The sequence below is a fragment of the Dorea sp. YH-dor226 genome, assembly GCF_039832105.1.
In the GTDB taxonomy this organism is placed as follows: Bacteria; Bacillota; Clostridia; order Lachnospirales; family Lachnospiraceae; genus Dorea_A.
On the sequence record NZ_JBDOHS010000001.1, the window covers coordinates 115,344 to 346,029 of the forward strand.

The 230,686-nt window shown below is 43.8% G+C and carries 224 protein-coding genes, 5 tRNA genes, 5 pseudogenes and 1 riboswitch (2 of these 235 only partly in view); of the genes and pseudogenes, 39 read left to right on the plus strand and 195 right to left on the minus strand.

Annotated features, from left to right (window positions below):
* The 35 genes from ABE547_RS00585 to ABE547_RS00755 all read right to left on the minus strand — a co-directional run.
* Nucleotides 1-1,440, minus strand: the 5' portion of a protein-coding gene (locus tag ABE547_RS00585) for a [FeFe] hydrogenase, group A (RefSeq protein ID WP_347376960.1). Its footprint begins 297 nt before the window's first position; the window shows 1,440 of its 1,737 coding nt (coding positions 1-1,440); the start codon lies at nt 1,438-1,440; the stop codon falls past the left edge of the window.
* Nucleotides 1,434-3,266: an NAD(P)-binding protein gene (locus ABE547_RS00590; RefSeq protein WP_347376961.1), complete on the minus strand. Its 1,833-nt coding sequence runs from the start codon at nt 3,264-3,266 to the stop codon at nt 1,434-1,436. The genes ABE547_RS00585 and ABE547_RS00590 overlap by 7 nt, the downstream gene beginning before the upstream one ends.
* A gap of 222 nt (nt 3,267-3,488) precedes the next feature.
* On the minus strand, nt 3,489-4,025 hold the full coding sequence (locus ABE547_RS00595) for a L17 family ribosomal protein (protein WP_347376962.1): 537 nt from the start codon (nt 4,023-4,025) through the stop codon (nt 3,489-3,491).
* A gap of 107 nt (nt 4,026-4,132) precedes the next feature.
* The gene (locus ABE547_RS00600) at nt 4,133-5,092 is read right to left on the minus strand and encodes a DNA-directed RNA polymerase subunit alpha (protein WP_235249810.1); all 960 of its coding nucleotides are present in this window, start codon (nt 5,090-5,092) and stop codon (nt 4,133-4,135) included.
* Between the two features lie 30 nt (nt 5,093-5,122).
* Nucleotides 5,123-5,716, minus strand: a complete 594-nt coding sequence (gene rpsD, locus ABE547_RS00605) for a 30S ribosomal protein S4 (RefSeq protein ID WP_235249809.1) — start codon at nt 5,714-5,716, stop codon at nt 5,123-5,125.
* A 36-nt stretch (nt 5,717-5,752) separates the two neighbouring features.
* Nucleotides 5,753-6,148, minus strand: coding sequence for a 30S ribosomal protein S11 (gene rpsK / locus ABE547_RS00610; protein ID WP_005332330.1), 396 nt, complete (start codon nt 6,146-6,148; stop codon nt 5,753-5,755).
* Between the two features lie 28 nt (nt 6,149-6,176).
* Entirely contained in the window at nt 6,177-6,545 is a 369-nt protein-coding gene (rpsM, locus tag ABE547_RS00615; protein ID WP_235249807.1) for a 30S ribosomal protein S13, read from the minus strand.
* A 280-nt stretch (nt 6,546-6,825) separates the two neighbouring features.
* On the minus strand, nt 6,826-6,939 hold the full coding sequence (rpmJ, locus tag ABE547_RS00620; RefSeq protein WP_005339020.1) for a 50S ribosomal protein L36: 114 nt from the start codon (nt 6,937-6,939) through the stop codon (nt 6,826-6,828).
* Nucleotides 6,940-7,152: 213 nt separating this feature from the next.
* Entirely contained in the window at nt 7,153-7,371 is a 219-nt protein-coding gene (gene infA, locus ABE547_RS00625) for a translation initiation factor IF-1 (RefSeq protein WP_004607275.1), read from the minus strand.
* Nucleotides 7,353-7,637: a KOW domain-containing RNA-binding protein gene (locus ABE547_RS00630; protein ID WP_347376963.1), complete on the minus strand. Its 285-nt coding sequence runs from the start codon at nt 7,635-7,637 to the stop codon at nt 7,353-7,355. The genes infA and ABE547_RS00630 overlap by 19 nt, the downstream gene beginning before the upstream one ends.
* 15 nt (nt 7,638-7,652) lie before the next feature.
* The gene (gene map, locus ABE547_RS00635; RefSeq protein WP_347376964.1) at nt 7,653-8,414 is read right to left on the minus strand and encodes a type I methionyl aminopeptidase; all 762 of its coding nucleotides are present in this window, start codon (nt 8,412-8,414) and stop codon (nt 7,653-7,655) included.
* A gap of 2 nt (nt 8,415-8,416) precedes the next feature.
* Complete coding sequence (locus tag ABE547_RS00640; RefSeq protein WP_347376965.1) at nt 8,417-9,061, minus strand: adenylate kinase; 645 nt, start codon at nt 9,059-9,061, stop codon at nt 8,417-8,419.
* A 61-nt stretch (nt 9,062-9,122) separates the two neighbouring features.
* On the minus strand, nt 9,123-10,439 hold the full coding sequence (gene secY / locus ABE547_RS00645; RefSeq protein ID WP_347376966.1) for a preprotein translocase subunit SecY: 1,317 nt from the start codon (nt 10,437-10,439) through the stop codon (nt 9,123-9,125).
* Complete coding sequence (gene rplO / locus ABE547_RS00650; RefSeq protein WP_347376967.1) at nt 10,439-10,879, minus strand: 50S ribosomal protein L15; 441 nt, start codon at nt 10,877-10,879, stop codon at nt 10,439-10,441. Before rplO ends, secY begins: the two co-directional genes overlap by 1 nt.
* A gap of 29 nt (nt 10,880-10,908) precedes the next feature.
* Complete coding sequence (gene rpmD / locus ABE547_RS00655) at nt 10,909-11,088, minus strand: 50S ribosomal protein L30 (RefSeq protein WP_235249801.1); 180 nt, start codon at nt 11,086-11,088, stop codon at nt 10,909-10,911.
* A gap of 14 nt (nt 11,089-11,102) precedes the next feature.
* On the minus strand, nt 11,103-11,612 hold the full coding sequence (rpsE, locus tag ABE547_RS00660) for a 30S ribosomal protein S5 (RefSeq protein WP_235249800.1): 510 nt from the start codon (nt 11,610-11,612) through the stop codon (nt 11,103-11,105).
* Between the two features lie 14 nt (nt 11,613-11,626).
* A complete protein-coding gene (gene rplR, locus ABE547_RS00665) occupies nt 11,627-11,995 on the minus strand; it encodes a 50S ribosomal protein L18 (RefSeq protein ID WP_235249799.1) in 369 nt (122 codons plus the stop codon).
* Nucleotides 11,996-12,012: 17 nt separating this feature from the next.
* Nucleotides 12,013-12,555 carry a 50S ribosomal protein L6 gene (gene rplF / locus ABE547_RS00670; RefSeq protein WP_347376968.1) on the minus strand — a complete coding sequence of 181 codons (543 nt, stop codon included), beginning with the start codon at nt 12,553-12,555 and terminating at the stop codon, nt 12,013-12,015.
* Between the two features lie 195 nt (nt 12,556-12,750).
* Complete coding sequence (rpsH, locus tag ABE547_RS00675) at nt 12,751-13,152, minus strand: 30S ribosomal protein S8 (RefSeq protein ID WP_235249797.1); 402 nt, start codon at nt 13,150-13,152, stop codon at nt 12,751-12,753.
* A 12-nt stretch (nt 13,153-13,164) separates the two neighbouring features.
* The gene (locus ABE547_RS00680) at nt 13,165-13,350 is read right to left on the minus strand and encodes a type Z 30S ribosomal protein S14 (protein WP_006427396.1); all 186 of its coding nucleotides are present in this window, start codon (nt 13,348-13,350) and stop codon (nt 13,165-13,167) included.
* An 11-nt stretch (nt 13,351-13,361) separates the two neighbouring features.
* Complete coding sequence (gene rplE, locus ABE547_RS00685; RefSeq protein WP_235249796.1) at nt 13,362-13,901, minus strand: 50S ribosomal protein L5; 540 nt, start codon at nt 13,899-13,901, stop codon at nt 13,362-13,364.
* Between the two features lie 22 nt (nt 13,902-13,923).
* Complete coding sequence (rplX, locus tag ABE547_RS00690) at nt 13,924-14,235, minus strand: 50S ribosomal protein L24 (protein WP_347376969.1); 312 nt, start codon at nt 14,233-14,235, stop codon at nt 13,924-13,926.
* A gap of 15 nt (nt 14,236-14,250) precedes the next feature.
* Nucleotides 14,251-14,619, minus strand: a complete 369-nt coding sequence (gene rplN, locus ABE547_RS00695; RefSeq protein ID WP_235233701.1) for a 50S ribosomal protein L14 — start codon at nt 14,617-14,619, stop codon at nt 14,251-14,253.
* A 19-nt stretch (nt 14,620-14,638) separates the two neighbouring features.
* Nucleotides 14,639-14,893 carry a 30S ribosomal protein S17 gene (gene rpsQ / locus ABE547_RS00700; protein WP_328284211.1) on the minus strand — a complete coding sequence of 85 codons (255 nt, stop codon included), beginning with the start codon at nt 14,891-14,893 and terminating at the stop codon, nt 14,639-14,641.
* Nucleotides 14,894-14,982: 89 nt separating this feature from the next.
* The gene (gene rpmC / locus ABE547_RS00705) at nt 14,983-15,186 is read right to left on the minus strand and encodes a 50S ribosomal protein L29 (RefSeq protein ID WP_235249794.1); all 204 of its coding nucleotides are present in this window, start codon (nt 15,184-15,186) and stop codon (nt 14,983-14,985) included.
* The gene (gene rplP, locus ABE547_RS00710) at nt 15,176-15,613 is read right to left on the minus strand and encodes a 50S ribosomal protein L16 (protein WP_235249792.1); all 438 of its coding nucleotides are present in this window, start codon (nt 15,611-15,613) and stop codon (nt 15,176-15,178) included. Before rplP ends, rpmC begins: the two co-directional genes overlap by 11 nt.
* A gap of 2 nt (nt 15,614-15,615) precedes the next feature.
* On the minus strand, nt 15,616-16,269 hold the full coding sequence (gene rpsC / locus ABE547_RS00715) for a 30S ribosomal protein S3 (RefSeq protein WP_347376970.1): 654 nt from the start codon (nt 16,267-16,269) through the stop codon (nt 15,616-15,618).
* Between the two features lie 11 nt (nt 16,270-16,280).
* Nucleotides 16,281-16,667 carry a 50S ribosomal protein L22 gene (gene rplV / locus ABE547_RS00720; protein ID WP_004607294.1) on the minus strand — a complete coding sequence of 129 codons (387 nt, stop codon included), beginning with the start codon at nt 16,665-16,667 and terminating at the stop codon, nt 16,281-16,283.
* Nucleotides 16,668-16,693: 26 nt separating this feature from the next.
* Nucleotides 16,694-16,975, minus strand: coding sequence for a 30S ribosomal protein S19 (rpsS, locus tag ABE547_RS00725; RefSeq protein WP_235249790.1), 282 nt, complete (start codon nt 16,973-16,975; stop codon nt 16,694-16,696).
* Nucleotides 16,976-16,998: 23 nt separating this feature from the next.
* Nucleotides 16,999-17,841, minus strand: a complete 843-nt coding sequence (gene rplB / locus ABE547_RS00730; RefSeq protein WP_235249789.1) for a 50S ribosomal protein L2 — start codon at nt 17,839-17,841, stop codon at nt 16,999-17,001.
* A 60-nt stretch (nt 17,842-17,901) separates the two neighbouring features.
* Complete coding sequence (gene rplW / locus ABE547_RS00735; protein WP_235249788.1) at nt 17,902-18,207, minus strand: 50S ribosomal protein L23; 306 nt, start codon at nt 18,205-18,207, stop codon at nt 17,902-17,904.
* Nucleotides 18,207-18,827, minus strand: coding sequence for a 50S ribosomal protein L4 (gene rplD, locus ABE547_RS00740; RefSeq protein ID WP_347376971.1), 621 nt, complete (start codon nt 18,825-18,827; stop codon nt 18,207-18,209). Before rplD ends, rplW begins: the two co-directional genes overlap by 1 nt.
* A 29-nt stretch (nt 18,828-18,856) precedes the next feature.
* The gene (rplC, locus tag ABE547_RS00745; RefSeq protein WP_347376972.1) at nt 18,857-19,537 is read right to left on the minus strand and encodes a 50S ribosomal protein L3; all 681 of its coding nucleotides are present in this window, start codon (nt 19,535-19,537) and stop codon (nt 18,857-18,859) included.
* A gap of 74 nt (nt 19,538-19,611) precedes the next feature.
* Nucleotides 19,612-19,929: a 30S ribosomal protein S10 gene (gene rpsJ / locus ABE547_RS00750; protein WP_235249785.1), complete on the minus strand. Its 318-nt coding sequence runs from the start codon at nt 19,927-19,929 to the stop codon at nt 19,612-19,614.
* A 311-nt stretch (nt 19,930-20,240) separates the two neighbouring features.
* A complete protein-coding gene (locus ABE547_RS00755; RefSeq protein WP_347376973.1) occupies nt 20,241-20,786 on the minus strand; it encodes a YcxB family protein in 546 nt (181 codons plus the stop codon).
* A 272-nt stretch (nt 20,787-21,058) separates the two neighbouring features.
* On the opposite strand from ABE547_RS00755, the gene ABE547_RS00760 reads away from it, so the two are divergent.
* Complete coding sequence (locus ABE547_RS00760; protein ID WP_347376974.1) at nt 21,059-21,190, plus strand: hypothetical protein; 132 nt, start codon at nt 21,059-21,061, stop codon at nt 21,188-21,190.
* A gap of 108 nt (nt 21,191-21,298) precedes the next feature.
* Nucleotides 21,299-21,979, plus strand: a complete 681-nt coding sequence (locus tag ABE547_RS00765) for a permease (RefSeq protein ID WP_347376975.1) — start codon at nt 21,299-21,301, stop codon at nt 21,977-21,979.
* Between the two features lie 607 nt (nt 21,980-22,586).
* Here the strand turns inward: ABE547_RS00765 and ABE547_RS00770 are convergent.
* The 7 genes from ABE547_RS00770 to ABE547_RS00800 all read right to left on the minus strand — a co-directional run bounded on the left by ABE547_RS00770 (nt 22,587) and on the right by ABE547_RS00800 (nt 28,787).
* Nucleotides 22,587-23,066, minus strand: a complete 480-nt coding sequence (locus tag ABE547_RS00770) for a glycine/sarcosine/betaine reductase component B subunit (RefSeq protein ID WP_347376976.1) — start codon at nt 23,064-23,066, stop codon at nt 22,587-22,589.
* Between the two features lie 18 nt (nt 23,067-23,084).
* A complete protein-coding gene (gene prdD, locus ABE547_RS00775) occupies nt 23,085-23,855 on the minus strand; it encodes a proline reductase cluster protein PrdD (RefSeq protein WP_347376977.1) in 771 nt (256 codons plus the stop codon).
* Nucleotides 23,856-24,025: 170 nt separating this feature from the next.
* A complete protein-coding gene (gene prdB, locus ABE547_RS00780; protein WP_347376978.1) occupies nt 24,026-24,751 on the minus strand; it encodes a D-proline reductase (dithiol) protein PrdB in 726 nt (241 codons plus the stop codon).
* Nucleotides 24,752-24,753: 2 nt separating this feature from the next.
* Nucleotides 24,754-25,047, minus strand: a complete 294-nt coding sequence (locus tag ABE547_RS00785) for a CBO2463/CBO2479 domain-containing protein (RefSeq protein WP_347376979.1) — start codon at nt 25,045-25,047, stop codon at nt 24,754-24,756.
* Between the two features lie 19 nt (nt 25,048-25,066).
* Complete coding sequence (gene prdA / locus ABE547_RS00790) at nt 25,067-26,941, minus strand: D-proline reductase (dithiol) proprotein PrdA (protein WP_347376980.1); 1,875 nt, start codon at nt 26,939-26,941, stop codon at nt 25,067-25,069.
* 113 nt (nt 26,942-27,054) lie between these two features.
* Nucleotides 27,055-28,470 carry a proline reductase-associated electron transfer protein PrdC gene (gene prdC / locus ABE547_RS00795; RefSeq protein WP_347376981.1) on the minus strand — a complete coding sequence of 472 codons (1,416 nt, stop codon included), beginning with the start codon at nt 28,468-28,470 and terminating at the stop codon, nt 27,055-27,057.
* Between the two features lie 219 nt (nt 28,471-28,689).
* A tRNA-Sec gene (locus ABE547_RS00800) sits at nt 28,690-28,787 on the minus strand.
* A gap of 328 nt (nt 28,788-29,115) precedes the next feature.
* Here ABE547_RS00800 and ABE547_RS00805 point away from each other — a divergent pair.
* Nucleotides 29,116-30,150, plus strand: coding sequence for a proline racemase family protein (locus ABE547_RS00805; protein WP_347376982.1), 1,035 nt, complete (start codon nt 29,116-29,118; stop codon nt 30,148-30,150).
* A 95-nt stretch (nt 30,151-30,245) separates the two neighbouring features.
* Nucleotides 30,246-30,833, plus strand: a complete 588-nt coding sequence (locus ABE547_RS00810; protein WP_347376983.1) for a helix-turn-helix domain-containing protein — start codon at nt 30,246-30,248, stop codon at nt 30,831-30,833.
* Between the two features lie 127 nt (nt 30,834-30,960).
* Here ABE547_RS00810 and ABE547_RS00815 read toward each other — a convergent pair whose 3' ends face one another.
* From ABE547_RS00815 to ABE547_RS00880, 14 genes are all read right to left on the minus strand, one after another.
* Complete coding sequence (locus ABE547_RS00815) at nt 30,961-31,197, minus strand: DUF3343 domain-containing protein (protein WP_235251086.1); 237 nt, start codon at nt 31,195-31,197, stop codon at nt 30,961-30,963.
* Between the two features lie 2 nt (nt 31,198-31,199).
* A complete protein-coding gene (locus ABE547_RS00820; protein ID WP_347376984.1) occupies nt 31,200-31,403 on the minus strand; it encodes a sulfurtransferase TusA family protein in 204 nt (67 codons plus the stop codon).
* A 50-nt stretch (nt 31,404-31,453) separates the two neighbouring features.
* The gene (yedE, locus tag ABE547_RS00825; RefSeq protein WP_347376985.1) at nt 31,454-32,551 is read right to left on the minus strand and encodes a YedE family putative selenium transporter; all 1,098 of its coding nucleotides are present in this window, start codon (nt 32,549-32,551) and stop codon (nt 31,454-31,456) included.
* Between the two features lie 46 nt (nt 32,552-32,597).
* Nucleotides 32,598-33,752, minus strand: coding sequence for an aminotransferase class V-fold PLP-dependent enzyme (locus ABE547_RS00830; protein WP_347376986.1), 1,155 nt, complete (start codon nt 33,750-33,752; stop codon nt 32,598-32,600).
* A gap of 133 nt (nt 33,753-33,885) precedes the next feature.
* The gene (locus tag ABE547_RS00835; RefSeq protein ID WP_347376987.1) at nt 33,886-34,797 is read right to left on the minus strand and encodes a selenium metabolism-associated LysR family transcriptional regulator; all 912 of its coding nucleotides are present in this window, start codon (nt 34,795-34,797) and stop codon (nt 33,886-33,888) included.
* On the minus strand, nt 34,794-36,710 hold the full coding sequence (gene selB / locus ABE547_RS00840) for a selenocysteine-specific translation elongation factor (protein WP_347376988.1): 1,917 nt from the start codon (nt 36,708-36,710) through the stop codon (nt 34,794-34,796). Before selB ends, ABE547_RS00835 begins: the two co-directional genes overlap by 4 nt.
* A gap of 13 nt (nt 36,711-36,723) precedes the next feature.
* Nucleotides 36,724-38,127 carry an L-seryl-tRNA(Sec) selenium transferase gene (gene selA, locus ABE547_RS00845; protein ID WP_347376989.1) on the minus strand — a complete coding sequence of 468 codons (1,404 nt, stop codon included), beginning with the start codon at nt 38,125-38,127 and terminating at the stop codon, nt 36,724-36,726.
* Between the two features lie 36 nt (nt 38,128-38,163).
* Entirely contained in the window at nt 38,164-39,204 is a 1,041-nt protein-coding gene (selD, locus tag ABE547_RS00850; protein ID WP_235250325.1) for a selenide, water dikinase SelD, read from the minus strand.
* A 133-nt stretch (nt 39,205-39,337) separates the two neighbouring features.
* Nucleotides 39,338-39,943, minus strand: a complete 606-nt coding sequence (gene yedF, locus ABE547_RS00855) for a sulfurtransferase-like selenium metabolism protein YedF (protein WP_235250324.1) — start codon at nt 39,941-39,943, stop codon at nt 39,338-39,340.
* Nucleotides 39,944-40,056: 113 nt separating this feature from the next.
* The gene (locus ABE547_RS00860; RefSeq protein ID WP_235250323.1) at nt 40,057-40,722 is read right to left on the minus strand and encodes a PHP domain-containing protein; all 666 of its coding nucleotides are present in this window, start codon (nt 40,720-40,722) and stop codon (nt 40,057-40,059) included.
* Between the two features lie 154 nt (nt 40,723-40,876).
* Nucleotides 40,877-41,764 (minus strand): YitT family protein, encoded by an 888-nt coding sequence (locus ABE547_RS00865; protein ID WP_235250322.1) that lies wholly within the window; start codon nt 41,762-41,764, stop codon nt 40,877-40,879.
* 46 nt (nt 41,765-41,810) lie between these two features.
* Complete coding sequence (locus ABE547_RS00870) at nt 41,811-42,521, minus strand: GTP pyrophosphokinase family protein (RefSeq protein WP_347376990.1); 711 nt, start codon at nt 42,519-42,521, stop codon at nt 41,811-41,813.
* 126 nt (nt 42,522-42,647) lie between these two features.
* Complete coding sequence (locus ABE547_RS00875) at nt 42,648-43,217, minus strand: cob(I)yrinic acid a,c-diamide adenosyltransferase (RefSeq protein ID WP_347376991.1); 570 nt, start codon at nt 43,215-43,217, stop codon at nt 42,648-42,650.
* 21 nt (nt 43,218-43,238) lie between these two features.
* The gene (locus tag ABE547_RS00880; protein WP_347376992.1) at nt 43,239-44,303 is read right to left on the minus strand and encodes a PTS sugar transporter subunit IIC; all 1,065 of its coding nucleotides are present in this window, start codon (nt 44,301-44,303) and stop codon (nt 43,239-43,241) included.
* Nucleotides 44,304-44,547: 244 nt separating this feature from the next.
* Here ABE547_RS00880 and ABE547_RS00885 point away from each other — a divergent pair, with 244 nt between their 5' ends.
* On the plus strand, nt 44,548-44,811 hold the full coding sequence (locus tag ABE547_RS00885) for a hypothetical protein (protein ID WP_235250318.1): 264 nt from the start codon (nt 44,548-44,550) through the stop codon (nt 44,809-44,811).
* A gap of 12 nt (nt 44,812-44,823) precedes the next feature.
* On the opposite strand, the gene ABE547_RS00890 is transcribed toward ABE547_RS00885, so the two are convergent.
* From ABE547_RS00890 to ABE547_RS00900, 3 genes are read right to left on the minus strand one after another with little or no spacing between them, the layout of a single operon-like run.
* Entirely contained in the window at nt 44,824-46,218 is a 1,395-nt protein-coding gene (locus ABE547_RS00890; protein WP_347376993.1) for an ABC transporter permease, read from the minus strand.
* Complete coding sequence (locus ABE547_RS00895; RefSeq protein WP_347376994.1) at nt 46,184-47,710, minus strand: hypothetical protein; 1,527 nt, start codon at nt 47,708-47,710, stop codon at nt 46,184-46,186. The genes ABE547_RS00890 and ABE547_RS00895 overlap by 35 nt, the downstream gene beginning before the upstream one ends.
* A gap of 18 nt (nt 47,711-47,728) precedes the next feature.
* Entirely contained in the window at nt 47,729-48,427 is a 699-nt protein-coding gene (locus ABE547_RS00900) for an ABC transporter ATP-binding protein (RefSeq protein WP_347376995.1), read from the minus strand.
* 149 nt (nt 48,428-48,576) lie between these two features.
* Here ABE547_RS00900 and ABE547_RS00905 point away from each other — a divergent pair.
* Nucleotides 48,577-48,647: transfer RNA gene (locus ABE547_RS00905), tRNA-Gly, on the plus strand.
* A 72-nt stretch (nt 48,648-48,719) separates the two neighbouring features.
* On the opposite strand, the gene ABE547_RS00910 is transcribed toward ABE547_RS00905, so the two are convergent.
* Nucleotides 48,720-51,203: a glycosyltransferase family 2 protein gene (locus ABE547_RS00910; RefSeq protein ID WP_347376996.1), complete on the minus strand. Its 2,484-nt coding sequence runs from the start codon at nt 51,201-51,203 to the stop codon at nt 48,720-48,722.
* A gap of 193 nt (nt 51,204-51,396) precedes the next feature.
* Between ABE547_RS00910 and ABE547_RS00915 the strand changes: the two genes are divergently transcribed.
* Nucleotides 51,397-51,693 carry a GNAT family acetyltransferase gene (locus ABE547_RS00915; protein ID WP_347376997.1) on the plus strand — a complete coding sequence of 99 codons (297 nt, stop codon included), beginning with the start codon at nt 51,397-51,399 and terminating at the stop codon, nt 51,691-51,693.
* Nucleotides 51,694-51,699: 6 nt separating this feature from the next.
* Here ABE547_RS00915 and ABE547_RS00920 read toward each other — a convergent pair whose 3' ends face one another.
* Nucleotides 51,700-52,014, minus strand: coding sequence for a hypothetical protein (locus tag ABE547_RS00920; protein WP_347376998.1), 315 nt, complete (start codon nt 52,012-52,014; stop codon nt 51,700-51,702).
* Nucleotides 52,015-52,042: 28 nt separating this feature from the next.
* Between ABE547_RS00920 and ABE547_RS00925 the strand changes: the two genes are divergently transcribed.
* The 4 genes from ABE547_RS00925 (at nt 52,043) to ABE547_RS00940 (ending at nt 56,353) form a co-directional block, all read left to right on the plus strand.
* Nucleotides 52,043-52,558, plus strand: a complete 516-nt coding sequence (locus ABE547_RS00925) for an iron-containing alcohol dehydrogenase (RefSeq protein WP_347377152.1) — start codon at nt 52,043-52,045, stop codon at nt 52,556-52,558.
* Nucleotides 52,515-53,894: an aldehyde dehydrogenase gene (locus tag ABE547_RS00930; RefSeq protein WP_347376999.1), complete on the plus strand. Its 1,380-nt coding sequence runs from the start codon at nt 52,515-52,517 to the stop codon at nt 53,892-53,894. Before ABE547_RS00925 ends, ABE547_RS00930 begins: the two co-directional genes overlap by 44 nt.
* Before the next feature lie 113 nt (nt 53,895-54,007).
* Complete coding sequence (locus tag ABE547_RS00935) at nt 54,008-55,105, plus strand: sugar diacid recognition domain-containing protein (RefSeq protein WP_347377000.1); 1,098 nt, start codon at nt 54,008-54,010, stop codon at nt 55,103-55,105.
* A gap of 120 nt (nt 55,106-55,225) precedes the next feature.
* On the plus strand, nt 55,226-56,353 hold the full coding sequence (locus ABE547_RS00940; protein WP_347377001.1) for a glycerate kinase: 1,128 nt from the start codon (nt 55,226-55,228) through the stop codon (nt 56,351-56,353).
* Here the strand turns inward: ABE547_RS00940 and ABE547_RS00945 are convergent.
* The 20 genes from ABE547_RS00945 to ABE547_RS01040 form a co-directional block, all read right to left on the minus strand.
* Nucleotides 56,350-58,134: a serine hydrolase gene (locus ABE547_RS00945; protein ID WP_347377002.1), complete on the minus strand. Its 1,785-nt coding sequence runs from the start codon at nt 58,132-58,134 to the stop codon at nt 56,350-56,352. The genes ABE547_RS00940 and ABE547_RS00945 overlap by 4 nt on opposite strands.
* Before the next feature lie 102 nt (nt 58,135-58,236).
* Complete coding sequence (locus ABE547_RS00950) at nt 58,237-58,815, minus strand: 50S ribosomal protein L25 (protein WP_347377003.1); 579 nt, start codon at nt 58,813-58,815, stop codon at nt 58,237-58,239.
* A 523-nt stretch (nt 58,816-59,338) separates the two neighbouring features.
* The gene (locus tag ABE547_RS00955; RefSeq protein WP_347377004.1) at nt 59,339-60,493 is read right to left on the minus strand and encodes a nitrogenase component 1; all 1,155 of its coding nucleotides are present in this window, start codon (nt 60,491-60,493) and stop codon (nt 59,339-59,341) included.
* A complete protein-coding gene (locus ABE547_RS00960; protein ID WP_347377005.1) occupies nt 60,490-61,818 on the minus strand; it encodes a nitrogenase component 1 in 1,329 nt (442 codons plus the stop codon). The genes ABE547_RS00955 and ABE547_RS00960 overlap by 4 nt, the downstream gene beginning before the upstream one ends.
* A 3-nt stretch (nt 61,819-61,821) precedes the next feature.
* Nucleotides 61,822-62,580: a nitrogenase iron protein NifH gene (locus tag ABE547_RS00965; RefSeq protein ID WP_347377006.1), complete on the minus strand. Its 759-nt coding sequence runs from the start codon at nt 62,578-62,580 to the stop codon at nt 61,822-61,824.
* A gap of 1 nt (nt 62,581) precedes the next feature.
* Nucleotides 62,582-62,845 carry a TM1266 family iron-only hydrogenase system putative regulator gene (locus tag ABE547_RS00970; protein ID WP_347377007.1) on the minus strand — a complete coding sequence of 88 codons (264 nt, stop codon included), beginning with the start codon at nt 62,843-62,845 and terminating at the stop codon, nt 62,582-62,584.
* A 269-nt stretch (nt 62,846-63,114) separates the two neighbouring features.
* Nucleotides 63,115-64,134, minus strand: a complete 1,020-nt coding sequence (hypE, locus tag ABE547_RS00975; protein ID WP_347377008.1) for a hydrogenase expression/formation protein HypE — start codon at nt 64,132-64,134, stop codon at nt 63,115-63,117.
* A gap of 2 nt (nt 64,135-64,136) precedes the next feature.
* Complete coding sequence (hypD, locus tag ABE547_RS00980; protein WP_347377009.1) at nt 64,137-65,186, minus strand: hydrogenase formation protein HypD; 1,050 nt, start codon at nt 65,184-65,186, stop codon at nt 64,137-64,139.
* Nucleotides 65,186-65,395: a HypC/HybG/HupF family hydrogenase formation chaperone gene (locus ABE547_RS00985; RefSeq protein WP_347377010.1), complete on the minus strand. Its 210-nt coding sequence runs from the start codon at nt 65,393-65,395 to the stop codon at nt 65,186-65,188. Before ABE547_RS00985 ends, hypD begins: the two co-directional genes overlap by 1 nt.
* The gene (gene hypF / locus ABE547_RS00990; protein WP_347377011.1) at nt 65,368-67,761 is read right to left on the minus strand and encodes a carbamoyltransferase HypF; all 2,394 of its coding nucleotides are present in this window, start codon (nt 67,759-67,761) and stop codon (nt 65,368-65,370) included. The genes ABE547_RS00985 and hypF overlap by 28 nt, the downstream gene beginning before the upstream one ends.
* A gap of 13 nt (nt 67,762-67,774) precedes the next feature.
* Nucleotides 67,775-68,815: a nitrogenase component 1 gene (locus ABE547_RS00995; protein ID WP_347377012.1), complete on the minus strand. Its 1,041-nt coding sequence runs from the start codon at nt 68,813-68,815 to the stop codon at nt 67,775-67,777.
* 1 nt (nt 68,816) lies between these two features.
* The gene (locus ABE547_RS01000; protein ID WP_347377013.1) at nt 68,817-70,115 is read right to left on the minus strand and encodes a nitrogenase component 1; all 1,299 of its coding nucleotides are present in this window, start codon (nt 70,113-70,115) and stop codon (nt 68,817-68,819) included.
* Nucleotides 70,112-70,873 (minus strand): nitrogenase iron protein NifH, encoded by a 762-nt coding sequence (locus ABE547_RS01005; RefSeq protein WP_347377014.1) that lies wholly within the window; start codon nt 70,871-70,873, stop codon nt 70,112-70,114. The genes ABE547_RS01000 and ABE547_RS01005 overlap by 4 nt, the downstream gene beginning before the upstream one ends.
* 315 nt (nt 70,874-71,188) lie before the next feature.
* Entirely contained in the window at nt 71,189-72,532 is a 1,344-nt protein-coding gene (locus ABE547_RS01010; RefSeq protein ID WP_347377015.1) for an MATE family efflux transporter, read from the minus strand.
* 126 nt (nt 72,533-72,658) lie between these two features.
* The gene (locus ABE547_RS01015; protein WP_347377016.1) at nt 72,659-73,696 is read right to left on the minus strand and encodes a LacI family DNA-binding transcriptional regulator; all 1,038 of its coding nucleotides are present in this window, start codon (nt 73,694-73,696) and stop codon (nt 72,659-72,661) included.
* Nucleotides 73,697-73,745: 49 nt separating this feature from the next.
* Entirely contained in the window at nt 73,746-74,504 is a 759-nt protein-coding gene (locus tag ABE547_RS01020; RefSeq protein ID WP_347377017.1) for a hypothetical protein, read from the minus strand.
* Nucleotides 74,505-74,673: 169 nt separating this feature from the next.
* On the minus strand, nt 74,674-75,309 hold the full coding sequence (locus tag ABE547_RS01025; protein ID WP_347377018.1) for an MAE_28990/MAE_18760 family HEPN-like nuclease: 636 nt from the start codon (nt 75,307-75,309) through the stop codon (nt 74,674-74,676).
* Nucleotides 75,310-75,312: 3 nt separating this feature from the next.
* Complete coding sequence (locus ABE547_RS01030) at nt 75,313-76,389, minus strand: DUF262 domain-containing protein (RefSeq protein WP_347377019.1); 1,077 nt, start codon at nt 76,387-76,389, stop codon at nt 75,313-75,315.
* 38 nt (nt 76,390-76,427) lie between these two features.
* Nucleotides 76,428-77,237 (minus strand): hypothetical protein, encoded by an 810-nt coding sequence (locus ABE547_RS01035; RefSeq protein ID WP_347377020.1) that lies wholly within the window; start codon nt 77,235-77,237, stop codon nt 76,428-76,430.
* Nucleotides 77,224-77,457: a helix-turn-helix transcriptional regulator gene (locus tag ABE547_RS01040; RefSeq protein ID WP_347377021.1), complete on the minus strand. Its 234-nt coding sequence runs from the start codon at nt 77,455-77,457 to the stop codon at nt 77,224-77,226. Before ABE547_RS01040 ends, ABE547_RS01035 begins: the two co-directional genes overlap by 14 nt.
* Before the next feature lie 85 nt (nt 77,458-77,542).
* Here ABE547_RS01040 and ABE547_RS01045 point away from each other — a divergent pair, with 85 nt between their 5' ends.
* Nucleotides 77,543-78,406, plus strand: a complete 864-nt coding sequence (locus tag ABE547_RS01045; RefSeq protein ID WP_347377022.1) for a Dam family site-specific DNA-(adenine-N6)-methyltransferase — start codon at nt 77,543-77,545, stop codon at nt 78,404-78,406.
* Between the two features lie 49 nt (nt 78,407-78,455).
* On the opposite strand, the gene ABE547_RS01050 is transcribed toward ABE547_RS01045, so the two are convergent.
* The 3 genes from ABE547_RS01050 to ABE547_RS01060 all read right to left on the minus strand — a co-directional run bounded on the left by ABE547_RS01050 (nt 78,456) and on the right by ABE547_RS01060 (nt 82,535).
* The gene (locus ABE547_RS01050; RefSeq protein WP_347377153.1) at nt 78,456-79,184 is read right to left on the minus strand and encodes a DNA methyltransferase; all 729 of its coding nucleotides are present in this window, start codon (nt 79,182-79,184) and stop codon (nt 78,456-78,458) included.
* Between the two features lie 112 nt (nt 79,185-79,296).
* Nucleotides 79,297-79,659, minus strand: coding sequence for a TnpV protein (locus ABE547_RS01055; RefSeq protein WP_347377154.1), 363 nt, complete (start codon nt 79,657-79,659; stop codon nt 79,297-79,299).
* Between the two features lie 524 nt (nt 79,660-80,183).
* The gene (locus ABE547_RS01060; RefSeq protein ID WP_347377023.1) at nt 80,184-82,535 is read right to left on the minus strand and encodes a lamin tail domain-containing protein; all 2,352 of its coding nucleotides are present in this window, start codon (nt 82,533-82,535) and stop codon (nt 80,184-80,186) included.
* A 275-nt stretch (nt 82,536-82,810) separates the two neighbouring features.
* Here ABE547_RS01060 and ABE547_RS01065 point away from each other — a divergent pair, with 275 nt between their 5' ends.
* Nucleotides 82,811-85,339, plus strand: a complete 2,529-nt coding sequence (locus ABE547_RS01065) for a glycoside hydrolase family 3 N-terminal domain-containing protein (protein ID WP_347377024.1) — start codon at nt 82,811-82,813, stop codon at nt 85,337-85,339.
* Between the two features lie 86 nt (nt 85,340-85,425).
* Here the strand turns inward: ABE547_RS01065 and folK are convergent, their stop codons facing one another.
* The 18 genes and pseudogenes from folK to bcp all read right to left on the minus strand — a co-directional run bounded on the left by folK (nt 85,426) and on the right by bcp (nt 103,086).
* Nucleotides 85,426-86,238, minus strand: coding sequence for a 2-amino-4-hydroxy-6-hydroxymethyldihydropteridine diphosphokinase (gene folK, locus ABE547_RS01070; RefSeq protein WP_347377025.1), 813 nt, complete (start codon nt 86,236-86,238; stop codon nt 85,426-85,428).
* Between the two features lie 19 nt (nt 86,239-86,257).
* Nucleotides 86,258-87,067: a dihydropteroate synthase gene (gene folP, locus ABE547_RS01075; RefSeq protein WP_347377026.1), complete on the minus strand. Its 810-nt coding sequence runs from the start codon at nt 87,065-87,067 to the stop codon at nt 86,258-86,260.
* Nucleotides 87,068-87,121: 54 nt separating this feature from the next.
* Entirely contained in the window at nt 87,122-87,673 is a 552-nt protein-coding gene (locus tag ABE547_RS01080) for an HD domain-containing protein (protein ID WP_347377027.1), read from the minus strand.
* Nucleotides 87,674-87,677: 4 nt separating this feature from the next.
* Nucleotides 87,678-88,235: a GTP cyclohydrolase I FolE gene (gene folE / locus ABE547_RS01085; protein ID WP_347377028.1), complete on the minus strand. Its 558-nt coding sequence runs from the start codon at nt 88,233-88,235 to the stop codon at nt 87,678-87,680.
* A complete protein-coding gene (locus ABE547_RS01090) occupies nt 88,225-89,583 on the minus strand; it encodes a folylpolyglutamate synthase/dihydrofolate synthase family protein (RefSeq protein ID WP_347377029.1) in 1,359 nt (452 codons plus the stop codon). The genes folE and ABE547_RS01090 overlap by 11 nt, the downstream gene beginning before the upstream one ends.
* 140 nt (nt 89,584-89,723) lie before the next feature.
* The gene (locus ABE547_RS01095) at nt 89,724-90,581 is read right to left on the minus strand and encodes a bifunctional 5,10-methylenetetrahydrofolate dehydrogenase/5,10-methenyltetrahydrofolate cyclohydrolase (RefSeq protein WP_347377030.1); all 858 of its coding nucleotides are present in this window, start codon (nt 90,579-90,581) and stop codon (nt 89,724-89,726) included.
* Nucleotides 90,582-90,591: 10 nt separating this feature from the next.
* The gene (locus ABE547_RS01100; protein ID WP_347377031.1) at nt 90,592-91,218 is read right to left on the minus strand and encodes a cyclodeaminase/cyclohydrolase family protein; all 627 of its coding nucleotides are present in this window, start codon (nt 91,216-91,218) and stop codon (nt 90,592-90,594) included.
* A 15-nt stretch (nt 91,219-91,233) separates the two neighbouring features.
* Nucleotides 91,234-92,913: a formate--tetrahydrofolate ligase gene (locus tag ABE547_RS01105; RefSeq protein ID WP_347377032.1), complete on the minus strand. Its 1,680-nt coding sequence runs from the start codon at nt 92,911-92,913 to the stop codon at nt 91,234-91,236.
* A 23-nt stretch (nt 92,914-92,936) separates the two neighbouring features.
* Nucleotides 92,937-94,343, minus strand: coding sequence for a dihydrolipoyl dehydrogenase (gene lpdA / locus ABE547_RS01110; RefSeq protein ID WP_347377033.1), 1,407 nt, complete (start codon nt 94,341-94,343; stop codon nt 92,937-92,939).
* Between the two features lie 14 nt (nt 94,344-94,357).
* The gene (locus ABE547_RS01115) at nt 94,358-95,356 is read right to left on the minus strand and encodes a lipoate--protein ligase (RefSeq protein WP_347377034.1); all 999 of its coding nucleotides are present in this window, start codon (nt 95,354-95,356) and stop codon (nt 94,358-94,360) included.
* Between the two features lie 36 nt (nt 95,357-95,392).
* Entirely contained in the window at nt 95,393-96,817 is a 1,425-nt protein-coding gene (gene gcvPB / locus ABE547_RS01120; protein WP_347377035.1) for an aminomethyl-transferring glycine dehydrogenase subunit GcvPB, read from the minus strand.
* Between the two features lie 3 nt (nt 96,818-96,820).
* Nucleotides 96,821-98,131, minus strand: coding sequence for an aminomethyl-transferring glycine dehydrogenase subunit GcvPA (gcvPA, locus tag ABE547_RS01125; protein ID WP_347377036.1), 1,311 nt, complete (start codon nt 98,129-98,131; stop codon nt 96,821-96,823).
* A 42-nt stretch (nt 98,132-98,173) separates the two neighbouring features.
* Complete coding sequence (gene gcvH / locus ABE547_RS01130; RefSeq protein ID WP_347377037.1) at nt 98,174-98,554, minus strand: glycine cleavage system protein GcvH; 381 nt, start codon at nt 98,552-98,554, stop codon at nt 98,174-98,176.
* Between the two features lie 50 nt (nt 98,555-98,604).
* Nucleotides 98,605-99,693, minus strand: a complete 1,089-nt coding sequence (gene gcvT, locus ABE547_RS01135) for a glycine cleavage system aminomethyltransferase GcvT (RefSeq protein WP_347377038.1) — start codon at nt 99,691-99,693, stop codon at nt 98,605-98,607.
* A gap of 107 nt (nt 99,694-99,800) precedes the next feature.
* Nucleotides 99,801-99,906, minus strand: a riboswitch (glycine riboswitch).
* Between the two features lie 223 nt (nt 99,907-100,129).
* Nucleotides 100,130-100,696, minus strand: coding sequence for an N-acetyltransferase family protein (locus tag ABE547_RS01140; protein WP_347377039.1), 567 nt, complete (start codon nt 100,694-100,696; stop codon nt 100,130-100,132).
* 29 nt (nt 100,697-100,725) lie between these two features.
* The gene (locus tag ABE547_RS01145; protein WP_347377040.1) at nt 100,726-101,619 is read right to left on the minus strand and encodes a hypothetical protein; all 894 of its coding nucleotides are present in this window, start codon (nt 101,617-101,619) and stop codon (nt 100,726-100,728) included.
* A gap of 374 nt (nt 101,620-101,993) precedes the next feature.
* Nucleotides 101,994-102,634, minus strand: a pseudogene (gene yaaA / locus ABE547_RS01150) (peroxide stress protein YaaA).
* Nucleotides 102,631-103,086: a thioredoxin-dependent thiol peroxidase gene (gene bcp / locus ABE547_RS01155; protein ID WP_347377041.1), complete on the minus strand. Its 456-nt coding sequence runs from the start codon at nt 103,084-103,086 to the stop codon at nt 102,631-102,633. The pseudogene yaaA and the gene bcp overlap by 4 nt, the downstream one beginning before the upstream one ends.
* 205 nt (nt 103,087-103,291) lie before the next feature.
* On the opposite strand from bcp, the gene ABE547_RS01160 reads away from it, so the two are divergent.
* Nucleotides 103,292-104,146: a DegV family protein gene (locus tag ABE547_RS01160; protein ID WP_347377042.1), complete on the plus strand. Its 855-nt coding sequence runs from the start codon at nt 103,292-103,294 to the stop codon at nt 104,144-104,146.
* An 89-nt stretch (nt 104,147-104,235) separates the two neighbouring features.
* Here ABE547_RS01160 and ABE547_RS01165 read toward each other — a convergent pair whose 3' ends face one another.
* The 8 genes from ABE547_RS01165 to ABE547_RS01200 form a co-directional block, all read right to left on the minus strand.
* Nucleotides 104,236-105,324 (minus strand): dihydrodipicolinate reductase, encoded by a 1,089-nt coding sequence (locus ABE547_RS01165; RefSeq protein WP_347377043.1) that lies wholly within the window; start codon nt 105,322-105,324, stop codon nt 104,236-104,238.
* A gap of 95 nt (nt 105,325-105,419) precedes the next feature.
* Nucleotides 105,420-106,262 (minus strand): MerR family transcriptional regulator, encoded by an 843-nt coding sequence (locus ABE547_RS01170; protein ID WP_347377044.1) that lies wholly within the window; start codon nt 106,260-106,262, stop codon nt 105,420-105,422.
* A 51-nt stretch (nt 106,263-106,313) separates the two neighbouring features.
* Nucleotides 106,314-107,012: a hypothetical protein gene (locus tag ABE547_RS01175; protein ID WP_347377045.1), complete on the minus strand. Its 699-nt coding sequence runs from the start codon at nt 107,010-107,012 to the stop codon at nt 106,314-106,316.
* Nucleotides 107,009-107,692, minus strand: a complete 684-nt coding sequence (locus tag ABE547_RS01180; protein ID WP_347377046.1) for a LiaF domain-containing protein — start codon at nt 107,690-107,692, stop codon at nt 107,009-107,011. The genes ABE547_RS01175 and ABE547_RS01180 overlap by 4 nt, the downstream gene beginning before the upstream one ends.
* Before the next feature lie 162 nt (nt 107,693-107,854).
* On the minus strand, nt 107,855-108,607 hold the full coding sequence (locus ABE547_RS01185; protein WP_347377047.1) for an ABC transporter ATP-binding protein: 753 nt from the start codon (nt 108,605-108,607) through the stop codon (nt 107,855-107,857).
* Between the two features lie 4 nt (nt 108,608-108,611).
* Nucleotides 108,612-108,833 (minus strand): hypothetical protein, encoded by a 222-nt coding sequence (locus tag ABE547_RS01190; protein ID WP_347377048.1) that lies wholly within the window; start codon nt 108,831-108,833, stop codon nt 108,612-108,614.
* A complete protein-coding gene (locus ABE547_RS01195) occupies nt 108,824-109,462 on the minus strand; it encodes an MFS transporter (RefSeq protein ID WP_347377049.1) in 639 nt (212 codons plus the stop codon). Before ABE547_RS01195 ends, ABE547_RS01190 begins: the two co-directional genes overlap by 10 nt.
* A 68-nt stretch (nt 109,463-109,530) precedes the next feature.
* Complete coding sequence (locus tag ABE547_RS01200; protein ID WP_347377050.1) at nt 109,531-110,166, minus strand: TetR/AcrR family transcriptional regulator; 636 nt, start codon at nt 110,164-110,166, stop codon at nt 109,531-109,533.
* A 198-nt stretch (nt 110,167-110,364) separates the two neighbouring features.
* Here ABE547_RS01200 and ABE547_RS01205 point away from each other — a divergent pair, with 198 nt between their 5' ends.
* On the plus strand, nt 110,365-112,383 hold the full coding sequence (locus ABE547_RS01205) for a molybdopterin-dependent oxidoreductase (protein ID WP_347377051.1): 2,019 nt from the start codon (nt 110,365-110,367) through the stop codon (nt 112,381-112,383).
* Between the two features lie 21 nt (nt 112,384-112,404).
* Here the strand turns inward: ABE547_RS01205 and ABE547_RS01210 are convergent, their stop codons facing one another.
* Nucleotides 112,405-112,938, minus strand: a complete 534-nt coding sequence (locus ABE547_RS01210) for a TetR/AcrR family transcriptional regulator (RefSeq protein WP_347377052.1) — start codon at nt 112,936-112,938, stop codon at nt 112,405-112,407.
* Nucleotides 112,939-113,075: 137 nt separating this feature from the next.
* Between ABE547_RS01210 and ABE547_RS01215 the strand changes: the two genes are divergently transcribed.
* Entirely contained in the window at nt 113,076-113,948 is an 873-nt protein-coding gene (locus ABE547_RS01215) for a DegV family protein (RefSeq protein WP_347377053.1), read from the plus strand.
* A gap of 83 nt (nt 113,949-114,031) precedes the next feature.
* Here the strand turns inward: ABE547_RS01215 and ABE547_RS01220 are convergent, their stop codons facing one another.
* The 3 genes from ABE547_RS01220 to ABE547_RS01230 form a co-directional block, all read right to left on the minus strand.
* Nucleotides 114,032-115,156, minus strand: coding sequence for a carbohydrate kinase family protein (locus ABE547_RS01220; protein ID WP_347377054.1), 1,125 nt, complete (start codon nt 115,154-115,156; stop codon nt 114,032-114,034).
* A 43-nt stretch (nt 115,157-115,199) separates the two neighbouring features.
* Nucleotides 115,200-117,212: a beta-galactosidase gene (locus ABE547_RS01225; protein ID WP_347377055.1), complete on the minus strand. Its 2,013-nt coding sequence runs from the start codon at nt 117,210-117,212 to the stop codon at nt 115,200-115,202.
* Between the two features lie 90 nt (nt 117,213-117,302).
* Nucleotides 117,303-117,950, minus strand: coding sequence for an HAD family phosphatase (locus tag ABE547_RS01230; RefSeq protein WP_347377056.1), 648 nt, complete (start codon nt 117,948-117,950; stop codon nt 117,303-117,305).
* A gap of 204 nt (nt 117,951-118,154) precedes the next feature.
* Between ABE547_RS01230 and ABE547_RS01235 the strand changes: the two genes are divergently transcribed.
* Complete coding sequence (locus ABE547_RS01235) at nt 118,155-121,232, plus strand: glycoside hydrolase family 2 TIM barrel-domain containing protein (RefSeq protein WP_347377057.1); 3,078 nt, start codon at nt 118,155-118,157, stop codon at nt 121,230-121,232.
* 97 nt (nt 121,233-121,329) lie between these two features.
* Here ABE547_RS01235 and ABE547_RS01240 read toward each other — a convergent pair whose 3' ends face one another.
* Nucleotides 121,330-122,526: an MFS transporter gene (locus ABE547_RS01240; protein WP_347377058.1), complete on the minus strand. Its 1,197-nt coding sequence runs from the start codon at nt 122,524-122,526 to the stop codon at nt 121,330-121,332.
* 116 nt (nt 122,527-122,642) lie between these two features.
* On the opposite strand from ABE547_RS01240, the gene ABE547_RS01245 reads away from it, so the two are divergent.
* Nucleotides 122,643-123,602, plus strand: coding sequence for an AraC family transcriptional regulator (locus ABE547_RS01245; protein WP_347377059.1), 960 nt, complete (start codon nt 122,643-122,645; stop codon nt 123,600-123,602).
* Nucleotides 123,602-124,768, plus strand: coding sequence for an MFS transporter (locus ABE547_RS01250; protein WP_347377155.1), 1,167 nt, complete (start codon nt 123,602-123,604; stop codon nt 124,766-124,768). Before ABE547_RS01245 ends, ABE547_RS01250 begins: the two co-directional genes overlap by 1 nt.
* Here the strand turns inward: ABE547_RS01250 and ABE547_RS01255 are convergent.
* The 31 genes and pseudogenes from ABE547_RS01255 to ABE547_RS01405 all read right to left on the minus strand — a co-directional run.
* Nucleotides 124,754-125,068, minus strand: a pseudogene (locus ABE547_RS01255) (KilA-N domain-containing protein); the annotation flags it as partial. The gene ABE547_RS01250 and the pseudogene ABE547_RS01255 overlap by 15 nt on opposite strands.
* Nucleotides 125,069-125,148: 80 nt before the next feature.
* Nucleotides 125,149-125,394 (minus strand): annotated as a pseudogene (locus tag ABE547_RS01260) (RNA methyltransferase); the annotation flags it as partial.
* 398 nt (nt 125,395-125,792) lie between these two features.
* Complete coding sequence (locus ABE547_RS01265; RefSeq protein WP_347377060.1) at nt 125,793-127,571, minus strand: DUF262 domain-containing protein; 1,779 nt, start codon at nt 127,569-127,571, stop codon at nt 125,793-125,795.
* 38 nt (nt 127,572-127,609) lie between these two features.
* Nucleotides 127,610-128,557 (minus strand): hypothetical protein, encoded by a 948-nt coding sequence (locus ABE547_RS01270; RefSeq protein WP_347377156.1) that lies wholly within the window; start codon nt 128,555-128,557, stop codon nt 127,610-127,612.
* A gap of 174 nt (nt 128,558-128,731) precedes the next feature.
* Nucleotides 128,732-129,400 (minus strand): annotated as a pseudogene (locus ABE547_RS01275) (IS256 family transposase); the annotation flags it as partial.
* Nucleotides 129,401-129,727: 327 nt separating this feature from the next.
* Nucleotides 129,728-129,898: pseudogene (locus ABE547_RS01280) on the minus strand (helix-turn-helix transcriptional regulator); the annotation flags it as partial.
* A gap of 107 nt (nt 129,899-130,005) precedes the next feature.
* Nucleotides 130,006-130,785 (minus strand): HNH endonuclease, encoded by a 780-nt coding sequence (locus ABE547_RS01285; RefSeq protein WP_117570847.1) that lies wholly within the window; start codon nt 130,783-130,785, stop codon nt 130,006-130,008.
* Between the two features lie 525 nt (nt 130,786-131,310).
* On the minus strand, nt 131,311-132,366 hold the full coding sequence (locus ABE547_RS01290; protein ID WP_347377061.1) for a hypothetical protein: 1,056 nt from the start codon (nt 132,364-132,366) through the stop codon (nt 131,311-131,313).
* Nucleotides 132,367-132,583: 217 nt separating this feature from the next.
* The gene (locus ABE547_RS01295; RefSeq protein WP_347377062.1) at nt 132,584-134,404 is read right to left on the minus strand and encodes an AAA family ATPase; all 1,821 of its coding nucleotides are present in this window, start codon (nt 134,402-134,404) and stop codon (nt 132,584-132,586) included.
* A 4-nt stretch (nt 134,405-134,408) separates the two neighbouring features.
* Nucleotides 134,409-134,927: an FHA domain-containing protein gene (locus tag ABE547_RS01300; protein WP_347377063.1), complete on the minus strand. Its 519-nt coding sequence runs from the start codon at nt 134,925-134,927 to the stop codon at nt 134,409-134,411.
* Between the two features lie 2 nt (nt 134,928-134,929).
* Nucleotides 134,930-135,997: a hypothetical protein gene (locus ABE547_RS01305; protein WP_347377064.1), complete on the minus strand. Its 1,068-nt coding sequence runs from the start codon at nt 135,995-135,997 to the stop codon at nt 134,930-134,932.
* Nucleotides 135,998-136,000: 3 nt separating this feature from the next.
* Nucleotides 136,001-137,572, minus strand: coding sequence for a protein kinase (locus ABE547_RS01310; RefSeq protein WP_347377065.1), 1,572 nt, complete (start codon nt 137,570-137,572; stop codon nt 136,001-136,003).
* The gene (locus tag ABE547_RS01315; RefSeq protein ID WP_347377066.1) at nt 137,565-138,137 is read right to left on the minus strand and encodes a 4Fe-4S single cluster domain-containing protein; all 573 of its coding nucleotides are present in this window, start codon (nt 138,135-138,137) and stop codon (nt 137,565-137,567) included. Before ABE547_RS01315 ends, ABE547_RS01310 begins: the two co-directional genes overlap by 8 nt.
* Nucleotides 138,138-138,143: 6 nt before the next feature.
* Nucleotides 138,144-139,190, minus strand: a complete 1,047-nt coding sequence (locus ABE547_RS01320) for a hypothetical protein (protein ID WP_347377067.1) — start codon at nt 139,188-139,190, stop codon at nt 138,144-138,146.
* A 10-nt stretch (nt 139,191-139,200) separates the two neighbouring features.
* Nucleotides 139,201-139,653 carry a hypothetical protein gene (locus ABE547_RS01325; protein WP_347377068.1) on the minus strand — a complete coding sequence of 151 codons (453 nt, stop codon included), beginning with the start codon at nt 139,651-139,653 and terminating at the stop codon, nt 139,201-139,203.
* 79 nt (nt 139,654-139,732) lie between these two features.
* Nucleotides 139,733-140,065 carry a hypothetical protein gene (locus ABE547_RS01330; protein WP_347377069.1) on the minus strand — a complete coding sequence of 111 codons (333 nt, stop codon included), beginning with the start codon at nt 140,063-140,065 and terminating at the stop codon, nt 139,733-139,735.
* A gap of 3 nt (nt 140,066-140,068) precedes the next feature.
* Nucleotides 140,069-143,413 (minus strand): FtsK/SpoIIIE domain-containing protein, encoded by a 3,345-nt coding sequence (locus tag ABE547_RS01335; protein WP_347377070.1) that lies wholly within the window; start codon nt 143,411-143,413, stop codon nt 140,069-140,071.
* Nucleotides 143,414-143,545: 132 nt separating this feature from the next.
* Nucleotides 143,546-143,713 carry a hypothetical protein gene (locus tag ABE547_RS01340; protein WP_347377071.1) on the minus strand — a complete coding sequence of 56 codons (168 nt, stop codon included), beginning with the start codon at nt 143,711-143,713 and terminating at the stop codon, nt 143,546-143,548.
* Nucleotide 143,714: 1 nt separating this feature from the next.
* Nucleotides 143,715-145,673, minus strand: coding sequence for a hypothetical protein (locus tag ABE547_RS01345; protein WP_347377072.1), 1,959 nt, complete (start codon nt 145,671-145,673; stop codon nt 143,715-143,717).
* Nucleotides 145,674-145,698: 25 nt separating this feature from the next.
* Nucleotides 145,699-146,190 carry a hypothetical protein gene (locus tag ABE547_RS01350; protein WP_347377073.1) on the minus strand — a complete coding sequence of 164 codons (492 nt, stop codon included), beginning with the start codon at nt 146,188-146,190 and terminating at the stop codon, nt 145,699-145,701.
* 47 nt (nt 146,191-146,237) lie between these two features.
* Nucleotides 146,238-149,168 (minus strand): DUF87 domain-containing protein, encoded by a 2,931-nt coding sequence (locus ABE547_RS01355; RefSeq protein ID WP_347377074.1) that lies wholly within the window; start codon nt 149,166-149,168, stop codon nt 146,238-146,240.
* 52 nt (nt 149,169-149,220) lie between these two features.
* On the minus strand, nt 149,221-149,529 hold the full coding sequence (locus ABE547_RS01360) for a helix-turn-helix transcriptional regulator (RefSeq protein ID WP_347377075.1): 309 nt from the start codon (nt 149,527-149,529) through the stop codon (nt 149,221-149,223).
* Nucleotides 149,530-149,775: 246 nt separating this feature from the next.
* Nucleotides 149,776-151,350, minus strand: coding sequence for a recombinase family protein (locus ABE547_RS01365; protein WP_347377076.1), 1,575 nt, complete (start codon nt 151,348-151,350; stop codon nt 149,776-149,778).
* On the minus strand, nt 151,351-151,764 hold the full coding sequence (locus tag ABE547_RS01370; RefSeq protein ID WP_347377077.1) for a hypothetical protein: 414 nt from the start codon (nt 151,762-151,764) through the stop codon (nt 151,351-151,353).
* Between the two features lie 2 nt (nt 151,765-151,766).
* Nucleotides 151,767-153,308 (minus strand): recombinase family protein, encoded by a 1,542-nt coding sequence (locus tag ABE547_RS01375; RefSeq protein ID WP_347377078.1) that lies wholly within the window; start codon nt 153,306-153,308, stop codon nt 151,767-151,769.
* A 72-nt stretch (nt 153,309-153,380) separates the two neighbouring features.
* Complete coding sequence (locus ABE547_RS01380) at nt 153,381-153,590, minus strand: SHOCT domain-containing protein (RefSeq protein ID WP_347377079.1); 210 nt, start codon at nt 153,588-153,590, stop codon at nt 153,381-153,383.
* Between the two features lie 54 nt (nt 153,591-153,644).
* Nucleotides 153,645-155,585 carry a DNA polymerase gene (locus ABE547_RS01385; protein ID WP_347377080.1) on the minus strand — a complete coding sequence of 647 codons (1,941 nt, stop codon included), beginning with the start codon at nt 155,583-155,585 and terminating at the stop codon, nt 153,645-153,647.
* 75 nt (nt 155,586-155,660) lie between these two features.
* Nucleotides 155,661-155,840: a hypothetical protein gene (locus ABE547_RS01390; RefSeq protein WP_347377081.1), complete on the minus strand. Its 180-nt coding sequence runs from the start codon at nt 155,838-155,840 to the stop codon at nt 155,661-155,663.
* Between the two features lie 24 nt (nt 155,841-155,864).
* The gene (locus ABE547_RS01395) at nt 155,865-156,554 is read right to left on the minus strand and encodes a DUF2815 family protein (protein ID WP_347377082.1); all 690 of its coding nucleotides are present in this window, start codon (nt 156,552-156,554) and stop codon (nt 155,865-155,867) included.
* Between the two features lie 3 nt (nt 156,555-156,557).
* Nucleotides 156,558-157,340 (minus strand): phage antirepressor, encoded by a 783-nt coding sequence (locus tag ABE547_RS01400; protein ID WP_347377083.1) that lies wholly within the window; start codon nt 157,338-157,340, stop codon nt 156,558-156,560.
* Nucleotides 157,341-157,403: 63 nt separating this feature from the next.
* The gene (locus ABE547_RS01405; protein WP_347377084.1) at nt 157,404-157,967 is read right to left on the minus strand and encodes a hypothetical protein; all 564 of its coding nucleotides are present in this window, start codon (nt 157,965-157,967) and stop codon (nt 157,404-157,406) included.
* A gap of 558 nt (nt 157,968-158,525) precedes the next feature.
* Here ABE547_RS01405 and ABE547_RS01410 point away from each other — a divergent pair.
* The 6 genes from ABE547_RS01410 to ABE547_RS01435 are packed head-to-tail and all read left to right on the plus strand — an operon-like array spanning nt 158,526 to nt 167,633.
* A complete protein-coding gene (locus ABE547_RS01410; protein WP_347377085.1) occupies nt 158,526-158,735 on the plus strand; it encodes a type II toxin-antitoxin system Phd/YefM family antitoxin in 210 nt (69 codons plus the stop codon).
* A gap of 14 nt (nt 158,736-158,749) precedes the next feature.
* A complete protein-coding gene (locus ABE547_RS01415; protein ID WP_347377086.1) occupies nt 158,750-160,909 on the plus strand; it encodes a class I SAM-dependent DNA methyltransferase in 2,160 nt (719 codons plus the stop codon).
* 2 nt (nt 160,910-160,911) lie between these two features.
* A complete protein-coding gene (locus ABE547_RS01420) occupies nt 160,912-162,258 on the plus strand; it encodes a restriction endonuclease subunit S (RefSeq protein ID WP_347377087.1) in 1,347 nt (448 codons plus the stop codon).
* A gap of 1 nt (nt 162,259) precedes the next feature.
* Nucleotides 162,260-165,259: a DEAD/DEAH box helicase family protein gene (locus ABE547_RS01425; RefSeq protein ID WP_347377088.1), complete on the plus strand. Its 3,000-nt coding sequence runs from the start codon at nt 162,260-162,262 to the stop codon at nt 165,257-165,259.
* A 15-nt stretch (nt 165,260-165,274) separates the two neighbouring features.
* A complete protein-coding gene (locus ABE547_RS01430) occupies nt 165,275-166,762 on the plus strand; it encodes a hypothetical protein (protein WP_347377089.1) in 1,488 nt (495 codons plus the stop codon).
* A gap of 13 nt (nt 166,763-166,775) precedes the next feature.
* The gene (locus ABE547_RS01435; RefSeq protein ID WP_347377090.1) at nt 166,776-167,633 is read left to right on the plus strand and encodes a GIY-YIG nuclease family protein; all 858 of its coding nucleotides are present in this window, start codon (nt 166,776-166,778) and stop codon (nt 167,631-167,633) included.
* A gap of 169 nt (nt 167,634-167,802) precedes the next feature.
* Here the strand turns inward: ABE547_RS01435 and rlmD are convergent, their stop codons facing one another.
* From rlmD to ABE547_RS01450, 3 genes are all read right to left on the minus strand, one after another.
* Nucleotides 167,803-169,215, minus strand: coding sequence for a 23S rRNA (uracil(1939)-C(5))-methyltransferase RlmD (rlmD, locus tag ABE547_RS01440; RefSeq protein ID WP_347377091.1), 1,413 nt, complete (start codon nt 169,213-169,215; stop codon nt 167,803-167,805).
* A gap of 125 nt (nt 169,216-169,340) precedes the next feature.
* On the minus strand, nt 169,341-170,282 hold the full coding sequence (locus tag ABE547_RS01445; RefSeq protein WP_347377092.1) for an HD domain-containing protein: 942 nt from the start codon (nt 170,280-170,282) through the stop codon (nt 169,341-169,343).
* A 26-nt stretch (nt 170,283-170,308) separates the two neighbouring features.
* Nucleotides 170,309-171,622 (minus strand): S1C family serine protease, encoded by a 1,314-nt coding sequence (locus ABE547_RS01450; protein ID WP_347377093.1) that lies wholly within the window; start codon nt 171,620-171,622, stop codon nt 170,309-170,311.
* A gap of 116 nt (nt 171,623-171,738) precedes the next feature.
* On the opposite strand from ABE547_RS01450, the gene ABE547_RS01455 reads away from it, so the two are divergent.
* From ABE547_RS01455 to ABE547_RS01465, 3 genes are read left to right on the plus strand one after another with little or no spacing between them, the layout of a single operon-like run.
* Nucleotides 171,739-174,114, plus strand: coding sequence for an endonuclease MutS2 (locus tag ABE547_RS01455; RefSeq protein ID WP_347377094.1), 2,376 nt, complete (start codon nt 171,739-171,741; stop codon nt 174,112-174,114).
* Nucleotides 174,115-174,142: 28 nt separating this feature from the next.
* Nucleotides 174,143-174,847 carry a response regulator transcription factor gene (locus tag ABE547_RS01460; protein ID WP_347377157.1) on the plus strand — a complete coding sequence of 235 codons (705 nt, stop codon included), beginning with the start codon at nt 174,143-174,145 and terminating at the stop codon, nt 174,845-174,847.
* A 17-nt stretch (nt 174,848-174,864) separates the two neighbouring features.
* A complete protein-coding gene (locus tag ABE547_RS01465) occupies nt 174,865-176,274 on the plus strand; it encodes a HAMP domain-containing sensor histidine kinase (protein ID WP_347377095.1) in 1,410 nt (469 codons plus the stop codon).
* Here ABE547_RS01465 and ABE547_RS01470 read toward each other — a convergent pair.
* Nucleotides 176,271-177,485 carry a substrate-binding domain-containing protein gene (locus tag ABE547_RS01470; protein WP_347377096.1) on the minus strand — a complete coding sequence of 405 codons (1,215 nt, stop codon included), beginning with the start codon at nt 177,483-177,485 and terminating at the stop codon, nt 176,271-176,273. The genes ABE547_RS01465 and ABE547_RS01470 overlap by 4 nt on opposite strands.
* Before the next feature lie 273 nt (nt 177,486-177,758).
* Here ABE547_RS01470 and ABE547_RS01475 point away from each other — a divergent pair, with 273 nt between their 5' ends.
* Both ABE547_RS01475 and ABE547_RS01480 read left to right on the plus strand, forming a co-directional pair.
* Nucleotides 177,759-177,929, plus strand: coding sequence for a 4Fe-4S binding protein (locus tag ABE547_RS01475; RefSeq protein WP_235248838.1), 171 nt, complete (start codon nt 177,759-177,761; stop codon nt 177,927-177,929).
* Between the two features lie 163 nt (nt 177,930-178,092).
* Nucleotides 178,093-178,452: a hypothetical protein gene (locus tag ABE547_RS01480; RefSeq protein WP_347377097.1), complete on the plus strand. Its 360-nt coding sequence runs from the start codon at nt 178,093-178,095 to the stop codon at nt 178,450-178,452.
* Here the strand turns inward: ABE547_RS01480 and dnaB are convergent.
* The 14 genes from dnaB to ABE547_RS01550 all read right to left on the minus strand — a co-directional run bounded on the left by dnaB (nt 178,435) and on the right by ABE547_RS01550 (nt 190,732).
* Nucleotides 178,435-179,775: a replicative DNA helicase gene (gene dnaB / locus ABE547_RS01485; protein WP_235248841.1), complete on the minus strand. Its 1,341-nt coding sequence runs from the start codon at nt 179,773-179,775 to the stop codon at nt 178,435-178,437. The two genes, ABE547_RS01480 and dnaB, sit on opposite strands and share 18 nt — an antisense overlap.
* Nucleotides 179,776-179,788: 13 nt before the next feature.
* On the minus strand, nt 179,789-180,238 hold the full coding sequence (rplI, locus tag ABE547_RS01490) for a 50S ribosomal protein L9 (RefSeq protein WP_347377098.1): 450 nt from the start codon (nt 180,236-180,238) through the stop codon (nt 179,789-179,791).
* A gap of 1 nt (nt 180,239) precedes the next feature.
* On the minus strand, nt 180,240-182,312 hold the full coding sequence (locus ABE547_RS01495; protein ID WP_347377099.1) for a DHH family phosphoesterase: 2,073 nt from the start codon (nt 182,310-182,312) through the stop codon (nt 180,240-180,242).
* Between the two features lie 183 nt (nt 182,313-182,495).
* Nucleotides 182,496-183,515, minus strand: coding sequence for a UDP-glucose 4-epimerase GalE (galE, locus tag ABE547_RS01500; RefSeq protein ID WP_347377100.1), 1,020 nt, complete (start codon nt 183,513-183,515; stop codon nt 182,496-182,498).
* Nucleotides 183,516-183,526: 11 nt separating this feature from the next.
* On the minus strand, nt 183,527-184,645 hold the full coding sequence (locus ABE547_RS01505) for an aminoglycoside phosphotransferase family protein (RefSeq protein ID WP_347377101.1): 1,119 nt from the start codon (nt 184,643-184,645) through the stop codon (nt 183,527-183,529).
* Nucleotides 184,645-185,571 carry a sugar phosphate nucleotidyltransferase gene (locus ABE547_RS01510; RefSeq protein WP_347377158.1) on the minus strand — a complete coding sequence of 309 codons (927 nt, stop codon included), beginning with the start codon at nt 185,569-185,571 and terminating at the stop codon, nt 184,645-184,647. Before ABE547_RS01510 ends, ABE547_RS01505 begins: the two co-directional genes overlap by 1 nt.
* Nucleotides 185,572-185,679: 108 nt before the next feature.
* Nucleotides 185,680-186,411: a glucosamine-6-phosphate deaminase gene (gene nagB, locus ABE547_RS01515; RefSeq protein WP_347377102.1), complete on the minus strand. Its 732-nt coding sequence runs from the start codon at nt 186,409-186,411 to the stop codon at nt 185,680-185,682.
* Nucleotides 186,412-186,437: 26 nt separating this feature from the next.
* A complete protein-coding gene (locus ABE547_RS01520) occupies nt 186,438-187,052 on the minus strand; it encodes a carbohydrate-binding family 9-like protein (protein WP_347377103.1) in 615 nt (204 codons plus the stop codon).
* A gap of 174 nt (nt 187,053-187,226) precedes the next feature.
* The gene (gene rpsR / locus ABE547_RS01525; RefSeq protein ID WP_101695879.1) at nt 187,227-187,493 is read right to left on the minus strand and encodes a 30S ribosomal protein S18; all 267 of its coding nucleotides are present in this window, start codon (nt 187,491-187,493) and stop codon (nt 187,227-187,229) included.
* Between the two features lie 35 nt (nt 187,494-187,528).
* Complete coding sequence (locus ABE547_RS01530) at nt 187,529-187,984, minus strand: single-stranded DNA-binding protein (RefSeq protein ID WP_235248849.1); 456 nt, start codon at nt 187,982-187,984, stop codon at nt 187,529-187,531.
* A 20-nt stretch (nt 187,985-188,004) separates the two neighbouring features.
* Complete coding sequence (gene rpsF, locus ABE547_RS01535; protein ID WP_235248850.1) at nt 188,005-188,292, minus strand: 30S ribosomal protein S6; 288 nt, start codon at nt 188,290-188,292, stop codon at nt 188,005-188,007.
* 128 nt (nt 188,293-188,420) lie between these two features.
* The gene (locus ABE547_RS01540) at nt 188,421-188,615 is read right to left on the minus strand and encodes a DUF951 domain-containing protein (RefSeq protein WP_347377159.1); all 195 of its coding nucleotides are present in this window, start codon (nt 188,613-188,615) and stop codon (nt 188,421-188,423) included.
* Entirely contained in the window at nt 188,605-189,408 is an 804-nt protein-coding gene (gene srtB / locus ABE547_RS01545) for a class B sortase (RefSeq protein ID WP_347377104.1), read from the minus strand. The genes ABE547_RS01540 and srtB overlap by 11 nt, the downstream gene beginning before the upstream one ends.
* A 43-nt stretch (nt 189,409-189,451) precedes the next feature.
* On the minus strand, nt 189,452-190,732 hold the full coding sequence (locus ABE547_RS01550) for an L-serine ammonia-lyase, iron-sulfur-dependent, subunit alpha (RefSeq protein WP_347377105.1): 1,281 nt from the start codon (nt 190,730-190,732) through the stop codon (nt 189,452-189,454).
* 165 nt (nt 190,733-190,897) lie between these two features.
* Here ABE547_RS01550 and ABE547_RS01555 point away from each other — a divergent pair, with 165 nt between their 5' ends.
* From ABE547_RS01555 to bilS, 4 genes are read left to right on the plus strand one after another with little or no spacing between them, the layout of a single operon-like run.
* Nucleotides 190,898-191,293: a hypothetical protein gene (locus ABE547_RS01555; protein ID WP_347377106.1), complete on the plus strand. Its 396-nt coding sequence runs from the start codon at nt 190,898-190,900 to the stop codon at nt 191,291-191,293.
* A 12-nt stretch (nt 191,294-191,305) separates the two neighbouring features.
* Nucleotides 191,306-192,193 carry a DUF5685 family protein gene (locus ABE547_RS01560; RefSeq protein ID WP_347377107.1) on the plus strand — a complete coding sequence of 296 codons (888 nt, stop codon included), beginning with the start codon at nt 191,306-191,308 and terminating at the stop codon, nt 192,191-192,193.
* Nucleotides 192,190-192,933, plus strand: a complete 744-nt coding sequence (locus ABE547_RS01565; RefSeq protein WP_347377108.1) for a J domain-containing protein — start codon at nt 192,190-192,192, stop codon at nt 192,931-192,933. Before ABE547_RS01560 ends, ABE547_RS01565 begins: the two co-directional genes overlap by 4 nt.
* Before the next feature lie 18 nt (nt 192,934-192,951).
* Entirely contained in the window at nt 192,952-193,479 is a 528-nt protein-coding gene (gene bilS / locus ABE547_RS01570; RefSeq protein WP_347377109.1) for a flavodoxin family protein BilS, read from the plus strand.
* Between the two features lie 19 nt (nt 193,480-193,498).
* On the opposite strand, the gene ABE547_RS01575 is transcribed toward bilS, so the two are convergent.
* From ABE547_RS01575 to ABE547_RS01670, 20 genes are all read right to left on the minus strand, one after another.
* Nucleotides 193,499-194,305: a Uma2 family endonuclease gene (locus ABE547_RS01575; protein WP_347377110.1), complete on the minus strand. Its 807-nt coding sequence runs from the start codon at nt 194,303-194,305 to the stop codon at nt 193,499-193,501.
* Nucleotides 194,306-194,482: 177 nt separating this feature from the next.
* Nucleotides 194,483-194,553: transfer RNA gene (locus tag ABE547_RS01580), tRNA-Cys, on the minus strand.
* Nucleotides 194,554-194,727: 174 nt separating this feature from the next.
* Nucleotides 194,728-195,660 (minus strand): tripartite tricarboxylate transporter substrate binding protein, encoded by a 933-nt coding sequence (locus tag ABE547_RS01585; protein WP_347377111.1) that lies wholly within the window; start codon nt 195,658-195,660, stop codon nt 194,728-194,730.
* Nucleotides 195,594-197,114: a tripartite tricarboxylate transporter permease gene (locus ABE547_RS01590; RefSeq protein WP_347377112.1), complete on the minus strand. Its 1,521-nt coding sequence runs from the start codon at nt 197,112-197,114 to the stop codon at nt 195,594-195,596. The genes ABE547_RS01585 and ABE547_RS01590 overlap by 67 nt, the downstream gene beginning before the upstream one ends.
* Before the next feature lie 34 nt (nt 197,115-197,148).
* Nucleotides 197,149-197,661 (minus strand): tripartite tricarboxylate transporter TctB family protein, encoded by a 513-nt coding sequence (locus tag ABE547_RS01595; protein ID WP_347377113.1) that lies wholly within the window; start codon nt 197,659-197,661, stop codon nt 197,149-197,151.
* A gap of 455 nt (nt 197,662-198,116) precedes the next feature.
* Entirely contained in the window at nt 198,117-199,913 is a 1,797-nt protein-coding gene (locus ABE547_RS01600; protein ID WP_347377114.1) for an ABC transporter ATP-binding protein, read from the minus strand.
* Nucleotides 199,914-199,930: 17 nt separating this feature from the next.
* On the minus strand, nt 199,931-200,749 hold the full coding sequence (locus tag ABE547_RS01605) for an ABC transporter permease (RefSeq protein ID WP_347377115.1): 819 nt from the start codon (nt 200,747-200,749) through the stop codon (nt 199,931-199,933).
* Nucleotides 200,746-201,675 (minus strand): ABC transporter permease, encoded by a 930-nt coding sequence (locus ABE547_RS01610; RefSeq protein WP_347377116.1) that lies wholly within the window; start codon nt 201,673-201,675, stop codon nt 200,746-200,748. Before ABE547_RS01610 ends, ABE547_RS01605 begins: the two co-directional genes overlap by 4 nt.
* Nucleotides 201,668-202,552: a hydroxymethylbilane synthase gene (hemC, locus tag ABE547_RS01615; RefSeq protein ID WP_347377117.1), complete on the minus strand. Its 885-nt coding sequence runs from the start codon at nt 202,550-202,552 to the stop codon at nt 201,668-201,670. The genes ABE547_RS01610 and hemC overlap by 8 nt, the downstream gene beginning before the upstream one ends.
* Nucleotides 202,549-203,322, minus strand: a complete 774-nt coding sequence (locus tag ABE547_RS01620; RefSeq protein ID WP_347377118.1) for a sirohydrochlorin cobaltochelatase — start codon at nt 203,320-203,322, stop codon at nt 202,549-202,551. Before ABE547_RS01620 ends, hemC begins: the two co-directional genes overlap by 4 nt.
* A gap of 19 nt (nt 203,323-203,341) precedes the next feature.
* Complete coding sequence (locus tag ABE547_RS01625) at nt 203,342-204,955, minus strand: peptide ABC transporter substrate-binding protein (RefSeq protein ID WP_347377119.1); 1,614 nt, start codon at nt 204,953-204,955, stop codon at nt 203,342-203,344.
* Nucleotides 204,952-206,493, minus strand: a complete 1,542-nt coding sequence (cobA, locus tag ABE547_RS01630) for a uroporphyrinogen-III C-methyltransferase (protein WP_347377120.1) — start codon at nt 206,491-206,493, stop codon at nt 204,952-204,954. Before cobA ends, ABE547_RS01625 begins: the two co-directional genes overlap by 4 nt.
* A gap of 298 nt (nt 206,494-206,791) precedes the next feature.
* Nucleotides 206,792-207,703, minus strand: coding sequence for a sugar kinase (locus ABE547_RS01635; protein ID WP_347377121.1), 912 nt, complete (start codon nt 207,701-207,703; stop codon nt 206,792-206,794).
* Between the two features lie 112 nt (nt 207,704-207,815).
* Complete coding sequence (locus ABE547_RS01640; RefSeq protein WP_347377122.1) at nt 207,816-208,505, minus strand: RraA family protein; 690 nt, start codon at nt 208,503-208,505, stop codon at nt 207,816-207,818.
* Nucleotides 208,506-208,543: 38 nt separating this feature from the next.
* Nucleotides 208,544-209,476: a fumarylacetoacetate hydrolase family protein gene (locus tag ABE547_RS01645; RefSeq protein ID WP_347377123.1), complete on the minus strand. Its 933-nt coding sequence runs from the start codon at nt 209,474-209,476 to the stop codon at nt 208,544-208,546.
* A 101-nt stretch (nt 209,477-209,577) separates the two neighbouring features.
* Nucleotides 209,578-210,561 carry a (4Fe-4S)-binding protein gene (locus ABE547_RS01650; protein ID WP_347377124.1) on the minus strand — a complete coding sequence of 328 codons (984 nt, stop codon included), beginning with the start codon at nt 210,559-210,561 and terminating at the stop codon, nt 209,578-209,580.
* Between the two features lie 26 nt (nt 210,562-210,587).
* Nucleotides 210,588-212,213 (minus strand): FAD-dependent oxidoreductase, encoded by a 1,626-nt coding sequence (locus ABE547_RS01655; RefSeq protein ID WP_347377125.1) that lies wholly within the window; start codon nt 212,211-212,213, stop codon nt 210,588-210,590.
* A gap of 22 nt (nt 212,214-212,235) precedes the next feature.
* Nucleotides 212,236-213,198 (minus strand): bifunctional 4-hydroxy-2-oxoglutarate aldolase/2-dehydro-3-deoxy-phosphogluconate aldolase, encoded by a 963-nt coding sequence (gene eda / locus ABE547_RS01660; protein WP_347377126.1) that lies wholly within the window; start codon nt 213,196-213,198, stop codon nt 212,236-212,238.
* A gap of 146 nt (nt 213,199-213,344) precedes the next feature.
* On the minus strand, nt 213,345-214,388 hold the full coding sequence (locus tag ABE547_RS01665; protein ID WP_347377127.1) for a LacI family DNA-binding transcriptional regulator: 1,044 nt from the start codon (nt 214,386-214,388) through the stop codon (nt 213,345-213,347).
* Nucleotides 214,389-214,521: 133 nt separating this feature from the next.
* On the minus strand, nt 214,522-215,400 hold the full coding sequence (locus ABE547_RS01670) for an aldo/keto reductase (protein ID WP_347377128.1): 879 nt from the start codon (nt 215,398-215,400) through the stop codon (nt 214,522-214,524).
* 312 nt (nt 215,401-215,712) lie between these two features.
* Here ABE547_RS01670 and ABE547_RS01675 point away from each other — a divergent pair, with 312 nt between their 5' ends.
* Nucleotides 215,713-216,657, plus strand: coding sequence for an AEC family transporter (locus tag ABE547_RS01675; protein ID WP_347377160.1), 945 nt, complete (start codon nt 215,713-215,715; stop codon nt 216,655-216,657).
* Nucleotides 216,658-216,683: 26 nt separating this feature from the next.
* The gene (locus tag ABE547_RS01680) at nt 216,684-218,018 is read left to right on the plus strand and encodes a hypothetical protein (RefSeq protein ID WP_347377129.1); all 1,335 of its coding nucleotides are present in this window, start codon (nt 216,684-216,686) and stop codon (nt 218,016-218,018) included.
* Between the two features lie 118 nt (nt 218,019-218,136).
* On the opposite strand, the gene ABE547_RS01685 is transcribed toward ABE547_RS01680, so the two are convergent.
* Nucleotides 218,137-219,285 carry a PucR family transcriptional regulator ligand-binding domain-containing protein gene (locus ABE547_RS01685; protein WP_347377130.1) on the minus strand — a complete coding sequence of 383 codons (1,149 nt, stop codon included), beginning with the start codon at nt 219,283-219,285 and terminating at the stop codon, nt 218,137-218,139.
* A gap of 487 nt (nt 219,286-219,772) precedes the next feature.
* Here ABE547_RS01685 and ABE547_RS01690 point away from each other — a divergent pair, with 487 nt between their 5' ends.
* Nucleotides 219,773-220,573, plus strand: coding sequence for an AraC family transcriptional regulator (locus ABE547_RS01690; protein ID WP_347377131.1), 801 nt, complete (start codon nt 219,773-219,775; stop codon nt 220,571-220,573).
* Between the two features lies 1 nt (nt 220,574).
* On the opposite strand, the gene ABE547_RS01695 is transcribed toward ABE547_RS01690, so the two are convergent.
* Complete coding sequence (locus ABE547_RS01695) at nt 220,575-221,360, minus strand: sirohydrochlorin cobaltochelatase (protein WP_347377132.1); 786 nt, start codon at nt 221,358-221,360, stop codon at nt 220,575-220,577.
* Between the two features lie 139 nt (nt 221,361-221,499).
* Here ABE547_RS01695 and ABE547_RS01700 point away from each other — a divergent pair, with 139 nt between their 5' ends.
* Nucleotides 221,500-221,973 (plus strand): bifunctional precorrin-2 dehydrogenase/sirohydrochlorin ferrochelatase, encoded by a 474-nt coding sequence (locus ABE547_RS01700; protein WP_347377133.1) that lies wholly within the window; start codon nt 221,500-221,502, stop codon nt 221,971-221,973.
* 47 nt (nt 221,974-222,020) lie between these two features.
* Here the strand turns inward: ABE547_RS01700 and ABE547_RS01705 are convergent.
* Nucleotides 222,021-222,091: transfer RNA gene (locus ABE547_RS01705), tRNA-Cys, on the minus strand.
* A gap of 4 nt (nt 222,092-222,095) precedes the next feature.
* Nucleotides 222,096-222,167, minus strand: a tRNA-Glu gene (locus ABE547_RS01710).
* Nucleotides 222,168-222,364: 197 nt separating this feature from the next.
* On the opposite strand from ABE547_RS01710, the gene ABE547_RS01715 reads away from it, so the two are divergent.
* Nucleotides 222,365-224,587 (plus strand): DNA topoisomerase III, encoded by a 2,223-nt coding sequence (locus ABE547_RS01715; protein WP_347377134.1) that lies wholly within the window; start codon nt 222,365-222,367, stop codon nt 224,585-224,587.
* A 91-nt stretch (nt 224,588-224,678) separates the two neighbouring features.
* Here ABE547_RS01715 and ABE547_RS01720 read toward each other — a convergent pair whose 3' ends face one another.
* The 7 genes in view from ABE547_RS01720 to udp are tightly spaced (at most 34 nt apart) and all read right to left on the minus strand, a layout consistent with a single transcriptional unit that may run on beyond the window.
* On the minus strand, nt 224,679-225,812 hold the full coding sequence (locus tag ABE547_RS01720) for a DUF3810 domain-containing protein (protein ID WP_347377135.1): 1,134 nt from the start codon (nt 225,810-225,812) through the stop codon (nt 224,679-224,681).
* 34 nt (nt 225,813-225,846) lie between these two features.
* Nucleotides 225,847-226,668, minus strand: a complete 822-nt coding sequence (locus ABE547_RS01725; protein WP_347377136.1) for a purine-nucleoside phosphorylase — start codon at nt 226,666-226,668, stop codon at nt 225,847-225,849.
* 13 nt (nt 226,669-226,681) lie between these two features.
* Complete coding sequence (locus ABE547_RS01730) at nt 226,682-227,875, minus strand: phosphopentomutase (protein WP_347377137.1); 1,194 nt, start codon at nt 227,873-227,875, stop codon at nt 226,682-226,684.
* Entirely contained in the window at nt 227,872-228,861 is a 990-nt protein-coding gene (gene add, locus ABE547_RS01735) for an adenosine deaminase (RefSeq protein ID WP_347377138.1), read from the minus strand. The genes ABE547_RS01730 and add overlap by 4 nt, the downstream gene beginning before the upstream one ends.
* 4 nt (nt 228,862-228,865) lie before the next feature.
* Nucleotides 228,866-229,309 (minus strand): cytidine deaminase, encoded by a 444-nt coding sequence (locus ABE547_RS01740; protein ID WP_347377161.1) that lies wholly within the window; start codon nt 229,307-229,309, stop codon nt 228,866-228,868.
* Nucleotides 229,310-229,315: 6 nt separating this feature from the next.
* Nucleotides 229,316-229,969: a deoxyribose-phosphate aldolase gene (deoC, locus tag ABE547_RS01745; RefSeq protein ID WP_347377139.1), complete on the minus strand. Its 654-nt coding sequence runs from the start codon at nt 229,967-229,969 to the stop codon at nt 229,316-229,318.
* A gap of 21 nt (nt 229,970-229,990) precedes the next feature.
* Nucleotides 229,991-230,686 carry the 3' portion of a uridine phosphorylase gene (gene udp, locus ABE547_RS01750; protein ID WP_347377140.1) on the minus strand. 87 nt of this gene lie beyond the right edge of the window, so the window shows 696 of its 783 coding nt (coding positions 88-783); its start codon lies off the right edge, out of view; the stop codon is at nt 229,991-229,993.

Sequence of the window (230,686 nt, forward strand, 5' to 3'; positions counted from 1 at the left end):
AAGTCCGCTGACAACAGCTGTTCTTACTTTTACATCATCAATGGCAAATTCTGCTTCCTGCACACCATTATTCTCATTAAATCCTTGACTTCTCACTGCTTTAAACGCATCTTCCGGCGGATTTTCACCTTTCAGCAGATAATATGCAGTACGCAAAGCTGCTTCCATAACTCCTCCGGTTGCTCCAAAGATCACACCTGCACCGGTACCTTCCTGCATCGGACGGTCACTTTCAATATCTTCCAGTGTATCCGGGCTGATGTGCGCGGAACGGATCATCTTTACCAGTTCTCTGGTAGTGATAACAGCGTCAATATCGTGTCCTGCATACTCCTGATAGAACAGTTCCATCTCCCGTTCGCCTTTCTTTGCAACACAAGGCATTACAGATACGGTATATATCTTTTCCGGTGCAACACCAAGCTTTTCAGCAAAATAAGATTTCATAACTGCTCCAAACATCTGCTGCGGTGATTTTGCACTGGAGAGCTGTTTCACCAGATGCGGGAACTGTGATTTAATAAATCTGAGCCATCCAGGACAACAGGAAGTAAACATTGGTCTGTCTTTCAATTCACCGGATGTAAATCTGTGAAGGAACTCTGTTCCCTCTTCCATAATTGTCAGGTCCGCGGAAAATGTAGTATCAAATACATAATCTGCACCAATCTTCTTTAATGCATCCAGGATCTTTCCAACGGTTGCTTCTTCCTGTGTAAAGCCAAGTTCCTCGCCCCATGCCGCACGAACTGCCGGCGCTACCTGCGCAACCACGATCTTGTCTTTATCTGCAATAGCATCCCAGACCTTTTCTGTGTCATCACGGGCGCTGAGCGCACCTACCGGACAATGCGTGATACACTGTCCACACAGAGAACATGCTGCATCTTCAATCTTCCTGTGACCTGCTACATTTATCGTCGTTCTGGATCCGGTTCCTTCTACATCCCATACACCCAGTCCCTGCACCTTTTCGCATACCTGCACACAGCGCATACACTTGATACATTTGGATGAATCACGGATCAATGGGAATTGTTTATTCCACGGCTGTTTTTCAAGCTGCATTTTAAACGGAATCTCCAGGATGTTCAGATCGTTTGCCACTTTCTGAAGACTGCAGTTTCCACTTCTGGAACAGGTTACACACTGGCAATCATGCTGAGAAAGGATCAGTTCAACCGTTGTTCTTCTGTGCTTACGCACCTTTGGACTATTTGTGTATATAACCATGCCATCTTTTGCAATGTTATTACAGGAAGTAATCAGTTTCTCTTTTCCTTCCAGTTCAACTACACATACACGACATGCTGCAATTTCGTTGATTCCTTTCAGATAACACAGCTTTGGAATCGGAATCCCGTTCTGTGCGGCAGCCTCCATAATCGTGGTATTCTCTTCTACTGATATTGCTTTTCCATCTATTGTAAGATTTACCATAATGTTTCTCTGCCTCCTTTAAATATTCCATATCCAAAATGATCGCAGCGAAGACATCTGGACGCTTCCTGTTTTGCTTCTTTTTCTGTCATGCAGTTTTCCACACCTTCAAAATCGCAGACTCTTTCGCAGGCTTCTCGTTCTGTAAGATTTACTCTTCCGCATGGTGTACGATCGTCAAGACGGGCTTCCGGTATCTCTACATCACAGGATATCACATGATGATATCCAAGATACTCATCAATATTGGCAGCCACTACCTTTGCTGCAGCAATCGCCTTAATCACAGATGCCGGACCACTTGCGCAGTCCCCTCCCGCAAATACTCCCGGAAGATTTTCAAATGTTCCTGTGCTCTTGGTAATGATCTTTCCTCGTTCAACAGGAATTCCTGCCTTTTCAAAGTGTCCGGTCTCAATATTCTGGCCAATGGCAACGATCAATACATCGCATGGAATATATATATCATCTTCACCTGTCGGTTTGATGCTTGCTCTTCCATCGCGGATTGCGCTGACCATCTGTGGTGTTACATAAATTCCTTTTACATGATGATTCTCATCAACATCAATCGATGCCGGTGCTTTCAGAGTCTGTAATTCGATTCCCTCAGCAACAGCACCTTCAATCTCTGCCGGAAGCGCAGTCATATCTGCTACACGTCGTCTGTAGACAATGCTTACCTTCTTCGCTCCAAGGCGCTTAGCTGTACGAACTGCATCCATAGAAACGTTGCCGCCCCCGATAACCGCAACTTCTTTGCCGGATAAGTCCATGATCTCATTCTTGCCTACATTTCTTAAGAACTGTACCGCAGAAAGAATGCCTTCTGCATCTTCTCCTTCCAGCCCAAGCTTCTTATCAGTACTTGCCCCAATCGTGATCAGTACTGCATCATACTGATCCCTTAATTCCTGAATCGTAATATCCTGACCAATTTTCATGCCATATTTCACTTCAACGCCGGTTTTCAGGATCGCGTTGATATCATCGTCCAGCCTTTCTTTTGGAAGACGATAATTTGGAATACCATACCGAAGCATTCCCCCAAGCTTCGGAAGCATCTCATATACGGTTGTCTGATGTCCCATCAGCTGCAGATAATATGCAGCACTGAGTCCACCCGGTCCACCACCGAGGATTGCAATCTTCTTTCCCGTAGATGGCGCACATGCAGGCGGTTCTACTTCTCCGGCAAAATCAGCCGCCACTCTCTTAAGTCCACGGATATTGATAGAATCATCTACCATATTTCTACGACATCTTGCCTCACAAGGATGTTCACAGATGAATCCACAGGTAGTCGGAAATGGATTATCCTTACGAATCAGACGAATTGCATCGGCATATCTGCCTTCACCTACAAGTGCCACATAACCTGGTATATCAACATGTGCAGGACACAAAGAAACGCATGGCACCGGCTGATTGTATGTACAGGTACATCTTCCGTTTTTGATATGCTCAACATAATCATCTCGGTAGCCAATCAGTCCCTTATATACCATATTAGCAGCCTCGTATCCAATTGCACAATCTGCAGACTCCATAATAGACAATGCTGTCTGCTCCATGATCTCCAGAGTCTCCATAGTTGCATTTCCATCAAGAACATCCTTGATGAAGTTGTTAAGCTGTCCAAGTCCAATTCGACAAGGAACACATTTTCCACAGGTCTGTGCATGGCATAACTCCAAAAATGCACGCGCCATGTCAACCGGACATAATCCCGGTGGACTTGATTCAATTCTTCGCTCAAGATCCTTGTATAGCCCTTCCATAACTATTCTGGCTCTTTTTGGCGAAGCGATCTCTAATCTGCTCATTAAAAATCCCCTTCTTTCTTTTTGATTAGCTCAATAATGCATTGTTTCGATTATACCATTTTTTATGTCCTTTTCAAGCATATTTATAAAAGTAGTTTATTTAACGGTATAGTCATATCCTTGACATTCCTGTTATGGATTTATCAAATACATTTTATAGATTATTTCTATTTTTGCACAAAAAAACAGGCTCTGAATACTCAGAGTCTGTTTTCATCTCAACTATACAAGTTCGATCAATACTTCCATTGCTCCGTCACCTTTACGCTGGCCAATCTTTACGATTCTTGTATATCCACCGTTACGGTTCTCATATTTTGGAGCAATCTCATCAAATAATTTTGCAACAAGATCAACTTCTTTTGTGTTTTTCTTTCTTCCAGCCTGTGCTGTCGGAACTTCTTTTACCGGATAAAGAACTTTCAGCATCTGACGACGAGCGTGCAGTCTGCTTGGCATATCTTTCTTAATTGTCTTGTCAACTTCGTCATATACAGTAACTTTCTTACCATCTACAACTTCTTTTACTCTCTTGCCGTCTTTATCTTTGCGAGCAACCTTTGCCTTAACAGTAACTTCTTCGAAATTGTCTTTCTCTTTTACTGCTAATGCAATAAGTCCTTCTGCAATTTTGCGGATCTCTTTCGCTTTTGCTTCTGTAGTAACAATCTTTCCGTTGTTAAGGAGTGCTGTTACCTGGTTTCTTAATAATGCTTTTCTCTGGCTTGAAGTTCTGCCGAGTTTTCTATACTTTGCCATTTTTCTTATCCTCCATTATGACACTTGGTTATGCTTCTTCGGGCTTACTAGCCAAATGCTCCACTGCGCTCATCGGACTTACCGGTGGAAAACATCCTTATGGAATATTACTCTTCGCCTTTGCTGAGGCTTAAGCCTAATTCATCTAATTTTGCAAGTACTTCCTCCAGGGACTTACGTCCAAGGTTACGCACTTTCATCATATCTTCCGGTGTTCTGTTTGTCAGTTCTTCCACTGTATTGATTCCGGCTCTCTTCAGACAATTGTAAGAACGAACGGATAATTCCAGTTCATCAATACTCATCTCAAGAACCTTCTCTTTTTCATCGTCTTCTTTTTCAATCATAACTTCAGCAGCCTGTGCCACTTCTGACAGATCGATAAAGAGTTTCAGATGCTCACTTAATACCTTGGCTGCAAGACTTACAGCCTCGTCCGGAAGTAATGTACCGTTGGTATATACATCCAAAGTTAACTTATCAAAGTCCGTAATCTGACCAACACGTGTATTTTCTACTGTAAGATTCACACGTTCCACTGGGGTGTAGATAGAATCGATTGGAATTACTGCGATTGGTAATTCGTCATTTTTATTCTTATCGGCACTTACATATCCTCTTCCATTTGTAATGGTGAGTTCCATGTATAATTTGCTGTCTGCTCCACCATTCAGTGTTGCAATGACAGTCTCAGGATTCATGATCTCAATATCCTGATCCACCTGAATATCTGCCGCAGTAACGACACCTTCCCCTTCGAACTCAATGTATGCTGTCTTTGGTTCATCAGTCTCGGATGTGTTCTTGATTGCGAGTGATTTCAGGTTCATGATAATCTCAGTAACATCTTCCTTTACACCCGGAATAGAACTGAACTCATGAAGGACTCCGTCAATCTTTACCTGGCTGATTGCAGATCCCGGTAAAGAAGAGAGCATAATTCTTCTAAGAGAATTACCTAATGTTGTACCATAACCTCTTTCCAGAGGTTCCACAACGAATCTACCATATTTCTTATCTTCTGAAATCTCAGTTATTTCAATATTGGGTTTATTAAAATCAAACACTAAGTCCACCTCCTGTGGTGTTACGGGTTATTATTTAGAATATAATTCGACGATTAACATCTCATCTACAGGAACATCGATCGCATCACGCTTTGGAAGCTCTTTTACAGTTCCTTTCAGGTTCTCAAGATCAGCCTCTAACCATTCCGGAACCAGACGTCCGCCTGTAACCTCTGTAATCTCTTTATATCTTGGAGAGCTCTTCTTAGCTTCTTTGATTTCGATAACATCTCCAGCCTTGATCAGGTAAGAAGGAATGTTAATCTGTTTTCCATTCACAAGCACATGCTTATGGTCAACGATCTGTCTTGCTTCACGTCTTGTTCTTGCAAGTCCGAGACGGAATACTACGTTGTCTAATCTTGACTCCAGCATTACCATCAGGTTCTCACCTGTCATACCACTCATGCGCTGTGCTTTTTCAAAATAATTTCTGAAAGGTTTCTCTAACACACCATAGATAAATTTTGCTTTCTGTTTTTCACGTAACTGAAGACCATACTCGCTCATTTTTCTATTGGATCTCTTTAACTGTCTGTTAGACTTTTTATCAATTCCCAAATATACAGGATCCATTCCAAGTGATCTGCATCTTTTAAGAACAGGGACTCTATTTACTGCCATGTTTTGCTTTCCTCCTATATCAATTTTGTTATGAAATTAGACTCTTCTACGTTTCGGTGGACGGCATCCGTTGTGTGGTACCGGTGTAACGTCTCTGATGCTTGTTACATCAATTCCACATGCCTGAAGGGCACGAATTGCTGCTTCTCTACCTGAACCTGGTCCTTTTACCATAACGTCAACTGACTTCAAACCATGTACTAATGCTGCTTTAGCTGCTGTTTCAGCTGCCATCTGAGCTGCATAAGGGGTAGATTTCCTTGAACCTCTGAATCCCAGACCGCCTGCACTAGCCCATGACAGAGCATTGCCCTGTGCATCTGTTAAAGTAACGATTGTGTTATTAAAAGATGACTGGATGTGAGCCTGTCCGTGTTCAACGTTTTTCTTGACACGTTTTTTTGTCACTTTCTTTGTAACTTTCTTTGCCATAATAAAACTAACCTACTCTTTCCTTACATTATTTCTTCTTATTTGCTACTGTTCTCTTTGGACCTTTTCTTGTTCTTGCATTGGTCTTTGTCTTCTGACCACGAACCGGAAGTCCTTTTCTGTGACGGATTCCTCTATAGCATCCGATTTCCTGTAATCTCTTGATGTTCAGAGCGATTTCTCTACGAAGATCACCTTCTACTACCTGAGTCTCATCGATTACTGCACTGATTTTCTTTACATCTTCGTCTGTAAGATCTCTACAGCGAATATCAGGATCAACTCCTGCTTCTGCCAAAATGCGGGTTGCACTCGGTCTACCGATTCCGTAGATATAAGTCAATCCGATCTCAACACGTTTGTCTCTTGGTAAGTCTACACCTGCTATACGAGCCATGTGATTTTCCTCCATTTTCTTTTCTGGTTTTTGAGATATTCATCTCAATGTTACATATCGTCTTTAATAGGGGACAACACCTTTGTCCCAGGCATGTTCGGTATCATGCCCTTTCCGGCCACCGCATATTATTATAGTAGAAATGCGGTAATGACGAGCCGGCATTAGAAGCAATATACGAGGTCGCTCACCGGCTACAGGTGCTGCCTTGTATATTTTAAATAGTCTGTACGATTACTGCACAGAGCTATCAGCCGCCTAAAACACATACGAACAATGACTAGCCTTGTCTTTGTTTGTGCTTTGGATTCTCGCAGATAATGCGAACGCTTCCTTTTCTTTTGATTACTTTGCATTTTTCGCAAATTGGTTTTACTGATGATCTAACCTTCACGGGGGATCCTCCTTTCATCCATTGCTATGCCATTTGTTTCTGCGCTTTTTCCCTTTTAAAACTGCAACTCGATTGTTTTAAAGCATAATAATGCCCGGAAACGCGCTTATATAGCATACCATGTTGTGTCAACAAAGTCAAGCTTTTTTTGCGCCTACCGGGCATTTTATTTTTATGAACTTCTTATTATAAGATAAGTGATGTGTGTGAATCTTATTTATCTCTCCAGATAATTCTTCCTTTTGAAAGATCATAAGGTGACAGTTCAAGTGTTACCTTATCTCCCGGTAAGATCTTAATAAAATTCATTCTTAACTTTCCACTGATATGCGCAAGCACCTGATGTCCATTTTCAAGTTCTACCTGAAACATTGCATTCGGCAGCTTTTCAACTACAGTTCCTTCAATTTCAATTACATCAGCTTTTGACATGTCTCATTCCTCCTGTTATCTTCTTCCTTTTTCCATTCTTTCAGTATCCGTCTTATTCCTGCATCATCCTGCGCAGTCACATCATATTTCCTGCAGATTATCTGCACATGCTTTTTCTTTTTCTTTTTCAGACGATCCAGTGTTCTGATCTTTCCGTCTGATAAATATACATATGATTCATCTGTATCAATAATTACATAAACTGTACCTGAATCATGACCTGCTTTTGACTTTGCAAGCATTCCTGTCTCATACGTCATATCCATATCCTCTTATACATACTACATATCCTGGGTCAAAGTCAGAAGTTTCGGTTCATCTTCCGTTATCAGTACTGTATTTTCATAATGCGCAGACAGGGAACTGTCCCTGGTTACCACTGTCCAGTCGTCATCCAGCCATTTCACTTCCCATGAACCAATGTTAATCATCGGTTCTATTGCTAATGTCATTCCGGCCTTCAGCTTCGGACCTTTTCTGTTCATTTCATAATTCGGTATCTCCGGTGCTTCATGTAATGCTGTCCCGATTCCATGTCCACAGAGATCCTTGACTACTCCATATCCCCGTTCCCCGGCATATCTGCCGATTGCAGATGATATATCAAATAAATGATTGCCTTCTCTGGCATATTTTATTCCTTCAAAGAAGCTTTCTCTTGTCACATCTATCAGCTGCTGCGCTTCTTTACTGATCTCTCCGATGCCATAAGTACGCGCTGCATCCGAATGATATCCTTTATAGATGACTCCGGCATCAAGACTGACAATGTCTCCTTCCTGAAGGATACGATGTCGGTCCGGAATACCATGAACCACTTCCTGATTCACCGACACACAGATGGAAGCCGGATAACCATTGTAATTCAAAAAGGAAGGAATGCAGTCATAGCTTCGTATCACTTCTTCTCCAAGACGGTCAATATCATGAGTACTCATTCCAGGACGAAGCGCTTTCGCCATTTCATGATGTACAATTTCAAGTATTCGCCCGGCCTCTGTCATTAACTCAATTTCCCGTGCCGATTTGATAGTGATCGCCATTGTTACGCTCCTAATATCTCAACAATTGCACCGAATACATCTTCAATGTCAACTGTTCCGTCTACAGTCTTTAAGATTCCGGCATTTGTATAATAGTCGATCAACGGCTGTGTCTGCTCATGATATACATTCAGACGTTTCTGTACTGTCTCCGGTTTATCGTCATCCCTAAGGATCAGCTCTTTTCCACAGGTATCACAGATTCCCTCTACTTTGGTCGGTGCATACTCCAGATGATATGTAGCCCCGCATCCTACACAGGCGCGACGCCCGCCCATACGGCGAACAATATTCTCATCCGGTACATCTACGTCGATTGCATAATCCATCTTTTCCCCCAAAGCTTCCAGTGCCTTATCCAGCGCCTCTGCCTGCGGAATTGTTCTTGGAAATCCATCCAGAACATATCCATTTTTACAGTCATCCTGTTTTACACGATCAACTACAAGATCCACAACCAGTTCATCCGGTACCAACAGACCCTGATCCATATAAGTCTTAGCCTTTTTCCCAAGCTCTGTACCGTTTTTAATGTTAGCTCTGAAGATATCACCTGTAGAAATATGCGGGATGCTGTATTTTGCGGCAATTTTCTTTGCCTGAGTTCCCTTGCCCGCTCCCGGAGCTCCTAACATAATAATTTTCATATCTTCGTTCCTCCTTTATAGCATTTTAACCCGCGAAAAAAATTCCCGCGAGTCAAAATTATTAGCTATTTAAAAATCCCTTGTAATGTCGCACAAGTGTCATTGATTCCAGCTGCTTGATTGTTTCAAGTACAACACTGACGATAATGATCAGAGATGTTCCTCCAAATGATACACTTGCACCAAGTGCTCCATTAAAGAAGATTGGAATCACCTGTATCACAATCAGTCCACAAGCACCTATAAAGATGATATAATTCAATATCTTGTTTAAGTATTCAACTGTTGGTCTTCCCGGACGGATACCCGGAATGAAACCGCCACTCTTCTTCATATTATTTGCAATCTCTAATGGATTGAAAGTAATTGAAGTATAGAAGTATGCAAAAAATACAGTAAGAATAATGTATACGATTAATCCCCATGAATACTTAATCTGTTCCGGATTACACCAGTTTCCCTGATTCATACCACGAAGAATCTCGCTTCCGATTCCTGACCCGTTGCCTTTTCCAAGAAAAGAGGCAATTACGATCGGGAACTGCATCAGAGATGAAGAAAAGATGATTGGAATTACACCGGCCGTATTCACTTTCAACGGGATGTTAGAAGATTGTCCGCCATAGGTCTTTCTTCCAACTACCTTCTGTGAATACTGTACTGCAATTCTTCTTTCTCCGTCCTGGAGAATCACTGTGAATACCACCAGGAGAATAATAATTGCAAGAATCACAACAACTGCAAGGGCAGCTGACGCGATCGGCTTACCTTTTACAAACTGATCAAACAGTGATGTCATATCGCTAGGAATACGTGAAATGATGTTGATCACCAATACAATAGAAATACCGTTTCCAACACCTTTTTCTGTGATTCTCTCACCAATCCACATCAGTAATGCAGAACCGGCTGTAAGAGTAAGTACTACAATCACGGCATTAACAAAGTTAAACTCTACAAGAAGTCCCTGACGTCCAAATCCTACAGCCATGGCTGTAGATTCGATCAATGCAAGTCCTACTGTCAGATAACGTGTGATAGCCGCAATCTTTTTTCTGCCAGACTCTCCATCTTTATGCATCTCCTCAAGCTTTGGAATTGCAATCGTAAGAAGCTGCATAATGATTGAAGAAGTAATGTATGGCGTAATACTCAACGCAAAAACTGACATCTGTTCAAAGGAACCGCCGGTGAAAGCGTTAAACAAGTTAAACGCTTCACCGGTATTCTGTTCAAAAAATTCTTTGATATAAGCGCCGTTCACACCTGGTGTCGGCAGCTGAGAGCCAATACGTATAACAACTAACATCAAAAACGTATATCCGATTTTTTTGCGAATATCTTTAATTTGAAATGCCTTTCGGAATGTTTCTAACATTAGATCACCTCTGCTTTTCCACCTAACGCCTCAATCTTAGCTACAGCACCTGCACTGAATGCATTTGCCTGAACTGTAAGCTTCTTTGTAAGTTCTCCGCTTCCAAGGATCTTAACACCGTCTCTTGGGTTCTTAACGATTCCCTGCTCGATCAATGTCTCTACAGAAACAACTGAATCATTCTCGAATACTTCAAGAGCATCTACATTGATACCAACGATTGTCTTCGTATTTCTGTTTGTGAATCCTCTCTTTGGAATTCTTCTATATAATGGCATCTGGCCACCTTCGAAACCTGGTCTTGTTGCACCAGAACGAGCTTTCTGACCCTTATGTCCCTTACCGGCTGTCTTGCCATTTCCAGAACCGTGTCCACGTCCTCTTCTGAAATTATCACTCTGTTTTGCTCCATCAGCAGGTCTTAAGTTTGATAAATCCATTGTGACACCTCCTTATCTGAATAATTATACTATACTTCTTCTACTTTTACCAGGTGAGAAACCTGTTTTACCATACCTCTTGTTGCTGCATTATCCGGAAGGACAACTGTCTTTCCTGTCTTTCTCAGACCTAATGCTTCAACAGTCTTTTTGTGCTTCGGTACAGCTCCAATTGTAGACTTTACTAATGTAACTTTTAAATCTGCCATCTTATTCTACCTCCTTAGCCTAAGATCTCTTCCACAGATTTACCGCGAAGCTTAGCTACCTCTTCCGGAGTCTTAATCTGGCGTAATCCATCGATTGTTGCAAGAACTACGTTCTGCTTATTGTTGGAGCCAAGAGATTTTGTACGAATATTCTTGATTCCTGCCATCTCGATTACGGCACGCGCCGGACCACCGGCGATAACTCCAGTACCTTCCGGAGCTTTCTTCAATAATACGGAAGCGCCTCCGAATTTACCGATAAAATCGTGTGTAACACTCTCATTTTCATCTAATGCTACGGAAATAAGATTCTTAGCTGCATCTTCTTTTCCTTTGCGGATTGCTTCTGGGATTTCAGTAGCTTTTCCTAAGCCTGCACCAACATGACCATTTCCATCACCAACAACAACTAAAGCTGTGAATCTCATATTACGGCCACCCTTAACAACTTTGGTTACACGCTTAATTGACACTACTTTTTCTGTTAATTCTAATTGACTAGCATCAATACGTTCCTGTTTCATGTGTGCTCCTCCTTCTAGAAATTCAACCCAGCTTCTCTAGCTGCGTCTGCCAATGCCTGAACTTTACCCTGGTAAATAAATCCGCCTCTGTCAAAGACAACGTCTTTAATACCTTTTTCCAATGCCTTCTCAGCGATTACTTTTCCAAGATAAGCTGCTGCTTCAACATTGTTTGTTTTCTCTAAGTTTGCTTTCACATCTTTCTGAAGAGTGGATGCGGAAACCAGAGTATTATGAGCTGTATCATCAATGATCTGAGCATACATATGATTGTTACTTCTAAATACCGCTAAACGTGGGCACTCAGCAGTACCGCTTAAACGGTTACGTAATTTTCTGTGTTTGTTAACACGTACTTCATTTCTTGATTTTTTGCTAACCATTTTTACACTCTCCTTTCTTATTTCTTACCTGTCTTACCAACTTTACGTCTGATCACTTCATCAGCATACTTGATGCCTTTGCCCTTATATGGCTCCGGTCTTCTCTTGTCTCTGATTTCAGCTGCGTACTGGCCAACTTTTTCTTTGCTGATACCCTTAACAATAATCTTGTTCTGGCCTTCAACAACAGTCTCAACACCTTCCGGATCAATCATCTCTACCGGATGAGAATATCCAAGACTCAGTGTTAATTTATTTCCTGCTTTTGCTGCTCTGTAACCAACACCATTTACTTCCAGAACCTTCTGGTATCCATCTGTAACACCAACAACCATGTTGTTGATCAGTGTTCTTGTAAGACCATGTAAAGATTTCATTTTCTTTAAGTCATTTGGTCTTGTTACTACAACTTCTGCACCTTCTACCTTGATTTCCATTTCTGTAGGAAGTTCTCTTACAAGAGTTCCCTTTGGACCTGTTACAGTCACTTTATTGTTCTCTGCGATTTCAACAGTTACACCTGCCGGAATTGCAATTGGATGTCTACCGATACGTGACATTTTCATTTCCTCCTTAACTTAGATTCTCGGAGAAGCTGCTGTGGCTTCTCTGTTTTCAGTTTCTTTCGCACCTTCTTACGCATCTAAGGAAGTTCTTTTCGCCAGGTTCGCGAATACCTCACCAGGCTCAAAGAACGACCTCGCACTAAGCTTAAGCTTCACCTTACGGCTCGCTTTCGCTAAGTTGCTTTCGGTCTACCATACATAGCAGAGTACTTCTCCGCCGATGCCAAGTTTTCTTGCCTCTTTGTCAGTAATTACACCTTTGTTTGTAGACAGGATTGCTGTTCCGAGTCCACCAAATACCTTCGGTACATTCTCGCTGGAAGCGTATACACGAAGACCTGGTTTAGAAATTCTCTTAAGACCTGTAATTACCTTTTCGTTCTTATCAGAACCATATTTTAATGTGATGTGAATTGTCTTGAACACACCATCTTCTACGATATCATATTTCTCAATGTAGCCTTCATCCAGTAAGATATTAGCGATAGCAAGCTTCATCTTGGATGCCGGAACATCTACAGTATCATGTTTAGCAGTATTTGCATTACGGATTCTTGTAAGCATATCTGCAATTGGATCGCTCATTGTCATTGTTCTTACCTCCTACCAACTTGCTTTCTTAACGCCTGGGATCTGTCCTTTGTATGCCAATTCGCGGAAGCAAACACGGCAGATACCATATTTTCTCAAATATGCATGTGGACGTCCACAGATTCTGCAACGATTGTATTCTCTTGTAGAGAATTTCTGCTTGCGCTGCTGTTTTACTTTCATTGCTGTCTTAGCCATAATTTACCTCCTTATTTTGTAAATGGCATATTGAACTGAGTGAGCAGTTCGCGTGCCTCTTCATCTGTTTTAGCAGTCGTAACGAAGATGATATCCATACCTCTTACTTTATCTACTTTATCGTATTCGATTTCAGGGAAGATCAGCTGCTCTTTGATTCCAAGTGCATAGTTTCCTCTTCCGTCGAATGCATTTGGATTAACTCCTCTAAAGTCACGTACACGAGGAAGTGCAAGGTTGATCAGACGATCAACGAATTCATACATCTTTTCTCCTCTTAAAGTAACCTTACATCCGATTGCCATTCCCTCTCTGATCTTGAAGTTAGCAACAGATTTTTTAGCTTTACATACAACAGCTTTCTGACCTGTAATCTTTTCCATGTCAGCGATAGCTGCATCTAAAAGTTTTGCATTATCTTTAGCTTCACCAACACCCATGTTGATAACAACCTTATCGAGTTTTGGCACTTCCATAATATTCTTATAACCGAACTTTTTGATCATTGCATCAACGATCTCGTTCTGGTACTGTTCTTTCAGTCTACTCAAAGCGTACACCCTCCTTCCTCAATTAATCAATCACTTCGCCTGTTGATTTTGCGTAACGTACTTTCTTGTCTCCATCCATCTTGATGCCCACTCTTGTTGCCTGTCCCTTATGAACATACATTACATTAGAACTGTCGATTGGTCCTTCCTGGTGAATGATACCGCCTTCTGGATGAGAAGCACTTGGTTTTGCGTGTTTTGTCAGCATATTAACGCCTTCAACAACAACCTTGCCGTCTTTCTGATTTACAGCAATTACCTTGCCCTCTTTGTCTTTATCTTTACCAGCGATAACCTTTACAGTGTCGCCTTTTTTAATCTTTAACATTGACATCTTACGCGCACCTCCTTAAAGTACTTCCGGAGCCAGAGAAACAATTCTCATGAACTGTTTGTCACGAAGCTCTCTCGCTACTGGCCCGAAGATACGGGTTCCTCTTGGTGTCTTATCATCTTTTATAATTACAGCAGCATTTTCGTCGAAACGGATATAAGAACCGTCTTTACGACGAGTACTGTTTACAGTACGAACAACTACAGCTTTTACTACATCGCCTTTTTTAACAACGCCGCCTGGTGTTGCATCTTTAACAGTCGCAATGATTACATCTCCGATACTTGCGTATCTTCTTGTTGAACCACCCATAACACGAATACACAGTAATTCTTTTGCACCTGTGTTGTCTGCTACTTTAAGTCTGCTTTCTTGCTGTATCATGCAGGTTTCCCTCCTTATACTATTTCACTTTTTCCATAACTTCAACAAGTCTCCATCTCTTATCTTTAGAGAGCGGTCTTGTTTCCATAACTTTTACCTTGTCACCGATGTTGCACTCATTGTTCTCATCATGTGCTTTTAATTTGTATGTTCTCTTTACAATCTTGTTGTAAAGTGGATGTTTTACATGATCTTCTACTGCAACAACTATGGTCTTATCCATTTTATTGCTGACAACCTTACCAACACGGGTTTTTCTAAGATTTCTTTCCACAGTCTATACTCCTTTCGAATATTGAAGCTCTTTTCGTTCTGCTCATAGAACGGCCTGCGCTTGAAATTCGTGAATCATCACGTCAATGACTACTGGCCTGCCTTTTCAGTAATTACTGTCTGAATTCTGGCAATGTTTCTTCTTACTTCTTTGATTCTGCTTGTATTGTCTAACTGATTTGTTGCGTTCTGGAATCTTAAGTTGAAAAGTTCCTTTTTAGCAGCTACTAATTCTTCATTCAGCTCTGCAGCTGATTTTGTTTTTAAATCTTCTACAAATGCATTAATTTTCACTGTTATCACCGCCTTCTAAGTCTGCGCGAGAAACTATTTTACATTTACATGGCAGCTTGTGAGTTGCCAGACGAAGTGCTTCTTTTGCAACTTCTTCAGATACGCCTGCGATTTCAAACATAACGCGGCCTGGCTTAACAACTGCTACCCAGTATTCTAAGGTTCCTTTACCAGAACCCATACGTGTCTCAGCTGGTTTCGTAGTTACAGGTTTATCCGGGAATATCTTGATCCATACTTTACCACCACGCTTGATATAACGAGTCATAGCAACACGGGCAGCCTCGATCTGGTTGGAACGGATCCAGCATGGTTCCATTGCAACGATACCATATTCACCATTTGTAATCTGGTTTCCGCGAAGAGCTTTACCCTTCATGGAACCACGGAATTGTTTACGACGTTTTACTCTTTTTGGCATTAACATGATTATCTATCTCCTTCCTTTGCTGCTCTTTCCGGAAGTACTTCGCCTTTGTAAATCCATACCTTAACACCAACTTTTCCGTAAGTTGTGTCTGCTTCAGCGAATCCGTAGTCAATGTCTGCTCTCAGTGTCTGAAGAGGAATTGTTCCCTCGCTGTAGAACTCTGTACGAGCCATATCAGCTCCGCCAAGACGTCCTGATACAGATGTCTTAACACCAAGTGCTCCGGACTTCATTGTTCTGGACATGCAGGATTTCATTGCACGTCTGAAAGAAATACGGTTCTCAAGCTGTAATGCGATGTTCTCAGCTACTAACTGAGCGTCTTTATCCGGTCTCTTGATTTCTTTGATGTCTACGATTAACTTCTTGTCAGTAAACTGTGCTAATTCACCTTTTACTTTCTCGATCTCTGCTCCACCCTTACCGATTACTACTCCAGGTTTTGCTGTATATACGATGATCTTTACGCGGTCAGATGCTCTTTCGATCTCAATCTTAGAAACACCGGCGTTGTATAATCTTTTCTTAAGATACGTTCTGATTTCATGGTCTTCAACTAAGTAGTCTGCGAAATCTTTCTCTGCATACCATCTAGAGTCCCAGTCTTTGATGACACCTACTCTCAAGCCATGAGGATTAACTTTCTGTCCCATGTTTGCCCTCCTTATCTTTCATCAAGCACAAGTGTAATGTGGCTCATTCTCTTTTCGATTCTGTAAGCTCTTCCCTGTGCTCTAGGTCTGATTCTCTTCATTGTTGGTCCTTTGTTTGCATAAGCCTCTGCAATATACAGATTCTCAGCATTCATGCCGTTGTTATTCTCAGCATTTGCAATTGCAGACTCTAATAATTTCTTTATTAAACTAGAAGCATATCTTGGATTGTAAGTTAAAATACCAAGTGCTGTTGTTACATCCTTACCTCTGATGGCATCTAATACGAAACATGCTTTCTGAACAGAAACTCTTGCGTAAGATAACTTAGCAGAAGGTCTTGTATCTTTGTTAGCATTTCTTTCTCTCTTAATTTGGGATCTATGTCCTTTAGCCATGGATGAACCCTCCTTTCACAATCTAATTATCTAACTCTTGATTTCTTTTCGTCTTTTCCGTGTCCTCTGTATGTTCTGGTTGCAACAAACTCACCAAGCTTGTGTCCAACCATATCTTCTGTTACATATACAGGTACATGCTTTCTTCCGTCATGAACGGCGATTGTATGTCCGATCATGCTTGGGAAGATTGTAGAACGGCGTGACCATGTCTTGATAACAGACTTGTCACCGGATGCGTTCATTGCATCAACCTTCTTAAGCAGGCTTGCGTCTGCGAATGGTCCTTTTTTAATAGAACGTGCCATAGGTTCTAACCTCCTTATGAAAACTATTTAATCGCTTTACCATCTCTTCTTCTTACAATCATCTTGTTAGAAGCTTTGTTTTTCTTTCTTGTCTTAAGACCAAGTGCTGGTTTGCCCCAAGGTGTACACGGACCCGGACGACCGATTCCTGTCTTACCTTCACCACCACCATGCGGATGGTCATTCGGGTTCATAACAGAACCACGAACTGTTGGTCTGATTCCCATATGACGTTTACGTCCTGCTTTACCAATGTTGATCAGGTTGTGATCACCATTTCCTACAACTCCGACAGAAGCTCTGCACTCGATCGGTACCATTCTCATCTCGCCTGATGGAAGTCTCAGTGTTGCATACTTTCCTTCCTTAGCCATCAGCTGAGCGCTGTTACCAGCTGAACGAACAAGCTGTCCGCCTTTTCCCGGATGAAGCTCGATATTGTGAATCTGTGTACCTACTGGAATCTGAGATAACGGGAGACAGTTACCGATCTTAACTTCGGCTTCCGGTCCGTTCATAACGGTCATTCCATCCTTTAATCCTTCCGGTGCAAGGATGTATGCCTTCTCACCATCTTCGTAGCAGATCAGAGCAATATTAGCTGTTCTGTTCGGATCGTACTCGATACCGATTACAGTTGCGTGTACATTGTCTTTTCTTCTCTTGAAGTCGATAATTCTATATTTCTTCTTAGCTCCGCCTCCGCGGTGTCTAACTGTGATTTTTCCTTGATTATTACGTCCTGCCTGTCTGCTCTTTGGAGCTAACAAAGACTTTTCTGGTGTTGACTTTGTGATTTCTGAAAAATCAGAACCAGTCATCTGTCTTCTGGAAGGCGTATATGGGCGGTATGTTTTAATTCCCATGATTGCTTCTCCTTTCAATCCTGTTTATTGTCACGGTTTCTATCCGTATGCTTTGAAATCTTATAATCCTTCGAAGATTTCGATATCTGCGCTGTCTGCTGTTAACTGAACAATTGCTTTCTTCGTTTTAGCTGTTTTTCCAAACTGCATGGTTCCACGAACTCTTCTCTTCTTTCCTTCACAGTTCATGGTGTTCACTTTTTCTACCTTTGTTCCGTTGAACATTTTTTCAACAGCTTCTTTGATCTGAGACTTTGTTGCCTGTGGGTGAACAAGGAATGTATATTTCTTTTCTCCCATAAGTTCCATTGTCTTCTCTGTTACTACTGGTTTAAGGATTACATCATAATACTGAACGTTTGCCATTATGCGTACACCTCCTCGATATTAGCAACAACAGCTTTCGTTACGATTACTGTGTTGTATTTTAAGATATCGTACACATTGATCGTATTAGTCTTAGCTGTCTTAACGCCTTCGATGTTCTTTGCAGAAAGTGCTGCATTTGTATTGTCATCTTCTAATACTACTAATGCTTTGGATACATCTAAATTCTTAAGAATGTTTGCAAAGTTCTTTGTCTTGATCTCATCGAACTTGATCTCATCGATTACGATCAGTTTCTTTTCTTCTACCTTTGCGCTGAGTGCAGACTTAAGAGCTGCTCTCTTTTCTTTCTTGTTCATCTTGAAAGAATATTCTCTCGGTACCGGAGCAAATACAACTCCGCCGCCTGTCCACTGTGGAGCTCTTGTTGAACCCTGTCTTGCATGACCTGTTCCTTTCTGTCTCCATGGTTTTCTTCCACCGCCGGATACTTCAGAACGAGTCTTTGCTTTCTGTGTTCCCTGACGGTTATTTGCAAGCTGGTTTACGACTGCCATGTGTACCAGATGTTCATTTACTTCAACACCGAATACCGCATCGTTCAGATCGATTGTACCAACTTCTTTGCCTTCGATATTATAAACAGATACGTTAGCCATCTTAAGTGTCCTCCTTCCTTCGCCAAATCCTAGTTAGCTTTTACTGCTTCTTTAATAGTTACTAAAGATTTCTTTGGTCCCGGTACTGAACCTTTTACTAAGAGCAGGTTGTTCTCAGCATCCACACGTACTACTTCCAGGTTCTGGATTGTAATCTTCTTGCTTCCCATGTGTCCCGGCATGTGTTTTCCCTTGAATACCTTACTTGGATCAGAACAAGCACCGTTGGAACCAGCATGACGATGGTATTTAGAACCATGAGTCATAGGTCCTCTGTGCTGATTGTGACGTTTGATTGCGCCCTGGAATCCTTTTCCTTTAGAGATTGCAGTTGCATCAACCTTATCACCAGTTGCGAAAGAATCAACTTTGATTTCCTGTCCGAGTGTATACTCGCCGGCATTCTCAAACTTAAACTCTCTTACATATCTCTTACCTGTAACACCAGCTTTTGCAAAATGTCCCTGCTCTGCCTTTGTTACACCGTGGCGGTGAACGATTTCTTTCTTACCGCTCTTATCTTTGTTAACAATCTTGTCTTTCTTGTCAACGAATCCAACCTGTACTGCCTCATATCCATCGTTCTCAACTGTCTTGATCTGTGTTACTACACACGGACCAGCCTGAAGAACTGTTACCGGAGTCAGAGTTCCGTCTTCGCTGAAGATCTGAGTCATTCCGACCTTTGTTGCTAAAATAGCTTTCTTCATTATGATTACCTCCTGTGATTTACAGCGGAACGTCACCTGGACGTTCATCCTAAATGATAGGAATTACTGTGTTTTTACTTGTTTTTCATCTTGATATCAATAAATACACCTGCTGGCATCTCCAGTCTGGACAGTGCATCAACTGTCTTCTGTGTCGGTGCGATGATATCGATCAGTCTCTTATGAGTTCTCTGCTCAAACTGCTCTCTGGAATATTTGTATTTGTGAACCGCTCTTAAGATTGTTACTACTTCCTTCTTAGTCGGAAGTGGAACCGGTCCGCTCACCTGTGATCCGTTCTTTTTTACAGTTTCGATGATTTTCTTAGCGGATGCATCTACCAACTGATGATCATACGCTTTCAAAGTGATTCTCATTACTTGACTTGCCATAAAAAAAGTCGCCTCCTTTTCGTACTATTAACTTCAGTACGACAAGCGGTGACTGTACACTCTCCCGTGTGTGTCGTGAGAAACTCACACGTTGTTACCACATCTCAGTGGCCGTTATAGTAGTTTCGTACAGTGACTTGTCGCCAGTTTCCTAACTTGACATTCGCTCCACGGAAAACCTGCCATCTTCAGGCAGCAACCTCGCGCTTCATTGCTATCATGTCACAGCTCTCTTAGTATATACGAAAAAAAACAACATTTCAAGCATTTTCGCAGAAATATTGTTCTTTTTTTGATACAATCCATTCCTTTTATTTTCCAAAATATTTTTGTCTGAAGGTAAGGCTTACCTGCTCGATCTTTTTATTCGCAGACATTTCCAGAAATCTGCAGAACTCATCTGGATCTCCCATTGTAAGATCTTCCTTCGGGACAACGTATACGTCTCCCTCTTCCACAATCAAAAAGAGCATCTCTCCGTCTGTATAGATATGATTGATCAGATGATATTTGTAAAACTTCTTTTCTTCATCCTGCACTTCAAATCCTGCATGCCCAAAAGTCATTACAATTTCTGTTCTTTCTATATAATATTTGTCCTGACGAATTGTATTTAAATAAGTGAGATGATCCTTCATCAATGCCATCACAACAATCAGTACTCCGATCAACCAGCAGATCACATAACCACACATCGGCATATTCAGAGCTCTTGGCAGCATAAAAAAGAGAGCAATCAGCATAAGATACTTCACCATAATTTTCTTACTGTCACTTCTTTTTTCCGACATGAATCTGACAAGTGCCTTTACAACCTTTTCTGTATGCCCCGTTTTCACTTCAAACAATGTTGTCATCCTCATCCCTCCAAACGGTTTTTCCGAATCGCATTCTGTTTTTCATTATATACATTATTACTCTTTTATCCAACCCCATCTTTCTTATTTTTATTCATTTTACCCAATTATTCCATTATTCAAAGGTATGCTTTAGTCGACTTTTTCTAATTATAACGCTATAATATATATTACATTTAGAATGTTTGCTGAATTGCAATCGGGGGCATTTCACTTTTTTCATTCTAACTAATCAATTTAATATTTTTAATCTGGAGGTATGATTTATCGCAATGTACATTATGAAGGGGCTTTGCGTCGTAGGTATTATTTTGAACATCGTTCTGATGCTGAAGAAGAACAAAGAGATGCGCGCCAACCCTGCAAAAGACGAAGTAATCGGTCTTACCGGCGAAGAGATGTAGCAGCAGCAGAAGGGACACAGAATCGCAACTGCTATCGTTGGATTTCTGGCTAACTTCTTCGATACATTGGGTATTGGTTCATTCGCACCATCATCTGCTGCATTCAAGATGACAAAGTCTGTAGATGATGTTCTGGTTCCTGGAACTCTGAACGTAGGTGATACAGTTCCTGTATGTGTTGAGGCATTTTTGTTCTTTGAGCTTGTAGAGATGGATATTCTTACACTGGTACTGATGATTGTTGCCTCTGTAGCCGGGTCTATCCTGATGGCTGGTGTTGTTTCCAAATTTGACAGAAAGCACGTGCGTTATGCTATGTTTATCGGTCTGTTCCTTCTTGCATCTGTAATGCTCTGCAAAGTTCTTGGTGTAGGACCTTTTGGTATCGTTGGTGAAGAACTTGGCTTAAGAGGTATCAAACTTGTAATCGCTGTTGTTGTTAACTTTATTCTTGGTGCTCTTATGAGTATCGGTGTAGGTTTGTATGCTCCTTGTATGGCTCTCTGTGCTCTGTTAGGACTGAACGTTGGTTGTGCATTCCCAGCTATGATGGGCTCCTGTGCATACTTGATGGCATTCGGTAACGGTCCTAAATTCATCCAGGAAGGCAAATATGATATGTATGCTTCTCTGATGCAGGCAATATTTGGAGCAATCGGTGTATTCTTTGCATATGTATTTGTTAAGAGCTTACCAATCGCCACTCTTACAAAACTTGTTGTTATTGTTGTTTATATTACATCTTTCTTATTCCTTCGCGATGCTATCAAGAAAGGATCTGCAGCTTAATTATAAGTTTGTACTACAATAAAAAATTAAATACAGAACGCAAGGATACAATCCGATCGCAGGAGCTTAAATATTGCTTATGTTATTCCTGTTGCAACCGATGTTGTGGTAATTTATGCTACTATTTTCTTCAAAGACGCTATAAAATCATTAATTATTCACAAATTACATTTTTTCACTTTACTCTATTGACACGCTAAAGCAAAAATGCTATATTAATAGCAACTTAAAGAAAGACAAACCAATGGCGGTTTTCTCATACATGAGGGGACTGCTATTTTAAAAATTTTTTCTTTAAGAATAACCAGTTTGGTTGTTATTGCAGTTATGCCAGAGCCGATCGTTTCCCCCAAGAATGGTCTTGCGATGGTAAACTCCAATTGATATATACATCCTCTTTACGAGGAGCATTCCCCAGCTTTGTATATAAACAAAACTGCAATGCAACGAGGAAAAACCTCTCAATGACATACCAATAAGAAAGGGCACGACATAGACAGATGTCGTGTTTTTTCTTTTTTCACAATAGTTGCTTCTCACAAAAGTGCAAAAAAAGATTGCTATTATTTGCAAATTCTTATATAGCAACCCTTTTTCATTCTTTATTCTATTTTTGTTCCTGATCTTTTTTCCGCATTTTCAATTTCAGCAGCGCTTTTGCTTTCAGGCAATCGATACGATCCATGTTGTTTTCTCCAACAACGTTCGTTTCCTCTCCGTTTTTACTCTTGTTGATATCTACAATTGCATCCAGATAATCATTTACAACCACAAATTGTGCCACCGTTCCATTAAACGTAATTCCTGTAACCGGAATTCCTCTTTTGCCAATCTGCTCAACAGTATTTGTATAATCTACATGACTGTTTCCCCAGCCATCGCACGAAAGGATTACACCATCCGCACGCATACACTCCGCCCAGACAGCTGCTCTTGTTCCTACAAGCATCTTATCCGCATTCCCATCCGGAGAACCGACAAGCATAATTCCCATCAGATCAAGGTCTGTATCTTCTGCCACAGCCTCCAAAAGTGGGTCTCTGAAATGATGCAATGATGTTTCTTTTGTTGAGGGTCCAATTCCCATAATCTTTCTCCTCCCGTCTTACTGCATGGAACGGATAATTCCGTCTCTATATTCATTTGGCGTAACGATAATCGGCATATTTCCCATATCAATGATGGATTTTGATCCAATAGAACACGATGGCTCTTTTGAGAACATGTGCGTATCATACATTGCTCCCTGGCCCGCAACCTGCTTGATAATCAGAACACGCTTTTTACCCGGGCGCACGATGTCATGATATACATGCTTTTCCGTACATTGATTTCCATTGAATTTTTTCAGTTTCTCCCTGAAAATGTTAATAAACTTATCACAAAGCAGATGTGCTTCTGTCGGTCCCGGTCTTTCCTGGCCCATACCTGCAGCAAGCGTCACATCAAAAGAAATGATGACATCATTATCTCCCGGAGTACCCGCTTTATTAAGCACAAGCTGTTCTTTCAAGTTACCCTCTGATGATCCGAATTCATGACACTGCTTCCCATTTACATCCACACCGGTAAGCATTACGTATACTCCGGTAATGGTATGTGTGATTCCCTCTCCCAGTACTCCAAGCACTTTTGTAGAGATAGGAATAATATCCATAATCGTGTTCGTCCAGCGATCATGATCTCCCGGTTGAATCACCTGAATATCAATATCCGTAATATACTTTGCATCCTTTAATAATTCCGGAATAACAGCATCTTTACAAACAGTCATCTTTCCGCCTGCTGTAACATCATTACGATCGCCTTCAACAACCGTATCTACATGAAATGCTTTAATGGTAAGGCGACGCAATTTCTTTTCCTCAACAGCCATTGTTTTATGTCCTCCTTTTACAATTTCGTTGCGTTCACTCCATATATTTTCTATTTATATTTTAACATTCCGGTGTGCAAAATCAATCTTTTTTCTATTCACTTTCATTATCATTCTTCAAATACAAAAGGGAAATGGCAGGCCATTTCCCTTCAAATACTTGTTAAATATTAGAGCACAGCAACATACTCGTATGGCAATGGTACAATCTTTCCAGGTGTCTGGATCTCAACCAGCTGTCTAAGAGTATCTTTAACGATAGCTGTCTGCTGTTCTACGTTGTGTGGGCCTCCGGCGTTAGCACCCATAGGTACCAACGGAGCAACCGCACGTGGTGTACCAGTCTGACGTACAACTGGTGGAAGAGCTGCAATAATAATTGTAGGTACTCCAGCCTCTTCAATCGCTCTCTGCACCAATACTGCAGAGCGGTGGCAGGTACCTCAGCCAGCAGTGAGGATAACACCATCTACATTCTCCTCAACCATCATCTTAGCAATTGCCGGACCTGTCTCATGCTTGAATTTTTCCTGGTTTCCACCACCACCCATGAATCCTGCATGGAATGGAGCAGTTTCCTTAATAAATCCTTCTGCAACCAATTCATGAAGACGATCAATCGGCCACATACAGTTAATGTCCTTATTAACGTCTCCGTTATCATAACCACCATGTGATACCATTAACTCGCTTGATGGCCACGTATCATCAATCTTTCTCCAAGTAAAGTCACCAGCAAGGTTAAATCTCTCCTGTTTAATATGATGGATACCAGCAGCAGAAGCCATGGCAATTCTCATATCCTTTAGTTCTTTTGTAACAGGAGTCCATACCATCGGTGGAGTAATCGGAACGAAGATTTCTGATTGTAATCCTTTAACAACCGTTAAACTCATTATTATTCCTCCTTATTGTTTAAACGAGCCTGCATCTCTTTTTGTTTGCGGCGCTCTTTTTCTATATTGCTAAAATACTTCTCATTTACCTCTGGTGATAACTGTTCCGGAAAGCTCATCATCCATCCAAATTCCTGTCCAACCTTCGGTTCAACATCACAGATGAACATTCTCTTTGGGGCCTTAAAAAATCCAAGTCTCCCCTTTAGGTCTACGCTGATGCTGCAATCATCAATACCAACGCATACGCCTTCCATTTTGATCAATTTTTCACCAAATTTCAGATTATTATCCATTTGAGTCAAATCCTAAATCTTAGTTATATCCTTTGTCGATACGTTTCTGACTAAGCGGGAGTGCCTGCTCATTCTCAACAAGTTCCATCTTAGTTCCTGTAGCTTCTTCAATGGCTTCAACGTTATTAGATTTTACGTTTGGATTCCATTTCTTTTCAGCAGCTTTTACTTCTTCTCCAGCCATACGTGCTTTTAACATTGCAAGTGCACGAACTGCTTCTTCTGGACAAAGAGTGTTGTTAGCAAGAACCTCGTTCTCAATACCACCCTCAGATTTGTTGTTATCAACCATGGATACCATGTATTTGTTTCCAACAACGAGAGCTCCCTGGTTCGCACAGAATGAAAGACCTACAACCGGAATTCCTCTCATACCGATCTGCTCATGGTGAGATGCGAAGTCGATATGGTTGTTTCCAAATCCTTCTGTCGTGATAAATGCACCATCAACGTCCATCATTTCTACTGTCTGTCCTAGTCTTTCGGATACATAGAATTTCTCAGCATTGATCTGTGGAGAACCAACGAAGATAACACCACAAAGGTCAATCTCCGGATCATGCAATGCACCAAGTACCAGTGGCTCTCTCCAGTAATGTCTGGACATCTCTTTAGATGCAGGTCCGATACATGTAATTGCGTGGATACATCCATCAAGAACCTCCAACGGAGATACACAAACCGGAAGGTTACCAAGGTCAACGTTTGCTCTTGATCCAAGAACACCAACTGGCTCTACAGGAAGGATGAAGTTGTCGTGCATAGCTCCCTGTCCCATGATCTCTTTAACAATAACAACTTTTTTCTGTCCCGGATGACGAATCTGCTCAAATGTCTCTGTATCAACAATGAGGTCATCTTCCACTTTCTTCAAAGCTTCACGGATTTCCTGTGTTACGATATCAAATACTGTATGAGCCGTCATAGGTCCACGACGCTCCATGTTTGTCTTTGCCTGCACTACGATGTTTCCTTTGATAAGGATTTCACCTTTCTCCGGACATCCTGGACGTCCCCACATAATGTTCTCATCAAGGTATCCTTCTGAAGAACCAAATTCACCAATCTGAACTCCGCCTTCGTCTGTTCCTGAAAGAACCATAACTGCACCGTCAATGACTCTTGTGATGCCTGTTCCAAGCTTGCTGTCGCCATCTTTTGTAGCGATTGGCTGAACATCCATGATAGTTTCTGAATATGTGTGATACTGCTTTGGAGTAATGATTTCCAATTCAAATCCTTTGATCAGATCATCAGCATCTACTACTTCCTGTTCAATGCCTTCACGGATTGTAAGAACTGTTCCTTCGATCTTTGTCTCTGGTCCTCTCTTAACTTCTGTGATTGCATAGTGCTGTCTTGTAAGACTTCTAATTAATTTTCCTTCTTTTGCAACTTCTTCAGCTGTCGGAGCTGCTGCTACTGGAGCTGCTGCTGCCGGAGCAACTTCTACCACTTCAGCGCCTCCGCCAAGTGCACCAACCGGGATTGAAAGGTCAATATCCTTTCCTTCTCCAATGTGGATTTTCAAAATTCCGCCTGCTACTGTTGTTGCTGCTGCAACTGGTGCTGCAACTGGTGCTGCTGCCGGAGCTTCTTCTGCTGCTGGGGCCTCTGCTTCTTCCGCTTCCTCCTCAACAGATTCTTTGTATCCCTCTACATTATCCGGTGTTAACGGGCTGAGAGAATCGCTTGTTTTGGTAAGTTTTGCTCCTAAAATTTGTCCAATTTTTAAGCATCCATCAAGATTCAATAATCCAGAGTCAACTAACTCATCAAAAATTGCTGGATCTTCAAGATTTGCTGGCTCAATTATGATTCCAGCCTCTGCTCTACAGCATAACACTGCAGGATCATTTGCATGTTGTTTCGCTGTTTCAGCTGTAATAGACATATTGTACCCTCCTTTTAATTACTTTGCTAATTGCGATAATTAACATATATATAATCGCTTCGTAAGGAGTTATATCAGGGAATCACTCCTTGCTTCCGCAATTTATACCATAACTAGTCTTCTACATCAATATCCTGGTCAACCCATTTAGATACTGTAAGCTGACGGTACTGTGCGTGACCAACCGCTCTCATAACATGGTCTGTCTGATGGAATACTTTCAGTCCCATCTGCGGAGCAGATGCCATAACTGTGTTTGAACAATCTGAACAGTTACCAATGATAATATATTCACATCCATCTTTCTTAAACTGCATATTGTTCTTAACCTGTCCCGGACAGTTTCCCGGACGAAGACACTTAAGCGGTGCACCCGGTTTGTTTTCAATTGCCTGTTTACATCTGCATACAGACACAACCTCGCCGTGCATCTTTTCTGCGATTACACGCATACGTGCCTCGCTACCACCACACGCGCAGACAAGAAGTCCCACTTTCTTATCTGTAAGATCCGGCATTCTGTATGTTGTAAGGATACCACCTGTTGTCTTTGTTGTTGGCTCGTCAAGTTCTGCTGCGCGTCCCGTGAAAGCTCCGCCCATGATAATTTCGCCAACCTCATCCGGTTTGTCAAGTCCACCAGCTTTTTCGATCATCTCGCCAACAGATACGCCAATCGGAACATCCATGAATACATGTGCTGCATTTCCGCCCTTAATATTTCCACGTACCGTCATATTCTTGCTGATACATGGTCTCTTTTCATCAATCGCCTCAGCAACTCTTGCTGCTGTCTCAAGGTTAACAACAACGGCTCTTGCAGCTGACGGAAGTTGTGTTGTATCAAGGTTTAATCCAAGACACTCACGAACAACCGCACGCTCCTCACCCATTGGGTAAATATCCGGAAGCAGGTGTAATGAAATATTCTCTTCATTTTCAATTGCTGCCAGCAATGTCTTTACAGCCTTTTTGTTTTTCTTCTTAATTGCGAAAATTGCCTTGTCAGCCTGTGTGATCTCCATACAGTATTTTACACCACGAAGACATTTGTCGCACTGTTCTTCAAGCTGTCTGATGTTGTGTTCGAGTCCCGGCTCGCACTCTGCTGCATTAACTAAGATGTAGCTGTATTTCCCTGGCTCTTCTACATCATCAATCTCCGGATTGATCTCCGGATTCATCTCCCCAAGAGGTGTCTCAGAAAGGTTAATGTTCAGCTTCACTCCTGTAGGGAATCCTGCACCACCCATACCAACAACACCAGCTGCCTTCACCATATCAAGCTTGCTCGCATCCGCCGGAACATCAATCGGAACAAACTCGTCTGGCTGCTCATCTGCAGCCTCAATAATAATGCGATCATCTGTAATCTCAACTACCTTACCATATACACTTGAGAAAATATTTGCTCCAAGTCCGGTAGGAGTTGCAATGAGTGTACCTTTTTTTACTTCAGCTCCAACCTCTACACATGGAGCACATGGAGCACCTACGTGCTGACGTAATAACAACTGTACTCTTCCCATAACACTCTTCTCCTTTTCTTTTTATATATGCAAGAAGCGACACCTCGCCGGCTTCTTAACATTCTATTAATTATTTATAATTTAAAATAAATTTGCAAAAATATCATGTGAAACATATTCACCTGATATTTTCTTTAACCCAACAACACCCTTGTTACTTATTAATATTTTCTATAGATCTCTTATTTCGATGATATTTTAACGAGAAAATTCTTTTTTTGGCGGAGGCATGTGGGAATCGAACCCACCCAGGACGCTCTTAACGCCCCACACTAGTTTTGAAGACTAGGAGGCACACCAGTCACCCATCTACCCCCATATTCATTTTCACGCAGATTACTCTACCATAATTCAGCAGATATTTCAACTGTTTTATTTAAATTTATATTACCAAAAAAGCATTGACTTTTCAAGCTTTTTCATCCATAATGATAATAAAGAATTGTACGACATACTAGAACGTAGTCTATTTGTGAATTTTCTGTCAGCATTCTGTCCTTTTTCACATAATTTGCTCTACCATTCTAGTGTCAGATGCACATAAAAAAGGCACCGCAAAGATGTCAAATCTTTAACGTGTTTTTATAAAGTCTTATAGATATCCTCTATAAGACTCACCAGCTATATCTAAGGAGGTTTATAATTATGGAGTTAAAAGCAAATGTGGATTTTTCTCGTTTTGAAGGCGCACTTCAAGTCGTAGATGCTCACACAGTTGGTGAATTCTGCCGCGTCGTTATCGGTGGATTTCCTGAGCCGGAAGGCAACACAATGATCGAAAAGAAAAAATGGATGGAGCAGAACTATGATCATGTTCGTACCGCTCTTATGTTCGAACCAAGAGGACATCATGATATGTTTGGTGCTTTCCTCTGCGAACCAATCAATCCGGAAGCAGATCTCGGTGTAATGTTTATGGATACAGGCGGATATCTGAACATGTGCGGTCACTGTACGATCGGTGCCGTAACAGTTGCGATCGAAGCCGGACTTGTTGAATCTCATGAAGGAGAGAATGAAGTAGCATTGGATGCTCCTGCCGGACTGATCCGTACAAAAGCAATCGTAAAAGACGGAAAAGTTGAAAGTGTTACATTAACAAACGTTCCTTCTTTTGTTTACAAAGAAAACCAGAAAGTTGTAATTGACGGAAAAGAAATTGAATTTACAATTTCCTTTGGCGGAAGTTTCTTTGCATTAGTTGATACAACCAAGCTTGATCTTGGCGAAATCAATCCAAAGTCTGTTCCTGAATATGCAAAACTTGGAATGAAGATGTTAGATGCAATTAATAAGGAAATTCCTGTAAAGCATCCTCTTCTTGACATTGATACAGTTGACCTTGTTGAATTCTACGGCCCAACTCCAAATCCGGACAAAGCTTCTATGAGAAACGTAGTTATCTTCGGAGATGCTATGGCTGACCGTTCACCATGTGGAACAGGTACAAGTGCAAAACTTGCAACTCTTCATCACTGGGGTGAACTCGCTGTCGGAGAAGAATTCATTTACGAGAGCTTTATCGGATCTTTATTCAAAGGCGTAATCAAAGAAACAACCAAGGTTGCCGATTATGACGCAGTGATCCCTATGATTACAGGAAGCTGCTACCTGACGGGTGTTGCTACATATCTGATTGATCCGACAGATCCATTGAAATATGGTTTCCAGGTAGGATAATCATTTCTAAAAATCGGAATAATTCACACTGATTATGGAAGCGGATTTCAAGATCCGCTTCTATTTATAAAAAAACACGAAAGGAATGAGCGCCAATGCCACGCAAACGCCTGTCCACAAAAAGTCGTATCGTAAAAGCCGCTTGGACTCTTTTTTACAAAAAAGGATATGACCAGACAACCGTAGAAGATATTATCGCAGCGTCCAAGACATCCAAAGGAACCTTTTATCATTATTTCAAGGGGAAAGAATCATTGTTGAATTCTCTCTCCTATCTGCTTGACCAGAAATATGAGGAACTTTCAACTGTTATCGATCCTACTCTTTCTGAATGTGAAAAGCTTCTTTTTCTGAATCACGAGCTGTTCTACATGATTGAGACCAGCGTAGATATTCATCTGCTTGCTTATCTTTATTCATCGCAGCTTACGACAAAAGACAAGAAGTCACTTTCTGACAAAAAAAGATTCTACTTCAAATGGCTTACTGAAATATTTTCTAATGGATTAGAAAAAGGCGAGTTTAAAAACACCAGCACTGCAGAAGAGTTAATGAATATCTATGCCATGTATGAGCGTGCACTGCTATATGATTGGGCTCTCTGCAAGGGAAAGTATTCTCTGACCGAATACAGCAATAAATTACTTCCTCATCTACTGGACACTTTTGTCAAAGGAGTATAATGGAATCATGAAATCACCGTAACCTGAAAAGGGACGGAATTCTGTATTACACATATTATACAGAATTCCGTCCCTTTTATTCATTTTACTTACATAAAGTTTTACACAAAGTACAAAAACCTGTGTTTCAGACCATACACTCGTGTATTTCTTCTTCCTCTATCCCTGCTTCTTTCATCATTGAAACGATCGCTTCTCTGTCTGACAGATCCGCGCACCAGGACAGACCACACCCTGCCGATATAGCTCTTGGAACCGGGATAATCCTTCCCGGAACCTGATGTTCTTTACACGCTTTCTCCATAGCCATCGCATCCGCTGTGGTATGAAAGGTCACAACAAGTTTTAATTCTTTTTTTCTCATTTCTACTCAATCACCACTTCGTAGAAGCCATCTTTCTCCGTAGAAACAGGTTTTTTCCCATGTTCTTCTGCATATTTTTCTACATTCATCTTCTGATGTGGTTCTGTAACCAGCACCTTTACCGGTCCGTCTGCAGCCTTCAGAGCTTCAGCAGTCAGCATTAACGGTTCCGGACAAGAAAGACCTCTTGCATCTACTTCTTTCATATTATTTACCTTCTTTCCTAGAATACTATGTATACCTTAATATTTCAACCTTATTTTGCTTCTTTTCTCTTGTTTGTAAATGCAATTACAAAGCATATAATTATGCAGATAATGCAGGCAACTTTTCCGTTAAGCGGTACTGCACCGGCAACTACTTCCTGTGTTTCTGCATTCATTGCTGTTCCGCTTGCCGCAAGCCCGAAGTTATGGCAGATTGCCGATCCGACAAACATACCAACAACCGTCATCGCCGCATCGGATGATCCTTGTCCGGCAAGAATCAGCTGACGAAGTGGGCATCCGCCTGCAAGAGTTGCCGCAAATCCTACGGTATACATTCCAAGAATATTCCAGAGATGTTCAGAATGAGCGATCACTCCCGGTGTATTGAAGCCCAGTACAAATCTTCCGGTTGCAATATTGAATACAAGCATTACAACGAACAGTCCTGCAATTACGCTGAACAGATCAAAATTCTTCATCAGAATAATATCACGGATACTTCCGGCAAAGCACATTCTTGACTTCTGTGCAATTGCTCCAAAGATCAGACCTCCAACCAGAGATGCAATAATCGGCGCGTGCAGACTTCCCGGTCCTGCTTCACTTGCTTTTAAGAGTGAAGTACAAAGAGCAAGAATCAGGATTCCCACAACGATCGCCGGCATTACAACACCGTTTGCCTTATTTGTTACATATGCTCTTCCAAGACTGAAGCCTTTTTTAAGCGCAAATACACCAGTCGCGATACCAAGGATAAATCCAATCAGAGCAACCCATGCATTCAGATCACCGGCTGACATACGAATAATCATACGCAGAGGGCATCCAAGGAACACGAGCGCACCAATCATTATGATGATACCCAACACAAATCGGATCATCGGTGATGAACCCGCAGTTGCACAATACTCTTTTGTTGCCACAGAGATAATAAAAGCACCAAGGACAAGTCCGATGATCTCCGGTCTTGCATACTGTACCACCTCTGCCTGATGCATGCCAAATGCACCTGCTGTATCACGAATAAAGCACGCAATACAAAATGCCATATTTGCCGGGTTTCCAAGTAATGCGAGGCATGCCGCTACAATACCACACACTGCGCCGCCCAGCGCAAGTTTTTTCTTTGAATCTGTTAAATTCATGTCATTTCCTCCTTTTTTCATTCTGGGAAGCACCATTCCGGGCGCTTTACAGTGTCTCCGGTTCCGGCTCTTCTGCCAGTTCGTGGATCGCTCTTATCGCAATATCCACTTCTTCTTCCGTGTTATAATGGGAAAAGCTGAATCTTACAGCCCCCTGTTCTACCGTTCCCAGCGCCTCATGCATAAGCGGTGCACAATGCCCTCCCGGTCTGGTAGAAATTCCATATTCTGTAAGAAGCTCATCACTCACTTCTGAAGAATCATATTCTCCGATGTTAAGCGTAACAATCGCACATCGGTTTTCCTGTGAAAAATCTCCGTAGATTTTTACTCCCGGAATCTCTTTCACTCCTTCATAAAAACGACGCATCAGACTCTGCTCCCGGGCCCTGATCTCATCAATTCCGGTACGCTCCAGATACGCAAGTGCGGCATGTAACCCGGCTATTCCATGTCCGTTCAGCGTTCCCGCTTCCAGAGCCGTCGGCATCTGGATCGGATGCGTCTTACTGTATGTCTGTATCCCACTGCCTCCCGTTTTTAACGGGCGGATCTCTACACCTTCTCTGACATAGATTCCTCCGGTTCCCTGCGGTCCCAGAAGTCCTTTATGTCCGGTAAAGCACAGAATATCTATCTTCATATCCTCTACATCTATCGGAAATACCCCCGCAGTCTGAGACGCATCTACTACAAACAGAACATTGTGACGGTGTGCCAGTTCCCCAATCGGCTTTACATCAATATAATTGCCGGTAAGGTTCGAGCCATTGGTACATACGATCATCTTTGTATCCGATGTGATGGCTTCTTCAATATCACGAATATCCAGACATCCCCTGCTGTCACTGGGAACGATCGTCAGTTTTACACCTTTCTTCTCCATCTCATACAACGGACGAAGCACAGAGTTGTGTTCCAGCATCGTTGTAATTACATGATCTCCCGGACTTAAAATCCCTTTAATCGCAATATTCAGGCTCTCTGTAGAATTATTCGTAAATGCGATTCTTCTTGCATCCTTAGCCCCAAACAGCCTAGCAAGTCTTTCACGGGTATCATATATAATCCTTGACGCACTGAGCGACGCTTCATTCGCACCTCTTCCTGCATTTCCCATAGAACTCATCGCTCTGACTACTGCATCGATCACTTCCTGCGGCTTGTGCATTGTCGTAGCCGCATTATCCATATATATCATATTATTCTCCTTTTATCTGCACACAGATATCCCATATAAGATTAGTATAGTATTTTCGCGTATCAGAGTCTAATCGAAAAGACGAATAAACAAGCACTACCTATAGTTCATATTTATAGATAGTGCCTGTCTGTTATCGTTCAATATCGTAAACTTCTTTTACAACCTTAATAAAACGTTCTGCACTTCTGGACAGCTGATAATTCTTATTATATACCAGATTGATATCTCTTCCCTTATCCGCTTTCGGAATCGGAAAGGCCAACATGAATCCGGCTTCCACTTCATCTGCCGTCGCAAGTTTGGACAATACCGAGATTCCCATTCCCTGTCTTACGGACTTTTTGATCGTCTCCTGATTTTCAATACTTGCGATTATTTTCAGATTATCGGTAACTATGCCTGCATGCTTCAGCTGCTTCTGTGCTTCTTTTCTTGTTCCGGACCCTTCTTCCCGCATAATGATATGCTCTTCCATGATCCATTTGATATTGCCGACGGATTCTTCCTGAAGTTTTCTGTATTTTTCTGTGTTTGGTGTAATAATCACAAGCTCATCTTTGTAAAACGGAATATACCTGCAATGCTTTTTCTCCAGAACCGTTCCTGTAAATCCAATATCTGCCACATGATCTACGATTTGCGTTACCACCTTGCTGCTGTCAGTCTCCAGAATCTTAAACTGTTCCTGCGGATATTTTTCGTTAAACTGAATCAGCACTTTCGGCAGCAGATACTGTGCCGGAATCGTAGATGCTGCAATTGTGATCAGATGCTTTCCACCATCTTTTCCCGACTCAAACCTTTCTTCAATCTTTTTCTGAAGATCAATGATCTGTCTTGCATACTGATATAACTCTCTTCCGTCATCTGACATACTGACTTCTTTTGTATTTCTCACAAACAGCCTCACGTTCAGTTCTTTTTCCAGTGCTGCAATGTGTGCACTGATCGTCGGCTGGGTTAAAAACAATTCTTTTGCAGCTTTTGAAAAACTGCCCCCTTCCGCCACCTGAACAAAGGCCTCCAACTGTTTTAAATTCATGAATACGCAACCCTTTCACTCTCTGCTCCGGTCTTTTTGGTCACCTTGATACTGTCCATGTATTCCAGAATCGGTTTCGCGCTCTTTCGGCTGGTCGCAAACATATCTCTCACCTGCGCGATTGTAATGACCGGATTATCCTTTAACTGTTCCTGTATCTTTTCTTTTGCCTGTTCCATATAAGAACACAGAGTATACATGTCCTCTGTCACTTTTACAACACGCTTTTCCTCCAGCAGAATGTTCAGGATATCATCTTTCAGCTCTTTTGATTCTTTTCCGCAATCAATCTCCGAGTACCGCACAAAGTCATATCCTGCCTTTTCAAATGCAGCAAGAAGCTTCTCCGATACCTCACGATACGTTCCATCTTTTCTGACCTCGTATTCCGGTGTACACAGAAATTCATCCACTCGCTTCAGGCTTCCGCCATTTTCAAGCATCTCCAGAATCTGATCAAAAACGTTCGGTTTGATCTTCTGAAAATATGTCATCTGTACTTCTGCCTTTTTCATACCATATCGATATGGATACCTGTCTTCATACTCCTCCAAAGCTTTATGAAGCGTACGCTCTGCTTCACGTGCAGAATCCGCATGCCAGACATACGTATCCTTCCGCATCGGGAATGTACATACACTCCCCTGTTCTTTCAGCTCTTCAACATCATTTTTTACTTCTTCAGCAGAAAGAGCTGTAAGTTTCGCCAGTTCTGACACTGTAATCAAAGTATCTGCATGGCTTTTTACATGCATCTCAATTACATCTGCAGAAGAACCAGATTCTTTCCTGCTCAGTTCCTCAATCACGTCCTGCTGGAAACGTTTTTTAATCCTTGGATTCGGTTCAAGCACTACTCCTCCTCCAATCGTCTCCATCGGAGAATAGAAACGCACGACAAACTTGTCCCCGCGTCTTACGGCGACTTCCTCTTCCAGCCGGAGCTGAACATATCCACTTTCTCCCGGCCCGATCTCTTCCTTATCCAAAAGAACTGCCCGGCACAACACTTCGCTTGTTCCTGTAAAGAAATGCAGTCTGGTGTGGTTAGTAAGCACACGCATGGAAGAATCCAGAACATTCAGACGGACATCCAGAAGATCAGTATTCTTCATGCTGTTTGGCGGTGCAAGAACACAGCCTCTTTTAATCTCCCGTTTCTTCACATTTGAAAGATTAATAGCCACGCGCTGTCCTGCATAACATTCTTTTTTATCTTCACCATGGACCTGGATACTACGAATCTTACATTCTTTCCCAATCGGATACATCTCCAGTGTATCTTCCTTCGATATGGTTCCCGACACGAGTGTACCTGTGATGATCGTACCAAATCCAGACAGTGTAAATGCACGGTCAATCGGAAGTCTCGGAATTGTATTCACATCCTTTTGAATCACTTCATCACGTGTCAGATGCTCGATCATCTGAACAAGTCCTTCCAGACCTTCTCCTGTAGCTGCCGATACTTTTACGACCGGTGCATGTTCAAGAAATGTGCCTTCCAGTTCTTCCTTTACTTCTTCTTCCACAAGTTCCAGCCATTCTTCATCAACCAGATCACATTTATTCAATACAATAATACTTTTCTCAATTCCCAGAAGATTCAGGATATCCATATGCTCTCTGGTCTGCGGCATGATTCCTTCGTCTGCAGCGATTACCAGAAGAACAAGATCCATTCCCACAACGCCGGCAACCATATTATTGATAAACCTTTCATGACCAGGTACATCAATAATTCCGGCACGGTCCCCTCCCGGGAGATCAAAATACGTAAATCCCAGGTCAATCGTTATTCCTCGTCTCTGCTCTTCTTCCCAGCGATCTGTATTTCGCCCTGTCAGAGCCTTTATAAGCGTCGTTTTTCCATGATCTATATGTCCTGCTGTTCCTATAATAATATTTTTCATTCCGTCTTACCCTCTAGTTCTCTGATAGCAAACTTTTCAACTGACTGGCAATGACTTTAAACTGCCGCTCTTCTATCGTTCTCACATCCAGAAGAATCATATCATTCACCGTTCTGGGAATCACCGGTACCGGAAGATGACGCATGCATTCTTCCAGTTCCGGAACGCTGATCCTGGTCGGCTGTATCGCCACTGCCTGACTCGGAATCCGTTCCAGAGGAAGCGATCCGCCTCCGATCTGTGATTCACACGGTACTACCTGTATCTTTGCCTCAAGTTCGCCTCTTCTCAGTATTCTCGCAAGATTCTTTGCCTTTCTGGATACATCTTCCAGAGAAGCCGTAATCATTCGAAGTACCGGAATATTTTCGATTGCCTTCTCTTCAGACAGATATTCCATCAGTACTACTTCCAGTGTTGCTGCAGTAAATTTATCAATTCGCAGCGCTCTGGTCAGCTGATTCTTCTTCATCATATCAATATACTTTTTCTTGCCGATGATGATTCCGGCCTGCGGCCCTCCGAGCAGCTTATCACCGCTGAAGCACACAACGTCTGCTCCTTTTGCGATGGATTCCTGTACGGTCGGCTCATGTGTCAATCCGTATTTTGCAAGATCGATCAGCACACCACTTCCCAGGTCTTCAATCACCGGAATGTCATGCTCCTTCGCCAGCGGAATCAATTCGTCAATCTCAACGTGTTCTGTAAAACCGACGATTCTGTAATTACTGGTGTGAACCTTCAGAAGTGCTTTGGTCTCTTCTGTAATCGCATTCTCATAATCATCGTAATGCGTCTTATTCGTAGTTCCGACTTCAACCAGAGATGCTCCACTTTGCTCCATTACGTCAGGAATTCGGAACTTTCCGCCGATCTCAACCAGCTCTCCACGGGAAACCACAACTTCTCCGCCCTTTGCCAGAGAGCTCAGGATCAGCATAACCGACGCGGCATTATTATTAACCGCCATCGCTGCTTCTGCTCCGGTAATCTTACAGAGAAGCTTCTCAAAATGAGAATATCTCTCGCCTCTTTTTCCTGCTTCCAGATTGTATTCCAGGTTCGAATATCCCGTTGCGATCTCTGCGATATGTCTCATATGTTCCGGACTGATCGGCGCTCTTCCCAGGTTGGTATGAAGAATCGTTCCAGTTCCATTGATCACTGTACGCATATTCGGCGTATGCATTGCTTCCACAGCAATACAGATATTGTCTGTCAATGCGTCGATCTGAGCCTTTGCCTTTTCTTCTTCTTCGCATCTGCCGATATATGCACGAAGTTTTTCCATCTCTTCATGGATTGCTTCCATAACCGTATCGCGGCTGTATCGCTCAATCATCTCCTGAATCTGTTTCTCTCCCAACAGTATATCCACTTTCGGGATACTGCGGTATAATACATTTTTATTCATTTTCTATTCCCTTTTCCTCACCTTACAGCTATGTTTTTAAAACAGACGAATCAGTTTGTCACTTTTTGGACTTACTTTTCCGATAACTGATATTGCAGTCTCCATATTCGCCTCTTTGAAATCTTTCATCATAGCATCATATTCTTTTGGGGAAACACTGATCAAAAGTCCCCCTGACGTCTGCGGATCATAGAGCAGATCCAGATAATGCTCTTCCACAGCCCCGACTTCTACTTTTCCGATGGAGTATCCGCGATTCTTATATGCACCCGCCGGAACAAGTCCCATCTTTGCATAATCAATCGCATCCGTAAGATATGCTATATCTTTTACGTTGATCTCAAACGTCACTTCGCTTGCTGAAGCCATCTCCACACAGTGTCCCAGAAGTCCGAATCCGGTGATATCTGTGCACGCTGACACCTGGTATTTTTCGACTACCCGCTTGCCTTTCTGATTCAGAGATGCCATTACCATCTGCGCTTCACGGATTGCAGCAGGGGATGCCATATCTGCTTTAATTGCCGTATTGACAATTCCGCTTCCGATCTGCTTCGTAAGAACTAATATATCGCCTGGCTTACAGCCATAATTTTTAAATATCTTATCAGGGTGTACAAATCCAGACACGCACAGGCCATATTTTGGTTCATCGTCCTGTACAGAATGTCCTCCTACCAGTACCGCTCCTGCTTCTTTCACTTTCGCCGCTCCACCCGCAAGGATGTCGCCCAATATCGCCGGATCCAGACAGTTGGGGAATCCGACTATGTTAAGCGCAACAGCCGGTTCGCCTCCCATTGCCCATACGTCACTGAGAGAATTGGCCGCTGCGATCTGTCCGAACATATATGGTTCATCTACAATCGGAGTAAAGAAGTCAACGGTCTGAATCATTGCGATCTCATCAGTCACTTTGTAGATTGCGGCGTCATCAGAAGTTTCAATTCCTACGATTAAATTGTCATCCTGAAATGTCGGCAGCTTACTCAGAACCTGAGCAAGGGTCTCCGGACCTATCTTAGCCGCTCAGCCAGCCGTCTTACTTAAACTTGTCAATTTCACATCTGATTTCATGTTTCATTCTTCCTCCTGTAGCTTACATTCATTCTAAAGGATTATTGTTTTTACACATTCTTAAAAAGGGATTGTTGTAAAATAGTAGTTCACATTCTACAACAATCCCTCTTCACACAAACTTGATCAACGATTAAGGTCTGATAATTCTGCCAGCTTTGGCCATGGTCTCAACAATACTGTACATGTTTGTCACAGAACCTACTGCCAGCTTCTCTTTCAGTCCATAGTAATCCAGACAAGTTCCACAGGTCATGATCTCAACGCCCTGTGCCTCCAAAGACTTCAGATCCTCCAGAGAATCTGATCCCTCTGTTGTCAGAGTTGCTCCTCCATTATAGAATAACATTGTCTTTGGCAGAGTATCCAACTGTGTAACTGCAAATATGAATCCTTTTATTAACACCTTGCCGAGTTCATCATTTCCCACACCCATGCGGTCAGAAGAAACTACAACAACCGTATTGTCCCTGGCATCAGGCGCACATACAACCTCATCCTGGCTGCTTTCTGCCGGTGCTCCGTCCATCTGAATCGTAACTTTATACTCTGCATCCCCGAGCTTTTCAGATGACACTTTTGCTCCTGAACCAGCTCCAAGCTTAGTTACGTTCTGCACTGCGATCTCGTTATCAACGAGAACCTCAATTGTGTCCGGACCGGTAAGTGCCTGCATTGCCTTTTTCGTCTTAATGACTGGGATTGGACAATTGTCTCCCATTGCGTTGACTGTAATCATGATGATTCCACCTTTCCTTGATGCCATTACCCCAACACATATAGATATATTCTATCACTGTTTGTATAAAAGGTAAATGGTTTTTTAAATTATTATGTAAAAGCCTGAAAGAATTACGTCCCGTATCCTACACGAGGCATGCCTCTTCCATACTCTTGTATCTCCAGAACATGATACGCGCCGTCTGCATAATATGCCGGCCGCATCTCTCCTCTGCGAAAAGCAGACAGGAATTCTTCCATCGTACGCACTTCCTCCGGGAACCACGTCGCACATACGCCGACTTTTTCCGGGACATGACAATCACTGGAACCAATTGTATAATATCCAAGTTCCATTGCGTATCTTGCAGCCTTCTGACAGGCTTCCACAGAAGTACTGCCGTTCAGAACCTCAATCCCGTCCAGTCCGGTTACTGTACGCAGGTTTTCTTCAAGTCCCCGTTTATTATTGCGAAATGGATGTGCTGCGAAGCAGACCCCATTCTGTTTTTTTACCAGATCAATAAATTCCTGTGCCGGGATTCTTTCTCCGGGATACTCGTCGATCCCAAATGCCACGATATCCCCCTGGAGGGAAAAGAACTCAATCCCCACAAATACAGGAAACCCTGTCTTCTGCGAGTATTCTGCCGCATATTCTTTCAGCCCCATACTGTCATGATCCGTAATACACACCGCACCAAGCCCTTTTTGCTTCGCAATCTGTACGATCTCGTCCAGCTGCAGAAAACTGTCTTTTGAATATGTCATCTCATGCATATGCATATCAATAAACATCCTGTCATGCTCCTTTTCTTTTTTGCGTTTCGACTACATAATCTGTACATTCTTTCTTACATTATAGTAATTTCATTAGTCTTCATCAAATAGAGAATTTTAATGACAGGTATATTTTTATAGACACTATCTATTAGTCTTTCTGATATATTTCTTATAATCTCTTTTCAAAATTACCGTCTACCGAACACCCTTCCGTAAATATCATAAATGCATTCGGATCTATACTGTGCACGATCTCGCGGATCTGGTTTACCTCATACTTGGAAATCATTACAAACAGAATGTGTGCTGCCTTATTGGTATATGCCCCTTCTCCATCCCAATTGGTAACGCCCCGTCCCGTCTGTTCCATAATTGCTTTCGAGATACCTTCCTTCTTGGTAAATATCATGGCACTGGTATTGATATTCTGGATATGTACACGGTCAATCGCCATTGCAAGCGCCGTCGTATAAATCAACGAGTAAATCACGATCTCCACATTAAACATAAACAGGCAGATGGCATATACACAGACATTCATAAGAATGTTGATTTTTCCGACACTGACATTCGGATACCTCTTTGAACAGCAAAGCCCGATAATATCCTGGCCGCCGCTGGAACTTCTGCCTCTCAGAATCAGCCCCGTCCCCGTTCCTGCAACGATACCTCCCACAATACACGCTGTAAGATAATCCTCGATCACCGGAACCGGCGGTACCGGAACAAGCGTAAGAAACAGACTCTGAACCCCGACCGTAATCAGTGTTTTGACTGCAAATGTCTTTCCCATAATTCGAAGTCCCATATAAAGCAGCGGAACATTGATCAGAAAATAGATGATACCTGCCAGATCCACGCCGGAGGGAATGGGAACATGGAGAAAGCTTACAATAAATGTTCGAAGCAGCTGGGATACACCCATAAATCCCCCATTGTAAAGTCCAAGAGGGGTAATGATCAGATTCACCCCTATTGCAAACAACAGGCTTCCTCCAACAGCATATGTGGCCTGTACCAGTCCTGCTTTTCTTTTTCCGCTCAATTTACTCAACATCTTTCTTCTCCTCTAAATAAAATTATACAAAAAAGAAACCCGGAAATTAATCCAGGCTCTGCAGAACCTGACCGTCCTGCTGATTATCTTTTTTATTCTCTGCACTTTCATTTAACTCTTCTTGTTGTTCCAGACATTCACGGATTGCTTCATTCAACGACAGCATCTTTTCATCCAGCGTTGAAACCATATCCGCACATTCCTTCAAGTCCCGGCTGATATATTCCGGTGCATTTCCCTCAAATTTATAATATATTTTATGTTCCAGACTCGCCCAGAAATCCATTGCAATTGTCCGTATCTGAATCTCTACTTTTGTATCCACCACACTGTCCGAGAGGAAGATCGGAACGGATACGAGCATATGGTAGCTCTTATATCCGCTTTCCTTCGGATTCTTAATATAATCCTTGATCGATAATACCTTCAGATCACTCTGGTTTCCGATCATCTCCGCCAATCGATAAATATCAGATGTAAATGAACAGATCAGTCTTACACCTGCGATGTCATTTACATATTTTACCATGTTCTCGATCGAGATCTCATATCCATATTTGCGAAGCTTCTTTACGATGCTTTCCGGTGTTTTCACACGCGTTTTAATATGCTCAATCGGATTATACTGATGTACATGCTGGAATTCATCATTCAGTATCTCAAGCTTTGTCCCCACTTCCTTGATCGCTGAATTATAAAGAAACATGATCGTCTTCCAGCTATCCACATCTTCATAATTTTTTATTGCATTTTCCATATGATGTTTTTCTCTCCTCTCTTGCCGAAGAGTTAAACAAGTACTGTATATAGTATATCATATGGTCATGCTATTGTCATGATTTTCACACTTATTTAATAAAAGTCATCCTTCCTGCATCCGCAGTCAGAATTCAATCCCCTCTCTGGCAAGCTTTCCCTTGTCATATGGGTGCTTTACCTTCATCATCATCGTTGCGTAATCTGCCAGATCCAGAAGTTCCTGCGATACAACATGACCAGTCAGGACCACTTCCAGCCCGCGTGGCTTGTGCTGCAGAAAACTCATCATCTTCTCTTCGCTCAATACATTCAGCTGAATCGCACATAACGCCTCATCCAGTACAAGCATGTCAAACGGTGAACAGAACTTGATAATCTCATCCAGCGCTTTATTATTGTAATGGCGAAGCTCAGCCTTTTCATCCCCGTTCATCCTGCTTACAAACTTAACCGGCTCACGCCCCGGAAGGCAGGTAATCCCCGGTATCTGTTCAAGTATCTTGCGCTCGTTGGAAGAATTATCCTTCAAAAACTGAAACACCAGTACCTGTAACCCATATCCCGCGGCACGGATTGCCTGTCCCATCGCAGCAGTTGTCTTTCCCTTTCCGTCCCCGTAATACATATGTATTCTTCCTGTACCCTGCATATAGTATCCCCTGCTTTCTTTATGCTGAAATGCTGTTTGATGCATTCTATGATAGCAGATTTTCTCTTAGAATTCCAGTTTCATATCACCAAACTTGATCCACCCTTTCTTTCTCATAAATTCTGAGATTACAAGGGTCACAATTGCCGGAAGAATCACCTGAATCAGAAGGATCTTACCCAACACAACCACAGCAGCTTCTGTCTGTATCATCGTCTGCCAGGTCATGATCTGTCCAACCAGACCGGCCGTTCCCATTCCGGATCCGGTCGCATTGTTCGTCATATGCAGCGCCAGCGTTCCGACCGGTCCCAGAACCGCACTGGACAAAATCACCGGGAGCCAGATCACCGGCTTCTTTACAATATTCGGCACCTGAAGCATGGAAGTTCCGATTCCCTGTGCCAGAAGTCCTCCAATCTTATTTTCACGATAGCTTGCTATCGCAAATCCAACCATATTACAGCAGCATCCTACTGTAGCCGCACCTGCTGCCAACCCGGAGAGATTCAGGATAATTCCAAGTGCAGCGGAGCTGATTGGAAGTGTCAGGATCATACCCATCAATACAGATACCACAATTCCCATCAGGAATGGCTGCTGTTCTGTTCCCCAATTGATCAGAGAACCAAGCCAGGTCATAAATCCCGAGATCGGAGGTCCGATCAGCAGCCCTACTGCCGCTCCCGTTCCTATCGTAACAATCGGTGTTACCAGTATATCCACCTTGGTTTTTCCAGATACCATATGTCCGAAAAAGATTCCAACATACGCCGCAATGAATGCACCCAGCGGCTCTCCCGGTCCCGCATATACCATTGCACCGTCGACCAGAAGTGTACCTGCAAGTACATTACTTGCAAACGCGCCGATCATTCCGGCCGTTGCTGCAGACACGACCACAAGCGGTGCTTCTTTAAACTTATATGCCACGGCCACACCGATACCTGCTCCTGTAAGAGATGCAGCGATCTTACCTGTCACATAGATCAGATCTCCTACATTTCCACCGAGCAGCGTTCCGATCTGCTGAATAATCGTTCCAATGATCAGTGTTGCAAAAAGCCCATGGGCCATTGCACTCAATCCTTCAATAAATATGCGATCCAACACTTTTTTAATCTTTTCCATATCCATTCTCCTCATTCCATATTCAGACCAATGCACTGCTGTCACCAGAGCACAGAAGTCTCATCTGTTATTTACATATGTCTTGTCACATGTGGAGAGTTTATCACAGAACACATGGAAAAACAAGATACTCTTATAATTCCCGGATTCATTCTTTACTTCCCGCCTGAAATCCGCTATACTTTGAACTATTATATGATACAGGACAATCACTTTTCTGTACTGTTCAAAAGGAGATATGCATATGTTCCGTTTATGGGGAAAAGAATGGAAAGACAACAGAATGGTCCGCGATACCGTCATATGTAATGATACGGACGATACCCGGACCCATAAAATATTCCACTCACTGGATGAGATCTGTTATGAATTTGACTTAAGCAAGCCCATATGGCTTGATTCTAATATCGATGAATTCCGCCGTCATGACAAAACCCGTTTTTATCAGGACAATTTTGTGGATTCCATAGATATTGACTATCTTGAGATCCAGATCATTGAAGAATGATCCGGATCTTTTTTATTCATTACGAATTGCTGCAAGAGGGCTGAGTTTCATCGCCCGTTTTGCCGGGAAATATCCCGCCGCAACACCGACCAGCACCGCAAATCCAAGTGCGAGAAGCACCAGCCACCATGGAATATAGGAAATATTGCCGTCAAATCCCATTGCGGCTCCATGTCCGGTTACAAAATTAACTACTGCAGACATCAGAAAGCTTAAAATATTTCCGGCAATTCCGCCAAGGAATCCGATGAAGGCTGCTTCCAGAAGAAACATCTGGCGTATATTTTTGAGACTGCATCCCAATACCTTCATGACACCAATCTCTTTTGTCCTTTCATAGATGGACATCATCATCGTATTGGCGATTCCAATGGCTGCTACAAGAAGCGACACCGCTCCGATTCCTCCAAGTACTGCCTGAACGATCGCAAACTGACTCTTCATACTGTCCAGATATTCAGCATTTGTTTCTACGTTATATCCCATTTCTCTGATAGAGGCAGCCACCTCATCCACATGATTGATATCATCTACCTTCACCTTTGCCGATGAATAATAAAATTCCTTATACGGCTTTCCAGATTTGGTCGTCGGCTGTCCCGGAATGGTTCTTCCTGAATATTCCTTTTTCAGAACCTGTTTCAATGTATCCAGATCACAGTATACATAATAATAATATGAATTGTAATCTTCCGGGCCGCCTTCAACAACACCACTGGCCGTTACCACATGTTTTGTTGCAGGTTTGGTTATCTCGCTTCCATCTGTGGAAGATATGTCACCTCCCATGCTTTGATTCTGACTATTATAATAAGCGTCCTGATCCGTGATCAGGAACAGAGAATCTCTGGCCAGATCAATATCCGGAAGTTCTCCGGTATCATAATAGCCTTCATATGAATTTTTCTCATAAAAATTCGTGATAATCCCGTTACCGTAAAGCAGTTCCAGATGTCCGCTGTTCGCCTTCGGAAGTGCCCCCTCTGCCAGCGGGATATTCATCGCCTCCAGAGCTTCCGGTGTCATACCTACCAACTGCGCCCATCCTTCATATTGCCCCTTCAGCAGCAGAACAGACATCTCATAGACCGGAGATGCCAGGGTAACATGTTCCATCTCTGACAGTTTCCCGATCAGTTTATCGTCCACATATTTGGATGGTTCCTCCTCACCTTCCCCATAGTACATCATCGATTCTCCAACGCTTGCACCGGTCACACGAATGGTGTTCAGACCGCCTGACTGTTCCACCTCCCGATAGAGTGCCTGCTGCATTCCAAGTCCCAGAGAGATCATGACTACAATGGAAGCCGTTCCGATCAACACACCAAGAACCGTCAGAAAGGTCCGAAGCTTTCTCCTTCGCAGATTGCTAACGCTCATCCTCAGAAGATCGTTCCAACTCATTCAGCAATTCCTCCTCTTCCCCCTGCGCCTGTTTCTTTTGTTTCCTTTTTCTCCATATCACCACTGCCGCAATCGCAATTGCAATCAACAAAACTACGATCACCGGAACCACCGGGAAGCCGCCCTGGCTTTCTTCTCCCATGTCAGAGGGCATCATCTCTTCTTCCATCTGTTCTGTTACTTCAAGCTGGAGTTCCTGTTCAGACTTGGATACATTTCCTGACTCATCCTCATAACTCAGTGTCATGGTAACCCTGGCCGGTCCCTCCGTTGCATTTTTCCCTTCCAGCATAGCATCAATCTGTGCAGTAGAACCGGACTCCACATTTCCGACAAATACTTCTTCCTTTTCAATACATGATCCTTCAAAAACAGCTTTTACATTGTAAAGTTTAATACGTCCGAGATTATACAGGCTGCACATCACATTGGCTTCTTCTCCGACCTCGATGCACTCCGGACTGATTTCAAAATTACTGAATTCAAACCGCGCATCCTGCTTGACCGGAATCGATATACTGGAGGAAGATTCAATCTGAGCTGCATATGCATCTTCATACTTCATACTCAGTTCAATGCTGTACGGCTTCTGAAGGAGATCTGATTTTGCATTCAGCTGGATGGAGATATCTGCCGTTCCATTCGCAGGAATTCCCTCCAGATAGATCGTACTGGAACCGGATGCCGGCAAAAAGGCCGGCGATGCCGTCTGCTCATCAGCACCTTCCGTCGGTGCCATCAGGTCAAATAACATATTGCGTACTCTGGTGGTTTTTGATGTGTTTTTCAGATGGATCGTAAGCTTGAAGTTCGTGCCTGCCTTTACTTCTGCAGGATCCGTCGTAAATCCCGTTACGATGACTCTTGGAACCGAACCGTCTCCGGATGCTCCTCCGCCTCCACTGTAAGAGACGCCGCCATTGCTGTATCCGCCCGCTTCCACCAGTGCATCTTCTCCGGACATCACGTTCTGAGTACCTTTTTCTTCCGTTTTTGTAGTCTCTTTCTTTTCTTCCGGCTTTGCAGTCGTATATACATAAAGTTTCTGTGATGTTTCTATCAGCGTTTCCTTTCCATCCTTTTTGGATATCGCTGATGCTACAAACTGAATCGTATATCTCTCTGTTTTGATATCTTCTCTCTGCGTAAACTCGAATGTCACATCTACAGATTCTCCGTCCTTCAATGCGCCAAGTTCCTGCTGATAATCCTGCACCTCCGTCTTAAACGGCCAGTCATCGTTCTTATCCCCCAGCTGCGGGCCAAGCACAACATTTTCCAGATCCCCTGATGTCCGGTTCGTTACCGTAAGCGTCCATTTCTGTGACTTTCCCGCCTGATAGGTTGGAACCTTTTTCTCTTTTGACGTAATTGTGATATCCTGTACTGCCGCAAAAGCTCCGGCCGGCAGCACAGATACCGCAGTCAATACTGCTACAAGCATCCCTGCCATTCGTTTTTTCCATTTTCTTATCCGTTCTTTTCCGTTCATCTTCTATATACCCTCCCTTTACTCATTCTCCCGGCGATCTTCTATCTTCAGAATCTTTCCGTCCATGATATGAAATACCCTGTCTGCATAGGACGCCAGATGATTATCATGTGTTACCATTACCAAAGTCTTTTTTTGTTCCTTTACTACTCTCTGCATCAATCGCATTACATCTTCCGACGTGTGTGAATCAAGATTCCCGGTCGGTTCATCCGCGAAGATAATTCCCGGATCAACCACCAGTGCTCTTGCAACTCCGACACGCTGCTGTTGTCCGCCGGACATCTGGTTCGGGAGATGATTTTTATGTTGCTTCAGATTCACCAGTTCCAGCATCTCTTCCGCTTTCTTCATCCGGATATTCCTGGGAATCCCCTGAAAACTTAAGGGAAGTGCCACATTTTCCTGTGCATTCATCGTTCCCATCAGATGAAATGACTGGAAGATAAATCCAACATTCTCTCTTCGAAACTTTACCAGCTGTTCTTCGTTCATTTTTTCAATATGCTGTCCTGTGATCAGGATCTCTCCCTTCGTTGGTTTTTCCAGACCTGCAAGCATATTGAGAAGTGTTGACTTTCCGGATCCGGAGGTTCCCACAATAGCACAGAACTCTCCTTCATAAATGTCAAAATCCACACCATCCAGAGCCCGGACTACTTCGTCACCAACTCGATATAATTTATACAGATTTCTGACTTCAATTACTTTTTTCATAGGTACCTCCTGTTGCCAAAAGCAAAAAATGAGAGTCATTACCCTCTGACATTACCAATATATCAGATAACTCTAAAGACTTCCGAGGAAAAGAATGAAGATTTTCTTAATATTGAATTTTCATAGCCAGAGTATTATAATATATACATGCAGATATAGTTCATCGGTAGAACGCCAGCTTCCCAAGCTGGAGAGGCGGGTTCGATTCCCGTTATCTGCTTAGAAAAGGCTAAGAATACCACAAACCGGTATTCTTAGCCTTTATTGATTCTTTATAAATGCCGCCTCAGCTTTATCCCAGTGTAAATGGCGGCTGATTCAATGGAAAGTTTTTATTATAATAGGGATCTCCTGCCTCCAGGACATCCTGCCATTTTCTCTGAAATTTACGAATTTCTCCTTCAAACCGTTTTATCTTTTCATCGGTATCTTCATACCCTCTTGACTTGGATTCATAGTGATACCACTCAGAAAAAGCATTAAATACGATCAGCTTTCCGATATTTCTTATCTTCAGACAATAATCAATATCATTACAAGCAACCACAAACTGTTCGTCAAATCCTCCCACTTCCCGGAACAATGATTTTTTTGTCATCATACAGGCCGCCGTTACAGCACTGTAATTGCAGTTGATCCTTGCCCGCACCATATATCCGTAATCATTTCTTCCGATTCCGGTATTGACATGACCGGCGTAATTGCCAAATCCGATCACTACGCCTGCATGCTGCACCGTATCATCCGCATACAAAAGCTTGGCTCCGACAGCCCCTACTTCCTTTCGCATGCAGTGTCCGAGCATTTCTTTTATTGCATCTTCACTGATCATCTCTGTATCATTATTCAGGAACAGAAGATATTCTCCTTTTGCATATTTTACTCCATAATTATTGATCGCTGCATAATTAAACGTATCGTTCCATGTGATCACTCTTACTTTGCTGCAGATTTTCTGAATATGTTCATAATATGCAAATGTTTCTTTCTTCTCACTGTTATTTTCAACGATGATAATTTCGAAATTCTGATATACACTCTTTGTCAGAAGGGAAAGGATACACTTGTCCAGATCTCTGATATGATCTTTGTTCGGAATGATCACCGAAACCAGCGGATTACTGCTTACAGCATACTTTACATGATACATACCCCACAACCCGACATGCTCTACTTCTGCGTCTACATTCATCCGTTTCAGATGATCTTCAATAGCTCTTTTCCCTGCTTCATAGGCATACATCTTACTTGCCGGATCCCCGGCAACGGAATTCATATGGATTCTCCAGTGATACAGAATCATCGGGATATGTCTGATCTTATCCGAATTTTCAATACACCGAAACATAAAGTCATAATCCTGAGATCCGTCATATTCACTTCGGAATCCTCCGACCTTATCCGCAATCTCTTTTTTCACAACAAAAAAATGCGTAATATAATTATGCGATCTGAAAAGATCCATACTGAAGTCGGGTTTAAAATTCGGATCCATATGTTCTTTCGTATCAGCCGATATCTTATCCTCATCCGTATACAGAATATCATATGTCTCCTGCTGCATAGAAGAGACCAGCTCATACAGTGCATCCGGCGCCAGTATATCATCATGATCAAATAATCCGATGTATTCTCCTGTCGCAAGTTTCATCGCGCAGTTTGTATTTCCGGCAATTCCCAGGTTTTTTTCCAGAACTGTAAACTTGATTCTCTTGTCTGACGCAGCATATTTTGCAAGTTCTGCTTCCACAGCAGTGTCCCCTTCGCTCCCATCCGCAATACACAGTTCCCACTTTCCATAGGTCTGGGCTATTACAGAATCGATCATTTCTCTCAAATACGGAAGCGGAGTCCTATACACGGGCACGATGATACTGATCAACGGGCAATACGGAAACACCGTATTTCTCTGCTTCGTCAGTTCCTGTTCTGAAGCTCTGTGCTCTTCATACCACTCCTGATATGGAATCTCTGTACTGTTTACTTTTCTGACAATATATTCTTTCAGATGCTTCACTCCGTTTCTCTGAACATATACTGCCAGTTTTTTTGCGTACCTGGGACGCATATATCGCATGGAAGCATGGACAAATCCCACTTTTGCTTTGAGTTCCTGCTTTTTCAGTACATTTTTAACATCAATCAGAATCTTCTTTTTCTTCCCCTGATCTGAGATTTCAAACAGATACTTGTGTGCCTCATCTCCTTCAAACTCCAGGCGAAAACCACAGTTTTTATCATTTTCTGATACAAGTCCTATCTCGACCAGATCAGGTCTCGCACTTTTGGTAACATTCAGCCGGATCTGTTCACCATTCTCACTCAGGATTCCATATCCAAGAGAATGATTTCCGTTTGATGACGATGCCCAGCCTTCCATTACAAGTTTTGATTTCTTCTTCTCAATTTTGTCAATATGGTATGCAATCATACTGCAATCCCGGATTTTATTGAGTTCTTTTTTCTTAAGGTACACCATACAAATTTCTGTCTTCCCATTGCATGCAAAAATACTGACAGATTCAGGTTCTTCTGTTTCCAGAGGAACTGTCAGATAAAATCCCACTTTTCCCCGGATGGAATATCTGGAATATTTTCTATATACATCCGCTCTTGCAACTCTGTTTACGGAATAATCTGCTTCACGGTCATTCAGTAATACCTTAAATGTAATCTCCAGTCCGTCTGTATCCAGAGCCCATCCTCCGACGCGCACATATCGCTCCCTGGCATTCGTTCTGTATACTTTTGTATCTATATAATACTTTATGCTCATATCTCATGCTCCCAAACGTCATGGTAATGTGAAATAATTTTGATTATAGCATTTTTTATATTCTTCTGCAAACGATATCCCGCCCCTCAAAGAAATCATGAATGCGCAGAAAATCATTATGGGAATAACACTGTAAAATTCCGCAAAAATCTGCTATGATAGGTTAATCGATTATATTTGGGGAGGTAGCTTCATGATCTCTGCAATAGGATTATGTATAAAATCATTAAAAAAGGAACCTTATTCCGGTTCCTGTCATGGGATGCGCTTTTTCCTGTCTGCCGACAAGGAAACACTTCACGTCTGGATCTATCCGGAGCCATGGTGTTTTGAGCAGACTCCGGATGAGGACAAGACACAGAAAGATTTCCCCTTCACACAGGAGGGGCTGGACGAAGCACTTCTGTGGCTTGAGGAAATGTTTGACAGCAGACGCTCCTTCTGGGAACAGAAGGAAAAGGACAAGATGAAGATTTTCCTTGGTTCATAAGTCTTATCATTTGACGGTTACAAATATATATTTCAGATATTTGCGTTCTTCATGAGGATCAATGACATTGACAATACTTAGACTATATACGTCTGAACATGGAATCAGATTTTCTTTTTTCAGATATTCTGCAATCGCCCGGTAATGATCCCGGATATCTCCGTCGCTGTCTCTTACCACAGATACAACGGCTCTGCATGAGGGAAGCTGTATGATGTCATCCCCTTTTGCATGCTCATCCGCAAAGCTGAAGATATGTTTATAAGAATACTCGCCCGCCAGAAACCGTTCAATATCTATGGACGCACCCACAGGAAACATCTGTACCCCCGGCCTTTGAAATCTTCCGATTGCCTATCAGGACGGCAGCAACCAGCAGGCACGTGCCAACATGCTTCGCGCTTCTTATCTTGCAGGCACCGCTTTTACAAAAAGCTATGTCGGATACGTACATGCAGTCGCACACAGTCTCGGAGGCAGGTACGGAATTGCCCACGGGCTTGCCAATTCTGTACTTCTTCCGGTTGTACTTGAAGCATATGGCTCTGCCGCTCATAAAAAGCTTGCAGCACTTGCACGCATCTGCGGCTTGTCTGATTCGGGCAATGACGCCGAAGCGGCAGATGCATTTATCGCACATATCCGCAATATGAATCAGGCAATGAACATCCCTGCTGCACTTCCGGGAATTCAGACAGAAGATATCCCGCAGCTTGCACGATATGCTGATCACGAAGCCAACCCGTTATACCCGGTTCCTGTTCTCTGGGGAACCGATCAATTAGAACAGATGTATCATAAAGTTCAGGAGGACACAAACTATGACCGAACAGGAAATACAGATCATTCTGGAAAAGCAGCGTAAATACTTCGCAACAGGACAGACGATTCCTGTATCCTACCGTCTGGAAATGCTGAAGAAACTGAAAGAATCTATCATAAAACATGAATCTGACCTCAACGAGGCTCTGCAAAAGGATCTTGGAAAAAGCCGTATGGAAAGCTATATGTGTGAAGTCGGACTTACTCTGTCCGAACTCACCTGGATGCAGAAGCATCTGAAGGGGCTTGCAAAAGAAAAACGTGTTCCTACTCCGCTTGCACAATTTGCGGCAAGAAGCTTTCAATCTCCTGCTCCGTATGGAACGGTATTGATTATGAGTCCCTGGAATTATCCGGTTCCCTTAACCCTGGATCCGCTGATCGATGCCATTGCTGCAGGTAATACAGTTGTTGTAAAACCCAGTGCTTATGCACCTGCAACCAGCACTGTTATGAAGCAGATCCTGGAAGACTGTTTCCCTCAAAAATATGTCGCTCTGATTACCGGTGGACGTGCGGAAAACCAGGCTCTTCTCCACCAAAGGTTTGACAAGATCTTCTTTACCGGTGGAAAAACAGTCGGAAAAGAAGTCCTTCGTCATGCTGCAGAATATCTCACGCCCGTGACCCTGGAGCTTGGAGGAAAGAGTCCGTGTATCGTAGATCATACAGCAAAGATACCTCTGACGGCCAAAAGGATCGTATTCGGCAAATATCTGAACTGCGGACAGACCTGCGTTGCTCCGGATTATATCTTATGTGACCGCAGAATCTGCCAGGATCTGATCGAGGCCATAAAAAAAGAGATCCGGATACAGTTTGGGAAAAATCCCTTAAAAAATCCTGATTATGGAAAGATCATTAACGAAAAACATTTTCAGAGGCTTCTTGGATTGATACAGAAAGATAAACTGGTCTGCGGCGGTCAGTCTGACTCATCTGCACTTCGGATCGCTCCTTCTGTTATGAGAGATGTAACCTGGGAAGATGCTGTGATGGAAGACGAGATCTTCGGCCCGATTCTGCCGGTTCTCACTTATGATTCACTGGATGAAGCCATTCGCACCGTCGAATCCCATCCACATCCGCTTGCACTGTACTTTTTCAGTGAAGACAAAGCGGCCCAGAAAAAAATTCTGGACCTCTGTCACTTTGGCGGCGGATGTATCAACGATACCATCATCCATCTTGCTACCAGCGCCATGCCTTTTGGCGGCGTAGGTGAAAGTGGTATGGGCGGTTATCATGGAAAGTCCGGTTTTGATACATTTACACACACGCGCAGTATCGTTGACAAAAAAACCTGGATGGACCTCTCGATCCGCTATCAAAAATATACCCGTTTAAAAGAAAAAATGCTGCGGTTATTTCTCCGGTAACATCTTTTTCCTCCCTTCTATCATCTCAATTGTACTCCGAACAAGAAATACGTGCAATCCTCTGCACGCTGTGTTATTCTGAACTCAGACGAAAAAGAAAGGAATGGAAAACGATGATTACCACCGTAAACCGACAGCTTGCACAGCAGATTGTAGCCACTGTACAGGATATCTGCGGACATGATATCAACTTTATAAACCAGAAGGGAATCATCTTTGCCAGTACGAATGAACAACGGATCGGTACATTTCATGAGATCGGGAAAAAAGCTGCCGATACCCGGACAGTCATTGAAGTTCAGGAAAACGATATCTATCAGGGTACTGAAAAAGGAGTCAATATTCCGGTTGCACACAATGGCTCTCTGATTGCCGTGATCGGGATCACCGGAGATCCGGATGAAGTAAGGAGCTATGCCTGTCTTGCAGAAAAGATCACACGGCTTCTGATCCGGGAACAGGAGATGAATGCTGCAGCCCATACTCTGTCCGAAAAGAAAGGGTATATCATCCAGTCTCTGATCTCCGGGGATATCGATAATCTGGAATATATCATAAATGAATTAAAAACATTTCATCTGGCTGAAACTACAAAGAAACGGATTCTGTGCATCCAGATTCATTCGGAGCAGCCGAATTCCGTCCTCTCTGTCTCAGAAGAAAAGATTCATAAGCTTTTACGGAATATGGATTCCCAGATCTACTATTTTCAATACCCCAACGAATACATTGTTGTGATGGAAGAAGCTTCATTTACTCAGAATCAATCCGCTTTTCGTACATTTGCAGAGGAAAATGCTTCTCTTCTGACCATCGGCGTCGGATGCGCTGAGAGCATATTTCACCTGCATTCTTCTTACAACAGTGCCAGGATTGCTCTGAGAAGCCGGAAATACAAAAACACAAATATCATTTTATTCGATGATCTGACTCTGGAAATCCTTCTTGGATCCGTTCCTGCCGGTGCGCAGAAAGAATATCTGAAAAAAACGCTTTCTTCTCTGTCTGCAGACGACAGATTGCTTTTGGATACTTATTTTAATGAAGGTCAGTCATTAAGCCGTACCTGTCAGAAATTATACCTTCACAAAAATACATTACAGTATAAACTGGATCGGATACATCGGATCTGCGGTCTGAATCCGCGTGACTTTAAAGATGCTGTCATTTTATATCTGGCTGTCCTGATTTCTAATATTCATTCTTTGTAACATTTATTATTTATTTTTTATTTTATTTTTGTTCTTTATAACATATATTTCCTTTCATTTCATTGTTATAATAGACACAATAAATAATCTGTAAAAAGCAGAGATCGTGGAGGTTCAGTTATGAAAGTAGTTGTAGCAATTGATTCATTAAAGGGGAGTCTCTCTTCCATGGAAGCGGGCCTCGCAATAAAAGAAGGTGTTCACGCCGCTCATCCAGATGCCGACGTGATTGTAAAACCGCTGGCAGACGGTGGAGAGGGAACGACCGATGCCCTGATTGAAGGACTGAACGGGGAACGCATAGATATTACCGTTACAGGGCCACTGGGATCTCCTGTAAACGCCTACTATGGATATCTTTCAGACACCGGGACTGCTGTGATGGAGATGGCATCTGCAGCGGGAATTACACTGTTGACTGAAGAAGAAAAGAATCCGCTTCTTGCAACTACTTATGGAGTCGGAGAAATGATCAACGATGCCATCGAAAAAGGCTGCCGTAACTTTATCATAGGCATCGGCGGCAGCGCCACAAATGACGGCGGCATCGGAATGTTGATGGCTCTCGGATATGACTTCCTTGACGAACATGGCAACGATGTCGGCAAGGGTGGACAGGCTCTCGCAAAAGTGGCATCCATCTGCACAGACCACGTGAATCCAAAGCTTGCCGACTGTCACATTCAGGTCGCATGTGATGTAAATAATCCGCTCTGCGGAGAAAACGGTGCCACTTACGTCTATGGCCCACAGAAGGGTGTAACAGATAAGATCAAAGAAAGTCTTGATCAGGATATGGCTCATTTTGCCCGGATCACTTCTGAGGCTCTGGAAAACGACTATTCTTCTGCCCCTGGCGCAGGTGCTGCCGGCGGACTCGGATATGCGTTTCTTGCATATCTGAACGCGACGCTCACACCCGGAATTGAACTGATCTTAGACGCTGTCGATCTGGAAGCTGAGCTTGCCGATGCAGACGTTGTAGTTACCGGAGAAGGACGTCTGGACTTCCAGACATCCATGGGTAAGGCTCCTGTCGGTGTCGCAAAACTTGCCAAAAAATATCATGCCAAAGTCATTGCATTTGCCGGAAGCGTCACCCGGGAAGCATGTGCATGCAACGAAGCCGGCATCGATGCCTTTTTCCCGATTGTCCGCGGTATTACCACACTGGAAGATGCCATGAAAGCCGAAAACGCGCGTGAGAACATGCGGGCATCTGTAGAACAGGTATTTCGCCTGCTCTAAGATTCCCCTTCTTCCAGTTCTCCATATATCACAGGTTCTATGGTCTGGCCCATCAGTCGGTGTGCCAGATCCATACCACCCCATTCTTTTATCTTATTATAGATCGGATGATTCATCATATCTTCTGTAATCGACTCCAATCCCTCCATGATCAATGCTTTTCCGGGTGTTTCGTACCAGTGTGTCTCAATCCTGTTGCCAATAAAACTGATATAGATTTTTCTTCTTACAGCTTCCTCAAGATAACTCATCTCCAGTTTCAGGACGGTGTTCCCATCTGCATCTTTTGTAAATTCTCCCTGCACCGCTACCAGATAACTTTCCTCATGCAGGATAATCCATGCTTCTTCAACTTTGTTAAAGCCAATCTTTGTTTCTATCCACTGCCCGCCTTCCAGAAAGCGGATATAGAATCCCTCTTCGGAATTGCGAAAAGCAATCCGGCTGATTCCGTCCGTCATATTATTATGGAAAACCTGTATCACCAGCGGATATAATCCTACACTCTGCGGATGCATAACATAGCATTTCCCATCCAGTTCTTTGGCACGATAATACAGATCAGAATGAACAGTATGACTTCTTCTCCGGTCTGTTTTCTTCTGCCATCCGCCCCTTCGAATCCGGAGGTTTTTCTTTGTGCCATCCTGCATCTGTTCTTCCAGACGTTTCAGTTTTGCATATGCATATGGATTTTCCGGGAGAATATCTTCCGGTCTGTAATCCGGTGCAAAATACTTCCGGATAATGTTCAGCATGATGCAATCCTGAAATAACTCATTATTTCCCGCATTTGTTACAATCACCATATCCATGTCAGGATATACAATGACGTTCTGTCCAAGCATCCCATTAAATTCAAAGCTTCCCGGACGTTCTTCCATCCACAGCTGATATCCATATCCAAACGTATCTTCTCCGCTCTCTACATGCATGCGCGTGGATTCTTCCACCCATTTTGCAGGCACCAGCTGAACGCCATTCCACATTCCTTTGTCCAGATAAAGCTGTCCAAGCTTTGCCATATCTTCTGCACACAGGAACAGTCCCCAGCCGCCTTTTGTAATTCCCTTCGGACACGTTTCCCACAGATATCTTGTAATTCCCATCGGTTCAAACAGTCTCGGTCTGAGATACTCTTCCATCGTCATCCCTGTACGTTCTGAAATAATTGCTGATAATACATACGTATTCAGACTGTTGTACTGAAACTGTGTTCCGGGGGTTCCGCCGATCGATGCATCCAGATATCCTTCCAGCCAGTCATTTCCGGCAATCACACCAGTTTCATTAAAGCTCACCTGACTGGTCATTGTAAGAAGATGTTCCACAGTAAGCTCCGGTCGGAATATCTTCACCAGCGGATTCAATTTATGGGCAAATATCTTGTATACATTTTCATCCAGAGAAAGCTGTCCTTCGTCAATCAGCATTCCAATTGCCATTCCTGTAATACTTTTACACATGGAGTGTGTGATATGCCACATTCCACTCCTGTATGGTGCAAAACTGCACTCACAGATGACCTTTTTCCCTTTTACGATCATCAAATGGTGCATATCTGTATATTCTGATGCATGAAGTTCCCGGATCAATTCTGCAATACGTCCTGACTCAATCCCCTGGCTCTCAGGAGTCGCACGTTCAAAAGCCTGCTCATAAGGCAATTCCTCCGGAAATCTTATTTTCTGCGGAGTGAAATCCACACGACTTACCCCTTCTGTCTTTCCAAGTACCATATCTACTATCATTTCAATCACAGCAACCTGATCTTTTGCCATCCTGCCACCTCCTTAACTTAATCGAAATATACCATATCTCTTCGCATATGTAAAACGGCAGATTTCTTTTTTGAAATCTGCCGTATATCTGTGATACTTTATTTATTCTTCCGCTTCACTGTCTTCGTCCACAGCCGCATTGTGCACTTCACTCAATGTAACAACGGTTGCTTCCGGATCTGTGATCAGGTCGATCTCTTTGTTCTTTGCGATTGAAAGATCCTTTACCTTCACCGACTGTCCGATGCGAAGTGCCTCTGCATCTATCTCGACCCTGTCAACCAATGCTGACGGATATGCCTGAAATGCAATCTCCTCCAGCTGAAGCTGAAGTACACCACTTAAAACCTTGTCGTGATTCAGCAACACTACTTCTGCTACAGAATGTACCTTCTCATCGCTAACCAGCGCCTGAAAATCAATCTCATCTACCTGTCCCTTTAATGGGTTGTATTGGATATCCTTAATCAGAACATTATATTGCTTCCCTCCAATATCCAGCATGATCTGACTTCCCTTATTGCTTTTTTTAAGCAGGCGGTCTACCTCTGCTTTGTCCATTTTCACCGGGACAGACTCCTTCATCTCTCTGCCGAATACATTGCCGGTAACAAATCCTTCCCTTCTTAATTTCTTTGCTTTGATGTCCATGCTTCTTTTTTCAGCTTTTAAAGTATTCATTTATCTTTTCCTCCAAAAATCTGACTTGCTTAGCATCCTTTCACTTTGCATTACAAATAGGTGTGTTAAGTAGGTTTTCTTGTTACACTGTTATTATAACACCTATAGCATAGAAAGATTCACCAAAGAAACAATATTTTTCATGTATTTTTCTTTCACAATCCACAAATCTTACAATTATCTCATTTTTATTTGTCTGAATTTTCCAACAATTTAAAATTATTTATTTTTATTTCTGATTTCCTATTGACATTTTCCTTTTCGCGCGATATTATAATATCAACAAAAGAAAAGGAGGACAAACCACCAAAAACATAATTCTTTAATTCAAAGTTTAATGAAAGAGGTAAAGTCCAATGTACGGGATAAGTTAAAATCAAAGATCCTAATAAAGAATAAGGAGGACGGACCACCGAAAAATTAATTTTCAACTCATAATTTTAAAGAAAGAGGTATATTCCAATGGACATGATTCATTAAAAATCCACTGTATTAGAAAAGAAAATACAGTGGATTTTATTTTTTACATTTCTGCAAGTGGCAAAAGTCGTTTTACGTAGATTCTTCCGGAAAAAGCAATATGCGGCAGTTCACAGAACTGACAGCCCTCCGGACAGATCGGATGATACAGCGGATCTGCCACAATGATTTTGGCATCTTTTAACTTCTCTTCTGCTTCCTCTTCCCCACGTACTGCTACATCATTTGGTCCCAGAAGACCTTTCGTTTCATCCAGCGGACATATAATCTGCACAGGACGGGAAATTTTCTGTTCTATTGATGCCACCAGTGATCCCATCGTTACAGGCTCCCCGATCAGTGTAATCTGCGGATCTCCAGGAAGACGCTTCTCCAGATAAGCAATACGGTTTACCGGCTTGTCACCATCCCCGTTTTCCCAATCTATCCGTTTTGAGACTGTCTGTTCCAGAATTTCTGATATTATCTTTGTAAATCCTCCCACCGGAGTTCCAATCACATATGGGGTATGAAATTTTCTCTCCAGTACCTTCGCCGCCCGGATACCAACAGAGGATACTACCAGATTCACGGCTGCTTCTCCGGCGCGTGAAAGTTGTTCCAGTTCATCTCCCATCGCCCATGTAGAGACGATCTTCCATCCCCTGGATTCCAGATTCTCTTTTAGCTTTTTCACATGAGAAAGCGGTCCGAAATCCAAAGGTGTCACACCGATCAGATTCAATGTTCTCTGATCTGTGCATCTGCATCCTGGATCTGTAAAGCGCTCCGCGATCTCTGCAAGTGCAATTCCTGCTCCATACACATAATCATGCATCCCATTTGTGGGTACCGAAAATGTCGGAATCCTTGTCTCCTGCTCAATCACCTGTGCAATAGCCGGAAAGTCCGTTCCATTCATATAAGGGATCGGAGAACCCGCCAGCGCAATAAATTGCGGATGAAGATCAGAGGCAGCTTTCTCAATATCATGAATCAATTTGTTATCATTTCCCATAATAGCATCAATCTCGCTCAACCCGGAGATAAAGATCAGACTGTCCTGATCATACCAGCGGATTTCATCATGTGTATTATAGGTAGAATTACATCCGGACGGATCATGCATGACCGTCATGCCGCCCAGTTCATATAACGCAGAGCAGACTCCGGATACATCTGCAGTATATACCGGTATGATACGATAAGATTGTCTCATAGGCAGCACTCACACCCCCATCCCTTTTGAATCACAAGATTTTCTGTATCTTTTTCTTCCTGGTATGCTTCACTCATAAGTTCCGTAAGCCTGCGGATCCCATCAAATCCATACAGACCAGCACCCTGAACCATATTTACAAAATGCCTGCTTCCCGTAAACCATGCCGCCTTCTGTCCGATCGCCAGCACTTCCTTCTCACTGCCTCTTGGAAGTACACGCATCTTCACCTGAATCGTCGCCGCAAGCTGAAGATTCGGTGCATGTTCCTGAAGCCACACATAATCTTCCCTCTCTTCCGGACTGATACTGTCCAGATAAACCGTCTTTACTGAAAATCCATGTGATAAAAGCAGTCTTGCCAGACCAAGCGGTCTTGGATGAAACAGATAGTCTATGGCAACCGGCATATCTCCGATCACTTTTCGCGCCCGTTCCAGAGCCATTTCACAAGTCTGTACCTCCTGTTCCAGATTCGGATCCGGAAGTCCCAGTGCCTCTGCAAGTTCAGTCAGGTGCCTTGTAATCTCCTCATATCCGAAGCATGCCGGAAGGTACAGGTGCTTTCTTCCAAGTCTTTTCGCCTGCACTTCAGCGCCATATTTCCCGGGCGGATAACAGGAGATGAACAGCTTTGAAGAAGCCATCTGCAGATATTCTTCCCAGCTGTGACACTTCGGAAGTTCACGTAGATTGTATCCATGTTCACACAATATTCTGGAGATATCACTGGTCTCATCCAGCGCAAAGTCCATCCCAAGAAGGCTTACACTTTTCGGATCCGTTGGACATTCCGGCAGCGGATCGAACATCGCCTTTCGCAGTTTCTGATCCGGTGTCAGCCCGGTCTTCTGCATGATAGGGTCCATATAACAGCGGATAAATGTAATATCCGGATACCGTTCCTCCAGCTCTTTGTACACTCTTTCCAGATCACATCCCAGGAAATGGTGCAGACAGACCGTAAATAACAAAACCGCCTTTGGTTGTTCTGTCAGCTTTTCAATAACATCCGACACCCCTTCGATCGTGACATCTTCCAGATTGCCATTAAGAAGGTGTTCCTCTTCCACAATCACAAATGAAAATCTGTCTGCTGCATTCATCTCTGCAGCTGTAAGCACCACTCCGCGCATGCAGTTATCTGCACACACATAGATCTGCCTGGCTTCCGGAAGCATCATACCAGTATGTACAATATTCCAGTTGCCATGAACCGGAGAATTGAATTCCAGCTCAGAAGCAAAGGGAGCCGGATATGATGCATCTTTGATCTGAATCACTGCACCTTCTGTATCTATTGTCTCTCCTACTCTTTTTAGCATCTGTTATTCCTCCTGACAGGCTTCCAGTATCTGACGAGCCAGCAAACGATATTCCTGTGCCATATCACTGTCCGGGTAACACTCCAGAAGAATCTTTTTCTGCTCCTCTGCCTGTGTTACCAGTTCACAATGGGATAATGAGCCAATTACACTTGTATGAAAATCATCTGCAAGCTCTCCCACTTTTTCTGCTTCTCTTTTTACTTCCCGCCGGTTCAGAATGATTCCTCCCAGCGATGCGTATCCACGGTTTTTAAAATTTGTAACCGCCATGGCAATATTCGCCGCTGCATGGATCGCCATATTTTCTCCGGAAGTGATAATAAACACCTGATCCGCATACCCATTTCTCATCGGCATGGAAAACCCTCCGCATACCACGTCTCCCAACACATCATACAGCACAACATCCGGCTGATATGTCTCATAAGCACCTTTTTCTTTCAGTTTTTCAAGTGCTGTGATGATTCCACGGCCTGCACAGCCAAGTCCCGGTGTCGGACCTCCCGCCTCCACACAGATCACACCGTTTGTACCGATTCTCACCATATCTTCCAGCTGAAATTCGTTCTTTTTCTGATTATATAATTCCAGCACAGTCGGAATCGGATCACCATGTCGAAGCTGCAGGGTTGAATCTGCTTTGGGATCACACCCGATCTGCATTACCTTTAGTCCCTGCTCTGCCAGAGCGGCTGCCACATTGGAAACAGTCGTGGATTTACCGATTCCGCCTTTTCCATATACTGCTATTTTTATCACTTTACTCACCAGCTTTCGTAATCACATTCGAATATGCCGTCTTTGTGGAGACACCCTTCAGACGACCGATCTTTCCTGATAATGCACTGATCACATCCTGTGGTGCATCAATCGCTATACTGATAATGTTAATCCCTTTTTCACGATAGGGGATTCCCATTCTTCCAATAATGTATCTTCCTGCTCCGTGCAGAAGATGGTTTAATTCTTCAATTACATTTTCGTTTTCCACGATGATGGAAATGACTGCAACTCTTGTTTCCATAGATTCCTCCTGCTGTCGCTTCTTCTGTTTTGCTTATGTGCGGGGAGTCCCTGCTTCGCTTCTTCTCATCCCTTTCGGTTCCCAGTCCTCCCCCTCATGCGCAAAACCCGACATCTTCCGATGTCGTCGCTGCTTTGCAGCTTCTGTTTTGCTTATGTGTGGGAGTCCCTGCTTCGCAGGCTCGCCGTGGGATACGCTGCAGTCTCGTTCGGACAAGTCCGACGATCCCACAGTGCATCCCACGGCGGCTGTGAACCGGGAACTTTGTATTAACATATCCTCGGCAGTAGTTCACCTCCTGGCTGTGGGAGCAGTGCCTGGGTTCCGATCTCAGTTGTCATGATGACGCGGCCGGGTTGTTCTTCGGTGACTTCTCCGATGATTGCTGCATCCTGTGAATATGGGCATGCGCGAAGTGCCTCTACGATATGCGGGGCAACATTTTTTGGTGCCATTATGACAAGGCGACCTTCGCATGCGAGGTACAGTGGTTCCAGACCAAGCATACCGCAGACTCCTTTTACTTCCGGTGCTACCGGAATGGAAGCAGCGTCCAGACGGATTCCGACTTTACTCTGGCCTGCAATCTCATATAATACGGTTCCGACACCGCCGCGTGTTGCATCCCGGATTACGTGAATATCATGTGTTGCATTCATGACTGCCTGCACACTGCCCCAAAGCGGCGCGCAGTCACTCGTAACGTCTGCTTCGATTCCAAAATCTTCTCTTGCAAGCAGGATTGTACAGCCATGTCTTCCGATATCTCCGGTTACAATGATGGCATCTCCGGGTTTTGCATAATCTCCGGAAGTGCTTACCCCTTCTTCAATCTCTCCTACTCCTGTCGTTGTGATGAATATTCCATCTACCTGCCCTTTTCCGGCTACTTTTGTATCTCCGGATACAATACGCACACCTGCTTCTTTTGCTGTCTTTTCCATTGCCGCTGCGATCTCTTCGAGCTTCTCCATCGGAAATCCTTCTTCTATGACAAATGCACAGGTCAGATACAGTGGTTTTGCTCCCATACATGCAAGATCATTGACCGTACCGCAGATGGACAGTTTGCCGATATTTCCTCCCGGAAAGAACGCCGGTGACACGATGAATCCATCTGTTGAGACCGCCATCTTTCCTGCCGGCGGGGTCAGTACCGCCGCATCATCAGCAGTCAGATCCGGATTGGCAAAATGTGCCTTGAATACCTGATCGATCAATTCCGATGTCTGTTTTCCACCTGCCCCATGTGCCATTGTTACTGTCTGATTTTTTATTGAACTCTCCATGACTATTCTCCTCCATAACTAAAATATGCCGAACAGGCTCCTTCATTGGAGACCATACAGGCTCCGATCGGATGCTGTGGTGTACAACCTTTACCAAACACTTTACAGTCTGACGGTTTGCATTTGCCCTGAAGCACATCCCCGCACCGGCATGCCGGATTCGGTTTTCCTTCTATCTTTGGTATCTGATACTTGATTCTTGCATCGTATGCCTGCCATTCTTTCCTGAGCTTTAACCCGGATCCCGGAATAACTCCCAGGCCTCTCCATTCCGAATCACAGGACTCCATCAAATCATCTGCTAATTTCTGTGCTTCAACACTTCCCTCCCGTGTCACCACTCTCGGGTAGCAGTTTACAAAAAATGGTTTTCCTTCCTGATATCTGACCAACGCAACTGCAAGTGCAGTCAGCAGTTCCTTTGCCGTAAATCCTGCCACAACTCCGCTGACACCCTCCTGAACGAGAGACTCACATAGCGTAGTTCCGGTTATTGCGTTGACATGTCCCGGGTACAGGAATACATCCGCGCTTCCTTTTAATGCCGCATACGCTCCCGGCATCGTCTTATTGGCAACCAGAAGAGAATAATTCTCAATTCCGTCCTCTTTTGCCTTTTTTACTGACAGACATCCGGCCGGCGTTGTCGTCTCAAATCCGACGGAAAGGAACACTACTTCTTCTTCCGGATGACTCACTGCATATTTTTCTGCATCCGCAGGAGAATACACAATATGTACCTTTGCTCCTTCGGCTCTTGCACCCGCAAGGCTCATCTTTGTTCCCGGCACCCGGACAAGATCTCCAAACGTACAGATGGTAACACCACGTTCAAGAGCAAGATATACTGCCTCATCTATAAACCCTACCGGAGTAACACAGACCGGACATCCGGGTCCGGAGATCAGTTCCACCTGGGGCGGAAGAATCTTGCGGATCCCCAACCGGAAGTTCTCATGTGTATGTGTCCCACATACTTCCATGATCCGGACCGGAGGTCCATCATACGTCTCTATGATTTCCTTTGCCGTTTTTTTCTTTTCTTCTCCCATTACAACAATTCCTCCAAAAGCTGATCCGTCTCATTCTCATCTTCATCTGTGATTCTGGCAATTGCAACCCCTGCATGAACCATAACATAATCACCCGGCTCCAGATCCTCTATCAGCTGTGAAGAGACTTCTCTCTTAGCTCCGTCTGCATCCACAATTGCCACGCCTTCACCTATCTTTACTACTTTTGCTGATAATCCGACACACATATTGATTCTCCTCCTGATAATTCCATATTACGATTGATCTGATACATTGCATACGCTGCCTGTCCCAGGGCAATTCCCCCGTCATTCGGCGGAACCATACGGTGACGCAGCACCCGAAATCCTTCCCGGGTTAAAAGCTCATCCGTAAGCCCAAGAAGCAGTTGATTCTGAAATACACCTCCGCTCAGCGCAACAAGATTCCTGCCCGTCTCCCGACGTACTCTGATACATGCTGCTCTGATCATAGATGCGAGTGCTTCATGAAATTGATACGCAAGCTTCTGTACATCTTCTCCCTGAAGCTTTGCCTCTGCAATCCGTCTCACAAGTTCTCCTGTATTCAGAATCATTCTTCCATCCTGATCTTCAGAAAGAAGCGACCATTTCCATCGCTCCTCCGGCTCCCGGTATCCCGGAACCGTTCCTTCTATTTTCCGTTTTTTCTCATATTCTTCTGCCGCATATTCCAGTGCAGTAGACGCTTCTCCCTCAAAAGTCGATGCTCTTCGAATCCCCAGAATCGCACTCACGCCATCAAAAAGCCGGCCTGCGCTGGTGGATACGATCGCATTCAGCTGTCTTTCTGCCATAGTCAACTGTACACTGCACTCTGCGTCGCTGCACAAATCAAGCTGTCGAACCCTCTGTGCGGTTTCTTCCCGGTTCTTTGTATATCCATAGATGAGAGAGACCGCGATCCGCCATCCTTCTTTTGCAGATACATCACCGCCGATCTGAAGAAACGGTTCTATACTTCCAATCCGTGCAAATCCTTCATAATCCGCAGCAAGGATTTCTCCTCCCCATACTGTTCCATCCGTTCCGTAGCCTGTTCCGTCAAATGAGATTCCAATCACAGGATCCGAACAGTCATTTTCTGCCATACACGACAGAACATGTGCATAATGATGCTGGACTTTCATCAGTGGAAGTCCCAGTTCTTCTGCGATCGTCGTTGAATTATATCTGGGATGCAGGTCACAGACTGCTGCCTGCGGTTCTGCTTCCAGAAGCGTTTCCAGGCGTGTAATGGTCTCCTTCAGGGCCCGCACTGTACGGATGTCTTCCAGATCTCCCACGTACGGAGACGGATAAAATCGTCCGTCCACCCCGATACAGAAGGTGTTTTTCAATTCTCCTCCAACGGCTATCACCTGTCCCTTCCATGGTTCGGAAACCATGAACGGAAGCGGTGCATATCCTCTGGAACGCCTGATCATATATGGCTCTCCTTTATAATAATCCATAACCGAATCGTCGGCCCGTATCCGAATCTTCCGGTCGTGCGACAGTATGCAGTCGCACAGATATGCCAGCTCCTCCGTCGCCTCTTCGTCATCTCTGCAGATTGGGGCGCCGGAAGTATTACCACTTGTCATAACCAGATAATCCGGCATCTCTATACCATCATCATATTGAAACAAAAGCAGCTGTACCGGTGCGTAGGGAAGCATCATGCCGATCTTTGGATTTCCCGGCGCCACAGAAGGCGCGACACATGAATCCGTAGTTCTTCCCAGCAGCAGGATTGGTTTCTGATGTCCCGTCAGCACCTTCTCCTGAACTTCCGTCACTTCACATGCTCTTCTTACTGCATCAATATCCCTTGCCATAACTGCAAAGGGTTTTTCCGGACGCCGCTTTCTCTTACGCAGCTTTGCAACCGCCTCTTCATTGGTCGCATCACAGCACAGATGAAATCCGCCGATTCCTTTGATCGCAACAATTCCTCCTGCACGTATCACCTGCCTGGTATATGTGATTGCATCTCTTCCCCGTTCTTTTCTTCCAATCAGATAAACTTCCGGCCCACACGTATTGCAGCAGACCGGCTGTGCATCATAGCGTCTGGTCTGTTGGTCGTAATATTCTTCTGCGCACTCCGGGCACATCGGAAACTCCTTCATGCTGGTACGCTCGCGATCATAAGGAAGCGAATCCAGAATGGTTAGCCTTGGACCACAGCAGGTACAGTTAATAAATGGATGCAGATACCGACGATTATCCGGATCATACATCTCCTCTTTACATTCATCACAGATAGCAATATCCGGAGAAACGAATATCTCTCCCTTTGTTTTTTCACTCTCTATAATCTCAAATTCCGCATACGTTTCCGGATTCTCCTGTGCTTCCACATTCATCTTCAGAATCGCCGCACGTTTTGGCGGGCACTCTCTGAGATCCTCCAGAAATCCATCTACCTGGGCTCTGGTCCCCTGTGCATAGATCTCTACATACGGTCCTTTATTGCACACACTGCCCCGGATTCCATTCTTTGCAGCGTGCCGGCTCACCGTAGGACGAAATCCAACTCCCTGCACAATCCCATATACGCGTATCCTTCTGGTTATTTTCTCTTCCATCCGTCATTCCACCTTATCTCATTCTGCCTGAAACAGCAAAATGCGGGACGTCTATAAACGTTCCGGAATATTCCGGAACCATTTTCTGCATACATGCATCTGCATATATTACATCCCATGCTCCGCCTCTTACCAGTTCTATATAATCTTCTTCCTCTTTTAATGCAACGTCCTGCCCCTGTTTCAGCTCCTTCTTAAGCGTAAACCAGCTTGCTACCGTAATCTCTGCATGATCCCACTGCGCCTGTATCTCATTCCTGATTGCATTGGCCAGTACCTGCTGGTGTACGATCAGGATCCGTTTCCCGGAATGATCCAACTTTGCCACCTGATCTTCTGCCGTCGGATAGCCAATCTCATATGGTGTTCCATATGTGGATTCCAGATATTTCGCCGCAGCAAGTGCAGCCGGGGATACCACCAGATTTTTTTCAGCAGAGGACGCCTTTTTCACTTCCGCAAGTCCTGCACCCATTCCATAGCAGACTGCCTGATACCCGCATGTTTCCTGAAGTCTGTCCCGTATCCGGTCAGCTTCCTTAAGATCACTCAGATCCTGCGGCGTCGCTCCGATTACACCGACCCGTCCTTTCACAACCGGCAGTTTTTCTTTTGCAAATGTCTGAAACAGCGCCAGATACGCCTTTTCCTCTCCTGCATCATATAATTCCATTCCATCTGTATCGACTGTCAAGACCGTAAGATCCATCTTTTTTTCACTCATACGCTCCAATGCACGATAGTCTGTTCCAATGACTGCCGGAACCGGAGTTCCGATGATCGCAGCAAAGGATGCTTCCAGCTTTTCTGCTGCGTCCGCAAGCTTTGCCACCAGTCGGTCATCCCGTCCAAGGATTGCATCCATATCACGAAGTCCGGCACTGAACACCGCACTTTTATGTGTAAACCAACGCGGTTCGTCAAATCCACAGATATTACCGGTACATCCACCCGCATCGCAGATGACCAGAATTCCGCCAAGCTCATAGAGTACAGATACTGCTCCGGACTGATCCGGCGCAAATGGTGTCAGATATTTTCTAAGTCCCTTCATCCTAATCCTCCTGTTCTGCCACAGCTTCTGTCAGCGCCTCAAATAATCTTCGCACTCCTGCATATCCATAAGGCTGACGATCCTGATTCCATACGACATTCGGGCAGGTCTGATGATAATAACCGGCATCTTTTCCGATCGTCAGATTCACACCGGATTCGTCCGGATCATAATACAACATGGTCGGTTCCAGATTTGAATAAACTCTTGTATCCGGACTGATTGCCGCCAGCTGTTTCAGATAGATAAAATTCTCTGCTGTAATCGTGCCATAGATCTCTTTTACCGCAAATCCATATCGAACCAGTGCCAGTGAGAGTTCAAACGCATCTCCGTTCATACATTCTCCTACGGCAAAAGCTGCTCCCGGACAGGCTTCCCGGAAGGTCTTTACTGCTTTCTCGGCTTCCTGCTTCCTGTCTTCATCTGCAAATGTTACGCCAAGAGCCGCACCAAAAGCCCGGTACTGACTGGCGATCTTATCGATCTGATACAGTCTGGTAAGCTCAATAAACGGAATCTTCAGCCTGTCGTGAAAATCTTCCGCTGCATATCTTGCCTCCGGATGCAGTACCAGATTAAAATTCGCTTCCGACATCGTCAGATATTCTTCGTAGTCTTTGCAGCGTGAGATCTCATGGATCGTCCTGACCCCTGCCTGCTTTAACAGATCATACAGCTCGCAGTCATCCACAAGCGGTGAGAAAAATCCCAGAAGATTCACAACATTTCCCTTTTTCTTCCGTGGTTCCAGAAGGGAATATAATGACTGTCTGACGTGTACCATCGGTGGCTTACGTCCCTCTCTTGTCAGTGCATACATATAACACGGACGCACCGGAAGGCCTGCTTCTTCCGTCGCCTTTCTGCAGATTCGTTCCATATCGGTTCCAAGGAGCGCATCCACACAGGTAATACAGATCATCACAACCGAAGGTTTCTCATCCAGTTCTTCACAGATCTCCTTCACTGCCTTCGGGATCTTCTTCAGATGCCGGCCCGTCACAATATCTGTCTCATCCATCAGCAGGTAGAAAAACCGGTTGTCATATTCTCTCATGGAACTGATCAGAGATGTATTGCGTCCGCAACACCCCGGTGCCACAATCAGCATAATAGATCCCGGCACTGCAAGTCCTGCCCTCTTTACTCCGAACCCCTCTGCTCCCGGAGAGTTAAATGCAAGCGTTGCCGGAGAACTGTATATCAGATGCGTATTTGATATGAACTGCGGTGGAATCTCATCCCTGCCACGCTCTGCCAGCTCTTTTGCCGTACAATAATATGCTTCCTGAATCATACTTCCTCCTCATCTTTCAATAACAATTCTGCCAGATCAAAAAACCGACGGCTGATCGGAGATTCCGGATCTCCTTCGATCACCGTTTTGCCCTGATCTTCATAACGAATAATCTCATCGCTTCTCGGAATCTCTCCGACGATCGGAATGTTACTTTCCTGTGCAAATGCCTGAACCTTTTCTTTTTCATTTTCCACATTTCTGTGATTCAGCACGATGCCAAACACCTTTGCATAGCTTCGATCCTCAAAGTTCCTTACTGCTTTGGATATATTATTCGCTGCATAGAGCGCCATCTTTTCTCCGGAAGTCACGATCAGAACTTTTTCTGCATAACCTTCCCGGATCGGAGCGGCAAATCCACCGCATACCACATCTCCGAGTACATCGTACAGCACCACATCCGGCTGATAATTCTCAAATAATCTCATATCTTCCAGAAGCTGAAAAGTTGCAATGATTCCTCTTCCGGCACACCCCAGTCCCGGTGTCGGTCCCCCTGTCTCAATACAGAGTACCCCTCCAAATCCTTCTTTTGAGATATCTTCCAGCCTTTCCGGATCTTCATCCTCTTCTCTCATATAATTCATGACCGGTCTTAATGGCTCGCCTCCTAACAGATTAATTGTTGAGTCTGCCTTTGGATCACAGCCGATCTGGATCACTTTTTTCCCCAGCATGGCAAATGCTGCTGCCAGATTTGATGTGACCGTAGACTTGCCGATCCCACCTTTCCCATAGATTGCAACCTTTAACATAATAACCTCCATATCTTACAGCTTACAAATCAAAAAGCCCTTCTGCCGATGCGGCAAAAGAGCTATCATACTCAGACATCCTTTCAGAAGCTCTTTCTCCATACCAAGAGCTCCAAAGCATGCTTTCTTTCATACAATAACTATTCCCGCTCGGATCTTCCTCGCCGTCAGAGTCTGTATCTTCCTTTTTTCACACATCCGGATAGAAATCTTCTCTCCGTCTGCTGTTGGTTATTCCATTATAACTTATCCATGAATATGCGTCAACAAACGTTATTATTGTCACAAGCAAAAGAGGTATTCATTTACATCCTTCTACTGTTTTCCTAGCATCTGCATCCATTTTTTTCTCCGGAATACTGCGACTGACAACGCAAACCGGATACATTCCTCTAATGAAAGTATAAAATATACCTGGTACACCGGAAGACCCAGCACAAATGCCGCCACGATTCCAAGCGGAACTCCGAACATCCAGGTTCCGATCAGATCTATCATCATCACATACTGTGTCTTTCCTCCACTTCGAAGAATACCGCTCCCCAGTATCATATTTTCCACTTTTACCGGGGCAATCACTGCATACGCCGTCAGAACGTTTACCGTGAGCTGCTTCACCTCGCTTTCAACCTGATAGATTTCGACATAAAATCGACTGAAAGCTGCTATGATTCCGGACAAAACCAGCGATCCCACCAGACCATACAGCATCAGTTTCTTCGCAGCCTGATATGCTTCCTCATATTCTTCACGACCAAGTTTCTTTCCGATGATGACTCCTGCTGCCTGAGCGAGCCCACACAGCGCCCCTATCATCAGCCCCTGGATCGGATTGGTCAGTGTCACGGCCGCTGCAGCATCGGTTCCAAGATGTCCATAGATACCCGCATATACATTTTCCCCAAGACTCCACATCAATTCACAGACAAAGACGGGAACAATCAATAACAGATACTGTCTCCACTGAAATGAAGCTTTTCTCTCTCCCGGTTCTCTTTCGTAAAATACTTCCTGGTATCTAAACATCATAATACAGATGATAACAAGATAAACAATCTGCGAAATGACAGTCGCAACAGCCGCCCCATTCGCTCCCATGGCAGGCATTCCAAGCTTTCCAAAGATCAATATATAGTTCAATCCCGTATTCAGCACTGCCGCCGCGATACCTGCATACAACGGAAGTACCGCCTTCTCCATGTAGCGAAGCATCACAGCCACCATAGAGGCAACCGTCATCGGAAGAAAACTTCCCCCAACATATGCCAGATAAGAAGCACCCGATTGAACCACTGTCTGATCCAAAGTATAAAGTCTTAAGATCTCCTTTGGGAACAATATGGCAGCTCCTGTAAACACACATGCAATTCCTGCCGACACACTCAGATTCACGAGAAAGCTTCTGCTGACTTCTGCGTGATTCTTCTGTCCCAGATACTGCGAAATCATAATTCCTGCAACTGCTCCGACTGCCGAAAGTATCACTGAAAATACAGAGGAGAATTTTGCTGCCAGTCCGACACCTGCAACGCTGACACTGCCAAGCTGTCCAATCATCAGCTGATCAACCATGCTGAACGATGACTGAAGCATGGACTGTAATGCCACCGGAATTGCAAGATTGCATACCATACGAAAAAATGTCTGATTCTGTTTCATGAGTATTCATTTCCTTTCTTTTTCCTTCCTGTCTACATTCTATCGGTCTTCCAATATGGGTTCAAAGGTTAAACGCGTAACCCTCAACAAAAAAGAAGCGTGATATTTGTATATTTTCTACAAACATCACGCTTCTTCATTTTTATTATATTTGCGGTTTATATATCCTCTGGTACTTTCTCGTTCTATCAATTGTACCGGAATTACCATCTCTGTCTCTGATTCCCTTTTTTCTTTCAATTCTTTCAGCTTCTGTATGGCAATCTGTGCACGTCTTTTCACATCCTGACGCACGGAGGTCAAAGTGGGAGTATTGGTCCTGCAGATAGGCATATCATCAAAACCAATCACCATCATATCCTCCGGAACCCGGATCCCCTGCACTGCAAGAAAATGCATCAGCTCTATGGCATAAGAGTCAGAAACTGCAAAAATCGCCTCATACTCCTGTATCTGCTTCAGATGTTCCTGATAATAAGCAAGACGTTTCTCCTTTTGCATGGGAACCATCAGGAAATCCACCCTGTCTTTTCCCAGTCCGTCACAGAATCCTTCATAACGTTCTTTATCGACACAGATGTCATTGTCCGATACACAGAGCGCTTTCTGGCATCCTTTTTCCTTCAGACAAAGACCTGCCTGAAATCCTCCATCGTAATTATCAATCGTAATATTGCAGATACGTTCCGTATGATCACAGTATCCGTCATAGACGACAAATGGAATCCGCATATGATTTCTCAGATGCATATAATCCTGTTCACAGAATCCGATCAGAACCAGACCGTCCATATTCCACATGGAAGCGAAGCGGATGATCTCCTCCGGATCTCTGGTCTTTTTGATCATCATGAACTGTCCTTCTTCTTCAATCTCTGTAGACAGACTGTTCAGTGAAGAAGCGATAAAAACATCTTCCAGCACATGCCCTTCATATTTTTCATGATCATTGACAACAACACCAATAATCTTTGAAGAATTCTGTGCAAGCAGAATTCCGGCCATACTGGGAATGTACTGGCGCTCCTCCAGAAGCGCCTGAACTCTCTTCACCGTCTCATCGGAGACCTTTTTCGTCTTTCCATGCAACACATTCGATACCGTTGCTGTACTTAGCCCCAATTCATCCGCGATATCGCGGATCCGGATACGATGCTCTTCCATAACTTCTCCTTTGACGTCAAATTCCGCTCATATTCATGGAAAACACCAATTACTGGAACACACTGTCCAGAACCAGGTCAATCCCGATGATGATGATAATTACGAAGGCCCAGGACCCGAGTCCTCCTAACAGCATGCCATAGGTGCCCTCTGACAGACAGATCAGCACAAAAGCAGTCAGCATATATGTAACCAGTAATTTGCAGCAGTTCATAAGAATCATCTTCACAAGCACATATCCGATTGCGAGTCCAAAGCCAATCTCAAGCAGAAGATGGAATATCCAGACACCTCCTGCGATAATGATCACTGTCACAGCGGATGAGATCAGAGCCGTCATCGTTCCTGACAGCTGTTTCATCTGTTCATATAAAAACTTAAGTAACAGCCCCGCCGTTACAGCTGATATAAAAGCACAGGCAATTTCCCAGAGAATTTTCTGAATAACGACCCAGACATTCTTTTCCTGACTGATCTCCATCCAGGCAATTCCCGCCTTTGATAACGCCTCATACACGACTGCCGTCAGACACATTTTACAGAAATCCTCCAGGAAGTCCAGTACTGTTAATGTCTTTAATCCTGCAAGATAATAAGCTTCATCCACAGAAGCCGATACAACAGAAGAATAAAACTTCAAAGCCAGCTGTGCCACCGGCTTTCCAAATGGAATCACTTCCAGCATCTCCATCCATGCACTAAAAAGCAGTCCGGAATCTGCCCATTGTGATATGAGCACCGAAAAGACCGTCATGAACAAAAACAGGAGCATGATGAAAGCAATCAGATTGCGTAAACTTTTTGACATAAGATCCCCCTCTTTTTTCTTCATTCTTCAAGGTATCAAAATGGTGTGTTGCGGAGACTAAATGGTTATTTCCCGTGCATTTTGTGCAGAAAAATACGTATTTTCCGCTGTGTCCATGTGGTTTTTGAGGATTTTGTTATCATGGTGTTATCACACCATGTTTATAATTTTACACACTTTTTAAATACGACTTTTGAGATAAATAATTTTCAAACTCCAGAATAATTAAATCAAACATCTCTTGCAATACCATTATTTTATTTGAAACATGATTTCTTTCTATAATTATTCCATTTTCTCCATGAGCTATACTATTTCTTTGATTTACCAATTGATTTATATCTGATTTATATTTTTCTAAACAATTATTCATCCCAAATTTACTCAATATAATTGTCATTTGTTTATAATTCAAATTTGAATTCGCAGTAAGCAAAGACGGATCAATATACAATTCTCTATCAAAATCTTTTACAAATTTTTCCACAAATTGAGATGACTGCTCAAAACTTTGTTTTCCGGAAAGAGGTTTCAATACTTTTTGTAAAGAAAAAGTATATAATTCATTAATCACAATTTTTTTATCTAACTGTTCATTATTCAAATATGTAATGAGTAATTTGAAACTTTCAACTACAAATCCTTCCCAATGAGCATATATATAAGGTATGCACATTCTATAATATTGTTGTTGTTCTCTTTCCGGATACTCATTAAGTGCAATAACTCCTATCTTTTTTAAAGATTCTAACTCCCTAACCCGCCACTCTTTACTGGCAATAATTTCTTCTGTAAGTTGATGCATTTTTTACTCCGTAATACCCAACAACACTTTTTTTGCAATTTTAACCTTATTGGTTATACTAGTTGGATTGCTACTTGCTGATCCAACATATTTATTAAAATCAACACTTTCCTTCAATCTTGTTATTTTTTCACCCAACTGTTCTATATTCACTTTTTCTAAATCGACTGTGCTATCTGACAAACTGAGCATTATTGCATCATACATACTTGTAGTAAAATATCTCTTTCCCAATTTAAAAATATTATTGTTCTTCAATTTTTCTAAAGTCTTCATTATATTGGAAAACAAGACTTTATCTGTTTCAATCTGCGTACTGTCAAATGCTCTACATTGACTTTCCAAATAATCATCCATATAATCCTGTATATTCGCTTGTGAATATCTTGTACCTTTATTTTTTAATGTTAAATATCTTAATACAAGTTCTTCATAATACATTTTCTCTTCATTCGATATACTAATATTTACTATTTCTCTAAAAATATTATTTTGTGCCAATTCAGCAACAAATTCACTATATCTACTGTCTAATCCTCTAAATATACAGTTTCTTATTTCTTGTCTTGATAATCCTTCTCCTCCGGTATTTAATCTTTTAAAAAGCTCATATCTCATTTTAAATTCGCTTTCTTTAAGAATAATCTCTACCCTACATGGAGTACGTTTAATTTGCAATTTATATTCCAATGGCAAAGTGTCAATAGTAATATCCTTCAATCCTTTCAACATACTTCCTTCTACCAATTTCAAGCCATTTTTGGGATACGGATTTCCTTCTTCATCTTTCAATTCATTAAAAAAAGATAGCACAGTCGACACTCTTTGCAGCCCATCAATCAACTCCCATTTTCCATCAGGATTCGTTGCCACAAAAATGGAGGGAAATGGGATTCCTAACAATATCGACTCTATAAAATCTGACTGTCTTTGTTCATCCCATCGAAAAGCTCTCTGATATTCTGGCGAAATAATTATTTCTTTATCTCTATACATATTAATTATTTCTCCAAAAGACATATCCATTCTTTCCGATTTTATTTCTTGACGATATTTCTGAATTTCTGCACTAATATCCATATCTGCTCTCCTGTAAAAATTTTTTATTCCGCTAAACATTATTCCTTTTCAATAAACTCTGCAAGAACTTCTCTCCATCTTGTCAGTACTTCTTTTCCCACAATCAGTTCATCTATAAGTCCCATATTAAGTGTATCAACAAACCTACACAAATATGATTTCCCTTGTCCCCAGAAAGTATAATGACTGTCAATAAACATCACATGGTATACCTGTTGTCCTGTTCTATCATATATTTCATTAAACTCATATCCATCAAGTTCAGCTTCATACACTGCATCTGCAACACGACTTCCAAATGATTTAGAATAATAATACTCTTTTATTTCCCATACTATTTTAGGATTATAAATCGATGGATATGCCCCATCAAATCTTCTAGAAGATGCTCCTATAATTTTGCGGTTATTCAACAAATATACAAGTCCTCTTGGATCTGGATTGAACTCTTCATCTCCTCCAAGCATTTCTTCCGCTATCATAGTTATAATCGCTGTAAAATAATTTATTTTTTTTATCTCTTTGCGTTGCTTGTTCATAATAAGCTTACATTTATATTTTCCGCTGTTTCTCATTTCTTCAAATATCTGCTTTGCTTCATCAACATCCATCAGATTTTTTTCAATTGTATTATTTAATAAATCTGCCCGCATATTGCAATACAAAACAGCTTTATTGATTCTATCAGGCGAAACTTCAATATTCTCTTTTTCGCAGAGTTTTTCTATTTGTTCTACTGTATAGGTTAAAACAATCCCTTTTTGGGAATACCCCAATTTTTCACTAATAAATCGAATAAAAAACCAAAACGATTTATCTTCTCGTTTAAACTCCTTAAATTCTCTCATAGTGCTCCACCTCAACAAATAATTCAGATTTTTTTACTTGCAATGCCTGCGCAATTTTATCTATGTTTTCCAAAGAAACATTGCGCTTACCAAGCTCTATGTCACTTATATATGTTCTATGTAGTCCACATAAATCAGCTAATTCTTCCTGCGATATTTTCTTATTTTGTCGTATTGTTCTTACGGCTTTTCCATAAGCGACACGTATTTCTTCCTGCATTGCTTGACACCTCCAATTAGTTAAATTATAATATCATTGTAGACTTTGAGTCTACAGACTATAAGTTACATGCGAGGATCGAACAATGTCCAAAGTACCAGCATTATTAAAATGGATAGGGAATAAACAGAGATTTGCTGAAACCATTATTTCATATATGCCTGAACAATTTAATGATTATTATGAACCCTTTTTAGGTAGTGGTGCTGTAATGGCACAATTACTATATCAAAACAGTATGAACCAAACTCCTATGTTTGTTCATTCATATGCTAGTGATATTTTACCGTTTTTAATTGACATTTTTAATATTGTCAAATATGATCCACAACAAATTAAAGAATATTACTCAAAAGAAATCGAAGAATATTATCAGAATCCTTCCGATAAATATAATGAAATCCGAGATAGATTTAATACTAACCACAATGCATTAGATTTCTGCCTTCTATCACGTACATGTTATTCCGGAATAATACGTTTTCGAAAGGTTGATGGGTATATGTCTACTCCAAGAGGTCCACATAATCCTATCAAACCAGAAACCTTTTCAAAAAGAGTAGATTTGTGGCACTCTCTTATAAAGGATTCGACATTTTCAACCATGTCATTCGAAGAATGCATGGATAGCGCCAAACCTGGAGATCTCGTTTACTGTGATCCGCCATATACACATAGTCAAAGTATTATTTATGGGGCTCAAACTTTCAATATTGAAAATTTATTTACCAAAATTGCAGAATGTAAAGCCCGAGGAGTTTATGTTATGTTATCAATTAATGGCACCAGAGAATCTAACAAAAAAGACATCTCTATCGCCCCACCCACTGGTTTATTTAACAGAGAGGTATTTGTAAACTGTGGCACCTCCATGATTGATCGCTTGCAAAACGCAGGACAAACCATGCAAAATGAAGTAGTTCATGATAAGCTACTTCTTACTTGGTAATCCCAAAGGAGATACTCAATGCCTGTATCTCCTTTTCTTTACCAGATTTCTATTTTCCCAAGATAAATATATATTCATGCGCCAACATCAAAAATGTTTTTTGTATATTATTCCAGTAATCTGATGATCGGCAATTATGCTGTTCCTTTATAATAATTTCTTTAAGTCTAAAACCAGCATCTGTAAATTTCTGCATAGACTGCATACCCAAAGGCAATACATAACCTTCCTGTCGTATGTCTCCGATCATAAATGCACATATTCCCTGCTTCTTTAATACTCTATATGCTTCTCTTGCGACTTGCTCCAACGCCTTCAAAAATTCCTCATATTTTAAGTGTGAAATATCTCCCGGAATTTCTTTACTGTATCGTATAATATTTGCGTATGGTGGATGTGTACAGATAAGGTCTATGCTTTCATCTTTTATAAACGATAATTTAGTTGCATTTCCTTGCTTTGTGAAAATTTTTGAACTTTCTTGACACGTAAAATTAAGATTTGTGTTAGATAGCTTGACAGCTTCAGAATTTATATCAACACCGATAGCATTTCTTCCTAATAGCTTTGCTTCTATCAATGTTGTACCACTGCCTAAGAATTGATCTAGTATCCAATCATTTTTCTTTGAATAACGTAAAATAAGATTTCTGGGAATGTATGGAGACCAATTTCCTCTATATTTTCCCGAATGTGTAGCCCAACTTCCTCTTTCTGGAAATGACCATATTGTTGTGTCTTCTAATTTGAATTTTTCTGGTGCTTCCCTTATAAAGATCTCCCCTTTCTTTTTTTACTCATTATACTTCTGCCATATTTATTTGTCCATAAAAAAATCTCCATTCGAATATTAAATATCAATAAACATTCGAACAGAGATTTCTTATTCCTTACAAATATATAATTTCTTTCAATGCAATTTCTTCTGCACAAGCCTTTATATTGTTCATCAATCCAACCCATTTCATCTGGTCCTGCATTTTCAGCATCTCCGTCACTCCCTGTTTTTCCGCCATCTGCTTCATCATCGTTTCTACCTGCTCTCTGGCTTCCTGAGCAACTTGATTCAAGTGTGCTGTCAACTCCCCAGTCATCAGTAAATACTGGTATCTTGCCGGTCTATGCTTCTTCAAAAAACGTTTCCGCAGCATTCCATATTTTCCATATATCAGTTTTTCTTCATTCACTACCAGATCCGGCAGATAATAATCTCCATGCAGTGTGTAGTTTAGTCCATTACTTTCATCATAAATGTGCTTTTCATCATCTTATTTCTCCATTCCTTTGTTTTTCGTTTTATTTTCCTTGCGTTGCTGGTTCTCCATCTCATTCTTTTGGATACCCAAAGCCAGCCTTTCGTGAATACTTCCTTTTGGCATTTGCTCCATTCGCCGTCTTTCTTCTAATGCCTTCTGCTCTTGTATATCCTGCCATACCACATCCTCTACAACATTTTTCCCAAGGACACGCACTACCCAATCATATCTGTCGAAAACATCCTGCAATTTAAAGTTTCTGGGGTAATATCTGAATTAATACTCTGATAACAGACTATGATTACTCGATGATTGTAGCAATACGGCATGATCCAACAGTACGTCCACCTTCACGATTGATACTCCTGTTTTTCAGAGTTTCAACTACTGTATCAATGCTCTGTTACAAATCTTTCCATCTCATCAATGCAGTCTTTACCGCAGCAACGATATGAACTATTCTGGGAACAAATGAGGAGATTACCGGAATGGCAATCTCCTTTTCCCATTTACTATAGTTCTTATCTGTATTTCAGCATTCTCATAACTGCCACACAGAAAATCAAGAATGAACCAACTGACAACAGAACCCAAAGGTTCAGATCAGCGCCGTCTCCGGTCTTTGCTGCTCTGACAGTTCCATCATTCTGTGATGGTACCTCCTTCTGACCTGCTTGACCATTCGCAGAGCTGCCCGCACCAGAGTTGTTCGCTCCCGAATTGCCAGGATCCGGAGTGTTTTCCGGATCTTTTACCGGATCTTCTGTGGATGGGCCGGGATTCTCAGGATCCTCTGTGTTCTCTTTGTAATCGCATGCAAGAGATCCTATCTTAAGTGCTCCGGACTTTACGCCATCCTCAAAGCGATATACCGGTCTCTGTCCATCCTTTGTATAACTTGCATCTGCAATCGCAAATCCCTCATTATTTTTTGCGACATCCAGTCCACTTGGCGGCGCTACATGGACAATCTTTACTGTTTCTTGACCTGTCAATGTCACCTTTGCGGCACGGTTACCATAGCCATTATCGGCAACAACCCATAAAACATCTTCATAAGTATCATAGTCCAGTGCCATCGCACCTCCGAGCTTACTGTCAATATCGGCAATCTGTACAACGCTTCCATCCTGATTCAGAATATAGGCATACACATGTCCATTATCCTCCAGCGCAACGAAAAATACACCTTCTGCTACGGCATTCGGATACAGAGCCGGATCAAAAGCGGCTTTGGTATTCTGATCCCAGAGTTTCCCCTCAACATTCGCATAAGACACCCATTCTACTGCTTCAATTCCCATGTTTGCGGATACCTGAGGCAAGGAGGCTGTCAGATCCCATTCCTGCAATGCAGTCAGATCATATCCTTCTGCATTCGGATCTACTTTCAGAATCGTATTGTAATTCACACCCTTCGCATTATTATCACGCTCTGATGCAACATATACGAATCCATTGCCATCCACCGTGATTCCCTCGGTATCAGGTCCCGGTGCATCCGGATTTTCTGCGTCCTTCTGGAAGCGGACACGTTTTCCATTCTCAAACCCTTTTGCAAAGCTGAGTGTACCATCCTCAGCAACGTCCAGAATCCAGAATTTTCCCGTACCATTATCTACCGCATAGAGTTGTCCATTGTAAAAATCCAGTCCGGAAGCATCCTCCAGGAAGGTTGGTTCTTTATCAAAGACTGTGATCTCACCCTTTCCCGGCCATTCAATCGTCTCAACAGACGGATCCTCCGTATTTCCTTCGTCTTCCGTACCCTGATTTGCGGTTCCCTTCGTGGATACTTCAACATCCTGAAATTCACCGGTTCCGTCCGGTATTCTCGCATAGACTCCGTTTGCATGGTTCTCCCATGCATATTCCGCGATCTTCACGCCATCTTTATTAAAAACAGTTGCCTGATCCGGATTACCAAGTCCAAAAGAAAAATGAATATTCTGGTCGAATACATAATATTCTCCCGGATTCAGAACCGTTCCTTCTGCCACAGGTGTAACATCCTTTGCATGCTTCACCGGATCATTATCCAACATATACCAGCCACTGATATCGACCGGTGTTATTCCTGCATTATAGATTTCTACCCAGTCCGTAACGTCTCCATTTGACTCTACTTCATTAATGACAATCTGCGGTTCCGCACTTCCACCGGTCGTATCTTCTGTCCATGCTCCGTCAGCCAGACTTCTGGGGCGATTTGCCGCAATAAATGCCTCTTTTTCCGCTTCAGCTATATTATTCCAGACAAGCAGGCAAAAATCTGCTACATTGTTATCCGTATCTGCAAAGTTGGTGCGACGCAGTGATTTTTGTTTGGAAATATCTGTTGTAGCAGGAGCGCTTCCCTCTCCGATATCCTGAAAGTCTGTTGTTCTTGTAGATATTGCATCGATTTTGTCTGTGCCTTTATACAGAATAACTTCAACAGACTGGTCATTATCAATCACTTGATTCCAATCCATATCTGCCTGATCAAGCGATACAACCGCAACAGATGTATCCTCAGCTGCACAGCGAATCAGATAAGAACACTTCGCCGGAATGCTGCCGGCAAGTGAAAGTTCTTTTACCTCAACCGTCCCATCGCTCTGCCAGGTAGATCCTGCATGTTTTCCATCCTGGTTCTCCCGGTTGGACGAATATGTAATCCTGTAATCTGACAGAGAAATCTCTGAATCCGTAGGGTTATAAAGTTCAATAAAGCTGTTTGAAAATGGTGTTTTCCCTTTTCCGCCGCCACCATAGATCTGATTAATCACGATATGATCCGGTGCAGCAGCATATGCTGTTCCCACCGGCAGCGAAGTAACTGCAAGAAGCATGGCGAACAGCACCACCATTATCTTTTTCAGATTTTTCATAAATACATCCTCCTTTTTACTCTCTTCACATCAGCATACTGTTTTGCTGATTTTACTATAAACGGATTGAACAAATCGAAAAAGCGCAGTCCCGTCAAATGTTTGTAAAATGTTTGTAATTTCGCGCTATTCTTCTACAGTAAAACGATCGGACACAAGATATAAAAAGGAATTAAAAATTCATAAATTTCAAAGGTTTTCTTCTCTTTCTTCCTTCACTTCCTGTATACTGTAATTATCATATATTACGACTTATGGTAAGGAGGCATTTTTCAATGAAAAACTATATTACATACGCAAAAACAGATGATCGCGTATTGCCTTACGAAGAACCGCATCGCCGGATTGCCTATCTTGCAGCGCTGGAGGGTATCGTTCTCCTTGAAAATCATGATGCGCTGCCGATTCCTTCCGGCAAGATTGCCATGTATGGATCCGGTGTAGAACATACGATCAAAGGTGGAACCGGGTCCGGCGAAGTAAATGAACGGCACAGTGTATCGATACTGGAAGGTATGGAAGCCGCAGGCTATGAGGTAACCACAAAAAAGTGGCTGGACGATTATACTGAAGAGTATGAAACCGGACTGAAAGAACTGGAAGCAAAGATAAAGTCCTCCCTGAAAAAACTGGATATCCAGTCTTATCTCACTATGTTTCTTCAATCTTATCTCTACCCGTTCGGCCGTCTGATTACAGAGCAGGATGTGACAGACAGTGATACGGATACCTGTATCTATGTAGTCGCAAGACAGTCCGGCGAAGGAAGCGACAGGAAGCTTGAAAATCAGGATTTCCAGTTATCCGACACTGAAAAGACGAATATTCGTTTCTGTACACAGCATTATAAAAAAACAATCGTTGTATTGAATATCGGCTCTTCTTTTGATACCAGTTTTATGGAAGAAATTCCGGGCATTGATGCGCTCGTATATTTCTGTCAGCTTGGAACCGCAGGCGGCACTGCATTTGCAGATGTCATATCCGGAAAAGTTACTCCGTCCGGAAAGCTCACAGATACATGGGTAAGTTCTTATTCTGACGTTCCATACGGCATGGATTACAGCTATCTGAATGGAGATCTGGAAAATGAGAACTATCTGGAAGACATCTATGTCGGTTACCGTTATTATGATACCTTCCGGATTACTCCCCGCTATCCATTCGGATACGGGCTCAGTTACACAACATTCGACATCCGGTATCAGGGAATCGAAAAATCAGGGGATACGATCTCTGTGCGGGTAATTGTAAAAAATACCGGAGATACTTATTCCGGAAAAGAAATTGTACAGCTGTATGCAAGCTGCCCTCAGGGAAACCTGAAAAAGGAATATCAGCGTCTGGTTGCATTTGCCAAAACAGACACCCTGGAACCGGGACAGGAGGAGATACTGACTCTGACTTTCCCATTATCCTATCTGACAAGTTATAATGAAGCTTCCGCTTCCACAATCATAGAAAAAGGCACCTGTCTGCTCCGTATTGGAAGTCACTCCCGCCAGACAGAAGTATGTGCGGTACTGAATATTACAGAAGACATCTGTGCATCCGTCCATAAACATATCTGTCCGGTACAGACTCCGCTTGAAGTACTATATCCGGAAGCTCCGGGTGAGACAGATTCGGAAACACCTGATGTAACTGAAGCTCCGGAGGAAAAAGATCACCTGGATATCACACAGGAGGACCTTCCGACTGTCACCTTCACTTATGACGAACTTCCGGTCACAGGAAATCAGAAGCTGACAGAAGATCTGAAAAAGCTGACCGTAAAAGAACGTATTCAGCTGGTAGTCGGAGCAGGACTGAAAGATATGCTCATGAACGAAAGCTATGTAAAAGTTCCGGGCGCAGCCGGCAATACAACCTCCTCACTTTTGAAAAAAGGTGTTGTTAACCTGGTGCTTGCTGACGGTCCTGCCGGTCTTCGTATCCAGCGCCGCTCAACGATCGGCCGGAACGGAACAGCCAAAATGATCGACATGCAGATCGACATGATGAAATATTTCCCTGAAATCTTCAAAAAACTGCTTTGTGGAAATCCGGAAAAAGATCAGGTATATTATCAGTACACCACTGCATTTCCGGTAGCCACAGCTATGGCACAGACCTGGAATCCGGATCTTCTGGAGCAGATGGGACAGGCTGTCGGCGAGGAGATGCTGGAGTACGGCGTCAGCTTCTGGCTGGCCCCCGGAATGAATATCCACCGCAATCCTCTCTGTGGACGCAACTTTGAATACTACAGTGAAGATCCTCTTCTTAGCGGTAAAATGGCTTCTGCTGTTACCAGAGGCGTCCAGAAAAATCAGGGATGTTCTGTCACTTTAAAGCATTTTTGCGGCAATAATCAGGAAAACAACCGGAATCATGTCTCTTCCAATATGACAGAAAGAGCCCTGCGTGAGATCTATCTGCGCGGTTTTGAGATCGCGGTACGCGAAAGCCATCCAAAGGGACTTATGACAAGCTATAACAAGATTAACGGGACCTACGCCAATAACAGCAAAGACCTGTTAACCCATGTTCTTCGTCAGGAATGGGGATTCGACGGTCTGGTAATGACCGACTGGACTGCGACTGCCAAGGGACAGAGTGATCCGGCAGTATGCATTGCATCCGGCAATGATCTGCTCATGCCCGGATCTTCCTCTGATAAGAAACGAATCAGAAAAGCAATTAAGGAGGGAACCCTCACCCGTCGTGATCTGAACCGCTGCGCCGGACGTATTCTTGCGGCGACTCAGAATGCCTGCGTTTCCATAGACGGAGAAAAGGGAACTTACAAATCAGATTTCTAAGACTTTTCCTCTGTATCTTAAAAAAAGGTTCTATCTGCCAAATCCAGAACAATTTTCATTGAACCGGCAGATAGAACCTTTGTTTTTTATTTCAGATCTGCAAGCATCTCTTTCATCGTTTTGCCATAGATAGGATGTCTCTTATATGGTGCAATCTCTGCCATCGGCTCCAGAACAAACCTGCGATTCTGCATATCTACGTGGGGAATACAAAAGTCGTCTTCTTCTATCACCCAGTCATCATACAGTAAGATATCCAGGTCCAGCGTTCTCGGTCCCCAGTGGATCAGACGTTCTCTTCCCGCTTCCTGTTCCAGTTCATGAAGTCTTGTAAGAAGCTCCTCCGGGGTCAGAAGCGTCCGGATCCTGCACACACCATTTAGAAATTCATCCTGCTCCACGCCGCCATAAGGCTCTGTGATAATGAATTCTGACACTTTTTCTACCCGGCAGCCTTCCGTCTGCCGAAGTCCTTCCAGTGCATGTTCAATATACTGTTTCTTATCTCCGATGTTCGACCCAAACGCCACGTATACTTCATGCCAGCTGCGGCTGATTGCCACAGAAACCATATCTACCGGAAGCCCGATCGGCGCCCAGGGTTTTTTGATCTCTACATCAACCTGACGGATTCTTTCATCAAATGTTAATAATACTTCTGCAAGATGCTCTGCCACAGCTTCAATTAACTGAAACGTTTTCTTCTTCATCTGCTCCGTGATTAGCTGACAGATGGTTCCATAATTGACAGATTCCTCCAGTGAATCCAGCTTTCCTGCCTTTCTTGTATTCAGATACAGTACACAGCTTACCAGAAACTTCTGCCCCAATCTCGTTTCCTCCGGAAATACTCCATGGTTGGCATATACTTCCAGGTCTTTTATCTTTATCTGATCCATGATTCTTCGCTCCCTGATTCTATGGTCTGTTAAGAATTGCTTCCGTCATTCGAATGGCTCTTCGATTCTTTTCCACATCATGTACTCGCACGAATCCATAGCCACACTGCACAGCCATGACAGTTGTTACAAGCGTTCCTTCTTCCCGCTCTGTTACCGGCAGATCCAGCGTCAGTCCGATCATTGATTTTCTGGAAGTTCCAAGGAGCATCGGATAACCCAGTTCATTGAATCGATCCAGATGTTTCATTACATCCAGATTCATCTCATACGTTTTTCCAAATCCAACTCCCGGATCCAGCATAATCTTATCGTCGGCAATTCCTGCCGCTTTCGCAGTTTCTACACATGTTTTCAGATCCTGATACATATCTTCAATAAAGTTTCCATAGACTGCCTCATTTCGATTATGCATCAGACAGCAGGACACATCATATTGTTTTACCAGAGGTGCCATATCTTTATCATACTGGAATCCCCAGATATCATTGACCATATCTGCTCCTGCCTGAATTGCCGCACCTGCGACCCGGCTCTTATACGTATCTATCGAAACCGGAACGTCAAAATTCTTCTTTACCGCTTCAATCAATGGGGTCACTCTGAAGATCTCTTCTTCCTCGCTGATCTGCTGATGTCCCGGTCTGGTGGATTCCCCGCCAATATCCAGGATATCGCATCCACTGCTTAACATTTCTTCCGTATGACGCATGGCGGCATCATAATCGTTCCATTTTCCCCCATCCGAAAAAGAATCAGGGGTCACATTCAGGATCCCCATAATATATGTGTGATGCTTTGTATCAAATTCTCTGTTTCCTATCTTCAATTCTATCACCCGTTCCTGTATCTTTCTATTATTCTGTACTCCGAAGACTCCTCTTTACCACAGAATCTCCAGGTTCTTCTTTTCCTTATTCCAGTTACATTCTTTTTCTGCCGGACAGGCATAACATGACCGCGAGATCTTGTCTGCATCATACAGAACCTCTGATAACAGATCACTTCCCGTCTTCACCGACAGCTGAACCTGCGCTTTTCTGCGATGATTTAATATCGCTGTCAGGATCCGCTCTTTTTCCTCTTTTCCGTATCCGGTATCTGTCAATATTCCTTCTGCAATCCCGGCACTTGCCTGTTCATGCGGCACTCCTTCGCTGTACTGTCTCCATTTTCCGATATCATGAAGCAGTGCTGCCGCATAGATCTCTTCCTTTTCCAACTGATATCCTCTCTCCATGGAAAATACATATGCAAGTCTTGCCACATCCATAAAATGTCCCATATCATGTCTGCAGAATACCCTTGACTCTTCTGCTTTTCTGTTGTTTTCCAGACATTTTTGAAAATACGGATGCCGGTATATATCCTGCACCCGTTTCATCTTCTGTATCTCTTCCTGCTTTAAAGTCATATATGCACTGTGATTCTTCATGCTGTTACCGCCCTATCATACGGAAGAACATGTTCTGAAGCTTTTCGTTATCTTCAAATTCTCCCCTTGTAACAACACTGACCGTCTTGCTTCCCGGCTTTTTTACTCCACGCATAGTCATACACATATGCTCTGCTTCTGCCAGTACCATTACACCCTTCGGTTTCAGATGCTCCATCAGCGCATCTGCAATCTGCGCTGTCATCTGCTCCTGCAGCTGAAGTCTCCTTGCATAGACCTCTACTGTTCTGGCAAGTTTGCTCAATCCAACCACCTTTCCGTCCGGAATATATGCTATATGCACCTTTCCGTAAAACGGAAGCATATGATGTTCACACATGGAATAGAATGTAATATCTTTTTCCACAACCATCTCATTATTTTCTGCTGTAAATGTCTTTTTCAGATGCTCTCCGGCATTTTCGTCCATTCCCCCGCAGATCTCGCCATACATTCTCGCAATTCTCGCAGGAGTTTCGATCAGACCTTCCCGATTCACATCTTCTCCGATACCTTCCAGTAAAAGACGAACAGCCTGCTCTACTTTTTCCCTATCTACCATCTTCCAATTCCTTTCCGCAGCTTTTTTCTTCCAGCCGGATGACTTCTCCAAGATAAGATAACGAACCAAATGCCAGTACTGCTCCATCCTTTTTTTCCCGCTGCTTAGCAAGTCTTAATGCTTCTTCTGTACTTTCTGCCGTTTCTGACTGTATCCCATGTTTCTTCAGCTGTTCACAGAGCTCTTCCTTTCCAAGAGTTCTTTCCCGATTCGGAAGATCAATGGTATATACAAATTCCAGATACGGTGCCATAATCGTAATGATCTTTTTATATTCTTTATCCTGAAATACTCCCATAACGGCAGTCACTTTCTTTCCCGGCAGAAGCATATCTACATTCTGCGCGAGTCTTTTTGCCGCATCCTCGTTATGTGCGCCATCTGCGATTACCGTCGGTTCCCCTGCAAACACGGTAAACCGGCCGGGCCATCTGGTTTCTTTCAGCCCTCGCCTTACGGCTTCCTGACTGATTTTTACCCCCTGACGGCACAGGACTCTGACTGCCTCCAGTGCCGTAACCGCATTTTCAATCTGATGCTGCCCGGCAAGAGAGATCTCCATATCTTTATATTCTTTATAGGAAAAACGCTGTCCCTTCAGACTTCGTCCGGATACCTGTGCGGTATCCGGTTCTGCAACAATAAGCGGACATCCCTTTTCCTCTGCTTTCTTTTTTAATACTTCTAACACACACAGCGGCTGACTTCCGGTCACTGCCTCTGCACCCTTTTTCAGGATTCCGGCTTTATTTTCAGCAATCTCTTCCAGTGTATTGCCAAGTATCCCTATGTGGTCCATGCTGATGGATGCAAATATGCATAGTTTTGTATTTTCAACAATATTTGTTGCATCCAGCAGTCCTCCAAGCCCCGCTTCCAGAACAACATAATCACAGCCTCTCTTTTGAAAATACCGGAATGCTATCGCGGTCTCAATCTCAAAAGCTGTCGGAGACGGACGCCCCTGTTCTGTCAGCCGTTCTGCTGCCCTCTTTACTTCACATGTGATTTCTGCAAATTCATCTTCCCCCATATACGTTCCGTCAATCTGAAAACGTTCCAGATATTCCATCACTGTCGGAGAGAGATATCTTCCTGTCCGATATCCTGCCTGTGTCAGGATCGTAGACAGGTATGCCAGTATCGAACCTTTTCCGTTGGTACCTGCTATGTGTATAAATGTCAAATCTTTTTGCGGATTTCCCAGCTCTTCTAACAAGCCCTTTATACTGTCAAGACCAAGTACACTTCCGTATTTCGATACACCATCCAAATATACCCTTGCTTCTTCGTATAACATCCTGCTGTCCTTTCCAATACCTGTTACTTCGGTTTCTGTATCACTCACATACAGTCTCCTCAATATTCTCTACATTGTAGCACAGTTTCCAATATGAAAAAAGCGCTATTTTCTCATATTATCTTCTTTTAACGTTACAGCTCCACTGCAAAAACTCATGCAATGGAGCTGTATGTGATTGCAATTCGTTATTTCATCTCTGATCGTCTTTCAGCTGCACGTACGACGTGTTTTGCCAGAACAGACGTTGTAATACTTCCTACGCCTCTCGGTACCGGGCTGATATAGGATGTTTTTGCCTCAACCGCATCAAAATCCACATCTCCGCACAGATTGCCGGCTTCATCAACATTGATTCCGACATCCGCCACCACAGCGCCTTCTCCGACCATATTTTCTGTGATCATTCTGGCCTTTCCGGCAGCCGCAACAAGAATATCTGCTTTTGCGCACACTCCCGGAAGATCAACGGTTCTGGTATGGCAGACTGTGATCGTCGCGTGTTTCTTCAATAACATCATGGAGAGCGGTTTTCCCACGACCATGCTTCTGCCGACTACCGTAACATTCTTTCCTTTCGGATCGATCTGATAATAATCCAGCATCTCCATCACTGCTTCTGCGGTACATGGCGCATAACCGGTCTCATCTCCTGCAAATACCTTTGCAATATTGATCGGGCTCATACAGTCCATGTCTTTTTCCGGATCGATCATTGCCTTGATCGGTTCTTCATCCAGATGCTTTGGCAGCGGGCGGAATAATAAAATTCCGTGTACAGACGGATCTTCATTGACTTTTCCGAATTCCCGGATAAATTCGTCCTGTGGAATGTCCTCCGGAAGTTCCACGATCCGACACTCAATACCGATAGCTGCCATACGTTTCTTTGCACCACGTTCATAAGACACGTCATCCGGACGCGCTCCGACTCTTACGATCGCCAGACACGGATCTGTACCTTTCTCTTTCAGACATTCTACTCTGCTTATCAGATCTTCTTTCATAGCATTGGCAACGTCAGCGCCTTTCATTAATATGCTCATCTTTTTCCTCCTAGCGGATCTTCGCAAGCACGCCTGCGTAGATTTCTTCCTGAAGTGTTCTTGCTTCCTGAATCAATTCATCAGATTCTCTGTTCAGCTTCTCTGCCTGTTCGCGGTCCTTCATCAGACGAGTATTGATATAGATATTCAAAGAAGCGCCTTCCAGAGCCGCACGGGCAAACAGTACGGCCACTCCCACATCACTGACCGCAATCCGGCTTCCTTTTTCTCCCAGTATCTTAAGTAATCCGATCACTTTCGATACCGTACGCATGATCTGAAGCGGTACAATACTCGCCTCATACAATGCCTTTTCCATGACTCTTTCTTTTTCTTCCTTTTGTTCCTGCGTTTCCTTCGGAAGTCCGTAAGCTCTTGACAAAGGCTCAAATGCTTCTGCATCTTTATCTGTAAGTGTTACCAGTTCTTCTCTGAGTACTTCAAGCTGACCGCGGATATCTATGATTTCCTCTTCCACATCTGCATACTTCTTTTTCCCAACTGTCAGATTGGCGACCATCATACCAAGTGCTGAAGCAAAAGCTCCTACTGCTGCAGATGCTCCGCCGCCGCCCGGAACCGGCTCTGCAGAGGATAAAACTTCCAGAAACTCTGTCGTTTTCTTCTCTAACATCATGACTTTTCTTCCTCCTTAAAACAGTCCTGATATTACTCCATCTGCATCCACGTCAATCTTCTCTGCGGACGGTACTTTCGGAAGTCCAGGCATCTTCATGATATCACCTGTCAGTGCAACCAGGAATCCTGCTCCTGCAGATGCCGTAATATCACGAATCGTAATTCTGAAGTTTTCCGGTCTTCCAAGTTTCTTCGCATCATCTGTCAGAGAATACTGATTCTTTGCCATACAGATTGGAATATTGCCAAGTCCGATTGCCTCCAGATTCTTAATCTCCTTATTGGCCTTTGTTGTGTAGTCCACACCATCTGCACCATATACTTTTGTCGCAATCGCTTCAATCTTTTCTTTAATAGAAGCATTAACATCGTATACAAATTCCATCGTACTCTCGCCTTCACAGAGACGGATGACTTCTTTTGCAAGTTCCTCTCCGCCTTCGCCTCCGCGAGCCCATACTTCTGATAAAGCAACATTTACTCCAAGCTCTTTACATTTCTCACGAACAAGATCCAGTTCCGCTTTTGTATCTGTTGGGAATGCATTAATAGCAACAACAACCGGAAGATGATATACATTCGTAATATTTTCGATATGTTTCAGAAGATTTGGAATTCCTTTTTCCAGTGCTTCCAGATTCTCTGCCTGAAGTTCCGTCTTTGGCACACCGCCATTATACTTCAATGCCTTAATCGTTGCAACCAGTACCACTGCATTCGGACGGATTCCTGACATACGGCATTTGATATCAATAAACTTCTCTGCACCCAGATCGGCACCGAATCCAGCCTCTGTGATCATATAATCAGCAAGCTTGATTCCCATCTTTGTTGCAATTACACTGTTACATCCATGTGCAATATTCGCAAATGGTCCTCCGTGGATAAATGCCGGTGTTCCTTCCAGTGTCTGTACCAGGTTCGGCTTTAAAGCGTCTTTCAAAAGAGCCGCTACAGCACCTTCTGCATGAAGATCCCCTGCTGTAACCGGTTTTCCGCTTCTGGAATATGCAACGATGATCTTTGACACACGTTCTTTCAGATCCAGAATATCGTTAGCCAGACAGAATACTGCCATGATCTCAGAAGCAACAGTGATATCAAATCCATCCTGACGGGTAACTCCGTCTGCCTTTCCTCCAAGTCCGTCTACGATACTGCGAAGCTGACGGTCATTCATGTCTACACAGCGTCTCCAGGTCACCCGGTTGGTATCAATATCCAGTGCATTTCCCTGATGAATATGATTGTCGAGCATAGCCGCAATCAGGTTGTTTGCAGCTCCGATCGCATGCAGGTCACCGGTAAAATGAAGGTTAATATCTTCCATCGGAACAACCTGTGCATATCCACCGCCGGCAGCTCCTCCCTTTACACCAAATACAGGTCCCAGGGATGGTTCTCTTAATGCAACCATCGTCTTTTGGCCCAGACGGTTCATCGCATCTGCAAGACCGATCGTTGTTGTCGTCTTTCCTTCTCCGGCCGGTGTCGGATTGATTGCTGTTACCAGAATCACTTTTGCATCCGGACGATCTGCCAGCTCATCCTTATAATAGCGATAATCAACTTTCGCTTTATATTTTCCGTAATTTTCCACATATTTATCAGGAATACCGATAGAATCTGCAATTTCATTAATTACTTTCATTTCTGCTTCCTGTGCAATTTCAATATCACTTTTAAAACCCATATCACATACCATCCTTTCTGATCTTATCTTTTCTTCTTCGGCATAATGTGTACTGCATTTCCTTCTATATCTTCCAGAGCCTCAACAACTCCTTCATTGTAAGTCGGATGAGCACGCATACCCTTTGCTACCTGCTGAACTGTCAGGCGATTTACAACAGCGGTCACAAATTCCCCGATCATGTCTGTCGCTCTTGCACACATCATCTGTGCTCCCAGTATGACATCCGTATCCGCTTCTGCAATTACTTTTATAAATCCTCGTTCTTCTTTTGTGATCAGAGACTTTCCATTTGCGCTCATGATAAACTTTCCGACCTTCACTGACAGTCCCTGTTCCTTTGCTTCATCCTCTGTGATTCCGACAGATGCGATCTCCGGATCTGTATATACGCATCCCGGTACTGTATGAACATCCACAGATGGCTCTTTTCCGGCAATCTTATCTGCAACATATACGCCCTGTGCACTTGCCAGATGTGCAAGCTGCATTCCCCTGATCAGGTCTCCGATTGCATAGACGCCCTCAATGCTGGTGCGATATTCTTCATCAACCACCACGCGTCCACGCTCCATCTCAGGCTCAACACCTTCTCCAAACAAGCCATCCGTATTCGGACATCTGCCTACTGCACATAATACATACTGAGCAGAAGCTCTGACTTCTTTCTCTTTTTCAACAAACACACACGTGTATTGATCACCTTCCTGCTCTACTCTCTGAACAGCTGCGGATGTATGGATATCAACCCCACGCTTTTTCAGAATCATTTTCAGATTCTGGGAGATCTCTTTATCCATATTTGGAATCAATCGCGGCATAGCCTCTACAATAGTAACCTTACATCCAAGATTGGAATATACGCTGGCAAACTCTACGCTGATGACTCCACCTCCGATGATCACGAGACTCTCAGGCATCTCTTCCAGACGGAACAGTTCATCGCTGGTAAGTACTCCAGGAAGATCCAGTCCCGGAATCGGCAGTACCAGTGGCTTTGACCCTGCTGCAAGAATCACATTCTCTGCTTCATAGCAGGACTCACCTTCCTCTGTAACAACTCTTACTGCCTTTCCCTTTTCCAGAGTACCTTTTCCGGAAAGAAATGTTACCCCATTCGCTTTCAGAAGCTGATCGATTCCCTGACACAGTTTGTCGGTCGTCTCCTGTTTATATGCGACTATTTTTCCATAGTCGAACTGTACATCGGATGCGGTAACTCCAAAGCGTTCACTTTCCTGCATCTCTCTGTATAGAGAAGACGCATGGATCATTGCCTTTGCCGGAATACATCCTCTGTTCAGACAAGTTCCTCCAACTCTTCTGTTCTCCACGATTGCTGTGTGAAGTCCCGCTTTTGCAGCTTTAATTGCTGCTACGTATCCTCCGGGTCCTGCACCGATTACAATGACATCAAATTTTTCTCCCATTGTCTGCTTCTCCTTTATAAATCTATCGATTCAATCCATGCAATGATATCCTTCATCATCTGGTCTTCCTCTTTATCCTTGGACCAGTAAAGACTAAGTTCTGCACAGATTGCCTTTTTGTCATAACGGACACTCTTCAGATAACGGCTGACCTCTTCAATAAAAGCAGGTTTCATAGAATCTGAATATACATTTACATCTTTAATCCTTCCGTTTCTGACCTGCATCTGCAAAGTTACCTGTCCCCACGGGAAACGATTGGATAATTCATACTGAAATTCCAGTTTTCTTCCGAATATCCAGTTCCAGGAAGCGAATTTCTGTGTTCTTTCTTCCACCTCATCTGCATCCAGATCCGTGTCCTTCAGAATATTTGCTTTCAGTCCATAGACCTCCTCAAAAGCTTCCAGAAGTTTCTTCTTCAGTTCATCTACGGTAAGATCCGGTGCATATTCTGTCAGATTCGCTACTCTGGCCCTTACAGAATCCACGCCTTTTGATTTCAGTTTATCCTTTGATACAGTCAGATATCTGGATAATTCTCCAAGATTGACATTGACCATCAGAGTTCCATGGTGATAGCAGCAGTCTCCCTGCTCATAAAATGCATTTCCTGAAAACTTGTGACCGTCGATCAATATATCATTACGCCCGGATTTTTCTGCATGAATTCCAAGCTTTTTCACCGCTTCCAGAATGACATTCAGCTGTCTGTCCACATTATAATTTTCTTTTCTCACAAGAAATGTAAAGTTCAGGTTTCCCAGATCATGATACACTGCTCCGCCGCCGGAAAGTCTTCGAACCGGATATCCGTCTTCCTCCTCCAGCTTACTTACCAGACATTCTTTCCATGCATTCTGGTTACGTCCGATTACGACCGTATTTCTGTTCTGCCAGAGATACAGGATACATTCCTCTTTATCACAATGGAGGAGTAGATACTCCTCCATCGCAAGATTCCGATAGGGGTATGTATTAGCCGTTTCTATGTATGTTATCTTTTCAATCATTTCTATACCTCATTCAGAATATCATTATATAACTATTTAAAATTCGTATTTTAATACCGGATGTCTTGCAGCTCCTACTTCGTCCAGTCTCGTTACAGGCGTACGAACCGGTGCATTATGGAGCTGTTCTGCATCTTCTCCTGCCAATGCATACAGATCTCTGAACACCTGAATTGCTTCGTCCAGTGTTTCTTTGGACTCTGTTTCTGTAGGTTCCACCATCAGAGCTTCCTCTACGATCAGCGGGAAGTACATTGTAGGCGGATGAATGCCGTTATCCAGAAGTCCTTTTGCAATATCCATTGCAGAAACGCCTGTCTTCTTCTTCAGGTCAGAAAGACTCATTACGAACTCATGCATACATACTTCATCGTAAGCCATGGTATAGAGATCTTTCAGCTTATGCATCATATAATTTGCATTCAGAACTGCATTCTGACTCGCCTCCGGAATTCCTTCTTTGCCAAGAGTCATCACATATGTAAGTGCTCTTACGACAACCAGGAAGTTTCCATAAAAGTCTTTCATTTCGCCGATACTGTTCTCTGCCTTTTTGAAGCTGAGTTCATCTGTTCCCTCAACAAGTACGGATGGAAGGAACTGTGCCAGATGCTCTTTGCATCCTACCGGTCCGCTTCCCGGTCCACCTCCGCCGTGCGGGGTTGAGAATGTCTTATGAAGATTCAGATGGATAACATCAAATCCCATATCACCCGGGCGAACGGTACCCATGACTGCATTTAAGTTCGCGCCGTCATAGTAGCACTGACCGCCACACTCATGGATGATCTTCGTAATTTCAAGAATATTTTTGTCAAACAGACCTACTGTATTCGGATTCGTCAGCATCAGACCTGCCACATCGTCGCCTGCTGCTTCGCGCAGTTTTTCAAGGTCTACGCATCCATCCGGTCCGGACGGAATGCTGACTACAGAAAATCCTGCCATTACCGCACTTGCAGGGTTGGTTCCATGAGCAGAGTCCGGAACGATGATCTTAGTACGCTTTTTATCTCCTCTGCTCTCATGATAAGCTTTGATCAGGAGAAGACCTGTAAATTCACCGTGTGCACCAGCTGCCGGCTGCAGTGTCATGTTCGTCATACCTGTGATTTCACACAGATATTCTTCTAACGTTTTCATAACTTCCATACATCCCTGAACCGTATGTGCCGGCTGCAGTGGATGAATCTCTGTAAATCCCGGAAGTGCTGCCATATCTTCATTGATCTTTGGATTGTATTTCATGGTACAGGAGCCAAGCGGATAGAATCCGTCATTTACTCCGTGGCATTTCTTCGCAAGCTCTGTGTAGTGTCTGCTAATCTCATTTTCGGAAAGCTCTGGTAAATGAAGTGCAAGCTCTCTGCGATTCTTTTCTTCAGGCAGAACTACTTCTACATCACATTCCGGCAACAGACTTAAGCCTCTGCCTTCTTTTCCTTTTTCAAATATTAACATCCATTACACCCCCTTTATGATAGAAACTGCTCTGTCAATGTCTTCTTTGCTGTTCATCTCTGTACAGCACCATAAGATCCTGTGTTCATCCAGAGGATAACCGCCAAGGATTCCTTCACCTTCCAATGCAAAAAGCACTTTTTCTGCAGGTGTCTCAGATACGGTAACAAATTCATGGAAGAATTCTCCCTTATTCTCCACCTGATATCCGATGCCCTCCAGCTCTTTTGCCATATAATGTGCTTTTGATGTACACTGAACAGCTATATTTTTCAGACCTTCACTTCCTACAGATGCCAGATAAACACCAACTGCCAGCGCGCATAATGCCTGGTTAGAACAGATATTACTGGAAGCTTTTTCTCTTCTGATATGCTGCTCTCTTGCCTGCAGAGTCAGTACATAACCGGTCTTTCCATTATGATCGGTTGTCTGTCCGACAATTCTTCCCGGAAGTTTTCTCGTCATTGCTGACACACATGCCATGAATCCCACATATGGTCCTCCAAATGCCAGTGGAAGTCCAAGTGGCTGTCCTTCACCAACTGCTACATCTGCGCCATATTCTCTCGGAGTTTTTACGACACCAAGAGAGATAGGATTTACACCCATAATGTATTTTGCTCCGGCTTCGTGTGCGATTTCTCCGATTGCCTGCGCATCTTCCAGGTTACCATAATAGTTTGGATGCTGGATATATACACACGCTGTTGTCTTGTCAATCAGCTCGCGAAGTGCATCCCGATCTGTAACACCATCTTTCTGCGGTACAATGACCAGTTCCATTTCATTTCCGTAGCAATATGTTTTTACTGTTTCCAGTACCTTCGGATCTGTTGTCGCTGAAACCAGCGCCTTTGCTCTCTTTCTTTCACGACACATTGCAACACTTTCTGCTGCTGCAGTTCCTCCGTCATATACAGATGCGTTGGAGGTATCCATACCGGTAATCTCACAGATCATTGTCTGATATTCAAAGATAGACTGCAGAATTCCCTGACTGATTTCTGCCTGATACGGAGTATACGCCGTCATCAGATTTTCCTTTGATAATACACTTTTTACAATAGACGGAATATAATGTCTATATGCCCCTGCTCCACGGAAAATCACCGGAAATACCTGATTCTTTTCCGCAAGCTTTGTCATTTTCTTCCGAACTTCCAATTCAGACATACCATCAGGAATCTGAAGTCCGCCCTTTACTTTCACTTCGTCCGGAATATGACCGAACAGTTCTTCCATAGATTCAAAACCAATCTCAGCAAGCATTTCTTTTTGTTCCTGCTTTGTTCCCGGAATATAAGTTCCCATAAAGTGTCACCGCCTTTCTACGATTTTTATTTCACGCTTAAATTATTCCTGCTCACTTTCTACAAATGCTTTATATTCTTCAGCGGATAAGAGTTCTTCTTTTTCCGTAATATCTTTTACTTTTACAAACCAAGCTTCATAAGGTTCTTCATTGATCTTTTCCGGAGCATCCATAAGTTCTTCATTGATCTCGCATACGGTTCCTGATACCGGTGCATATACATCAGATACTGCCTTTACAGACTCTACATCTGAGAAAGCTTCTCCTACAGAGATCTCATCTCCTTCTTCCGGAAGGTTTACAAATACCAGATCACCAAGCTCTGACTGTGCATAATCAGTAAGACCAATTACTGCAATATCTCCTTCTTCCTTTACCCATTCGTGTGATTTTGAATATAATAATCCTTCTCTTAATTCCATTTTATTTTCTCCTTTTCTCTCTTTGATTCTTATTTGCTTCTTTTTAATTCTTATTTACTTCTTTTATAGAACGGAAGTGCTACCACTTCTGCTTCTACCTTACGTCCTCTGACTTCCACTTCTAATTTGTCACCAATTGCAGCTGTTCCTTCGCCAACCAGTGCCATTGCGATCGGATATCCAAGATACGGACAATGTGTACCGGACGTTGTCATACCAATCTTTTCACCATCTTTGAACACTTCCTGGTGCTCTCTGATAATGCCTCGGCCGGTTACTTTCAGACCGATACGGGTCCTCTGTGGTTCTTTTTTCTCCTCCAGAGCAGCCTTTCCGATGAAGTCCTCTTTTGCCATCTTAACTGCGAATCCAAGTCCGGTCTCCAGCGGAGATACCGTATCATCCATCTCATGACCGTAAAGTGGCATTGCTGCTTCCATACGCAATGTATCTCTTGCTCCGAGTCCGCAAGGAATCAGACCTTCTTCTTTTCCATTTTCCAGAAGCGCATCCCACATCTTCTCTGCATTGCTGCTGTCCAGATACAGCTCAACTCCGTCTTCTCCTGTATATCCCGTCTTGGAAATGATACATGGGATTCCGGCAACTTCGGTATCAAATACCGCATGATAATATTTCTTCGGAATATTTTCTTCTGCAGTAAGCTTTCTCAGGATATCCATTGCCTTTGGTCCCTGCAGTGCCAGCTGTGCATACTGTGCGGATACATCCGTAAATGTAACTTCGCCAAACTGATGATCCAGCATCCACTGATAATCCTTATCCTTATTTGCTGCATTCACAACGATAAAATAATGTTCATCTGACTTCTTGTACACGATCAGGTCATCGACTGTTCCGCCATTTTCATTACACATCGGGCTGTATCTTGCCTGTCCGTCTACCATATTGTCAAAATTGTTGGTCAGAATCATCTGAAGATTCTTCAGTGCATCTTTTCCTTCACACAGTACTTCGCCCATATGAGACACATCAAACAGACCTGCCTGTGTACGAACTGCCATATGCTCTTTGATCACGCCTGCTCCGTACTGTACCGGAAGCAGATATCCGCCAAATGGTACGATCTTTCCTCCGGCTTTTACATGCGCATCATATAATGGTGTTTTCAGTTCCATATTTTCTCCTCCTTCTTTAACAGTGTTGTTCTGTCAAACAAGAAAGGAGCCCTAATTCTCCATAAAAATGGATATTACGGCTCCCTGTCGTCTGTCCTTCAGAGTATTGTCCGGATACGATTCCTTTGCCTGAGAGTTTCAAGCTGTATTGCTTTCTTTTGCCCCTTCGGCGTTTTGAACTTTTGCGTACAAAATCTCTCTCGTATCCATCAACCAATTTACTTCTTTGATTTGGTCTTATTATAGGTATTCATTTTCAAATTGTCAACAATCATTTTTGTATGTTTTTACCAATTTGTGTCGTTATTTCATTCACGATTTTGTTTATATTTTCACAGTATTAGAAAAACCCTCGTTTTTTCGAGGGTTTTCAAAGTTTTCATGCTCTACAATATATTGATAATTCCAATGATTCCATAATAATTTTCCATACAACTCAAAGTGTCTGAACGTCCCGAAAACGTGTCACCGCAGGCTGTATTTTCTGATGCTCTCCAATCTGCTTTTCCATCCATACCATGTTATACCAGCGATGAAATTTATATCCACACTGCCGGAACTCTCCTACCATCCGGTAACCCATCCTCTCATGAAACCGTATGCTGTCCCGGGTCAGATAATCATCTTCCTCTCCCTGCGGACAGGCAATACACGCCTCCAGATTCAGGATATTCTGAAGTTTCAGAATCCGCTCCAATTCCTCATATAATCTTCTGCCAACACCGAGACGCCTACATTCCTTCTTTACATAAATCGATGTCTCTACCGCCCAGTCATATGCCGGACGTTCCTTAAACGGGCTCACGTATGCATAACCCAACAGTTCCCCATCTTCCTCTGCGGCAAGATAAGGATACTTTGCCAGCACGCGGCTCATCCTTGCTCTGAATTCCTCCGGAGTCGGAACCTCATACTCGAAGGTAATTGCCGTCTGCTCCACATACGGAGCATAGATTTTCAGTAATTCTTCTGCATCATCCAGAGATGCGATTCGTATTTGCATGCACAGCCTCCTTCTTTTTATCTGAACAATCATTTAAAATCCTTTTCTGTTTTCATCTTCTGAATCGTTTCTAATGGCAACCCGGTACGTTCTGCAATCACCTTTTCATCCAAAAGATCAATCAAATTCCGGGCAATTTCCAATTCTCTGCGTTTTTCTCCCTGTTCTATTCCCTGTTCTATTCCCTGTTCTATTCCTTTATTCACCAACATCGTCCCTAACTTCGTCATACTGATATCCTCCAAGATTTCTTCCATACTCATTTTATCTAAAAATTTGTCTGCCATTGTATAAATCATTGCCTCCATTTTCCTGATTTCATTCGAATCGACAGACGTGATTTTCCGCATAATCGAAAATGCTGCCTGAATACGTTCCTTCTGTGACATCTCACCACTCATCAAAGGACACAGAGTAAGCGAAACCAGATTCTTTCTGGTTATCAGCTCCCCCTGTTCCAACTTCTGTCGGATCTTCTGAATCTCTTTATCCGCATCCTGGTCTAAAAGCATAACTGGAATAACCCGATAAGTATTCACACCTTCCGTAAATTCCGTAACCGGATTTCTAATTTTTCCAGAATACAACACATATGTAGTCACCGCCACATTATTTTGATAACTTGCCATAGCTTCATACACGCGAAATCGTTTCAGATCAGGAATTCCACCATCCGTGCTTTGAAACTCAAAATGTTTCCAGGTACCATCCTCCATCACCAGATTCATATCTTCATAAAGTTTCCTTAACTCCATGTGCACTAATTCCGTCGGAGCAAAATCAACAACTTTACCTTCAATATGAAAATAAGGCAAAAGTTCATCTGCGAAAAAGCGCATAGCAGTTTTCAGGACTGCATCTTCCTGCTGCGTCAAAGAAGATTCCAAGTCTTTCGAATCAAATTTGCTTCTGGTTTTTCCCATATAGTCTCCTTTCTATTAACTACACGGAGAAACTATCTACATTTACTATATCAGAAAGTATAGTCACAGACAACGAAAATGATGAAATATAGTTATTAGGTTATACTGTTCATTATATATATTTTGATAATTAAGATACTGAATTTTTCCCGAAACGGGGATCGAATCCATTAATAATTAAATAGAAAATATAGCTTTCAGAACAAAAGCTGAAAAGATCTTATTGCAACAATAGTTTCTCAGTATAGAACCATTGTCTGTGAATCTAAGTGTACTGTGACAAAATAAACTTGTCAACAAAAACTTGTGTCACAAACAAAAAACACTTCTTGGGTTCTTTTTGAAGCATATATGGACAGGTGACTCTAATTGAGTCACCTGATAAAGACATACTCTGATTCACTTGAGAATTCTTCCCGGTACGCATATTCCAGTCTCCGGAATTCCCGGATCTCTTCCGGTTCTTTCACTTTTTGTTCAGCCATGAACCTGACCATCTCACCTCGGGCCATCTTGGCATAGGTGCCTTTCTGCACAACTTTTCTGCCGGACAATTCTCCAAACACACAGGTAATGAATCTGTCTTTTGGAGTCAGATATGCTTCGATACATTTGGAATATTCTTTTGAAGCAAGATTCACGATCACATGCGAATCATCCATTACCTCTTCATACAGCCTTCTGCCCCAGAATTCATATAGGCCTCTGCAATCCCCTGCTTTTGTTTTTGCCTGCATTTCCAGACGATACGGTGTCACTCCATCCATCGGCTTCAGTACCCCATAGAACCCTGACAATATTCGCAGATGTTCCTGCACATAAGTCAGCATCCCCTCTTCGAATACTGCCGGTGCCATATACTGATACTGAATTCCCTCATAAGAGAGAATCGCCGGTGTCAGTCTCTCTGTAAGCTTCATATGTTGAAATCTTTCAAAAATACCGGAAGTCCCTGATATTCCAGAGCCTCCGGATCCACATTCATTTTTTTTGCCGGTGATATAATGATTCTCATTCCAGTTCCTCCAGCATCTGTGCCGGATTTTCTGCCGCTTTTACCTTGCCAAATGCCTTCTCTATCATTCCGTTTTCATCAATCAGATATGTAGTACGTACAACTCCCATCGATACCTTGCCATAATTTTTCTTTTCTTTCCAGACATCATACGCCTGAATTGCACTGAGTTCCGGATCGGATAACAACGTAAATCCAAGATTATATTTCTGCTCAAATTTTTTATGAGATGCCACAGAATCTTTGCTGATTCCGAGGATTACAGCTCCTTTTTCCGTAAACTGCGGGTACAATTCACTGAATCCGCATGCCTGCTTCGTACATCCCGGTGTACTGTCCTTCGGATAAAAATACAGAACTACCTTTTTTCCCGCATATTCACTCAATGTATGTATCTTACCATTCTGATCCGGCAGCAAAAACTCCGGTGCTTTCACTCCTGCCTCCAACATATAGAACACCTCCGAAATATTATTTTTTTCATCTTAAAACGATGCCACTAAGATGTCAATATCCATCCGGATACGGCACTCCCTTTCACCAAAACTTCATATATTACTTTTTTAAAACCTCTTGACCCGGTTTCGAAAACCATGTAACACAGTATTAGATTGACAAACTAATTTTTTACAACTCACACGAGAAAGGAGACTCCTCATGAATCCCATAATCCTTGTTGCAGAAACGGGTTCTGACCTGCCCCCGGAACTTGCTTCAAAATACAATATAAAAATCGTCCCAATGCACGTTTCTTTTGATAATGAGACACTGGATGACGGATCATTTCTGGTCGAAAAGATCTACGATTACTATCACACTACCGGCAATCTTCCGAGAACCAGCGGATGTTCTCCGGAAGACTTTATTCGTGCATTCGACGACATCCATGAACAGTATCCGGAATCCCAGATTCTTTATCTGGCATATTCCGCAGTCACAACCTGCTCTTATCAGAGTGCGATCATAGCATCCGAAGACAGAGACTATGTCACTGCAATCGATACCAAACAGGTATCCGCCGGACAGGCTGCCATCGTCACCGCAGTTGCAGAACTTTTGAACGTGCATCCTGAAATGTCCGTTTCAGATGCTGCTGATGCTACCATGAATCTTCTGCCCCGCGCAAAGATGTGCTTTCTTCCGGATAATCTGGAATTTCTGCGTGCCGGAGGACGTGTCAGCAATGCGGTGTGTCTCGGAAGCCGCATTCTTCATATCCATCCATGTATTGAGATTCTTGACGGGAAACTGGTTGCCACAAAAAAATACCGTGGCAAGATGAAAAAAGCAGCTGCACAGTTGATCAGAGATTATGCAAACACTTATCATCTGGAACGGGATATTCTGTGGATGGTATATACAGTCGGTCTTCAGGATGAAATACGCACTGCCGCAGAAGAAACTGCAAAAGAATGTGGATTTAAGAAGATACAGTGGGTTCAGGCTCAGGGAGTGATCACAACTCACGGCGGACCTGCCGCTTTCGGAATTGCCGGATTTTCATCTCCGTAATATACATCCCTATAAGACATAAAACCGGGACTGTTTCAAATATCTGGATACCCTCCTGATTTTGAAACAGTCCCGGTTTTCTTTATTGATTACTTTGTTTTGACATATTCATTGATCGGTCTGAGCATATATTCATTATATGGGAACTGATCAGTCGTTACATATCCTGCCGGTGCATCGATCAGCTGTGCGATACGATTGACCAGTGTTGCACAGGTAAGCTCAACCGTTGCCGGACGGTTCACGATACTGGTCGTATCCGGCTCACCGTAGAGCGTCCACTCATTTTTATCGAATTCTTCCGGTGCATACACCTTTCCTACACATTCTGTTTCCAGCGTAATTCCTTCTGCAGTCTCTGTGGTCACGATTGCACGCATTCCGGTTGCATCGCCTGCCTTGATCGTACGTCCAAGTGTTTTAGAATAAAGATCTGTCGGCCATGTACATGGAACACACTTCTGTGTCTGAGAAGTAATCGTAAGACCCAGCTTGCTCGCAAGCCATCCGTTCTGATTCCACATGTAGGAAGGAACATATTCTCCTCTTTCCACTTTTTCTTTAATCTCGTCTGATGACCAGTGGTTACAGGTTCCGATCTGCTCCTCAAACTCATCCAGCGGAAGCCCAGCACCATGTCCTTCTGCAAGTGCAATTCCATAATCTTCTACATCATACCAGCTGCTTCCGACGATCTTCTTTACCTGGAAGGAAGATCCCATCAGATTGGTAACCATCGTTCCCCAGAACAGATCACAATAACCAACACCGGTAAGTGTACATCCTCCTTCTTTCGCAAGAGCATCCAGCTTTGACGTCAATGCCGGTGAAGAATTCCACGGATAAAGTGCTTCCTCACAGGTTGTAATCGCATTGACTCCATGCTTTGCACAAATAGTGAATATATCTTCCAGCTCTGCCACTGTGCTGCGGGTTGCAATAATACACACATCCGGTTTCAGTTCCCCAATGATCTGATCTGCTTCCGATGCCGGGGAAACACTAACTCCAACCTCCGGATAATCATTTCCGATAATCTCGCTGACATCTTTTCCAAATACTGCCGGATTCATGTCAAAAGCTGCAAGAAGCTCACAGCCCTTTTCCATCGCATAACGCATCAGCCACCGGCTCATTCTTCCACATCCATACTGTACATATTTAACTTTACGATCCATACATATACCTCCTGATAATTTCTGTTTTTGATCAACCGTTCCTTTGTTATATTTTTATCATAATGGTTATTGTATGTATAAAGTCAACCAGTTTTTTATATTTTTTCAAATGTGACCGGAATCTGAATCTTACTGAAAATATGCCGTTTTCCATGTTCTAGCACCGGAAAATCTATAATCGCTTCACACAGATAATCCCCTGCGATGTGATACTCCATATCTTTGATATAGTCCAGCAGTTTTTCTGCATTTTCCTCTTCTTTGTTAAAATCACCAAAACACATGCAGACATACGTAGCTGCCGGAACGGTCTCACAGTCACCAATCTCATCTTCATCATCTACGAACAGAAATACTTCATTCGAAGACAGCCTCTCTTGTTCCAGGTTATCCCTGCGAATGATCGTTCCGATATTACAGAACAGAGACAGCGGAATCTCATGATTAACCAGATGCTGTTTCAATTGTCTCAGCATATATTCATAGCCGGTTTCATCCTGTTCAAAAAAATCCTGCTCACAGCTGCAGCAGTAGATCTTCCTTTGTGGCTGATATTCCAAAAATATCTGTCCGTTCTTCGGCAGAGCTTCATATCGTTTATAATTATCCAGTACACGGTTCAATGTACTTCTTACTCCCGACAGCTGCTGCAGACGTTTCTCAATATCCGCACTCTGTGCCTCCAGTTTCTCTCGTATCTTTCCCGCATCTTCGCTTTCCAGCAGGTTTTTGATCTGTTTCAGCGTAAGTCCGTACATCTTCATATTCTGTATCAGGTCAATACGCGCAGACTGCAGAATATGATAATAGCGATATCCACTTTCCGGGTCAACACTCTGTGCTTTCAAAAGGCCCTCCCTGTCATACAGACGCAGTGTCTGCTCGGAGATATGATTCAGTTGTGCCATCTGTCCGATTGTTAATCTCTGTAAATCCATTGTAAAACCTTATCCTTACTATAATCTATAACACTATTATACCGGATTTTATTACCGATAAAAAGAAATATTCAATTCACCAATTCCTCCATCTACAGAGATATGGTTCTTCCCGCTTCCATATATGGAATCGTCACCCATCTTCATATTGTCGAGTGTCGCTTCTCCGATTCCCTTGTCCAGCTCGATCTGATAATCATCCGCACTTCCGTAAAGAACAAGGTTTGTCTCACCGATTCCATAATCGATATTACACTCTCCGGTCAACTCTCCCGTCAGATCCAGTTCTCCGATGCCAATATCAATATCTGCATTATTCAGACTTACGTCTTCAATTGTAACGTCTCCGATTCCGGCATCCATATCGATAGATTCCCATACCATTGATTCCGGTATCGTCAGACACACATTCATTCCCTTTGCGTTCATCCCCAGAAACGGACGTTTTTCCTGAATCACAAGACATCCGTCATCTACCCTGCACTGGATATATCTGTGATTTGTTTCGACTTTCAGCTCATCCCCTGTTTTTATCTCCAGTTCTGCAACACTGAGATCAATCTTCAACTCAGTAACATCTTCTTCTATCACATATTCTTTTGCACCTTTTTTCATATATTCTGAATTATTTTTGCCGGTTAGTCCTGCCACGCAGAACACTGCGCTGCAAATTCCATTCAGGATATTTAAGATTAAAAACAGCGCGAACGCCATTGCACAATATTTTATAATTTTCTGTCCTGTTGTCATTTTACATCCACTCCTCCGAACATACAGGTACTGTTTATGTATATGGTATGCTCATTATCCTTTGAATTCTGATGTTTTTTCATGTCAACGCCTCCAAAAATAGAATTGGAATTCACCTTGACATTTACCGTATCCGGAACCAGAATGTCAATTCCGCCGAAGATACTGCTGGTATTGATCACCGCATCACGTTCAATGATTGCATTTCTCAGATCACATTTGATACCGCCGAATACTGCAGTAAGCTCCGCACCGGTAAACACTTCCTGATCATAATTCAGAGTCTGTCCTGAGAAAGCGGCAAATCCCGTCTTCATCTCTTCCCCGTTTTGCTTCATCGTATTCAGGATCTCTGTGCTTTCATTTCCTGTAATTCCCTTGAAAAGCATCTTAAGTCCGATTCCCACAATGATAATCGGAACAATCAGCTTCCACAGGATATCAAAGGCAAAAATATTCCGGCATGCCAGAAACAATAACACGCCGATCAAAAGACCAATCAGATTTCCCGTTTTGTCCGTTTGACTAAATAACCCGATAAAGCATGGAACGATGATGAATAACGTCCACCAGCCATCAAAAAATATGTTAATGCTTGCAATTCCCATTGCATTCAGTGCCAGCACCGCACCTACTGCAATCAGTACAACTCCCCATAAAACACTGTTGATTCTTTTCATGATATTATGTCCTCCTCACTTTGCTTTTACCTTTATAACTTTTTTGTAAATGTACTTTCCTTATGCTGCTATTCTACAAAATCCTGTAAAAAGATGATAGGCACAGAATGTAGCCGAATGTGTCATTTTTATAGACGAAAAGGAACTGTCGCAACAGTTCCTTTACCATCCCATTTTTCGAAGCCACCGGGTAACTTTTTCTTCCCGCGTCTTCTCATCTTCACATTCTGTACTTTCCAGCCGGAGTTCCCCGCAGATCTCTCCGTCCAGAAGATATAAGATACGGTCACACCGGCTGGCCACCTTACTGTCATGCGTCACCATAAGAATTGTCATTCCCTCCTGATTCAGCTTTACCAGTTCATCCATGACTTCCGAAGCTGCTGATTGATTCAAAGCTCCTGTCGGCTCATCCGCAAACAGAATCTGTGGATGATTCATCAGGCTTCGGCAGATGCAGGCCCTCTGAAGCTGACCGCCTGACACTTCCGTAATTCGACGCCCGGCCAGTTCCGCAACCGACAGTTTCTCCATCAGATTCTTTGCTTCATTCACAAGTTCCGCCCGTGATCTTTTGTCTTTCCTTTTTTCTCTATTGGCCTGAATTGCCGGAAGCAGAATATTATCCATCAGATTCAGGTTGACCATCATATTCATCTGCTGGAACACAAATCCCATTCTGTGCAGACGCATATATGCTTTCTCATCCTCCGAAAGTCCAATGATCTCCTGTCCCTTCAGCCACACCTTTCCACCGGAAGGCTGATCCATACCGGCCAACTGATAGAGAAGGGTCGATTTTCCAGATCCGGATGGTCCCATAACTGCCGTCATCTCCCCTTCTTCCAGCGAAAAAGAGAGATTTTTTAATATATGACTCTTACACAGATTTTCAACTTTCAATAATTCAGACATACTTTTATTCCTTTCCTATACAGCACTCATATGCTTTTATCCTGCTAATTTCCCGGGTTCCCATCCAGACTGCCATACCGGCCGCCGCAAGTCCGGTCAGTGGAATCAATACCAGTAGCTGCTTCCAGGCGATCACAAACTGAAAACCATATGCCCCAAAAGACTGAAGCAGGATGCCACATAATCCTTCCCCACACAGATTTCCGACAAGTAATCCTACGACCATTCCTGCCGAAAGCTCTCCGCAAATGACACTTCAACATCCGCCTTTTTTCTTTCCATTCCTTTCCTTACAACTGCTGCAGCTGCAACCGTAAGTACAAATGTACTGATATCCAGCAAAAGCAGGAGCTCTATATCCTTCACTGCCAGCAATGCACCTGCAAGAATGGGTGAGATCAGATATCTTGCACTTCCGGCAATACTTACCATCCCACTGGCCCTTGAATATTCTTCTTTGCTGAGCAGATCTGTTACGGTCGCCCGATAAGGAGGTTCCAGAAGTGATGATAATACAGAGCTTACAAATACTCCGATACAGATCTGATACAGGGCAGCTTTTCCATTCATCATACAGATCCATATGTAGAGGATCCCCAATGCGGAGCATCCATCACCGATCATCATCAAAAGACGCCTGTCATAACGATCAGCCAGAACTCCGGCAGGTATGCTCAGCAAAAATGAAGGCAGAAAACCCAGTAACGTTACCAGCGCCATATCTGCCGCGCTTCCTGTCTGCCGGAACACGTATACCCCCAGCCCGAAACTGGTGAGTCCGCTTCCTATAGCTGAGATAAGTTCTCCTGCCCAGAGCAACATAAATTTAAAAAAATTACGATTCTTATGGTTCATATTCCCTCCTTAATCGACCGTCAGTCTGTCGGTATAAACTTGAAAAAAAGAATGATGAAAATATTTGTTTATTTTTCATCATTCTGAAAGACCGGAAGAATTGTCTCCCTCATACTTCCTGCCTCCATCCCGAGCAGCCGTTCCAGATTACAGATAAACGCTTCTATCTTCCGTTCTCTGCTTTCTTTCGTATCTTCTGACATCTCATCAAACACGATTCCGGAATACAACATTACCATCTCTACTACTTCATCCGGATATTCCGTCTGGCAGATCCCCTGCTCAATCCCTTCTCTTATCAGTGACGCTATCAGAGGATTGACCCCTGTCAGCAATTTTTCCCGCATTTTCTGATGCATCAGTGCATTTTGTGGTCTGTGTACCTGCACCATGATCTCTTTTCCCAGGTCACTGTTTACATTCAATGACTGGATCGTCAGTGTCAGCCGCTGTAATACCGGAATCTCTCTTCTATCTATGATTGCCGATGCATTGTCAATCAATCTCCCTGTGATTCGATCAATAATCGCATCCAGAATATCCTCTTTGGATTTAAAGTGATAATACAGAGTTCCTCTTGCGATTCCGACCTCTTTCAGAATATCGTTGGTACTGGTATGATCGAACCCATTGATCTCAAATAATCTTTCCGCCACATCCAGTATCTCATTTTTCCGTTCTTCTGCTTCTTTTACAATCCTCACTTCTGATTCACCACCTTACGTTTCACGTAACCGACAACCTGTCGGTTGCATTCTAATATAGAACGAAAAAAAGTCAAGCGATTGCTTCTCCTATTTATCCTATGCTATGATAAGAATACAGATCCTATTGCGGGGACATGGATATACTGTGTCTTGTCCATGCACAGATAATGAATAAAACAAGGAGAGTTTTTAATTATGAAATCTTATACACAATCCACCATCTGTCCTTATGACTGTCCGACCTCCTGTGGTCTGCTTGCCACAACCGACGGAACACAGATTCTTTCCATTGACGGGGATCCGTCCCATCCTGCATCACAGGGACTGATCTGTGGGAAAATGCGCCATTATGCAGAAGAAATCAATTCCGGCAAACGAATCCTGACTCCATTGAAAAGAACCGGGAAAAAAGGCAGTGCTTCCTTTACCCCGATTACCTGGGAGGAAGCCATTGCAGAGATTAGCGCTCACTGGAAATCACTCATTGCATCAGACGGTCCTTCCTCTGTTGCATACTGCTATTACGCCGGTGTCATGGGAATCATACAGAGACATTGTATTCAAGCCTTTTTTAATCGCATGGGTGCCTGTGACCTCAAAAAAACATTATGCTCCACAGCGAAAAGTGAGGGATATGCCTCTGTTGCGGGAACCACCGGCTGCCTGGATCCAAGAGAACTGAAAGACAGTGATTTCTATCTGATCTGGGGAAGCAATGTAGCTGCAACCAGACTGCACACCTTAAAAGATCTGACAGCCGCCAAAAAAGCAGGCAAAAAGCTGATACAGATAGAGGTCTACGGAGCACCGATGGCTCCTTATACCGATGATACCATCCTGATCCGTCCGGGAACCGATGGTGCACTGGCACTTGCCATGATGCATGTTCTGGTATGTGAAGGCCTTGCCGATGAAGAATACCTGAGAAAATGCACGCTCGGATATGAAGAGTTCAAACATACACTAACCGAATACACCCCTGCATGGGCCTCTGCCATCACCGGAATTCCGGAGCAAACGATTATTACTCTTGCCCGCTCATATGGACAAGCAAAAGCGCCTGCCATTCTTCTGGGAAGCGGAAATTCCCGATACGGAAATGGCGCTATGACCGTTCGACTGATCGTCATCCTCTCTCTGTTTACCGGAGCATGGACACGTCCGGGAGGCGGTCTTTGTGGTTGTAACCCTTGTGGGGGATCCAGATTTGACAGCAGCCTGATTAAAAAAGAGGATTTCCGAAACGGTGTTCCTGAACGAACCATTAACATCAATCAACTTGCTGCTGCCCTTACTGGCGCAAACGGAAGGCCACCGATAAAAAGCCTCTATGTCGCAGGCGGCAACCCTGCCAACTCCATCAGCGATCAGAAGGCCATGCTGGAAGGTCTGTCCCGGGAAGATCTGTATACGGTTGTCCACGAAAGATTCTTAAGCGACACTGCCCGATACGCGGATATCGTACTGCCCGCCACATTTTCTGTGGAGCATCCGGACTGCTACGAAGCCTACGGATACTGCACCATGTCATCCGCCCGGAAGATCGTTGCTCCGCCGGGAGAAGCCAAAAGCAACTGGAACACAATCATGCTTCTTGCCAAAGCGATGGGGTACGACGATTCCTATTTTCAGAAGACCGAGGAAGAGATCTATGCTGACTTAACCGGAACCCCAACTCCCAGATCTGCACACCTGACGGCAGAGGACCGGGAAAAGCTCCTTAGCGGAACCACATTTTCCATACCGTATGCAGATCATACAGACTGTCAGACGCCGGAAAAGAAGTTTTACATTGTCAATCCATATATTGAACATCCAATGCCACACTATACCGAATGCTATGGTGGAACAGAATCTCTTCATCTGGTTTCCGTCCCGAGCAGATATACCTTAAATTCCATCCATCAGAACCATGAAAAACTGGCAGAGGAGCGGGGACCCATGATTCTGATCATGAACACAGAAGATGCCGGAAACAGAGGAATCAAAAACGGAGACCGGGTACTTTGTTATAATGAACTTGCAGAGGTTGAATTTATTGCAGAGACTACAGATATGATTGCCCGGGGAGCAGTGGCTGCCATCGGTGTCTACAAGAGTTCTCAGTCACTGAACGGACTGACCTGCAACGCACTTCATCATGACCGGCTCACAGATATGGGAGAGGCCACAACAATGAATGACAACACAGTAGAAGTAAAGAAAATAATATAATTATGCCCTGAAGGCTTCAGCCTATGCAGGGCACGGAATATCATACAGGCTGCAGAACATACCGGCAATATCTCCAGGATCCTCTCTTGTCCCGTTCTGCAGCCACATGATTGCAGTATTGAACAGTGCTCCCATATACATATATAATCGATATTTCTCTATCGATCTGTTCGGCATGGTGCCTGCCACCTCTTCATGGAACCGATTCAATTTCTCGAGCAAAACCGAACCATATCCAAACTGATAAAGATCCAGCACAAACTCTCCATACATTTTGAAAAACTCAAAACTTCTGCTTACATTCTGATATGTATAAAAACTGGTCTCATTACTGTCTATCGTATCCCGATACTGTTCCAGCACGTCCTCAATCAGCGTCACCAGTACATCTTCCTTAGATTCATAGTTCCGATAGAATGAGACCCTTGCAACACCCGCTCTTCGGATCAGTTCCGATATGGAAATATCAGAAATACTTTTCTCATGCATTAACTGAAATAGTGTCGTTGTAATACTTTCCTTTACACGCAGATTCGCTTCTTTTCGTTTATCCATAACCTTTCCTCCAACCTGATACAAAACAAGTCATTTTGTACCAGAAAAAAAGCTTGTAGAATTCGCCTTAATGTGATACAGTTGTTTCACATTATTTTAACAGAATGTATAATTTTGTCAATGGCAAGGAGAATAAGATGAGAACAGCGATTATGACCGATACAAACAGTGGGATTACCGTAGAAGAAGGAAAAAAAGCCGGCATATATGTGCTTCCTATGCCGGTAATCATTGAACAGAAGTGCTATCTCGAAGGTGTAGACATCACACACAGGCAATTGTATGATGCCATGCTTTCTGATAAAGAATTGTCTTCCTCTCAGCCATCACCCGGAGATGTTATGGCTATGTGGGATACAATTTTAAGCGAAGGATATGATGAAATCGTCTATATTCCTATGTCAAGCGGTTTAAGCGGTTCCTGTCAGAATGCAATTCTTCTTGCTCAGGAATATGACTCAAAAGTACTGGTTGTGGACAACCACCGCATTTCCGTCACCTTGATGGAATCTGTTTATGACGCAAAATGCCTTGCAGACAAAGGCCTTTCCGGAGAAGAGATCAAAAAAACTCTGGAAGAATCTGCTTATCAGGCCAGCATCTACATCACCGTCAATTCTTTGAAATACCTGCTCAAAGGAGGCCGGATTACCCCCTCTGCTGCCGCCATTGCCAATATTCTTAATATCAAACCTGTACTCACGATTCAGGGGGAAAAGCTTGATCTCATTACAAAAGTACGCGGTATGAAGCAGGGCGAGAGAAAAATGATTGAATCCTTAAAAGCCGATATTTCTTCCCGTTTTTCGGATATCCCTGCAAAAAGACTGAGAGTTGCCACTGCCGGAACCTTCGACAAACCGGAAGAAGCCGAACGCTGGAAAAACATGGTGCAGGAGGCATTCCCGGAAAGTGATGTTTATTATATGCCACTTTCCTGTAGCATTGCATGTCATGTCGGTGTCGGTGCAGTCGGAATCGGAGCCATTGTGATTCAGGAAAGATCTTAAAGTACGGATGATTACAAAGGGATTGTTGCAAAATACATTCATATCATTTTTTGCAACAATCCCTTATATTCTATATATCTAGTTTAGAAAGAATTCTTCTCCCATCCATTTTCAATTCTGTGAATTAATTCTTCAAAAGATCTCAGACCACTCAAAGTATCATACGCCGTAACACAGGAAGCGCCTGTCCCTGCTGCCAGCTGCAGACATCGTTCCACCGGATACCCCTCAATGGCGGCTTTCAAAAATGCTGCAATACTGGTATCTCCCGCTCCGGTTCCCGAAAGTACACAATCCGGTACATAACTCTGCTCAAAGACAGAAAGTCCGCCCCAATCGTAAAACTGCGGATCTATCTGTGCCATTACTTTTGCATCAGCCGTCTGCAGATACATTCCCGGAGCTCCACATTTGATCAGCACACATTTTGCTCCCCAGGCAATCAGTCTGTCAGCCAGCGGCTTTATGTCCTTCTCAACGTCAAGGACCATTGTGATATCACTGCTTCCGGCCCGTCGATTCCATTCCTCGTAGAGTGGCCTGTCCATCATATATCCCAGTTCTTCAATGCTGGGGACAAAGAAATCCACATATGGAATCACACGTTCCAGAAGCTTTGCCCAGTCTGTCTTTGAAGCTTCTGATCCGTCTTCTACCGCCGAGAGATCCAGCGAAGTCGTAAGACCAAGCTGTTTTACTTTCTGAAAGATCTTAAGCAATTCACTTCCCTCATTCACATACATGTTACGCATGGCAGAAGGATATCCGAAATGAAAATGTCCAGCCTGTGAGATCAGCTCAAAATCAAGATCCCCATAACAAAAGGTATCGTTGGTTCCCGGATGGTGCAGAAACATTCGGTCAATTCCCGGAGGTGCAATTACCATAGAATAAGAAGTACTCTCGTTGCCGGCATGGATCAGATGTTTTTCTGCTCCATATTCCCGAAACGTCTGTTCAATAATATTTCCAAACGAATCATCTGCAATCTTTCCCATAAGAATCACTTCACTGCCGAACTTCAGGAGCGCCAGACCCGTATTCGCTACAGCTCCTCCGACACTGACCGTAGCGCTTCCCACATTCAGAAGTTTCCCTGGTCTTAAGAGTTCACCGATCTGCTTTGCTCTCTGATTCGGCAGGAACTGCGGCGTGATATCGATACACACATGTCCGCAGACAACCACCTTCTTATTTTTCATACTCACATCTCCCTCACTTCACGATTACGATTCTGTATAGATTATTCTATCATAATTGTTCTACGATCTCTACTCCCCAGGCCGGTATCTTCCATGTATCCCCGGTTTCTGTCCGACTTCCGGACAAAAGTTTTCTTCCTGGTTCTTCCAGATACTTAATATCCTTCTCTTCTGATGAATAATTGAGGAAATACGTCACCTGCTTCCCAAAATCATTCGTTCCTTTTCGGACGATCACCGGAAAACTGTATGCAGACAGTTCTGTCTTTGCCTCCTGAAATACAGTCTTTATCACGGATTTTAACGTTTCATCATCCGTCATACAGCCGAGATATACAGCCGTCCCCTTTCCATAATGATTTTTGGTAATTGCAGCATAATCCTTCCAATTATAATGATCATAGGAAGCCAGTGTCTGTGCTCCCTGCGGTATCAGAAGTTCCATAAAGACTTTTGCCTCTGCACAGGCTCCGTCACGAATCACTGTCCCTGACAGTCCCACATTTTTCGGAAATGTAAACTGATGATATTCTACGCCAAAGCATGTATTCAGAATATGCGGCTGTACTTCATGACTAACTTTTACATTTTCATTAGCAAACGCAGTCTTAAATGTAGCCACCAGATGCCCGCCATCTGCAACGTACTGATTCAGCCTTTCAAGCAATGCATCCGGTGCCGCGTACAGAGCAGGTACGAAGATTGCTTTGTACTGTCCAAGATTTTCTGATTCCGGCCAGATAAAATCACATTCCACGTTCATCCGGTATAACGCATCATAGATCCAGCGCACAACATCATTGTACCCGATTCCGTCATCTCCTGCTGCCGTTGCCTGAATTCCAAACCATTTCAACGCAGTAAGCGATTCATTGCTGACAAGAATTGCCACTTCATTTTTCTTTTTCAGATTCACCAGAGACTGCCCGATCTCTTTCCACTCACGGCCAATCACACATGCCTCGCGATAAGCATCATTTTCCTGAAAATCATGGCTTAAAAGGCCTTTCCAGTAAGTTTCAAATGAATTGTGTATGGAATGCCAGTGCCAGTACATCACACTGTTTGAACCGGAAGCCAGATGACTGTACGCCTGCAGTCTGAGCTGTCCTTTATACGGTGTCCATCCCGGATATCCCTGAGCTTCTGTCTCAAGGAGAAGATAGTTCCCTTTCTTAAGAGAACGTGTCATATCTCCGCCAAATGCGATCTCAGCACCTGTAAGTTCATCCTGAGACGGATGATATATATCAACTCCTGCAATCGTCATACATCGAGAAGCATGAAAATGATTGACATCCGGCTGTACTCCATAAGAATATCCCCGCCATTCAAAGTCAAAATTGTGAGTAATAAACTGATCCTCTCTTCGATATTCATTCACAATATCTGCCTGCCAGCTTAGGAATTCATCTACCAGTGTTCGCTGAAATTTCTCAAATTCAGCTCCCAGACTTCCGTTTATCGTACCACGCACATCCGGAAAATCTTCCCATGCATTGATTCGATTGCTCCAATAATCCAGACCAAATTCCCGGTTCATCGCATCCAGATCATCATGGAATTTTCTGCGCAGATATTTTACAAATCGCTCCTGCACATTTTTCCCTGCCGTCCCATAATACTTTGTCTCATTGTCGATCTGGAAACCAATAACACATTGTCTGTGTGCAGTACGTTTCATCAATTCACGGATGACGCGTTCTGCATAGAAAAGATATACCGGATGTGTGATATCCATGATCTGACGCGCACCGTAGATTCCTCTTCCACTTACCGTCTCAGCAATGACATCCGGATGTGACTTTACCATCCATGTCGGAATTGCGTAAGTGGGAGTTCCGATGATCACTTTCATTCCGGCTTCTTCCATCGCGTCCATCACTTTTTCCACATGCGAAAAGTCAAAAACACCCTCCTGTGGTTCACAGGTACTCCATGTGGACTCTGCAATTCTAACCGTATTCATTCCGGCTTTTTTCATCATGGAAATATCCTGATCCAGTCGCTCATATGGCATATACTCATCATAATATGCCGCTCCAAAAAGAAGTTCTTTCATAATACTTTTCCCCCTGTACTTTTCTAAATGTGCTTATATACTAATCGAGATCTCCCGTTTGTTATATCACATATTTCAGGAAAATATCATTTATCTTATTTTTCTTTCCTTCGCAATGATCCCCAGATTCTCATAGACCCCGTAACAGATTTTTCTGATCTCCTCCGTAGGCTCGATCAGATCGGGCACCATGATCGTTCTGCAGCCGGCTGCCACACCGGCACGTATTCCATTCTCACTGTCTTCAAATACATAGCAGTCTTTTGGAGCACAGTCAATCCGCTTCGCCGCAAGAAGGAAGATATCCGGAGCCGGTTTTCCGTACACGACTTCCTTTCCACTTGTGATCGCATCAAAATACCGTCTGATTCCTGCAATCTTCAGATTGCTTTCAATCTGTTCCTTCGTACTGCTGCTTGCTACTGCAATTTTTACTCCCTCGCTCCGGAAATATTCAAGGATCTCCTCCACTCCCGGTTTTTTTGGTACTTCTTTTTTCAGGCTCTGTCTGATACGTTTCCGGCACTCTTCAATAATCACATTTCCGTCCGGCACTCCATAGTAACGTTCGATAATTCTACACATATATGGCCCACTGCTGCCTGTGATGTCTCTCGCAAAACCTTCAGAAAGCACGACTCCATATTCTGCCGCAATCTCATGCCATATTTTCTGAAATATCTTCTCTGTGTCAAACAACACTCCATCCATATCAAAAATTGCGCCTTTGATCTTCATCTATCAACCTCCGCTTTCTGCTCTTTCTTCCTCTTCCACTGTATCTCTAAATCTATCCAGTTTGAAGGGATAAGTCAAGACAGCAGCCGGATATCAAAATGGTCTTTCCGACAATATTTTCCATGTTTTGCACCGATTTTATATTGTAATTTTTCTTTCTATTTCTCATAATAGAAGAAGTTCTATCATACAGGGAGGTATACCATGTTCGACTATCATAAAATAAAAGATCCGGAATTTTTTAAAGAAAATGCACTTCCGGCACATTCTGACCATATCTGCTACCCGAACGAATCCTGCCTCAGAAATCAGGAAAATCCTTATCGTTTTTTATTGAATGGCATATGGAAATTCTCTTATGGAAGAAATCTGGATGACACTGTAAAAGGTTTTGAAGCCGGAGATTATAACTGTAAAAACTGGAGCAATATCAGAGTACCGGCTCACATTCAGATGGAAGGTTATGATACTCCGGCGTATGTCAATACACAGTATCCATGGGACGGACGAGAAGATATCTGGGCCGGCGAGATTCCGTCCAAATTCAATCCTACCGCCAATTATGTAAAATATTTTACTGTTCCGGAAAACATGCAGAGACAACCAATTTATATTTCTTTCCAGGGTGTGGAAAGCGGCATGGCTGTCTGGCTGAACGGACAATATATCGGATACAGTGAAGACAGTTTCACCCCAACAGAGTTTGAATTAACTCCATATATTCGGGAAGGTGAGAACAAGCTGGCAGTCCAGGTATACAAGTGGACCAGCAGCAGCTGGACCGAGGATCAGGACTTTTTCCGATTCTCCGGTATTTACCGGGATGTATATCTTTTTACCCGTCCGGACGTACATATCTGGGATTTGAATATCCGGACACTACTTGATGATACTTATCAGGCCGGTGAACTTGTTATTGACGTATCCGGATGTGGGTGCGGCCGGATTCAGGCAGATCTTCGCAGACTTCCTTCCGATGAAGCTTCATCAACTCAATATCTGAAAAACAGTCCGGAGACAGCTCTTTTTACATCTGCATCATTTTCTCTGCAGGATGGATGCGGACATCTTTCCCTTCCGGTCAGCGGCTTTGACCTGTGGAGTGCGGAAGAACCAAACCTCTATGAATTATTATTGCACGTATACGATACAAACGGACAGCTCATGGAAGTTATCTCTGAATATGTCGGTTTCCGCCGCTTTGAGATAAAAGACCATATCATGTGTCTGAACGGAAAACGGATTGTATTCAAAGGTGTGAATCGCCATGAATTCAGCTCAAAAGCCGGACGTGTACCTCAGGCTGATGAAATTCTTCTGGACATTCTCACCATGAAGCGTCACAACATCAATGCAATCCGTACCTGCCACTATCCGGATGACTCCAGGATCTATCGTCTCTGCGATCGATATGGTCTGTATCTGATTGATGAAAACAATCTGGAATCTCATGGAAGCTGGGATCCGATCGTTCGTGGTCTCGCCGATAACAGTCTCGCAGTACCAGGTGATCATAATGAATGGCGAGCCATGATGCTTGATCGTGTAAATTCCACTTATCAGCGCGATAAGAATCATCCCTCTATTCTGATCTGGTCCTGCGGAAATGAATCTTTCGGCGGTTCTGTCATCCGTGATATGGCAGATAAATTCCGCGAGCTTGATTCCACACGTCTGGTTCACTATGAAGGCATCTTCAATGACCGCCGCTATAATGAAACCAGTGATATGGAAAGTCAGATGTACCCATCTGTTGCCTCCATCCAGAAGTTCTTATCCGAGCATCGTGACAAGCCTTTCATCTGCTGTGAATACACACACGCAATGGGAAATTCCTGCGGTGCCATGCATAAATACACAGATCTGACCGACACTGAGCCTCTGTATCAGGGAGGATTCATCTGGGATTACGTAGACCAGTCCATCTATAAAAAGGATCGCTACGGCAATGAATTTCAGGCATACGGCGGAGACTTTGGGGAACGTCCGACGGACTATAATTTCAGCGGAAACGGAATCGTATATGGTGGAGACAGGAGCCCATCGCCAAAGATGCAGGAAGTAAAATACAATTACCAGAACATCACTGCAACTGTATCGGCAGAATCAGTTCTTATTATTAATAAAAACCTGTTTGTAAATACCAGTACCTTTGACTGTATCGTTTCTCTTGCAAAAGACGGAATGATTGTCTGCCAGGCTGCACTTGACACAGACGTTGCACCTCTGTCCAGGAAAGAATATGCGCTTCCGATCCGCAAAGCTTCTGCGCCTGGTGAATATACGGTAACTGTTTCTTTCGTTTTGAAGGAAGATACCCTCTGGGAAAAAGCAGGCTATGAAATTGCCTTTGGCCAGACCATTTATACCGTTGAAAAAACCACACCACATCAAAAATGCCAAAAACCAATCTCCGTTGTCAAGGGATGGGACAACGTCGGTGTAAGCGGAGAAAATTTTGAAGTATTATTCTCTGGTTTATACGGTGGACTGGCATCCTACCGTTATGGCGGAACAGAGATGATCGAAAGCATTCCGAAGCCGAACTTCTGGCGTGCACCGATAGATAATGACGAAGGAAACCAGATGATGGCAAGGTACGGACAATGGAAACTTGCCAGTCTCTATCCATCTCATAAGGATTTTGAGACGAATGCACCTGAATCCCCTCTGGTAGAAGAAACCGGAAATTCCGTGACAGTCACATTCAGATATCATCTGGCAACAAAACCGGTATCTCACTGCAGCGTTGCCTATACAGTCTACGGAGATGGAACCATCGAAACTACGCTTTCTTATGACCCAATAGCGGAACTTGGTGATATGCCGGAATTCGGAATGATTATGAAGATCAATGCAGATTATAATCAGGTAGAATGGTATGGAATGGGACCGGCAGAGACATATGCAGACCGTCAAAAAGGTGCAAAACTTGGTATCTACAAAAATACAGTTATCGACAACCTGGCACGCTACATGGTTCCCCAGGAATGCGGCAATAAAGTCGGTGTCCGCTGGGCAAAAGTAACTGACAGACGAGGGCGCGGGCTGTTGTTCGAGGGAGACTGCATCAACTTTTCTGCACTGCCCTGGACTCCGCATGAAATGGAAAATGCAAGACATCCTTTCGAACTTCCACAGATTCATTACACCGTTATCCGCGCATCCATGCAGCAGATGGGAATCGCAGGAGACAATAGCTGGGGAGCACGGGTACATCCTGAATATTTACTGGACATCAGCAAAATAATGACATTTACTTTCCGTTTCCGCGGCATTTAAAGCTGAAACTGACTCCTGACAAAAATCCCCTGCCTTTTTATAAGGCAGAGGATTTTCCGTTTCATCATAACACATACAGATCGGCAGAAACAAATTGTTATTGTCGAATATCAGTAGATCTTTTCTGAAACTGTTTCATGATCAGAAGCGATATCATTAAGACCACTGGAAAAACACAGCCTGCAAGCATTCCTTTTTGAAGGTTATCATTGGCATTCTGCGTAATATTGCCTACAAGCCCCGGACCGAATGCTCCTCCCAGATCACCCGCCATTGCCAGAAGAGCAAACATTGCCGTTCCACCCAAAGGCAGCTGGCCGGAAGAGATACTGATGGTTCCGGGCCACATGATGCCAACCGAGAATCCGCAGATGACACAACCGATCAGGCCAATCAGCGGATTCGGCGACATGGAAGCCAGAAGATAACTGAACAGACACAGGCAGCCGGAGCCCAGCATACATCGCATCAGATTCAGACTTTCACCGTATTTCCCATAAATCACTCGGCTGATTCCCATCGTAACCGCAAACATACAGGGGCCTGCCAGATCACCCGCCGTCTTTGACAATCCAATCGCAGATTCCGCATATGCAGAGGCCCACTGCGCCATGGACAATTCAGAGGCGCCGGCACATATCATCAGAATAATGGAGACCCAGAATAATGGGACTTTGAACAACTCGCCTATCGTCATCCCCTGTCCGTTCTCAACCAGATGTTCTATCGGACAAGTCACAAAATTATATATATTATATAATGGAATCAATGCCCAGATACAGGCAAGCCATTTCCAGCTGTCTATTCCGAAAACTGCAAAAAATAATGTGGATAATATAATAACTCCAACAGATCCCCAGCAGTAAAATGAATGCAGAAGACTCATGACGGCATCTTTGTGTTCAAATGGACACGCTTCCACGATCGGACTGCCTAATACTTCAATCAATCCGCTCCCAATTGCATACACAATGACACTGATGATCATTCCGGTAAACGGATCACGAAAACATCCCGGCAAAAATGCAAGCCCTGCCAGTCCTGCAGCATAGCATACTTCGGATGCCACAACACATTTCCGATATCCGATGCGATCCACAAACTGTGCACACAAGACATCTACGAACAGCTGCGTCAGGAAAAATGTGGTGGGAATGAGCGCTATCCTTCCCAACGATATTCCATAGTCCCTGTGGAATTTCAAAAATAACAGTGGGGCAAAATTAGCTGCAATCGCCTGTGTAATAAACCCCAGATAACAGGCAATCAGTGTTCTTTTATAGTTTTTTGCCATATTGACTTCATTTCCTCCTGCTTATATAATACCATTGAAATATATCGTACTTTTATGTGTTTTTCAATGAATTATATCGTATAATTATTACACAATATCGTAAGAAGGTGTTTGCTATGACTATTAATCCTATATACACAAAAATACTGACGGATGAAACTCTGAGAGAAACGATTGCCCATGGAAACGAGGAATACCCCTTCAGCTATTATCTGGAAGATATCTGGCAATTTGATTTTCATTGTATCGACTGGCACTGGCATCCGGAAGTAGAGTTTGTATTTGTCGAGAAAGGGTCTGCAACGCTGTCAGCCGGAAGTAACCGGTATGTCTTAACACCCGGAACCGGTGTCTTCATAAATACACAGGTGATTCATCGTTTTGAATCACCGGAACATGTCATTATTCCGAACATTGTATTTTCCCCTTCCCTTCTCGCTCCGGAAGGAAGCCTGATTTACCAGAAGTATATCCGCCCGGTTCTGAATTCTTCCGTAGACTGTCAGATCTTTTCGACAGATCATCTCTGGCAGAAACAGATCCTGGATATCCTTCTCTCTGTCTTTGCCCTTCAGGAAGCAGAAAGTCCCTGCGAAATACAGACTGTACAGCTTCTCTTTCAACTATGGGATATCCTGTGTGAACATCTGCAGACCACCGAGAATACTCCCGCATCAACCACAGATGCGCACACGCAGGCTCAGCTGCAGATTATGATGCAATATATGCATACCCATTACCAGCATCGAATTCTTCTTGATGATATTGCCAGAACCGTAAACCTCAGCAAAAGCAGTGTACTTCACATATTTCACAACTATCTACACATGACTCCTGTCAGATATCTGATCCATTACAGACTGAAGTGTGCTGCAAAGCTTCTTAACACAACCGAAAACAGTATTTCGTTCATTGCACAGAATACCGGATTTGATAATACAGGATATTTCTGCCGGAAATTCAAAGAATTGTATCAATTAACGCCCAGTGAATATCGAAGAGCAGAAAAAATAAAATTGTTGGAACTATCTTCGAAGGCAGAAAACAGCATGCAACAACGATGGGGGATAGTATGATGAAAAATCTGACCTTACGCTACTGCCTTACTCAATTTACCTTTTGGGCAGCATCCACCGGAGCTGCCAGCTTCGCAACCACCTATTTGCTGAACTGCGGAATATCCTCCGCTGCTGTAGGAACTTTACTTGCAGTCGCAGGGCTTCTGTCTTGCCTGATGCAGCCAGTCCTTGCCGGAATTGCAGATAAGTCACGGCGCTTTCAGCTGCCAGAAATGCTGATTGGAATGTCTTTTCTTTGCGTTGTGAGTTTCTGCATTCAGCTGTTGTCCGGGATCCCCACGGCACTTACGGGTATTTGCTATATGGTCGCTATCTTGAGTTCGGATGCCATGATTCCCCTTATAAATGCGCTATGCATTTCCTATACCCAGGCAGGTTACCAGATCAATTATGGTGCAGGCCGCGGTATTGGCTCTGCTGCATCTGCCATTTCCGCACTGGTACTGGGATATGTGATCGCACGGCTTGGAAGCACATGGATGATCCTGCTGCTCACTGGATTTCGTCTTCTGTGCATCCTGATTCTGTTTGGTTATCCGAAAATCGAAAAACCAAAATCTGTACAAAGCAGTACCACTCACAGCTGCTCCATCCGGGCTTTCTTTTTTCACTACCGCTGGTACTGTGCATCTCTGGCAGGAATCCTTTTCCTGGGAATGTATCATGCCATGACGGAAAACTATCTGATTGTCATATTGGGGCGATTGGGCGGCAACAGCAGCCATGTAGGAACGGCTCTGTTTATTTCTGCACTGGTCGGTGCCCCTGTGATTTTCTACTTTCAGAGGATTCACAGATTTTTGTCAAATACCAGACTCTTGAAGATTGCTGCCTGCTCTTTCCTGTTAAAAGCCGTTCTGTTCTATTTTGCAAAAAGCATTGGCACAATTTATCTCCTGCAGTTGCTGCAGATCACTTCCTATGCTTTTCTGGCGCCGGCTCAGGTGTACTATGCACAGGAAAAAGTCCGCCCTGCAGATATGGTCAAAGGACAGGCCTTCAGTACCGCAGCTTACGCGCTGGGCTGTTCCGCCGGAAATTTTGCAGGCGGTCAATTGCTGGGATTCGGGGTGGATGCCATTTTAATTGCCGGAATTATCATGACACTGATTGGCACAATCCTCCTTTTTACCACGGTAACAAAATCGGATTTCTCTATTTAAATTCCAGTTCAAAGATAATCGGCTATTTTCATCAGTCTTTAATCTTCGATAATCTTTCATAATATACAACTGGAATTCCGGTGAAATCCACGTAGCAAACGACATCGCAATATCACTGTGAGCATGGGTACCACCATAACGCCCTGCTTTTGAAACAATACCAATTGCAGCAGTTGCTTCTATCAACTTCTTAGGTGACATTGTAAATGCATTTGCTCCCGCTCGCTTTCTAAACCCCTCGAATTCGAGGGGTTTAAAACCAGGATTATGAAGCCTCTCCCATAATCCCAGAAATACCAATATTTATTCCATTTGCATGAAGCGTTTCTTTAATTATTTTCCCCATTTCTCCTCCCACAATCACATCAAAATTTTATCAAAGCATCGTACATCGGCAAGCCTAAATCTCTCTTTACCTCTGCGATATATGCGGTATGTACTTTGAAACCGTATTTAACTTTTATGTATTCCTTTATCATTTTATAGGTCACTCGCTCTTTTGGCTTGTATCTTTCTGCTCTTTGAGCAATATCATTAAGCAGAACTTTTCCCTCACCCTCCCCAAACTTAACTTTTACTTTGATATGTCCACCTGGCTTTTTGTGGAAAGTCAGTACTACCGTCTCTGCAGTAGCCCGCTTCCAATCTGCGTTCGCCTTTGGCTCCGCCTCTTGGGCGTGCCTTGCATGGTCCTCCATAATCTACTCTCGCATCACTTCGTTCGCGATAGCAGAACTACGGACTCAACATGGCTCGAAACGTGCTGATTGATGTCGCAATATCGGAACATATCGCCCTATTTTGAGCCGATTTTCAATTGTTCTCGGAAACATATCTATCGGCACATTTTGCCATTATTCAATCCGCAACCTTAACCCTTCTCGTTGTCGGAAACATATCGAGTTTTCTTTGTTGCTACTATATATAAGCAAATTATCTGCCACCACTGTCTCAAGCTGGGACTAGCCTTTTAGGGACTGGGTCATCGTAGAACTATTTCCACATAGAAGGCATCGTCTCAACCTTATTTATTCAGCTCGTTATAAGCCTTTTTTACAATCTGAGCCATCAATAATCTTCTCTGACTCAAGAATTCAGGGTATGATAACTGCTCAAAATTTTCCGGTAATGCATTCTGAGCGCAAGCAAGCTTATAACCGTCTTCGCCCAGCTTGTCTCTGTATCTACCAACATATTCTGCTGGAGGTGCATCAGAGATATCTATGTTTGTTGCGTAATCCAGATATGTAAAGTTCGCAATCTGGTTTCTATCACGGTCATTGTCATATCCGATTTCCTCAAGATAGTGCTTAGGGAAGATATGATGCTTATCCACTGAATTTTTATCTCCGCTTGTTCCTAATACAAAGTACTGTGATAACGGTGCTGTACTAAACAGCATAGGTGTTCCAAGTACATTGATGGCTGCAACATATCCATACCAAGCTGGTGATGTTGCAGATGAACTGTTCAATTCAGCAGGTAATGAATACTCGAAGTAATCATCTGTAAATCTATTAGCAATAACTGAATTAAGGTATGCCACAAATTCATCAGCATTATGAACATCTCTCAAGTCAGCAAACTGCTTTTCAACTTCTGATTCTGTTGAACCAGTATAAAAGCCCGTAATTGTAGACATGAATATCCACTTACGAATAATCTTCTGAAGCTCCACAGAAGACACCTTATAATCATACTTTCCGATAAGGTATAAAACGTAGCTGAATACCACCGCATTTGAGGAAGCTACAAGACTTCCTTTCAAATATCCAGCAGATGCAAACAGGTTCATGAATGCATGCCAGTTATTTAGGTTGGTTACCATATCCAAAGATTCCTTGAATATCTTCAAATTTTCTTCACGAACATCTTGTGTAATTTCTCCAGTCTTAAGATTTTTACCACGGAGCAACATATATGCATAACGCAAACGTGCTCTTCTAAATCCTACACCTACAGACATTCTGATAAGATGTGAAGGGTCTACCTGCAGAATCTGGTTAAATGATGTACCGTTTGCAGGTATTCTTGATTCAGCACAGAATTTGTTAATCTTGTCATGAACGTCATTATCATAAACAGCAATAAGTGTCTCAATGAAGTTCTTTTCAGTAAGGTTCTGCCCACCAGAGTTTACACGGACGAAGATGTCCGCAACATCCTCTTCATCAGCCTTTGAATTAATTTTCAATGTTGGCAATGAATAGATACCAAGGTTAAGTAAGTCATTGATATTCTCTTCGATGATATCTTCTTCATCTTCTGTCAGCTCAGGCTCGTTATTCTTTGCACGGCCCTCGTTAGCAGTTTTGATATATGCTTTTCTAAACTTAGAAATATTGTGCTCTTGGTCTGCTGCAAACACGCTGCTGATTTCACTAATCCATTCCGGATTTCTCTCATAGGCCTGTGTCCACACTGCAAACTCACGTGTTAAAGGATTGAAAGAAATACGAATCTTTCTTTCCTTGTAGTTTTTGTCCTTGATGGTTACTCCGTACATTGCAGCCAACAGCGCTGTTAAACGCTGCTGACCGTCAATTACTAAATCATCTGGACGTTTATACATTTTATCGTTTTTACCGATATAGCCTGTATTTTCATAATCATCTGGAGATGCCCATAACATGATGTAGCCAATAGGATATCCCTTCATCATTGAATCGAGCAACTCACGAACCTTATTATCCTTCCATACAAAAGGGCGCTGCAGGTCAGGCAGACCAATACGTCCATTCTTAACATCAGACAATAAGTCTGCTACTTTGCTCGGTATATTGTCGAATAATTCTTTACCCATACTTTCACGCTCCTTCTGTATGCCATAACGACATATTATTACTTCGTCACCATATCAAGAAGAGTCTTATAACTATCAACAACGTCGTAAACGACCTCACCATTGCTGATGGCCTTAAAGTGTTCTCTTGCACAGTGAATCTTTGATTCTTCGATTAATCGAAGCTGCATTGAATTCATGGAACCCTTTGTCTCTGCAACAAAGTAGATGTGCTTAACGGTTCCTTCATAGAATGCAATTGCCCAGTCAGGATTGTAATGTCCAACAGGAGTTGAAATATAGAATCCGTCTGGCAGTTTAACATATACAGCTACGTTTGTATTTGTATCCAATTCAGTAGCAAATGCCTGCTCGTTGGATGAGTCATAAACAATATGGTCGTACAGATGCTTCTTTGCCTTCATTGCATTTACGCCTAAGCGACCTTTGATTGTCGGGTCAGTAAACACATCTGTGCCATACTTATCATCCATTACATCGTAAGTGATGTGTTCGATGATGGCGGTTGCCTTTTCATCATTAATAAGTGCTGCTGCCTTAATGATGAATTCCTCCGGATTGTTCTTAAACTGATTGAATGTTGTTGGCTGGATTCCCTGAAGAATCTGAATTACAGCTTTTCTTGTAAGTCCAGTCTCATCAACAAGTTTTCCAATCAAGTCATATTTAACATTAGAACTTGCAGCGACTACGTTTCCATAGCTTGCAGATTCTTCTTTTACAAAAGACGCTCCGCTCACAAGCTCTTCTTTAGATTTAATCTGTTCCATTGCTCCGGTTTCAACCTTGAAATAAATCATAGAAACACGAAGCTTTCTATCCAATGAATCGATAGATTTTCTTACCAATTCATCAGTATCAAAATCAACGACATATACAGACTTAGAATTAATCTTAGACCATAATGCCTTGAACTCAGGCATAGCAAGCTTGCTTTCATCAACCTCAAGCTCAACATTGTTACTACGAGCATTTTCAGGCTGCATTGCTCTGCTGTCATAGATAGAATCAATAATCTCAATTACTGATGCAGTAGAATCAGCTACTTCTTCGGCAACTTTCAATTCGCCATTAGCCTTATCCTCATAGTACTTATCGGTAAGAACGCCCTTCTTATCAATGTAGCCATTCACAATAAGGTCGAAATGAATCGCTCTAGCCCAATATTTAGCGCTTTCATTTTCTCCGACCCACATGCCCAGGACATCTTTATGCCCATCCAGATCAATGCCAATAGCGATATATACTGCCTTTTTGACGATTCGACCCTCGCTGCGGACATGATAATGGATTGCATCCAGAAATACCACTGCATAAATGCTCTCCAACGGCCGCTGCTGCCATTCTTTTGCAATCGGCAGAATCTTATCCGTTATCCGGCTGATCGTCGTATCAGAGACTTCTACACCGTAAATGTCCTGGATATGCGTTTCAATATCGCTCGTCGTCATTCCCTTCGCATACATGGACAAAATCTTTTCCTCGATATCTTGGCTGATGCTGGTTTGACGTTTTTTTATCAGCTGAGGCTCGAATTCTCCTTTTCGGTCTCTGGGAATATCTACTTCTACATCTCCGAAACTGGTCCGCAATGTCTTCTGACTGTGACCATTCCGGCTGTTATCCGTCTTTTTGTTCCGATAGTCGTACTTGCTGTATCCAAGTTCTTCATCAAGTTCTGCATCGAGCCCGGCTTCCATAAATTCCGCAATGGTTTCCTTGAACAGATTTTGGATATCCTCCATACTGCCCACATTGCTTGCCTGCAATAATTCTCTGATTTTTGTTCTTCGAGCTTCTTCCTCTGGTGTTCGCTTTCTTCTTGCCATTTGTAATAACCTCCATTGCTGTGCTTTTATTCTACACTGCAATGAAGCTTTACACAATCCAGGGGATACTCTCCCATGCATTATTGTTCCAGCAACAGCTAATTCTGGATTATTATAATTCCAATTTAAATAGGAACCGTTAATAGCTATAAGCGCAATAAATATTACTGTAATTAACACACATAACGAGATAAGCAGCCATCGAACCGTTTTAACTCTTGCCATACTTCTTTTTGCTAACTGAAGATTAATAACTTCTAATTTTTCTGATATCGTTTTCAAATCATCAGTAGCAGGTTCTGTTATTGGTTCTCCAAGTAACTCACTGACAGAGGTATCTAATTCATCTGCCAAAGAAATCAACATACTTGAATCTGGAACTGATAATCCGTTCTCCCATTTAGATACTGTTTGCCTAACCACATTCAATTTAATAGCAAGTTCTTCTTGTGATAGCCCTTTTGACTTTCTTAAGTTTTTTATGTTTTCATTCAACATAATTTGTACCTCCTTGTTTTTTACAGCTTCATCTTACAGTCAAAAGAGTCGTTGCCTCAAGCAACGCAAATTAACATCCAGTTATTTACCGTAGCATATGATAATTTTCACTTTTTCGGAGGCATCCACCCCTCCTGATAATGTACTGAGTTAAGAAACGCCTTACCAGTTCCAAGAATAAGGTAAGGTACTCCATCACGTATAACAACAGCTCCGTTCTTTTCTTCCTCAGTTAATTGAATATCAACAGCTTTTCTAATCTTAATATCACAGGCATATGTTTTACTAACATCAATACGACCTTCTGTTTCATACATGCGCAGAATATTTTCAGCATCATTTATAACTATGGAATAATCACAATCGTATAGAAGTAGAATCGCTACAATGTGATATTTTTTGCCATCTGCTGTTAATCCAACAATATCATCGTTACAACCTATAGTCATTTGATAACAGCCAGTAGAAAAATCTTTAAAAAGATTCACCGCAATATGATGCTCCATCGCTTTTGAATCTACGTCAAACGCCTGACCTTTTGCGGTATTATATGCTTTTTTCAAAAATTCCAAATTGGATATTCTACAATCCGCATGATTATTATTCATATGGTCGACAACATATCCTTTTTCTGTCATATCCTTCAGAACATCTTCGCCGTACCATTTACCTGCAATATAGCGATGAAGTAATCCTAATGTTCCGTTAGACAAATAACCTTTATCTTCTGTATCACTGTTAGGTTTTGTTAATGACCAAGTTTTTGATGTCAATTCCTCGTAATAATCTTCTCTGTATGTGGTAAGACCTATTAATGGCCATCCTTCTCGTGTGATATGAATTTCATCATTTATGATTTCAAACTTATTCTTACTCTGCCTAGGCATCTATGCCACTCCTCCCTTATCATCTAATCCACTGCCTGCTACATTGCCAACAGTCGAGTTGCCGGATTAGACAACATCTAAATCACTCACTCAAATTGAGTTTGCACCCTAGATAACATCTATCCTAGTGCCACAACCCACGACATCTAATCCACAGCCTAAACCCTCTGACCGTTTTTACAGTAGATATGTTTCAATATAAGAAATACGGACTTTCATGAGCTATTGCCTAATCTCAAAAAAGCCCGTAAATACGCTACTTTTCGCTATTTATTTCTCTTGTTGAATAATAAATAATAACGCAATATATAATAATATATAATGCAATAAAAATTATAAATCATACAAAACCGAAAGCGTTTATGATGAAAAAATATACTGCAATTTTTTAAGAGATAATATCAAAACGACTATGCTTTTTTAACACTAAAACTGCGCTCTCCACACGGAACGAGACAATGGCTCAAATGTCAACAGTATTCGAAAACAAATTACACCCCTATGTTAAGGAAAACAGTTCAACACTTAGGTCTGCTTTTTATATGGTGTACCAACATTCTCGGTTTTTTCTTCAGAGAAAGCATCGGGACGTTCTTCCGAATGGTAATAAAACTCAAAGATACCAGAGAGTCCCCATGGATCAACCAGATATACATGTCCATCCTCTGTCCAGAAACCTCGACAATATGGAAGACTAGCAGAAGGCAATGCCGAAAAATGCTTATAACCAATTACATCTGAGAGCTCTGTTTTATACTCCGTGATTGAAGCAGCATAAACGTACCATTCTTTAAAGCCATTGCCACCGCCGTCATGATAGGACTCTTGATATCTATCGTTATAACGAATGTATTCCGAAGTTTCTTGATAATAAGTTTCGTGATATCCAGAATCAAGACAAGCGTTAAGTATACCATCTGTCAATTCATAAGAAATTGGTGCATACATAATTGAGTGCAATATGTTCTCTACACATCCTGAAATATCATTTGCATACCTCTGTATAAATGGATGAAAAGAATCTGCAAACAGACTGGTACAATTCTGCGCTTGCTCTGATTTTTTGCTTCGTTTCCATCGATATTGAATAAAATTCTGTGCCTTATGGATATCATTCATACCATTCATGCCAAAACCAAAACGCTTCCTCGTTCCAAATGTATTCCCCGCACTTGAGAAGCTGGTGATAATTATTCTGTCCGGATTAGGAAGTACCGCGGCAAGTTCCTCTGGAAGGCTGAAACCCTTGGAAGGCATTCCTTCAGAATACTCATAAGGACAATAATTCCAGTTATTCTCTGATTCATCCTTATCCTTCACCGAAGCAATTAATTTTTCTTGTGTCACAGAAAAGAATCCCGGAAGGGTTCGAGGTGTATAGTCAAATTCTTCACTTTCATCATAATCGATTTCAATCACATCGTATTGCGCATCAAAATATCTTGCCATCCAATTGTTATTAAGTATCCATTCGTGGTTTTCTTGATCTCTTTGGTACCACAGCCCGTCTTTTTCCATCACGATTGTATTTCCTAACTCAAATTTATAATACTTGATCTCTCTCTTATTATTTTTGCTCATATCTATTAAAATTCCTTTTTTACCAAATCACCCATTAAACTTACAGCCTTCAGAAAACTAAATGCTGTTTCACATGCACTTAGACATCAATACTACCGTCTCGACGTGGAACGAGACGATGCCGTGAACAACAACAGTACAGGGGAACAAATCCACCCCCGCAGTACACGGGAACATATCAGCTGCCGTTCAACGCACTAATTGTTATTAAAGCGAGTTAAGCAATCGAGTATTTCAAAGTGCCAGGAGAATTAAGTTCAAAATCGTGAATGGTTATTGTGCAGCCCGGCTTCCAAGCTTCCTTTACGATGATTTGAGATAGAGGATTCACAAGTAAAGTCTCGACCATATTACCAATGCCTCGTCCGCCATTTGACAAATCAGCACATGCCTTTTCAAGCAATAATTTTCTAAATGGCTCCTCAATTATTATTTGGATGTTCTTTTCTCTTCCCATATATTCAGAAACAGCATTCAGCTTTAATTCCAATATTAAGCTTGCAGCCTCCGGTCTAATAAAATCGAAGACAACAAAGTTATCACCAATACGGTTCAGCAACTCCGGCCTTTGGATTGTGAATTTGAAATAGTCTTTAATGGCTGCTAATAATGCACTCTGAATATCTTCATAATTCATATCAGGAGTGATCGTCTGATATCGCTTTCCGGTCTCTACTTCTCTTCCAACAACACCGAGATTGCTTGTAAAAATAATAAGAGACTCTGAGAAGTACATTGTTTCACCAGCTGAATCCGTTATTCTTCCGTCTTCTAGAATTTGGAGGAACTTATCAAGTATGGATGGATGTGCCTTTTCTATCTCGTCAAAGAGCAAAACGCAAAAAGGTTTTGCTTTAATTGCGTTCGTTAATTGACCACCATCACTATATCCGATATATCCGGGAGGTGCTCCAAGTAATTTTTGGTCAGAGTGAGGTTGTTGATATTCGCTCATGTCAAATCGAGTAACAAAGCTCTCATCTCCAAAAACGAACTCTGCTATTGTTTTTGCGAGTTCTGTCTTGCCGGTACCTGTAGGTCCCGCCAAAAACAATACACCTTTCGGTCTACTATTCGAGCCGCCTTGTATGCCTGACATTCCTGTACAAGCTCTGCTTAATACACTGGCCGCCTTTCTTATAGCACATTCTTGCCCCTTTACGCGCATTGACAAAAAGTCTTCCGCATTTCGGACTTTTTCAGCATCAAGTTTATCCCAGTGACTCTCTGTTTCGCCATAACGAAACATCTTTACTGCTTCACGGATTTGATATACCGTATAATGTTTTTGCTGGCATAAAGAAAAGATACCAAATAACTCTACCAAGGTCATTCCGTCTGTAAGTGCCACGAATTCATCCTGGATTTTTTTACGAGTTGAATCATCCAAAGAAGCAACTCCCTTAAGCGTATCTAATCTTGCATCAATGACTGCAGCTCTAACATCCTTTTCAGGTCGGGAAATTGTTAAGGTTCTTACATAAGGATTATTCAGATAGAACCAAGTCGGAATGTCATTAACTTTCTCGACAAGCAAAAACATCAAATTCGTTAACGGACGTTTTTCATTCATGCTCAATGCCTGAGTTGGATTTTTAGAGGCTAACATTAGCCTAGTGAAATACTCAATTTCCTCCTCAGAAAGATTGTCGGGTGAAGACGCAATCGTATTGGCTAAATCAATAATAATCGCTGACGGGCGAATAGCACTGGCCATGGCCTTTCGAACCAGTTCGGTTGCAGAACCTATATCTTTGGAACTTTTTTCGTCTGAAGAAGTCTCCCTGTAGAATGTCGAGATCATGTTCATTGCATAAGGGTTGGAAAAGCCGTCAATTCTATTGTAAAAAACTATTGGATCATATCCTTCTTCCGACAAATACCTTTGCAGATACATGGACAGTGGAATCGGTTCACAAGTCCCATCATCCTCATAAATCCATGGTTGGAGGTCGTGAACATTTCCTTCAATGATAAATGTCGTATTTATGTCTTGGTATACCGCCAGATCCTTCTGCCATTTTTCTGCTTGAATCACGACCCTAGTCCTCCTTAACAATCAATTTTGCATCAACATTGCAAAGTGTTATAACCGAGTTCGATACTACTCTTACAGGTGTATTTTTTTCGATTCTCTTCCCATCAATTAAAGTTCCATAAGAACTTAAATCTTCAACAATTACGCCAACAGATCTTCGTGGAATTACTTTTAAGTGTTTTCGACTCACTGATGGGTAATCCGCTAATTCTTCCGCTCCAATTTCAGTTCTGCCAACTATTCCGCCTTCATCAGGAATGTTTATTACCACACCATTTTCTAAATGAAGCGAATAATGAGAATCAGCAACCCCAGAAACATCATCTGATTCCGGCTGACTTTCATTGTTGTTAGTATCAGCAGCCTTATACTGGCGTAATAGTTCCTCAACCATTGGATCGTCCTCAGGATAAGTACTATATTCAACCGTACGTCTTCCGCATGAAGGACAATTTTCAGGATAACTCATCCTTCGCTGAAATACTATTTTTTCTCCACATACACATATTTTACAAAACGCCATTTTTATTCTCCTGTTTCCAAAGCTTTCAGTTTCTGTGCAGAACCTTTCCGTTGTTTCTTTTCACTCTTCTGAGCAGAAACATCCGCTTGAATACACATAGTGTCAACATTGGCTGGATCTAAATAGACACGGGATAATATTACTCCCATCTCTGCTGCCTGCTGTTCAAGTTCAGCATATAAGGAACATACATGATTAGCACTTGCCTCAATCTGCCTTTTCTTCTCCAGGGATCCGCCCCTTGATTGACCAATAGGTTCAAACATTATCCCACTACCATCATTTCCAACAAAAACATCGCACAGAGGATGTCCCGCAACAGAAAACACCTGTCCAAGTGTATGATCCAAAATGGCATCTTCTTTTATCTGGCACCCCATTTTTTCCATGATTGACTGAATAACTTGCATGATGTATTCTGTTTGCTTCCTTTTTTCAACAACTGCTTTCATTCTTTCAATTTCTTGCTCAACTCTATATGGAGTGTTCTCAGTTGGAGTTAATTCAAGGAATTGACACAAAGCAACATATTCATAATATCTATCACGAATTTTGTTTATCTCATCAACAGTCAAAACCTGTTTTCCTTGGAGATAACTCATTACTCGCATTTTTATGCTACGGATTTTATCTTCAATGTCTACACTCTGATTTAGAATTCTCTGCAGTTCCTGTTTTAACCGTTTTCTTGCATCTTCATCATTTTGAGTAATGATTGGTCTTTCATCTACTCGTTCAATCCATGAATTCAATTCTTCTTCCAATTTGGAAACTCGATGCTTGCTAATAAGAAGCCCTGAAAAATCCAAGCCATCCTGTTGAGTTCTCGCTATATTTGTACTTTGGGTTAAACTTTCTTTTGCTACAGATAAATTCTCTCCACTTCCAGAGGTTGTATCGTCAGTAACGAAAACCGAAATTTCGACATTCCCGGAGTTGTTAATATGTACAGAGTTTTCGTGCTTTTCCTGTAACTGTATGCTTAGTCTCTGAATACTGTCTGCAAGTTCTTTTCTGATTTTCTCTTTTCTCATAGCTTCAAGCTGTGCAGCAGTATAATAACTACTCATATTTTAATCAACCTCCTTTAGCCGTTTCATTTCTCGTTCGTATCCGAGTCTATTGATCCATGCGATGAATCTATCATCTTCCAGCATTTTGCAAATGTCTGCAATAGGCTTATGCGAAATAACCGCCACTAGTTTGTTTAGAGAATCGACATCCGTTCCAAATATCTCGATTGATTTTTTACCTTGTAGCGCAAAGCAAATAGTAGAAATCGCCGTCATGTCATTACATCCATTTCTCTGTATTAGCTGTTCCAAACGATCTACCTGAACCTTGTCATAATCCATCTTTCGCAAATAGAATACTAACAAACCTGATGCCAAAAATCGCTTAGCATATTCATCACAACCGGATGCCAGGCACTCAACATAAGCGGTTAAGGATGAATATTTTTTGTCGCAATAGCTAATTTCCTCTTCATCATCGATACTCTGAAGCAATCTGAAAACTGCCGCATCTGCATCTTGAAGCATGGAAAGTTTCCGAATTTCATCTGCCAGATTACTATCATACTGTCGAACAAACTCTACCAATTCACGGCGTTTAATAACCTTTGTTGCTTGATTCCAATGTTCTTTTATAGCTGATGCAAGTTGGTGTAATGAGTTGACCGTTAATATATCACCATCAAAATGTCCGAAGATTAACGGACGATTGGTTTGAGTTTTCTTAGGGCGAGCATATATACTCCGACTTGCTGGACGCATATATTCTCCCTCGCACCAGCGCTTAACCTGCTGATACCCCCAACGCTGATCCTCATCTTCATTTATCAGACCTTTTATTAATACCAATAGTCGACCACTAATTTTGCCAGGTAACTCAATACCGTTTTCCCAAGCACGGGCAATCTCTTCAACCGACATTCCAGCAAAAAGGGAATGTCCTAAAATTGCTTTGCATAAGACTAACCCGAAAGAGCCATAATCGTAGGATGGAGACATTGATGCACTCCATAATAAAGACTTTACTCTAGGTGCATATTCAGGTGTTCCACGCATCCCATCAACCAGTTTCCCGTTAGAATTTGTGTATCCACTGATTCCACAATCTCCGATTAATATCTGATTTCCTTCGTTATTGTAAAATAAATTGCTTGGCTTAATATCGCAATGCACAATTCCGTTACGATGTAATTCATGCAATCCTTCGTTAATAGAAGGAACAATAACATTTTGAATGTGAGCGTTTGAAAGTTCCTTTGCTTCTTCTAATGTTCCGGACGCATAATAATCATATATTTCATAATAATTTCCATTATGAATTCCACATTCTACCACATGCGCAATGTTTGGATGACTAACCGAAGTTAAGAACGCCTGCATTTTCTCTGATGGCTTCCATCCATTCTTGTATACCTTGACAACATAGTTTTTTCCCCATTTTTTTGCCATATATACATTAGACTGTTTGCCTTGCTTTTCCATAAGAGAGTTTATTACAAAACTATCAGCAACAGTTTCTCCTGACAAAAGGGTAATCGTCTTACCGCCCCCCGTATGCGGCGGTATTGTCTCGGCAGCATTAATTTTATTAAATTGCGCTTTCGGTGGCTGTGTTTCAGCCGCATTAATCATCGCTTTTCCTCCTGGGTATACCAATCATAAGCATACTATTTCCATATGCAACAGTTTGAATTTTTCGTTCTTGCATCTCATAATCCACATACCTATCATGGTGTCGAAAAATGTGTACGCATTGATTGGATGATCCTCGTAGTCCACAGTTATTATTAAGATCTGCGATATACGGTCCGTCTATAAGAACCGCACATATATTCAAAATATTGTCAACTTCTATCATCGACAACTGTTTCAGCTCATCCAATGTGTATCCTGTATAAATAAGAATATCATCATTGATTTCAGCTAATTGCCGCACCAAAGCTTCCAGTGCTTTTGGATTAAGAAAAGGCTCTCCACCAGAGATTGTAAATCCATCAATAGGGTATGTTATGCTGCGTATCATTTTTATTACAGCTTCTACCTCAAACTCTTTTTCTTTATCATAATCCTGAAGTTCCGGGCTTATACAGCCCTGGCATCCTCTCAAGCATCCCGTAGTCCAAATACCCACGCGATTTCCTGGACCTAAAGTTTTTACCGGATAAAAAATCCGCGCTATACTCAATTTATCATCCATTTTTCTTTACATTTCTGATATAAAATGGCTGTCACATACCATTTTATTCCCGGAGATATGCTTTCCACAAAATAAGCAATTGTGAGTTTGTTTTCGTCTATCTATCTCATGCCCCATTTCCCATTGATTCATAATAAGGACAAGTTCGTCTGGAGAAATACAAAATCTATTTCCACCTGCAAGCTGTTTGATACACTCAAATGGGGTGGGTACTTTTCTTCTCACATCATTCCAATTTGGATTGCGTATTCCTGTTGCAATATCCTGCTGCAGATAGGAAATTGCATTATCAGGGGTTGCTGAAACAATATTGCCTAGCCCCCAGCAATAGGGAACATCCAATTCATTTGATTCATATGCATCAATATTTAAAAATGCATGTGTTCCTATCGGCTCTTTGTGTAATGCACTGCACAGGACATCTACCCTTTGGATATTTTCATAAGAGAGATAAAAAGCTTCACCGCCAAATAACGCACGGCCTCCTAGCTTTTTCTTACGAATCACCCAACTAAAATGCGGCCTTTGGGTGTTACGCAATCCTGGTAAGTACTTTGTATTAACAGCATAAATCATCTCTTGGATTCCACATCGATCATCCCAAGTCAGATTCTTTATAGAATCAACTCCGTTGTATAACATCATCAAATACACACATGTACTTGCTATTGTTTTCAGCGCAGTCATATACGCATTTGTTTCTTTCTTTTTCAATACCGAAATAGTGGTGCTGAAAGGAAGAGGGGACTTCATCATTTCCGAGCAAAGATCCACCTCATTTTCTATTCTTTGATATGTCTGTCGAACGGTCGGCATACGGTTCAATGCTTGATTAGGAGCGTTATAAATCTCCTTTAGTATATCTACTCCTTCTGCATGAAGAGAGCTTCCAATCTCACCATAAAAAATGCATTCGTTCAATAGTTTCTTTAAAGCTTGAACATTGTCGTTCTCATCAAGAGCACGATTATATAAATCTGCAAGTTGTTCCTCGCAGCCTTGTGTTTGATTTGTTAAAAAATCAAGAAAAAACAAAACTTTATTTGTATGCATTCCGACCACCTCACTTGTTTGCATCACGAATAATATTGATCAAAGTAATATATCTTAAATCGTTCGGTGAATAGCTGTTGGCTATTTCTAAATGCCGGAGTGCTTCAACTCTTTGTGTTTCTGATGTTCCTTTCCTTAATGCGAGTAATGCAAGCAGGAATTCTCGTTCTGCAATATTGGAAATGTTTTGGACTTTGTGAGCATTTTTAAACTCATTTCGTTCTGATGAACCCGCGCCCTCTAATGAAAGCGAGTACATCACATCAGAAGCAATTTGCATATCTGTTTCAGTGTAGCTAGCATTCGGCTGAACGGGAACATAATTGTTAGGAAGATTCACCCTCTTCCTTTTTTCTCTGATAATATCCCTTGCAATATCAAGATGTTCGTATTGTTGTGCCAATTCATAGCATTCTTTAAGCTGGAATCCTTCGATACTATCCCAATTGAATTCATCTTTCATCCCAATTCCTCCGATAATAAGAAGCTGCGAGGAAGACTATGATATCCCCCTCGCAGCCGTCTCAGGTAAATATCAACGTTTAAATCTTCGAGTTATTATCTAACGTTGAATTTAATGTTTTCTGCTGACCTTCTACTGTGTTCTGAATGGATTTTGCACTCGAGTGACAGGAATAGGCAATCCAAATACCAGCAACAATCAACACGATTGCCCAAAACGGATGGGAACCGAAAAGAAGCAATCCGATTACTGAGATGATCAGAGGCAATAAAGTGCTCATTGTAGTCTTGCTAGCTGCAGCAGAAACCGCAGAAGTTCCGACAGTTCTTGCAGCACTACGCATATTATCATATGCGCTAACAACTTTTCTTTCGCAAGCGTCCACTTGCTGTTTAGCTTCCTGTGATGTCATTGATTAATAACCTCCTTCTCCGATTACTTCTTCATATGTTTCCGCATATCGTTCAATCCAAACCTTCGCCGGAACATCATAAGGACGGAAATGTGTATTCTTAACATCTCTTGCAATATCCATATAAACAGCAGTTTTTCCGCGAATTGCCTTAGCTTCGCTCTCTGCTACTAAGATATCCATAGAGTCTTCGTCAAGTCCAAAGGCGATACGCTTATCAAACATAGAATCGTATCTGTCACCAAGCATCAATTCAATGCTCTTAAGACTCTCACCCCAAACAATGCTGTTTACACCATATTTAGGTCCGTTCACAATAATCTTCTGAAGCATTTCGATTGCACTGAGTTCACCATTTCTATCTTCATCATAGATTCTTCCTGTTCTCAATCTTCTGGCACGATTAATACCAAAGAACATAAAGAAAATTCTCTCATCAGAAGACATTCTGCCCTCAGAACGGCCAACAACGGTTTCATAAAGGCTGGTAATCAATTCCTCTGCATCTCCGATTTTTGCAAGTTTAATCTGCTGCGGGAACTGGGATTCTAAATACTCAAAATCACACTCTTCATCCGTAAGCTCATCTGCAAACAAATCAACAATGTACACAAGCGCATTTGCCTTGTCAGCATTAGTATGAAGTTCTTCATACAAAACGCTCATTGCAGACAGTTCAAACATGCTAAGCGCCATTTTCTCGTCTCTTGTAACAACGAGTAAATTATCTCTATCCTTACATCTAAGTTCAGGAACAAATGCACTCTTTTTGCCAAATCCCTGACCGAGAAGAAGGCCATATCCATCCTTGGATTTACCCAAATGCGTAATGCTATCAGCGCCTTCAAGAATCAGCTTGTTGAAGCAATTATGAATGTTATCTTCAGCATTGGTAAGAAGAACTCTTGTCTGCTGATCTTCAAACAAGTCAGAAACCCCAGGACTTGTATAGTAAGCATCAAGTCTTTCCAGAAGATTGAGCCTTTCTTCTTCATTGATATAGCTTACCTGGAAGAAATTGTTTGCAGATTCCACACCGCCGCCACCATTGTAAATAGCTGCACCAGCCGGCTGATTTTGAAGTGTTTTAATACCAGCATTATCCGAACTAAGAATTGATGCTGCTCCATCTTCGGAACCTTTAACAGCAATTCGAATAGCCATCTGACTAAAATACGCTTCCAATCCAGAACAATTGTGGAAATCCTGGCAGGCGAGAATGACGTGAATACCCATTGCTCGTCCCTGCATTACAAGCTTATTCAAACAAGACAAGCATTCGCTACTGATAGAATCGCTTTCAGACTTGTTTCTAAACAATTCCTGAACCTCATCAAAGATTAGGAGAAGTTTAGGTACCTTAGGAACATCAGCCAGTTTCACATAACCATTTATATCGGAAACACCGTATCGTGTGAAATGCTTAGTTCTTGCTTCAAGCTCAGTGCAAAGTTCTTTCAGAACATTTAAGCCAAACTCACGTTCACTATTAATTGCAACAACGCGAAGAGAAGGCAGACGATACCGAGTATAAGCACTAAACTCTACACCTTCCTTAAAGTCAAGCAGATACATCTGAACTTCATCTGGAGAATAGCTAATAAGGGTACTCATAATGAGGGTATGGAGCAGAGTAGATTTACCTGCACCGGTCTGACCTGCAATAAGAGCATGATGTTCTGTGCTTCCACCGCCTCTGCCTAAAACCATTTTTACGATGGTATTTGCGCCTTTGATACCAATAGGAATTGCAATCTCATCATGATTGCCGGTAAACCAGTTATTGCTATCATAGATATCTTCTTTGTACATGCTGTCAAAATGCTCAATTTTAAGCTGCATGTGCTCAATGACAGAGCTAATCTGAGTAAGAATTGCTCCTTTACGTTCAAATACATCTGCCATTTCATCAATTCGAAGGAACATTCTTTCACGATTATCCCCGACAATCATCATCTTGTTGCCGGAAGCTTTTGTCTCAACTACGCTCTGAGCAATTTCAGCAACCAGGTTGCCATTTTTCTGTTTCAGTTTCTCCAATTCAGCATCGTTAGCACAGATAATAACGCATACTCCAAGTGATGCACTATTTCTGACGATAGCATGAAGATCCTTCAGCGCAGTATCATTAAATCCTACAGGGAAGTCCGTAATTGCTAATGCTCTAATAACTTCCTTCTTTAATCTGCTCTCGTGATCGTCACCATAAGCCTGAGTCATATTTTCAAGTCTTTGACGAAGCGTGGCGATTGCAGTCTCAATATCTTTCTCTTTACTCCAAATCTTTGTATCGATAATACGAGCAGAATTCGGGCCCTCTGCCAGCTTAGGAATGTCAGGGAAACTAGCTCCCAGCTCAAGCGGATCGATCATTGTGGCTTCCAGTTTGCCAGCAGGGAAGGACATAAACAGCTTGAGGAGCAGTGGCTGAATTAAGCTCTGAACATATTCTCTGTCAGAAGGAGAATATCTCATCAAGAGAGAGATGCCGTCAGACAGGCGCTGTGCGTACGGAACCTCAACAATGTACTGACCATTCTCTCTTGTAGCAATATCAGAAGTCTGCAAATCCAGAGACTGAACAACAGTCATTTCATCTTGAGTCTGATTAGGAATCATCAGACCGATATTGCCGAGCATAATGTATTCAGGAACTGCAGTCGGGCACTCATAGCTTTCCGCATTAAATCTTGAGGATTTGATTTCCTGCTGATATGCTTTCACAGTAGCTTTATTAAAGCCACCGCTAATATCCGCCTGTCCCTTCTCTCGAATAGTTTTTCCTTTTGCATCAAAACGATGCTCTGCCTGGGTATCTCTGTCAATTTGCTCCGTTCTTGCTTTATCAAGCTTATCATTACGAACCCTCTCGGCTTCAGCAATTTGACAGTCCCTTAGTGTCTGATATGCTCGTACCTTATCGCTGATAGCGCGAGACAATTCTCCTTGGCTCGACTCCACGCTCGGAATCGCCCCCTTGGCCGCAGAAATTGCTTTTTCAGCACCATTCTTAGGAAGATTATTTACAAAGTTATTGCAGGCATTCATCACAGTATTTGCAATGTTTCTTCTGCCTTCAGTTGTTTGCACGTTACTGCTGCACTCATTATTAAAGCGAGTGCGTTCATCCTCACACTGTTTACGTGCACTAGCAGTGTCTGAGTCATAAATCTGCTGGCTACTTGCTTTGGCCGCTTCCCACTCATTTCGTGCCTCTACCAACTCTGCACGATAACGATCGGTATGCTCTCTCAAAGCAAAAACTGCAGCTACCGCTTGCCCATGACCAGCCGGGATGTCTTTCCATCCATTCCAGGATGTTGAGTTGAAGTTCTCTGTTTCGCTCATTCTAGTACCTCCGGTATCCTTTCTTTATATAATCGGCTGTGTTTTACTCTGACACAGCGAGTATACATTTATAAACGAAAAATCAGTATAATTTGTAAAAAATCGCTCTGTATTTCGTCTCATTACGATATATTATTTAGGCAAAAGCTCTCCGCTTTCGATTATTCTGCGTTCACTCTCTTTGTACTTCTCATAAGCCTCGCGAATTTCCTGTGGGGTGTCCGCACGCAAAGTACTTTCAAGTGTTTCTTCGTCTAGCACTAGGTATTCTGTCCATGGTGCTTGCTCTTTTGTCAGCATTTTAGAAACCTCCTTTATACATTCTCATCAATGCTTGTGTACATCGTTTTATTTCTTTTGAAAGGGGATTTGCATTATCCCCATTTGCACTTACATCAGCAAATGCCTCTGCCATAGCCTCAGAACAAGTTGTAGCCGCATAACTTGATATAGAACTAATTAACTCAGAGTTCGTTTTTCCAGCCCCGTATGTGGTCTGTTTCACTCGATTACATGCTTCTAAGACAATTTTTTTAGCTTCGCTACAATTATTCCAGGCTATAACCCGTTCTTCCCTTGATGAATAGTTTGGGTTGGCTTGAATGATTGCCCATTCTACACCGTGTGCAGCCTCATGAACTCCTATCGATTGAGGCGATGCGTTCGGGATCCAATGATGCATTTTAGACTGTGTCAAACAAGTACTTTTCAGTGTATTCAAATCGCTGAAATAGTCAGGATTAAAGGATAATTTGCTGCCGGTGCAGGACATTACGCCACTTTTCGATGTGATTCCGTCCTTCAATAAAACTCCAACATCCGGATACTCTGAGACAACTGATTCCAATCCCGAAAGTGCTTGTTTGACTGTGCCTATTTCAAGATTGCCGATGGAAGAATCTAACCGGACACCATGTTTAGCTCCCATATATACAGATAAGGTTTCAAAGTCGTGAGTATCACTTAAAGTACTAATATTTGATGTGTACTGACCGATGACTTTCACAGGCATATCAAGTCCTAATTTCTGAGCAGCCATACATCTATGTCTGCCCGAACCTGCAAAGTAATAATAGTCATCGATTTTATATACTTCGATTGGAGTATCAAAGTAGCTATCATAGCAAGCCGCTAACTCTGGGTTGCTACGTATAGAATCTATTGATTCACCCGAATTTAACCTCTGCCTTACTTCTGGAATATGAGCCGCAATCCTGCTGAAATATATTTCGCTATCCTCTGGATACACCATTCCTCTATTCCAAAACAGGTGCGAGTCTTTTGCCTCATTGTTGTTAATATATATACCCTCAATATCACGCGAATTTACCGTTGTACTGTAGTTGCTTTCGTCATGAGAATACTGACTATAATTTTTCCAGAAATGGCTGAATCTTTCGTAGTTACTTCCTTTTACAAAGTATTTATCTCCAGCCATACCATTGTTTTCCAAGGTGATTCCATTGAAATCAATTGTCGAGACTTTCTGTTGTTTTCGATCAGCGTTTTTACCAAACCATTTAGAGCCAAGTAAAGATTTTTCAGTATTTACTGGCTGATTAGTGGAATCAGTATTTCCACTGCCCCAGTTGCTTCCCGCACCATTCGAACTCAAAGCTCCACCAATCGGTGTCGGCACACTGCCGCCAGGAGTCATTCCTTCACCGGATCCGCCACGATAGGACATGATTTGGCCAGAAGTATCAATAGCTGAAAAACCTCCGCCACTCCATGCAATACGAGACGCAACATCTGCTCCAACAGTAACATACTCAGCAGTTGCATTAATGCCCATACTCTTAAGCAAAGCAACTCTAGCATCTTCCGCTTGATTTAATCGATCTGCCATGCCGGCAGTAAGTCCGGCTGAATCTGCAGCAAATGCACTTGATTGAAGTCGCCTTAATTTCTCAATGTTTGAACGTTCTACGGCATTATGCTTTTCAATTTCTTGAACGTGAGCGTTTTTTTGCTGTCTAACTCTATTCGCTTCCTCTTTCGCAGAAGCCAAAGCTCTTTGACTAGCGGCAAGCTGATTCTGAGCCACGCCTAGTTGCGCCCTGGCTTGTTCAACGTTTCCTTTCGGTCTTCCTTCGTCATCAGTTTCACTTGCTGCTGCCAGTTGTCTCCTTGCCGCCGCAACTCTACTACTCGAGGAAGCCACTCTGGCTTGGCAACTGCTAACTTTTTTGTCAGCCTCATGTCCTTGTTCAATCAAAGACTCTGCTTTTTTTCCTAATTCCTTAAAGCTTTTAGCCATAGGCATCCTCTCCTATACTATCTCTTTAACCGAAAATGCCACTCAAATTACTTTTCAAAGATTGAATTTGCTGTTCAGTTTCGCTAACAACACCCTCTGCATCAGAGATGATTCCTTCGTATTCCTGAGCGCTTCCTTCAAGCCTAGCACTTCCAGCTTCAGCGGCATCGCGACCTATTTCAGATATTCCACCCGCCTGTTCGAGCTTGCTAATTCCAGAACGAACATTATCAAGTTCTCCTTCCATTTCTCCTCGAAGTTGCTCACCCTGCTGCTCGATTTGCTCTCCGGCAGTTTCAACCTGCTCAGAGAATGCACTGTCAAAACTACTCTGATATGAGCTGGCAGTGTCGCTAATAGCCTCAACATCTTCTTCGTCTTGAAGATCAATTCCTTCCAAAACAGCATTTATTTCGCTTGCCTGTTCTGTCATTTCTGAACCGAGTTCCGTAGTTTCACGGCTGTTTTCCTGCATCTCTTTAATGCCTTCATGGCCTTTTTCCTTAAAGCTTCCCATCTAGATATTCTCCTTTTTATAATGTAAATGGTCAAATCTAATTGAACTTAACTTGTAAATGCACCTGTCCCAAACATTTTTATATAGGCACTTAAATCTTCATTTAACTCAAGAGACAATGCTGTCACTTTCTCTACGTCTTTGCTCATTGCTTTCATATCAGAATTTGTGCCTATTGCTTGGGCAAACAACTTATATATTCCCAACAGTCGATCGCACATTTGTGACTGAAGTAGGGTGACTTTGATAAGCACATCATCAGAAGCGCCAAACCTTGTCCATCTACCATTCTTTAGCCTTTCAAGTGCAAAAACCCATTCACCAATAGTCTTGATGATACTAACAGGCTCGTTTATTTTGACCTTGTCCGTCAGAATTTGCCGATAACTGCTGTCAAGCATTTCATATTGGTCATACTTCAACATTTTTTCTTCTTCTGAGATAGAAATCTGACCAAGTTCGATTTTTTCAAATAAGACATTCATCTTGCTCATTTTTTCGCGCAATTTCAAAACAGACTGTAGCCATACTTCGCATGGATGAAGTCTTGTTTCAATATCACACAATAAATGATAATACTTGTTGCTTATGATGCGAATACTGGTATGGTTAGCATCTTGATAGGCTTCATTTGCAACCAACGCTCGACGTAAATCCATATCATTTTTTGATGTTACCATCATCTCTTTTTTACTGACATCTGCAATTTCACCGCACCATTCTTTGATTCTCATTGTGAACGGTCTAAGAAGCTTTTCGTAAAAAATCAACGATTCGCCCACAGCAAAAGTTGACATTTGTTCAAGTTGAAGAGCACTTGCAGCCATCGTGCTGCCTAGAAGATTCCTATCATCCGCAGATGTAATTCTTAGTCCAATTTTCAAACCTGTATTTTTTAATACTTCCTGCGCCATAACTGTAGGCAACTGGTCGGCAATTACAATGCCCTCCTTAAGTGCTCGCACTTCTGCTAACATCTTTACAATGAAAGCTGTTGCAGCAACTTTGGGATCTGCATCCGCTCCTGTCTGTTCTTCGGACTCGGGACCAATCAAGTTGTGTGCTTCTTCGATGAAAATCACATGTCTAACGGCACCATCGAAACGTGGATTTACTTTAAGTGTTTCTCTGATAAGTGCGCATAGCATCAATGTTAAGAAATTTGCGGGGCCAGAACCCATTGACTCAAGTTCAATAACTGCCGGTACCTCTAACCATTTTTCGGGAGTAAAAGTTGATTCAGGAACATCAAATACGTCCCCCATTTCTCTTCTCAACAGACTTCCTATACGAACCTTTAAAGCAGATTCCAGATTTCCTCTAACTTCATCACTATACTGTGTGGATTTAAGCTCTTGCTCGAGCCTCCTATATAGCATAGACATCGTTGGCAGTTGTCTTTTTTTATCACTGTCTTCCTGTAATTCATCCCCTGTATATACATGTTCGGGAATCCATCCCAATTCTCTATATACGGCCTCTATCGCAGTATCCAGCAAAAAAGGCATAGGCGGTTCGAGGGGGAATGCACCTTCAAATACCGAACAAAGTCTTCTAATATGTTCGGCCACTAATGTACCTTTAGGCATTTCAAACGGATTGATATGCAGTGGAAAACTCATATCCGCATTAGGCGAAAAGACATACATTTCTTTCATCCCGGGATCATTTGCCAATGCTCGATATTCCTGTTTTGCAGGTTCCAAAACCAAGAATGGAATCCTATGATCTTTCCACAGTGAGGATGTAATGTGGTGCATTGTGTTTGTTTTACCTGATCCAGGAACACCTGCAACAAATGCATGCTTAGGCAACAACGACAGTGGGAAGTTAACATCATATCCATTTTTGTCCTTGCCAAGAAAGAGAGCATTTTTTCTTTCTACCGAGGTAGGTGCTGTCTCTTTAGGAATCTGAATGATTTCTCCATCGTATAATGCAGGGAACCTAAAAAACGGAGTTATTTCCTCCAAAGAAAACAAAGTCGGAAGGTAATTCAAATTTATACTCTGTGAATCATCGCAACAGATAATTAAGCCGGGCCGACCTTTTCTCAATATCATTCTTTCTCTGATATTTTCAAGTGAATCAAATGATCCATCTAAAAAACTCATACTGTCAACATTTGCAGAAAACGAAGCAATATTATATTTGCCCTTAATTAAACTTTCCGCGCCTGCAGCATCCAAAATAGAAATGGCATTTTCTCTTCCGTTTGCAAACACCATTATGTTTGCAATGAAATGCGGTGATGAGTCAAATTTTTCAATCAAATCCTCATAATTGTCTAAAACATCTTTTCCATCGTAATCGCGTCTTGATCCTGATAACCTATCCTCCTGGCGTCTTCTAAGGATACTCATTGGTTTTCTAAGAGATTCTCTCAGCGACACACTTCTTTCAACAGGATATAAATCGACTCGATAAACGGCGGTTTGGTTAACGGCTTCCATCATCTTACACATATTATATAATCGTCCGTCATCATTCATTTCCCAGTCACGAATCATATAATAATCTTCGCCATCGCCGTTTCCCGCAGGCAAAAAGGTTTCAGCCTTAGTCAGAAATGCACACGAATTGAATACAGGATATTCAATTTGTCTTTCTTTAAATATATTCTCTATGCTGCACGGAGCATCTGATCCTTTTTTTAGGCTTCTCTCGAACTTAAAGAAATCTGACAACGGTGAGGCACTGATTTGAGCCTCAACATTTCCGAGTGCGTCGGGTGCACCTTTTATCAGTAAAAAAATCTGCAATCTGCGACCCGGAGTATCTTTCGCCTTATCATCAGGGGATATGTATAAATAAAACAAATGGTATGAGATATTCGAAACAATGCCTTTTCTGTTTAGTTGGCGTAAAAAAGCTATATGCTTTTCAAGCACTCCATCTATTCCACTTCCTTCTAGGGAAGAATACTTATTTAGTGTTAAATCAGGCAATTGTGTTAACTGATACCAAAGTTCTGCCATATTGTCACCTCATCATGCTTCGCATCAGAGCGAAGCAATATCTCTTTACTTCTTATAGTATTTTTTCATTTGTCGTTCCGGAATCATCTGAAGTAAGTATTTCTTTTAATCCAGCAGAAAGACCTTCTATCCCATTCAACAGTTGCAATGTACTGGGGTTATTTTGAAAATACGTAATTAATGCCAGGAATGTAGTCCATGTCATAGTCCTTTTCCCAGTTTCAATGGAACTATATGTTTGTCTTGAAATTCCAATTCGCTCGGCAATATCTTCTTGAGACACTTTCGCCTTTGCTCTCAATACGGGTAATTCTTCTCTAAGGAGTTCCATAATTTCGAGTTTCTTTTCAGTATTAATCATATAAAAAACTACTCCTATTTCGAATGTGACGAGACTTGTGTTTGCTTTATTTCAAAAAACAAAATAATTAATTTTTTCCATTTTGTATTTTACATCATGTCGCACCATTTGTCAATGTGTCGCGTACTAGCGCACACATGATATCTACTCAAGGGGGAGTATTTGACGTTAATTTGCAACATAAAAATCACCCGGAACCAACCTTTCAAAGTCGGCTCCGGGTTTCGTTTTGTGCCCATATTTTCTTTATTCTTCCACTTCCATCTGAAGACCGGATTTCAGTTCCACCACTATCTTCTCATCGAAAATCGTGATTCTTTCGACCAGCCTTCTGGCGAGGGCTTCACTGTACTCCGTAACGGCTGCGGGCATTTCTTCCAGGAAAGCAATCATGTCGTTCATTCGTGCCTGCAGGTCAGTTCGCTCTGCTGCCTCGGCAAGGATGTTCTGTCGGTCTCCCCGAAGGTCATCAATCTGGTCTTCCAGCTGTTCCACCAGTTCTCTATCGCCGGAGTTGTCGAGCATCTGCTGCTGAAGCTCTGCAAGCTGTTCATCTATCGCTACGATCCTTGCTTCCAGGTCATCAAAGACCGTTTCCTGGATGTTCGTTTTCAGAAGAGAAATGACGGCGTTCCTTCTTGCGTAAGCATCATTGACCGCAGTGACGATTGCCCCTTGCAGGACTTCTTCCTTCACCGTCCTAGCCGGACAGTCAAAGTCCATCTTTCCCTTGAGAACTCTGCTGACGCATCGCCAAACCGCAGATTTGCAGCCTCGGTTGTTCCATTTCACTCGGCGGTAAATGTCTCCGCAGTGTCCGCAGAACACCATGCCGGAAAGTGCGTACTTGCTGCTGTAAACTCTGCGTTTGCCGTCAGGATTCAGATTGGCTCGTCTGGCGATCTCCGCTTTGACCTTCATGAACACATCCCTGTCGATAATGGCTTCGTGGCTGCCTTCCACATAGTATTTCGGCATCTCACCGTTGTTGGCGGCACGTTTCTTATCCAGGATGCTGACCGTGTAGGTCTTCTGCAGAAGGGCATCGCCGATGTACTTCTCGTTGGTAAGGATCTGATGGATGTTGCTTTCATGCCATTTCAGATGTCCCGCTCCGTTGGGAATGCCGTCTGCTTCCAGGCTTCGCTTGATCTTCAGAAAGCTTGCCCCTTCCAGGTACTCCCAGTAGATGCGGCGGACAATTTCTGCCTGCTCTTTGTCAATGATCAGGTTGCCTTCCGCATCCTTGGTGTAGCCCAAGAACCAGTTGTGGTTGATCTGCACCTTGCCCTGTTGATTGCGGTACTGGATGCCCATTCGCACATTGGCTGACAGGGATTCCGATTCCTGCTGTGCAAGGGAAGCCATAATGGTCAGCAGCACCTCGCCCTTGGAATCCATGGTATTGATATTCTCCTTTTCAAAGAAAACGGCGATGTTCAGTGCCTTCAGCTTTCTGGTGTACTTGAGGCAGTCCAGCGTATTTCTGGAAAATCGGCTGATGGACTTGGTGAGTATCAGGTCGATCTTTCCGGCTTCGCAGTCTGCGATCATGCGATTAAACTCGTCTCTCTTGGCAGTGTTGGTGCCTGAAATACCGTCATCGGCGTAAACCTCAACCATCTGCCATTCCGGCTTGCTCTTGATGTACTCCGTGTAATGGCGGACCTGTGCCTCATAGCTGGTTTCCTGTTCTTCGGAGTCTGTGGAAACACGGCAGTAGGCGGCAACCTTGATCTTCTGCACCTGGGCAGCCGTTCTCTGCGAACCGACTCGTCTTCGTGCCGGAATGACGGTAACATTCTGTGCCAGTGCCTGCATTTACTTCGCCTCCTCTATCTGACTGTAGGCATATTCTACCTGCCTGATTGGATCCTGGTATTTCTGAGCGGTACGCTTCATGGCAAACCTTGTAGGGATTACCGTAGTCACCGCTTCCTTCGTGTATCTTGTACCCTTGTAAAGGGCATCCCTTCTCAGCCTTTCGGCTTCCACTGCCTGGGCGATTTCGGCGGTAAGTATCGCAGGGTAGAAATCGTCTCCAAGGTAGCGTGGGTTCTGCATCAGTCTTTTGACACCGCTGTGCTTCATCTCCAGTCCCACATCCTTTGCCGCCTGGACAAAGGACATGCCGGAAAGGTAGTTCTCACACAGCTTTCGCAGGTTGGCAGCCTGTTCTTCGTTGATGACCGCCGCACCGCCCACAATGTCGTATCCGTATGGTGTGTGCTTCATAATCAAATCCTTTCCCGGAAGATAGGTCCGCATTTCATGTCGAATCCAATCTCCGTTCTGCTGTAAACGATGACCCTGTCCACAAATCTTGTGAAAAGGTCTTCATCAAATTCCGTCATCATGGAAGCTCCCGAAGTGTAGTGAAGAATGTCTTCCAGTGCTTCCTTCTGCTTGCTGCCGCCGCTGATCTTTGCGATGATGGCATCCTTCTCGGCGGTAAGCCTTGCACTCGCATTCAGAAGTTCATCGTTCTGCTGTGCGTAGACCGCAGGGTCAAGGTAGCCCTTCGTAAAAAGCTGTGTGATCTGCTGTCTCTTCTGAAGGTTCTTCTCAAGCCCCTCTTCCAATGCTGTAAACTCATCCAGGTATTCTGCCTTTTCAGCGGTCTTCAGTGCGTTTGAGAAGGGAAGAAGGACCTTGTCCCTTGCGAAGATCAGCTTGTTCATCATGGTCGAAAAGGCTGCCATGATGCTGTCTTCCCGGATGGACTTCATGGTGCAGGCATCCTTATCATCCAGGTGGGTGGTGCAGACATAACCGAAATAATCTCCAATCTTTCTGCGTTTCCACACCGCTTGGCAGTCTCCGCAAATGATCTTGCCCGAAAATGCGTATCGGTTCTGATACTTCCGGCTGTCAGCATAGATGCCTTTCTCGGCGGCATTCCTTGCAATCATGTCGTTGGCGGCATCAAAATTCTCATGGCTGATAATGGCTTCATGGTGTCCCTGTGCAAAGAACTGGTCTCTTTCACCGTAGTTCCTGCGGCGGGTAAAGGTGTCATCAGAGTAGGTCTTCTGGAAGATGACATCCCCGGTATACTTCTCGTTCTTGATCATGCCGTTGATGGTATGGCCTGTCCATCTGCCGCCCCGCTTGGTGGCTACACCTTCCTCGTTCAGTGCCTTAGCTATCTGAGTTGTACTGCTGCCGGAAAGCACCATGTCGAAGATTCTTTTTACAACCTTGCTCTGCTCCGGATTCACCACCATCTCTCCATCGATGTAATCGTAACCGTAGGGAGGATAGGCGATTTTGTAGGTGCCGTTGCGGAAGCGCTTCTGAATGCTCCAGGTCTCATTCTCGGAAATGGAGCGGGATTCGCTTTCTGCCAGACTTGACAAAATGGAGAGCAGCAGTTCGCCCTCCATCTTTCCGGTGTCAACATTCTCCTTCTCGAACAGGATGTAAATGCCCATGCTGCAGAGCTTACGGACAGTCTCGATGCTCTCCACTGTGTTTCGGGAGAATCGGCTGATGGATTTGACGATGATATAGTCGATCAGCCCTCTCTCGCAGTCTGCAAGCATGGAAAGCAGACCGTCACGCTTCGCCATCTTGGTTCCGCTGATGCCTTCATCGTAGTACAGTCCCGCGTATTCCCAGTCCTTACGGGAACGGATCAGAACTTCGTAATGGTTCTTCTGGGCATCCAAGCTGATAAGCTGTTCTTCGGAGTCTGTGGAAACTCTGGCGTATGCTGCCACACGCAGTTTTCGCGCCGCTCCGGTATCGGCTGCCTCGACCTTTGTTATCCGTTTCATAGTCTCGGTCTCCTTTCTTTCAGGGTAGTCTATATATCACTCTGAAGTGTCTAAATAGCAAGTTATATCTGTTCAGATACGGGAGAATAACGGGGAGAAAGTTCGCCGATTTTTCTCCATGATCTTGTCGAATTCATCCACAGAAATCAGCCCTTTTTCAAGCAGCTTCTTCGTGAAATTCTCCGCCAGGATGTAGTTGTATTCGTTCTGCAGTTCAGCATCGGTAGGACGTGAAGCTTCCACTCTGCTGCCATCAGCACCTTTTATCGTAGTAATATGCATAAAATCACACCTCCTACCGGGTAGCCTTGGCAGGAGGTGAAATCTTACGGTTTCTCAATCTTTTTTGTAAAAATCACAGGTATAGCCATCCGCACGAAGAAGAAGTCCCTCTGCCCAGGCGGGAACCCTTGCCATCTGCTCACAGACAGCACTAAGGCTCATGCGAGGGTCAGCTTCGATGATCAGTTCGTCATGCACATGGGCTACGATACTGCAGCAGCGAAGTGTCCGCATGGCATACATCAGAATGTCACGGCTGGTTGCCTGGACGATGTTTTCCACGAACTTAGGGCCGTAGCTTTCCAGCCGCTCCCATTTCTTTGTGCCGCCGACACCCTCGTATGTCACGGATTCACCGCCGAACTTGTTCTCTCCCATGCGTGGTTTTACATAGGAAAGAACTCTGCCGGAAGGAAGCTGTATGAACAGCATGCCGCTCCTGCAGCAGAGGCTGATGCCGTGGGTGGACTGGGTGGTCTTCTCCTTGATGGCCTTTTTAACAGCACTGTCCACATTCCACCAGAAACGGACGATGTTCGGGTTGGACTGTCTCCAGGCAGATACCAGGTCAGGAAGTTTCTCTTCGGTCAGTCCCATCTCCAACGCACCCATGGCTTTCAGCGCACCTACGGAGCCGCCGTAGCCGAGTGCCAGTTCCGCGATCTTGCCCTTCTGTCTGAGGTGACCATTTACGCCGTGCTTCTCTACAGGCACACCAAACATCTGTGATGCCGATGCACAGTAGATGTCACCACCGCTCTTGAACACTTCGGAACGCCAGCTTTCTCCTGCAAACCAGGCAATGACCCTCGCCTCAATGGCAGAAAAATCTGCCACGATGAAGTTCTTATCCGCCGGAGGGATAAAGGCAGTGCGGATCAGCTGCGACAGAGTATCCGGGATATCATCGTAAAGCATATCCAGGGCATCATAATTACCGCTCCGCACCAGACCTCTCGCTTCAGCCAGGTCGGACATATGGTTCTGAGGAAGGTTCTGCAGCTGCACCAGCCTTCCGGCGAAGCGGCCTGTTCGGTTGGCTCCGTAGAACTGGAACATCCCTCTGACACGATTGTCGGCACACACAGAATTCTGCATTGCCTGATACTTCTTCACCGATGACTTGGCAAGCTGCTGACGCAGAGCAAGCACCTCTGCCAGGTGGTCAGGAGCTTCCTTCATCAGTGCCGCCACCGCCTTCTTGCCGAGGGTATCGGTCTTCAGTCCGTTGTCTGCAAGCCATCCTTTCATCTGAACTACCGAGTTCGGATTATCCAGCTCCGTCAGTTTCTGCATCGCCGCAGTCAGGCTGTCACGGGATACACGATCGATCTCGATGCACTGCTCCACAAAAGGCATGTCCACCAGAATGCCTCTGTCGTTGATTTCCTGGTCAAGGTGATATTCATCCCACACCGAATCCGGCACAGGGAAATTCACAAGCCTTTCCTGTATCTGCATCTCTGCTTCCACATCACGGATGTTGTATGCCTTGAAGCGGTCCCACTTTTCCATATCATGCTCCGGCAGGTTTCTCGTTCTGCCGCCATTGGTCCTAGTGGGACTGCATGGCACACAGAAATAGCGGATCAGGTCTTTGCCCTCGGTCAGCTTCTGCTTTTCAAGTCCCAGTACAGCTCCCACACCCTCCAGAGATAAAGGCAGCCCCATGTAAGCAGACCATACCATGCTGCATTTCCAGCCTTCCGGGGCAAGGTATTCTCCGGTCGGATAGCCTAAGAACCTGGACAGACAGATACGCTCAAACTGTGCGTTGAAGGCCCACTTGGTAACAGCTTCATCTTCAAGAGCATCGTGTATCTCCTTCGGCAGTGTCTCCCCGGAAGCCAGGTCGATCACTTTCACCTTGCCACCGTCTACGCTGTATCCGAACAGCAGAATCTCGAAATCCGGAGACTCCACATAGCGGTACACACCGGACTTGGCAAGGTTGACCGAAGAAAATGTTTCAATATCAATTTCTAAGTTCTTCATTTTCGCCTCCAATGAAAAAGAGGCGGTACAGAAATCCCTCTCCATACCGCCTCCGTCATGTGTGCAGTTACCGGATTACTTGTCCATCTGCTCCATGCGCTTCAGGTGATACTCGGAGTCACGCTTTGCGGATTCCTCTTCACGCTTCTCACGCTTGCGGTCATGGATGAAAGTCTCCACTCCCACCAGCACCCAGGAGAGAACGGCGAGGCAGAAGCATCCGAGCAGGATATTGACAAGGACAGTGCTTACCATAACAGAATCCATCTTCGCACCTCCTTAAGCCAGGAAATCGTCATCGGCGAGAGTGCTGAAGTCATCTGCCGCAGAGGTCTTGCCGCCGAGAGGCTCACCGTCACGGATCTTCTGGATGTTGCCCAGACCACAGGCGATACCCTTGTTGCCGTTGGAGTTGAAAGCGTAGAAGTTGAGACTGACACGGGCGTAGCAGCCGGAGTATACCTCACCTCTGTCCAGGATAGGCTTCACTGCACGGTCAACGATCTGAGGTGCAGTAGTGCTGTTGGCGTTAATGAAGTAATGACCCTTATAGGCCTCGTCTTCACGCTCCACATCACCGTCACGGAGAGGAGTCTTGATAGCGGCCTTGTTAGGCTTCTTGCCGCCGAACTTGGCGATGCCTTCCTCGATGGCAGCATCAATCGCTGCGTTGACTGCGTTCACAGTCTCGGTGCCGCTCTTAGGGATAAGAACGGAAACGGAATACTTCTCTGCACCGCCGTTGATGGAGACAGGCTCCCAGCCGTGGAAGTAAGAGAGAACATACTCTGCGAAATCCGCAGCCTTCTTCTTATTTGTTTCGATGTCCCCGGAAAACGGCGAACAGATATAGACCAAAGGACGGAAGGCAGGTTTTGACGCTGCCTTCGCCTCATGGTCAATACCTGAAAGCGCTTGGAAGGGAACGGTATCCATGTAGCCCTCGGAATTTCTGATATTGACTCCCATCTCTTAATCCTCCATTTCAATCTGCGGATAGATACCGTCTGCCTTCAGCATCTCGTAAATGAACAATCTGCCTTTCTGAGTCCACTTGGTGTGAACCTTGGTATGCTCACGCCCGCAGCTGTCTTCATAAACATGTGTGTTCGTTTTGGTGTAGCCGCAGCCTGCGTGCTTCTGATAGAGAAGCCAGATATCGGACTGCTTGTACTGCACACCCTTCTTGTGCAGATACTCATTCATGCGCTGGGCGCTCCAGCCGTAGTCCTTGGCGATAACGGAGATGTTCACCGCATCCTTGCATTTAAGAACCACATCGTAATAGGTTGCCTTCGGCTTAAGCTCTGCGATCTGCTGTGCCTGCACCGCTACGGCTTCCTCCAAAGCGATTCTCTTCTCACGCTCTGCCTTCAATGCCTGGAATGCTGCAATAGCGAGGTCGGGATTTGCGATAAGCTCCTCGGTCGCATACATACCGTGTCTGCGGATCGCCGGAAGCACCTCGGATGTGACCCAACGCTTGAATCTCTTTGCCGCAGGAAGCTGGCTTCTGAGGATCAGACTGTAAAGACCGGACTCGTTGATAAAGAGGATTTCCTGCCTGCCGCCAAGGGTGTCGCATTTCGCTACCCCCTTATCCTCGTCATCAACATGCTTGCTGATGGCATCTCTCGGATTGCTGTAACCGAGAATTGTGGCTACATCCTTACCTACGAAATAAGGCTCACCGTCAATAGTTGCTGTGCGTACAGAGCCGAACTCTGCATTCTGAAAAACTTGTAATTCACTCATCTGAATTACCTCCTTGAATTTATTCGGAGGTCATCGCCTCCAAGTGGTAGCCTTGGGAGGCGGTCAAATCTTACGGTTTCCGTAAAATTCTTTTAATTTTTTAGCGGCGCGGTTCAGTTTCTGAGTAATGCTGTTCTCAGACTCACCGACCGTAGCTGCATACTGTCGGATAGGCATGCCATCAATGCGGACGGCGATAAACGCTTCTGCCCACTGCGGCTTTTTAATAAGTACAGAGCGAATCCAGGAGCATACTTCCTCACGCTCGAGGTCGGTATGATCGTCCGATGCCGTAAGCAGATAGTCCATGATGTCAAAGGAGTCATCTTCCGGGTCTCCCTGAATGTATCCCTTGCGACCATCCATTCTTTTTCTCTTAGGAGAAGGATCAATGTATCGGTGTTCTCTGCGCCAGTCGTTGTACTCCCTCTTGTTCATCAGGTCGAACATTTCCTGCACAGTCTCACAGCGTTTGACTTCCGCTCTCTTTTCCGGCTTCGCCTCGGCAAGCCTCTGCTCATAGTCGATATCCAGCATGACGCTGTAATCTCCGTCAGGGATATCGATGGTGGTGTACTCTTTGTGACCGTTTCTGATGTTTTCCTCATACAAAATCTGAATCTTCATTAAGCATTCCTTTCCGTCCGGGCTATGGGCGGTGGAATGCAAAAAGAGCCTGTGCCGAAGATGGTCACAGACTCCGATAAGCCAAAAATGAGCGCACGAAAGTAAGCGGTGGACGCATCTTCGTTCCTGGTACAGCCTTGGCGGCTGTATTTGAACGGTCTATGCACCCCATCGCCCTTATAGCGCTATTCGGACTATGAGATTTATTTTTCCTTCGGGTTTCCCCTCGGTACAAGCTCATAATACTCCCCAGACCCCTGTTTTCTCGAATCTGGGCGAGTTGCGCAGAAATGCCAAAAATCCCCGTATTTCAAGGACTTTTGAGATAAAAATCACTTGATACACAGGGATTTGAAGGTTGTTATATCGTTTTCAGATGTCTATAAACGGCTCATCTGTAACTCGGCGAGTTACAAAGATTTTTTCTTTCTTGCGGTAATCACTATTGTACAAATAAAAATTCAAACTATTGTAATTGAAAATGTAATTACTTTGTGATAGAATAGTAAAAGTGAAAAGTTTGTCGATAAGGCACAATGAAATACAGGAGGCAAATATATGTCAGAGCCTAAAAAGAGCATTACGCCCATGGAACATTACAATATGTCTGATTTCCTTCGTGGGCAGGCATCCAAGATAATCACCACCATATCTGATGAAGATAAAGCCGGATTCGTATTGAAGAACGGAAAACCACTCGCTGTTATCATTTCTAACGACCGCTATGAACGCATGCTTAAAGCAGGCATTGATATTAACGAGTTCTAATAGGAGGAAGCAAAATGGCCGAAAAGAGAATTACCGAAGTAATGATGGATGATACTACCATTGATGCTTCCAAAGAAATCGCATTGGTATTTTCCATTGCTAATACACTGCGCGGACCGTATAAACCAGAGCGATACAAGGATGTTATCATTCCGATGATTATCCTTCGCCGCTTGGAATGCGCACTTGCAGCTACCAAGAAGGATGTAGTTGATACATATAAAAAGAATCCGAAAGCACCTGCCCAGTTACTGTGCAGGAAATCGGGTTATCAGTTCTACAACACCTGTGAATTTAATCTGAAGAAGCTTCTTACCGAGGCTCCTGCTATTGTAGAGAACCTTACTTTTTACCTGGACTCCTTCTCTCCGAATGTACAGGCAATTTTTGAAGAGCTGAAATTCAAAGAAGAAATAAAGAACCTCGATAAGAACAACCGTCTTCTTGGCGTTGTAAAGAAATTCTCAGAACTTGACCTCGACCCTAATAAGGTTGACGGGCACAAGATGGGATATATGTTTGAGGAAATTATCCGCCGCTTCTCTGAAAATGCAGAAGCAGGTGATCACTACACCCCTCGTGAAGTTATCCGTATGCTAACAAGCATTCTTCTCGCCGAAGGTTGCTCCGATGTGTTCAGCGAAGGTCGTGAAGTTACCGTCTTGGATATGGCCTGCGGAACCGGCGGTATGCTTTCAACCGCACATGACTTCATCATCCGTATGAATCCTGATGCCAACGTTCGTCTGTTTGGTCAGGAGAATAATCCGGAATCCCACGCTATCTGCCTTGCAGATATGCTGATTAAAAATCAGGCTGCCGAGAATATCCGCTTCGCAGATACTATGAAGCAGGATTGTTTTGAAGATACAGCTATGCGTTTTGTTATTGCCAATCCGCCGTTTGGCGAGTCTTGGGGCGGCAAGGATGCTGGCGATGGTGTTGAAAAGGCTGTAAGAGCCGAATACAAAAAGGGAAAGAACGGTCGTTTCCCGGCAGGCCTTCCTGCAACCGGAGATATGCAGCTTCTGTTCATGCAGCATGCCGTACATAAAATGCAGGAAGGTGTCGGTCGTGCAGCCATTATCTCTAATGGCTCACCACTTTTCTCCGGCAACACCACAAGCGGTGAAAGCCAAATCAGAAGATATCTTCTAGAGAACGATCTGGTAGAAGCAATCATCGGTTTGCCTTCCCAGTTGTTCTACAATACCGACATTGCTATCTATGCCTTTATCCTTTCCAAAGGAAAGCGCCCTGAGCGTAAAGGCAAGGTTCAGTTCATTGATGCTACCGATGTCTGGACACCGCTCAAGCGTTCCCTTGGAAAAAAACGTAGAGAAATTTCCAAAGATCAGATTACTCTCATCACTGAGATGTATGCAGATTTTGTAGAATGCAAAAAGACACTGCATTGTGAAAAGAGAAAGCATGACTGCGTAATCGAAAGCCGTATTTTTGACCGTGAAGAATTCCTGTACAGAGAATGGGCTGTATACCAGCCTCTGCAGCGCCGTGGTCAGATTGATGAAGCTTTTATCGAAGCACTCCGCACCAGTGCCTATTTCACGGCTAATACGAATGTTTTCAACGAAGCAAAGTATGCCGAGCTTGCAGAAACCGATCCTCGCTCTGCCGCTGATGAGAAAGCGTTCCAGAAGCAGATTAAAGGTCGTGCGTTCACCGAAGCCGTCATCGCAGCGTTGAAAGCTCATGAATCTGACAAGGTGTACATGGACTTTTCAAAGTTTGTGGCAGCCTTAAAGAAAATCTTGCATGGGATTGAAGGTATGTCCGACTCCCGCCTGAACAGTATTGCTATGGAGCTTTCTGTTATTGATAAGGCTGCAGTTGTCCAAAAGGATAAAAAGGGACGTATCCTTACTGACCCTACAACTAAAGATACAGAAATTATTCGCTTGAACCAGGATGAGAAAGCTTATATGGAGACCGAGGTCTTTCCTCATGTACCGGATGCAATGTACTTTTATGAATTTGATCCTACAAAAGCAGAAAGTGCAACAAACAAGGAGAAGCTTGGAGCAGAATTCCCGTTTACACGTTATTTCTATGAGTATAAGGAACCGGAACGTGCCGATGCTCTTTTAGCCAGATTCATGGCTTATGAGAAGGCTCTTTCTACAAGAATTGCAGCCCTGCAGAAAGAGGAATAAAGATGGAAGAGATGAAACAAAGTGGTGTTCAGTGGATTGGTGAAATCCCAGCCTCTTGGAATACAAAACGAATAAAATATATGGCCACTCTCAAAGGGCGAATCGGTTGGCAAGGTCTAACATCTGATGAATACCAGGACGAAGGTGCTTTCCTTATTACGGGTGTTGACTTTTCTGACGGTGGTATCGATTGGGAAAACTGCGTACATGTTCCTTTGAAACGCTGGGAAGAGGCAAAAGATATTCAAATCCAGAATGGAGATCTTCTTATCACAAAGGACGGAACTATCGGAAAGGTCGCTATCGTATCAGATATGCCAGGAGAAACATCCTTAAACAGTGGTGTTTTAAGAATAGTTCCTAATCAGGGATATAGTAGCCGATTTCTCTTCTGGGTACTTCAATCAGAGGAGTTTTGGAACTGGTTCAATTATAAGAATGCTGGAAATAGCACTATCCAACATCTCTATCAAGGAGATTTTGCAGAATTCTTATATGCTTTTCCTGCATATGACGAACAAGAGAAAATAGCCGATTATTTATTTAGGCATTGTTCTGACCTAGATTTTATCATTGAAAATATCCAGAATCAGATTGAAGACATAAAAGCCTATAGGAAGTCTTTAATAACAGAAGCTGTAACTACTGGGTTAGATAAAGCACCTTTGAAAGACACCAATGTAAAGTGTGCAAAAAGAATTCCTACTCATTGGGAGATAAGCAAAATCAAGTATATTGCAGACTCCGAGCATCCTTATCCAGTTGGCGATGGAGACCATGGAATGATTAAGGCTGATGATTATTTAGCAGAAGGTATCCCGTACATCAGAGTATTGAATCTCACATGGGGATACGGCCTAAATATGGAAAATGCCGTATACATCTCGGAAGAAATGAATCAACGGATAGCCAATAGTGAGTTAAAACCAAATGATATTCTTATTGCCAAAACAGGAGCAACAATAGGAAAAACCGCTATTGTTCCACAATGGCTAACACGTAGTAATACTACATCACATGTTGGTAAAATCACTCTTCCCAAAAGCCAGTGTGCAAAATACTTCTACTATCTGATGACCTCAGACGTAGTGCAGAAACAAATCGAGGATTTATCTGCTATGCAAAGTACTCGTCCAGAGCTTGGAATAGAAGGCTTGAAGAACTTGTTTGTGGTTGTTCCTCCCCTAAAAGAACAGTTGCTGATTTCTGATTATCTTGATTCGCAATGTTACGACATTGACGCAATATTAGTGGCAAAACAGAAACAGCTACAAGCAATAATCGATCATAAAACTTCACTGATTTTTGAATATGTGACAGGAAAGAAACGAGTAAAGGAGGTTCAATGATATGCCTATCAAAGCCGACCAGTTAAAAGAAAAAGAAGACTATCAGAAACTCATCCTTGATAGTCTTCATAATAATAATGGATTCCGTATCCGTCCAAATACGGAGTATAAGCCTGGGCTTGCTATGGATATCGGTATGCTCCTAGAGTTTTTGGAGTCTACTCAGCATGATACGATGGAGCAGCTCCGCCGTATGTACAAGGAGCGTACCGAGGAAACCGTCATCAATTACATCAATGCCGAAATCAATAAGGAAAGCCGTGGTCTGATTGATGTTATCAAGCACGGTGTCGAGTTTGACAACGGTGCCAGTTTGAAACTGATGTACCGCAAACCGGACAGCACCATCAATACAGAGGCTGTTGCCAATTATCAGAAGAGTATTTTCTCTGTCATGGAGGAGGTATATCACAAGGCAGATGAGCGTGTTGACCTGGTTCTGTTCTTGAATGGTCTCGCAATTTTTGCCGTTGAACTGAAGTGCAACACCTCCGGTCAGACATATAAGGATGCCATCAAACAGTACAAAACGCAGCGTGACTTTACTACCCGTCTGTTCAAGACCAAGGTGGGTGTATTTGCTGCCTTTGCAATGGATCTGAATGAGGTTTACTTCACCACCGAATTAAAAGGTGGCGATACCTTCTTCAATCCATTTAACATTGGTTATGAGTATGGCAAAGGGAACCCCCACAATGATACCGGAATCAATGTGGATTATATGTGGGATTCAATCTGGACAAAAGATAAGATTCTCTTCCTGATTGAGCGTTTCATCTACATCAAGCTGAAAGAACGCAAAAATGCCGATACTGGAAAAGTAAAGAAAACCAAGGAACTCATCTTCCCTCGTTTCCATCAGCTTCGTGCTGTTGAGCGTGTTATGGAAGATGTGATGGTAAACCATACTTCCTGCAACTACCTCATTGAACATTCTGCAGGCAGTGGCAAGACCGAGACCATCTCCTGGCTGTCGCACATTCTCGCAACGGTACATGATTCAGCAAACGAGAACATCTTTGATACCGTTTTGGTTATTACCGACCGTATCATCGTTGACCGTCAACTGCAGGAAGCTATCCTGGGTATTGAACATAAGAGCGGTCAGGTCAAAGTTATGGACGATAAATGCTCCTCTGAAGACTTGGCTATCGCCCTTGGCGGCAACACAAAAATTATCGTTACAACGATTCACAAGTTCTACTACATTCTGAACAATAATCTTCTGGGCAATCTGAAAGCAAAGAAATTTGCCGTTCTGATTGACGAAGCACACTCTTCTACCGAAGGCGTCTTTATGCAGTCGGTCACAAATGTTCTTACAAACGAGGGCGATGATGAAGAGGATATTACCGAAGAAGATAAAATGCTCGAAGAAATCCGCAAGAGTGGCAAACAGAGCAATGTTTCTATGATTGCATTTACTGCTACCCCTAAACCGGATACGCTTCAGTTGTTTGGAACATTAAATGCAGAGGGCAAGAAAGAATCCTTTGATCTGTATTCCATGCGTCAGGCCATTGAAGAAGGCTACATTCTCAATGTGTTAGACAACTATGTGACATGGCGTACATACTGCCATATTAACAAGGCAATCGAGAGTGATCCTGAACTGCAGTCCATTACAGCAAAGCGAAAAATGGCTCGTTTCATCGATCTGCATGATACAAACATTGCTCAAAAGGTTGAAATTATTATTGAGCATTTCAGGGCCAATGTTGCTGGATGCCTTGATGGTAAAGCAAAGGCTATGGTCATAACCTCTTCACGCCCGGCAGCAGTAAAATATCGTCAGGAGTTTGATGCCTACATTAAGGCAAAGGGTTATTCCGGTATTCAGGCTCTGGTTGCATTCTCCGGCAAGGTCAAGCTTGATGGTGACGAATACACAGAAGCAGGCATGAATGAGATTAAAGAGGAAGAACTCCGCTTTGAATTTGACAGAAGCTGTTATCAGGTTCTCATTGTTGCCGATAAATATCAGACTGGCTTCGATCAGCCAAAGTTGGTAGCCATGTACGTGGACAAGCGTCTGCGTGGAGTCTCTGCGGTGCAGACATTATCCCGTCTGAACAGAATCTGCCCTCCATACGACAAAACTACTTTTGTCCTGGATTTCAAGAATTCTTACGATGACATCAAAAAGGCCTTTGAACCATATTACAAAGATACCATCCTCTTCGAGACAATTTCTCCTTCCGACATCCGAGATCTTGATAGAGAAATTGACCGATATGAATTCCTTGATGCAGATGATATAGATGAGTTCAACAAATATCTGTATCAGCCGTCCCGCTCCACTAAAGACAAACAGCGTATGTGGGCACTGCTTGACAAGGCACTGAAGGCGGTAATGAAGCATTCTGAAAAAGAACAGATGGAAATCCGTGTGACCATCCGACGTTTCTTAAAAGGTTACTGCTTCCTGATTCAAGCTACTGCATATGAGAACTTGGAATTCCACAAGAGATATAATTTTCTGTCGTATCTCATCAAGGAAATCAACCCAGGCGGTGGCGGTAACAACTTCGATATCGCTGACAAGATTACAGTCAGCGAATTCCGTCAGAAACAGATGGAAGAACATAGTGGTGAGGAAATAGAAGCAAAACCGGAAGTTAAAATTAAAAAGCCGAAGCCTGTCAGTTTGGAGGAAGAACAGAAAAAACTGCTCTCTCAGATTATTGACGAGGTCAACGCATTATATGATAAAGATTATGAGCCTGATTTTACTACTAAGGCAGCCATGCAAATTCGTGACCTGCTGCTGAAGAATCCAGGACTCAAAGAGCGTCTTGAAAAGAGTGCCAAGAACAACACACTGAATGAGTTTAAATTCACCTACGATGACTGCGTTCAGGATGCTCTTGTTGAAGGATATGACCAGAATGTTGATTTTTACACGCTTCTTCTCAACAATGAAGAAGTCCGTGCCAAGTTCGCCAATGTATTTATGACGGAAGTCTATCGCATCCTTCGTGGAGATGGCTCAAGTCTGTAATACGCAGGAGGTACTATGGCAGGAACAAATAATCCTTTCATGCATTATGTGGATGATTTTGAAAAAGAAGCAGAGGAATTTCTTCAGAAATATGGATGTTCCGATGCGATAAATAATCCACAACCAATACCTATCAGAGACATCGCAACCAGACTGATGTCTCTGGAAATAATCGATACTGAATATCTGTCTCTTAACGACAGCGTACAAGGTGCTATCGCATTCACAAAGGGAATCATAGAGGTTTATGATTGGTCAACGCAGGAATGCATTGGTTATGAGGTAACTCAGCCTTCCATTTTTGTGGACACAGATATTCTTAATATCGGTCGATATAACAACACGCTGGCTCATGAATGCTACCACTGGTGGCGGCATAGAAACTATTTCACCTATAAACGCACTCATGAAGACGGTACGGAATTCGCTTTCCGATGTAATAAAAGGCTTTCGCCAACCGGAAGCCTCCTCGGGGGTGAATGGTCAGATATCGACAAAATGGAATGGCAGGCCAAAACAATCGCTCCTAAAATTTTGATGCCCCGTAATGCCATGCGCATCAAGGTCGAGAAGGAATACAGACGCCTTTTGTCAGGTGACAAATCACTAAATCGCCGTGCTGTTACTCCTCTCGTAATAGAAGCTGTTTCCGATTTCTTTGAAGTCTCAAGGCAATCCGCAGCAATCAGAATGCTTGAACTTGGTTACAATGAAGCAGAAGCATTTTGTGATATGGTTTCTCAAGAAATCCATCCTAGCCAGCCCAATTATAAAACCACAAAAGCAAAACGTCATCAACGTCCTATCTCGCTTACACAGGCCTTCGAGTTGTATCAGAGCAATGAATTCCTGAAGGCAATCTTGGATACCGGTGCCTTTCGATTTGTTGATGGATATTTTGTCATTAACCACGAAACCTATGTTCAGAATAATCAGTTGACCGAGTATGCGAACAGTCATCTGGCAGAATGTACACTTGACTTCTCTGTGAAGCTGCAACCTGATTATCTGATGCACAGTGATGCCCGGATGATGTTCCGCTCTGATAGTGTTTTCAAGGAGACCACTTCCTTTGATAACAACACTCAGAATACGGAATTATTCAACAGAGCGAAGGACTTTGAAAAGAAATTGAAACGTGCCCAGGCTTCTGCTCAGACTCCAGCTCAGTGGATGAAACAAAGAATGACCGAAGAACACTGGTATGAATCTACGTTCGAGGAAAAAACTGGTCTGGACAAAATGAATTATTCCAGAGTGCAAAAAGAAACTCATCGTTTTACCATGCTACCTCTTCTAGCTATGGGTGTTGGTCTGTCTCTGGATTGCACTGAAATGACAGAAGTCCTGAAGCTTGGAGGAATGACCTTTATCCCAGGCAATCGAGATCACGAAGCATATAAATATCTTTTCACGGCAATGTACGGAAAAGGAATTGATGAATGTAATGCTTTTCTCGAAGAGGTGGGTGTAGAAACCCTCGGTACAAAACAACGATTATAAGGAGGTATGCTTGATGGCTTACGGAAAATCCATAGAGCTGTTTCTCGCTAACGGAACAGCTGACAGCCTCATTACCGCCGAGCTATCCAACTGGAACGGCAAGGCAATCAAAATTCCGAGAATTGAAGTTTCCGATTGCAAGCGAGATGACATCAAGGGTGCCGGAGTTTACTTCTTGTTCTGCAAGGAAGAAGACGATTCCGACTCAGTCTACATCGGTGAGTCGGAAACCATCCAGGAACGCTTAAATCAGCACATTAGAGACTATAATGCTGACAAGGAGAAGTTCTACTGGACAACGGCTGTAATCTTCCTTGGGCGAGACTTAAACAAGGCCCTGATCCGCTATCTTGAGGATCGCTTCGTGCAGATTGCAAGGGAAAGCAAACGCTACAAAGTGCTGACCAAGAACACCTATGGCAAAACAGTCATGAAAGAATCTCAGACTGCTGCCATGGAAGAATTCATCGATAATGTGCGTATCCTCATCAATGCCCTGGGTTACAAGGTGCTTGAGCCTACTGTACATAATGATCCGAATTCTACTGTTGACGATGAGGCACTGTTCTTGAATTTGGGCAATGCATCCGGCAAGGGTATGATTACTACTGAAGGCTTCGTGCTGTTTGCAGGAGCAGTCCTCAATGAAAAGACATCAGAGAAATCTCTGAGTAAGGGTGCTGCCACTCTTCGTAAAAAGCACCTTGCTTCTAACAAGGTGAAGGACTTTGTGACCACTGAAGATATTCTTTTCTCCAGCTCTTCTGCTGCCGCCGATTTCGTCACCGGATACAGCGTAAGTGGACCCGCTACATGGAAGAATGCAGCCGGTGTGACACTGAAAGAACTGGAGGCAAAAGCCACAAAATAATGACAATAGTCCTATCGTCTCAGTAGCCCAAAAAGTAGTTTCTTGTCTCAACCTATCAAAAGGCAGACTATGACGCTATTGTCAAAACACGAAAAAAGGGATTCCGGGAGACTGCCAAATGCGGCAAATCTCTCGGAATCCCTTATTTTAAGCCTATTTCTGTACTTTTTTACTTGTTTCGTGACAGAAGACATACCGTCTCAACATGCACGGTATGTGGAAATTGGTCCACTGCCCTCACTCTTTCAATCTCATATCCTTTCTCCCGCAGGACTTTCACATCTCTCGCCAATGTTGCACTATCGCAGCTGACATACACAATTCTCTCCGGCTGCATGTCCACCATCGTCTGAAGCAGCGATTCTTCACAGCCTTTTCTTGGCGGATCCACCACGATTACATCTGCATGAGCCTTCTCCCCGCCGTGTTCTCTCTCATAATCAGCATAATATTGCGGCAATACTTCCTCTGCTTTTCCTACGTAAAATTCGGCATTTTCAATGCCATTGATCTTCGCGTTGTTTCTGGCATCTTCAATTGCCTGCGGTATGATCTCAACTCCGTAGACCTGTTTTGCTTTCTTCGCCAGAAACAGGGAGATGGTTCCGATACCGCAGTACAGATCCCATACCGTTTCATCTCCGGTAAGTCCCGCATATTCCAGCGCCATTCCATAGAGCTTTTCTGTCTGAACCGGATTCACCTGATAGAAAGACAATGGAGAGATCTGGTACTTCACATCCCCGATATAATCTGTGATGTACGTCTGCCCCCACAGTGATTTGATCGTATTGCCCATGATAACGTTCGTCTTTTCTTTGTTTATGCTGAGCGTAATGCTGGTCATCCCTTCGATCACAGACAGTCGTTCTGCCAGTTCCTGTCCATGTGGAAGTGTATTGCCATTGATCACAAGACATACCATAATTTCCTTTGTCCTGAATCCATATCGGATCAGGACATGGCGCACCAGTCCTCTGTGAAGTGTTTCATCATAGGCCGGAATCCGGTACTCTTCCATGAACGCAAGTATACATTTCAAAATCTCCTCATTCACTTTTGCACCAAGTGCGCAGTCGGTATTCGGAATAATGCTGTGCGTTCTCCCTGCATAGAATCCCGTAATCACATGTCCTTCTTTGTCCGTTCCGATCGGAAACTGCGCTTTGTTGCGATAATGAAACGGCTGTTCCAGCCCTTCTGATGACTCCATTCCTACGATCGGTTCCATCTTCTCTGCCAGCAATTTCTCCGGCACTTCGCCGATCCGAGTCAGATTGCCCCGCACCTTATCTTCTTTAAATCGGAGCTGCCTGTCATACTTCATTTCCTGGATCTGACAGCCGCCGCATTTTCTCGCCATCGGACAGACTGCTTCCTCTACACGCTCTCTGGATGGCTCTATGATACGCATCAGCCTTGCATATCCATAATTTTTCTTGGCCTTCATGACCTTGGCTTCTACCATGTCTCCAATGATAGCATCTTTGATGAATAATGTATATCCATCTACCTTGCCGATTCCTTCTCCATTTACCCCGATATCTTCGATCGTAACCGTCACCATCTCATTTTTCTGCATAACCTACTCCTGTTTTCCCTGATTCACACTCTATCTTCCATAACCATTTAGGACGTAACACTTTTCTCAAGCATTACGTCCTTATGTGTATCTCTCTAATTATCACTGTCCAGACAGCATTGCTTCTATACAACCGTCTTTCTCAGATTAGATTCAAATAACCTGTTATATCCCAGCCAGTCACTGGTCTTTTTATCCTTGAATATCTCTGTCAGCGTCTGCATCTTTGCATCCGTACAGTCTGCGAAGTTCAAAGCAACCGCCTCGGCAAGCGCCGGTTTCTTTGGCGAACCATATTCCAGCTCTCCATGATGTGCCACAATGCAGTGTTTCAGCTCATTGGCAAGCTTTTCCGGGAATCCCGGTATGGATCTCACCGCTTCCCCTACCATCTCTACACCGATAACAATATGTCCGAGAAGCTGCCCTTCATCCGTATAATCATTTTCCGGGAAAGAAGACAGCTCTTTGGTCTTGCCGATGTCGTGACAGATGGCTGCAGCATACAGAAGATCCCGATTCAGAATCGGATAAGCGCCTGCCATATACTCACAGAACTTCACCACACTCAGTGTATGCTCCAGAAGGCCTCCTGCAAATCCATGATGTACCGTCTTTGCTGCTGAATGTCCCTTGAACCGTCTGATAAATGTTTCATCTTTTACAAAATAATATTCAACCGCCTGACGCAGATACGGATTTTTGATCTGCTTTACATAATTCATCAGTTCCTGATACATGCCATCCGTACTTTTTTCTGTCGTCGGCATATAATCTGCCGGTATATATTCTCCCTCCTGCGCCTTTCGGATCTGCCGGATATTCAGCTGAAGATTGTTGTTATAGCTGATCACATCCCCAAATACCTCTATAAAATCCATCTCATCATAATCCGCGATCCCGCCGGAATTCGGATCCCAGACTTTTCCGTCCAGTGTTCCTGTCTTATCCTGAAGGATCAGATTATCGTATGGTTTTCCGTTTCTTGTCTCTGCGGAACGTTTCCCCTTACACAGATACACGTTCCTGATTGTCTCCCCTTCACGCAGGGTATTGATATATCTCATATATTCTGCCTCTTTCTACAAGCTTTTTATTGACTGCTTCCAATCATAACCGTAAATTCGATGTCTACATATCCGCCGGCTCCCTGACGCATACCTTCCACCTTTACTTCTATTCCGCTTTTTTCATCCATCAGAGCCGTATGATATGCGGAAAGAGAAGCTACTTTCGTCCCATCAATCTTGGTAATCACATCTCCGCTCTGAATCCCCGCTGCCATCGCAGGCGAATCTGTTTCCACTTCCCTTACATAGACACCCTTCGGGATTCCCTGGTCTTCCATATCACTGGTCACATCCAGTCCACGGATTCCGATATAAGGAACTGCCTGTCCATTGGAAAGGAGCTCTATATTCTTCTTCAGATCAGAGATACCATATCCGGTCACAAGGTTCTTTCCTTCTCCTTCCGAGATACTCTGATCAATCATTCCTATGATTTCACCGTTCAGATTCACGATCACACCTGTTCCGCCGATTGCACCGGCAATGTCGGTACAGATCAGATGATACCTTCCATCCGCGGTCTCAATTGTATTCTTATTGGACGACATCGTTCCAAATCCCATGGAACCGGCATATCCAAATTGTCTTCCAAGTACAATGACCGGATCACCCTTCTGTGCTGTCGTAGAACTGCCAAGCACCGCCGTTTTTATCTGCGCCCATGTGGATTCCGGTATCACAGACCGTGCAACAGAATAAACTCCAAGATCCAGACTGCTGTCTTCCATTAAGATGTCTGCTGTACAGGTTGGCCCATCAGAAAATGTTACCCGAATCTCTCCGGCACCCTTAACCGGAGATATTTTCCCCAGAATCAGAAGTTCTCTTCCGTTATCCGCGACGATCAGACCAGACACACTTCCCGAATGATCGTACGCCTCTGTCATCCATGCCTGATCATCCGTAATTCCTGTGATCTCCACTACCGATTTCTCTGCATCCACAGCAACTGCGGATACTGCTTTCTGCATCTTACGGTAACTGTCTGTATCCAGAACCGGCTCTATGACCTCTGTCTCTTCTGGTTTCTCCGTCTCCGCCCCTTCTTCTTCCTCTTCTTCTTCAGGGATCGTTACCTGCTGTGGATCCTTCTGGAATCTGTTCTCCATCCATGGTTTTACCGCGCAAAAACTGAAGCTGGCAACAATTCCGAAGACCAGACCCAATCCGGCAGTACGCCAGATATCATTTCTGATCTTTCTTTTTCCTCCGGCTTCATCCTTAATCATTTCCTGCATAAAAGAATACTCTGCCGGATTCTCTTCCATCGGAACTTCTTCCTGCAGACCATCCTTTTTCTGTTCCTGCTCTCTCTGTGGACCCCTGTTCTCATCCATAGACGATCAAACTCCTTTTCAATCCTCTTTATAGTATACCTTATGGACGGCAAATGTTCAATATTTATCCTTTTCTTTACGAGACAAATAAGGTAGAATAAGTCTAGGTGAAGAACATGAATAAAAAAACATTAACAAAATTAGAATACAATAAAATAATCGATCTCTTATCCGAGAAGGCTTCTTCTTTTGGAGGAAAGGAACGCTGCCGGCACCTGAAGCCCATGACTTCTCTTGCCGAGATTCAGTCTGCCCAGGAGCAGACTGATGCTGCTTTTACCAGAATTGTAAAGAAAGGACGTCCATCCTTCAGCGGCTGTAATCCGGTCACAGATTCTTTGAAACGACTGGAAGTGGGGGCTGCTCTGGGAAGTGGCGAACTGCTACGCATCTGCAAGCTTCTGGAAACAGCCGGCCGCCTCAAAGCCTACGGAAGAAAGGAAACCGTGGATGATAAAGAAGACTGTCTGGATGTATATTTTCAGCAGTTGGAACCTCTTACGCTCATCAGCACCGAGATCCGAAGATGTATCCTGGAAGAAGACGAGATCAGCGATGACGCCAGCAGTACACTGCGTCAGATCCGCCGCTCCATGTCACAGATCAATGATAAAGTACATTCCACACTCGCCTCTATGGTCAATGGCTCTCTGCGTACTTATCTGCAGGATCCGATCATTACCATGCGCGGTGACCGCTACTGTATTCCGGTTAAATCCGAATACCGAAGCCAGGTCTCCGGACTGATCCATGATCAGTCTGCCACCGGTTCCACTCTGTTTATTGAGCCAATGGCAGTTGTCAAGCTGAACAACGATCTGAAGGAGCTGTATGCAAAAGAGCAGGAAGAGATCCAGATCATTCTCGCACGGCTGAGTGCAGACACCGCAGAATACATTGATTCCATACGTACGGATTATCAGATACTGACGGAACTAGACTTTATATTTTCGAAAGGATCCCTCGCACTTGATATGAATGCTTCTATGCCGGTTTTTAACACCGAAGGGCGCATCCACATCCGTGAAGGCCGTCATCCGCTTCTGGACCCTAAAAAGGTTGTTCCGGTCACCGTTACACTGGGGGATACTTTTAACCTGCTGATCGTGACCGGTCCGAATACCGGTGGTAAGACCGTTTCACTGAAGACTGTCGGCCTCTTTACGCTGATGGGACAGGCCGGTCTTCATATTCCTGCACTGGACCGATCCGAACTTGCGGTGTTCCAGAATGTATATGCAGACATCGGAGATGAACAGAGCATTGAACAGAGTCTGAGTACTTTTTCTTCACACATGACAAATATCGTGTCATTTTTAAAATATGTGAACGAACAGTCTCTTGTTCTTTTCGATGAGCTTGGAGCTGGTACCGATCCTACCGAAGGTGCTGCTTTGGCCATTGCGATTCTGAATCATCTGCATCAGAGAGGCATCCGCACTATGGCAACCACACATTACAGTGAGCTGAAGGTCTTTGCTCTGTCTACCCCGGGCGTAGAAAATGCCTGCTGCGAATTCGATGTAGAGACGCTTCGTCCGACCTATCATCTGCTGATCGGAATTCCCGGCAAAAGTAATGCATTTGCCATTGCCGGAAAACTTGGTCTTCCGGATTATATCATCGAAGAGGCCAGAACACATCTGACCGAACAGGACGAGTCATTTGAAGATCTTCTGACAGATCTCGAAGCCAGCAAACGTACCATTCAAAAGGAGCAGGAAGAGATCTCTGCCTATAAGCGTGAACTTGCACGTCTGGAAGAGGAAACCCGCAAAAAGCGTGAGAAGCTGGAAGAACAAAAAGAAAAGATCCTGCGCGATGCCAATGAAAAGGCTTTTGCAATTCTTGCGGAAGCAAAAGAAACCGCCGATGAGACCATGCGTAATTTCCATAAGTTCGGCAAAGCCAACATCTCTGCTGCCGAGATGGAAAAAGAACGGGAAAGGCTTCGTAAAAAGATGGAAGCCACAAGAAGCGGCATTAAAATAGAAAGCTCGAAACCCCAAAAACAGCATAAGGCAAGTGACTTTAAGCTGGGCGAATCCGTAAAGGTACTAAGCATGAATCTTACCGGTTCTGTCACCTCCCTGCCTGATGCTAAGGGAAATGTAACCGTTCAGATGGGAATTCTCCGGTCCCAGGTGCATATATCTGATCTGGAGATCATAGAAGAAAAGCCTTCCTACTCTGCGGCAAAGACCCGGCAGACCGGAAAAGGCAAAGTAAAGATGAGCAAATCACTTTCCGTAAGTCCTGAGATCAATCTTCTCGGCAAAACGGTAGATGAAGCAATTGCAGAACTCGATAAATATCTGGATGACGCATACCTTGCACACCTGTCATCTGTACGTATTGTACACGGAAAAGGCACCGGTGCCCTGCGTTCCGGTATTCATCAGTATCTGAGACGCCAGAAACACGTCAAGACATTCCGCCTTGGTGCATTTGGCGAAGGGGATTCCGGTGTGACCATCGCTGAGATCAAATAAAGAATCCGTAATCCCGGAGAGGAGTATAATTATGAACAAACAAAAAATCTTAATCGTGGACGATGACGAAAATATCGCCGAACTGGTGTCACTTTATCTTACAAAAGAGTGCTTTGACACCATGATGGTACATGACGGTGAAAAGGCTCTGGTGGCTTATGAAAGCTATCAGCCCAATCTGATCCTTCTGGATCTGATGCTTCCCGGAATCGACGGCTATCAGGTCTGCCGTGAGATTCGTACCCGTTCAAATGTACCGATCATCATGCTGTCTGCCAAGGGCGAAGTCTTTGACAAAGTGCTGGGACTGGAACTCGGTGCAGACGATTATATTATGAAACCATTTGACTCAAAGGAACTGGTTGCCCGGGTGAAGGCAGTTCTTCGTCGTTATCAGGCGATCCCCAAACCGGAAACTCCAAAGGAAGACCGCGGAAAATGTGTGGAATACCCTGGAATTGAAATTAACCTGACGAATTATTCTGTCGTGGTTGACGGTGTCACCGTAGAGATGCCTCCAAAAGAGCTGGAACTTCTGTACTTTCTTGCATCTTCCCCGAATCAAGTCTTTACAAGAGAGCAGCTTCTTGATCAGATCTGGGGCTATGAATATATCGGAGACACAAGAACTGTCGATGTTCACATCAAGCGTCTCCGCGAAAAGATCAAAGATCACAGCGGCTGGAGCTTAAGTACCGTATGGGGAATCGGCTACAAATTTGAAGTGAAGTAATCAAAGAAGGGATCGTCATGAAAAGCACACTCTATCCAAAATTTATTCTCGTCTATCTGGTGTTTGCATTTATGAGCATATTTACAGTAGCTACACTGACAGAAAACCTTGTCAGTGAGCCCCTGGAGGAAAAGACATCCTCCGATATGTATCGCGAAGCAACCCTCGTCGCAAATGATTATCTTACCAGATATTTTTCTGACCAGATCTCTTCTGCTGATGTACATCTGCAGCTGAACGCGATAGAATCGCAGCTGAATGCTGCGGTATGGTTTGTGGACAGAGACGGAAACCTGATTTCTTCTGCACAGTCAGACAGCTATCCGGCTGCACCGACAGCCATTGATAATTTCGATCCTGCGGAAAGCGGAAGTGCACAGTATCAGACAGGCGATTATCACGGATATTTTTCGAAAGATGTCATCACTGTAATTGCTCCTGTTGTATATAGCTATTCTCCCAAAGGCTATCTGATCATTCACAAATATGTATCTGATCTTACGGATCTTCGGGACATCTTACTGCACGGTGCTTTTATTACACTGACGATCATCTATGCATTATCCTTTATGATTCTGCTTGCTTTTCATTTCTTCGTATACCGTCCGCTTCATATCATAACAGAAGCGGCAACTCAGTATGCGGTCGGCAATCTGGATTACGAGATTCCGGTAAAAACAGAAGATGAGATGGGGTATCTGTCTGCATCTTTGAATTATATGGCTTCTCAGCTCAAGGATATGGAAGATTACCAGAAAAAATTCGTGGCAAATGTATCACACGATTTTCGTTCGCCTCTCACTTCCATCAAAGGATATGTGGAAGCCATGGCAGATGGAACAATTCCGCCGGAGCTGCATGAAAAATATCTGAACATCATCCTGTTTGAGACAGAACGTCTTACTGATCTGACTCACGATCTGCTGACACTGAATGAATTTGACACCAAGAATCTGCTTCTCAACAAGACGGCTTTTGATATCCACGATACGATCAAGCATGTAGCAGCTTCCTTTGAAGGCGTCTGCACCCAGAAAAAGATATCCATTGAATTGCTCTTTGCTACCAAGTATCTGCGTGTGACTGCCGATCAGCGCAAGATCGAGCAGGTTCTTTATAATCTTCTCGATAATGCAATCAAATTCAGCGACACCAATTCTATCGTGACCATTGAGACAACAGAGCGCGGAGAAAAAGTATATACCTCCGTAAAAGACAACGGAATTGGAATTCCACGCAATTCTCTGAATAAAATCTGGGAACGTTTTTATAAGACAGATCTTTCTCGTGGGAAAGATAAAAAAGGAACAGGGCTTGGCCTTTCCATTGTAAAGGAAGTCATCCAAGCCCATGGCGAAAATATCAATGTAATAAGTACGGAAGGCGTCGGAACTGAGTTTATCTTCTCACTTCCCAAATCTTCCTAATAAAGAATTTTCTGAATCTCTATATCTTCCAGGCCTTCACTGGTGACCCACGTATAACCGGTATTCACCATGGCCTCATTTCCCATATCGAGTGCGGCTCTCGCAGCTGCAACGACAGTTGCGTAGCCCATTCCGAATGGGTTCTGGGCGATCAGCCCCACTACTTTTCCGTCAGACAGTGCTTCGACCTCCTCTTTACTTACGTCAAATCCTACCACCTGAACCTGGTCTGACATTTCATTGCGCTCCAGTCCGTCAAGTGCCAGAAGCAGGGCATCTCCATTAGCGGCAAAACATCCCCTGATATCAGGATTTTTTGCAAATATATAATCTACAACATCGTCCTCCGTAATCTCTTCCGGACTGACTTCTTCCTGTGCTGCCGTATTCTCAGTCGTATCTGCTTCTAACTGATACGTTCCTGCATTGATCTCAGCGGCAATCGTCTGCTGCATCTCTCCCAGCTGATCCATATGATATACGCTGACCACCGACATATTTGGATGATTCGTCTGGATCTCTTCCGTAAATGCTCTTTCACGGGCGAGCGCCGCCATAGATTTGGAATCCTGTACAAACAGAACCACTTCTCCTTCATCGCCAACTGCTTCTGCAAGCTTTACGGCCGCTTCTCTGGCCGCCGCCTCATTGTCCGTTGAAACGGTTGCCATCACCCCCTGATAATCGCTTCCGGAGTCAAACGCCACGATCGGAATATCATTATCTGCAGCCATATCAAACTGTACTTCACACGCCTTTGCATCTGCAATAGAGATTCCAACAGCAATCGGAGATCTGTCGATATCCAGTTCCTCATCCAGAATATTCACCTGCTCATCTACATCATCTGCAACTTCCGGTGCATTATAGGATGCTTTCACCTTATCCTTGCCTTCATAACCCAGATTCGCATTGATATCGGCCACTGCCTGAAGTACTCCTTTTTCCACCTCATCCCAGTAAGCGCTTCCTTTTGCTTTCCCGATGATGGATATATAAGAACCTTTTTCCAGGTTCAGTCCATCTACATTGTTGTAAGCCGCCGGCTCTATCAGATTCAGCTTCCCCTGATATTCTTTCTCTTCCTTTTCCACATTCTGTTCTTCTTTGAGCTTCTTTTCTTCCTCGGTTTCCTGCGGTGCTGACTGACAAGCACTGACAAGCATCATGGCACTCAGCAGGACTGCTATCATTCTGCTTTTCCTTTTCATTCTCAATAATTCTCCCACATTTTTTGTTCTTATTCTTAACCTGCAAACGGTCTGTTTTCATATTGCCTCAATACACTATACACCAAAACGGTGAAAATTTGTTGAAATTTTTCTTAATTTTTCATACCATTTTCTACATTAATCCGGTTTTCTGTATCATCTGTATCTTCAAAAATGCACTGTCTCCTCTTGTATATTTTCACGTTTTGTATTATCATGTGTATAGACTTAATTCGTTTATGTCTATTTATACGAAAAAGGAGGGTACATACTATGGCACACGTAATTAGTGATGAATGTGTAAGCTGCGGTTCTTGCGAAGCTGAATGTCCAGTAGGAGCTATCTCTCAGGGAGCAGATCATTACGAAATCGATGCTGACGCTTGCGTAGATTGTGGCGCATGTGCTGCTCAGTGTCCAACAGGAGCTATCTCTGAAGGCTAGTCATATGAGAAAAGCAATTTAAAAGTACACTGCATGGATTCTCTGTGCAGTGTATTTTTTTAATATTTTTATATTTCCGACGTGTTCTGACGTATTTCCCATATTCGCATGTGGTATGATACACCTGTCCAGAGGACAACCATCAACAAGGGGGTATAGAGTAATGGGTAATAATGCATTAGAACAGCTCAAACGCGAAACCAAAGATGATGTCAGACTATACAACTGCATCAAAGAACTCTACGAACAGGGTGTGCCCTTCAATGAACTGAAAGCACTGATCCCGGACATCCGAAGAACCAGAGAACAGCTGTACATCAAACGCATGCTTGAGAACAACAATGAAGTGCTTCTTTCTATGATCAGTAAAGAAATGTCCTTTCTTCTGGATGCAAAAGAACGCCAGCAGGAAGAAGAATTCAAAAAACTGGACCAGCTTATCCGCCAGCAGCAATCCTTCCGGAAGTCTGCGGCGTCAGCCGGTCCCATAAAAAAGTTAAAACAGCTATTCCTGCCTGCTTAAGTTGGCAAACTTTGTATATTCGCCAAGCCAGGCCAGATTAACGGTCCCAACAGGGCCGTTTCTTTGTTTTGCAATGATAATCTCAGCCTGTTTCTTGAATTCAGAATCCTTATTGTAATACTCATCACGATAGATAAACATTACCACATCGGCATCCTGCTCGATCGCACCGGATTCCCTGAGGTCAGAAAGCATCGGCCGCTTATCCGGTCTGCTTTCCACTGCACGACTTAACTGCGACAGCGCAATGACGGGAACATTCAACTCTCTTGCCAGCCCCTTCAATGCACGGGAGATCTCCGATATCTCCTGTTGACGGGATTCAGAGCTTCTTCCTACACTTCCCGTCATCAGCTGCAGGTAGTCGATGATTATAATGTCAAGCCCATGCTCCAGCTTGTATTTTCTACACTTGGAACGAAGTTCTGAGATCGAGATTCCCGGTGTATCGTCAATGATCAGCTTCGATTTTCCGATCACACCTGCTCCCTCTATCAGCTTTTCCCAGTCAGAATCCTTCATATTACCGGTTCGAAGCGATTGTGCATCTACCTGCGATTCCAGTGAGAACAGACGATTTACGAGCTGTTCCTTCGACATCTCCAGACTGAATATGGCGACTGCTTTATTCTTCTTAAATGCAACATATTGTGCAATATTCAGTACAAAAGCCGTCTTTCCCATGGAAGGTCTCGCAGCAACCAGGATCAGGTCAGAGGGCTGCAGTCCGGATAATTTGTAATCCAGATCTATAAATCCTGTCGGAATTCCAGTCACTGTTCCTTTGTTTTTAGACGCCTTTTCGATTCGCTCCAGAGCATTCATGACAACCTGTCGGATCGGAACGTAGTCACCTGTGTTTCTTCGCTGAAGAAGTTCAAATACCGACTTCTCTGTATTCTCCAGAATTGCTTCCAGCGGTTCTTTTCCTGCATAGCAGGTATTCGCAATCTCTTCATTCAAACGAATCAGCTTTCGCATCAGAGACTTCTCTGCAACGATCTCCGCATAGTATTTTACATTTGCAGAGGTTGGAACTGCTGTTACAAGATCTTTCACAAATTCAAGGCTTGCGATCTCTGCAGGAACATCTTTCTCTTTCAGCCGTTCCTGCAGCGTAATCAGATCCACCGGTTTTCCCTCATTAAACAGTTCCACCATGGAATCAAAGATGACTCCATAGGCACTCTGATAAAAATCGGCACCGCTTACGATCTCCGCCGCTGTCATTATGGCATCCTTGTCCATCAGCATGGCACCTACAACAGACTGTTCCGCTTCCACGCTATGGGGCATGACTCTCTTTATAAGTGCCTCTTCCACGCCTTATCTCCTCCTAAGCTTCCTCTGTTACAACTACTTTCAGGTCTGCTGTTACCTTCGGATGCAGTTTGATTGGAACATTATGTGTTCCGAGAGTCTTTATTGTCTCCTTCAGCTGTACTTTTTTCTTATCAATCTCGAGACCAAGCTGCGCTTTTACTTCTTCTGCTATCTCTTTGGAAGATACAGAACCAAATGCTTTTCCGCCTTCTCCCATCTTAATGGCAACTTCAATCTTTCCTGCCTCAATCTTCTTTCCAAGCGCCGCTGCCTCTTCATACTGCTGCTGTGCGATCTTGTCATCATTCGCCTTTTTCAGTTTCAGATCGTTCAGATTCTTTCCGTTTGCTTCCAGACCTTTCTTTTTCTTTAAGATAAAGTTTCTTGCATATCCATCACTTACCTCAACAATATCGCCTTTTTTTCCAAGCGCTTTAACGTCTTCTGTCAATATTACTTTCATTCTAGATGTCTCCTCCTCCTATCATATCATCAATCACCTGTTTCAGACACGCAACTGCCTCATCCATATCCGTATGATTAAACTGGGCTCCGGACGCATTCATATGTCCTCCTCCTCCCAGACGTTCCATAATAATCTGAACATTCACCTCATCGATTGAACGCGCACTGACATAAATTCTTCCATTATACTCCGTAAGGACAAACGAAGCCTTCACTTCATTAATATCCAGAAGCTCATTGGCTGCCTGCGCTCCGATAATGGTTGGACTTTCTATGTGGAGGTTTACACCTTTTGCGATTGCAAACCGGTTGTAATACACCTCAGCACTGCTGATAATCTCAGCCTTTGCTCTGTACGATTCCATGTCATCACGGAACAGCTTGCGCACAAGTGTAATATCAGCACCACATCTTCGCAGAAACGCCGCCGCTTCAAAGGTACGAACACCGGTACGGTTCACAAAATTATTGGTATCGATCATAATTCCTGCATAAAGGCTGCTAGCCTCAATCTTCGGAATCTTAATCCCATCCACAATATACTGCAGTACTTCCGATACCATCTCACATGCAGATGATGCATACGGCTCAATATAGGAAAGCAGCGCATTGTCTATATTATCACTGCTTTGCCTGTGATGGTCAAGTACTACTATCGTTTTTGTCTTTTTCAGAAGCTCTTCGCATTCCGTCATCTGCGGGCGGTTGGTATCTACGACCACCACCATGGAATTCTCATCCGCCATATCGATTGCCTGCGCAGATGTAAGGAACAGCTCTTCCGGATAATCCGGATCCTTTTCAAACAATTCATACAACGGACGTAAGGACGCTGACACCTCATTGATCACAATGTACGCTCTCTTTTCCAGTGCTGCTGCCGCGCGATAGATTCCCATCGCTGCTCCAAATGCATCCACATCGGTAAGCTTATGTCCCATAACAAAGATCTTGTCTTTGACGGTAATGAATTCTCTGAGTGCTTCCGCTTTTACACGGGCTTTTACACGGGTATTTTTGGAAGTCTGTTCACGCTTTCCTCCAAAGTAAGTCACCCCGCGGCAATCCTTGATTACAGCCTGATCCCCGCCTCTTGCCAGAGCAAGATCGATTGCAACACGTGCATAGTTATAGCTCTGCGCATAAGACTCGCTGCTGAGTCCAAGGCCGATACTTAAAGTAGCCGGGATTCCGTTTCCGATATTGACATTCTTCACATCCTCAAGCAGAGAAAACTTATCCTCCTCCAGCTCTTTAAAATATGACTTTTTAATAGCAATAAAATACTTGTCATTCTCAAGCTTTTTGACGATACCATCTACTTTGGCAATATACTTATTGATCTTTCTGTCGACAAGCGCGATCAAAAGAGACTGGCGTACTTCCTCCACACTGTCAATCACTTCATCGTAATTATCAATATAGATCAGTCCGGCGACCATTCTCTGCTCTTCATTTTCCCGGAGTGCCTTATTCAGATTTGTCACATCCTTCAGATATACCGCTATGAAATACTCTTTTTCCTTTGGCATCTCCATAAGCGGCTCCATCTCGCTGAATCCCTCCACCGAGATCTTTCTGAGCTCAGCTTCATACTCCTTGTCCTCATAGTACACATCCATAAGTACTTTTTCGTCGGGATTTTTCGGGAAAATACTTTTATTCAGTTCCGGAATATACTTGCTGATGTACGCCTCTCCCTTCGGCTTCCCACCCAGGATCGCCTCAAACTGATCGTTCATCCACAATGCTTTTCCATCATCCAGAAGAATTGCATAAGGCACAGCCAGTTCCCAAAGCAGCGTATTCTGGATAATTCCATACTGGGCAGCAAATTCCACCAGATCTTTCATGATGATAGACTTACTGTAAAAGTACAAAACTGCTATCATGGCAATATAGATCAATACAAACACCAGCATCAAAAGTCCGGCGTTTCTGTCAATCTCATAGATCCAGATATTCATTGCCATAAGGAGCAATGCCATGATTGCCGGCCATTGTATATACAGCTTCAGCTGTCCCTTCAGCTTAAACCGTACCTTTCCCTCTTCTTTTTTCTTTTCTACCATAACCTCGCCTCAAAATTCTTGTTTGATCAAAAACGCCTCACACGTTTTTGAAACACTATGTTCCCAACTATGCATTTAGAGTCATTATATCACCTTTTTTGCGAAAATAAAAGACGGGAAATCCCATACTTTCTATCGGTGCAATTTCCCGTCTTTTTCCTTCGTATTTCTGTATTTTATTAATTATTCATCATAACCATTCGGATTCTGGGACTGCCATCTCCAGGTATCCTCACACATCTCTTCCAGTCCGCGCTCCGCTTTCCATCCAAGCACTTGTGCTGCTTTCGAAGGATCTGCATAACACATGTCAATATCTCCGGCCCGTCTTGGTTTGATCTCATACGGAATCTCTTTTCCGCAGGCCTTACCGAACGCCTTTACCATATCCAGCACGGAATAGCCCACACCCGTTCCGAGATTGATGATATCCAGCCCCGGATTGGTAAATATATAATTGATTGCTTTCACATGTCCGATCGCAAGGTCTACCACATGGATATAGTCACGTACACCCGTTCCGTCAGGTGTATCATAGTCATTGCCAAACACACCCAGCTTTTCAAGTTTGCCAACTGCAACCTGTGAGATATAAGGCATCAGGTTGTTTGGAATTCCCTTTGGATCCTCTCCGATCCTTCCGCTTTTATGTGCCCCAACCGGATTAAAATAACGAAGCAGGATCACATTCATATCCGGGTTTGCCTTCTGCACATCCGTCATGATCTGTTCCATCATAGATTTGGTCCATCCATATGGATTGGTACACTGTCCCTTCGGGCATGCTTCCGTAATCGGAATCTCCTCCGGGCTTCCGTATACTGTTGCAGACGAACTGAACACGATATTCTTCACTCCTGTCTGCTTCATTACATCCATCAGGGTCAGTGTTCCGGTTATATTATTACGGTAGTATTCCAATGGCTTACGAACAGATTCACCTACTGCTTTCAGAGCCGCACAGTGAATGACCGCATCAATTCCTTCCGCTTCAAACATCGCCTTCAAAGCAGCTTCATCCATTACATCGCCCTCATAAAAAGCAACCTCTTTTCCGGTGAGTTCTTCTACTCTTCTGACAGACTCTCTGGATGAATTACAGAGGTTATCATATACAACCACCTCATATCCTTCATTCAAAAGCTCTACTGCTGTATGACTTCCTATGTAACCGGCTCCTCCGGTAATCAATATCTTCGCCATGCTTCTACCTCCTAGATGTTACTGTATTTTTTAATAATCTCCTGCATAGTATACCACTTTTTCTCCATATCTTCAACCAGCTTGAACTGTGTACGGCATCTGTCCAGGTTCTGGTTTTCGCGGTGTATCTTAAAATAAATATCCCCCTGAAGATAATCCGTCAGGAAACGCATTCCACATTCATAGGTCATGACCTTTGCTCCCATCGGCATCAGTTCAATCTCCTTTTTTGTGAGCTGTCCGCCGCATCCTTCGATAAATCCCTTTGCGTACAGTTCAAACAGTTCCATACTGCAGGATACCTTACTCAGATCCTGCTCATCTTCTGCAGCGGTACTGGCACCAAATCTGATCGAATCGCCAAAGTCATTCATTGCAAGTCCCGGCATAACCGTATCCAGATCGATCACACAGACTCCTTTTCCGGTCTTGTCATCAATCATGATATTATTCAGCTTGGTATCATTATGGGTAACACGCAGCGGCACTTCTCCTCTTTCCATCAGCTCTGAAAAATAATTGGCTACATCTTCCCTCTCCAGAACAAACTGTATTTCTTTCTGCACGTATGCCGCTCTTCCCATCACATCTTCTTCCACCGCTTTTTTAAATACCGCGAACCTTGCTCTGGTATCATGAAATCCTTCTATGATCTCATGAAGGGTATCTGCCGGATAATCTGCAAGCAGACACTGAAACTTTCCAAATGCAACTCCACTTTCATAAAAGTGTTCCGGATTTTCCACCTGGTCATAGCTGGTTGCATTGGTAATAAATTTATAAGATCTCCAGTAATCTCCGCAGGAATCCACATAATACGGTTTTCCATCGACCGCAGGGATGATATTCAATGTTTCCCGTTCCGGATCTCCTCCGTTTTCAATGATCTTCTTTCGAAGAAAAGAAGTAACTCCGACAATATTTTCCATCAATTCTATCGGTTTTTTGAACGTCTTCGTGTTCATTCTCTGAAGGATCACTTTCACCTGACCCATATCTGCAATATCAAATACCAGCAGATACGTGTCGTTAATATGTCCGCTTCCGTACGGACATTCTTTCACCAAAATCCCCTCATATTGAAAATGTGCGATTACCTCATCTCTCTGTTTTCTTGTCACGTGAGCCATTAGACTTCCTCCCACAGATGTTCGGGGTAACGGCCTTCCTCTTTCATTTTCCGAATTGCTGCTACAACCACCGGTTTATCTTCTTTATAGGTTACGCCATACCATTTATCCACAGATGTAAGAACTGCAACCGTTGCTTTCTCCTCGCCCAGCAGATCACTGACAACTGCCGGAAGGAAATATTCACACTTCATAGGATTTGCCTTAAGTCCGTTATCAAGAAATCCCGGGAACCTGTCCCTGATCTCCTCCAGGATACTTCTCGTAAATCCCCACATATTCATGGAAACCGTCGTATCTGCCGGTACATATGTCCATGTCTGTCCGTCATCTTCTGTATATGCGATTCCATCGTCGCGTTTTTCGATCCGTGTACGTTCATGAATCGCGATCAACTCTCCGTTTTCATTCATATCACAGATTCCGCGGGCTACATGTCCGTTGTCCGTTACTGTATTTCCCAGATGATAACCGACCATTGTATACCTGTATTTATCATCATCCTCATGGGATGCAAGATAATCATAGATCAGCCGGAAAGCTTCCTGTCCATAATAATCGTCTGCATTGATCACCGCAAACGGACCCTCGATCTGATCAATACAGCTGAGTACCGCGTGTGCGGTTCCCCATGGTTTTACGCGTCCTTCCGGAACCTCATACCCTTCCGGAAGATCGGTAAGCTCCTGATATACGTACGAAACATCCATATAGCGGGAAATTCTGTTTCCCACACGTTCTTTAAAATCCGCTTCCAATTCACGCTTGATGATAAAGATTACTTTTTCAAATCCTGCTCTTCTGGCATCATACATGGAAAAATCCATAATGATATGTCCATCATCATCCACAGGATCGATCTGCTTTAATCCTCCATAACGACTTCCCATTCCTGCCGCCATAATGACTAATACTGGTTTTTTCATCATTCTACCTCCGGACTGTTAATTTAACTGAATTTCACTTATATTTATTGTATTACAAAGGGGCTTTAATTTCTTTATCTTATAGAATTCTTAATTTGCACAATCCACTTACCGGATTACTTCAGACAGAGCAGCTTCATCCGCAACCAGTGTCACATCATTGTGCATCTGAAGAATCGATGCCGGGACCTTCGGTGTCACCGGCCCGAAAAATGCCTTCTTCACAATCTCGGCCTTATCCTCACCACTTACAATGACCAGGATCTTCTTTGCATGCATGATCGTCTTGATTCCCATCGTATACGCCTGACGCGGAACCTCATCCGCTGAAGCAAAGAATCTCTTGTTGGCTTCAATGGTACGCTCCTGAAGATCCACGCAATGTGTTTCCTTCTCGAACGCTTCATCCGGTTCATTAAATCCGATATGTCCGTTGTGCCCAAGCCCAAGAAGCTGAAGATCAACCCCGCCAAGCGAATGAATCAATTCTTCATATCTTCTGCATTCTTTCTCGCTGTCTGCCTCCATGCCGTTCGGAAGATGCGTGTTCACCGGGTTAATGTTCACCAGGTCGAAAAGATGTTGATGCATAAAATAATAGTAACTCTGATCATTCGTTACCGGAAGGCCCTTATATTCATCCAGATTCACTGTTGTCACTTCCGAAAAATCAAGATCTCCCTTCCGATACCATTCGACCAGCTGCTCATAAGTACCGATCGGTGTGGATCCTGTTGCCAGACCCAGCACGCAATTTGGCTTCATAATCACCTGCGCCGATAAGATATTGGCAGCTTTTCTGCTCATCTCTTTGTAATTTGCTGCTTTGTAAATTTTCATAAAACGTTACCTCCCAAATCTGCTCCTTATTTTTTTACAATCTTTGCCGTGGCAAAATATTCCGGCATATGAAAACTCGGCACTTCGCTTCTGATCGGAGCATAAGACGCATAATGCTCTACTGCCTGTGTCTCAGATATCTTGTAAAAATTACATGCAAAACTGCTTCCTTCTCCCAGCTTCAATGGTCCGTATATCATCTCCAGGATCCTGACAGGAATCCGAAGACTCACGCTCCACTGTTCCTCTTCCATCACTGCTCTGCATGCAAACGCTTCCATCTCCTCCGGCTTAAAATAAGTGCGATATATTCTCTTTTGACCATAGGCAGCCAAAAGAGCCCCATTAGCGTTGAACTCAAAATTAAGATATGTGGCATGATCTCCCCGCTCATTTCCAGGTTCAAACATAAAAAAAGCTTCCATTGCACTATCCCGATATACCGGATCCTGATGATTCTCATAAGTGCGAAGTGGATCCTTTTCTTCACATACCATCTTAAGATAGAATCCATCTCCCGGTATAAATCCCAGGTAGCCATATGTATCCGGGATCTTTCTGGTTCCCCACAACAGACATTCCACCTTAAAAGGACACAATGTTTCCAGCTCGTCAACACTTGTAATCATCTGAACTTCCATAGACAACTTCCTCCAACTTCTTCCGGTTCATTGTTTTTCATATGCAGTTTTATGATTTAAATTTATCAAAAATAAAACATAAAAACAAGATTGTACAAATGCAAAGACATAAAAATACAAAAAAAACAGTCAATCGTGCTACCGAAAGACTGTTTCTTTTACATTTACATTCTATTAGTCCTGTACGTATGGCATAAGAGCGATATGACGTGCTCTCTTGATTGCAACAGTAAGAGCTCTCTGATGTTTTGCACAGTTTCCTGTAATTCTTCTTGGAAGAATCTTTCCTCTTTCAGAGATATACTTTCTTAACTTTGCTACATCCTTGTAATCGATCTCGTTATTCTCTTTTCCACAGAATACGCACACTTTTTTTCTTCTGCGTCCGCCGCCTCTTCTCTTGAAGCCGCCTTCCGGACGATTTCCTTTATCGTAAGCCATTGCTTTTACCTCCTTATTCACTAAGTATTCAGCGCCTAATTAAATGGTAATTCCTCATCAATTCCATCTGGAATATTCATGAAGCCGTCGCCCGCATCAGAAACTGGTGCCGGAGTCGGTGATGGAGCAGCAGCACGGAAACCTCCCGCATTTGCATCACTTACGGATTTGCTTTCAGCAAATTCCTGATCCTCAACAACAACATCTGTTGTATATACCTTCTGTCCGTCTCTGTTCGTATAACTGCCTGTCTGGATACGTCCGGTAACAATTACCTTCAGTCCCTGACGGAAATACTTTTCAGCAAATTCTGCGCTTTTTCCAAAGGCCACGCATCCGATAAAGTCTGCGGACTGGTCTCCGTCATTACCACGTCTGAATCTGCGATCTACAGCCAGTGTATATCTGGCAATTGCCATAGAGCTCTCACCCTGTGAATATCTCACTTCCGGATCTCTTGTCAAGCGTCCCATCAAAATTACTTTATTCATATAATACCTCTACTTCCCGCTTATGCATCCTGTCTAACGCATAAATATCTGATAACATTGTCCATGATGCGAATTCTCTTTTCAACTTCGCCTGGAGTCTCAGCATCAGACTCGAAGTGGATGAAATAGTAATATGCTTCTTTCATCTTCTGAATCTCGTAAGCTAATCTCTTCTTACCCCATTCATCAACGTCAGAGATCTGACCACCGAAACGTTCAACTAATGCTTTTACTTTTTCGATAACCTGTGCTCTTTCGTCATCTTCGATTTTTGCACTGACAACAACAGCTAATTCATATTTGTTCATGTCGTCCTGCACCTCCTTCTGGTCTTTTGGCCCCCGCTCAACTTATGTGGGAGCAAGGATTTCGTCGTTGTAACTGACGATATTTATTGTATCACGATTAATGATGATACCATAATTTCTTGCCTGTTTCAAGCCTTTTTCTTTAAATCTTTTGTATTTTTTTCCACAAGTTTTCTGGTGATCATGATCTGATGACCACATCCCACACATTTCAGCCGGAAGTCAGCTCCGACCCTTAAGATCTCCCATTCTTTACTTCCACAGGGATGCGGTTTCTTCATCGTTACGATATCTCCTACTTCGTATGTATAATTATTCTTCATCATAATCCGGTACACACTCCTCTTCCTTCACTCCACGGACCACAAACCGGTGATTGTCACTGGCACTGGTGCAGGTTGACAGCGTTATGATCGTATCTTCCGTTGTCACCTCCACTCCGGTGTCATACAGGGCCGTCTGTCTTGTCATATCAAGAAACGCCAGATAGTCTTCTTCCGATGCAAAGGATGTCAGATAAGTGTCCGACGTATCCTCTACCTGTCCAACAGAAAAGATCCGATAAGTGATTCTTCTCCCGTCCGGTGTATAGATATAAAAACACGGATTTGCCTCCCAGAACTCCTTATCCTCATAATCCTGAAGATGCCGGAACATGGAACCATCCTTCATGCGATGTCCATATATGATCGAATTACGGTCTGAAAAGTCCGCCTGATTCCCTGCATTCAGAAAAATTGCGCCCAGCGTATTCTCATTTGCAGAAAATGTTTTCTTCAGATACGTTTCATTGTCGTCCGTCTGTACGATCGGATAGCTGATCTCAGATGGCTCCGGTGTAAATCTGATCCAGCCGATCGTATCCGGATTAATCTTCAGAAGTTCCTCAAAATCTACCCGAAAATCATCTTCCGAATCCCCGTTATCGCTCTCGGTAACAGCAAGCTTTCTTATCTTATCATATTCGCTTCTTCCGTCATAATATCCTTTCATAATCTTAAACAGCTGAAATGCCGATACGCAGAACACAAAAACTGCTATCACAAATATCAGGCCGGATGCCAGACTGCCCTTTTTCTTTTTTCGTCTTCCTCTGTGATGTCTTTTATGATTCATAGCTTTCCTTTCTCAACCTCTCCAAAAATCTACTGGTCTGAATCTACTTCTGTTCCATAATCTCAACGATCGTTTTCTCCGTCTGCACCATACCAGGTGATGCGATCATTCCCATATGTCTCATGGTGTCTTCCGGTGTCTTCCCGTTGATTCCGTGGATCGCTTCTATGCAGATCCCTGCAAGTGCCATGTCCACAGACCGGAAAGCAGCATCCACCGCAACAATCCCCTTCATGGTACACCCATGATTTCCTCCGTCGCAGATCATGCCGGTAAGCCCGCTTGCCATATTCTGTATTACCCTTCTGACTGTATCTCCATCCGCATGTCTGAGATAAGCAAGCCCGCATGCCATTCCAGTCCCGGCTGCAATGCCGCATCCACAGAATGCCGACAGTTTTCCGGAATATTCCTTAATATACATCGTGATCAGATAACTAAGTGCCGTCGCTCTGATCAGCATCTCCTCGCTGATCTCGTCCTGATGTACTCTCTGGTACGCATAAAGCGGCATCGTTGCAATAATCCCATGAGCACCACTGCCGGTAATGCTCATCGCCGGTCTGCCAAGCCCAAGCACTCTTGCTTCGATTGCTCCATTACACAGAAGCTGCGCCGTCTTTAACGCATCTTTCGATATCTGGCGTCTTCCGTTTTCCTCATAAAACCGCTTTGCAAAGACAGCACGGTCAGAATCAAGACCTTCTTCCAGAAGCTCCAGATTCATGGTAAATGCTTTTTTAATAAAACAGATCTCCTCTATCGGAACGTGATCCACATAATCCAGAATCTCACTCAGAAGATATCTGTGAATCACCGGTATCTTTTCTGTACTTTCACGTTTTTCTTCCGGTTCTTTCTTCCGGAAAATACATTCTCCGTTCTTTTCAATTTCCGTTATATTCGTATGTGCATCCCGAATGTGCACCGTACATACATCGTTCTTTGTCTCGACCGTTGCGTCAATCGTAATCTCTGATCCGATATGATCCAGTACCGCCTCTATGATCCCTTCCTCTACCAGTCTCGCTGCCCGTTCATCATCTTCCGGCGTGATCTCTGACAGAGATTCCAGACCTTTCTCTGCATCTGCCGCAACCGCTCCAAGCGCAGCTGCATACAGATTCCCATACCGTGCTGAGTTCGGAATTCCGCAGGTATATGCATTCTTATACATACCCGAATTCAGTGCTACACGGACATGTCTGATCGCACCGCTGGTATACTGTCTTGCACTCGCAACCGCATACGCGATTGCCCCCGGTTCCGTTACCCCAAGAGCAGGTTTCATATCCTCCATAATCAGCCTGGTCAACTCTTCCATATTCTCCCTCCCGCTTCAAGATTCAATGCAAACATTATATCACAACTCTTCCAAAATAAAACGAAAGCACTCTTAAATTCTTTATAAAAATTTATAGACATTTAATTGACTTCATCTTCTGCCGGCGTATCATATTATTTATAAATTTCAGGAAGGTGGTTTATTTTGAAAGAAAAATTAATTCGTTTCATGTACGGAAGGTACGGTATAGATTCCCTGGGCAAGCTGCTGATCGCGGCGGCACTGATACTGATGCTGATTGCCGGATGGACAAACAGCTCCGTCCTTTCCATATTATCCTGGTTCTGTATCATCTATGCATATTTTCGGATGTTATCCAGAAACGTATACAAACGTTCATCCGAAAACCAGTGGTATCTGAGCAAAACAGCAAAGATCCGCAATTTCTTCTCCCGACAGAAATACATGATGCAGCAGAGAAAGACACATCATATCTACAAGTGCCCGACCTGTCATCAGAAGATACGTGTTCCAAAAGGCCGCGGGAAGATCGAAATCAGTTGTCCAAAATGTCAGACAAAATTCATAAAAAAGAGTTAACAGGGAGAAATTATGTTTGGATATATCTCGATCAATAAAGCCGAAATGAAGTTCAAAGACTACGATATCTATCACTCTTACTATTGTGGTCTTTGCAAATCTCTTAAGAAATGTTATGGTATAAGAGGTCAGATGACTTTATCCTTCGACATGACATTTCTCGTCGTTCTTCTTACCGGTCTCTATGAGCCGGATACCAGCATCTCTTCTGCCAGATGCATTGCTCATCCTTTTGAAAAGCATCTTACAAGAACCAATGAATTTACAGACTATGCTGCTGCAATCAACATGGTTCTTACTTATTATAAATGTGAAGATGACTGGGAGGATGAACGAAAAAAGAAAGGCTATGCAGCCGCCAGACTTCTTCAGTCCCGAGTTGAAAAAGTCAGAGAAAAGTATCCTCAAAAAGTTCAGCTCATTGCATCTGATTTAAAAAAGCTTTCTGAATTGGAAAAGAAAAATGAACAAAACATAGATCTGATGGCCGGGCTGTTCGGCGATATTATGGCAGAGATCTTTGTCTACTGTCACGACGAATGGGAGACTTCCCTTCGCAAAATCGGTTTCTTTCTCGGCAAGTTTATCTATCTGATGGATGCTTATGAAGATGTAGAAAAGGATATTCACTCCGGAAGCTACAATCCTTTAAAAGAATCATTTCTTACAAATGAAAACTTTGCAGAAGACTGCCGGGAACTATTGACACTCATGATGGCTGAATGCTCCCGTGAATTCGAGAAACTGCCCATTCTGCTGCATGCAGATATTTTGAGAAATGTGTTATATTCCGGTGTATGGTGCCACTATACGACTGTAACTGCCAGACGAAGGGAAAAGCAGAACGACAATACACATTCTGACACCACAAAAACAAATACAGGAGATCACATACAATGACAGACCCTTACAGCGTACTGGGCGTTAGTCGAACAGCCTCAGATGAAGAAATAAAAAGAGCATACCGCAAATTAAGCAGGCAATATCATCCTGATGCCAATATCAACAATCCGAACAAAGATCAGGCAGAAGCTAAATTCAAAGAAGTTCAGCAGGCATATCAGCATATCATGCACGAACGTGAATATGGCACTTCCGGCAGCTCCTATACTTCCGGAGGCCAGGGCGGTTACACAGGCGGTTACGGTGACTTTGGCGATTTTGGCGGCTATGGACCATTCCGCGGTTTCTATGGACAGTACCGTCAACAATCCGGCCCACAGGCCTCAGACAATGAAGAGGACCTTCATATGAAGGCAGCGGCCAACTTTATCAACAGCGGGCACTATCAGGAAGCACTGAATCTGCTAAATGGAATTCAGACTCACAATGCACGCTGGTATTACTACAGTGCACTTGCCAATTCCGGAATGGGCAATAACGTAATCGCACTTCAGCACGCAAAAGAAGCACTGCGGCTGGAGCCAAACAATTATGAATATCAGATGCTGGTTCGCAGATTCGAAAGTGGTGGAACCTGGTATCAGCAACGGCAGAATCCTTACGAAACAACCTTCACTACCGGCAGTGATTGCTGCATGAAGCTTTGCCTTGCCAACATCATCTGCAACCTGTGCTGTGGCAGCGGATTATGCTGTGGCGGAGGAGGACCTATGCCGGGAGGAAACGGATTTATATAAGAAAGGAGTGCGCCGATTATGTTGGATTATTTAGTTTTGTACCAAAGCGAATCCGGCAATACAAAAAAAGTTGCCGCAACAATCTTTTCCCATCTGCCGGGCAACTCCAAAGACCTGATTGATATCACAACAGACAAGACGATTCCTGAAGCCAGAATCTATTTCATCGGCTTCTGTGTACACCAGGGCAGCTGCAGCATGGAAATCATGGATTTTCTGAGCAGTCTGAGCGGAAAACTGATCGCTCTGTTCGGCACATGCGGAATGGGAGATTCTCCTTCTTATTACAGAGGAATCGAACAGAGGGTCAGCGCATGGATCGAATCCGACAATGAATACCTCGGATCTTTTATCTGTCAGGGAAAGATGCCGCAACAGGTCCGCCAAAAATATGAAGCAAAAAGAACCTCAGCAAATGCTGACCAGATCGACCGGTTTATCCGCAACTTTGATCAGGCGCTGATTCATCCGGACAGTCTGGATCTGGAGCATGCCAAGGTATTTACGGAAAAAATACTGAAAAAAATTTCAGGCAGACGTATATAGGGAGAGCTGATTCTCCCTTTTATTTTTCATAGAGAAACCGTATGTATCCATATATCTGCGCAAAATCAATCACACATTCTCCCTGAAATATCCGTACAGGTACAGAATCCCCAAATCCATATATCACCGGAAGTTTCTCCTGCTCCAGATCATAGACAACAATTTTTCTTGCATCCGGATCTACAATCCAGTATTCCCGCACTCCCGCATTCATATATTTTGCCTGTTTGATCCCCATATCTTTCTTTCTGGTTGCTTTCGAAAGAATCTCAACAACAAGATCCGGTGCTCCATACAGGCAATGCCGAAGGATTTTCTCTCGGTCGCAGATCACAAACACATCTGGCTGAACTATCGTCTTATCATTACAATCCAGCTGGACATCCGCAGGCGACTGAACCGCAATACATCTTCCCTTCTTTTCCATAATATATTCCCGAAGCGCCCGCCAGATCTCTCCGCATAACATCTGATGAATCATTGATGGTGCACCCATATCGTAGATCACTCCATCAATCAGCTCCACCCTTCGTTCCTCCGGAATTGCATAGTAATCTTCCAGAGTATAATCACCAGGCTTCCTTTCCACATGATATTCCGTCCGGGATTCCCGCATCATACAGGTTCTCACATATTCCGGGTTCTCCTCCGATATCTCCGTCGAAAACACACGTTCCAACGCACGAAGCGTTTCATACCTCGGTGTTCTGGTGATCCCACTGAAAATCTTCTGCACTGTCCCGAGTGGTACCTGCGACAACTTTGCGATCTGCTCACAGCTATAGCCCATCTGTATCTTTTTTTCTTTCATTTCATCCAGTGTCATAACAATCACTTCCTGTTATATTGATGATTCATATTTTACTACCATTTTTCCATCTGTTCAACCATTTTACACTCTCATTTATTCCATTTTCATTCCATAATTATTCTTTCAGCTTTTTTCTAGAGGTTTCCTGTAACACAAAAATCTCAGGAATAATTCATTCCTGAGATTTTAAAGAGGCGCCAACCAGATTTGAACTGGTGATAGAGGTGTTGCAGACCTTTGCCTTACCACTTGGCTATGGCGCCATATCATATTAAACTATTTCTAAATGCTTATATAGTATAACAAATCTTTCATATTAAGTCAATATGAAAATTCATCTCTTCACGCAATTTTCCAGGGAAGGGGATCCGGGCTTTACGCCCGGATCCAATGAAAAAAACACTTTATGTTAGTCAAGGGATATTTCCGTTTATCGATTATTGTCCTACTGTGATGCCTGCATCCTCATATACCTTAGGCATGATTTCGAACTCGCTCTTACATTTTGCTGTCCACTCTTCGCTGCTGAGGAAGATAGCGTTAGAATACTGATCAGCCAGGAATTTCTGGTATTCTTCACCCTCAATAACTTCTTTGAATGCTGCTTCCAGAACATCGATTACTTCCTGCGGAGTATCCTTTGGAGCATGATATCCACGATACATAGCTACTGTTGCGTCGATTCCGATCTCTTTTGCAGTCGGAACATCCGGGAAATCCGGTAATCTTTCTTCTGTCATAGTACAGATCAGTTTTACTTCATCAGCTGCAACTGCAGAAGCGATGTCGATAGGTCCACATACGATTGCATCTACGTCGCCATTCTTAAGAAGAAGGTCAAATCCACCACCAGATGTATTTGGAACAAGGTTTACTTCGAGACCTGCTTTTGTACAGAAGTCTGTGATTGCGATATGAGCAACACCACCTGCGGAACCGGTACCGATGTTAACTTCACCCGGGTGAGCCTTGCAGTAATCGATGAATTCTTCAATGTTTGTGTAACGATCTTCTTCCGGACGGATAAAGATTACGTTGGAGTCATAGTTAACTGCACAGATCTGAGCAACATCTTCGTATGTAATATCTGCATAGTTATTGGACTTCATAGTTGCAAGAGAACTCAGAGACATGATGATTGTATAACCATCTGCATCTGCCTCCATAAACTGCTGGAATGCAGTTGCTGTAGCTGCACCACCGATATTCTGTGGAACAACAGATACTCCCAGAACTTCACCAACTTCTGTTGCCAGGTAACGAGCAATAACATCTGATCCGCCGCCGGTCTCTGTCGGGATGATCATTGTGATATCTCTTTCCGGGAACGTAGTTTCTGTTGTTTCTGCTTCGCCTTCGCTTTTCTCCACTTCAGGAACTTCTTCACTCTCGGCTGGAATACCATAATGATAGTCAGGATCCAGAACACATTCGGAATGAAGCGGAAGAAAATCCCCCAATCACCTTTTGACATTACAAGCGCAGAGCGTAAGTTCTTCTCACAGAGCTGTCCCAGCACAACACCCAGTATCGCTGCTGCCGGTGACAGTCCAACTTTCTCCATTAAGAAGCCTATTACACCCATTGCTACCATAACTAAGATTGCAAACGTTCTGTTACTGGATGAATACGTACCAATAATACAGACAACCAATACAATCGGAACCAGAATACGGTTATCTACTTCCAGAATCTTCGCAAAGAACTTCGCCATCGTTATTGCCATGATGAACATCGCAATATTTGCAACAAACATGAATACATAGATTCCATTTACTGCTTCTGATGAGCTCTGGAAGATTGTAGGTCCACAGATAACTCCATGAAGTGCAAGTGCACTGATAATAACTGCTGCAGTCGGATCACCAGGAACACCAAGTGCAAGTGCAGGAACCAGGGTTCCTCCTACCGTTGCGTTGTTCGCCGACTCAGGTGCCGCAATACCTTCCCATACACCGGTACCAAATTCTGCTTTACGCGGATTGCTGTTTTTCTCTGTCTCATATGCCACAAACGCAGAGATCTGTGCGCCGGCTCCCGGAAGGACACCGATGAACATACCAATCAGAGAACTCCTTGCGATCGTCTTGTGGATCCTCTTGCGAATTTCCCTCGTCGGGAAGATATGCTTCAGCTCCTGCTTATTTCCTTCCAGATTCTTCATACGAAGGATCTGCTTCATAAGCTCACAGAGTCCGAAGATACCGATCAGAACCGCGATGACATCATAACCACTCATCAGTTCGTCCACACCAAAGGTCAGACGCTTTGTACCGGTCAGATAATCCGTACCTGTACCTGCAAGCAGGATACCGAAAGCCGCTGAGATGATACCCTTCAAAAGGTTATCATCCGTACCTGCAATTACACACAATCCGAAAATGGAAAGTACAAAGTATTCCGGATATGCAAACTTCACTGCGATCAGTGAAAATGCACTACAACCTAAAAGTAATAATATAGAACCAATAATACCACCGATAAATGAACTGTATGCAGAGATACCGATTGCCTGTCCCGCATATCCTTTCTTTGCCAGTGGATAACCATCATTCGCCGTCATGATTGCTGCCGCCGTTCCCGGAACCTTCATCAGGATCGCAGCAATCGAGCCACCGTATACAGCACCTACATAGATTCCGACCAGCACCGCCATGGATGGCAGCGTTGCCATCTTCGCTGTAAAAGACGTCAGGATCGCTACCGCCATCGTAGCTCCAAGTCCCGGAATCGCTCCTACGATAATTCCCGCAAAAGTAGAAAAAACGCAAAGGACATAATCAAACGGAGTCAATGCTGAAAATACTGCTAAAAAGTCTGCCATATGTTTTCTCCTCCTTATCTACATCATCTTTTTCTTAAAAATAGAACATTCTCGGAATCTGAACCTTCAGAATCATAACAAAGAATATGTAGATAACCACAACCGATACTACAGAAACAATCGCAAGCACATGCGGTTTTCTGACTCCGTTCATGAACATGGTTGCGATCAGGAACACAATCGTCAGAACCTCAAAACCAACCGTCGGAAGTAATAACGCGTATGCAATCATCAGTATGATCGTAATCACAAGATGGACGATACTTGACTTATTCCCCTTCATGCTCTGAATTCCTGCCTGAACCTTTGCTTTTTCTGTCTCGATGTAGGAGTTTCCGTCCGCATCTACCTTCTTGATCCAGCCCTTCCAGATCACTGTTGCCAGGAACCATACTGCCGATATGATAAAGAATATGGCAATCAACTTCGGAAACACTTCCGGTCCGATCACCGACAGGTTCGAGTAATCCGGATATGCGTTTACCTCATTGAGAATGTACCCACCCATAACGAGCAGCACAATCGCTAATATCGTATCTCCTAACACAAAAACACCTCCTTCTTTTGTTGCTTTATTAAATAGTTTCGAAACCGGTTAACATATTTTATTTTTAAGAAGCCGTCACAACAGCTTCTTCCTACTATGGATAATACCATTATTGAGCTTTTTTTGCAACATTTCTCGTTTTATTTCTTTATTTTTAGTCACAATACACAATATGATTTTTTGTATTTTGTGAAAATTTCTGTGTTTTAATTAAATGACGTGTTTCGCAACCGTTTTCATCGTTCCATTTTCAGAAAAATAACACTTTTCACATTTTTCCTATGGTTTTAGTAAAGATTATACAGAATCATCCTTTTTGTCAATATTATTTCTGATATCCATTGTTTTTTATTCTATACCTAGCGGATAACTATGTTTTTTATGAGACGGAATGATACTCCATACATTACAACAGGAACGGCTGCCGTTCTATCCTGCAGCCGTCCCTGCTCACTCTATATCAGGGATCTCATATGATACCCCTCTTCTCTTGCAGCATTCATTTCTTCTGCATAGAGGAAACATCTCACCTTACGTTCTCCATATTCATACAGTTCCGGTACTTCCTGAAAGCATCTTTTTTGTGCATATTTGCAGTTATCTGCATACGGACACCCCGTCGTCTTCTGAAGCGACACAGCCTCTTCCTGAACCGGTATTTTTTTCTTCTCTCTGCCGGTCAGCTTTACCTTTTCTCCCGCCAGGAACAATGCTTTGGTATAAGGATGCCATGGTTCCTCCACAAGAGACCTGCATGATCCCTCTTCCACCATCCATCCCACATATACCACTCCCAGGACATCACTGATCCTGCTCATCAGTGACAAGTCATGGCTGATAACCAACATTGACAGGTGTTCTTTTTTCTTCATCTCGTTCAGCAGATGCACGAGCTGTTCCTGCACCTGGATATCCAGACCCGTAAAAGGCTCATCGCACACCAGAAGCTCCGGCGACATCAGAAGTGCTCTGGCAATCATGATCCTCTGAAGCTGTCCTCCGGACAATTGTTCAGGACGATCCCACAGTCTTGATTCTTCTATTCCCACCTCTGTAAGCATGGCAGCAACTTTCTCATGCACCTCTGCTTTATCGATCATTCCTCTTGCGACCAATGCTTCTCTCAGGTTCTCATACACGGTCATTGACGGATTCAGCGCCTGATATGGATTCTGGAATATCATCTGCATCTTCCGGCTGAAGGCTCTTCGCCTTTTCCCAGATAACCGGTCAATCCTCTCTTTTTCCCAAAAGATACTTCCTGCATCCGGCCGATAGATTCCCAGCATGGTACATGCAAGCGTGCTTTTTCCACACCCGCTCTCTCCCACCAGACCGTATGTCTGATGCCTGCATATCTTCAGAGAGACGGAATGCAGAACTTCCTTTTTCTGAAACTTTTTTGACACAAGTGATACATCTATCAAAACCGGTTTCATTCCCGTTTTTTCTGCCCGAAAAGGCATCTGTTCCAGATTACGCCTTGCCCGAATCAATGCTCTGGTATATGCTTCTTTTCCACCACGCAGAATCTCCCCGGTTCTCCCCTGCTCAATCATTCTTCCTTCATGCATGATCATAATACGACTGCAAAGCATCTTCACAACTCCCAGATCATGGCTTACAAGGATCATCGATATTCCAAGATCTCTGCACAATCTTCGTAGCAGATTCAGGATCTGTGCCTGAACCGTTACGTCAAGAGCCGTCGTAGGCTCATCTGCGATCAGGATCTTTGGGTTGCCTGCAAGTGCGATCGCAATACAGATTCTCTGCTGCATTCCTCCGGAGCATTCGAAAGGATACCAATTCATACATCCTTTCGCATCCCTGATTCCTACCATATCCAGCAGTTCTTCCGCACGCTCTTTTGCCTCTTTTTTGGAGCAGCCCGTATGAATCCGCAGACTTTCCATAACCTGTCCGCCAATCTTCATAAGCGGATCCAGACTGGACATTGCATTCTGCATCACGACTGCAATCTCACCTCCACGAAGCCTCCGGCTTTCCTGCTCGGATAGTGGAGGAGTGATATCTTCCCCACAATAGCGAATCTCTCCTTCGCTGATCACAGCACCTTTTTTCAGAAAGCCAAGAAGAGACATCACCAGGGTCGTCTTCCCGGACCCGGATTCACCAACAATCCCCAGTATTTCCTGTTTATCCAGGGCCAGAGAGCAGTCTTTGACCACTTCTTTTTGCGCGTCTTCATATGCGATTGTAAGATGCCTTACCTCCAGTAATGGTTCCATTCGATCCTCTCCTCTTCTTACGCCTTACGTTCCAGTGCATATCCCAGACTCTGAAGACAGACAACAAGTACTGCCAATACCAGAATCGGATACAGCATCTGAGTCGGGTACTGTGTAATCATGGGCTTTGCATCCTGAATCAACGTCCCAAGGCTTGCACGCGGTGCCGCAATCCCGATTCCCAGAAAGCTTAAAAACGCTTCTGTAAATATTGCTTTCGGGATCAGCAATATTGTCTGCACAATCAACAGCTCCTTTTCATTGGGAAGAATATATTTCCAGATGATACGCAGACGTGAAAATCCCATCATCTTTGCAGCAATACAGTAATCCATCTGCCCGAGTCGTCTGGTCTCAACTCGCAGCATCTTCGCAAGATCCACCCAGCCGGACACACAAATTCCGATCATCACACTTCTCACACTTGCTTCAAATACCAGAAGCGTAAGGATCACATACAGCATCGACGGGATCGCACTGATCACATTCATGATCTCCAGAAGAATACTGTCCAGAAGTGGCCCGCACAGGCCCGCAAGGGAACCGACAAGCATTGCAATCAATACGCAGATTACCGTACTTCCAAATCCTACTGCCAGGCTGATACGAAGTCCATAACACACTCTGGTGAAGATATCCCTTCCAAACTTGTCTGTCCCAAACCAGTGACTTGCAGACACGCCAAGATTCTGGCTGTTCACATCCTGCATATCATACGGATACGGAGACAGAAGCGGAACCAGTACCGCCAGCAGGATCAGCACTCCCAGAACACCCAGACACAGCTTTATATTCTTATCTTTTCTGATTCGATTCATACATCCCGTTTTCTTCATCTGTTCTGCTCCGTTCCAAACCGAATTCTTGGATCCAGATACATCTGAATCACATCCAGCGCAATCTGTGTAACGATCACGACCACTCCAACAAACATCGTAAGTCCCATAATCACCGTATAATCCCGGTTATTGATCGATGCAACGAATTCTCTTCCTAGCCCCGGAATCGTAAAGATGCTTTCCACCACAAAGCATCCCGTCACAAGATAGATCAGAAGCTGCCCCAGATAGACCAGAAGCTGAGCCAGAATCGGACGCCACATATGTCTCATCAGAATCGTTGATTTTTTCAGTCCCTTTGCCTCGAGAAATGTCGTATATCCCTGATCATACTCCTTCCACACGATACTGCAGACCATTCTGGATATCACACAGACCGGATAGACCGACAGAGAGGCAACCGGAAGCACATAATTGGCGGCCGTCGCAACGCCTGCGATCGGAAACCACTTCAGATACACGCCAAAACACAACATGAAGAGAAGCGCATATACAAAGTTCGGAATCCCGACCCCCAGTCCCTGAATCAGCTGAATGGTCCGGCGGATCATAAGATGATTCGTCATGATCTGCCAGATACCGAGGAACATGCCCATGATCAGACTCACGGCAAAGGCCAGCGCTCCGAGTCCCACGGTAACCGGAAGGCATCTTGCGATGATCGAATTCACCGTGACTCCCGGTTTTTTGATCGACATCCCAAAGTCCCCTCGCAGCAGGTTTTTCATGTAGATGGCATACTGCACCCCCAGAGGTTCATTCATTCCATATTCTTCTTCCATCATCTCAAACACCTGATCCGATACACTGCCGGTATCAAAGGGATTACCCGGCATCTTATGTGCCATCACAAACGTAAGAAATGTAAGGAACAGTAATGCCGCTACTCCTGTAACCAGTCTTTTTGCAACGTACTTAGCCACGTACTTCAAACCTCTCTTTCAACTCTGCTGCCAGAGTTCTTCCGATCCTCTCTGCTTCCTTTTCTGGTCCCTGCTTCTTGCCGACAATGTAACTTCCCGTTTCTTCGTTATAGTATAAGCCGCTCAGGATGACCTGTCCATCTGCGATCTGCGCATAGGCTGCAATCGGAGAACTGCAACCGCCATCCAGCGCACGTACAAAGGCTCTTTCTGCCAGCGCTGCAGTCTGTCCATCCTGATCCATGATACAGTCCAGATAATAATAGTCTTCTCCGGCTCTTCCCTGTACTGCAAGGATTCCCTGTCCGGCAGCCGGGATCACTTCTTCCGGATCCAGGATCCGACCTGCCGCCGACTCCATACCCAGCCGTTTCAGCCCTGCCATGGCAAGCACCGTCGCATCACACATTCCTTCTTCCAGCTTCCGAAGCCTGGTCTGCACATTGCCCCGCATACCGGTAAATGTACAGTCCGGGTAAAGCTTCTCAAGCTGTACCTGACGCCTTCTGCTCGACGATCCAATCACTTTAACGGTATCTATCCCTTTGCGAAAGAGAATCACATCTCTGGGATCTTCCCGTTTGGAATAAGCCAGGATCGGAAGTGTCTCTGGCACTTCCATCGGCATATCCTTCAGGCTGTGTACAGACAGATCTGTCCGTTTTTCCATCAGCGCAATATCCAGTTCTTTCACAAATAATCCCTTTCCTCCGACCTGATCCAGATTCCGGTCCAGAATCCTGTCACCGGTCGTTTTCATCGTAATGATCTGCACCTCAATCTCCGGATGTGCCTGTTCGATCATATGTGCCACATGCTCGGCCTGCCATACGGCAAGCTTACTTTCCCTGCTTCCTATCCTTACCACTTTTTTCATGATTCCATTGCCTCTCTCACATGTTCTGCAAATATGCGCTGTATTCCTTCTATCTCTCCAAGTCCCCGTTCCACAACGATGGATGAAAATCCCATGTTCTGAAATCTGACGAGCCAGGATTCTTCTCCGTCTGTCAGACTCCGGTATACATGCTCGCCGCTCACGATCATAAACGGAATGATCCTAAGCGGCTTTGGATCCAGATAACGGAGTTTCTGAACCACATCTGTGATATTCGGGTATCCATTTACGGTTCCGACCAGTACATTCGAATAGCCCATGGAATGAAATGCATATTCCAGCATCGTATATGCGGACTGTGCATATCCTATTGTGCCATGTCCTGCGATTACAATCACCTCATCCTTGCTCATCTTCCAGTCTTCAATCATATAATGCACACAGGCCTTATAATCTTCCACCTGACTGAGCAGCGGTTCTCCAAGCTTCAGCGTCTGAAACAGTTCCTGATAATCTTCCAGCGCATCTTTCAGTTTTTCGTATTCCAGCCCATATACTACATAGGTCGGCTGAACTACTACGTGTTCAATTCCGTCCTTTTGCATCCGAACCATCGCTTCCTCCAGCGTCGGTACGGCAATCCTGCTTTCTTCCCACAATTTCTCTATGATTTTCTGACTGGTAAATGCTCTGTACACAGGATAGTTTTCGAACTCTTTCCTCAGATATGCCTCGATCCCACCGATGGACCGCTCCAGATTTTCTCTGTGTCTCGTTCCGAAACTAATCACCAATATCGCTTTTTTCATCCATCTTCCTCCTGATCACTTACTCTACAGAAGCTCCTCTGATCTCCAGAGCACCTGTTGCCGAAATCTGTGAAATTCCCTTAATATTCGGCCGAATCAGATTGACACTGTGCATGGAATATAACGGAATAATGTAGAACTGTTCACCGATCGCATACTGTTCTGCTTCGTGCATCATCTCACTTCTTTTCACCGGATCTGTCTCCACATCTGATTCTGCAACCATCTTATCATAGGTTTCATCCTGAATGCCACTGCAATTATAGGTACTGTTAGACAGCAGCATAGACAGATACGTATTTGGATCTGCAAAATCCGCAGTCCAGTTCATACGGCAGAGCTCGAAATTTCCCGCTCTTCTTTCTGAATAATTAACCTGCAGCTCCTGCGCGTTCAACTCCAGCGTGATTCCAAGATTCTCCTTGAGCTGCTGCTGCAAAGCCTGCGCTGTATCCATATCCATTTCCAGTGTCGGATAGTTATAAGTAAGTACCGGGAAGCCTTCTCCATTCGGATATCCGGCCTCAGCAAGCAGTTCTCTTGCCCTTTCCAGATTCTCCTCAAATGGTGCTTCTGCTCCGGAGACAAAATATTCTCCCGTAGATTTGTCTGTCATGTATTTTGCAATAAAGTTCACCGTCGGTTCCACATCGCTTCCTACCATCTGGCACAACTCTTCTCTGTTGATCCCAAGATTCAGAGCCTCCCGGACTCTGACATCACGGAACACTTCTACTTTATCCAGATTCATATAGATATAACGTGTTGCGATTGCATCCGTGACAACCAGATCGTCTTTTCCCTCATATTCATCCATTACAGTTCCAAGAAGCGCCGGTGCTACATCCACTTCCCCTGTCTCATAGGCAGCAGCCATGGACTGCTTGCTGTCAAAAAACTTATATGTGATCTGATCCAGACTGACCGCGTTGGCGTTCCAGTAATTCGGATTCTTCTTCAGTACAAAGTACTGCTGAGGAACATACTCTGCCAGATAGAACGGTCCATTAGATACGCTGGTCTCCGGATTCGTATCCCATCCGCTTCCCACAGCATCTGCATAAGCTGCGCAGGACGGAGTATAGACTGGAAGTCTCAGAAGGTCCAGAAAATATACACATGGTGTGGACAGATGAAAAATGATCGTATCATCATCCGGTGTCTCCAGCCCCAGTGTACTCATGTCTGCTTCTCCGTTATAGATTGCCTCAGCGTTTTCAATCGGAAACAGATAATTCGAATATCCGTTTCCACTTTCCGGATCCAGAGATCGCTCGATCGTATTGCGGAAGTCAGCAGATGTCACCGGTGTTCCGTCTGACCATTTTGCATTTTCACGGAGATGGAAAGTCCACTCCGTCTGGTCATCGTTGACCTCATATGATTCTGCCGCACGATATTCAATCTCTCCATCTGCATTGTATGTTAACAGTTCATCCAGTGCGGTCACAGAATATGCAAGATAAGTATCCGCAATCATTCCGGCCGGATCCAGTCCGCCGCTCTCGCTGTTTGTTCCTACTGTTATCGCCTTTTCCTCACCCGTTGTTTCTTCTGATTTATTTCCACATCCTGCCATCATTGTAAGTACAAGTGCAGCAGAAAGAATGGCTGCTGTTAATCTTTTCATCATCTTTCCTCCTGTGCTTTACATAATTCCTTCAGTTTCTTTACCATACCGGCAATGGTTGCCTGATCAGAAATCTCAATCTGCATATGATACTTTTCTGCTTCTCTCGCCGTCTGTTCTCCGATACACAATGCCGGAACCTTTGTAAAATCCATATCCTTCATCGTCTGCACAAATCCTCGCACGGTGGACGCGCTTGTAAATGTTACGCGGTCGATCTGCCCATTTTCTATCTTCTCCGTGATTATGTCTGCCAGAGGACTGTTCTCCCTACAGAGCGTCTCATAAATCGCAACATCCCGGTACTGTATATTGCCGGCATCCAGCTCTTCTTTCAGTTCCTCAGATCCTTCTTTTGCACGAAGGAGGTATACGACTGCATCTTTTCCTGCCGTCTGCACCAATGCCTTTCCCAGTTCTTTTCCATTGTATACTTCCGGCATCAGGTCGGCCATCCAGCCATATCGTTCCAGTTCCTTTGCCGTCGCCTCCCCGATGACCGCGAATTTCAAGTCCACACCGGCCCGAAGAATTCTGCGAAGATCCGTCTTTTTTCCGGCAAGTGTAGTTCCAAAGAAGGTCTCTACTCCCGTCGGGCTCGTAAAGGTAAGCCATACTTCCCGTTCTTCTGATTCCGCCAGAAGTTCCGACAGATCCACCTGTTCCGGACTGATCGGTGTTGTATCGATCATCGGAATCTCAAGCACCTCTGCACCCGCATCCCGAAGCTCCTTTGTAAGTCTGCTTGCTTTATTTCTTGCTCTGGTCACCACGATCTGCCTGCCGGCAAGCTCTCTCTTCTCATACCAGGAAAATTCTTCCGACAATGCACATACCTTTCCCACAACAATGATTGCCGGAGTCTGTATCTTCGCTTTCTTAGAGTCCTCTTCCAGCCTGCTCACGGTTGATACCACTTTTCTCTGACAATATCTGGTGCCCTGTTCCAGCACTGCAGCCGGCATATCAGGATCCATTCCGGCCTGCATAAGCTTCTCCATCACATGTCCCATTGCCCGGATGCTCATAAGAAATACCAGCGTAGCATTCATTCTGACAAGTGATTCATAATCTGTGCGATCCTGTCCGTCTTTTCGCGGATGCCCAGTGATCACATGAAAAGAAGACGTATAATCCCGATGTGTCACAGGAATTCCGGCATAGGCCGGAACCGCTACAGCTGAAGTGATCCCCGGAACCACCTCAAACGGCACGCCATGCTCTGCAAGAAGCTCCAGTTCCTCTCCGCCACGCCCGAACACGAACGGATCTCCGCCCTTTAACCGTACCACCTTTTTCCCTTTCAACGCTTCCTTAAGAAGAATCTGATTCGTCTCTTCCTGCGGAACAGAATGCTTTCCGGATCGTTTTCCTACGGATACCTTCTCTACTTTTTCCGGTAGCATACACAGGATCTCTTCACCGACCAGTGCATCGTATGCTATAAAATCCGCCTGCTCAATGACCTCTATTGCTTTTTTGGTTAATAATCCTATATCTCCAGGGCCGGCTCCTACCAGCCATACCTTTCCATTATTCATCTCAATATCACTCCTTCACATATGAATAGATTTTAACAAGATACACCTTTTCCCACAATACTTATTTTATGGAATTGCTTTGCGGGTAATGACATAGATCCATGCGTTACATCTGCAGATACATCAATCCATGTCATTACCTGCAAATTCTCCTGGGCTTAGATACGCAAACAGCCATACCCGCACTTCCCGTTCCATTTTCCAAAGAGAGCTTCTCTTCAAAACACTGTACCGAGGTCGTCGCGGATATGGCTGTTCGGCTATATTTTCCTGCTACTCATGAGCTTATTCCTGTAGCTTATTTCTGTGCTGCCAGAAATTCTTCTACTTCTTTTTCTATCGGAATCGGTGTAACTGCACCATATCCTCTGGTAGAAAGTGCAGCCGCCGCATTGGCATATCTTGCACAATCCATCGGAGACATACCCTTGATATAACGAGAGCAGAATGCTCCGTCAAATGTGTCTCCGGCACCTGTCTGATCCACTGTATCTACCTTATATCCCGGGATGATCTCCTTCTTACCGTCAGCGGATACCATAACACCCTTGGAGCCAAGTTTCAGAACAACAACTTTTACTCCGATAGAATGATAGTAATCTGCAATTGCCTCCGGATCGTCCATTCCTGTAATCGACTGTGCATCTTCAAGACTTGGCATAAAGATATCACAGTAAGGAACGGTTGCATTGATGATTGCTGCAGCTCTTTCTTTAGACCACAGTTTCAGTCTGATGTTCGGGTCATAGGTTACGATTACATTGTTTGCACGGGCTATCTTGCATGCCTCAAAGATAGCATCACATGCAGAATTACTGATTGCCTGACTGATTCCGGATACATGAAGCAGCTTCGCACTTGCGATCAGCTGTTCCGGAACGTCTGCCGGTCCCATCTTACTTGCAGCAGATCCTGCACGAAAATATGTGAATTCATGTCCTTTTTCTGTGTAGGTAATAAAATACAGTCCTGTATGAGCGGTTGTAAGACGATTTACATAAGAAGTATCAACGCCTTCGCTCTCCCACAGTTTCATGAATGCATCGCCAAATGTATCCTGTCCTACCTGTGTGAAGTAAGCAGTCTGTGCTCCCTGGCGTGCTGCTGCCATCAGGAAGTTGGAGGTATCTCCACCAAATCCTTCTTTATAAATACCCTTTTCGGTATTGCTTAATTCCATTAACGGTTCGCCAATTGATACTATATCCATGATTCTTTCTCCTTTAATCATACCCTCATGTTGGCCATGTACTAATCATCCCGCCATAAAATGGCGGGACAATCAGGTGAAACATTATGTCTGATCCATAGGGTATATATGTCTATACACGGTTGAATTTATCAAGACCAGCTTTAATAGATCCCTGCTCGATGATCAGCTGAGCTTCCAGAAGCTCTGTAGCTTCGATTTCTTCACATACCTTTAATACTTCTTCAATGCTGTCCTTCGGAATTGCAACAACACCGGAGCAGTCAGCAACGATCAGGTCGCCAGGAGCTACCATGATACCGCCGCACATTACAGGTACGTTATTTGCATATGTTTTATATTTTCCTAATGTTGTATTAGCAGAAATACCTCTTGAGAAGATCTCAAATTTTCTTCCTCCGTAAAGTCCGCCTTCAGCCTGTCCTTTTCTGATCTCTTCTACATCACGAAGTCCACCGTCAAGGATTGCGCCTGCGAAGTTGTTAGCTACAGCACCGGCTGTCATGATACCGCCCCACAGAGCAACATCTTTATCGCTGTTAGCCATGCTGATAACCATTACGCTTCCTGCTTCCTCACATGCGTCCATAGCTTCAAATGCATGGGTTGGTCCACAGTTTTCTCCGTTTGCAGGTCCTTCCTGTACGGTTACAGCCGGTCCTACAAGTCTTTCACTTCCGGAAATTCTTGGCTGCATTTCATAATCCATGTAACGACGGCAGCCACATACTTTTTCACATGCATCAGATACAGATGCGCTTGCGATTACTTTAAATCTTTCGATGATATCTTTACTTACCATTTTCTTATCCTCCTAGAATCCTTCCATTCAATAACTGATTATTGTCCCATAGCTCCGCCCGGGCAGATTCCTGTCTCAACTTTCTCATTAACAGTCTTATTCTTCAGAACACCGATCTGTGGAATGATTGCTTCCATTGTCTGTCCTGCAACGATAGTCTCAGGAGCTCCGATATCGCCAAGAGCAACTACATCACCAGGATTCAGAGTCATGTGGTGTGTCAGGTTAGCAAGGATTGTCTGCATTGTCCAGTATGTATTAACACCTGTGTTACCTTCCTGTTTCCACTCGCCGTCAACCTTGAACTTCAGTTCAACTGCGTTAGGATCTTCGATCTGATCTGCAGGAATGATGTATGGTCCAAATGGAGCAAATTTATCAAACATCTTGTTCTTCGGATACAGAACGCCACGGCATGTTACGTCATTGGAAATTGTCCATCCGGCAACGTGATCCATGATGTTTTCCGGTGTACAGTATTTTGCTGTAGAGCCGATAACTGCTGTAAGCTCACATCCGTATGTAACCTTGTCGTATGGTTTTCCATCAATGTTAGGAATTACAACATCTTCGCCCGGTTTGCAGAAAGATGTAGATGGTTTCAGGAAGATGTGTGGGCACTCTGGATCTGGCAGCTTACCAACTTTTACATGTGTAGCGAATGTACGTCCGATCCAGATAGACTTTGTCGGATTGATCGGGTTCAGGATCATCTCTTCCTTCAGATCATATAACAGATCGCTGTCAGCCGGGATCCACTCAACAAGTGCTCTTGCAGCATCCGCTCCAGCTTTTCCTAACTTCATCATCTCTACCATGTCTGTCGGCAGGTTAGCAAGTGCAGGTTTTTTCTCTGCAGCATATGCAGCATAAGCCTCAGCAAGTTTTACTACTTTGTCTTCTCCTACTAATACTCCTGTCTGAACGTCGCCAGGTGCGAATGCAAATGTACCTAATTTAATGTTTGTCATTTTTCTTTTCTCCTTTTCTTTTTATATTGTTTTAATTTTTCATTTCTTTGTTTTTTTGTTTTTTATCTGTATGTTCGAATCTATATTGTCATTCCGGAAGATTAGCACTTAGCTCCGCCTGTCAGATGCAGTTTTGCTTCCAGAATTGCCTGCTTACGACTTAAGATATCATCACTTAATAACTGAGCCTGTACATTTTCAAATCCGATACGCTCAATTGTCTGTGCAAAACGTTCGCCCGTCTTTCCCTGTTCTCTGAACAGCAGGATTGCTTTTTCGATGACTGCCAAAACTTCTTCTTCTGTCTTGAATACTTTATCAATTGCCATTCCGCGGGTTACCCATTTACCCCAGCGTCCGCCGATGTAGATCTTGTATCCGCCTCTTAACTTCGGCTGCATAGCTCCGAATGGACATACATCCATCTTTCCGTCATTTCCAAGATGTACACAACGTCCACAGTTGTTACATTTTGATTCATCCAACTGAATTGTTCCTTCATCATCTCTGGAAAGTGCTCCCATCGGACATGATGCCAGAGCTGCACAGGTCTTACAGCCGTTACATTCGTCTTCATCTACTTCTACAACTGTCTGTCCGATAACAGCAAGGTCATTCAAATCCGGTTTTACACAGTTATTCGGACATCCGCCAACTGCAATTTTGAATTTGTGCGGAAGTAATACATCATGCCATCCAAGATAGAATGTTTCATGAATCTTCTCAGAAAGTGCAAATGTATCAATCTGTCCATACTGGCAGATCGTTCCTTTACAGGAAACAACCGGTCTTACCTTGGATCCTGTTCCACCAGTTACAAGTCCTGCTTTAGCAATTTCAGCCTGGAAAGCTTCTGCTTTGTCAGCTGGAATTCCCTGTACCTCAAATGTCATTCGAGACGTTAAACCTACGATTCCGTTTCCGTACTTCTCAGCAGCTTCCTGGATTGCCTTCATCTGTTCTGTAGTTACTCTTCCGTTTACAGTAAGAATACGAGCAGAGAATTCATCTGTTCCCTTATTGTTAAGGAAGCCCATACCTTTGAGACGCTTCTCTTCTTCTGGTTTGATTGTTAATGGTGCCATTAAAATTCCTCCTTTTCTCTTCCGGCTTAGACTAAATCAGTGCCATTAAATGTGGTTCCTGACTCCAGAACTTTTGTGTTCGTGTAGCCATAATATCTTAACTTATTTTGTAATAAGTAAGCTCGCTTTCCCTTTGTACATACAAGCAGCAGCTTGTCATCTGTACCAAATTCCGGCAGTACTCCATCAACCGCTGTCGGGTCAACATATGGTGCACCTTCAATTGCCGGCGTGATCGAAGCATCAATCACCTTATATTCAGAGTAATCTCCGGTTGCATATTCTTCCGGTGTAATACTGTCCATTGTTCCGTCCAGCTTATTCTCCAGCACCTGTACAGCCAGTACAAATGGGTGAATTGCTGTTGAGAACGGTGGAGCATATGCCATATCCATGTTGTCCAGATCATCCAGACTTCCCTTTAATGCAAGTGCTGTTGCGCCTACATCAACGACCTTGTCGACTGCTCCCGCTCCAAGTGCTTCTACTCCCAGGAACTTCTTCGTTGCTTTATCTGCAACCACTTTAATGATGAATGTATCAGATCCCGGATAATAGTGTGCTTTATCATCGGTAACAACGGTTACACTGACCGGATCAAATCCGGCAGCTTTTGCTGTCTCTTCTGTGAATCCCGTCTTTCCGATATTCAGACCCGGCAGATGACACACTGCAGTTCCAAGTACACCCGGATATGTAACTTTCTTTCCGGCGATATTCATAGCGCATACACGGCCCGCCATATTTGCTGTAGACCCCATCGGAGACCACTGTGGCTGTTTTGTGTACCGGTTCCATACCGTCACGCAGTCACCTACCGCATAGATATCATCTACATTTGTTTCCATATATTCATTTACTTTAATCGTTCTGTTCGGCATCAGTTCAATTCCGGTTCCGTCGAGAAATGCTGTGTTTGCACGAATACCGATAGACAGAATGACAACATCTGCCTTTGCACCCTTTTTGTCCGTCAGAACCTTCTCCGGCTTATCTGTTCCCTGAATCGATTCTACTCTGCGTCCTGTCATAACCTTGATTCCGATGGATGCCAGATGGTCTGCAAAGAAGTTGGCAAAGTCTTTGGAGAATCCAGGTAATACCTGATCTGCCATATCGATAACTGTCACACGAAGATCCATCTTGCGAAGGTTTTCTGCAACTTCCAGTCCGATGAAGCCTCCGCCTACAACAACTGCCCGCTCACAATTGTTATCTTTGATATAATCCTTGGCTGCAAATGCATCTTCAGGAGTTCTCATACAGAACACACCCGGAAGATCGATTCCCGGAAGTGGAGGTTTGATCGGAGATGCTCCTGTTGCAACCACAAGTTTGTCATATTCATAAGTAACGGTTTCGCCATCCACATTCACAGCTTCTACTGTTTTAGCTTCCGGATTTACTTTTGTTACTTCTGTTTCTGTAATTACATTGGCTCCTGTCAGGCTCGCAAACTTTTCCGGTGTATTGACAATCAATGCTTCTTTTTCTTTGATCACTTCGCCTACATAATATGGAAGTCCACAACCTGCATAAGAGATATCTTTCCCTTTTGTTACAATCGTAACTTCAGCATCCGGCATCTCTCTTTTAAGTTTTGCAGCTGCCTTGGTTCCGGCTGCTACACCACCGATAATTAGTACTTTCATGTAAAACCCTCCCTACTTATTTTTATAAATGTCTTCTCAGATGAATCGCAAATCCTCCGAATTCACCTTCAAAGTATGCTGCGATAATTCCTTTCTCATCTGCCGACATATGTTCTTCATCAAAGCTGTAACCTACAGATTTAAAATATGCCATTGCACGGTCGATATTCCTTACGCTTAATGCGATATGTCCGTGGGTTCCTTTCCCCGGTGTCTTATTGACTTCCACCATATCCCCTGCGAAGAAAGAGGCTCCGTCATGCATCGGCACTCCCAGAAGTCCTGCATACGCTCTGGTAATCTCTTCTGCTTCTTTCGCATCCTGTGCATTGATTCCCAGATGTAGGAGGAAGATATCATGAATATTCTTCACAGCTTCTTTCGATAATCTTGTAATCTCGTCAAACTGATGCTCACGGATCATTTTAGAAGGACAGATCCAGCTTCCGCCACATGCCACAACATTTGGCAGATCCATGTATGAACCAATGTTCTCTGCACTGATTCCGCCGGTCGGAACGAATCTCATATCTGCATAAGGCCCTTTTAAGGCCTTCAGCATCTTAACTCCTCCGGCAGCTTCTGCCGGGAAAAATTTTACTACTTTAAGTCCATACTTCTGAGCCATTGCGATCTCACTCGGAGATGTGATCCCCGGAAACATTGGGATATCATGCTCCACTGCCCATCCAACGACCTTTTCATCAAATCCCGGCGATACCAGGAATTTCGCGCCGGCATCTACAGCTTTTTGGGCCATCTCAACGGTAAGAACGGTGCCTGCACCCGTGCAGACATCCAGGCCACTTTCGCTCAGTTTCCGGATTGCATCTGCAGCGGCTGCGGTACGGAAGGTAATCTCAATTACTTTTATACCGGCTGCCAGAAACGCCTTTCCCAATTCTACCGCATCATCACTGTTATCAATCGCAACAACAGGAATGATTGCGCTGCTATACATCTGTTCCAATACTTTATTATCCATAATCGTCTCCCTGATTGTGTACCGGTTTACATTCTATATATAACCATGTTTTTTTAGCAAAATATCATTCAATTCTAATCAAGTCTGTAACCGGTTTCGAATTCATCAAAAAAAATTATGTTTTTATTTTTTATCTTTATTATTGCTTATTTTTTCCTCAGCGTTGATTCTCTCGGCACAAAATCTGTATTTACCCAGATTGTCTTCACTTCACCGGAAGGTTCTTCAATCTTCTCAAGGATTCGTGCTGCACACTTCTGTCCGATCTCATATCCACGGATCATTACACAGCTGACCGTCGGCCGCAGCATGTCCATCCATATTGTGCTCTCGTTCCAGGACCAGGAATTCGTTCCGCACAGACCAATCTCATCCGGCATCCTGTATCCCAGATTTTTGATTGCACGAAATGCCAGCATGGTCATAACCGAATTTGCTCCGATCACAGCCGGAATCTCTCCTTTTTTCACCGTCTTCATAAATGCTTTTACGCATTCACTGACGCTGCTGACCGTCTCATCTCTGGTAAGAAATACATCTGCGTGTGCGTCATATCCAAATTCTTCATCCATAATCCGCAGGAAACTGCTTTTTCGAATATTCTTTGCACTGCTCTGCAGATTTTCCTGCGTCATCAGCGCAATTCTTGTATATCCCTGTTCCTTGAGGTGATGTACCAGCACAGAGATGATCTCTTCGTTGTCTTCCCCCACAATATCCATATTGTAGTTGCGAAGCTTTCTGTCACATAACACGATCGGAATTCCCTGATTCTGATATCCATACAGGAAATCATTATCCGGAGACGTCGTATTGACGATCAGGCCATCTACTCCCTTACTTACAAGCGTTGAGATTGCAATCTTCTCCTTTGCCGGATCCTCATGACAGTTAATAAAGAGTGGTACATAGCCATTCATCTCAAGAATCTCTCCGGTTCCCGCAACAACTGCGGATGAAAATGGCGAAGCGATATCCGATACAATTACTCCAACCGTATAGGTCTTCTTTGTCTTCAGGCTTCTAGCCAATTCGCTGGGATGGTAGTCCAGCAATTCAATCACATTCTTAATCCGGTTCGCCGTCTCGGCGCTCATCATATTCGTCTGCCCATTGATATATCTGGAAACGGTCGTCTTGGAATACCCAACCGCATCTGCGATATCCTGGATTGTTACTTTTTTCTTCATTGCCATTGCTCCTTGGATAACTTCAAAACTTCTATGACAATTCTAACATTCCGTTCCGGCATTTTCAACATTTTTCCAGTCTCCGCGCGCCTTGTCATTACACTAAGATGTCATCTGCGAATCTCGCAAACCTTTAAAATACCGGTGGTGTATCCTCGCCAAATGTGGTGTGATCACTGTCGTTCAACAGTCCCGGCTCTTCCAGTGCATCGATCAGTGCCATGTCCTCATCGCTGATCGTAAAGTTCAGATTGATATTCTCAAGGATTCTGTCCTTATGTACACTCTTGAAGATCGGAATTACATTTTTCTGCTGTGCATATTTCATACAAAGCTGTGATACGGATACTCCCAGTTTATCAGCGATCTCTTTTACCTGTGGGAATTCAAAGATTCTTCCGTTAGCCAGAGGGCTGTAACCAGTTACAACGATTCCAAGCTTTTCACAGTACTCAATATCTTCTTTCAAAGCAACTCCGCAGCCCGGGTGGAATTCCAGCTGATTCACCATCGGTTTTACCTTTGCCGTCTGCATCAGTTCGTCGATGTGATGAACCTTGAAGTTTGAGATACCGATCGCTTTACATTTTCCTTCGTTGTAAAGTGTTTCCATTGCTCTCCATGTCTCAGCATTTTTTGCAATGTAATCATCACGGAAAGTACTAGGTACCGGCCAGTGAATCAGGTAAAGATCAACATAGTCAAGTCCAAGATCTGTAATAGACTGGTTGAATGCCTCCAGGGTCTCATCATATCCACGAACGGTATTCCAAAGTTTGGAAGTTACGAAGATGTCTTCTCTCTTCCATCCCGTTGCTTCGAGTCCTGCCGCAATGCCCTGTCCTACATATACCTGGTTTCCATATCTTGTTGCACTGTCAATATGATTGCATCCGCACAGCATTGCGTCTTTAATTGCGTTGATCGTGATCTCTGCACGCGGCGCTTTCCAAGTGCCATAACCAATTTCCGGAATTGACGTTCCATTGTATAATTTCACGCGATTCATCATGTCCTGCTCCTTTTCTTCATTGTTTCTCTTTTTGTTAACGTGTTTCTTTATTAACCGGTTTCTTTATGCCTTTATAATACCAGACTCATTCTGCATGTTCAAGAAAAATCAATAGATTTTATCTTTTTTGTTAGTTTTTTATATTTTTACGCCTTCTGTTTTGTGCATTTTTGCCGTTTTTTCGTTTATCAGTTTCGTTAACCGGTAAACATACTATTTTTTCGTTGACTTTTAAATATGAAAATGAGAAAATAAAGGAAATAAGCAAAAACTGTGAAAATATAATGAGAATAGAGGTGTTCCCCCTTGCGGATGTTTACAATATCTGACTGTATTTCGACGGTTCTCCCTATTTTAATCATAATCGTAATCGGTTACGTAATGAGGATTCGGAAGATTCTGGGAGACCGTTTCGTGGAAGAAGCGAATCACATTAATTACATTCTTGGATTTCCGCTGCTGCTGTTTACCAGTACAGTGACCGCCGATCTGAAGACTTTATTCAATCTGAAGCTGGTACTGTATTCTGTAGGAAGCATCCTGGTCATGGCTGCTGTCGGATATCTGATATTCGGAAAACTTACAGATAAGAAAAAACAGGGAGCCCTTACTACCACAACTTTCCGATCCGATATCCTGTTATTCGCCGTTTACATTACCGGGCAGCTGTTCGGACAGGACGGAATTGCGCTTGCCGCCATGTTGACAGCTTTCATATCTCCTACAGTCACCACTCTTTCCATCGTGATACTGAATCACCTGGATCAGGAACACAACCGTGGATTAAGTATCGGTCAGACACTTCTTAAAGTAATAAAGAACCCGTTTATTATCGCGGTGATCACCGGAGTCCTGTATAATTGCAGCGGTCTTCCGTTCCCGGAACCCATTCTGGATCCTCTTCAGGATATCGGTGCCATGGCTATCCCGCTTTCCCTTCTGGCAATCGGTGTACAGCTTGACTTTAAAAATGTAGCCGAAGAGAAGTCCCTGATTATAATCGGAGTATTTGCACGGCTGGTTGCAGTCCCGGCCATATTTGTTACAGGTGCAGTATTACTGGGCTTTCACGGGATGTCCCTCGCCTGCCTGTTTGCCCAGTTTGCCGCACCGGCTACCGTATCCTGCTACAGTTTTGCCGAACAGATGAACAGTGATTCCAAACTGGCCGGAAGTATCATCATATTTTCCACTGTATTTGCAATCATCACCATCTTCATCGGCCTGATCATTCTTACGAGCTTACAATTACTGTAATTTTCTTTTAAAAAGGAGGACTTAATATGAAAGAACCTGAAGTTATGCACAAAGATGTGCAAAAAGTAGTGGAACAGAGCCTTCTCACCGACACTCCTGTATATGGAATGGTGATCCATGAGGCTTCTGATCTGAATCCTTCATCCCGCGTGGAGTATCTCGGAAAAAATGCAGATTACACCCCACTGAAAGTAGACCTTGGCGATCATTCTGTCGACTATGGCTCCTGGGCAGACTGGCCATGGCTGAAAGCCAATGTCCCTGTAATGTGTGACTGGGATGGTCACATAGACTATTACCTTGACCCGGTAGATTATACGAAAAAAGCCGGTTCTGACGAGCCGTCAGATGTTGCGGATCCGGAATACGAGGGGAATGCCATGGCTGTAGCAAAGCTGATCTATACCTGTACCTACTGCATCGGACACGATCGCTACGTCTACTTCTGTGATCGGAAGATTTCCGATGATTTTGAGCCGATCGGTTTCAATGTACGCGGCACTATCCGTGATTATATGTTGATCCCCATGTTCTATGGATATAAGGATGCCCGCGGCCGTCTTCGCAGCATTGCCGGACAGTACAGTGCCGGTACCATCACCGGCCATCACACCCAGAACCGGGACGACATCGATATGGATACACAGGCACAGTATCTGGCCGTTCTTCGCGCTTCTGCAGGAAGTCTGTTCTTTGGTGGCGCCCTTGTCAATGTACTGACAGACATTGCAGTCATGCTCTCAAAAAGTACAGACACTCAGGCGTCCTACGGCACCGGAATGTCCAAAAGCTACACGGCAGATTCTGACCATACCGGACACTGGGGAACCATTCCCGAGCCGGTTCTGAACGCACAATTTTACGGAGGAGCAGACGAAAAGACTTATTCTACTATATTCCATTCCACGGTACTGGGAACGAACATGCTCTGGCAGAGAGATCCGTATACCCTTCTTGTATATGGACGTCTGAAAGTCTCTCCGGATTACAGGTTTGACCTCACCGGCGAGAGCTATGTGGATACCGGCTGCACACTCCCTCAGGGAAATTATTACGCAACACTTCAGGTGGTACCGGGATATGGGTTCATCCCTTGTCCGGATGTTGTCGGAAGTGATTCCACCGGATATTGCGATCATATGTACGCCAACCCGGAAGTCATCTCTGTCGCTTCCCGTTTCGGATGCAGCAGAAGCGGTGCACGTGCCGGATTATTTGCACGTTCCATGAACCATTCCGGATTCAACCGAAGCGGCATTATGGAAAATGGAGAGCCTCTGTGTACTGCTGTCGAATTGGATGAATCCTTCTCCTGGTGGTGGAACTTCGGCTGTTCACTCATGGTGCCCAAGCCACTGTAATACACTCCCTGTTTCTGCGATTTTCATAAGAAAAGCTGAGGTAAGCGGATAAGCGTCGAAGCGTTCTTACGAAAATCGCATACATCAGAGAGGAGACAACCTGGGTTTGCAGCAGTCCCTACTTTATATCCCGAAATCCGATTCCCGCCCGGATAATATAATATGCCACCATGATCTTGACTCGGTTTTCATTTTTTATAATATCATAACCCAATATTTCTTTTATCTTATTGATCTTATATGCCATCGTATTTTTATGGCAGAACGTTGCCTTTGCCGTCTCTACTATATTACATTCATTTTGAAAAAATATCTCAAGAAGCTTCACATAATCTGTTCCATATTTTTTATCGTAATCGATCAGACTGCCCAGCGTTTCTTCGACAAATCTGGGATAGATCTCAGGTTCTTTGATATCGGACAGAATCTTATAGATGCCAAGCTCATCATATACCAGTATATTCTTCTCAATCGGAGCCTTTGTCAGCTGATATGCCGTATATGCACGTTCATAAGATTTGTGGATCTCCCGGATATCTCTGACCGTTGTCCCTATCCCTACATAGATATTGTCATCTTTATCGCAGATTTTCCGGAATGCTTCCAGAAGTTCCCTCTCCGAGTACCCGGTAGTGAGTATGATCAGCCGGTTATTCTCCTCATATACAATCCGTTTTTTCAATATGTAATGAAGTCCTCTCTGGATCTGAGCCAGCTTCTCATTGCCCTGTTCTGTGTTGTACACATTACAGCTCAGGATGATAATATTATAATTCAGATCACGAAAAAATCCGTTCCCCTCAAAAAGACTGACATACAGCTCTTCATTATTCGAAAAGAAAATGGCATTCTTCAATGCCGTACTCAGATTGGTCTGCTTTTGCTCATTTCTGAGAAGAATCACAGAAAAGCTTCGCATGATATCAATATACGGAGTCTTCCATGTCGCGGAAAACAATGCAAATTCAATCTCATTGCAATATGAAATGATCTCCTTGGGAATCTTCATTCCGTCCCTCAGTGCAATGATGAGTCCCCCGGAATGTTCCCGGTTCAGCGCTGCAATAAAATCTTTCAGCCATTCCTCCGAGACATAATGCAAGCCGGAATTAAATACCAGTTCATCCCCATGCAGGAGCGAAACAAAATCTTTATCCTCCACCATGTGTATCCAGCTGATCATTTTGTGGAAACAGGATCTGGTAAGTAATGTAACTTCATATTTTTCATCCAGCTCTGCATACAAATTTTCCAATTCAACTGCCATTTATTTCATCTCCGTCTCTCATAATATACTATATATTATCATAATTGTGTTTCAAGCACAATAAAATTGCCAATTTATGTATTCTCAAACTATATGAAATCCATTTTTCTTGTGTTATATTGTCTTCAGAACACAAATCACCCCGATTTTTTTTGTTGTTCTAAAAAATTTAACTCCAGATTATAAATAATCATTGAAAAAGGACTGTTGCTACGCCATTATGCAACAGTCCTTCGTCTTTTCTCTTTCATTATGCATTTATCATTCTTCATAATCAATTAGCCAAATTACACAGTCTTATTCATCAGATCTGTATTTGCGCAAGCCTCTTCATATGCCTCGTATAAACCCATAAAAAACATTCTAATTTCATTCATCATAACCTTTTCCTCCTTGCTTTCTATACTTGTATTATATTCCGGTTTCCGGTATAATACTCGTCAAAAGATATTTAGGAGTAGCCAAATCTTGCAAAAGGAGTATTGCCATGTTGCCATTATACGAAAAAACAGAAAATGAACTGGATATTCGCCATATACGTTCCAGACATATTGCTCCCCATCTTCACGAAGCGCTGGAATGTGTCTATGTAACAGACGGAACCCTGGAAATCGGGATAGGAAAAGAACTGTATCATATGAAAAAGGGTGATTTTGCCATCGTATTTCCCAATCTGATTCATCATTACCAGGTCTTTGACACCGGAAACTGTCGTGCCTACTATCTCTGGGCATCTCCATCCCTGTGCGGCCTGTACCTGCCGCTTCTTCGCCAGTCCCGCCCCAGGACACCGGTCATTCCGTCTGAACTTCTGCATCCGGATATTGTATACTCTATCCACAGTCTCTTCGAAAATCCTGCCGCGGAAGAAAAAACGGTCATCTATTCTGCTTTCGTCCGTCTGATTCTGGCCAGAAGCCTGCCCATATATCAACTTTCGGACAAACCCTCTCCTGATAATGACGACATCATATATCAAACAGTTTCCTATATCTCCAGCAACTTCAAAAACCACATTACACTCACCGGTATGGCCCGTGACCTGGGCTTCAGCCCTTACGCACTTTCCCGGGTATTTTCCGGAACCTTTCATAAGAATTTCAATCATTATCTCAATGACACAAGACTGGATTATGCATGTTCTCTCCTGCAATACAGCGGGATGTCCATCACAGAGATCCTGGTAAATGCAGGGTTCGACAGTCAGCGTACATTCAACCGGGTATTTCGCGAACGCATGCACATGTCGCCCCGGGAATACCGGCAGATGTGTCAGAACGAAGATTGATTTATGATCGCATGGCCGTATCCAGATGCTTAAGGAACAACGCCCGCACTTCCGGGTATTCCCCCAGTCCCTTCATACAGCAATCCACCTCGTATCCGGCTCCTTTGCAGAGATTCATCCAGGAATCCTCCTCCGGGCCGGCCATATCTTTCATTGCGTGATTGCCTGCCACGATCAGAAACGGAGCGAGACGAATCCGACCTGCCGAAGTCTTTTTGATCTCACGGAGTGCCATCTCAATCCCAGGCTCTGCCTCTACTGTACACAGATAGATATTCTGTCTCCCGGATTGTCCAAACATCTGATTCATCTGCGCATATGCCGCATTGGCAGTATGTATGCTTCCATGCCCCATCAGTACCAGCACTTCATCCGGATGAAGGTCGGAAAACTCTGTCCGGATGATTCTCACCATCTCTTCCATATCATTCTTTGAGGCAATCAGTGGCTGGCCGAAGACCATCTTCCGAAATCTGTCTTTATATGATTTTGCTTCTTCTTTCATTCGTTCATTTTCAATGCCATCAATTACATGCGTCGGCTGGATATATACCTCCCGGATTCCATCCCCGGCCATCTCTTCCAATGCCTCTTCCACAGTCCGTATCCGTTCTCCGGTCGTTTCCAACAGCTTTCTGATAATTCGTTTACTGGTCCACGCTTCATAAACCGCACAATCCGGATATGCCTGCTGTATCGTATTCCTGATCTTCTCAATCGTTAACTGGCGTGTTCCGGCGTATGCGGTCCCAAAGCTTACAACCAGAATTCCTCTTTTCTCGGCCATATCTATGCTTTCTCTCTTTCCTTTTTGATGTTCCTAATCATACAACATGTCTCTTTCTCTGTCAATTCAGCCTCTTCTGACACTTACATGCTATCTACACATATGGTATGATAAAAGAAAACAGGAAAGGACTCTAAGGATGGAACAGAAACACACACTATATTTTCCTATGTTTGTCGACATCTCCCAAAAGAATATTATTATCATCGGCGGTGGAAATATTGCACAGAGAAGAATCGAAACTCTCCTTGACTTTGCAGAACACATACAGGTCATCGCTCCGGAAGTGACCGATCCAATTAAAGAATGGGACGATCTGGGTAAGATTCACTGGATCTGCGATCAGTATCGTCCAGAATTACTGGAAGGAGCAGAGATTGTTCTTGCCGCAACCAACGATCCCCAATGCAACGAATCTGTTGTCCGGTACTGCAATGAGAATAAGATTATGGTAAATACTGCCCATAAAAAGGAAGCCTGCGACTTCTTCTTTCCCGGTATCGCCAGGAGCGGCAACATCGTAGCCGGAGTAACCGCAAATGGCCTGAACCATAAAGAAGCCAAAAAAGCAAGAGAATGTATCAGCCGGGCGCTGGAAAAATTTTATCTATAAAAACGAACATAAAAAGCCTGTGAAGCAATCAGCTCACAGGCTTTTTAAGGCGCCAACCAGATTTGAACTGGTGATAGAGGTGTTGCAGACCTTTGCCTTACCACTTGGCTATGGCGCCACAATGACTCCGACGGGAATCGAACCCGTGTTACCGCCGTGAAAGGGCGATGTCTTAACCGCTTGACCACGGAGCCATATGTTCACATCTCAAATGCGACCGAAGATTATGTTACCATAGTTTGCTTTATAATGCAAGCTTTTTTTAATTTTTATTTATGTTTTTTTCTAATCTTCTGTTGAAGGCATTGACAAACCCTTTTTCATCCGCTATGTTGAACTCATGTTGAGGCTGTCCCTGAACATGTGAAATAACACAAGGAGATTATTGCTTATGAAATCACTCGTATTAGCGGAAAAACCATCGGTCGCCCGCGACATTGCCCGCGTCCTGAATTGCCATAAAAATATTACCGGCGCCATTGAGGGCAGTAATTATATCGTCACCTGGGCACTTGGCCATCTGGTCACGCTGGCGGATCCGGAAGGATATGATAAAAAATACAAAGACTGGACTCTCTCCAGCCTTCCGATGATTCCAAAAAAATGGGAACTTGTCGTCATCAAACAGACTTCCAGACAATATCAGAATGTAAAAACTCAATTATTCCGAAAAGACGTCTCGGAAATCATCATCGCTACCGATGCCGGCCGTGAAGGCGAACTGGTTGCACGATGGATCCTGGAAAAGTCCGGCTGTCACAAACCGATCAAACGACTCTGGATCTCTTCTGTCACCGACAAGGCAATCCGGGAAGGATTCTCTCATCTACGGGACGAACGGCAGTACAATGATCTGTACAAAGCTGCCAGAAGCCGTGCAGAAGCGGACTGGCTGGTAGGAATCAACGCGACCCGAGCACTGACCTGCAAGTATAATGCACAGCTTTCCTGCGGACGTGTACAGACGCCGACCCTTGCTATCATTGCACGTCGCGAAGAAGAGATCCGCTCGTTTAAAGCAGAAGACTACTACGGCATGAAATGCATAACACAGACGAAAAAAGGCTCTGTTACCTGGACCTGGCAGCACGCAAAAAGCGGCTCTACGCGCTCTTTTCAGAAGGATCTTATCTCCGAACTGGAACGAAAGGTCAATGGTCAGACTCTGACTATCACAGAAGTCAGCCGCTCAGCAAAGCGGACTCCTTCTCCCGGCCTCTATGATCTGACAGAACTTCAGCGCGACGCAAACAGACGCTATGGTTTTTCTGCAAAACAGACACTGAACATCATGCAGCGCCTGTATGAACATTATAAGATCCTTACCTATCCAAGAACGGATTCCCGGTATATCGGGACGGATATTGTTCCTACCATCAAAGATCGTCTGAAGGCATGCTGTATCGGTCCTTACAAGAAGTATATTCCGGAGCTTTTAAAAAAGCCCCTTCATACCAGTAAGGCTTTCGTGGATGACAGCAAGGTCAGCGACCATCATGCAATCATTCCGACGGAAGAATATGTACAGCTGGAGCACTTAGGCAATGACGAGCGGAAGATCTATGATCTGGTTGTCCGCCGCTTTATCAGCGTCCTGTATCCGGCTTTTGAATATGAACAGACAACGATGAAGGCTGCTGTTGCAGGAGAGACCTTTACCGCCAAAGGTCAGATCATTCTCTCTCCGGGATGGAAAACCGTCTACGCCGACAGCACTGCTGCCGAAGATGAAGCGTTTCCTGGCGAAGAGCCGGACGACACCTCTTCTCTGAAAGCTTCCGGTCAGCCCCTTCCTTCTCTGGAAAAAGGAGAACAGCTTCCGGTCAGCCATGTCACCATCACCAGCGGAAAAACCAAACCACCGGCAAGGTTTACGGAAGCAACACTTCTTTCCGCCATGGAAAATCCGGTTCGATACATGGAATCCCGTGACGAAAAAGCCCGCAAAACACTGGGTGAGACCGGCGGCCTGGGAACCGTTGCCACAAGAGCAGATATCATAGAAAAGCTCTTCCACTCCTTCCTGATCGAAAAGAAAGGAACTGAGATTCTGATTACCTCCAAAGGAAAACAGCTTCTGAATCTCGTACCGGAAGATCTGAAAAAACCGGAACTTACTGCGCAATGGGAAATGAAACTGTCCGATATTGCCAAAGGAAAGCAAAAAGATGATGCCTTTCTCCAGGAGATTCAAGAATACACCCGCAGGCTGATCCAGGAGATTCAGAATGACGACGGAACATTCCGTCACGAGAATCTTACCAATACCAGATGTCCGAACTGCGGCAAACGAATGCTCGCTGTAAACGGCAAAAATTCCCGTCTTCTGGTGTGTCAGGACCGAGAATGCGGCTACCGGGAGACCATTGCCCGCATGAGTAACGCCAGATGTCCGAACTGTCACAAAAAGATGGAACTCATCAAAAAAGGCGACGAAGAGACCTTCTTATGTTCCTGCGGTTATAAGGAAAAGCTCTCTGCATTTAAAGCCCGCAGAGAAAAAGAAGGCGCCGGCGTCTCCAAAAAAGACGTCCAGCGCTATCTGAAAAGACAGAAAGAAGAACCGGTCAATAATGCCTTTGCTCAGGCACTGTCCGGAATCAAGCTCGACTAGATCTGTCGTTCTTTCTTTTACTCCTGTGCTTCCGGCTGTTCTTTCAGCCGGGAGTAGTAGGACTCATATCTGTTCTCTGAAGATCCGTTTTTCACTTCTCATACGTTGCCACGATCAGATCTACCATCCGGTCATAGCTGCTGACTCCGTCCTTTTGTCCGTTTGCTTTCAGGTATGTATCATTCACCCGGCTCGACACCTCCGCAACTTTGCCGTCGTACGCCGCCCAGAACGCGCTGTTCGCCTTAAGATCCGTCTCTGCGGACGGCGAAAGTCCTGCCCGTACCTCTTCCCAGGCTTCATAATCCGCCTGATGCAATACATTCATACAATACACCCAGCCTACCAGGTATCCACTATACTGAAATTCCTCATATTCCGAACCGGTACATGCCAGAAACGCAATAAAGTTCGCCTCCTGCTCCTGCATAAATCCCCGAAGATGCGACAGTTCATGGCAGGCAGTAAACGGAATGTAATAATCGACCACATCCGCATTATAATTTGCCTCCACCGTGAACGGAGAATACACACCCGTCAGATTCTGTATGGACAGAATCCACGAATTCAGAAGTCCCTTGGGCTTCGGATAGAATCCGGCCAATTCCGGACAGGTATCACCGAGCTTTTGCATCGCCTCCACCGCCAGCGTATCTACAGAAGTATCTTCACTGCCGGATGAATCCTTCTGCGTATCGGATATTTTCTCAAGACTCATCACCCCGGCGGCGTCTCTGGGGATCTCATCGCTTCGTGCGTTGATCTCCTCTGTCAGCCAACTGCATACTTCCGCCAGCTCTTCCACGGAGTATTCCTCCGTCCGGATTCCCACACTTTCTGCAAAGGATTCCCTCTGATAATTGATTCCACAGTTGACTACATACAGGAAAAACAGCATCCCTGCAATCAGCATAAGCTTCAGACACCATTCTGCCGCCTGCTGCCGCCCCTGCTTCTTTCGGATAATTCCCACTGCCAGCTTGCAGGCAGACAGCAGGATCCACAAGATCAGAAGATACAGAAGCACCTCTGATACAGAAAACGGAAACACGCCCATAATTCTGCCTGTCGTATTCACCCAGATCCGATAGATATGTGTACTGTACCAGTGAGCAAATGTCCCGGAAGCCCTGGCTAAAAGCATCAGCATAAAACCTGCTGCCAGCAGTCCTACTCCGACCATTCCCATCATTTGGTTTTTCTTGTTTCTATTCTCCTTTTTCATCTGTTTCCATACTTTCTAAAATTCTGCCTCACTTCTATATTCGCGTGATGATTCCGGTAATCAGTTCTTTAAATTGTCTGGAGACACGATCTGCTGTCTCCTGCACTTCCGTATGATCCAGCTGCCCGGATGTCATACCGGCAGCCAGATTGGTAATGCAGGAGATTCCGCACACTTCCATTCCCATATGGCGTGCAGCCACAGCCTCACAGGCTGTACTCATTCCCACGGCATCTCCGCCCCAGCTTCTGCACATCCGGATCTCCGCCGGTGTCTCATAAGCCGGTCCGGTAAACTGTACATAGACCCCTTCCTGAAGCCCGATCCCCATGTCATCCGCAGTTTTTCGGATCACTTCCCGCATACGGGCGCTGTATACTTCACTCATATCCGGAAACCTTACACCCAGTTCTTCGATATTCGGTCCGATCAGCGGACTTGGGACAGCCGTAGTAATGTGATCTTTGATCAGCATAAAATCCCCCGGATGATACGCATAATTCACGCCGCCTGCCGCATTAGTAAGGATCAGCTTCTTCGCTCCCAGCATCCCCATCAGGCGTGTCGGAAGCACCACATCCGACATCGGGTAGCCTTCATAATAATGTACTCTTCCCTGCATGATCACTACCGGAACCCGATCCACATAACCGAATACAAACCTTCCCTTATGTCCCGGCACTGTAGAAGTCGGGAACCCTGCAATATCTGCATAATCTATAATCTGTTCAATCCAAATTCCATCTGCATAATCTCCAAGGCCGGAGCCGAGGATCAACGCGACCTCCGGCTGAAACCCGGTTTTCTCTCTGACACTGTCCAGACAGGTTTTTAGTTTTTCATATATTTCACTCATCTTTTTTCCTCTTTCACTGAATCAGTTTATCCAGCACAGAACTTCCGATCGTATCTTCCGGCATTGCCACCCCGAAGTTCTCTGCTACAGTTGCGCCAACCACGGCAAATGTATCCTCCGGCTTCAGCGGTCCCCCATGCTTCATCCGCTTTGAATATGCAACAAACGGAACATATTCTCTGGTATGGTCCGTACCGGTATAAGTCGGGTCATTGCCATGATCCGCTGTCAGGATCAGAAGGTCATCCTCCCGCAGCTTTTCCAGAAGGACTCCAAGATTTTTATCAAATTTCTCGATTTCTCTTCCATAGCCTTCCGCATCCCTTCGATGTCCCCATAACGCATCAAAATCAACCAGGTTCACAAAACAGAGCCCATGGAACTCTTTTTCACAGATCTCTATGGTCTGATCCATTCCGTGTACGGAACTTTCGGAATGGTATGTCTGTGTAATTCCCTCTCCACAGAAGATATCGTGGATCTTCCCCACACCGATCACATCCAGTCCGGCATCTGCCAGCGCATTCAGCACCGTCCGCCCAGTCGGCTTCAGCGCATAATCATGGCGGTTGCTCGTTCGCCGGAATTCGCCCCTCTTCTTTCCTACATAGGGTCTTGCGATCACACGGCCGACTCTCCACTCATCCTTCATAGTGATCTCTCTGGCGATCTCACAGCACCGATACAGATTCTTCAGATCAAATGTTTCTTCATTTCCGCAGATCTGTATCACTGAATCTGCCGAAGTATAGACGATCATCGCTCCGGTTTGAATCTCTTCTTCTCCAAGCTCTTCTATGATCTGCGTTCCACTGGCACTCTTATTGCCGATGACCCGTTTCCCACATCGCTTTTCCAGCTCTTCGATCAATTCCTTCGGGAATCCCGTTTCTGTAAATGTCCGAAACGGTTTCTCTGTCCGGATCCCCATCATTTCCCAGTGCCCTGTCATGGTATCTTTTCCCTTACTTGCTTCCCCCAGACGCATATACCGGCCGGCAGGGCTGTCTACTCCCTCCATGCTTCCTGCAGGATGAAGATTCATAAGTCCCAGCTTTTTCAGGTTCGGAATCTGAAGTGTCCCCATACGTTCCAGAATATGCCCGAGCGTATCCACTCCCACATCCCCAAAGTCCGAAGAATCCGGCATTGCTCCGATTCCAAGCGAATCCAGAACAATTACAAAGATCCTGTTATATTCCTTCATATCGCTTTCACCTCATTACACATCTTTTTATACATCCATTCTTTTGTCCCCGCATCTGCAAAAGCAGTCTCTATCGCATTTTTCATGAACTTCAGAATCTCTTCGTCCCGAATTCCGTAAGTCTTCTGGACAAACTGCAGTTCCTGTACCATAGAAGTATTGCTGACGGTCCGATTGTCTGTGTTGATCGTCACGCAGATACCGGAATCCAGAAATTCTCTGAGCGGATATTCCGCCTCGCTTTTCACTGCCTTGGTCTGCAGATTGCTGATCGGACACATCTCTACGCCGACTCCCGCATCCCGGATCATCTTCTGGATCCCGGGATATCCCCTCATGGCGATACCGTGTCCGATCCTTCCTGCCCCTGCCTGTATTGCTCTTACTATATTCTCTGCATTTCCACACTCTCCGGCGTGGATGGTAAACGGCATTCCAAGAAGCTTTGTTTTCCGGAACAACTCCATGAATTCCGCCATCGGATACTGCGCTTCTGCTCCTGCAAGGTCCACCGCGCATACACCCGCTCCAAGATACTCCCGTGCCGTTCTGATCATCTGATAATTCTGCTCCTCACTGTGATGTCTCATCGCACAGGTAATTACATTATATGCAATTCCAAAGTCCTTTTTCCCCTTTTCCAGTCCCCGAAGAAGTGCTTCTATCACTCTGCGGGTGTTCATCTCCTCTGTCACAGACAAAAGAGGCGCAAAGCGAATCTCCGCATAACAGACATTTTCTCCGGCCATCGTCTTCAGAACATCATATCCAGCGCCTTCCAGACCTTCTTCATCTCTCAGGCAGGCACATGGCAGGTCGAATTTTTCCAGATATTCCGAAAGACTTCCGCACTCCCTCGTCACGCTGAGCTCTTCTTCCGACACAGTCCTTCCCAGCCTCTTCTGAACAAATTCCCGACTGAGAGAACCGTCCAGATGACAATGAAGTTCCACCTTGGGCAGACATATTAATTCTTCTGTCGTCATACGATCACTTCCTTTTTTCAGGCACTGCCGGTTCCAGATTGCCCGGCCCAAATCCCATCGGCAACATCTCTTTTAATGTGTATATCTTGTAGTGTTTTGTATCCGTCGCAAGGATAATCTGAAAGGTATCCGGATTACAAAATTCCATCATAACCTGCCGGCACACACCGCAGGGAGGTGTATATTCCGTCAGAACCCCATCCTTTCCTCCGACGATACAGATTGCACGAAATCTCCTCTCACCCTCGCTGACCGCTTTGAAGAATGCCGTCCTCTCCGCACAGTTTGTCGGAGTATACGCAGCATTTTCAATATTACAGCCTGTATACATCTTCCCTTCTTCTGTAAGGAGCACGGCGCCCACCCGGAATCCGGAATAGGGTACATAAGCATATCCAAGCTGTTCGATGGCCCGTTCTATCATCTCTTCTGCCAGCTGTCTCTCCATCATCCTTCACCTCTCCTGTCTGATCAGCTTAATGATCCGGCTTGTACCAAGCCGGTCTGCTCCCAGTTCCAGAAACTTTTCTGCATCTTCCAGCGAAGCGATTCCCCCTGCTGCTTTGATCTTCACCGCCGGCCCGACATGACGGGCAAATAATTCAACATCCGCAAAGGTTGCTCCCGCTCCTCCGAATCCGGTGGATGTTTTGATGTAATCTGCTTCTGCTCTGGTTACAATCTCACACATCTTTATTTTTTCTTCTTCCGTCAGAAAACAGGTCTCGATAATGACTTTCAGAATCTTATCTCCACAGACATTCTTCAGCGTACGGATCTCTTCTTCAATCTGATCATACCGTCTGTCCTTCAGCCATCCGATATTAATGACCATATCGATCTCAGAAGCCCCGTTCCCGATCGCATCTTCGGTTTCATATTCTTTTGCTTTCGTCGTCATATATCCGTTCGGAAATCCGATGACTGTACAGACAGCCACCTTTCCCTGTACGTATTCACTGGCCTGCCTTACATAAGACGGTGGAATACACACGGAAGCCGTCTGATACCGTACTGCATCATCGCAGATCTGCCGGATCTCTTCCCATGTCGCAGTCTGTGCAAGAAGTGTATGATCTACATGTGTTAATATTTCCTGAATATCCATAATCTTTCCCTTTTTCCTTTATTATTTTTCTTCGGAATCGCTTTGAATCAACAGGCGAACCGCTTCTACCGCTGTCTGTACAGCCATGTCTGTATCATGTACGACCGGATTCTCCAATCCAAGCTTCTCTCTTTCCTGATTGGCGACCACAAGGAAGCATGCCCCCGCTCTTACCCGAAGATAATCAGCGACAATGAACAATGCCGCAGATTCCATCTCCGAAGCCAGACATCCCATACGCTTCCATGCTTCCCACTTGTTCATCAGCTCGTAGCCCGCCGGCTTGGTCTCCGGCTCATGCTGTCCGTAAAAGGAATCTTTGCACTGTACAACTCCTGTATGAACAGGATATCCCTTCTTTTTTGCCGCAGCACACAGTGCATTTGTCACATCCAGACTGGCAACCGCCGGATATTCAATCGGAGCATATTCCTTACTCGTTCCTTCCATTCTGACCGCTCCTGTTGCAATCACGATATCTCCGCTCTTTACCTCTGTCTGCATACCGCCGCAGGTTCCGATCCGCACAAATGTATCTGCACCACAGCGATAGAGTTCTTCCATCGCAATGGAAGCCGAAGGTCCCCCAATTCCGGTCGATGTCACACTGACCTTCACTCCGTCCAGAGTACCGGTATAGGTAACAAATTCCCGGTTGTCTGCAATCAGAACCGGATCTTCAAGATATTTTGCAATCCTGGCACATCTTTTCGGATC

Excerpts from the sequence above, each read along its gene's own strand:
- ABE547_RS00590 (WP_347376961.1), bottom strand. The coding sequence starts at position 3,266 with ATGAGCAGATTAGAGATCGCTTCGCCAAAAAGAGCCAGAATAGTTATG.
- ABE547_RS00595 (WP_347376962.1), bottom strand. The coding sequence starts at position 4,025 with ATGGCAAAGTATAGAAAACTCGGCAGAACTTCAAGCCAGAGAAAAGCA.
- rpsD (WP_235249809.1), bottom strand. The coding sequence starts at position 5,716 with ATGGCAGTAAATAGAGTCCCTGTTCTTAAAAGATGCAGATCACTTGGA.
- rpsK (WP_005332330.1), bottom strand. The coding sequence starts at position 6,148 with ATGGCAAAGAAAGTTACAAAGAAAGTGACAAAAAAACGTGTCAAGAAA.
- rpsM (WP_235249807.1), bottom strand. The coding sequence starts at position 6,545 with ATGGCTCGTATAGCAGGTGTAGACTTACCAAGAGACAAACGTGTTGAG.
- infA (WP_004607275.1), bottom strand. The coding sequence starts at position 7,371 with ATGTCAAAAGCTGATGTAATTGAAATTGAAGGAACTGTAGTTGAAAAG.
- ABE547_RS00630 (WP_347376963.1), bottom strand. The coding sequence starts at position 7,637 with ATGGATATGACGTATGAGACAGGAATGCTTGCAAAGTCAAAAGCAGGT.
- map (WP_347376964.1), bottom strand. The coding sequence starts at position 8,414 with ATGGCGATCACTATCAAATCGGCACGGGAAATTGAGTTAATGACAGAG.
- ABE547_RS00640 (WP_347376965.1), bottom strand. The coding sequence starts at position 9,061 with ATGAAAATTATTATGTTAGGAGCTCCGGGAGCGGGCAAGGGAACTCAG.
- secY (WP_347376966.1), bottom strand. The coding sequence starts at position 10,439 with ATGTTAGAAACATTCCGAAAGGCATTTCAAATTAAAGATATTCGCAAA.
- rplO (WP_347376967.1), bottom strand. The coding sequence starts at position 10,879 with ATGGATTTATCAAACTTAAGACCTGCTGATGGAGCAAAACAGAGTGAT.
- rpmD (WP_235249801.1), bottom strand. The coding sequence starts at position 11,088 with ATGGCAGATTTAAAAGTTACATTAGTAAAGTCTACAATTGGAGCTGTA.
- rpsE (WP_235249800.1), bottom strand. The coding sequence starts at position 11,612 with ATGAAACAGGAACGTATTGATGCTAGTCAATTAGAATTAACAGAAAAA.
- rplR (WP_235249799.1), bottom strand. The coding sequence starts at position 11,995 with ATGGTTAGCAAAAAATCAAGAAATGAAGTACGTGTTAACAAACACAGA.
- rplF (WP_347376968.1), bottom strand. The coding sequence starts at position 12,555 with ATGTCACGTATCGGTAGACATCCAATTGCAATTCCGGCAGGTGTAACT.
- rpsH (WP_235249797.1), bottom strand. The coding sequence starts at position 13,152 with ATGACAATGAGCGATCCAATTGCAGATATGCTTACAAGAATCCGTAAT.
- ABE547_RS00680 (WP_006427396.1), bottom strand. The coding sequence starts at position 13,350 with ATGGCTAAGACAGCAATGAAAGTAAAACAGCAGCGCAAGCAGAAATTC.
- rplX (WP_347376969.1), bottom strand. The coding sequence starts at position 14,235 with ATGTCAATGTTAAAGATTAAAAAAGGCGACACTGTAAAGGTTATCGCT.
- rplN (WP_235233701.1), bottom strand. The coding sequence starts at position 14,619 with ATGATACAGCAAGAAAGCAGACTTAAAGTAGCAGACAACACAGGTGCA.
- rplP (WP_235249792.1), bottom strand. The coding sequence starts at position 15,613 with ATGTTAATGCCAAAAAGAGTAAAACGTCGTAAACAATTCCGTGGTTCC.
- rpsC (WP_347376970.1), bottom strand. The coding sequence starts at position 16,269 with ATGGGACAGAAAGTTAATCCTCATGGCTTGAGAGTAGGTGTCATCAAA.
- rplV (WP_004607294.1), bottom strand. The coding sequence starts at position 16,667 with ATGGCTAAAGGACATAGATCCCAAATTAAGAGAGAAAGAAATGCTAAC.
- rpsS (WP_235249790.1), bottom strand. The coding sequence starts at position 16,975 with ATGGCACGTTCTATTAAAAAAGGACCATTCGCAGACGCAAGCCTGCTT.
- rplB (WP_235249789.1), bottom strand. The coding sequence starts at position 17,841 with ATGGGAATTAAAACATACCGCCCATATACGCCTTCCAGAAGACAGATG.
- rplW (WP_235249788.1), bottom strand. The coding sequence starts at position 18,207 with ATGGCAAACGTTCAGTATTATGATGTAATCCTTAAACCAGTAGTAACA.
- rplD (WP_347376971.1), bottom strand. The coding sequence starts at position 18,827 with ATGGCTAACGTATCTGTTTATAATATCGAAGGCAAAGAAGTTGGTACA.
- rplC (WP_347376972.1), bottom strand. The coding sequence starts at position 19,537 with ATGAAGAAAGCTATTTTAGCAACAAAGGTCGGAATGACTCAGATCTTC.
- rpsJ (WP_235249785.1), bottom strand. The coding sequence starts at position 19,929 with ATGGCAAGTCAAGTAATGAGAATCACTTTGAAAGCGTATGATCATCAG.
- ABE547_RS00755 (WP_347376973.1), bottom strand. The coding sequence starts at position 20,786 with ATGACAACATTGTTTGAAGTGAAAACGGGGCATACAGAAAAGGTTGTA.
- ABE547_RS00760 (WP_347376974.1), top strand. The coding sequence starts at position 21,059 with ATGTACATTATGAAGGGGCTTTGCGTCGTAGGTATTATTTTGAACATC.
- ABE547_RS00765 (WP_347376975.1), top strand. The coding sequence starts at position 21,299 with ATGACAAAGTCTGTAGATGATGTTCTGGTTCCTGGAACTCTGAACGTA.
- ABE547_RS00770 (WP_347376976.1), bottom strand. The coding sequence starts at position 23,066 with ATGGGAATTGGACCCTCAACAAAAGAAACATCATTGCATCATTTCAGA.
- prdD (WP_347376977.1), bottom strand. The coding sequence starts at position 23,855 with ATGGCTGTTGAGGAAAAGAAATTGCGTCGCCTTACCATTAAAGCATTT.
- ABE547_RS00785 (WP_347376979.1), bottom strand. The coding sequence starts at position 25,047 with ATGGATAATAATCTGAAATTTGGTGAAAAATTGATCAAAATGGAAGGC.
- prdA (WP_347376980.1), bottom strand. The coding sequence starts at position 26,941 with ATGTCTATTACAGCTGAAACAGCGAAACAACATGCAAATGATCCTGCA.
- prdC (WP_347376981.1), bottom strand. The coding sequence starts at position 28,470 with ATGGGAAGAGTACAGTTGTTATTACGTCAGCACGTAGGTGCTCCATGT.
- ABE547_RS00805 (WP_347376982.1), top strand. The coding sequence starts at position 29,116 with ATGGAGTTAAAAGCAAATGTGGATTTTTCTCGTTTTGAAGGCGCACTT.
- ABE547_RS00810 (WP_347376983.1), top strand. The coding sequence starts at position 30,246 with ATGCCACGCAAACGCCTGTCCACAAAAAGTCGTATCGTAAAAGCCGCT.
- ABE547_RS00815 (WP_235251086.1), bottom strand. The coding sequence starts at position 31,197 with ATGAGAAAAAAAGAATTAAAACTTGTTGTGACCTTTCATACCACAGCG.
- ABE547_RS00820 (WP_347376984.1), bottom strand. The coding sequence starts at position 31,403 with ATGAAAGAAGTAGATGCAAGAGGTCTTTCTTGTCCGGAACCGTTAATG.
- yedE (WP_347376985.1), bottom strand. The coding sequence starts at position 32,551 with ATGAATTTAACAGATTCAAAGAAAAAACTTGCGCTGGGCGGCGCAGTG.
- ABE547_RS00830 (WP_347376986.1), bottom strand. The coding sequence starts at position 33,752 with ATGATATATATGGATAATGCGGCTACGACAATGCACAAGCCGCAGGAA.
- ABE547_RS00835 (WP_347376987.1), bottom strand. The coding sequence starts at position 34,797 with ATGAATTTAAAACAGTTGGAGGCCTTTGTTCAGGTGGCGGAAGGGGGC.
- selB (WP_347376988.1), bottom strand. The coding sequence starts at position 36,710 with ATGAAAAATATTATTATAGGAACAGCAGGACATATAGATCATGGAAAA.
- selA (WP_347376989.1), bottom strand. The coding sequence starts at position 38,127 with ATGAATAAAAATGTATTATACCGCAGTATCCCGAAAGTGGATATACTG.
- yedF (WP_235250324.1), bottom strand. The coding sequence starts at position 39,943 with ATGATTACAGTCAACGCAATGGGAGACAATTGTCCAATCCCAGTCATT.
- ABE547_RS00860 (WP_235250323.1), bottom strand. The coding sequence starts at position 40,722 with ATGTTTATTGATATGCATATGCATGAGATGACATATTCAAAAGACAGT.
- ABE547_RS00865 (WP_235250322.1), bottom strand. The coding sequence starts at position 41,764 with ATGTTGAGTAAATTGAGCGGAAAAAGAAAAGCAGGACTGGTACAGGCC.
- ABE547_RS00870 (WP_347376990.1), bottom strand. The coding sequence starts at position 42,521 with ATGGAAAATGCAATAAAAAATTATGAAGATGTGGATAGCTGGAAGACG.
- ABE547_RS00875 (WP_347376991.1), bottom strand. The coding sequence starts at position 43,217 with ATGCATCAAACAGCATTTCAGCATAAAGAAAGCAGGGGATACTATATG.
- ABE547_RS00880 (WP_347376992.1), bottom strand. The coding sequence starts at position 44,303 with ATGGAAAAGATTAAAAAAGTGTTGGATCGCATATTTATTGAAGGATTG.
- ABE547_RS00885 (WP_235250318.1), top strand. The coding sequence starts at position 44,548 with ATGTTCCGTTTATGGGGAAAAGAATGGAAAGACAACAGAATGGTCCGC.
- ABE547_RS00890 (WP_347376993.1), bottom strand. The coding sequence starts at position 46,218 with ATGAGTTGGAACGATCTTCTGAGGATGAGCGTTAGCAATCTGCGAAGG.
- ABE547_RS00895 (WP_347376994.1), bottom strand. The coding sequence starts at position 47,710 with ATGAACGGAAAAGAACGGATAAGAAAATGGAAAAAACGAATGGCAGGG.
- ABE547_RS00900 (WP_347376995.1), bottom strand. The coding sequence starts at position 48,427 with ATGAAAAAAGTAATTGAAGTCAGAAATCTGTATAAATTATATCGAGTT.
- ABE547_RS00910 (WP_347376996.1), bottom strand. The coding sequence starts at position 51,203 with ATGAGCATAAAGTATTATATAGATACAAAAGTATACAGAACGAATGCC.
- ABE547_RS00915 (WP_347376997.1), top strand. The coding sequence starts at position 51,397 with ATGATCTCTGCAATAGGATTATGTATAAAATCATTAAAAAAGGAACCT.
- ABE547_RS00920 (WP_347376998.1), bottom strand. The coding sequence starts at position 52,014 with ATGTTTCCTGTGGGTGCGTCCATAGATATTGAACGGTTTCTGGCGGGC.
- ABE547_RS00930 (WP_347376999.1), top strand. The coding sequence starts at position 52,515 with ATGACCGAACAGGAAATACAGATCATTCTGGAAAAGCAGCGTAAATAC.
- ABE547_RS00935 (WP_347377000.1), top strand. The coding sequence starts at position 54,008 with ATGATTACCACCGTAAACCGACAGCTTGCACAGCAGATTGTAGCCACT.
- ABE547_RS00940 (WP_347377001.1), top strand. The coding sequence starts at position 55,226 with ATGAAAGTAGTTGTAGCAATTGATTCATTAAAGGGGAGTCTCTCTTCC.
- ABE547_RS00945 (WP_347377002.1), bottom strand. The coding sequence starts at position 58,134 with ATGGCAAAAGATCAGGTTGCTGTGATTGAAATGATAGTAGATATGGTA.
- ABE547_RS00950 (WP_347377003.1), bottom strand. The coding sequence starts at position 58,815 with ATGAATACTTTAAAAGCTGAAAAAAGAAGCATGGACATCAAAGCAAAG.
- ABE547_RS00955 (WP_347377004.1), bottom strand. The coding sequence starts at position 60,493 with ATGAGACAATCTTATCGTATCATACCGGTATATACTGCAGATGTATCC.
- ABE547_RS00960 (WP_347377005.1), bottom strand. The coding sequence starts at position 61,818 with ATGCTAAAAAGAGTAGGAGAGACAATAGATACAGAAGGTGCAGTGATT.
- ABE547_RS00970 (WP_347377007.1), bottom strand. The coding sequence starts at position 62,845 with ATGGAAACAAGAGTTGCAGTCATTTCCATCATCGTGGAAAACGAAAAT.
- hypE (WP_347377008.1), bottom strand. The coding sequence starts at position 64,134 with ATGGAGAGTTCAATAAAAAATCAGACAGTAACAATGGCACATGGGGCA.
- hypD (WP_347377009.1), bottom strand. The coding sequence starts at position 65,186 with ATGGGAGAAGAAAAGAAAAAAACGGCAAAGGAAATCATAGAGACGTAT.
- ABE547_RS00985 (WP_347377010.1), bottom strand. The coding sequence starts at position 65,395 with ATGTGTGTCGGATTATCAGCAAAAGTAGTAAAGATAGGTGAAGGCGTG.
- hypF (WP_347377011.1), bottom strand. The coding sequence starts at position 67,761 with ATGGAAGAGAAAATAACCAGAAGGATACGCGTATATGGGATTGTGCAG.
- ABE547_RS00995 (WP_347377012.1), bottom strand. The coding sequence starts at position 68,815 with ATGAAGGGACTTAGAAAATATCTGACACCATTTGCGCCGGATCAGTCC.
- ABE547_RS01000 (WP_347377013.1), bottom strand. The coding sequence starts at position 70,115 with ATGATTCAGGAAGCATATTATTGTACGGCAAAAGAGCTGGCAGAGCGT.
- ABE547_RS01005 (WP_347377014.1), bottom strand. The coding sequence starts at position 70,873 with ATGTTAAAGGTTGCAATCTATGGGAAAGGTGGGATCGGCAAGTCTACG.
- ABE547_RS01010 (WP_347377015.1), bottom strand. The coding sequence starts at position 72,532 with ATGAAACAGAATCAGACATTTTTTCGTATGGTATGCAATCTTGCAATT.
- ABE547_RS01015 (WP_347377016.1), bottom strand. The coding sequence starts at position 73,696 with ATGGAAGAGCATCGTATCCGGATCCGCGATATCGCGGATGAATTGGGG.
- ABE547_RS01020 (WP_347377017.1), bottom strand. The coding sequence starts at position 74,504 with ATGTCAAAAAGTTTACGCAATCTGATTGCTTTCATCATGCTCCTGTTT.
- ABE547_RS01025 (WP_347377018.1), bottom strand. The coding sequence starts at position 75,309 with ATGCATCAACTTACAGAAGAAATTATTGCCAGTAAAGAGTGGCGGGTT.
- ABE547_RS01030 (WP_347377019.1), bottom strand. The coding sequence starts at position 76,389 with ATGGATATTAGTGCAGAAATTCAGAAATATCGTCAAGAAATAAAATCG.
- ABE547_RS01035 (WP_347377020.1), bottom strand. The coding sequence starts at position 77,237 with ATGAGAGAATTTAAGGAGTTTAAACGAGAAGATAAATCGTTTTGGTTT.
- ABE547_RS01040 (WP_347377021.1), bottom strand. The coding sequence starts at position 77,457 with ATGCAGGAAGAAATACGTGTCGCTTATGGAAAAGCCGTAAGAACAATA.
- ABE547_RS01045 (WP_347377022.1), top strand. The coding sequence starts at position 77,543 with ATGTCCAAAGTACCAGCATTATTAAAATGGATAGGGAATAAACAGAGA.
- ABE547_RS01060 (WP_347377023.1), bottom strand. The coding sequence starts at position 82,535 with ATGAAAAATCTGAAAAAGATAATGGTGGTGCTGTTCGCCATGCTTCTT.
- ABE547_RS01065 (WP_347377024.1), top strand. The coding sequence starts at position 82,811 with ATGAAAAACTATATTACATACGCAAAAACAGATGATCGCGTATTGCCT.
- folK (WP_347377025.1), bottom strand. The coding sequence starts at position 86,238 with ATGGATCAGATAAAGATAAAAGACCTGGAAGTATATGCCAACCATGGA.
- ABE547_RS01080 (WP_347377027.1), bottom strand. The coding sequence starts at position 87,673 with ATGAAGAATCACAGTGCATATATGACTTTAAAGCAGGAAGAGATACAG.
- folE (WP_347377028.1), bottom strand. The coding sequence starts at position 88,235 with ATGGTAGATAGGGAAAAAGTAGAGCAGGCTGTTCGTCTTTTACTGGAA.
- ABE547_RS01095 (WP_347377030.1), bottom strand. The coding sequence starts at position 90,581 with ATGAGCATATTAATGAAAGGCGCTGACGTTGCCAATGCTATGAAAGAA.
- ABE547_RS01100 (WP_347377031.1), bottom strand. The coding sequence starts at position 91,218 with ATGATGTTAGAGAAGAAAACGACAGAGTTTCTGGAAGTTTTATCCTCT.
- ABE547_RS01105 (WP_347377032.1), bottom strand. The coding sequence starts at position 92,913 with ATGGGTTTTAAAAGTGATATTGAAATTGCACAGGAAGCAGAAATGAAA.
- lpdA (WP_347377033.1), bottom strand. The coding sequence starts at position 94,343 with ATGGGAGAAAAATTTGATGTCATTGTAATCGGTGCAGGACCCGGAGGA.
- ABE547_RS01115 (WP_347377034.1), bottom strand. The coding sequence starts at position 95,356 with ATGATTGAAAAGATAACATACATAGAAACGGCTAATACATACCCCTAT.
- gcvPB (WP_347377035.1), bottom strand. The coding sequence starts at position 96,817 with ATGTTAATATTTGAAAAAGGAAAAGAAGGCAGAGGCTTAAGTCTGTTG.
- gcvPA (WP_347377036.1), bottom strand. The coding sequence starts at position 98,131 with ATGGGAACTTATATTCCGGGAACAAAGCAGGAACAAAAAGAAATGCTT.
- gcvH (WP_347377037.1), bottom strand. The coding sequence starts at position 98,554 with ATGGAATTAAGAGAAGGATTATTATATTCAAAATCACACGAATGGGTA.
- gcvT (WP_347377038.1), bottom strand. The coding sequence starts at position 99,693 with ATGGAACTGAAAACACCATTATATGATGCGCATGTAAAAGCCGGAGGA.
- ABE547_RS01140 (WP_347377039.1), bottom strand. The coding sequence starts at position 100,696 with ATGCAAATACGAATCGCATCTCTGGATGATGCAGAAGAATTACTGAAA.
- ABE547_RS01145 (WP_347377040.1), bottom strand. The coding sequence starts at position 101,619 with ATGGGAAAAACCAGAAGCAAATTTGATTCGAAAGACTTGGAATCTTCT.
- bcp (WP_347377041.1), bottom strand. The coding sequence starts at position 103,086 with ATGTTGGAGGCAGGAGTGAAAGCACCGGAGTTTTTGCTGCCGGATCAG.
- ABE547_RS01160 (WP_347377042.1), top strand. The coding sequence starts at position 103,292 with ATGAATCCCATAATCCTTGTTGCAGAAACGGGTTCTGACCTGCCCCCG.
- ABE547_RS01165 (WP_347377043.1), bottom strand. The coding sequence starts at position 105,324 with ATGGATCGTAAAGTTAAATATGTACAGTATGGATGTGGAAGAATGAGC.
- ABE547_RS01170 (WP_347377044.1), bottom strand. The coding sequence starts at position 106,262 with ATGGATTTACAGAGATTAACAATCGGACAGATGGCACAACTGAATCAT.
- ABE547_RS01175 (WP_347377045.1), bottom strand. The coding sequence starts at position 107,012 with ATGACAACAGGACAGAAAATTATAAAATATTGTGCAATGGCGTTCGCG.
- ABE547_RS01180 (WP_347377046.1), bottom strand. The coding sequence starts at position 107,692 with ATGAAAAGAATCAACAGTGTTTTATGGGGAGTTGTACTGATTGCAGTA.
- ABE547_RS01185 (WP_347377047.1), bottom strand. The coding sequence starts at position 108,607 with ATGTCTGAATTATTGAAAGTTGAAAATCTGTGTAAGAGTCATATATTA.
- ABE547_RS01190 (WP_347377048.1), bottom strand. The coding sequence starts at position 108,833 with ATGGTCGTAGGATTACTTGTCGGAAATCTGTGTGGGGAAGGATTATGT.
- ABE547_RS01195 (WP_347377049.1), bottom strand. The coding sequence starts at position 109,462 with ATGAACCATAAGAATCGTAATTTTTTTAAATTTATGTTGCTCTGGGCA.
- ABE547_RS01205 (WP_347377051.1), top strand. The coding sequence starts at position 110,365 with ATGAAATCTTATACACAATCCACCATCTGTCCTTATGACTGTCCGACC.
- ABE547_RS01210 (WP_347377052.1), bottom strand. The coding sequence starts at position 112,938 with ATGGATAAACGAAAAGAAGCGAATCTGCGTGTAAAGGAAAGTATTACA.
- ABE547_RS01215 (WP_347377053.1), top strand. The coding sequence starts at position 113,076 with ATGAGAACAGCGATTATGACCGATACAAACAGTGGGATTACCGTAGAA.
- ABE547_RS01225 (WP_347377055.1), bottom strand. The coding sequence starts at position 117,212 with ATGAAAGAACTTCTTTTTGGAGCGGCATATTATGATGAGTATATGCCA.
- ABE547_RS01230 (WP_347377056.1), bottom strand. The coding sequence starts at position 117,950 with ATGAAGATCAAAGGCGCAATTTTTGATATGGATGGAGTGTTGTTTGAC.
- ABE547_RS01235 (WP_347377057.1), top strand. The coding sequence starts at position 118,155 with ATGTTCGACTATCATAAAATAAAAGATCCGGAATTTTTTAAAGAAAAT.
- ABE547_RS01240 (WP_347377058.1), bottom strand. The coding sequence starts at position 122,526 with ATGGCAAAAAACTATAAAAGAACACTGATTGCCTGTTATCTGGGGTTT.
- ABE547_RS01245 (WP_347377059.1), top strand. The coding sequence starts at position 122,643 with ATGACTATTAATCCTATATACACAAAAATACTGACGGATGAAACTCTG.
- ABE547_RS01250 (WP_347377155.1), top strand. The coding sequence starts at position 123,602 with ATGAAAAATCTGACCTTACGCTACTGCCTTACTCAATTTACCTTTTGG.
- ABE547_RS01265 (WP_347377060.1), bottom strand. The coding sequence starts at position 127,571 with ATGGGTAAAGAATTATTCGACAATATACCGAGCAAAGTAGCAGACTTA.
- ABE547_RS01270 (WP_347377156.1), bottom strand. The coding sequence starts at position 128,557 with ATGCAGCCTGAAAATGCTCGTAGTAACAATGTTGAGCTTGAGGTTGAT.
- ABE547_RS01285 (WP_117570847.1), bottom strand. The coding sequence starts at position 130,785 with ATGCCTAGGCAGAGTAAGAATAAGTTTGAAATCATAAATGATGAAATT.
- ABE547_RS01290 (WP_347377061.1), bottom strand. The coding sequence starts at position 132,366 with ATGAGCAAAAATAATAAGAGAGAGATCAAGTATTATAAATTTGAGTTA.
- ABE547_RS01300 (WP_347377063.1), bottom strand. The coding sequence starts at position 134,927 with ATGGCGTTTTGTAAAATATGTGTATGTGGAGAAAAAATAGTATTTCAG.
- ABE547_RS01305 (WP_347377064.1), bottom strand. The coding sequence starts at position 135,997 with ATGAGTAGTTATTATACTGCTGCACAGCTTGAAGCTATGAGAAAAGAG.
- ABE547_RS01310 (WP_347377065.1), bottom strand. The coding sequence starts at position 137,572 with ATGATTAATGCGGCTGAAACACAGCCACCGAAAGCGCAATTTAATAAA.
- ABE547_RS01315 (WP_347377066.1), bottom strand. The coding sequence starts at position 138,137 with ATGGATGATAAATTGAGTATAGCGCGGATTTTTTATCCGGTAAAAACT.
- ABE547_RS01320 (WP_347377067.1), bottom strand. The coding sequence starts at position 139,190 with ATGCATACAAATAAAGTTTTGTTTTTTCTTGATTTTTTAACAAATCAA.
- ABE547_RS01325 (WP_347377068.1), bottom strand. The coding sequence starts at position 139,653 with ATGAAAGATGAATTCAATTGGGATAGTATCGAAGGATTCCAGCTTAAA.
- ABE547_RS01330 (WP_347377069.1), bottom strand. The coding sequence starts at position 140,065 with ATGACATCACAGGAAGCTAAACAGCAAGTGGACGCTTGCGAAAGAAAA.
- ABE547_RS01335 (WP_347377070.1), bottom strand. The coding sequence starts at position 143,413 with ATGAGCGAAACAGAGAACTTCAACTCAACATCCTGGAATGGATGGAAA.
- ABE547_RS01340 (WP_347377071.1), bottom strand. The coding sequence starts at position 143,713 with ATGCTGACAAAAGAGCAAGCACCATGGACAGAATACCTAGTGCTAGAC.
- ABE547_RS01345 (WP_347377072.1), bottom strand. The coding sequence starts at position 145,673 with ATGGCTAAAAGCTTTAAGGAATTAGGAAAAAAAGCAGAGTCTTTGATT.
- ABE547_RS01350 (WP_347377073.1), bottom strand. The coding sequence starts at position 146,190 with ATGGGAAGCTTTAAGGAAAAAGGCCATGAAGGCATTAAAGAGATGCAG.
- ABE547_RS01355 (WP_347377074.1), bottom strand. The coding sequence starts at position 149,168 with ATGGCAGAACTTTGGTATCAGTTAACACAATTGCCTGATTTAACACTA.
- ABE547_RS01360 (WP_347377075.1), bottom strand. The coding sequence starts at position 149,529 with ATGATTAATACTGAAAAGAAACTCGAAATTATGGAACTCCTTAGAGAA.
- ABE547_RS01365 (WP_347377076.1), bottom strand. The coding sequence starts at position 151,350 with ATGCAGGCACTGGCACAGAATGTTACCGTCATTCCGGCACGAAGACGA.
- ABE547_RS01370 (WP_347377077.1), bottom strand. The coding sequence starts at position 151,764 with ATGAAGCACACACCATACGGATACGACATTGTGGGCGGTGCGGCGGTC.
- ABE547_RS01375 (WP_347377078.1), bottom strand. The coding sequence starts at position 153,308 with ATGAAACGGATAACAAAGGTCGAGGCAGCCGATACCGGAGCGGCGCGA.
- ABE547_RS01380 (WP_347377079.1), bottom strand. The coding sequence starts at position 153,590 with ATGCATATTACTACGATAAAAGGTGCTGATGGCAGCAGAGTGGAAGCT.
- ABE547_RS01385 (WP_347377080.1), bottom strand. The coding sequence starts at position 155,585 with ATGAAGAACTTAGAAATTGATATTGAAACATTTTCTTCGGTCAACCTT.
- ABE547_RS01390 (WP_347377081.1), bottom strand. The coding sequence starts at position 155,840 with ATGGTAAGCACTGTCCTTGTCAATATCCTGCTCGGATGCTTCTGCCTC.
- ABE547_RS01395 (WP_347377082.1), bottom strand. The coding sequence starts at position 156,554 with ATGGGAGTCAATATCAGAAATTCCGAGGGCTACATGGATACCGTTCCC.
- ABE547_RS01400 (WP_347377083.1), bottom strand. The coding sequence starts at position 157,340 with ATGAGTGAATTACAAGTTTTTCAGAATGCAGAGTTCGGCTCTGTACGC.
- ABE547_RS01405 (WP_347377084.1), bottom strand. The coding sequence starts at position 157,967 with ATGAAGATTCAGATTTTGTATGAGGAAAACATCAGAAACGGTCACAAA.
- ABE547_RS01410 (WP_347377085.1), top strand. The coding sequence starts at position 158,526 with ATGTCAGAGCCTAAAAAGAGCATTACGCCCATGGAACATTACAATATG.
- ABE547_RS01415 (WP_347377086.1), top strand. The coding sequence starts at position 158,750 with ATGGCCGAAAAGAGAATTACCGAAGTAATGATGGATGATACTACCATT.
- ABE547_RS01420 (WP_347377087.1), top strand. The coding sequence starts at position 160,912 with ATGGAAGAGATGAAACAAAGTGGTGTTCAGTGGATTGGTGAAATCCCA.
- ABE547_RS01425 (WP_347377088.1), top strand. The coding sequence starts at position 162,260 with ATGCCTATCAAAGCCGACCAGTTAAAAGAAAAAGAAGACTATCAGAAA.
- ABE547_RS01430 (WP_347377089.1), top strand. The coding sequence starts at position 165,275 with ATGGCAGGAACAAATAATCCTTTCATGCATTATGTGGATGATTTTGAA.
- ABE547_RS01435 (WP_347377090.1), top strand. The coding sequence starts at position 166,776 with ATGGCTTACGGAAAATCCATAGAGCTGTTTCTCGCTAACGGAACAGCT.
- rlmD (WP_347377091.1), bottom strand. The coding sequence starts at position 169,215 with ATGCAGAAAAATGAGATGGTGACGGTTACGATCGAAGATATCGGGGTA.
- ABE547_RS01445 (WP_347377092.1), bottom strand. The coding sequence starts at position 170,282 with ATGAGATATATCAATACCCTGCGTGAAGGGGAGACAATCAGGAACGTG.
- ABE547_RS01450 (WP_347377093.1), bottom strand. The coding sequence starts at position 171,622 with ATGGATGAGAACAGGGGTCCACAGAGAGAGCAGGAACAGAAAAAGGAT.
- ABE547_RS01455 (WP_347377094.1), top strand. The coding sequence starts at position 171,739 with ATGAATAAAAAAACATTAACAAAATTAGAATACAATAAAATAATCGAT.
- ABE547_RS01465 (WP_347377095.1), top strand. The coding sequence starts at position 174,865 with ATGAAAAGCACACTCTATCCAAAATTTATTCTCGTCTATCTGGTGTTT.
- ABE547_RS01470 (WP_347377096.1), bottom strand. The coding sequence starts at position 177,485 with ATGAAAAGGAAAAGCAGAATGATAGCAGTCCTGCTGAGTGCCATGATG.
- ABE547_RS01475 (WP_235248838.1), top strand. The coding sequence starts at position 177,759 with ATGGCACACGTAATTAGTGATGAATGTGTAAGCTGCGGTTCTTGCGAA.
- ABE547_RS01480 (WP_347377097.1), top strand. The coding sequence starts at position 178,093 with ATGGGTAATAATGCATTAGAACAGCTCAAACGCGAAACCAAAGATGAT.
- rplI (WP_347377098.1), bottom strand. The coding sequence starts at position 180,238 with ATGAAAGTAATATTGACAGAAGACGTTAAAGCGCTTGGAAAAAAAGGC.
- ABE547_RS01495 (WP_347377099.1), bottom strand. The coding sequence starts at position 182,312 with ATGGTAGAAAAGAAAAAAGAAGAGGGAAAGGTACGGTTTAAGCTGAAG.
- galE (WP_347377100.1), bottom strand. The coding sequence starts at position 183,515 with ATGGCGAAGATATTGATTACCGGAGGAGCCGGTTACATAGGAAGTCAT.
- ABE547_RS01505 (WP_347377101.1), bottom strand. The coding sequence starts at position 184,645 with ATGGCTCACGTGACAAGAAAACAGAGAGATGAGGTAATCGCACATTTT.
- ABE547_RS01510 (WP_347377158.1), bottom strand. The coding sequence starts at position 185,571 with ATGAAAAAACCAGTATTAGTCATTATGGCGGCAGGAATGGGAAGTCGT.
- nagB (WP_347377102.1), bottom strand. The coding sequence starts at position 186,411 with ATGAAAATTTACAAAGCAGCAAATTACAAAGAGATGAGCAGAAAAGCT.
- ABE547_RS01520 (WP_347377103.1), bottom strand. The coding sequence starts at position 187,052 with ATGGAAGTTCAGATGATTACAAGTGTTGACGAGCTGGAAACATTGTGT.
- rpsR (WP_101695879.1), bottom strand. The coding sequence starts at position 187,493 with ATGGCTTACGATAAAGGAAATCGTCCGGAAGGCGGCTTCAAGAGAAGA.
- ABE547_RS01530 (WP_235248849.1), bottom strand. The coding sequence starts at position 187,984 with ATGAATAAAGTAATTTTGATGGGACGCTTGACAAGAGATCCGGAAGTG.
- rpsF (WP_235248850.1), bottom strand. The coding sequence starts at position 188,292 with ATGAACAAATATGAATTAGCTGTTGTTGTCAGTGCAAAAATCGAAGAT.
- ABE547_RS01540 (WP_347377159.1), bottom strand. The coding sequence starts at position 188,615 with ATGAAGAATAATTATACATACGAAGTAGGAGATATCGTAACGATGAAG.
- srtB (WP_347377104.1), bottom strand. The coding sequence starts at position 189,408 with ATGAATCATAAAAGACATCACAGAGGAAGACGAAAAAAGAAAAAGGGC.
- ABE547_RS01550 (WP_347377105.1), bottom strand. The coding sequence starts at position 190,732 with ATGGAAGAGTTGACCAGGCTGATTATGGAGGATATGAAACCTGCTCTT.
- ABE547_RS01560 (WP_347377107.1), top strand. The coding sequence starts at position 191,306 with ATGTTTGGATATATCTCGATCAATAAAGCCGAAATGAAGTTCAAAGAC.
- ABE547_RS01565 (WP_347377108.1), top strand. The coding sequence starts at position 192,190 with ATGACAGACCCTTACAGCGTACTGGGCGTTAGTCGAACAGCCTCAGAT.
- bilS (WP_347377109.1), top strand. The coding sequence starts at position 192,952 with ATGTTGGATTATTTAGTTTTGTACCAAAGCGAATCCGGCAATACAAAA.
- ABE547_RS01575 (WP_347377110.1), bottom strand. The coding sequence starts at position 194,305 with ATGACACTGGATGAAATGAAAGAAAAAAAGATACAGATGGGCTATAGC.
- ABE547_RS01590 (WP_347377112.1), bottom strand. The coding sequence starts at position 197,114 with ATGGCAGACTTTTTAGCAGTATTTTCAGCATTGACTCCGTTTGATTAT.
- ABE547_RS01600 (WP_347377114.1), bottom strand. The coding sequence starts at position 199,913 with ATGGAACCATTACTGGAGGTAAGGCATCTTACAATCGCATATGAAGAC.
- ABE547_RS01605 (WP_347377115.1), bottom strand. The coding sequence starts at position 200,749 with ATGAAGAAAACGGGATGTATGAATCGAATCAGAAAAGATAAGAATATA.
- hemC (WP_347377117.1), bottom strand. The coding sequence starts at position 202,552 with ATGAAAAAAGTGGTAAGGATAGGAAGCAGGGAAAGTAAGCTTGCCGTA.
- ABE547_RS01620 (WP_347377118.1), bottom strand. The coding sequence starts at position 203,322 with ATGAAAAAAGCGATATTGGTGATTAGTTTCGGAACGAGACACAGAGAA.
- ABE547_RS01625 (WP_347377119.1), bottom strand. The coding sequence starts at position 204,955 with ATGATGAAAAGATTAACAGCAGCCATTCTTTCTGCTGCACTTGTACTT.
- cobA (WP_347377120.1), bottom strand. The coding sequence starts at position 206,493 with ATGAATAATGGAAAGGTATGGCTGGTAGGAGCCGGCCCTGGAGATATA.
- ABE547_RS01635 (WP_347377121.1), bottom strand. The coding sequence starts at position 207,703 with ATGGATATAGTATCAATTGGCGAACCGTTAATGGAATTAAGCAATACC.
- ABE547_RS01640 (WP_347377122.1), bottom strand. The coding sequence starts at position 208,505 with ATGGTAAGTAAAGATATCATCGAAAGATTTAAAGTAATCGCAAGCGCA.
- ABE547_RS01645 (WP_347377123.1), bottom strand. The coding sequence starts at position 209,476 with ATGACAAACATTAAATTAGGTACATTTGCATTCGCACCTGGCGACGTT.
- ABE547_RS01650 (WP_347377124.1), bottom strand. The coding sequence starts at position 210,561 with ATGGCACCATTAACAATCAAACCAGAAGAAGAGAAGCGTCTCAAAGGT.
- ABE547_RS01655 (WP_347377125.1), bottom strand. The coding sequence starts at position 212,213 with ATGAAAGTACTAATTATCGGTGGTGTAGCAGCCGGAACCAAGGCAGCT.
- eda (WP_347377126.1), bottom strand. The coding sequence starts at position 213,198 with ATGGATAATAAAGTATTGGAACAGATGTATAGCAGCGCAATCATTCCT.
- ABE547_RS01665 (WP_347377127.1), bottom strand. The coding sequence starts at position 214,388 with ATGAAGAAAAAAGTAACAATCCAGGATATCGCAGATGCGGTTGGGTAT.
- ABE547_RS01670 (WP_347377128.1), bottom strand. The coding sequence starts at position 215,400 with ATGATGAATCGCGTGAAATTATACAATGGAACGTCAATTCCGGAAATT.
- ABE547_RS01675 (WP_347377160.1), top strand. The coding sequence starts at position 215,713 with ATGTTTACAATATCTGACTGTATTTCGACGGTTCTCCCTATTTTAATC.
- ABE547_RS01680 (WP_347377129.1), top strand. The coding sequence starts at position 216,684 with ATGAAAGAACCTGAAGTTATGCACAAAGATGTGCAAAAAGTAGTGGAA.
- ABE547_RS01685 (WP_347377130.1), bottom strand. The coding sequence starts at position 219,285 with ATGGCAGTTGAATTGGAAAATTTGTATGCAGAGCTGGATGAAAAATAT.
- ABE547_RS01690 (WP_347377131.1), top strand. The coding sequence starts at position 219,773 with ATGTTGCCATTATACGAAAAAACAGAAAATGAACTGGATATTCGCCAT.
- ABE547_RS01695 (WP_347377132.1), bottom strand. The coding sequence starts at position 221,360 with ATGGCCGAGAAAAGAGGAATTCTGGTTGTAAGCTTTGGGACCGCATAC.
- ABE547_RS01700 (WP_347377133.1), top strand. The coding sequence starts at position 221,500 with ATGGAACAGAAACACACACTATATTTTCCTATGTTTGTCGACATCTCC.
- ABE547_RS01715 (WP_347377134.1), top strand. The coding sequence starts at position 222,365 with ATGAAATCACTCGTATTAGCGGAAAAACCATCGGTCGCCCGCGACATT.
- ABE547_RS01720 (WP_347377135.1), bottom strand. The coding sequence starts at position 225,812 with ATGAAAAAGGAGAATAGAAACAAGAAAAACCAAATGATGGGAATGGTC.
- ABE547_RS01725 (WP_347377136.1), bottom strand. The coding sequence starts at position 226,668 with ATGAGTGAAATATATGAAAAACTAAAAACCTGTCTGGACAGTGTCAGA.
- ABE547_RS01730 (WP_347377137.1), bottom strand. The coding sequence starts at position 227,875 with ATGAAGGAATATAACAGGATCTTTGTAATTGTTCTGGATTCGCTTGGA.
- add (WP_347377138.1), bottom strand. The coding sequence starts at position 228,861 with ATGACGACAGAAGAATTAATATGTCTGCCCAAGGTGGAACTTCATTGT.
- ABE547_RS01740 (WP_347377161.1), bottom strand. The coding sequence starts at position 229,309 with ATGGAGAGACAGCTGGCAGAAGAGATGATAGAACGGGCCATCGAACAG.
- deoC (WP_347377139.1), bottom strand. The coding sequence starts at position 229,969 with ATGGATATTCAGGAAATATTAACACATGTAGATCATACACTTCTTGCA.